This window comes from Chryseobacterium tagetis (assembly GCF_016735585.2).
GTDB classification, from domain to species: Bacteria; Bacteroidota; Bacteroidia; order Flavobacteriales; family Weeksellaceae; genus Chryseobacterium; species Chryseobacterium tagetis.
The window spans coordinates 230686-447122 of sequence record NZ_JAERSE020000005.1; the positions used below are offsets into that span (position 1 = coordinate 230686).

Annotated in this window: 197 protein-coding genes, 1 other RNA gene and 2 pseudogenes (1 of these 200 running past the window's edge); 129 read left to right on the forward strand and 71 right to left on the reverse strand. The window is 33.9% G+C overall.

The window, feature by feature from the left end:
* Both panD and JI747_RS17865 read left to right on the forward strand, forming a co-directional pair.
* Positions 1-297: the 3' portion of an aspartate 1-decarboxylase gene (gene panD, locus JI747_RS17860; protein WP_039366628.1), read on the forward strand. It extends 54 nt beyond the left edge of the window; only the last 297 of its 351 coding nucleotides appear in the window; its start codon lies beyond the left edge, outside the window; the stop codon is at positions 295-297.
* A 4-nt stretch (positions 298-301) separates the two neighbouring features.
* Entirely contained in the window at positions 302-1381 is a 1080-nt protein-coding gene (locus JI747_RS17865; protein ID WP_225690228.1) for a lysylphosphatidylglycerol synthase transmembrane domain-containing protein, read from the forward strand.
* A gap of 57 nt (positions 1382-1438) precedes the next feature.
* On the opposite strand, the gene JI747_RS17870 is transcribed toward JI747_RS17865, so the two are convergent.
* The 5 genes from JI747_RS17870 to JI747_RS17890 form a co-directional block, all read right to left on the reverse strand.
* Positions 1439-2101, reverse strand: a complete 663-nt coding sequence (locus JI747_RS17870; RefSeq protein WP_225690229.1) for a hypothetical protein — start codon at positions 2099-2101, stop codon at positions 1439-1441.
* 144 nt (positions 2102-2245) lie between these two features.
* Entirely contained in the window at positions 2246-2446 is a 201-nt protein-coding gene (locus JI747_RS17875; protein ID WP_225690230.1) for a YqaE/Pmp3 family membrane protein, read from the reverse strand.
* A gap of 25 nt (positions 2447-2471) precedes the next feature.
* The gene (locus JI747_RS17880; RefSeq protein ID WP_225690231.1) at positions 2472-2858 is read right to left on the reverse strand and encodes a tetratricopeptide repeat protein; all 387 of its coding nucleotides are present in this window, start codon (positions 2856-2858) and stop codon (positions 2472-2474) included.
* Between the two features lie 25 nt (positions 2859-2883).
* Positions 2884-3723, reverse strand: a complete 840-nt coding sequence (locus JI747_RS17885) for a carboxylesterase family protein (protein WP_225690232.1) — start codon at positions 3721-3723, stop codon at positions 2884-2886.
* A gap of 92 nt (positions 3724-3815) precedes the next feature.
* Positions 3816-5834 carry a M3 family metallopeptidase gene (locus tag JI747_RS17890; RefSeq protein WP_225690233.1) on the reverse strand — a complete coding sequence of 673 codons (2019 nt, stop codon included), beginning with the start codon at positions 5832-5834 and terminating at the stop codon, positions 3816-3818.
* A gap of 203 nt (positions 5835-6037) precedes the next feature.
* Between JI747_RS17890 and JI747_RS17895 the strand changes: the two genes are divergently transcribed.
* A complete protein-coding gene (locus JI747_RS17895; RefSeq protein ID WP_225690234.1) occupies positions 6038-6571 on the forward strand; it encodes an SRPBCC family protein in 534 nt (177 codons plus the stop codon).
* Positions 6572-6611: 40 nt separating this feature from the next.
* On the opposite strand, the gene JI747_RS17900 is transcribed toward JI747_RS17895, so the two are convergent.
* Positions 6612-6965, reverse strand: a complete 354-nt coding sequence (locus JI747_RS17900) for a DUF805 domain-containing protein (RefSeq protein ID WP_225690235.1) — start codon at positions 6963-6965, stop codon at positions 6612-6614.
* Between the two features lie 132 nt (positions 6966-7097).
* On the opposite strand from JI747_RS17900, the gene JI747_RS17905 reads away from it, so the two are divergent.
* The 5 genes from JI747_RS17905 (at position 7098) to rimM (ending at position 10008) form a co-directional block, all read left to right on the forward strand.
* The gene (locus JI747_RS17905; RefSeq protein ID WP_225690236.1) at positions 7098-7547 is read left to right on the forward strand and encodes a GreA/GreB family elongation factor; all 450 of its coding nucleotides are present in this window, start codon (positions 7098-7100) and stop codon (positions 7545-7547) included.
* 155 nt (positions 7548-7702) lie between these two features.
* Entirely contained in the window at positions 7703-8212 is a 510-nt protein-coding gene (locus JI747_RS17910) for a nitroreductase family protein (RefSeq protein ID WP_225690237.1), read from the forward strand.
* Position 8213: 1 nt separating this feature from the next.
* Positions 8214-8798: a hypothetical protein gene (locus tag JI747_RS17915; protein WP_225690238.1), complete on the forward strand. Its 585-nt coding sequence runs from the start codon at positions 8214-8216 to the stop codon at positions 8796-8798.
* Between the two features lie 98 nt (positions 8799-8896).
* Complete coding sequence (locus tag JI747_RS17920) at positions 8897-9454, forward strand: 30S ribosomal protein S16 (protein ID WP_225690239.1); 558 nt, start codon at positions 8897-8899, stop codon at positions 9452-9454.
* A gap of 11 nt (positions 9455-9465) precedes the next feature.
* A complete protein-coding gene (rimM, locus tag JI747_RS17925) occupies positions 9466-10008 on the forward strand; it encodes a ribosome maturation factor RimM (protein ID WP_047436929.1) in 543 nt (180 codons plus the stop codon).
* Between the two features lie 73 nt (positions 10009-10081).
* On the opposite strand, the gene JI747_RS17930 is transcribed toward rimM, so the two are convergent.
* The 3 genes from JI747_RS17930 to JI747_RS17940 all read right to left on the reverse strand — a co-directional run bounded on the left by JI747_RS17930 (position 10082) and on the right by JI747_RS17940 (position 13730).
* The gene (locus tag JI747_RS17930; protein ID WP_225690240.1) at positions 10082-11725 is read right to left on the reverse strand and encodes a serine hydrolase domain-containing protein; all 1644 of its coding nucleotides are present in this window, start codon (positions 11723-11725) and stop codon (positions 10082-10084) included.
* A gap of 225 nt (positions 11726-11950) precedes the next feature.
* Positions 11951-12751, reverse strand: coding sequence for a helix-turn-helix domain-containing protein (locus JI747_RS17935; RefSeq protein ID WP_225690241.1), 801 nt, complete (start codon positions 12749-12751; stop codon positions 11951-11953).
* A 1-nt stretch (position 12752) separates the two neighbouring features.
* Positions 12753-13730, reverse strand: a complete 978-nt coding sequence (locus JI747_RS17940) for an XRE family transcriptional regulator (protein WP_225690242.1) — start codon at positions 13728-13730, stop codon at positions 12753-12755.
* A gap of 54 nt (positions 13731-13784) precedes the next feature.
* Between JI747_RS17940 and JI747_RS17945 the strand changes: the two genes are divergently transcribed.
* From JI747_RS17945 to rpoN, 5 genes are all read left to right on the forward strand, one after another.
* Complete coding sequence (locus JI747_RS17945) at positions 13785-14351, forward strand: hypothetical protein (protein ID WP_225690243.1); 567 nt, start codon at positions 13785-13787, stop codon at positions 14349-14351.
* Between the two features lie 8 nt (positions 14352-14359).
* Complete coding sequence (locus tag JI747_RS17950) at positions 14360-14959, forward strand: CDP-alcohol phosphatidyltransferase family protein (protein ID WP_225690244.1); 600 nt, start codon at positions 14360-14362, stop codon at positions 14957-14959.
* A gap of 55 nt (positions 14960-15014) precedes the next feature.
* Complete coding sequence (locus JI747_RS17955) at positions 15015-15566, forward strand: hypothetical protein (RefSeq protein ID WP_225690245.1); 552 nt, start codon at positions 15015-15017, stop codon at positions 15564-15566.
* 110 nt (positions 15567-15676) lie between these two features.
* Positions 15677-17125 carry an asparagine--tRNA ligase gene (gene asnS, locus JI747_RS17960; protein WP_225690246.1) on the forward strand — a complete coding sequence of 483 codons (1449 nt, stop codon included), beginning with the start codon at positions 15677-15679 and terminating at the stop codon, positions 17123-17125.
* Between the two features lie 158 nt (positions 17126-17283).
* A complete protein-coding gene (gene rpoN / locus JI747_RS17965; RefSeq protein ID WP_225690247.1) occupies positions 17284-18747 on the forward strand; it encodes an RNA polymerase factor sigma-54 in 1464 nt (487 codons plus the stop codon).
* A 47-nt stretch (positions 18748-18794) separates the two neighbouring features.
* Here the strand turns inward: rpoN and JI747_RS17970 are convergent, their stop codons facing one another.
* From JI747_RS17970 to JI747_RS17980, 3 genes are all read right to left on the reverse strand, one after another.
* Complete coding sequence (locus JI747_RS17970; protein WP_225690248.1) at positions 18795-20417, reverse strand: AMP-binding protein; 1623 nt, start codon at positions 20415-20417, stop codon at positions 18795-18797.
* Between the two features lie 61 nt (positions 20418-20478).
* The gene (locus JI747_RS17975; protein WP_225690249.1) at positions 20479-21153 is read right to left on the reverse strand and encodes a beta-carotene 15,15'-monooxygenase; all 675 of its coding nucleotides are present in this window, start codon (positions 21151-21153) and stop codon (positions 20479-20481) included.
* Positions 21146-21637 carry an RNA polymerase sigma factor gene (locus JI747_RS17980; protein ID WP_047437120.1) on the reverse strand — a complete coding sequence of 164 codons (492 nt, stop codon included), beginning with the start codon at positions 21635-21637 and terminating at the stop codon, positions 21146-21148. Before JI747_RS17980 ends, JI747_RS17975 begins: the two co-directional genes overlap by 8 nt.
* Positions 21638-21809: 172 nt before the next feature.
* On the opposite strand from JI747_RS17980, the gene rnpB reads away from it, so the two are divergent.
* An RNA gene (gene rnpB, locus JI747_RS17985) (RNase P RNA component class A) lies at positions 21810-22134 on the forward strand.
* 102 nt (positions 22135-22236) lie between these two features.
* Here the strand turns inward: rnpB and JI747_RS17990 are convergent.
* From JI747_RS17990 to JI747_RS18010, 5 genes are all read right to left on the reverse strand, one after another.
* Entirely contained in the window at positions 22237-22443 is a 207-nt protein-coding gene (locus JI747_RS17990; protein ID WP_225690250.1) for a hypothetical protein, read from the reverse strand.
* A gap of 69 nt (positions 22444-22512) precedes the next feature.
* Complete coding sequence (locus JI747_RS17995) at positions 22513-22779, reverse strand: hypothetical protein (protein WP_225690251.1); 267 nt, start codon at positions 22777-22779, stop codon at positions 22513-22515.
* A gap of 36 nt (positions 22780-22815) precedes the next feature.
* Positions 22816-23193, reverse strand: coding sequence for a hypothetical protein (locus JI747_RS18000; RefSeq protein ID WP_225690252.1), 378 nt, complete (start codon positions 23191-23193; stop codon positions 22816-22818).
* Between the two features lie 127 nt (positions 23194-23320).
* Positions 23321-24190 (reverse strand): polyphosphate kinase 2 family protein, encoded by an 870-nt coding sequence (locus JI747_RS18005; protein ID WP_225690253.1) that lies wholly within the window; start codon positions 24188-24190, stop codon positions 23321-23323.
* Positions 24191-24287: 97 nt separating this feature from the next.
* Positions 24288-24767, reverse strand: a complete 480-nt coding sequence (locus tag JI747_RS18010) for a DUF1573 domain-containing protein (RefSeq protein WP_039366683.1) — start codon at positions 24765-24767, stop codon at positions 24288-24290.
* 128 nt (positions 24768-24895) lie between these two features.
* Here JI747_RS18010 and JI747_RS18015 point away from each other — a divergent pair, with 128 nt between their 5' ends.
* From JI747_RS18015 to JI747_RS18035, 5 genes are all read left to right on the forward strand, one after another.
* Entirely contained in the window at positions 24896-27595 is a 2700-nt protein-coding gene (locus JI747_RS18015; RefSeq protein WP_225690254.1) for a valine--tRNA ligase, read from the forward strand.
* A gap of 69 nt (positions 27596-27664) precedes the next feature.
* Positions 27665-28306, forward strand: a complete 642-nt coding sequence (locus JI747_RS18020; RefSeq protein WP_225690255.1) for a DUF4241 domain-containing protein — start codon at positions 27665-27667, stop codon at positions 28304-28306.
* Between the two features lie 99 nt (positions 28307-28405).
* Complete coding sequence (locus tag JI747_RS18025; protein ID WP_225690256.1) at positions 28406-29251, forward strand: alpha/beta hydrolase family protein; 846 nt, start codon at positions 28406-28408, stop codon at positions 29249-29251.
* Positions 29244-29888, forward strand: coding sequence for an HD domain-containing protein (locus JI747_RS18030; protein ID WP_225690257.1), 645 nt, complete (start codon positions 29244-29246; stop codon positions 29886-29888). The genes JI747_RS18025 and JI747_RS18030 overlap by 8 nt, the downstream gene beginning before the upstream one ends.
* Before the next feature lie 29 nt (positions 29889-29917).
* Positions 29918-30493: a hypothetical protein gene (locus tag JI747_RS18035; RefSeq protein ID WP_225690258.1), complete on the forward strand. Its 576-nt coding sequence runs from the start codon at positions 29918-29920 to the stop codon at positions 30491-30493.
* Between the two features lie 14 nt (positions 30494-30507).
* Here the strand turns inward: JI747_RS18035 and JI747_RS18040 are convergent, their stop codons facing one another.
* From JI747_RS18040 to JI747_RS18065, 6 genes are all read right to left on the reverse strand, one after another.
* Complete coding sequence (locus tag JI747_RS18040) at positions 30508-30732, reverse strand: hypothetical protein (protein WP_225690259.1); 225 nt, start codon at positions 30730-30732, stop codon at positions 30508-30510.
* 194 nt (positions 30733-30926) lie between these two features.
* A complete protein-coding gene (locus JI747_RS18045; RefSeq protein WP_225690260.1) occupies positions 30927-31817 on the reverse strand; it encodes a DUF72 domain-containing protein in 891 nt (296 codons plus the stop codon).
* Between the two features lie 198 nt (positions 31818-32015).
* Positions 32016-34172: a T9SS type A sorting domain-containing protein gene (locus tag JI747_RS18050; protein ID WP_225690261.1), complete on the reverse strand. Its 2157-nt coding sequence runs from the start codon at positions 34170-34172 to the stop codon at positions 32016-32018.
* Positions 34173-34329: 157 nt separating this feature from the next.
* Positions 34330-35997 (reverse strand): ribonucleoside-diphosphate reductase subunit alpha, encoded by a 1668-nt coding sequence (locus tag JI747_RS18055; protein WP_317197635.1) that lies wholly within the window; start codon positions 35995-35997, stop codon positions 34330-34332.
* Positions 35998-36047: 50 nt separating this feature from the next.
* Positions 36048-36335: a hypothetical protein gene (locus JI747_RS18060; RefSeq protein WP_225690262.1), complete on the reverse strand. Its 288-nt coding sequence runs from the start codon at positions 36333-36335 to the stop codon at positions 36048-36050.
* Between the two features lie 145 nt (positions 36336-36480).
* Positions 36481-37455 (reverse strand): ribonucleotide-diphosphate reductase subunit beta, encoded by a 975-nt coding sequence (locus JI747_RS18065; RefSeq protein ID WP_225690263.1) that lies wholly within the window; start codon positions 37453-37455, stop codon positions 36481-36483.
* A gap of 429 nt (positions 37456-37884) precedes the next feature.
* On the opposite strand from JI747_RS18065, the gene JI747_RS18070 reads away from it, so the two are divergent.
* From JI747_RS18070 to JI747_RS18090, 5 genes are all read left to right on the forward strand, one after another.
* Positions 37885-38574: an ABC transporter ATP-binding protein gene (locus JI747_RS18070; protein WP_225690264.1), complete on the forward strand. Its 690-nt coding sequence runs from the start codon at positions 37885-37887 to the stop codon at positions 38572-38574.
* A gap of 90 nt (positions 38575-38664) precedes the next feature.
* A complete protein-coding gene (locus tag JI747_RS18075; RefSeq protein ID WP_225690265.1) occupies positions 38665-39894 on the forward strand; it encodes an ABC transporter permease in 1230 nt (409 codons plus the stop codon).
* Positions 39895-39949: 55 nt separating this feature from the next.
* Positions 39950-41218 carry an ABC transporter permease gene (locus JI747_RS18080; RefSeq protein ID WP_225690266.1) on the forward strand — a complete coding sequence of 423 codons (1269 nt, stop codon included), beginning with the start codon at positions 39950-39952 and terminating at the stop codon, positions 41216-41218.
* Positions 41219-41317: 99 nt separating this feature from the next.
* The gene (locus tag JI747_RS18085) at positions 41318-42520 is read left to right on the forward strand and encodes an efflux RND transporter periplasmic adaptor subunit (protein ID WP_225690267.1); all 1203 of its coding nucleotides are present in this window, start codon (positions 41318-41320) and stop codon (positions 42518-42520) included.
* 130 nt (positions 42521-42650) lie between these two features.
* A complete protein-coding gene (locus JI747_RS18090; RefSeq protein WP_225690268.1) occupies positions 42651-43217 on the forward strand; it encodes a hypothetical protein in 567 nt (188 codons plus the stop codon).
* On the opposite strand, the gene JI747_RS18095 is transcribed toward JI747_RS18090, so the two are convergent.
* A complete protein-coding gene (locus tag JI747_RS18095) occupies positions 43204-43602 on the reverse strand; it encodes a Fur family transcriptional regulator (protein WP_225690269.1) in 399 nt (132 codons plus the stop codon). The two genes, JI747_RS18090 and JI747_RS18095, sit on opposite strands and share 14 nt — an antisense overlap.
* A 171-nt stretch (positions 43603-43773) precedes the next feature.
* Here JI747_RS18095 and JI747_RS18100 point away from each other — a divergent pair, with 171 nt between their 5' ends.
* The 41 genes from JI747_RS18100 to JI747_RS18295 all read left to right on the forward strand — a co-directional run bounded on the left by JI747_RS18100 (position 43774) and on the right by JI747_RS18295 (position 91807).
* Positions 43774-44673 carry an NAD(P)/FAD-dependent oxidoreductase gene (locus tag JI747_RS18100; RefSeq protein WP_225690270.1) on the forward strand — a complete coding sequence of 300 codons (900 nt, stop codon included), beginning with the start codon at positions 43774-43776 and terminating at the stop codon, positions 44671-44673.
* 280 nt (positions 44674-44953) lie between these two features.
* Positions 44954-45280 carry an ArsR/SmtB family transcription factor gene (locus tag JI747_RS18105; protein WP_225690271.1) on the forward strand — a complete coding sequence of 109 codons (327 nt, stop codon included), beginning with the start codon at positions 44954-44956 and terminating at the stop codon, positions 45278-45280.
* A 60-nt stretch (positions 45281-45340) separates the two neighbouring features.
* Positions 45341-45814, forward strand: coding sequence for a DUF6428 family protein (locus JI747_RS18110; RefSeq protein WP_225690272.1), 474 nt, complete (start codon positions 45341-45343; stop codon positions 45812-45814).
* Positions 45815-45840: 26 nt separating this feature from the next.
* Entirely contained in the window at positions 45841-46452 is a 612-nt protein-coding gene (locus tag JI747_RS18115; protein WP_225690273.1) for an arsenate-mycothiol transferase ArsC, read from the forward strand.
* A gap of 1 nt (position 46453) precedes the next feature.
* Positions 46454-47491, forward strand: a complete 1038-nt coding sequence (gene arsB, locus JI747_RS18120; protein WP_225690274.1) for an ACR3 family arsenite efflux transporter — start codon at positions 46454-46456, stop codon at positions 47489-47491.
* Positions 47492-47597: 106 nt separating this feature from the next.
* A complete protein-coding gene (glyA, locus tag JI747_RS18125; protein ID WP_225690275.1) occupies positions 47598-48863 on the forward strand; it encodes a serine hydroxymethyltransferase in 1266 nt (421 codons plus the stop codon).
* A 67-nt stretch (positions 48864-48930) separates the two neighbouring features.
* Positions 48931-49392 (forward strand): regulatory protein RecX, encoded by a 462-nt coding sequence (locus JI747_RS18130; RefSeq protein ID WP_225690276.1) that lies wholly within the window; start codon positions 48931-48933, stop codon positions 49390-49392.
* A gap of 72 nt (positions 49393-49464) precedes the next feature.
* Positions 49465-53133: a beta strand repeat-containing protein gene (locus tag JI747_RS18135; protein ID WP_225690277.1), complete on the forward strand. Its 3669-nt coding sequence runs from the start codon at positions 49465-49467 to the stop codon at positions 53131-53133.
* A gap of 7 nt (positions 53134-53140) precedes the next feature.
* A complete protein-coding gene (locus JI747_RS18140; RefSeq protein ID WP_225690278.1) occupies positions 53141-53377 on the forward strand; it encodes a hypothetical protein in 237 nt (78 codons plus the stop codon).
* 273 nt (positions 53378-53650) lie between these two features.
* Positions 53651-55609 (forward strand): polysaccharide biosynthesis protein, encoded by a 1959-nt coding sequence (locus JI747_RS18145; RefSeq protein ID WP_225690279.1) that lies wholly within the window; start codon positions 53651-53653, stop codon positions 55607-55609.
* Between the two features lie 153 nt (positions 55610-55762).
* On the forward strand, positions 55763-56041 hold the full coding sequence (locus JI747_RS20445; RefSeq protein WP_317197631.1) for a sugar phosphate nucleotidyltransferase: 279 nt from the start codon (positions 55763-55765) through the stop codon (positions 56039-56041).
* Positions 56042-56212: 171 nt separating this feature from the next.
* Positions 56213-56380 (forward strand): cupin domain-containing protein, encoded by a 168-nt coding sequence (locus tag JI747_RS20450; RefSeq protein WP_394371161.1) that lies wholly within the window; start codon positions 56213-56215, stop codon positions 56378-56380.
* A 129-nt stretch (positions 56381-56509) separates the two neighbouring features.
* Entirely contained in the window at positions 56510-57319 is an 810-nt protein-coding gene (locus JI747_RS18155) for a polysaccharide biosynthesis/export family protein (RefSeq protein ID WP_225690280.1), read from the forward strand.
* 23 nt (positions 57320-57342) lie between these two features.
* Positions 57343-59709: a GumC family protein gene (locus JI747_RS18160; RefSeq protein WP_225690281.1), complete on the forward strand. Its 2367-nt coding sequence runs from the start codon at positions 57343-57345 to the stop codon at positions 59707-59709.
* Between the two features lie 136 nt (positions 59710-59845).
* The gene (locus tag JI747_RS18165) at positions 59846-61174 is read left to right on the forward strand and encodes a nucleotide sugar dehydrogenase (protein WP_225690282.1); all 1329 of its coding nucleotides are present in this window, start codon (positions 59846-59848) and stop codon (positions 61172-61174) included.
* Between the two features lie 52 nt (positions 61175-61226).
* Positions 61227-61571: a phosphomannose isomerase type II C-terminal cupin domain gene (locus tag JI747_RS18170; RefSeq protein WP_225690283.1), complete on the forward strand. Its 345-nt coding sequence runs from the start codon at positions 61227-61229 to the stop codon at positions 61569-61571.
* 64 nt (positions 61572-61635) lie between these two features.
* A complete protein-coding gene (locus tag JI747_RS18175; RefSeq protein ID WP_225690284.1) occupies positions 61636-62628 on the forward strand; it encodes a mannose-1-phosphate guanylyltransferase in 993 nt (330 codons plus the stop codon).
* A 130-nt stretch (positions 62629-62758) separates the two neighbouring features.
* Positions 62759-63796, forward strand: coding sequence for a ferredoxin--NADP reductase (locus JI747_RS18180; protein WP_225690285.1), 1038 nt, complete (start codon positions 62759-62761; stop codon positions 63794-63796).
* A gap of 8 nt (positions 63797-63804) precedes the next feature.
* Entirely contained in the window at positions 63805-64581 is a 777-nt protein-coding gene (gene rfbF, locus JI747_RS18185) for a glucose-1-phosphate cytidylyltransferase (RefSeq protein ID WP_225690286.1), read from the forward strand.
* A 1-nt stretch (position 64582) separates the two neighbouring features.
* Positions 64583-65665 (forward strand): CDP-glucose 4,6-dehydratase, encoded by a 1083-nt coding sequence (gene rfbG, locus JI747_RS18190; protein WP_225690287.1) that lies wholly within the window; start codon positions 64583-64585, stop codon positions 65663-65665.
* 25 nt (positions 65666-65690) lie between these two features.
* Positions 65691-66956: a lipopolysaccharide biosynthesis protein RfbH gene (gene rfbH / locus JI747_RS18195; protein ID WP_225690288.1), complete on the forward strand. Its 1266-nt coding sequence runs from the start codon at positions 65691-65693 to the stop codon at positions 66954-66956.
* A gap of 24 nt (positions 66957-66980) precedes the next feature.
* On the forward strand, positions 66981-67883 hold the full coding sequence (locus JI747_RS18200) for an NAD-dependent epimerase/dehydratase family protein (protein ID WP_225690289.1): 903 nt from the start codon (positions 66981-66983) through the stop codon (positions 67881-67883).
* Positions 67874-68281, forward strand: coding sequence for a polysaccharide biosynthesis C-terminal domain-containing protein (locus JI747_RS18205; RefSeq protein WP_225690290.1), 408 nt, complete (start codon positions 67874-67876; stop codon positions 68279-68281). Before JI747_RS18200 ends, JI747_RS18205 begins: the two co-directional genes overlap by 10 nt.
* A complete protein-coding gene (locus JI747_RS18210; protein ID WP_225690291.1) occupies positions 68265-69320 on the forward strand; it encodes a glycosyltransferase family 2 protein in 1056 nt (351 codons plus the stop codon). The genes JI747_RS18205 and JI747_RS18210 overlap by 17 nt, the downstream gene beginning before the upstream one ends.
* 4 nt (positions 69321-69324) lie before the next feature.
* Complete coding sequence (locus JI747_RS18215) at positions 69325-70806, forward strand: oligosaccharide flippase family protein (protein WP_225690292.1); 1482 nt, start codon at positions 69325-69327, stop codon at positions 70804-70806.
* Between the two features lie 6 nt (positions 70807-70812).
* Positions 70813-71709 carry a glycosyltransferase family 2 protein gene (locus tag JI747_RS18220; protein ID WP_225690293.1) on the forward strand — a complete coding sequence of 299 codons (897 nt, stop codon included), beginning with the start codon at positions 70813-70815 and terminating at the stop codon, positions 71707-71709.
* A 42-nt stretch (positions 71710-71751) separates the two neighbouring features.
* Positions 71752-72435 carry a CatB-related O-acetyltransferase gene (locus JI747_RS18225; protein ID WP_225690294.1) on the forward strand — a complete coding sequence of 228 codons (684 nt, stop codon included), beginning with the start codon at positions 71752-71754 and terminating at the stop codon, positions 72433-72435.
* Entirely contained in the window at positions 72425-73393 is a 969-nt protein-coding gene (locus JI747_RS18230) for a glycosyltransferase family 2 protein (RefSeq protein WP_225690295.1), read from the forward strand. The genes JI747_RS18225 and JI747_RS18230 overlap by 11 nt, the downstream gene beginning before the upstream one ends.
* 2 nt (positions 73394-73395) lie before the next feature.
* Positions 73396-74505, forward strand: a complete 1110-nt coding sequence (locus tag JI747_RS18235; RefSeq protein ID WP_225690296.1) for a glycosyltransferase family 4 protein — start codon at positions 73396-73398, stop codon at positions 74503-74505.
* Positions 74502-75596, forward strand: a complete 1095-nt coding sequence (locus tag JI747_RS18240) for an EpsG family protein (RefSeq protein WP_225690297.1) — start codon at positions 74502-74504, stop codon at positions 75594-75596. The genes JI747_RS18235 and JI747_RS18240 overlap by 4 nt, the downstream gene beginning before the upstream one ends.
* A 12-nt stretch (positions 75597-75608) precedes the next feature.
* The gene (locus JI747_RS18245; RefSeq protein ID WP_225690298.1) at positions 75609-76973 is read left to right on the forward strand and encodes a hypothetical protein; all 1365 of its coding nucleotides are present in this window, start codon (positions 75609-75611) and stop codon (positions 76971-76973) included.
* Between the two features lie 22 nt (positions 76974-76995).
* Positions 76996-77862, forward strand: a complete 867-nt coding sequence (locus JI747_RS18250) for a glycosyltransferase family A protein (protein WP_225690299.1) — start codon at positions 76996-76998, stop codon at positions 77860-77862.
* The gene (locus JI747_RS18255) at positions 77859-78935 is read left to right on the forward strand and encodes a glycosyltransferase (protein WP_225690300.1); all 1077 of its coding nucleotides are present in this window, start codon (positions 77859-77861) and stop codon (positions 78933-78935) included. The genes JI747_RS18250 and JI747_RS18255 overlap by 4 nt, the downstream gene beginning before the upstream one ends.
* Positions 78936-78947: 12 nt before the next feature.
* Complete coding sequence (locus JI747_RS18260; RefSeq protein WP_225690301.1) at positions 78948-80051, forward strand: glycosyltransferase family 4 protein; 1104 nt, start codon at positions 78948-78950, stop codon at positions 80049-80051.
* Positions 80048-80956, forward strand: coding sequence for an NAD-dependent epimerase/dehydratase family protein (locus JI747_RS18265; RefSeq protein WP_225690302.1), 909 nt, complete (start codon positions 80048-80050; stop codon positions 80954-80956). Before JI747_RS18260 ends, JI747_RS18265 begins: the two co-directional genes overlap by 4 nt.
* Before the next feature lie 33 nt (positions 80957-80989).
* Entirely contained in the window at positions 80990-81541 is a 552-nt protein-coding gene (locus JI747_RS18270) for a sugar transferase (protein ID WP_225690303.1), read from the forward strand.
* Positions 81542-81591: 50 nt separating this feature from the next.
* Positions 81592-82725, forward strand: coding sequence for an aminotransferase class I/II-fold pyridoxal phosphate-dependent enzyme (locus tag JI747_RS18275; protein ID WP_225690304.1), 1134 nt, complete (start codon positions 81592-81594; stop codon positions 82723-82725).
* 274 nt (positions 82726-82999) lie between these two features.
* The gene (locus JI747_RS18280) at positions 83000-86917 is read left to right on the forward strand and encodes a response regulator (RefSeq protein ID WP_225690305.1); all 3918 of its coding nucleotides are present in this window, start codon (positions 83000-83002) and stop codon (positions 86915-86917) included.
* Between the two features lie 19 nt (positions 86918-86936).
* The gene (locus JI747_RS18285) at positions 86937-87293 is read left to right on the forward strand and encodes a response regulator transcription factor (RefSeq protein ID WP_225690306.1); all 357 of its coding nucleotides are present in this window, start codon (positions 86937-86939) and stop codon (positions 87291-87293) included.
* A 12-nt stretch (positions 87294-87305) separates the two neighbouring features.
* Positions 87306-88373: a HEAT repeat domain-containing protein gene (locus JI747_RS18290; RefSeq protein WP_225690307.1), complete on the forward strand. Its 1068-nt coding sequence runs from the start codon at positions 87306-87308 to the stop codon at positions 88371-88373.
* A complete protein-coding gene (locus JI747_RS18295) occupies positions 88367-91807 on the forward strand; it encodes a sulfatase-like hydrolase/transferase (RefSeq protein ID WP_225690308.1) in 3441 nt (1146 codons plus the stop codon). The genes JI747_RS18290 and JI747_RS18295 overlap by 7 nt, the downstream gene beginning before the upstream one ends.
* Here JI747_RS18295 and JI747_RS18300 read toward each other — a convergent pair.
* On the reverse strand, positions 91804-93042 hold the full coding sequence (locus tag JI747_RS18300) for a YaiO family outer membrane beta-barrel protein (RefSeq protein WP_225690309.1): 1239 nt from the start codon (positions 93040-93042) through the stop codon (positions 91804-91806). The genes JI747_RS18295 and JI747_RS18300 overlap by 4 nt on opposite strands.
* A gap of 217 nt (positions 93043-93259) precedes the next feature.
* On the opposite strand from JI747_RS18300, the gene JI747_RS18305 reads away from it, so the two are divergent.
* From JI747_RS18305 to JI747_RS18395, 19 genes are all read left to right on the forward strand, one after another.
* Entirely contained in the window at positions 93260-93685 is a 426-nt protein-coding gene (locus JI747_RS18305) for a hypothetical protein (RefSeq protein WP_225690310.1), read from the forward strand.
* Positions 93686-94131: 446 nt separating this feature from the next.
* Positions 94132-94527 carry a hypothetical protein gene (locus tag JI747_RS18310; protein WP_225690311.1) on the forward strand — a complete coding sequence of 132 codons (396 nt, stop codon included), beginning with the start codon at positions 94132-94134 and terminating at the stop codon, positions 94525-94527.
* A gap of 81 nt (positions 94528-94608) precedes the next feature.
* On the forward strand, positions 94609-95412 hold the full coding sequence (locus JI747_RS18315) for a fimbrial biogenesis chaperone (protein WP_225690312.1): 804 nt from the start codon (positions 94609-94611) through the stop codon (positions 95410-95412).
* Positions 95405-96427, forward strand: a complete 1023-nt coding sequence (locus JI747_RS18320; RefSeq protein WP_225690313.1) for a hypothetical protein — start codon at positions 95405-95407, stop codon at positions 96425-96427. The genes JI747_RS18315 and JI747_RS18320 overlap by 8 nt, the downstream gene beginning before the upstream one ends.
* A gap of 110 nt (positions 96428-96537) precedes the next feature.
* Positions 96538-99249, forward strand: coding sequence for a COG1470 family protein (locus JI747_RS18325; RefSeq protein WP_225690314.1), 2712 nt, complete (start codon positions 96538-96540; stop codon positions 99247-99249).
* A 103-nt stretch (positions 99250-99352) separates the two neighbouring features.
* Entirely contained in the window at positions 99353-99925 is a 573-nt protein-coding gene (locus JI747_RS18330; protein WP_225690315.1) for a sugar transferase, read from the forward strand.
* 399 nt (positions 99926-100324) lie between these two features.
* Positions 100325-102685 carry a GumC family protein gene (locus JI747_RS18335; RefSeq protein WP_225690316.1) on the forward strand — a complete coding sequence of 787 codons (2361 nt, stop codon included), beginning with the start codon at positions 100325-100327 and terminating at the stop codon, positions 102683-102685.
* An 88-nt stretch (positions 102686-102773) separates the two neighbouring features.
* Positions 102774-104210, forward strand: coding sequence for a lipopolysaccharide biosynthesis protein (locus JI747_RS18340; RefSeq protein WP_225690317.1), 1437 nt, complete (start codon positions 102774-102776; stop codon positions 104208-104210).
* 31 nt (positions 104211-104241) lie between these two features.
* Positions 104242-105114 (forward strand): glycosyltransferase, encoded by an 873-nt coding sequence (locus tag JI747_RS18345; RefSeq protein WP_225690318.1) that lies wholly within the window; start codon positions 104242-104244, stop codon positions 105112-105114.
* Positions 105111-106358, forward strand: a complete 1248-nt coding sequence (locus tag JI747_RS18350) for a glycosyltransferase (protein WP_225690319.1) — start codon at positions 105111-105113, stop codon at positions 106356-106358. Before JI747_RS18345 ends, JI747_RS18350 begins: the two co-directional genes overlap by 4 nt.
* A gap of 16 nt (positions 106359-106374) precedes the next feature.
* A complete protein-coding gene (locus JI747_RS18355) occupies positions 106375-107475 on the forward strand; it encodes a glycosyltransferase family 4 protein (protein WP_225690320.1) in 1101 nt (366 codons plus the stop codon).
* A gap of 124 nt (positions 107476-107599) precedes the next feature.
* Positions 107600-108706 (forward strand): glycoside hydrolase family 71/99-like protein, encoded by a 1107-nt coding sequence (locus tag JI747_RS18360; protein ID WP_225690321.1) that lies wholly within the window; start codon positions 107600-107602, stop codon positions 108704-108706.
* Positions 108707-108716: 10 nt separating this feature from the next.
* Complete coding sequence (locus JI747_RS18365; protein WP_225690322.1) at positions 108717-109961, forward strand: O-antigen ligase family protein; 1245 nt, start codon at positions 108717-108719, stop codon at positions 109959-109961.
* Complete coding sequence (locus JI747_RS18370) at positions 109958-111025, forward strand: glycosyltransferase family 4 protein (protein ID WP_225690323.1); 1068 nt, start codon at positions 109958-109960, stop codon at positions 111023-111025. Before JI747_RS18365 ends, JI747_RS18370 begins: the two co-directional genes overlap by 4 nt.
* 186 nt (positions 111026-111211) lie before the next feature.
* Positions 111212-112312 (forward strand): glycosyltransferase, encoded by a 1101-nt coding sequence (locus JI747_RS18375; protein ID WP_225690324.1) that lies wholly within the window; start codon positions 111212-111214, stop codon positions 112310-112312.
* A gap of 152 nt (positions 112313-112464) precedes the next feature.
* Entirely contained in the window at positions 112465-113010 is a 546-nt protein-coding gene (rfbC, locus tag JI747_RS18380) for a dTDP-4-dehydrorhamnose 3,5-epimerase (RefSeq protein ID WP_225690325.1), read from the forward strand.
* A 92-nt stretch (positions 113011-113102) separates the two neighbouring features.
* Complete coding sequence (locus JI747_RS18385) at positions 113103-114491, forward strand: exopolysaccharide biosynthesis polyprenyl glycosylphosphotransferase (protein ID WP_225690326.1); 1389 nt, start codon at positions 113103-113105, stop codon at positions 114489-114491.
* A 119-nt stretch (positions 114492-114610) separates the two neighbouring features.
* Positions 114611-115912, forward strand: a complete 1302-nt coding sequence (rimO, locus tag JI747_RS18390; protein WP_225690327.1) for a 30S ribosomal protein S12 methylthiotransferase RimO — start codon at positions 114611-114613, stop codon at positions 115910-115912.
* Positions 115913-116239: 327 nt separating this feature from the next.
* Positions 116240-116611 (forward strand): septal ring lytic transglycosylase RlpA family protein, encoded by a 372-nt coding sequence (locus JI747_RS18395; protein ID WP_225690328.1) that lies wholly within the window; start codon positions 116240-116242, stop codon positions 116609-116611.
* Between the two features lie 91 nt (positions 116612-116702).
* Here JI747_RS18395 and JI747_RS18400 read toward each other — a convergent pair whose 3' ends face one another.
* From JI747_RS18400 to porX, 3 genes are all read right to left on the reverse strand, one after another.
* Complete coding sequence (locus JI747_RS18400) at positions 116703-117467, reverse strand: exodeoxyribonuclease III (protein ID WP_225690329.1); 765 nt, start codon at positions 117465-117467, stop codon at positions 116703-116705.
* A 63-nt stretch (positions 117468-117530) separates the two neighbouring features.
* Complete coding sequence (locus JI747_RS18405; protein WP_225690330.1) at positions 117531-117953, reverse strand: MliC family protein; 423 nt, start codon at positions 117951-117953, stop codon at positions 117531-117533.
* Between the two features lie 38 nt (positions 117954-117991).
* On the reverse strand, positions 117992-119536 hold the full coding sequence (gene porX, locus JI747_RS18410; RefSeq protein ID WP_225690331.1) for a T9SS response regulator signal transducer PorX: 1545 nt from the start codon (positions 119534-119536) through the stop codon (positions 117992-117994).
* 291 nt (positions 119537-119827) lie between these two features.
* Here porX and JI747_RS18415 point away from each other — a divergent pair, with 291 nt between their 5' ends.
* From JI747_RS18415 to JI747_RS18450, 8 genes are all read left to right on the forward strand, one after another.
* Positions 119828-121054 (forward strand): HD domain-containing protein, encoded by a 1227-nt coding sequence (locus JI747_RS18415; protein ID WP_225690332.1) that lies wholly within the window; start codon positions 119828-119830, stop codon positions 121052-121054.
* A 72-nt stretch (positions 121055-121126) separates the two neighbouring features.
* Complete coding sequence (gene lpxD, locus JI747_RS18420; protein ID WP_225690333.1) at positions 121127-122158, forward strand: UDP-3-O-(3-hydroxymyristoyl)glucosamine N-acyltransferase; 1032 nt, start codon at positions 121127-121129, stop codon at positions 122156-122158.
* Complete coding sequence (locus JI747_RS18425; protein ID WP_225690334.1) at positions 122151-123548, forward strand: bifunctional UDP-3-O-[3-hydroxymyristoyl] N-acetylglucosamine deacetylase/3-hydroxyacyl-ACP dehydratase; 1398 nt, start codon at positions 122151-122153, stop codon at positions 123546-123548. Before lpxD ends, JI747_RS18425 begins: the two co-directional genes overlap by 8 nt.
* Positions 123549-124340 carry an acyl-ACP--UDP-N-acetylglucosamine O-acyltransferase gene (gene lpxA / locus JI747_RS18430; protein ID WP_225690335.1) on the forward strand — a complete coding sequence of 264 codons (792 nt, stop codon included), beginning with the start codon at positions 123549-123551 and terminating at the stop codon, positions 124338-124340. It begins immediately after the preceding gene.
* 24 nt (positions 124341-124364) lie between these two features.
* Positions 124365-124931, forward strand: a complete 567-nt coding sequence (gene efp, locus JI747_RS18435; protein ID WP_047440776.1) for an elongation factor P — start codon at positions 124365-124367, stop codon at positions 124929-124931.
* 73 nt (positions 124932-125004) lie between these two features.
* Entirely contained in the window at positions 125005-125907 is a 903-nt protein-coding gene (locus JI747_RS18440) for a UDP-3-O-(3-hydroxymyristoyl)glucosamine N-acyltransferase (protein ID WP_225690336.1), read from the forward strand.
* Positions 125908-125997: 90 nt separating this feature from the next.
* Entirely contained in the window at positions 125998-126870 is an 873-nt protein-coding gene (gene sucD / locus JI747_RS18445) for a succinate--CoA ligase subunit alpha (RefSeq protein ID WP_039366916.1), read from the forward strand.
* A 129-nt stretch (positions 126871-126999) separates the two neighbouring features.
* The gene (locus tag JI747_RS18450) at positions 127000-127644 is read left to right on the forward strand and encodes a porin family protein (protein WP_225690337.1); all 645 of its coding nucleotides are present in this window, start codon (positions 127000-127002) and stop codon (positions 127642-127644) included.
* 75 nt (positions 127645-127719) lie between these two features.
* Here the strand turns inward: JI747_RS18450 and JI747_RS18455 are convergent, their stop codons facing one another.
* From JI747_RS18455 to JI747_RS18465, 3 genes are all read right to left on the reverse strand, one after another.
* Positions 127720-129030 (reverse strand): ABC transporter permease, encoded by a 1311-nt coding sequence (locus JI747_RS18455; protein ID WP_225690338.1) that lies wholly within the window; start codon positions 129028-129030, stop codon positions 127720-127722.
* Between the two features lie 4 nt (positions 129031-129034).
* On the reverse strand, positions 129035-129946 hold the full coding sequence (locus tag JI747_RS18460; RefSeq protein WP_225690339.1) for an ABC transporter ATP-binding protein: 912 nt from the start codon (positions 129944-129946) through the stop codon (positions 129035-129037).
* Between the two features lie 107 nt (positions 129947-130053).
* The gene (locus JI747_RS18465; protein WP_225690340.1) at positions 130054-130404 is read right to left on the reverse strand and encodes a T9SS type A sorting domain-containing protein; all 351 of its coding nucleotides are present in this window, start codon (positions 130402-130404) and stop codon (positions 130054-130056) included.
* Between the two features lie 119 nt (positions 130405-130523).
* On the opposite strand from JI747_RS18465, the gene hemB reads away from it, so the two are divergent.
* Both hemB and JI747_RS18475 read left to right on the forward strand, forming a co-directional pair.
* Positions 130524-131513 (forward strand): porphobilinogen synthase, encoded by a 990-nt coding sequence (hemB, locus tag JI747_RS18470; RefSeq protein WP_225690341.1) that lies wholly within the window; start codon positions 130524-130526, stop codon positions 131511-131513.
* Between the two features lie 155 nt (positions 131514-131668).
* Positions 131669-132427, forward strand: a complete 759-nt coding sequence (locus JI747_RS18475) for a carbonic anhydrase family protein (RefSeq protein WP_225690342.1) — start codon at positions 131669-131671, stop codon at positions 132425-132427.
* Positions 132428-132470: 43 nt separating this feature from the next.
* Here JI747_RS18475 and JI747_RS18480 read toward each other — a convergent pair whose 3' ends face one another.
* Positions 132471-133199 carry a hypothetical protein gene (locus JI747_RS18480; RefSeq protein WP_225690343.1) on the reverse strand — a complete coding sequence of 243 codons (729 nt, stop codon included), beginning with the start codon at positions 133197-133199 and terminating at the stop codon, positions 132471-132473.
* Between the two features lie 134 nt (positions 133200-133333).
* Between JI747_RS18480 and lptB the strand changes: the two are divergent.
* From lptB to JI747_RS18500, 4 genes and pseudogenes are all read left to right on the forward strand, one after another.
* A pseudogene (lptB, locus tag JI747_RS18485) lies at positions 133334-134059 on the forward strand (LPS export ABC transporter ATP-binding protein); the annotation flags it as partial.
* 560 nt (positions 134060-134619) lie between these two features.
* Positions 134620-135699 carry a baeRF3 domain-containing protein gene (locus JI747_RS18490; protein WP_225690345.1) on the forward strand — a complete coding sequence of 360 codons (1080 nt, stop codon included), beginning with the start codon at positions 134620-134622 and terminating at the stop codon, positions 135697-135699.
* Between the two features lie 179 nt (positions 135700-135878).
* Complete coding sequence (locus tag JI747_RS18495; protein ID WP_225690413.1) at positions 135879-137606, forward strand: ABC transporter ATP-binding protein; 1728 nt, start codon at positions 135879-135881, stop codon at positions 137604-137606.
* Between the two features lie 37 nt (positions 137607-137643).
* Complete coding sequence (locus JI747_RS18500; RefSeq protein WP_225690346.1) at positions 137644-138600, forward strand: helix-turn-helix transcriptional regulator; 957 nt, start codon at positions 137644-137646, stop codon at positions 138598-138600.
* Positions 138601-138829: 229 nt separating this feature from the next.
* Here JI747_RS18500 and JI747_RS18505 read toward each other — a convergent pair whose 3' ends face one another.
* Complete coding sequence (locus tag JI747_RS18505; protein ID WP_225690347.1) at positions 138830-139321, reverse strand: DinB family protein; 492 nt, start codon at positions 139319-139321, stop codon at positions 138830-138832.
* Positions 139322-139503: 182 nt separating this feature from the next.
* On the opposite strand from JI747_RS18505, the gene JI747_RS18510 reads away from it, so the two are divergent.
* From JI747_RS18510 to JI747_RS18530, 5 genes are all read left to right on the forward strand, one after another.
* Entirely contained in the window at positions 139504-140088 is a 585-nt protein-coding gene (locus tag JI747_RS18510) for a hypothetical protein (RefSeq protein ID WP_225690348.1), read from the forward strand.
* Positions 140089-140222: 134 nt separating this feature from the next.
* Positions 140223-140792, forward strand: a complete 570-nt coding sequence (locus tag JI747_RS18515) for a cob(I)yrinic acid a,c-diamide adenosyltransferase (protein WP_225690349.1) — start codon at positions 140223-140225, stop codon at positions 140790-140792.
* Complete coding sequence (locus JI747_RS18520; protein ID WP_225690350.1) at positions 140782-141411, forward strand: thiamine diphosphokinase; 630 nt, start codon at positions 140782-140784, stop codon at positions 141409-141411. Before JI747_RS18515 ends, JI747_RS18520 begins: the two co-directional genes overlap by 11 nt.
* Before the next feature lie 190 nt (positions 141412-141601).
* Positions 141602-142477 (forward strand): tyrosine-protein phosphatase, encoded by an 876-nt coding sequence (locus tag JI747_RS18525; protein ID WP_225690351.1) that lies wholly within the window; start codon positions 141602-141604, stop codon positions 142475-142477.
* Positions 142478-142588: 111 nt separating this feature from the next.
* Positions 142589-143980, forward strand: a complete 1392-nt coding sequence (locus JI747_RS18530; protein ID WP_039366966.1) for a type III PLP-dependent enzyme domain-containing protein — start codon at positions 142589-142591, stop codon at positions 143978-143980.
* Between the two features lie 118 nt (positions 143981-144098).
* Here the strand turns inward: JI747_RS18530 and JI747_RS18535 are convergent, their stop codons facing one another.
* Positions 144099-144758, reverse strand: a complete 660-nt coding sequence (locus tag JI747_RS18535) for an HAD family hydrolase (RefSeq protein WP_225690352.1) — start codon at positions 144756-144758, stop codon at positions 144099-144101.
* A 12-nt stretch (positions 144759-144770) separates the two neighbouring features.
* A complete protein-coding gene (locus JI747_RS20395; protein WP_262904176.1) occupies positions 144771-144899 on the reverse strand; it encodes a hypothetical protein in 129 nt (42 codons plus the stop codon).
* Positions 144900-144942: 43 nt separating this feature from the next.
* On the opposite strand from JI747_RS20395, the gene speB reads away from it, so the two are divergent.
* The 3 genes from speB (at position 144943) to JI747_RS18550 (ending at position 147515) form a co-directional block, all read left to right on the forward strand.
* Complete coding sequence (speB, locus tag JI747_RS18540) at positions 144943-145797, forward strand: agmatinase (RefSeq protein ID WP_225690353.1); 855 nt, start codon at positions 144943-144945, stop codon at positions 145795-145797.
* A 67-nt stretch (positions 145798-145864) separates the two neighbouring features.
* Entirely contained in the window at positions 145865-146707 is an 843-nt protein-coding gene (locus JI747_RS18545; protein WP_225690354.1) for a bifunctional helix-turn-helix domain-containing protein/methylated-DNA--[protein]-cysteine S-methyltransferase, read from the forward strand.
* Positions 146708-146903: 196 nt separating this feature from the next.
* Positions 146904-147515 carry an alpha-ketoglutarate-dependent dioxygenase AlkB family protein gene (locus JI747_RS18550; protein WP_225690355.1) on the forward strand — a complete coding sequence of 204 codons (612 nt, stop codon included), beginning with the start codon at positions 146904-146906 and terminating at the stop codon, positions 147513-147515.
* A 241-nt stretch (positions 147516-147756) separates the two neighbouring features.
* Here JI747_RS18550 and JI747_RS18555 read toward each other — a convergent pair whose 3' ends face one another.
* The 4 genes from JI747_RS18555 to JI747_RS18570 form a co-directional block, all read right to left on the reverse strand.
* A complete protein-coding gene (locus JI747_RS18555) occupies positions 147757-149613 on the reverse strand; it encodes a CocE/NonD family hydrolase (protein ID WP_225690356.1) in 1857 nt (618 codons plus the stop codon).
* A gap of 73 nt (positions 149614-149686) precedes the next feature.
* Positions 149687-152392, reverse strand: a complete 2706-nt coding sequence (locus JI747_RS18560; RefSeq protein ID WP_225690357.1) for an outer membrane beta-barrel protein — start codon at positions 152390-152392, stop codon at positions 149687-149689.
* A gap of 85 nt (positions 152393-152477) precedes the next feature.
* Positions 152478-152897, reverse strand: a complete 420-nt coding sequence (locus tag JI747_RS18565; protein WP_225690358.1) for an SH3 domain-containing protein — start codon at positions 152895-152897, stop codon at positions 152478-152480.
* 5 nt (positions 152898-152902) lie between these two features.
* Positions 152903-153391 (reverse strand): BON domain-containing protein, encoded by a 489-nt coding sequence (locus JI747_RS18570; RefSeq protein WP_225690359.1) that lies wholly within the window; start codon positions 153389-153391, stop codon positions 152903-152905.
* A 225-nt stretch (positions 153392-153616) separates the two neighbouring features.
* On the opposite strand from JI747_RS18570, the gene JI747_RS18575 reads away from it, so the two are divergent.
* On the forward strand, positions 153617-154867 hold the full coding sequence (locus JI747_RS18575; RefSeq protein WP_225690360.1) for a dicarboxylate/amino acid:cation symporter: 1251 nt from the start codon (positions 153617-153619) through the stop codon (positions 154865-154867).
* Between the two features lie 25 nt (positions 154868-154892).
* Positions 154893-155612, forward strand: coding sequence for a phytanoyl-CoA dioxygenase family protein (locus JI747_RS18580; RefSeq protein ID WP_225690361.1), 720 nt, complete (start codon positions 154893-154895; stop codon positions 155610-155612).
* A gap of 27 nt (positions 155613-155639) precedes the next feature.
* Here the strand turns inward: JI747_RS18580 and JI747_RS18585 are convergent, their stop codons facing one another.
* The 4 genes from JI747_RS18585 to JI747_RS18600 form a co-directional block, all read right to left on the reverse strand.
* Entirely contained in the window at positions 155640-156350 is a 711-nt protein-coding gene (locus JI747_RS18585; protein WP_225690362.1) for a LytR/AlgR family response regulator transcription factor, read from the reverse strand.
* A gap of 2 nt (positions 156351-156352) precedes the next feature.
* A complete protein-coding gene (locus JI747_RS18590) occupies positions 156353-157315 on the reverse strand; it encodes a sensor histidine kinase (RefSeq protein ID WP_225690363.1) in 963 nt (320 codons plus the stop codon).
* Positions 157316-157486: 171 nt separating this feature from the next.
* On the reverse strand, positions 157487-157795 hold the full coding sequence (locus JI747_RS18595; RefSeq protein ID WP_225690364.1) for a DUF4907 domain-containing protein: 309 nt from the start codon (positions 157793-157795) through the stop codon (positions 157487-157489).
* Positions 157782-158762 carry a Kelch repeat-containing protein gene (locus JI747_RS18600; RefSeq protein WP_225690365.1) on the reverse strand — a complete coding sequence of 327 codons (981 nt, stop codon included), beginning with the start codon at positions 158760-158762 and terminating at the stop codon, positions 157782-157784. The genes JI747_RS18595 and JI747_RS18600 overlap by 14 nt, the downstream gene beginning before the upstream one ends.
* Before the next feature lie 227 nt (positions 158763-158989).
* Here JI747_RS18600 and JI747_RS18605 point away from each other — a divergent pair, with 227 nt between their 5' ends.
* Together JI747_RS18605 and JI747_RS18610 are read left to right on the forward strand one after the other, a co-directional pair.
* Positions 158990-160333: a DUF4270 family protein gene (locus tag JI747_RS18605; RefSeq protein WP_225690366.1), complete on the forward strand. Its 1344-nt coding sequence runs from the start codon at positions 158990-158992 to the stop codon at positions 160331-160333.
* A 10-nt stretch (positions 160334-160343) separates the two neighbouring features.
* Entirely contained in the window at positions 160344-161579 is a 1236-nt protein-coding gene (locus tag JI747_RS18610) for an OmpP1/FadL family transporter (protein WP_225690367.1), read from the forward strand.
* A gap of 135 nt (positions 161580-161714) precedes the next feature.
* On the opposite strand, the gene JI747_RS18615 is transcribed toward JI747_RS18610, so the two are convergent.
* The 9 genes from JI747_RS18615 to JI747_RS18655 all read right to left on the reverse strand — a co-directional run bounded on the left by JI747_RS18615 (position 161715) and on the right by JI747_RS18655 (position 169448).
* On the reverse strand, positions 161715-164858 hold the full coding sequence (locus JI747_RS18615) for a DUF748 domain-containing protein (RefSeq protein ID WP_225690368.1): 3144 nt from the start codon (positions 164856-164858) through the stop codon (positions 161715-161717).
* Positions 164859-164997: 139 nt separating this feature from the next.
* A complete protein-coding gene (locus tag JI747_RS18620) occupies positions 164998-165597 on the reverse strand; it encodes a hypothetical protein (RefSeq protein WP_225690369.1) in 600 nt (199 codons plus the stop codon).
* A gap of 150 nt (positions 165598-165747) precedes the next feature.
* Complete coding sequence (locus tag JI747_RS18625; protein ID WP_225690370.1) at positions 165748-166248, reverse strand: hypothetical protein; 501 nt, start codon at positions 166246-166248, stop codon at positions 165748-165750.
* A 131-nt stretch (positions 166249-166379) separates the two neighbouring features.
* Positions 166380-166760: an HU family DNA-binding protein gene (locus JI747_RS18630; protein WP_225690371.1), complete on the reverse strand. Its 381-nt coding sequence runs from the start codon at positions 166758-166760 to the stop codon at positions 166380-166382.
* A 192-nt stretch (positions 166761-166952) separates the two neighbouring features.
* Complete coding sequence (locus JI747_RS18635; RefSeq protein WP_225690372.1) at positions 166953-167525, reverse strand: hypothetical protein; 573 nt, start codon at positions 167523-167525, stop codon at positions 166953-166955.
* Between the two features lie 2 nt (positions 167526-167527).
* Positions 167528-167704 carry a LapA family protein gene (locus JI747_RS18640; RefSeq protein WP_225690373.1) on the reverse strand — a complete coding sequence of 59 codons (177 nt, stop codon included), beginning with the start codon at positions 167702-167704 and terminating at the stop codon, positions 167528-167530.
* Positions 167705-168195: 491 nt separating this feature from the next.
* Positions 168196-168678, reverse strand: a complete 483-nt coding sequence (locus JI747_RS18645; protein ID WP_225690374.1) for a hypothetical protein — start codon at positions 168676-168678, stop codon at positions 168196-168198.
* Positions 168675-169133: a hypothetical protein gene (locus JI747_RS18650; protein WP_225690375.1), complete on the reverse strand. Its 459-nt coding sequence runs from the start codon at positions 169131-169133 to the stop codon at positions 168675-168677. The genes JI747_RS18645 and JI747_RS18650 overlap by 4 nt, the downstream gene beginning before the upstream one ends.
* 12 nt (positions 169134-169145) lie before the next feature.
* The gene (locus tag JI747_RS18655; RefSeq protein WP_317197633.1) at positions 169146-169448 is read right to left on the reverse strand and encodes a DUF4870 domain-containing protein; all 303 of its coding nucleotides are present in this window, start codon (positions 169446-169448) and stop codon (positions 169146-169148) included.
* Positions 169449-169700: 252 nt separating this feature from the next.
* Between JI747_RS18655 and JI747_RS18660 the strand changes: the two genes are divergently transcribed.
* Positions 169701-170531: a helix-turn-helix transcriptional regulator gene (locus JI747_RS18660; RefSeq protein ID WP_225690376.1), complete on the forward strand. Its 831-nt coding sequence runs from the start codon at positions 169701-169703 to the stop codon at positions 170529-170531.
* Positions 170532-170614: 83 nt separating this feature from the next.
* Here the strand turns inward: JI747_RS18660 and JI747_RS18665 are convergent, their stop codons facing one another.
* A complete protein-coding gene (locus JI747_RS18665; RefSeq protein ID WP_225690377.1) occupies positions 170615-173416 on the reverse strand; it encodes a GH92 family glycosyl hydrolase in 2802 nt (933 codons plus the stop codon).
* A gap of 129 nt (positions 173417-173545) precedes the next feature.
* On the opposite strand from JI747_RS18665, the gene JI747_RS18670 reads away from it, so the two are divergent.
* Together JI747_RS18670 and JI747_RS18675 are read left to right on the forward strand one after the other, a co-directional pair.
* Positions 173546-174649, forward strand: coding sequence for an Mrp/NBP35 family ATP-binding protein (locus tag JI747_RS18670; protein ID WP_225690414.1), 1104 nt, complete (start codon positions 173546-173548; stop codon positions 174647-174649).
* A gap of 18 nt (positions 174650-174667) precedes the next feature.
* Entirely contained in the window at positions 174668-174916 is a 249-nt protein-coding gene (locus JI747_RS18675) for a NifU family protein (protein WP_039367015.1), read from the forward strand.
* A 90-nt stretch (positions 174917-175006) separates the two neighbouring features.
* On the opposite strand, the gene JI747_RS18680 is transcribed toward JI747_RS18675, so the two are convergent.
* From JI747_RS18680 to ppk1, 8 genes are all read right to left on the reverse strand, one after another.
* Entirely contained in the window at positions 175007-175819 is an 813-nt protein-coding gene (locus JI747_RS18680; protein ID WP_225690378.1) for a HEAT repeat domain-containing protein, read from the reverse strand.
* A 252-nt stretch (positions 175820-176071) separates the two neighbouring features.
* Positions 176072-176464 carry a DUF3060 domain-containing protein gene (locus tag JI747_RS18685; RefSeq protein ID WP_225690379.1) on the reverse strand — a complete coding sequence of 131 codons (393 nt, stop codon included), beginning with the start codon at positions 176462-176464 and terminating at the stop codon, positions 176072-176074.
* A gap of 113 nt (positions 176465-176577) precedes the next feature.
* Positions 176578-177177 (reverse strand): hypothetical protein, encoded by a 600-nt coding sequence (locus JI747_RS18690; RefSeq protein ID WP_225690380.1) that lies wholly within the window; start codon positions 177175-177177, stop codon positions 176578-176580.
* A gap of 129 nt (positions 177178-177306) precedes the next feature.
* Positions 177307-180345: a choice-of-anchor I family protein gene (locus tag JI747_RS18695; protein ID WP_225690381.1), complete on the reverse strand. Its 3039-nt coding sequence runs from the start codon at positions 180343-180345 to the stop codon at positions 177307-177309.
* A gap of 181 nt (positions 180346-180526) precedes the next feature.
* Positions 180527-180679: a hypothetical protein gene (locus JI747_RS18700; RefSeq protein ID WP_225690382.1), complete on the reverse strand. Its 153-nt coding sequence runs from the start codon at positions 180677-180679 to the stop codon at positions 180527-180529.
* Positions 180676-181329 carry an NAD-dependent epimerase/dehydratase family protein gene (locus JI747_RS18705; protein ID WP_225690383.1) on the reverse strand — a complete coding sequence of 218 codons (654 nt, stop codon included), beginning with the start codon at positions 181327-181329 and terminating at the stop codon, positions 180676-180678. Before JI747_RS18705 ends, JI747_RS18700 begins: the two co-directional genes overlap by 4 nt.
* A gap of 426 nt (positions 181330-181755) precedes the next feature.
* Positions 181756-182640 (reverse strand): Ppx/GppA phosphatase family protein, encoded by an 885-nt coding sequence (locus tag JI747_RS18710; protein WP_225690384.1) that lies wholly within the window; start codon positions 182638-182640, stop codon positions 181756-181758.
* Between the two features lie 97 nt (positions 182641-182737).
* A complete protein-coding gene (ppk1, locus tag JI747_RS18715; protein ID WP_225690385.1) occupies positions 182738-184810 on the reverse strand; it encodes a polyphosphate kinase 1 in 2073 nt (690 codons plus the stop codon).
* Between the two features lie 246 nt (positions 184811-185056).
* Between ppk1 and dnaK the strand changes: the two genes are divergently transcribed.
* From dnaK to JI747_RS18790, 15 genes are all read left to right on the forward strand, one after another.
* Positions 185057-186949, forward strand: a complete 1893-nt coding sequence (gene dnaK / locus JI747_RS18720; RefSeq protein WP_225690386.1) for a molecular chaperone DnaK — start codon at positions 185057-185059, stop codon at positions 186947-186949.
* A 446-nt stretch (positions 186950-187395) separates the two neighbouring features.
* Positions 187396-188187, forward strand: a complete 792-nt coding sequence (locus JI747_RS18725; protein ID WP_225690415.1) for an AraC family transcriptional regulator — start codon at positions 187396-187398, stop codon at positions 188185-188187.
* Positions 188188-188351: 164 nt separating this feature from the next.
* Positions 188352-189473, forward strand: a complete 1122-nt coding sequence (locus JI747_RS18730; RefSeq protein WP_225690387.1) for a muconate/chloromuconate family cycloisomerase — start codon at positions 188352-188354, stop codon at positions 189471-189473.
* Positions 189474-189476: 3 nt separating this feature from the next.
* Entirely contained in the window at positions 189477-189767 is a 291-nt protein-coding gene (locus JI747_RS18735; RefSeq protein WP_225690388.1) for a muconolactone Delta-isomerase family protein, read from the forward strand.
* A 48-nt stretch (positions 189768-189815) separates the two neighbouring features.
* Positions 189816-190745 carry a dioxygenase family protein gene (locus tag JI747_RS18740; protein WP_225690389.1) on the forward strand — a complete coding sequence of 310 codons (930 nt, stop codon included), beginning with the start codon at positions 189816-189818 and terminating at the stop codon, positions 190743-190745.
* Between the two features lie 126 nt (positions 190746-190871).
* Positions 190872-192203 carry a Rieske 2Fe-2S domain-containing protein gene (locus JI747_RS18745; protein WP_225690390.1) on the forward strand — a complete coding sequence of 444 codons (1332 nt, stop codon included), beginning with the start codon at positions 190872-190874 and terminating at the stop codon, positions 192201-192203.
* A 24-nt stretch (positions 192204-192227) separates the two neighbouring features.
* Entirely contained in the window at positions 192228-192713 is a 486-nt protein-coding gene (gene benB, locus JI747_RS18750) for a benzoate 1,2-dioxygenase small subunit (protein ID WP_225690391.1), read from the forward strand.
* A 27-nt stretch (positions 192714-192740) separates the two neighbouring features.
* Positions 192741-193745, forward strand: a complete 1005-nt coding sequence (benC, locus tag JI747_RS18755; RefSeq protein WP_225690392.1) for a benzoate 1,2-dioxygenase electron transfer component BenC — start codon at positions 192741-192743, stop codon at positions 193743-193745.
* A 30-nt stretch (positions 193746-193775) separates the two neighbouring features.
* A complete protein-coding gene (locus tag JI747_RS18760; RefSeq protein WP_225690393.1) occupies positions 193776-194561 on the forward strand; it encodes a 1,6-dihydroxycyclohexa-2,4-diene-1-carboxylate dehydrogenase in 786 nt (261 codons plus the stop codon).
* 21 nt (positions 194562-194582) lie between these two features.
* Complete coding sequence (gene pcaD, locus JI747_RS18765; RefSeq protein WP_225690394.1) at positions 194583-195356, forward strand: 3-oxoadipate enol-lactonase; 774 nt, start codon at positions 194583-194585, stop codon at positions 195354-195356.
* A 17-nt stretch (positions 195357-195373) separates the two neighbouring features.
* Positions 195374-196720: a 3-oxoacid CoA-transferase gene (locus tag JI747_RS18770; protein WP_225690395.1), complete on the forward strand. Its 1347-nt coding sequence runs from the start codon at positions 195374-195376 to the stop codon at positions 196718-196720.
* An 11-nt stretch (positions 196721-196731) separates the two neighbouring features.
* Positions 196732-197940: a 3-oxoadipyl-CoA thiolase gene (gene pcaF / locus JI747_RS18775; RefSeq protein ID WP_225690396.1), complete on the forward strand. Its 1209-nt coding sequence runs from the start codon at positions 196732-196734 to the stop codon at positions 197938-197940.
* A 311-nt stretch (positions 197941-198251) separates the two neighbouring features.
* Positions 198252-198791: a TetR/AcrR family transcriptional regulator gene (locus JI747_RS18780; protein WP_225690397.1), complete on the forward strand. Its 540-nt coding sequence runs from the start codon at positions 198252-198254 to the stop codon at positions 198789-198791.
* Positions 198792-199189: 398 nt separating this feature from the next.
* Positions 199190-202099 carry a SusC/RagA family TonB-linked outer membrane protein gene (locus JI747_RS18785; protein WP_225690398.1) on the forward strand — a complete coding sequence of 970 codons (2910 nt, stop codon included), beginning with the start codon at positions 199190-199192 and terminating at the stop codon, positions 202097-202099.
* 9 nt (positions 202100-202108) lie between these two features.
* Positions 202109-203626, forward strand: a complete 1518-nt coding sequence (locus tag JI747_RS18790; protein WP_225690399.1) for a RagB/SusD family nutrient uptake outer membrane protein — start codon at positions 202109-202111, stop codon at positions 203624-203626.
* A gap of 86 nt (positions 203627-203712) precedes the next feature.
* Here JI747_RS18790 and JI747_RS18795 read toward each other — a convergent pair whose 3' ends face one another.
* Positions 203713-204270 carry a hypothetical protein gene (locus tag JI747_RS18795; RefSeq protein WP_225690400.1) on the reverse strand — a complete coding sequence of 186 codons (558 nt, stop codon included), beginning with the start codon at positions 204268-204270 and terminating at the stop codon, positions 203713-203715.
* A gap of 90 nt (positions 204271-204360) precedes the next feature.
* Between JI747_RS18795 and JI747_RS18800 the strand changes: the two genes are divergently transcribed.
* On the forward strand, positions 204361-204876 hold the full coding sequence (locus JI747_RS18800) for a thioredoxin family protein (RefSeq protein WP_225690401.1): 516 nt from the start codon (positions 204361-204363) through the stop codon (positions 204874-204876).
* Positions 204877-205408: 532 nt separating this feature from the next.
* On the opposite strand, the pseudogene JI747_RS20510 reads toward JI747_RS18800, so the two are convergent.
* From JI747_RS20510 to JI747_RS18845, 9 genes and pseudogenes are all read right to left on the reverse strand, one after another.
* Positions 205409-205672, reverse strand: a pseudogene (locus tag JI747_RS20510) (RHS repeat-associated core domain-containing protein); the annotation flags it as partial.
* A 178-nt stretch (positions 205673-205850) separates the two neighbouring features.
* Entirely contained in the window at positions 205851-206285 is a 435-nt protein-coding gene (locus JI747_RS18810; RefSeq protein ID WP_225690402.1) for a hypothetical protein, read from the reverse strand.
* Positions 206286-206464: 179 nt separating this feature from the next.
* Positions 206465-206938, reverse strand: a complete 474-nt coding sequence (locus JI747_RS18815) for a hypothetical protein (protein ID WP_225690403.1) — start codon at positions 206936-206938, stop codon at positions 206465-206467.
* Positions 206925-207584, reverse strand: a complete 660-nt coding sequence (locus JI747_RS18820) for a hypothetical protein (protein ID WP_225690404.1) — start codon at positions 207582-207584, stop codon at positions 206925-206927. The genes JI747_RS18815 and JI747_RS18820 overlap by 14 nt, the downstream gene beginning before the upstream one ends.
* Positions 207585-207669: 85 nt before the next feature.
* On the reverse strand, positions 207670-208128 hold the full coding sequence (locus JI747_RS18825) for a hypothetical protein (protein ID WP_225690405.1): 459 nt from the start codon (positions 208126-208128) through the stop codon (positions 207670-207672).
* A 247-nt stretch (positions 208129-208375) separates the two neighbouring features.
* Positions 208376-209083, reverse strand: a complete 708-nt coding sequence (locus JI747_RS18830; RefSeq protein ID WP_225690406.1) for an RHS repeat-associated core domain-containing protein — start codon at positions 209081-209083, stop codon at positions 208376-208378.
* Between the two features lie 135 nt (positions 209084-209218).
* On the reverse strand, positions 209219-209653 hold the full coding sequence (locus tag JI747_RS18835) for a hypothetical protein (RefSeq protein ID WP_225690407.1): 435 nt from the start codon (positions 209651-209653) through the stop codon (positions 209219-209221).
* Complete coding sequence (locus JI747_RS18840) at positions 209637-213026, reverse strand: DUF6443 domain-containing protein (protein WP_225690408.1); 3390 nt, start codon at positions 213024-213026, stop codon at positions 209637-209639. Before JI747_RS18840 ends, JI747_RS18835 begins: the two co-directional genes overlap by 17 nt.
* A 6-nt stretch (positions 213027-213032) precedes the next feature.
* On the reverse strand, positions 213033-216302 hold the full coding sequence (locus JI747_RS18845) for a hypothetical protein (protein ID WP_225690409.1): 3270 nt from the start codon (positions 216300-216302) through the stop codon (positions 213033-213035).
* Positions 216303-216437: the final 135 nt, after the last annotated feature.

Here is a 216437-nt window from a genome sequence, read left to right on the forward strand (position 1 = left end):
GATCTTAATTATATTGGGAGTATTACGATAGATGAAGAGCTTATAGAAGCTGCCGGATTGGTAGTGGGAGAAAGAGTGTATATCGTAAACGTAAATAACGGAGAGCGTTTTGATACGTACGTTATCAAAGGAAAAAGAAAATCGGGAGAAGTTTGTCTGAACGGTCCTGCTGCAAGAAAAGTACAAAAAGATGATATCATTATCATTATTGCCTATGCACAGATGACTCCTGAAGAAGCTAAAGATTTCCAGCCGAAAATTGTTTTTCCGGACGAAAAGACCAATCTTTTGACGTAATCTGATGGAGAAAAAAGTAAAAAATCCTTTAAAATCATTATTAACCATAGTAATTTCGCTTGCTTTTGCAGGCTTTTTTTTATGGTTTGCGCTGAAAGGGTTAGATTTTAAGGTAATACAGAAATCATTAGCAAAAGCAAATTACTGGTGGGTTTTATTTGCAGCCTGTTTTGGGATTGCCGCATATTGGTTCAGAGCGATTCGTTGGAACCTTATGCTGGAGCCAATGGGACATCAGATTTCAAACTCTAATTCATTGTGGTCAATTTCCTTTGGATATTTAATGAACCTTACGATTCCAAGGAGTGGGGAAGTGGCAAGAGCAACGGCATTGTATGGTGTAGAAAAGGTTCCCGTTGATCAGTCTTTTGGAACCATTATTCTGGAAAGAGTGGTGGATTTGGTTTGTATGGTGATTTTTTTAGGGTTAACAGCTATTTTTAAATTTCATACCATTGTATCATTCTATCATTTTGTGATGGATCGAAAGGTTGAGAAAGATAAATTCGTTCCTAATTTTTTTGAAAGACAGATGATGAAATTAGGTGTTAATGATTTTGATTCTTTCTACCTATATGTAAAGATAACTATTGCTATATTGATTCTAATAGGTTTATTTCTTTTCTATACATATAAAAAAGAAAAACTGATCAATTTTGGGAAAGGAATTCTTAAAGGCTTGACCTCTATATTCAAACTAAAGCAAAAAGGAAAATTTATCCTTTATACCATTGGAATCTGGGTTTCTTACTATTTTGCAGCCTACCTAGTGTGTTTTGCACTTCCGGAAACTTCAAATTTTACCTTTGATGATGGGTTTTTAATCCTTGTGGTAGGAACATTTGGAATGATTATCCCTGCGAGTGGTGGAATTGGAGCTTTCAACTTGGCCATGAAATATGGTTTTATGGCATTGTTTATTTCCATGGGTAAAAGCGGCGAATTGGGTGGTGAAGTAGGATTGACGTATTCTTTTATTTCCTTACCGCTACAGATTGTGATTATGTTGGTAATGGGGCTTATTTCCATCCCCATGTTGGCAAGAGCAAGAAATACAGCAGTTGTTGAAAAAGAGTTTAAATAATAGCTTATTTAAAATAAATATACAGTGATCGGGAGAATTTTCTTCCGGTCATTTTTTTTATATATCCGTGATTTGAATGATGGAGCCTTTGTAAAATTTGGTAGCGTCATACAATTCAGAGAAATTATCAAATAATATGGTTCCTGTAGAATGTAAGTCTTCTATAAGACCTGCTGCGTTTATTTTTTCGTTAAACTCAGATTGTGCAGCCTCGTAGATAGAAGAATGTTGAGATTTTAAATAATCAATTAAAATACGTTTTTCAATATCCTGTTCCTGTGCAAGACTGGTATAAAAAAGACCGTACAGGAGAAATTTGTTAAACTTTTCTGCATTCGAAATGTATTGGAGATTACATTGATTGCTCTTTTCATATTCATTAAGAATACCATCAAATGTTTTGGTAAGAACCGGCGGGATTTCATGAAACAAATCAAGTCCATGGACGTAAAGTTGGTTTTTTACTTCTTCATTATTTTCACTTTCATTGGAAGAGCTTGAGGTATATTGAAATTTAAACCAGTCAAAAAGTTGACGAAGCTCATTCGGATTAAGGGTTTCTATTGAATCCTGAAGCTTATTTTTAATGATCTCAAGGCTTGTTTTTTTATCAGTATTTAGGAAACGCAGAAAATCGCCCTCTTCATTGCAGAGCTTGTTGTACAAATTGATTTTTGCAACAACGGGATTGGGTTTTATAAAATAAAGTTCTTCTGCCATAATCTTATGCAACGCCTAGTTTTTCAACATTTTCTACTCTAAGGTAAAGAAAAAAATGACATCAAATGAAGATATGGGATTATTTCATAAATATTTTATCAATTATTTGCAAAAGATAAATTAGGTATGTTTTTAAATAGAGAATTATTTTTTATTTTCCTTCATCGCACGAATTAGCCTGGCGGTTCGTTTGTTTGCTCTTTCATTGTGTAAAGATAAAACTGCCCAAATTGCAGCAGGAAGCCAACCGATTAATGTGATTTGTAATATCAAACAGATGATTCCTGTGAAAATTTTACCACGAACGATGAAAGATAAAAAGGGAAGTAGTATAGCCAGTAACATAATTGTTTGGATTATTATTAAGTATTTAATAAGATTGAGGATCAAAATAGGCTTTAAAAGTCAGTGGATCTTCTTCTTTATCCTCTGCAATTTCAAGATATTCGTGAAATTCTTCTGCATGCATTCCCATATCAACCATTACAATGGCAATATTGATGTAAAGATTTTTGTCCTCCGAGCCTAGTTTTAACGCCTGTTTCAAATAGTAAATTGCTTGTTCATTTTCTCCCAGATCAGAATAAATAGTTCCCAGATCGACTAAAGCCACTGTATTTTCAGGTTCAATCAGTAAAATTTCATCCAACTCTTTAATTAAAAGCTCATTGATCTCATCCCAGTGCTCTTCTTCATTGTCCCATCTTTTGGCTTGGAGCTTTTTTATGTTTTCTAATCTTTGGGTTGTATTATTCATGCTGTAAAATTACCAATATTTATTTTTATCTATGTTTTTCAAATAACCATTTGGGGATTTCATCTGTGATCAAAAATGGAATCACAATATTATTATGATTAAGATTTGTGAAAGTTGTGAAAATCAAATTTTTGTTGGAAGAAAGTTTATTGTACAATTCAACACTGCCGATATATGGGTTTTCATCATCATTTTTGCCGTGAATCAACCATATGTTTTTTTCTTTAATTTTATTAAGATTTGACAAATCAGGAACGGCAGCAACAGAAACAATTGCTGCAAATAGATTGGGTTGTAAATTCATGAGATTTTGAGATGTTGAGCCTCCCATTGAATAACCAATCAGGTAGATCCTATCTTTATCAATATTAGGATATTCTTTTTCAAGATCTTTAATTAGTTTCAATAAAGCAGAAACTTCATTTGAGGGTTTTGAAATTTGAACACCTTCTTCATTGGTTTCATAATTTGTGGAGCGCTTATTAAATTGTGGCGCTACAACATAACATTGGTATTTTTCATAAATTTCATCTCGTAGCCATATTTTTGCGAATGGTTCAAGTTGATTTTCATTGTCGTTTCCGATCCTTGTAGAATTATGAAATGTAATAACTAAAGGAGATTTTTCGCCTTTTCGGTTGTTTTTAGGAGTTAGAAATCTGTAAGGAATTTTAATGTCATTTTCTACAAAAATTTTCTTTTGAAAATGATCTGTATTTAAACTGTTTAATAATTTTCTATTATTTAAAAATGTAAGGCTGTCAACTTCTGTGTCACTAAATTCTTTCTTTTGTCCAAAAGTTTGATTGATTGTGATGATCAATAATAGGAGGATTAGATTCTGTTCAATTTTTCTTTTATGCATAGTGTTTTTAGGATTTTAGCTAACTTAAATTATCAAGAAATATAAAAATACAAAAAAGAGCTCTTGAAATATCAAAAGCTCTTTTAATAATTTTATCCAAACGCTCGTTTCAGTAAACTCTCCACTTTCGGTTCACTTCCTCTGAAATTCTTGTACAATTCCATTGGATCTTTTGTACCGCCGGAAGAAAGAAGGATTTTATATTTTGCTGCAATTTCAGGATTGAAAATTCCGTTTTCTTTAAAATACTGAAAAGCATCGGCGTCCAAAACTTCTGCCCATTTGTAAGAATAATATCCTGCAGAATATCCACCTTGGAAAATATGTGAAAAACTCGGACTCATCGCAGTTTCAGGATTTACAGGATATAATTGTGTCGCTTTCGTATAATCATCTTCAAACTCTTTTACGGTCTTGTTTTCCAATTCTGCAACTTTTGTATGGTAGTTCATATCCAATAATCCAAAACCAATCTGTCTCAAAGTCTGATAACCTTCCATGAAGTTTTTTGAATGCTCTATTTTTTCGATTTTTTCATCTGGAAGAGTTTCTCCTGTTTTATAATGTTTTGCGAAAGTCTTTAAGAATTCCGGCTCATAGCAGAAGTTTTCAAGGAACTGAGAAGGCAATTCCACAAAGTCCCATTTCACGGAAGTTCCGGAAAGAGTAGGGTATTGTGTGTTTGCCAACATTCCGTGAAGTGCATGACCAAATTCATGGAACAAAGTAGTCACTTCCTGAAACGTCAATAAACTTGGTGTATCTTTTGTAGGTTTGCTGAAATTGCAAACGATAGAAATATGTGGGCGTGAATTTTCTCCATCTTTTTTGTACTGATTTTTATAACTTGTCATCCACGCTCCGGCTCTTTTGCCTTTTCTCGGGAAATAATCTACATACAGTAAAGATTTATAATCGCCATTTTCTTTTACTTCATATACTTTTACATCTTCATGGTATTTTGGGATATCATTTCTTTCTTCAAAAGTAACATGAAACAGTTTTTCAGCTAATCCAAAAACAGCTTCTTGTACTTGTTCTAATGGGAAATAAGGTTTTAATTCCTCATCATTAAGATCATATTTTGCTTTACGAAGTTTTTCTGCATAGAAAGCATGGTCATAAGATTGCATCTCATCAATTCCGTCTGCTTTTGCCAAAGATTTTAATTCCTCAATTTCCTTGTCTGCATAAGGTTTTGCTTTTACCAGAAGTTCATCCAGGAAGTCAATCACTTTTGATGGAGATTTTGCCATTCTTTCTTCCAGAACATAGTCTGCATAATTAGAATATCCTAATAATTCAGCTTTTTGTTGTTTTAAAGTAAGAAGTTCTTTGATTAAATTCTGATTGTCAAATTCACCACCGTCAAAAGATTTTTTACCATTTGCCAACGCGATTTCCTTTCTCAGTTCACGGTTTTCAGCATAGGTCATGAAGGGAATATAGCTTGGGTATTGCAATGTTACCACCCAACCTTCAAGATTTCTTTCCTTAGCTTCTTCAGCATATTGCTCCAAAATGGCGTCTGGAATTCCTGCTAAATCTTCTTTGTTCGTAATATGTTTGAAATAATTATTCGTTGAAGCCAATACATTCTGACCAAACTGAAGGGATTTTAAAGATAAATCCATGCTGATTTTCTTTAATTTTTCTTTGTCTTCTTCATTCAATAAAGCCCCACTTCTTACAAAACCTTTATACGTTTCATTTAAAAGCATTTGTTGCTCTTCGTTCAGGTTGTATTTCTCTTTTTCATCATATACTTTTTTAATTTTATGAAATAAAGCTTCGTTTTGAGAAATTTTTGAAGAATACTCCGTTAATATTGGAGAAACTTCCTGAGCGATTTGCTGTAATTCATCACTTGTTTCAGCAGAATTCAGGTTGAAAAATATATTGGAAACTACATCCAGTTGCTCACCGGAATACGCTAATGCTTCAATTACATTGGCAAAAGTCGGCTCTTCAGGATTGTTGATAATCGCATTGATTTCTTCTTCCGATTTTTGAATTAATTCCTTAAAAGCCGGAAGATAATCTTCATTTTTAATAGAATTGAATGGTGCGGAATGATATGGTGTAGTAAAATGTTCTGTTAAAATATTCATTTTTCGATTTTTAATAATTGTAAATGTAAGGAATCACAGTGATTCTTGAGGGGATTGCTCAAAAATGATGCCTGAATAAAAAGATGTGACAAAATTGTTTATCTTTATTAATCTTGTCATAGGCGAAGTTAAAATGAAGGTGGAATGACTACTTTTGGCAACAGCTTAATGTTGGAAATTTTAACTTTAAATACATTAAAACTATGAAAACAATCTTAAAAATTCTGGGAGTAATTATCCTTCTTATTCTTGTGTACGCTGTGATTGCCCTATTGGCTTTCGGTAAAAATTATCATTACGAAAAATCAATCGTCATTAATGCTCCCAAAGAAAAAGTATGGGAACAGGTAAGCTCGATGAAAGCTTTTAACCAATGGAATCCCTGGCTGAAATTAGATAAAAATATAACGCTTAACTATACAGGAAATGCCGGTGAAGTAGGCGATAAGTATTGCTGGGACAGTCAGAATAAAGATGCAGGAGCAGGTTGTCAGGAAATTAAAGAATTGATTCCGTATCAAAAACAGAAAACTGAAATGATTTTTAAAAAGCCTTTTGAAGGACAGGCAACTTCAGATATTATTTTAACACCTGAAGGAAATTCTACAAAAGTAACCTGGAGTATGGACACAGAGCAGGATCCTATGATGAAAATAATGAGACCTATGATGGATTATCAAATGGGTAAATCGTATGGAGAAGGATTGGATAATCTGAAAAAATTGTTAGAAAAATAAAATAAAAAGCCTTGTAGAAAATTTTACAAGGCTTCTTTATTTAAAATTTTTTGCCGATTTCGTTAATAGAGTTGTAATTTCCGATACCTTTTGGGTTTGGACCATATCTATTCTCTCTTGGATCGCCGTCCGCAAAAATCATGATTATAAAATAAAAAGGGATAAACTGAAACCATCCGCTATTTCCTAGATCATGACATCTTTTCGCACCTTGCATTACCCGAAAAATCAACCCTATAAACCATACAAAAACAGTAAGGATATAAAAAAGAGCAAGTTTTGTGATGCCTGCCAAAATGATTGTGAAAAACAATGCACTGCAATAGATTAAATAGGTGAGTGCAAATTCTGTCCTTCTGATTCTTCCTGCACTTGAAAATGGATTCTCAAACATGATTTTAGTTTTTTAGGGGAACAAATGTAAAAATTATTTTAAAAATTCGTATACCCTATTAGAAGCAGGAATTTTATAGTAGGATGAATAAATATTATATAAAAATATTATCTTTATATAAAGATTAGATGTATGGAGAAGATCGTATTTGAGAAAAATGACATAAGGAATTATGTGAAAAACGTGATTGCGGAAAAGATCGAAAAACTTAAAAACTTTATTGAATTTACCCAGGAAGCAAGTCGCGATATCAAAAAAACTCCGAAGTATGACAGTATGAGAGAAGAAATGCAGGAGGAGATTTACCAAATGCAGAAACAGCTTGGAGCTTTGAATGATTTGAAGAGGAATATGGCGAAGGTTTTAACGAATTCTACAGAACGTATACAGTTAGGCTCTTTAGTGATTACCAATAAAGCCCGTTTCTATATTTCGGTTTCATTGGGTGAGTTTTTCTTTGAGGGTGATCGCTTTTATGCGATTTCCCCGGAAAGTCCGATGGCGAAAAAAATGATGGGAATGAAGTCCGGAGATGATTTTACATTAAATAAAATTCATCAGGAGATTGTTGAGGTTTTATAGTAAATATTTTCAACATTGTCATTATGAGCGTAACGAAGAGTCTATTTCTATTATAAAGATTCTTATTTTGTAAGAATGATAAAATACCTTTTTAGACTCAAAATTTAATTTAGAATAAGTAAAAAATATTGAATTCCATGTCGTAATTTTGCTGTATGAATAAAGCAGAAGTTTTAAAAGAAATCATAGAGCAAAGAAGAAGTGTCTTTCCAAAAGATTACAATGAAAATGAAATTTCTCAGGAAATTATTGATGAGATTTTACATTCAGCGACATTGGCTCCCAATCATAAACGTACAAAGCCTTGGCGTTTTAAAATATTCAAAGGAGAAGAAAAAGCCAAACTGGCTTTAGAAATGCAATCTATTTACAAAGCAACCCAACCCGAACATCTTTTTCTTGAAAAAAAATATAACGATATCGGCTTTAAAATCAATAAAGCTGATGTAGTTGTTTCTATCGTTGTTAATTTCAGCGGCATGGTCCCGGAATGGGAAGAGATCGCGGCGGTTTCTATGGCGGTTCAGAATATGTATCTGACTTGTACAGCTAATCAAATCGGTTGCTATTGGAGTTCTCCGAAAATAGTAGAGCAGTTGAAAGAATCTTTAAGGATTGAAGAGAACCAGAAATGTTTAGGACTATTCTATATGGGACAGATCTAAAATGAAAAATATTTACAGAAATTATAACGAAGAAGATTTAATCGTTGCCTATCTTTCGATGGTAGAGCATACAGGAAAGATCAATGATGAAATGCGAGAGGCAATCTGTCAGAAATTCGATTATGATGAATTTGTAAAGAAAGCAAATTTTAGGACAGCTTTAATTAAAGAGAAGGGAAGGATTTCTTTTGAGGTTCATAATATGGTCCAAAAAGGTGAAGATTTCAATTTTATTGAGCATACTATTTCATCAGATATTCTTTCTAAAAGGGAATTAGAGCGTTTAATCATAGAAAAATATTATCAATTTTCATTATATAAAGAAAATAATAGGATAGACAAAAAAACGATTTACAAAAGTCTTTTAGGGATTTTAGTGTCAACAGTTATCGGAATTTTTGTCTTGAGAGATTTTGTTATAATAACCAATGAAGCTTCGTTTCTATTATTGATTCCTCTTTATATTGTTAATTATTTGGTGATTAAAGCTATTACAGGAAAGACAAGAGATAATCTTATCGTATTTTTAGCTGTTTTTATTTCCGTAATCCTCTCAACAATACTACCATTTATATTGTTTTACTAAAAATATTTTGTTTTCAAATCTTTGGAATTGAAAATTTTGTTTATCTTTGCACTCTTAAATATTTAACTGGGACGAGTTCCCGTAAAATTCACAACATTATGTCAGTAAAAATCAGATTACAAAGACACGGATCAAAAGGGAGACCTTTCTTCCACATCGTGGTTGCAGATTCTAGAGCTAGAAGAGATGGTAGATTCATCGAGAAACTAGGAACTTACAACCCAATTACTAACCCTGCAACTATCGATTTGAACGTTGATTCTGCTGTAAAGTGGTTAAACAACGGTGCTCAGCCAACTGATACTGCAAGAGCTATCCTTTCTTACAAAGGTGCACTTTACAAAAAACACTTACAAGGTGGTGTTGCTAAAGGAGCTTTTGATGAGGCTGAAGCTGAAAAAAGATTCAATGCTTGGGTAGAAGCTAAAGATGCGAAAGTACAAGGTAAAGTAGAAGGTTTGGCTCAATCTAAAGTTGATGCTAAGAAAGCTGCTTTAGAAGCTGAAGCTAAAGTAAACGAAGCTAGAATCGCTGCTGCTGCACAAGCTGAAGCTGATGCTAAGGCTGCTGAAGAAGCTGCAAATGCACCTGCTGAAGAAGTTGCTACAGAAGGAGAAGCTGCTGCTGAATCTACAGAAGAAAACACTGAAGCATAAGAAAAGCCTGTATGCGTAAAGAAGATTGCTATCTATTAGGAAAAATCACACGCAGACACGGACTTGCGGGAAATGTAATCCTTAAACTGGATACAGACCAACCCGAGCTTTACAATAAACTGGAATCAATATTCGTTGAAATCAACGGATTATTGGTTCCTTTTTTTATTGCAAAATCATCTTGGAGCAAACTCGATGCTCTGAATATTGCTTTCAAAAATTCTACAGAAATGCTGGTAGATCAGTCTTTGGGTAAAGATGTATATTTACCTTTGGCTTCTTTACCAAAACTTTCAGGAAAGCAATTCTATTACCACGAAATCATAGGCTACGAAATTTTTGATGAAAATGATAACAACTGTGGGGTCATCAGATCGGTGAATGATCAGACAGCGCAGGTATATTTTATCACAAATCTTGACGGAAAAGAAGTGGTAATCCCTATGATCAAAGACTGGATTCTTGAAGTTGACAGGGAAGAAAGAACGATCAAAATGCAACTTCCTGAAGGTCTTATCGATGTCTTTTTAGTTCCTTCTAAGAAAGACGAATAATATTTCTTTTAACAAAGAAGGCAAATTTACCTTCAATCAGTATTTTATTTTCAATATTTTATTGAGCATTTTATTACTCATATACTGCGGGTAATAGATAATCCTGTACAATTTTATCAGCCTGAGAATGCGCATAAGGTTTATTATATGCTGTTGCTGTAATTACTATCACGATTGGTATTTCTGTGAAAATGATGATTTTATTTCCTCCATTTCCGCTGGATTGGTAGCTTTCAAATTCTTTATTCCCGATTTTATACAATTTTCTCCAGAACAGATATCCGTAACCTTCAAAATCTTTACGGTCTGGAAAATAATTGGTGAACGATTTTTTGATCCAGTTTTTATCCAAAATCTGTTTTCCATTCCAGATGCCGTTGTTTTTATAAAGCTGTCCGAATTTAGCAAAATCCAAAGCTTTCATTCTTAATCCTCCCGCTAAAGAAGGTTTATGTTGAGGTGTAAATTGCCATTTATAATCAGTAATTCCAAGAGGTTGAAAAAGTTTTTTGTCAGCATAATATTCCAATCCGCTTGGAATAGATTTATCCAGAATATCTCCTGTTAAAACAACTCCTGCCGTAAAATAACTCCAATTCCTCCCGATTTTATTTTCAGTCATTGGTAAATCGAGAATAAACTTGATCCAATTGTCGGTTGGGTACATGTTCTCTTCATTTCCAGGAGATTCATAATCTTCATCATTTCCGTTAAAAGCGGAACTCATAGTGAGTAAACTTTTAATCGTAATGCTGTCTTTTTTAGAAGAATAATTATTGAATTGTTTTAAATTGTAAAATTCTTTCAGGCTTTGATTTTCATTTTTAATGAAACCATCTTTTATCGCCATTCCCATCAATGCTGAAGAAAAAGATTTTCCAACGGAACGAGTATCATTTAAACTGTCTCTTTTGTACCCATTAAAATATTCTTCTAATAGCAGTTTCTCATTTTTAATCACAACAATTCCTGTAATATCTCGGAATCTTTTTTCAGCTATTTTTTGATTTAAAGCTCTGATTTTTTCTGTATTAAACTTTTTTTTAGAAACTTTCCAGCTACTCGTCTGTTGAATTTTCTGAACAGCGATTTGTTGCTCAGAAACATTTTTTTTAGGGATAACTAATGTAATTTCTCCTTGAGCAATTACATTTCCTACTTGTAAGGTTGATGTTTTTAAATAAGGTTTAATTTCAATTTTTAAAGTGTGATTTCCCGTTTCCAATGCATCAATTCCTCCGTTTGCAAGATAAAACCGCATCCATAAGTATCTTCCCCAAGAATCTTCGTTCGTTGTGCTTAGAAAAGGAATTCTGAAATTTGTTTTGATTTTTTTACTTTCCGGATTTCCCGCTCCTGAATTCAGATTTTCAGTATAAATTAATTTTCCGTCAACGATGAAATTGAACTGATAATTTCCTTTTTTTAAAAGTTCGTCTACAGATAAAGCAGGATCTAGTTGATGTAAATAATTAACCAACGAATTATCCATGAAAACACGGATATCAAAATCTTTATCCTCCTGAAATATCATGGTTTTCAGAAAATCACTCTCTTTTGTATTTTCTAAAGAAATGACTCTATCTAAAAACATAATTTTGTTCAAATGATTTCTCTGAACGGAATTTTCAATTTTATCAGGTTCAGTAATATTTTGAGTCTGGCTTAAAAAAAGACCGGAAATTAAAAGAAAGGTAAATGCTAAAATGGGTTTCATGGAAAATTTTATCTAAGCAAAAATATAAATCGTTTTCTTGAAAAAATAGAATGAAATTAACATTTGGGAGTTTTTAAACTACAAAACATGCAATATTCATATAATTTATCATTCCGTAGGAGTTCTGACAACTAAAATAAACGTTAATAATTCAGCTTAGATTCCTTCGGAATGACAAAAATATTGTGTGATTTTTTTGAAGTGTTTTTGAAAAAGGTTTAAAGTTTATTTTAAAATTTTTCTATATTTCAAAGGTGTAATCCCAATATTTTCTTTAAAACAACGGATAAAATGGCTCTGATCTGAAAATCCGCATTCTAGGGCAACTTCTGATAAAGACTCAAATTTATTCAAAAGTTGTAGGGATTTTTCAACTTTTAATTTTCTTAGGTATTCTCCTAAATTACATTGGAAATACTTCTGAAAATCCCGGCTCAAATGCATTGGATGGATATTCAACGTTTGAGAAAGTTCAGCTAAATTTAGCTTTTCTGTGAAATGTTCATGCAGAATTTCATCAATATGCTTTACCCAAAGAGGTTTCTTATCTGAATTTCCTTTCTGATGAGAAAATTGATTAAATATATTCAATAAAAGCTGATGGATACTTAATTCAAATGAAACGTTATTGAGTTTTGTTTCCTTAAAAATTTGATGAATTAATAATTTTGAAGCAGGATTTTTAATATTGAAGCTTCCTTCAATTAAATCTTTAGAAAGCTGGAATTTTTCAAACCATTCTTTTGTAATTTCGATATGAAATCCACGGGTGAAAATGTCGGGTTTTATATTGTAATGCGCATCTTCCCAATGATGATAGAGTAGTGTTCCCGCTGAACAATCATAGGTTTCTTTTTTGTTACCTTCCGTCATATTTCCCTGTAGCAGAAAAGTGAAATAAGGGTTTTCATGATAATGCCAATCAACAAAAGGATGAGTGTATTCTGTATCCGTAATAGTCAATCCATCGAAACTCATTGTCTCGTTGGTCTGTCCAAAAAATTCACCATTACGAAGGTTCTTCATCTTATAATTTTTCTTTTAAATTTTCAATCTGTCTATACATCTTGTTGAAAAATATTTTCCGGTCTCTATTTCCGGAAGTCCCTAAAGATTTTGAATTTTTGATCTGATGTTCAAAATAATTCTTAGTTTCACTGCAGGTTTTAGCATCATTGATCAAGATATATCCGAACATATTCGCCGGCAAAGCAAAAAGGGATTGTTGTGGATGATGAAAAAAGATGTCATTCGAAAGATGCATCAATTCATTTTCATAAAGATGAAATTTCGGATCATTTTCTGTTTTTTGCTCTATATACTCAATTAATTCCTTTAATTCATCTAGGATAATCTGGGCTTCGTTGATTTTCAGAAGACCGGTTTCATAATAAAATAAGATCTGCTGCAAAATACTGGAAACCGTCATGTCATTCCATAATTCTACGACATTCTGTTCTTCATATTTTTTCTTTAATTCTTTCGTGTTAGGTTCAAAATTTGGTGGAGAAAACTCAAGAAAAGGAATGAAAACCTGTTTTGCATTCAGCAGATTCATCCATACATATATTTTAAAACGGGAAAGCAAAGTATCCGAAAGAGTATAAAAAAACGGAATATCTTTCGCCGAATAATAAATCGTCATTCCATCTGAGAGTGGGAGATTTTCAAAAACGTTAAGGTTGTTTTGAAAGAACGACTGTAAATCGTCGGTTTCAGTTACAGCAGTAGTTTTTTGTGCTAAGATTTGCTGATCCGAAGTAATGAAGTGATTCAGGGAGATCTGATAATGTTTTGCAAGTTCCAAACCTTCCTCAAAACTGAATTTTGCTTTCAGGGAAGTTCTTCTATGAGCTGCATCATAGCTTATGTCAAGGATATTAGCAATTTCATCATTCAGAGATTTGTCACCAATTTTCTTCCGGATTTCCTTAAGCAAACTTTCCTGATGCATGGTTTTGTGATTTTCACAAATGTACTCATTTATTTTAATTTTTTTTCGCATTCGGCTTTAAGCTTTTGGTAGATAATTTTGAAGTATAATTTTAAATAATGAGCCATGAAAAAGTATTATATGCTTCCTGTAGTTGTTCTGATTCTTAATTCCTGTACGACTTTCAATAGAAAAATGATTAAGGATGATTTGTCGGTGATCACCAAAGAAAATATTTCGATGATTGATGGAGAATATGAATTTAAAGGATATGAACATATCAATGCCGGAAATCAAAAATCTGAGGAAATGAGAGACTTCGCAGGAATGATCGATTTGAAAAATTCTAAAATTGCAGATTGTGATAAAGTTCTTATAAGATCAACACCCTTGGACAAACCAAAAACGTACGAAATAGACTTTAAGCTTTTAAAAAATGATTCTCTGAAATATTCTTTTAAATACAATGCCACTCTCAAAAACGGTTTGCTTTCCCTGAGTAATTATACCTCCAAATGTCATGGGATTCCTTTTTTATTTGGTGGATGTCAGAGTTTTCAAAGCAGGATTGGTCTTACTGCGCAAAAGAATTTACTGATTCAGGACTATTATGATAACAGTGGTGCAGCTTTGTTTATCATGTGGGCTGGTTACACTATTAATTATGCTGAAAAATATAAAAGAATCCAATAAAATTTATCATGAAAACTATACCCTATATTTTAATCGCTACAAGATTTATTCTTGCGCCTATCATCTTTTTACTTGCTTATTTTAAAGGAGAAGAATCCGGATTTTTGATTTTAGCTTTAATGTATTTCGGATTGTTGACGGATATTTTTGATGGAATTATTGCCCGGAAAGTTGGTGTTTCTTCTGAGAAATTGAGAAGATTAGACAGCCAGACCGATTTGGTTTTCTGGCTTTCATTAGGATTTGCCGCCTATTTTATAAATCCCGAATTAATAAAGAACGAATGGAAAGGAATTGCTTTAATCTTCTTCATGGAAGCACTTTGCTACATTATCAGCATCTTGAAATTTGGTAAAGAAACCTGTACCCATGCTTTTTTATCAAAAACGTGGGGAATAAGTCTGCTCATTGCTTTTACCTATTTAATAGGCTTTCAACAGGCGGGTTGGGCTTTTTATCTCACAGTAGGATTAGGATTTATTGCTCATATTGATGTTATTCTGATTGTTTTACTCCTTCCGAAATGGCAATATGATGTTCCGAGCTCTTACCATGCGTGGAAAATTCGGAATGGGAAACAGCGTAGAAAAAGTATATTTTTCAACTAGTATTAATCAAATATTTGTGATATATTGGCGGAGTCAAAATTTTAAATACTAAACCATGAGAAAAATTCGAATTTTAAACTTTTTCGCCATCTTACTCTTTTTATTGAGTTGTAGTGGAAACACAGAGGAATTACAATCTGAAAATGAAACTCTACTCTCAAAAAAAACTGCCGTTGCGGGTAAATCAAGTTTAGTTGATCTTCCTGTAGTGTATGCAGTAATTTATTCTGATTATACCTGTACTAACGGGAAAAGCTATAAGTATTATGCTACTGCTACTGATGTTGTCCCTTATGACCGACATGTGTATTCAATAGCAAAAAGAGGAGATGCTACAATAATTTTACCATTGCGTATTATTCCGGCAAATGAAAACGTCTCTACTTCGATCGGAGTATTTCTTAATGAAACGGTAAAGGTTGGCGATATATCGGTGCAGGCTCAGCAGGTTTTTAATAATACAATAAGTACGGATGTGTCAAGTGAGTTTGATAGACCATTTATAGATATGTATGTTGATAATTGCATCAGGACAACCATTTCTCCTCCGGGAAATCCTTGTAATACTGATTCTAATGATAATGGAATACCAGACTGTTTCGAATAATCTAATATACAAAATATAATAAATTATTAAAAACAGTGCAATCATCAAGTTGCGCTGTTTTTTTGTAACTTTGCAGACATTAATTTTTATACGAAAATTTTAATCAACAAATGAAAAAGCAGACAATTAAGGAAATCCTACAGGATTACAAGAAAGTATTACATCATGACATTACGGTTTACGGTTGGGTAAGAACGTTCCGTGCAAATCGCTTCATTGCGCTTAATGATGGTTCTACGATTAATAATTTGCAAATAGTTGTTGATTTCGAAAATTTTGACGAAGAAATTATTAGCAAAATCGGTACTGCGGCTTCTTTGAAAGTGGTAGGTGAAGTTGTAGAAAGTCAGGGAGCAGGGCAAGCTGTGGAAATTATCGCTAAAAAGATTATCATTTTAGGAGATAACTTTACTGAGGAAAGAGATAAAACGATTCTTCAGCCTAAAAAACACTCATTGGAAACATTGAGAGACCAGGCGCATTTAAGATTCAGAACAAATCTGTTCGGAGCTGTTTTCAGAGTACGTCATGCGGTGAGTTTTGCGGTGCATTCATTCTTTAACAAAAACCAGTTCTTTTATATCAACACTCCTGTAATTACGGGAGCTGATGCAGAAGGAGCGGGAGAAATGTTTGGAGTAACGAACTTTGATCTGAATAATATTCCAAGAGACGAACAGGGAGATATCGATTTCGCTCAGGATTTCTTCGGTAAGAAGACAAACTTAACGGTTTCAGGACAGCTTGAAGGAGAAACTGCAGCAATGGGATTGGGAAGAATTTATACGTTCGGACCTACTTTCCGTGCAGAAAACTCAAACACAACGCGTCACTTGGCAGAATTCTGGATGATTGAGCCGGAAGTTGCATTCAATAATTTGGAAGATAATATCGACCTTGCAGAAAATTTCCTGAAATATGTAATTCAATATGTATTGGATAACTGCAAAGATGATTTGGAGTTTCTGGACAAACGTTTTGAAGAAGAACAAAAAGGAAAGGCAGAAAAAGACAGAGCAAAAGAAGGATTGATCGAAAAACTTCAAAATGTAATTGCTAAACGTTTCAAACGTGTAAGCTATACGGAAGCGATTGAGATCTTAATGAACTCTAAAGAAAATAAAAAAGGAAAATTCGCATATCCAGTTGAAAGCTGGGGAACCGATCTTCAGTCTGAGCACGAAAGATATTTGGTTGAAAAACACTTCGAAAGCCCGGTAGTTTTGTTTGATTATCCGAAAGAAATCAAAGCGTTCTATATGAAACTGAACGACGATAATAAAACTGTTGCGGCAATGGACGTACTTTTCCCTGGAATCGGAGAAATTATCGGAGGTTCTGAAAGAGAAGCAAGACTGGATGTCCTAAAACAGAAAATGGCAGATATGCATGTAGATGAGCACGAACTTTGGTGGTATTTAGATACCAGAAAATTCGGTTCTGTACCGCACGCAGGATTTGGATTAGGATTGGAAAGATTAGTGCTTTTCGTGACGGGAATGACAAACATCAGAGATGTGATTCCTTTCCCAAGGACACCGAAAAACGCAGAATTTTAAAAATAAAAAAAGCCTTAAAGTAATTTTTAAGGCTTTTTTGTTTATTTAAATAGTTTATTATGAAAATTCATAATACAAAAATCGTGCTAAAAATTATTGTTCTACAAATAAATTTATTAAATTCGTAGAATATGTTATGTTAAAACACAAAGACAACTATGCTTAAACAACACTTACAACTCAAATTAGGGCAGAAGCTTGCGCCTCAGCAAATTCAGTTGATGAAGCTGATTCAGCTTCACACTTTGGAATTTGAAGAGGAATTAGAGAGAGAGTTAGAGGAAAACCCGGCGTTGGAAATAGCAAAAGAAGATTCTAAAGAAGATGAATATTCTTCTCTGGAGGATTCCTATGAGAATGAAGGCACAGAAAGTATCGAAACCGATTTTGATGTGAATGAGTATCTTTATGATGATGAGCCTAGCTATAAAACTGCATCCAGTAACTATTCTCCCGATGATGAAGATTTTGACAACGAAAGTCTTCTGACCGAAGGCCAATCTTTATATGATTATTTAATGGAACAGATTCATCTTGTAAATATTACAGATGAAGATGTGAAAATTGCAGAATATATCATTGGAAATCTGGATACAGATGGTTATTTAAGAAGAGAAATCAAGTCGATAGTAGATGATTTGGCTTTTTCTCAGGGGATTTATACTACAAAAGAAAAAGTAGAAGATATTCTTGAAAACTATATTCAGAAGCTTGATCCGTCCGGTGTGGGAGCAAGAAGCTTGCAGGAATGCCTTCTTTTGCAGATTGAAAAGAAAGTAAGCTCTGATAAAGCGGTTTCATTGGCTGCAAATATTTTGAGACATCAGTTTGATGCCCTTACCAATAAGCATTACAATAAGATTATTCAGAAATATGATATTGAAGAAGAAGATCTGAAAGATGCCTTGGATGAAATATCAAAGCTATCACCAAAAGTAGGAGGTAATTTTGATACTCAGACGATTACCATCAATCAGGAGATTATTCCCGATTTTGTCATTCAGGTAAAAGACGGTCAGGTAATTCCGATGTTGAACAGCAAAAATGCTCCAACATTAAGAGTTTCTGAGGAATACAAAGATATTTTATCAACCTATTCTCATGATAAAAATTCTGCGGAACACAAGCAGGCAGCTTTATTTATCAAACAAAAACTGGATGCTGCAAAATGGTATATTGATGCGATTAATCAGCGTCAGAACACCTTATTGCAAACTATTAATGCGATTGTAAAATTCCAGAAAGATTATTTCATTACGGGAGATGAGAAATCATTAAGACCCATGATTTTAAAGGATATTGCAGATATTACCGGTTTTGACATTTCCACCATTTCAAGGGTTGTTAAAAGTAAATATGCAGATACTCCAAACGGAATTTTATATCTTAAAGATTTATTTTCGGATAGTTTAACAAATGATGATGGTGAAGAAGTTTCTACTAAAGAAATTAAAACTCACCTTCAGGAAGTTATCAATAAAGAAAATAAAAGAAAACCACTGACGGACGATGCTTTGGTGGTAATTTTGAAAGAACAGGGTTATAATATCGCAAGAAGAACAATCGCAAAATATCGTGAACAGCTGAATATTCCTGTCGCGAGATTAAGAAAAGAACTTTAAAAAATAAAAAAAGCATTTCAATTTGAAATGCTTTTTTGTTTGCTGATTTATTCTTTTATATGTTCCAGACCAAGTTCTTTCATAGAGACTTCTCTCATCTCTACTTTTCTTATTTTTCCTGAGATGGTCATCGGGAATTCTTCTACAAATTTCCAGTATTTAGGAACTTTATAATGCGCGATTCTTCCTTTGCAATAGCTCAACAGTTCATCTTCTGTTACATTAAATCCTTTTCTCACCTTTATCCAGGCCATTACTTCTTCACCGAATTTTTCACTCGGAACTCCAATAATCTGTACATCTAAAATATTAGGATAGGTATATAAAAAGTCTTCAATTTCTTTTGGCGAAATATTTTCTCCCCCACGGATAATCAAATCTTTAATCCTTCCAGAAATCGTTATATAGCCTTCTTCGTCCATTACCGCCATATCTCCAGTGTGCATCCATCTTCCATCATCGATCACTTTTCTGGTGTTTTCGGGATCGTTCCAGTATTTTAACATGACAGAATATCCTCTTGTACATAATTCTCCATGTTCACCGCGCTTCAGAATTTTTCCGTTTTCATCGATTATTTTTATTTCTAAATGATTCTGAACGGTTCCCACAGTATTTACCTGTTTTTCAAAAGGAGTACCAATTAAAGTCTGAGTTGAAACGGGAGAGGTTTCTGTCATTCCGTAGCAGATGCTCATTTCTTTAATATTCATAAGATTTTCCACTTTTTTCATAATCTCAGGCGGACAAACAGAACCCGCCATTACGCCAGTTCTTAAGCTTGAAAAATCAAAAGTATCAAAATCTTTTACAGCCAATTCTGCGATAAACATAGTTGGAACTCCATATAAAGAAGTGCATTTTTCATCCGAAACCACTTTTAAGGTAATATCGGGATCGAAACTGTCGTTAGGAATTACCATGCAGGCTCCGTGAGAAGTACAACACATATTTCCGATCACCATTCCAAAACAATGGTAAAAAGGAACCGGAATGCAAACTCTGTCTTTTTCTGTGTATTTTAAACGTATTCCTATAAAATACCCGTTATTTAGGATATTATGGTGAGAAAGCGTTACACCTTTAGGAAATCCGGTTGTTCCGGAAGTGTATTGAATGTTTACAGGATCATCAAATTGAACATGTTCTTCATAACTGTGCAAAACATCGTCAGAAATTTCCTGTCCATTATTCAGAAAATCTTCCCAATTGTCATCAAAGAAAATTTCTGATTTTAAAGTGGGACAGAATTCTCTTGCATCGGTGATCATTGCTTTATAATCGCTTGATTTAAAAACTAAAGAAGAGAAAATGTGTGACATTTCAGACTGATTGATCACAAAGATGAGCTCGCTGGTTCTGTAAGCCGGGTTTATATTGACCAGAACAGCACCGATTCTAGCTGTAGCATACTGCAAAAGAACCCATTCGTAACGGTTGGTAGACCAGATCCCGATTCTGTCACCGGCTTTTGCTCCAAGAAATATAAGTGCTTTGGCAACAGCAGTGGTTTGATTATAAAATTCCTGATAAGTGGCCCGGTAATTTTGGTGCACACAGATCAGGGCGTCTTGGTTTGGAAATTTTTCTACAGTATTTTTTAGATTGGCTCCGATAGTTTGTCCCAACAATGGAATATCAGAAGCTCCATGAACATAAGATAAAGGCATAGATTAAGATTTGATAAAATAAAATTAACAATTATATCTTTATCTTGAACAGGCAAGGGAATTAAATTTCCTGAGAATCTATTTCTTTCAGTTGTTTTAAGTTTCTGTCCAGCTTTCTGATGATGATTCCATACACAAGTTTGTAATACAACCAGATAAGCAATACACATAATACAGTACTGACTATAATGATGGCAATCACGATCATAAGGTCTGAGCCTTTAGGTTCTATGTTTTGGGAATTCAGTGCATAAAAAATAAATGCTGTGAATGTGATGATAAAGACCAGTAATATAGCAATACTTATTAAAATAAAAGCATTTACTGTTTTCTTAAATTTAATAATACGGGTAATGAGACCTTTTAGATTTTCTTCGATTTTTATCTTATGATAGTTTTGATAGAATTTATAAACAAAATAGGCTGTAACGAGTAAACTCAAAATCTTTATGGCAAAATAGATCGTATCAAAATTGGAAATAATTTCCGGCGTTTTTTGTGCTCCCAGTCTCTCCAGCAGTTTTAAGAAACTATTGGATTCATCACCTTTTATGATGTAAAATAAACCGATACCGGAAAAAAACAAGAGCTCTACAACGCTGATCCAAAAAATATACTTAACGTAATTACGTGACTTTTTATTCAGCATCTGAAGAATTTCAGTGTTGTCGTATTTTTCTTGAACAGGCTGCTCTTGCCATGTTTTCTTAAAGCTGTCTAAATCAAATTCAGGCATATTTTTCCATCTTTTCTTTAAGGGTTTTCTTTAATCTGTTCATTTTCACACGCGCATTAACTTCGGTGATTCCGAGGTTTTCTGCAATATCCTTATAAGGCAAATCATCCAGATACATCATCACGATGGCTCTCTCTATATTCGGAAGGGTTTTAATCACAGTGTATAAAAGAGAAATCTGCTGCTGTTTTTCATCGTCATCCTCTACAAAATCTTTGTGATTAATATCCAGTTCGTTTGTAAGTGGGCTTTTGCTTTTTTTTCTGAAAAGCGTAATAGCGGTATTTAAGGCTACACGGTACATCCAGGTAGAAATTTTAGAATTTCCTTTAAAGGAGCCGTAGCTTCTCCAAAGCTGTAAGACTATTTCCTGGAAAAGATCTTCCTCATCTTCAAGAGAATTGGTATAAAGACGCGAAACTTTGATAATCAAACCTTGATTATCTTTAATAAGCTGTGCAAATTCTTTTTCTTTTGAACCCAATGAGGATGTGTAGTTTAGTTGCACGAATATATGATATAATTTGAGAATTTGAAAATTAAGTAATTTGAAAATGAATGAATACACTTAAACAAGTATAATAAATCTTCTTATGAATTGAAAATTTTCAAATTATCACATTGCCAAATTTTCAAATTATCTATCTTTGCAGCCACGAGAAAATCGGCTTGTTGATTCTTGCTTAGGTAAGGGTAGGAAAGTCCGGACACCATAGAGCATCAAAGCGGATAACATCCGTCACCCGCGAGGGTAGGACAAGTGCAACAGAAAGTATGTACAGTTCGGCTGTAGTGAAACCAGGTAAACTCTTTGTGGTGCAATGATAAGTATATCGGTTCTTTTCAGTAATGAAAATAGGGGTTGCTCGCTCTGAAAGCCGAGGGGTAATCAGCTCAAGTTTTGCAGTAATGCACGACGTAGATAAATAACAGGCGCTTCTTTTTGAAGAACAAAATCCGGCTTATAGATTTTCTCGTGATTTTGGTTAAAGCTCAGTATTCAAAATATAAAGATTTTGAATTTCATAAAAATAGAAAAGCGGAGAAACTATCTCCGCTTTTTCTATTATCTATGGTCTTTAATTATCCTATAAATAAGTAAATAATAGAACCTACATATACCCATTCTACAGGAATCCCCGTATTGGCTCCAAGTTGATTTGTAGTTACAACAAAACTTGCATTGGCAGCAATTGCTGGATTTCCAATCTCAAAACTGTCAACGGCATCTCCTGTTGCAGGATCAACTAAGTTAAAAAGAAACCCTGCCCATTCATTCAAGGTGGTCATTGAGCTTACTGCCGGAGAGTTATAAGCCTGAGGTCCGTTGTATGCAGGATTAGGGTGATTGATGACATTTCAGCCGGGAATGGGAAAAGATACGGAAGGATCTCCCGTTGTATCAAAATTACCATAATCTGCAGTTTGACCGGAAGGAACAGTGTAGGAGGTATAGGGAAGATTAGGGAATGCATACATCAATGGTCCGCCCGGAGTCGTACGGCTTGCTGTGATGAGCCTTCCAACAGCATCAAGCCCAGTATTATTAACGATGACTAAAGTGTGACTTTGAGAAAATGCGAAAATGCCTAAAAATAAGAATATAAATAGTGTTAATTTTTTCATGGTAAATACATTTGTTTGGATTAAATAATAGATGAATTAATTTTCAAGTTTCAGACTTCTGTTGATTTCCTTATTCTTTTCAAAATAAATCTTATTGGCCCAAACAATTATTTTTGTTTTATCACCTCCGGTTTGGCGCATCATTTCTTTTTCTGAAATACCGGTTGAAAGAATTAAATCCTTTGAAGCCGGTACTAAAAGCTCTTTTCTTGAATCACTTAGTTCTAAAGAATTTGGGTTTCTTTCTGTTGGTGTAGGTCTGTTTTTAGGTTGATTTACACTTCTTAGAGCTTTGTTGAAGTTTGCCATTTCTGGACCTTTCATACTTTCTACATTGTCAATTGCTGCTCTTTCATTACTGCAAGATGTTAAGCCTAATATTATAAAGGCTGATAACAATAAATGTTTTTTCATGTTTAAAGTTTAATGATTTTGTTTTATAAATATAAATAAAAAAAATACACCGCAAAGAAATTATTCACTTTTTGGTGTATTTTGTTATTCGAAAAAAATTGTATAGCTCTTGGAGAGTATTTAATGATTATTCACTTTCCAATTGTTTTTTTGCATCTTTCAGTTCCTTCTTGTCTTCTTCCGAAAGCTGAGGATATTTTAAATTCATTTTTTCCATAGTATCAATAATAATCTGAATAGCAGCGACTCTCGCAAACCACTTATCATCTGCAGGCAAAACATACCATGGGGCATAATCTTTTGAAGTTTCGTTGATGGCCTCTTCATAAGAATTCATATATTGATCAAATAAAGCCCGCTCCGGAAGATCTGCTGTAGAAAACTTCCAATTTTTTTCCTGTTCATTGATTCTATCAAGAAACCTTTTCTTTTGTTCACCCTTAGAAACATTTAAAAATATTTTTATTATCGTAGTCCCGTTTTGAGAAAGATGCTTTTCAAAATTTCGTATGCTTTCGTAACGGTTTTCCCAGAATTTTTTATCAAAATCTTTTACAGACTTCCATGTTTTTTCACTTAAATTATATTCAGGATGTACTTTGCATACCAAAACGCTTTCATAGTGGGAACGGTTGAAGATGCCAATCATCCCTTTCTGAGGTAATGCCAAATAATGTCTCCATAAAAAATCGTGGGAATATTCTTTTGAACTCGGAGTTTTAAAACTTGTTACATTACAGCCTTGCGGATTCACCCCTCCGAAAACGTGCTCTACTAAGCTGTCTTTTCCCGCGGCATCCATTGCCTGAAGCACAACAAGAAGAGATTGGCTTCCGTCAGAATACAGTTTTTCCTGTAGCTCACGAAGCTTTTCTTTTTCCTTAATAAGAAGCGCTTCTCCTTCTTCTTTACTAAGCTTTCCTTTATATTGGGTCGAAGCTTTTTTCATAGAAAAACTTCCTTTAATGAGAAAATCGTCTGAAAAATTGGTATCCATATATTTTGTGAATTAAATTTTTTAAAAACTAAACTTAGTATAAATGTAACAAAAAAACCGCCTCAATAGAGACGGTTTTATTTTTTTGAGTAGAGATTTATTTTGCAGCTGCAACTTTTTTAGCTTCTTTCGCAGCTATCTTAGCCGCTTTTTTCTCAGCTTTTGCTTTTGCTTTTAGCTCTTCAGGAGTCAATGGTTTTGGCTCAGGAGCATTAGCATCTACGTTCCCTTTAATATAGATTACACTTCTGCTGTTTACCGGGTCATTGGAAAATACCTCAATCATTTTGTTGAAAGCACCTGGATTAGCAGTGTTGTATCCAACTTTAATTTTTGCAGATTTCCCAGGAAGAATAGGGTCTGTGCTGAATTCAGGAGTCGTACATCCGCAAGATGGCTTTACATTTGAAATGATCAAAGGCTTGTCTCCCGTATTCGTTACATTAAAAAATCTTGTTCCGTCTGCTCCAGGCTTAATAGCACCATAGTCAAAAGTGGTAGTGTCGAAAGTGATGCTTTGTGCAGATGCAACAGCAAATGTCCCGAATAATGCAATTCCTGCAATTAATTTTTTCATATTCTTGAATGTTAATACGTTTGTTAGATAAATTTTAAGAAACAAAGTTAAAAATTATTTTAATTCATACTTAAAATTTTTTTTCTTTAGACTATTTTTGCAAATTGTAAATTAAAGTAATAGAATTTATGCAGATTTCAGAAAAGTACAATCCACAGGAAACAGAACAAAAGTGGTACAATTACTGGTTGGAAAACAAATACTTCCATTCAGAGCCGAATGATAAGCCGCCTTACACTGTTGTAATTCCTCCGCCAAACGTTACGGGGATCTTACACATGGGGCATATGCTGAATAATACCATTCAAGATGTTCTGGTCCGTCGTGCAAGAATGCAGGGCTTCAATGCTTGTTGGATTCCGGGAACAGATCACGCTTCAATTGCTACTGAAGCTAAAGTTGTTGCTAAACTGAAATCAGAAGGGGTCAGCAAATCTGATATTACCCGTGAAGAATTCTTGAAACATGCTTGGGATTGGACGGATAAATACGGAGGAACAATCCTTGAGCAATTGAAAAAACTGGGTTGCTCTTGCGACTGGGACAGAACCCGCTTCACGATGGAACCAAAACTTTCTCAGCAGGTTATTAAATCTTTTGTTGATCTATACAATAAAGGATTGATCTACCGTGGGTACAGAATGGTAAACTGGGATCCGGAAGCGAAAACCAATATTTCTGATGAAGAGGTAATCTTTAAAGAACAAAACGGAAAACTATATTTCCTGAAATATAAAATTGAAGGTTCGGAAGAATTCCTTTCGGTGGCTACAACGCGTCCTGAAACGATTTTCGGGGATACCGCAGTTTGTATTAATCCTAATGATGAACGATATGCTCATTTAAAAGGTAAAAAAGTAATTGTACCGATCGTTGACAGAGTGATTCCAATCATTGAAGATGAATATGTTGATATTGAATTCGGTACAGGTGCGTTGAAAATTACGCCTGCTCACGATATCAATGATTACGAAATCGGGCAAAAACACAATCTTCAGATGATTGATGCTTTGGATGATGATGGTAATCTTAACGATTACGGTTTGCATTATGCCGGAAAAAACAGATTTGATGTAAGAAAACAGATTGCGAAAGAACTGGAAGAAAAAGATCTTTTGTTGAAAGCAGAAGATTATGTAAATAAAGTTGGAACGTCTGAAAGAACAGGTGCGGTTATCGAGCCTAAAGTTTCTGTTCAGTGGTTTTTAAAAATGTCTGAAATTGCAAAACCTGCTTTGGATGTTGTAATGGATGATGAGGTTAAATTTTATCCTGAAAAGTTTAAAAATACCTACAAACACTGGATGGAAAACATCCGTGACTGGAATATTTCCCGTCAGCTTTGGTGGGGACAGCAAATTCCTGCCTATTATTATGGTGACGGAGAAAATGATTTCGTAGTTGCAGAAGATAAATATCAAGCGCTTGTTGTCTTAGAAGAACAAAAAGGAATTATAGCTAATCTTGATGATTTAAGACAAGACGAAGACGCTCTTGATACCTGGTTCTCCTCTTGGTTGTGGCCAATGTCTGTTTTTGACGGATTGCTTGATCCTGAAAATAAAGAAATTAATTATTATTATCCAACTTCAGACTTGGTAACAGGTCCGGATATTATCTTCTTCTGGGTGGCAAGAATGATCATGGCAGGATTGGAATACAGAAAAGAAGTTCCTTTCAAAAATGTTTATTTCACAGGAATTGTAAGAGATAAAATTGGCAGAAAAATGTCGAAATCTCTTGGGAATTCTCCTGATCCGCTAGATTTGATGGAACGTTATGGGGCAGATGCTGTAAGAGTTGGAATTATGATGAGTGCAGCTGCCGGAAATGATTTGAAATTTGATTCTGAGCAGATTGATGAAGATGGAAATCTATTGACCGAAAAGCAGATAAAACAAAGAATGGAGGAAGGGAAAGATCCTATTTATACTTCGCCTCTTTGTGATTTGGGAAGAAATTTTGGAACAAAAATCTGGAATGCTTTTAGATTGATCAATATGTGGAATCATGAAGATAAACCGGCTAATTCTACAGAAATTCAAACAATTGAATGGTTTGAAAATCAATTGAACAAATCAATTTCTGAGATTAACAATCAATTTGATAAATTTAGAATTTCTGATGCATTAAATTTAATTCAAAAATTAATTAAAGACGATTTCTGTGGATGGTATTTAGAAGCTATTAAACCGAATTATGGCGAAGGAATTTCTAAAGAAGTTTACAATAAAACAATTGAATTATTTGAGCAACTAATGAAATTGTTGCATCCTTTTATGCCTTTTTTAACAGAAGAATTATGGCAAACAATTTCGGAAAGAAATACTGAAAATGCTTTAGTTATTGCTCAACAGAAAAAAGCAGAAGCATTTAATGAAGATACTATTAAAAACTTCGAAACGGCATCAGAAGTGATTTCCGGAATTAGAAATTACCGTCAGACAAAAGGAATTTCTCCAAGGGAAGCTGCTGAAATCTATACCAATGCTTCAGAATTCGCGAACGAATCTGTGATTAAAAAATTAGCAAACGTTTCTGAGATTCATTTTGGTACGAAAACAGATAAGCCAAGTTTTACATTCCTTGTCGGAGCAACGGAAATTTCAATTCCTTTAAGTGAAAACTTGGATTTGGAAGAAGAAAAAACTAAGACAGAAGAAGAATTGAAATATTTAAAAGGATTCTTAATTTCTGTTGATAAAAAACTTTCAAATGAAAAGTTTGTTGCCAATGCAAAACCAGAAGTGGTAGAAGTTGAGCGCAAAAAACAAAAAGACGCTCTTGATAAAATTGCAATTTTGGAAGAAAAGCTGAAAAGTTTATAATTTAAAGGTTTAGGTTAAGGTTGAGTCTCAAGCTTAGTCTAAACCTTAATCTTAGCCTAAAAAATTAAAATGACACATTTAGAAAATATACAAAAATTATTCTCTAAAAACTTCGTAGAAAGTCCATTACTGGAAAGTTTTGAAGTGGGGAAAATCTATCTTTCAAGCGGAAAGCTGGTTGCTTGTGATCCTTTGATTACAAATGATATGCAGCCTTTTGCAACAGAATTTCCGAAAGGGGATTTTTCGGTCTTATTACACAAAGAAAGAGAAAGCAATTGTGTTGCCTATGCTGAAATTATTTTCAGTGATTCAGAAGTTTCTGAATGGAAAATGGCGACAACAACCGGACAAAAGGTAAAGGATTTAGCCGATGGAGAAGTTTTTGGATATCCTGTAGAAAGCGGAATGGGCTGTTTTATGGATGTTGATACACAGAATAGTCTTAACGAACTTGAACAGAGCTTATACAAAAGCAAAGGCGCTGATTTTATGGGGATCTATGAAGAGTTTTTCCATGAGCATTTCTTTGATGAAAACGGAGCCATCGATCAGTATGCGTTTTTAAAACCTTCAGAAGAACATCCGGGAACTATTTTTGGTTTTGAAACAGGGTACGGAGAAGGATTTTATGCAAGCTACATAGCATACAGTAAAAACGGAGAACCTGTGAAAATTGTTACCGAGTTTATAGAAGTGCTTGTGAGCTAATAAGTTTAAACAACTATTTGCCGCATACTGAAATAAAGTTTTCAGATAAAATATTTTAAAATAAAAAGTCCATTTTTGAAGTGGACTTTTTATTGTTTTATGGAAAAAATTATTCTTAAAACTGAAGACGGTGTAGATCTGGCTGTTCATGTTTTTATTCCTGAAGAAAGTAATCATAAAGTTTTATTGATTAATTCTGCAACTGGAGTAAAACAGCAGATCTATTTTTCATTTGCCCATTTTTTTGCTGAGAAGGGATTTACTGTGATTACGTACGACTATGCCGGAATTGGTCTTTCAAAGCCTTTAAAAATGAAAAAATTCAATGCTTCTATGAGAACTTGGGGAGCAAAGGATTTTAAAACACTTACCAATTATTTACAGCAGAATTTTTCGACCTACAAAAAATATTGTTTAGGACATTCTGTTGGTGCTCTGATTTTGGGAATGAATCAGGATGCGGAAATATTTGATGAGTTTGTTTTTGTGGGTACTCAGAATGCTTTTGTAGGGAATTTAAAATGGAGAACAAAGATAGAAGCATATTTTGGATTTGGAGTGGCACAACCTCTCTTTACGGAGCTTTTGGGATATTTCCCGGCAAATTGGTTTGGTTTGGGAGAAAGTCTTCCAAAAAATTGCGCTTATGACTGGAGAACCTTAATTTTGAACAGGAAATCTACCAACCGATTGTTGGATAAAATAGAGGACTATTCTAAAAAATTAACTCAAAAAGTATTTGTAATCCGCGCAGAAGATGATGTATGGCTCACCGAAAAAGGAGTAAGGAGTTTGTTGGAAGACACTTATCCGAATCTTAGGCCAACGTATAGAATTGTAAAAACCTCTGAGTCGGAAAAGGGAGAAATAGGGCACGTTAATTTTTTCAGAAGTTATAATAAGAAACTTTGGGAAATTATTTTAAAAGAATTGGTAAATGAATAATTTGATTGACAACACGATACAGTTTGTAAAAGAAAAATTGGAAGGAGCAGAAGCGGGACATGATTGGTTTCATATCGAAAGAGTCTGGAAGCTTTCAAAGAAAATTGCTGAAAAGGAAGAATGTAATGTTGAAGTAGTTGAGCTTTCGGCGTTATTGCATGATATTGCAGATCCTAAATTCCATAACGGAGACGAAACATTGGCTTTAAAAATTTCCCGTGAATTTTTAGAAAGTCAGAATGCTTCTGAAGATGTTATTGAGCAGGTTTTATTCGTGATCAAAAATATTTCATTTAAGAATAGAGGGGAAGCACCGAAAAATTTACCGATTGAACTTAAAATAGTGCAGGATGCCGACAGAATTGATGCAATTGGAGCAATAGGAATAGGAAGGACTTTCAATTTCGGTGGTTTTAAAAACAACCCGATGTATGATCCGAATATTAAGCCTAGCCTGAACATGTCTAAAGAAGAATATAAAAAGTCAAACGGAACAACAATCAATCATTTTTATGAAAAGCTTCTCTTGCTGAAAGACCTGATGAATACGTCTGAAGGGAAGGAAATAGCAGAGGAAAGACATGATTTTATGCTGAAATTTCTTGATCAGTTTTATAAAGAATGGAATGTTGATTAGAAAATTTCTTAATTGACTATCTTTGTAATATGGGGTATCTTCTTTTTATCATATTAATTACCTTAATCATCTCGTTGTTTTTATCAAAGGTGAAGTCGGGTTGGGCAAAGATTTTCAGGGCTGTAATATTAGTTTTTTCCATTTCTCTCTTTACGTATTGGTTTATCAAAAAAAGTTCGATTGGGATTGTACAGAATGCGGTTGCTTTACAGGTAATCAATAAGCTTCCCCAACCGTTAGACTTTTATGTTGTGAATGTAGAAAGCGGTAAAAATGATGCTTTTGAAGTTATGCATTTAGGTAAAATTCGCCCCGAATATTACAGGGTTGAATATCTGAAAATGAAAAACTCTAATGAATATTGGATTATAGGGTATCTGGGAAAGAAGAATGCTGTGTATTTTTCTCAGCACTCCGTTCCTAATAAAAATATCGATCAGATGATCGAGGTGCAGAATTACATCAATCAAAGTGTAAAACTGTCGGGTATCGCCAAAAAAGAAATAGAAGTTTACAATCAGGAAAATACTACACTGGGAGTTCTCATTACATTGAATCTCCTGCTTCTCTTTTTGAATCTCTCTCTGTTTTTAAGAAAAAAATAAATTAGATTATCCAATTAAGGATAATCTAATATTTGCATTACGATTTCTTTTACATCTTCCGGACAGTTTCTGATGATTCTGTCTTTATTATGTTTGTTAATTTGGTTGGGTGACAACCATTCAATTAACGGATTGTGATCATTGTGGTTTTCTACTTTTTTTATAGTATTGTCATTGTAGAATGTATACTGTTCCGCCTGATCTCCTGTGAGGGTGATGGTACAAATTTCTTTTTCCATGATTCTAGTTTTTTAATTACTCTACCATAGTGTGATTTAAGCTGTCACAATATAGTGAATTTTATAGATACCTGAAGTATGTTTCGAAATGTTGGTTTTTTTGTGTTTTTTATTATTGATTATTTGATTTTTTCTATTAAAATTTTACTATTTTTTTATTAATAATTTTATTATGATGAATTTTTTATTCTGATTTAGAACAGTGTTTGCATGTTTTCAGCAGCCATTTGAGGGATTTTAAGCTCAGTTTTCCATTCTTCATTCATTTTTTTGATAAAATAAGCGGATAAAAGAGGAGATGCTTTTTCAATATTCTGATGCACGAAGAAATAAAGATTTTGAAGTCCTTCTTTCTTCCATGCTGTAAGATGTTTTAGCCAGTCGTCTAATCTTTCATAATCGCTTTCTGCGTTTGCACCCACGTATCTGATAAAAGCATTGGGAGTGGTAAGTCTCATGTGAAGCATATCCCGTCTTCCTGCTGTGTCTACAATAATATTAGTGATATTGTTTTTCTCAAAAAGTTCACAGGTTTTATTTAATATTTCTTCATCGGTGAACCAGTCTGTATTTCTTAATTCTATTGCCAGCGGAACTTCTTTTGGCCAGTTATTTACAAATTTTTCTAATCTTTCATAATCTTTTGGCTTAAAATTGTCGTGAAGCTGAAGGAAAACCATCCCTAGTTTTTCATCAAAATTCAGTACTGCCGAAGCAAACTGGGTTACCACATCATCAATATTTAATAATCTTCTAAAGTGAGAAACTGTATTGGTGATTTTAGGAAAAAATTTAAAATCTGCCGGTGTTTTTTCTTTCCACGTCTGTACCTGTTCCGGAGTAGGCATTCCATAGAAAGTTGCATTCAGCTCAATAGAATTGAATTGCGTAGAATAATAGGAGAGCTCATCTTTTGTTCCTTTTGGATAGAATCCTTTCAGATCGGTTTTATTCCATTTGGCACATCCGATAGAGATATTTTCCAAGCCTTTTTTATTCTGCTTTAATATGTCTTTTGTCCTTGGATGATCTTTAGGTAAAGTGAAATCTATTTTTGAAGGATCTTCTACTTGTCCGAATTTCATAAGAGTAAATTTTAGTCTATAGCTAATTTAAGAATTTAAGGGATTAATATTCGTATTTATTCACTCTAATACTTGTGAATTAGTTCTTTTTTTCTGTGAAAAATGTTTGCTTTGTTTGACCTAAAGGAAAAAGTAAATAAAAAAACCGCAGAATATTTCTACGGTTTTTGTTTTAATTAAAGAGGTGATTAATATATCTTAGTTCTTTATTATTTTTTCTGATACTTCGTTTTTATCTGTCCTGATTTTTATAATATAAAAACCAGTTGGATAATTGGATAAATCAATTTTTACATCATTCGGATTAAAATCCTGATTCACTATTAATTTTCCCTGTCCGTCAAATACTTTTATATTTTTAATATTATCAGGAGATTTTACAGTAACAAAATCTTTTACTGGGTTGGGGAAAATATTGATTTCTTTTTTTACCAGTTTTGATGTATCAGTATTTAAAACAGAGCTTGAACAATTCGTTGTAAAATTAATGTCGGGGAAATTTGTTTGGAGATCTGCAAGTTGAGCATTGTCTACACATACCGATAAGTTGGGATTGTAGTTATAAAAATAAACATCATTTTCAATTGATCCATTTTTTATATTCACTGAAACAAGATTGGGCATATCCAATATATTTATACTGTTTAAAGTATTTGAATTTGAAAAATCGAGTTGATTAATAAGGGAACAATTATAAAACCATATATTTTTTAAATTAATATTTGCTGTAGTATTTATTTGTGATATTGAGTGCATGTTTTGAACAGTAAGATCTTCCAAATTTGTATTGTTAGATATATCTATTTGTGATAAGAGTTCATTATTGTCCAGATATAAGGAAATTAAAGCTGGATTTTGATGAGAATTTAAGGTTGTAATTTTTGTGTTTTTAACTGATAATGATTTTAAGCCAGTACAAAGTTTGACATTTAAAGTTTCTAAATTAGGATAGTAATTGCCGTTATAGCTAATTCCTATTTCTAAATTTTCTATCAAAGGACAGTTTTCTAGTGTTAATTCTTTTAAAGCATAATTTCGTGCGATATAAATATTAGACAATACAAGACAGTTTTTCGCAATGATTTTTTCAAGGCTATCATCTCCCTGTGTAAATGTTGTTAAAGTTCTTTCAGTTTTTAATGTATGAAGCTTCGCAAGATTGCTTACATCTACGGTATTCATATAACCACATGAATTCGTAATATCAATGTTTTCCAGTTCTGTTGCTGCAGTAAAATTTACACTATTAGTGATGCGTTGGTTAAAAGCTTTCAGAATTTTAAGTTTTGGTAATCCTGTAAGATTTAATAAAGTGACATTTCCGAAATAAATTCCGGATGTTGTGTTGTATTCATATCTGTTGTAATATGCACAATCAAGTTCTTCAAGATTGACTAAGCCTGCAGTAGATAGATTAATGGAAGGGGTGTTAAGTCCTTTAATTTTTTTTAAACTTGTACAGCCATTAACATTTATGGAAGAAAAATAAGCTCCGTTTGTATTGTAATGATCTGTTTCAGCGGTAATTTCCTGCAAGCTGGTACAGTTGTTGGCAATTAATTCAATATTTTGATTGACATTGGTTACTGATGATCCTGTTTCTCCCAAGACTGAAATTTTGGATAAGGTATTTGAGTTAGGGACTGAAATTTTTGTTAAAAACCGACAAGAATTAAATGTTAAAGTGTTGATATTTAAATTTTCAATATAAAGTTCTCTAAGCTCTAAATTATCGAACACAATATTACCTGTGATTTGTGTGCAGTTTTTTATAGTTAAACTATTTTCTGGAGCGTACCAAGGGTTCATGGTTGCCTGATAAGCAATTATATCATTAATATTTTGGATGCCCAAGCAGTTATCAAATGAAAGATTGATGGGGGATGCAGTTGTTTGACCCGACTGGGAAAAATCATAATAAATAGGTCTCCCTTGTACTTTTTTAATTTTATTATTATTTACGAAGCTGATATTTGCCGATTTGGTATCCCAAAAATACAGTTCTTCAAGATTGGAGAATAGCAATGCATCTGAAATTCCGTCAGCCAAATGACTATTGTAATACGCTGAATTTATATTGCTGGGATCTGAAGTGCTTCCGTTAGGATTAATATATTTTTGTGCAGAATCCTGTTGTATATTCAATATGCTTACCTGTTGGGCTTCTGATAATTGAATTTCTCCATCACCGTTTGTATCGATAGCAATAGGATTTCCGCTTAGGTCCTTTGCAATATTGTTACTGGAAGTAGAACTTAAAATTAAAGCTTTAAATTTTGAATCTGTAAAATTTAGATTTTGAGCATGAGCTATTGAGAAAAAGCCTATACTGAGTATAAGTAGTTTTTTTTTCATCGATTGAATATTTGTATTTTGTGCAAATCTACAGTATTTTCTGATACTTTCTTATTTAGACTTGGAATAAACGTACAATATATTATATGAAAAAAAACGTATCCGGCACGCTTTAGCGTGCCGGATACTATATAAATTAGTTATTATTTGTCAGATCTTAAGCTTCACAAGCTGAGCAGCTAACAAAATTTACCATTAGTTCCTTAGAAACCGAAGAGCTTCTTTGGTAGTATAATGTCTTCACCCCTTTTTTCCATGCTTCAATGTAAAGATAGTTTACATCTTTTACAGGCATTGTAGAAGGAATTTGTAAGTTCAGTGACTGAGCCTGATCGATATATTGCTGTCTTTGTGCTGCCTGAGAAATAATCTCCATAGGAGAGATTTCTTTAAATGTTTTGAATACTGCTTTTTCTTCGTCAGTTAATTCTTTCAAGTGCTGAACAGATCCGTGATTCAACATGATCGTTCTCCATGTTTCTTCATTGTCAAGACCTTTTTCTTCTAGCAGTTTTGCCAAATATTTGTTCTTACGCATGAAGTTTCCTTTCGCAAGACCCGCTTTATAATAGTTGGATGCAAACGGCTCAATTCCAGGAGAAGTTTGCCCTAAGATCGCAGAACTTGAAGTCGTAGGAGCGATTGCCATGGTAGTGGTATTTCTCAGTCCATATCCTTTCAATAATTCTGGCTCTCCGTAGATATTGGCCAATTCTCTTGAAGCCTGTTCTGCCTGTTCTTTAATATGTCTGAAAGCTCTTGCATTGAACTGCGTCGCTTCAAAACTTTCAAACGGAATCATGTTTTTCTGTAGATAAGAATGGTATCCTAAAACACCCAATCCAAGTGCTCTGTGACGCATTGCGAAGTTTCTTGCTCCCTGAAGATAATAATTTCCTTCCGTTTTGTCAATAAATTCTGATAAAACTGCATCTAAGAAGTACACTGCTAATTTTACAGCATCTGTATCTTTCCACTCATCATACAATTCTAAGTTCATCGACGATAAACAGCATATGAAAGACTCTTCTCTTGAAGAAGGAAGCATGATTTCCGAGCAAAGATTACTTGCATTTACAGGCAATCCTAAATCTTTATAAACCTGAGGTTTGTTTCTGTTGACGTTATCGGTAAAGAAAATATAAGGAAGACCTTTTTGCTGACGGCTTTCCAATACTCTTGCCCAGACTTTACGTTTTTCCATATCGCCATCAATCATATCCTGCATCCAGTAATCAGGAACGCAAACTCCTGTAAATAAGTTCTGGATCGGACTTCCGATATCTTTGATGGATAAAAATTCTTCAATATCTCCGTGGTCAATATCCAAATAAGCTGCAAAAGCGCCTCTTCTTACTCCACCTTGAGAAACAACATCCATTGCCGTATCAAAAAGCTTCATGAAAGAAACAGCTCCTGAAGATTTTCCGTTGTCTGTAACGGCAGTTCCTCTGTTACGAAGTTCCCCGAAATATCCTGAAGTTCCTCCTCCGATCTTTGTCTGCATGATTACCTCACCCATTTTGTGAGTAATCCCTTCAATGCTGTCCGGAATGTGAACATTGAAACAAGAAATAGGAAGACCTCTCTGTGTTCCCATGTTGGCCCAAACAGGAGATGAGAAACTGATCCAGCCTTTAGTAATCATTTCTTTGAATGCAGGCTGAAGTTCAGGTTTGTAAAGTTTTTTGGCAGCAGCAGTGGTAATTCTTTCAATAGCTCCGTCTACTGTTTCCCCTTTTAGAAGATATCCTCTGTTAAGCATTTGCTCAGATTCTTCATTGAGCCACCATATATTGTTGTTTTGTTCTTCCATAGTCCTTATATTTTCGAATTCCCGAATGCTTTTACACACTCAGGAATTTCGTTGCTTTTTTATATTGATTGTAAAATTTCTACTGTATGCGAACCGTTCAATCCGCTTTCATCTCTTAATCTTTGAAATTCTTTAAAAGACGGAACATTCAGAACCTCATGTTGTACCTCTTCATTGATATAGCTTGAAGAATGTAAAAATGTAACACCATCTTCTTTCAGATATACTTTATAATCAAAAGTTGCCGGATCCAATTTTTTGAAATCCTCCAAAAAATTCTGAATATTCGTTTTATTTTCTGAAACGAATTCCGGTTTTACGGTATAGGTTACCATTACATTAATCATTTTTTGTGTTTGATTTGATTGGTTTTGTCATTCTGAGGAACAAAGAATCTTTATTTTTAAAAATATTTCGACTTTGCTCAGGATGACATCGCTAATACTAAGTGTTTTGACGCTCGCTTCGCTCGCGCTTTTTCTAATCTAAAAACTAGAAAAGATCGTTCGCTGTAATACTCTTATCGTGTTTCGTGTAATCTACCGGTCTTTTTGCAAAGAAATCATCCATAGAATTCGCGAACACTTCTTCTTCGAACCAAACCATTGGTCTGTATTGTTCAGGAGAAACGTTGTATCTTGTATTCATGTTGATTTTCTTTAAGCTGTCGTCAACACGGTATTTCATGAAGTTTAATAAATCTTCTTTTGAGAAAACGCTTAGTTCTCCTAATTCAAAGATCCAGTCTAGGATTTCGCCTTCCAGTTCAATAGACTGGTCAACCAATGTATAGATATCTTCAATATCAGAATCTGTTAATAAATCTGGCTGTTCTTCACGAATTTTATTGATTAAATAAATTCCGCCGTTTGCATGAATCTGCTCATCAATAGAAGTCCAAGCGATAATATTGGAAACATTTTTCATGTACCCTTTGAATCTTGTGAAAGAAAGGATAATGGCAAATTGTGAGAACAGAGAAACGTTTTCAATCAAAATACTGAACAATAAAAGAGAAGAAACGTACTCTTTCGGTGTTGCAGAATTGGCGTGTTTAAGAACATTTGCCAAGAAGTCGATTCTCTTTTTTAAAGCAGGAACTTCTACAACCTGCGTAAATTCTTCATTATATCCTAATACCTCAAGCAAACGAGAATATGCTTCAGAGTGACGGAACTCACATTCTGCAAAAGTCGCTCCCAAACCATTAAGCTCAGGTTTTGGCATGTGACTGTATAGGTTTCCCCAGAATGTCTTTACAGACACCTCGATCTGTGCAATGGCTAACAAAGCATTTTTTACAGCGTGCTTTTCGTGAGGTTCAAGTTGCGAATGAAAATCCTGAACATCTGCAGTAAAATCCACTTCCGAATGTACCCAGAACGATTTGTTGATCGCCTCTACGAATTGAAGAACCTCAGGATATTCAAATGGCTTATAACTTACTCTTTTATCAAAAATTCCCATATTAAAATAATGTCTTTAAAATTTTACAAAAAACGATCCGTGTGAATAACATTCGAGAAATGAATAATGGATTGAATGTCAGGTGGTTGTTTGGTAAACTTATCCACCTTAATTTTCCTTCATCTCTCGTGACCTGCGAAGCACAAAGTTAGAAAACAGCATCCTATTTTGAAAGGGGAAAAGCTTAAATGTTTGAATTTGAAAGGTAAAAGTTTTCCACATTTGTTAAGAACCTGCTCTATCATTGGTTTAGAGATACTTAGCTTTTAAATTTATGTGTTTTACATTCTTTTTACTTAAACGATATTTTGTAAATTACTGTATTTTAATTGATTAATTGTTAAACAATTAAAAATTTTAATTAATTGTAATTCTTGTAACAAAATAAAAATATCTCCTACTTATAAGAAAACAAATGAAAACCACTTAATGTTAGTAATTCAAAATTTACATAAGTCATACGATACGGGTAAGAGTAAACTGCACGTTCTCAAGGGAATCAACCTGAATATTAATGAAGGAGAATTTGTTTCCATTATGGGAAGTTCGGGTTCCGGAAAATCTACCCTTCTTAATATCATCGGTATCTTGGATGAAAAAGATTCAGGAACTTATGAACTGGATGGCGTTCCTATCGAACATTTGTCTGAAATAAAATCTGCGGAATACAGAAGTAAATTTTTGGGATTCATTTTCCAGTCATTTAATCTGATTGGTTATAAAACTGCATTGGACAATGTTGCGCTTCCTTTATATTACCAGAATGTTCCAAGAAAAGAGCGTGACAAAAAAGCAATGGAATACTTAGAAAAAGTAGGTCTTGCACAATGGGCAAATCACTTGCCGAATGAACTTTCCGGGGGACAGAAACAAAGAGTTGCGATTGCAAGAGCTTTGATCACGAATCCGAAAGTAGTTCTGGCGGATGAACCGACCGGAGCTTTGGATTCTAAAACAACACACGATATTATGAAGCTTCTTCAGGATATTAATAATGAAGGGAAAACAATCATTGTTGTAACGCACGAACCTGATGTAGCTGCGCAAACAAAACGTAATGTTATTCTGCGTGACGGGATTATAGAAAGTGATGAGTTTATAAAGCAGATTGTTTTATAAATGAATTTTAGACTTAATCATGAAAGAGCTTGAATAGTAAAGCTGATAATGCTTTCATATTTCAATTTTTAAACTTTTAATAATAAAAAAATGTTCGACCTAGATCGTTGGCAGGAAATATTCAGTTCGATTCGCAGTAATGTATTGCGAACGGTGCTTTCCGGTTTTACCGTGGCTTTAGGGTTATTTATTTTTATTGTGCTTTTCGGAATCGGAACGGGACTTCAGAATGCTTTCACACAAGGCTTTGCGAGAGATGCTCAAAATTTGATTTCAATCGTTACAGGAAAAACAACCATTGCTTACAAAGGACTTCAATCTGACAGAATTGTCACGATGAATAATTCTGATTACGATTTCCTGGTGAATGTAGATAAAGAAAAAGTAGGAAGTTCTACACCGAGATACACCGCAAATTTATTAGTTAAATATGGTAAAGAAAGCGGGAATTATCAAATTAACGGGGCTGAACCTGAAGAAAAAATCATCGAAAACCGAAAAATGCTGGACGGCCGTTATCTGACCCCAACAGATTTGGATAGAAAGCAAAATGTTGCGGTAATCGGAAGAATGGTTCAAAGAGATTTAATTAAAAACGGAAGTCCGGTTGGAAAAGAATTGAATATAAATGGTACAATGTTTAAAGTCGTAGGAGTTTTCTCTGATGACGGCGGTGACTGGGATGAAAGACACATTACAGTTCCTATTACAACATTGCAGCAAATGAAAAAAGGTTCCGATACGGTGAGTATCAATTATATCGCTTACAATGATAAATTAAGTCCGCAGGAAGCTATAAAATATGGTGACGAATTAAAAGAAAGATTAAAAGCCAGAAAAAATGTTTCTCCCAACGATGAAAATGGGGTAAGAGTCTGGAATAATGCTCAGAACATGAACGATACATTTACTTTCATGGCGGTTCTTACGGCCATTGTAGGATTTATCGGGATGGGAACATTGTTGGCTGGAATTATCGGGATCAGCAACATTATGGTTTATATCGTAAAAGAAAGAACTAAAGAAATTGGGGTTCGAAAAGCTATTGGTGCAAAACCGAGAAGTATTGTTGCTTTGATTGTTCAGGAAAGTGTTGTGATAACCGTAGTTTCGGGATTTGTTGGAGTAGGATTGGGAATTTTAGCTTTAAATTTAATCGGAGATAATCTTGAAGAATATTTTATTAAAAGTCCGAGCGTAGGATGGGGAACGATCATTATGGCATTCATCGCGCTGATTTTTTCTGGATTGATTGCAGGATTTGTACCGGCATACAGAGCATCAAGAATTAAACCGATTGAAGCGCTAAGAACAGAATAGTTCGGCTGAAAGTGATCATTTATAATTCATAATTCATCATTAATAATTAAATAAAGTGAACATAATATTTAAAAAAGATACTTGGCAGGAAATTTATTATTCACTGAGGAATAATAAGCTTCGAACATTCCTTACCATGATTGGTGTGGGTTGGGGTATGTTTTTGTATGTGAGTTTGCTTGGAGCAGCAAAAGGGATGGAAAACGGTTTCGATAAATTGTTTTCGGGATTTGCAACAAACTCTATTTTCCTTTGGGCTCAGAATACATCGATTCCTTATGACGGTTTCCCGAAAGGAAGACAGGTTCATCTGAAGCTTGAAGACATTGAAATATTAAAAAGAAAAATTCCGGAAATAGATTACATTTCTCCACAGAATTCAAGAGGAAACTTTGGAAATGCAGGAGAACAGATGTCCAGAAACGGAAAATCTGCTACCTATACTTTGAATGGTGATTATCCTTTAGGAAATAAAATCTCAGAGAAAAAATTAATATTCGGAAGATATCTTAACGATGCGGATATTTCACAAAATAAAAATGTGGTAGTCATTGGAGAAGAAGTTTACAAAAACTTTTTCGATGCTAAAAAGAATGAAAATCCATTAGGGAAATCCATTAATATCAAAGGAATTTTCTTTAATGTTATCGGAGTTTTCAGAGTGAAAAAAGGAGGGGGAATGGAAAACGACCAAACGGTTTTTATTCCGCTTTCAACTTTTACAAAAATGTACAACAACGGTGATAATGTGGATTTTTTCGCGATTGTAAGCAAGCCGAATGCAGATGTAAATAAAGTAGAGGAAAAGGTAAGACAACAGTTGAAATCAAAAAATAATGTGTCACCGGATGATACAAATGCTTTCGGAACTTTTAACCTTGGAAAAGAATTTAAAAAACTGACTGGGTTTTTATCAGGAATGCAGCTTTTAACCATTATTGTAGGAACATTAACGATTCTTGCTGGGGTTATTGCAATTTCAAACATTCTTTTAATTACAGTAAAAGAAAGAACCAAAGAAATTGGGATCAGAAGAGCTTTAGGGGCAAAACCTTCTGAAGTGCGAAACCAGATTTTGCTGGAAAGTGTGGTAATCACGCTTTCGTCCGGATTGCTCGGATTCATGTCAGGAATTTTTGTCTTAATGATTTTAGATATGGCTACAAAAGGTCAGGATTCCTTTCCGTTTTATAATCCGACGGTAAATTACGGAAACGTTTTCGCGGCAATGGCGGTAATGGTTATTCTGGGATTGATCATCGGAATGATTCCGGCACAGAGAGCGGTAAAAATCAGACCTATCGAAGCTTTAAGAACGGAATAATTTGAAAATGAATCAATTTGAAAATTTGATAATGGAAAGTAATCTTTTAATGATTTAATCTTTCAATTTTTAATAAAACTTAAAAAATAAACTATACATATGAAAAAGAAATTCACTTGGAAAAAAGCCATTTACATTTTCTTGGGGCTTTTATTTGCAGTGGCGTTATTCTCGGGAATCGGGTATCTGGTGAAATCGAATTCTAAAGAGAGCGAGGCTTTTCTCACCCGTAAACCTACCATTCAGAATATGGATGATAAAGTGATGGCAACCGGAAAAATCGTTCCGAAAGAAGAAATTGAGATCAAACCGAATATTGCAGGGATTATTGATAAAATATTAGTAGATGAAGGAGATAAAGTTGAGGTAGGACAATTGATTGCAACAGTAAGAATCGTTCCGAATCTTTCTGATGTAAACAGTGCACAACAGAATGTTACCAATTCTCAGCTTCAGATCAATAATGCCAAACTGAATGTAGATAATATGCAGAAGCAATTTGAAATGCAGGCCAAACTCTATAAGCAGGGAGTCGCTTCAAAACAGGAATATTTAAATTCTCAACAGCAGTTGTATTCTCAGGAGCAGACGCTTAAAAATGCTCAGCAACAATTAATTACTGCGCAAAAAGCATTGCAGATTGCAAAAACAGGTTCAACACCTGAATTACAAGGTTTAGCCACTACGCAGATTCGTTCCAAAGCTTCAGGAACTGTACTTGAAGTGCCTGTAAAAGTAGGAAGTCAGGTAATTGAAGCCAACTCTTTCAACGCGGGTACAACCATTTGTTCCATTGCAGATCTTAACTCTTTGATCTTCCAGGGAGAAATTGATGAAGCACAGGCTGGGAAACTAAAACAGGGAATGAGCATGAATATCGTAATTGGTGCTTTACAGAACAAAACTTTCCCAGGTAAACTTACAATGATTGCTCCTAAAGGAAAAGATACCAGCGGAACCATCAAGTTTCCTGTAGAAGGAGATGTTGAAAATCCTAACAACGAATACATCAGAGCCGGTTTCTCAGCGAACGGAGAAATTGTACTGAACTCTCAGAAAAATGCTTTGTTATTGGATGAATCTTTGGTTCAATATGAAAAGAAGAACGGAAAAGATGTTCCTTTTGTAGAAGTAAAACAAAAAGATGGAAAGTTCAAAAAAACGTATATCAAACTTGGAGCGAGTGATGGTATCAATGTTCAGATTCTTCCGGGATCAGGAATTGATCAGAATTCTGAAGTAAAAGTCTGGAATCCGTCAGATAAAGACAAAGAAGAGCTGAAAGAAAAGTCAAAAAAATAGTAAACTAACACTATAAATTTTCAAACTGTGATCCTGAGATATTTTTCTCAGGATTTTTTTGTGTCATTGCAAGAAATGAAGCAATCCTATTTGAAAATAAGTAAATTTGATTTCCATTAAAATTAAAGCCATGTGTAGATACGCAGGAAAAACATATAAACCTCATTACGCATGTTTCAGTTGTAGAAAATCTTTTAAGCAAATTGATTCTTATGATATTTTAGCAAGAATTGAGAAAGATAAAATTTATCATGAGCTTAACGGAAAATCTATTCGAAAAGTAGGAACGGTTTTTACAAAAAAAGAACGTAATAAATTAGATGAATTAATTTTCGAAATTGAAAACCGTCCTATAAAATGTCCTGAATGTGAAAGCCTAATGGCTGATTTGGGGCGGGATTTTAAAGCTCCGAAAAAGACTGCAATCAAAGAATGGAAAATTATCGAAGGGCTTTACCAAATCGGAAAAGTTTTTCACACCTGTGGTTGTGACGGAATTGGTTATATTCCTCAAAATCCAAAAGACTATGAAGTGTATTTGAAAAATAGGTTGGAGGAATATCAAGGTAATTTAGTTTCCTGCCAGAATCTTTCTAAAACTGAATTTCCGGACAAAATAGAAAGAACAAATTATTGGGCAAATCAAATTTTAAAAATAAAGGCAGAAATGGTTAATCAGAAATTTATTGTTGTTTAAAAAGAGAAGAATTCGAACAATTTGCACAATATCCCGAAATAAAACCATTAAAATTAACTGATTGATAGCCTTCCGGTAACTTCACTTCCATTTCATTCGGTAAACATTCTATTTTACCGCACGACAAACATCGGAAATGAAAATGATTGTGTTTATGCTTTTTCTCCGAGCAGTTCACGCAAACAGCAAAATAATATTTTCCGTCATCACCCAAAATTTTGTGAACAATTCCGTCTTCACAAAAGCTGTTTAAAACTCGATAAATCGTTGCACGGTCCACAGCTTCACCCAGTTCTTTTTGTAGAATTTCCTGACTCACCGCAGACTTTGAGTTCTTTAATGAATCCAGAATTAATTGTTTGGTGGTGGTATTTCTCTTTGCCATACTGCAAATATAAAAATTATTATTGCGATTAAGTCGCATTAATGGAAATTTGTTCTACATTTGCAATAAGCAATAAGCAATAAGCAATAAGCAATAAGCAATAAGCAATAAGCAATAAGCAATAAGCAATAAGCAATAAGCAATAAGCAATAAGCAATAAGCAAAATACCTATGGAAAATAAATTTGATGTCATTATCATTGGAGGAAGCTATTCCGGTTTATCAGCAGCAATGGCTTTAGGAAGATCGTTACGAAATGTTTTGATTATTGATAGTGGAAAGCCATGTAACCGGCAGACTCCACATTCACATAATTTCATTACACACGACGGGAAAACCCCGAAAGAGATTTCTGATTTGGCTAAAGTTCAGGTTTTAGAATATGAAACGGTAAAATTTCATGATGGAGTACTCGCGAAAATGGAAAAAGATTCTGAAATTTTTACAATAAAGACAGAAAATGGGGAAATCTTTACTGCTAAAAAACTGATTCTTGCTTCAGGAATTAAAGATGTCATGCCCGATATTGCCGGATTTGCAGAATGTTGGGGAATTTCCGTGATTCATTGTCCCTATTGTCATGGGTACGAAGTGAAAGGGGAAGTAACAGGAGTTCTTTCTAATGGAGATATTGCGTTTGATTTCTCAAAACTGGTGTTCAATTTAACAAAAGATCTGACTTTGTTTACCAACGGAACATCTGCTTTAAATAAAGAGCAGACTGAAAAATTTGCACGGAATAACATCCACATTATTGAAGACGAAATAGAAAAAGTTCAGCACAAAAACGGAAACATTCAGAAAATTATTTTTAAAAACGGAAAAGAAATTTCCTTGAAAGCATTGTATGCAAAAATAGGTTTCGAACACAACGTCAAGGTAGAAGATCTAGGGATTGAGCTAAATGAAAATGGCTTTATCAAAGTAGATATGATGCAGAAAACAAATATTCCGGGAGTTTTTGCTTGCGGAGACAATGTGACGATGATGAGGTCGGTTGCCAATGCCGTTGCACAAGGGAATTTTGCCGGAGCTGTTGTGAATAAAGAGCTGTCTGAAGAAGAGTTTTAGAGTTTCTACATATCGAGTTTGTTTAAAATAAATTTACCCACAAAAGGAACAAAAGCTTTATACATTTGTTATCATATAAAAGCCCTCAAAAGAATGTAATCAAAGATTTTTAAAGGCTTATACTTTCTTTTTATGATTTAGCGTATTATCCAAATCTTTTGTGCCTTTTGTGGTTAAATAAAAATTAATCAGGTTATTTTTTATTTAGACCCTTTCAATTTTTTATAATTTAATTTGTTGGTACAATTTATTATCGTAATATTGCGATATAGTTTAAATCATGGGAGCAACCAAAACCGATTTTTTTACCGAGCAGCAAAATAAAATTGCAACGATTGCAAAAGCATTAGGACATCCTGCAAGAATTGCGATCATTGAATATTTACTGAAAGTGAATGAATGCATTTGCGGCGACATCGTAAATGAGCTTCCTTTGGCGCAACCTACCGTCTCTCAACATCTGAAAGAATTGAAAAATGCGGGATTAATTAAAGGAAATATTGAAGGGAACTCAATTTGTTATTGTATAGATGAAAAAGCTTTTGAAATTCTGAATGTATTTTTCTCCAATATCATCTCGACTGTAAAAAAGCAAAACTGCTGTTAAAATTTTTTTGAAACTAATTATCGTAATATTGCGATATTGCAATTTAAAATAAATTATGTTATGACACTAGAACAAATCAAAGAAATTCTTCCAACATTAGACAATGTGGAATTTGAGCTTGAAAACGGACAATTTGTACCGGAACATTTTCATGTAACCGAAATCGGAATGGTTACGAAAAACTTCATGGATTGTGGCGGAACGATGAGAAAAGAGGAAAAGGTAAACTTTCAGCTTTGGAATGCAGATGATTACGAACATCGTTTAAAGCCGGGTAAACTTCTTCATATTATTAATTTATCTGAAGAAAAACTAGGGATTGGAAATTTTGAAATAGAAGTGGAATATCAGGACACAACAATTGGAAAGTACGATCTTGAATTCAACGGAAAGAATTTTGTGTTAAAAAATAAACTGACGGCCTGTCTTGCCCAAGATGCATGTGGAATTCCTCCTCAAAAGCAAAAAATGAATTTGAGTGATCTGTCCGGAAATAAGCAGAATTTCTGTTCGCCTGATTCTGGGTGCTGCTAATATTAACTTTTATTTGAGATTAAAAAATGAATGATAAGTTATCAATATATATAGAAGAAGTTCTTTCTCAAAATATTAACGAGGACAGGAAGAGTATTTTGCAGCCATTGATAGATTTTATACAACAGAAAGTAAAAGATCAAAAATCAATAGATATTAATTTTATATGTACCCATAATTCTCGAAGGAGTCACTTTGCACAAATATGGGCTCAAACAGCATCGGCTTATTTTAAAATTTCAAATGTGAATTGTTATTCTGGAGGTACAGAAGCAATAGCTTTGTTTCCAAAAATAGCAGAGACATTATTTGATTCTGGTTTTAATATTTGGAAATTAAATGAAAATGAGAATCCTGTATATGTTATAAAATATGCTGAAAATGCTGTGCCGATTATTGGGTTTTCAAAAACATATGACGATCCTTTTAATCCAAAGAATAGTTTTGCTGCTATTATGACTTGTTCACAGGCGGATGGAGATTGCCCTTTTATTGCAGGTGCAGAAAAACGAATTCCAATAACATTTGAAGATCCGAAAATTTCTGACGGCACATCTGAGCAGACAAAAGTATATAATGAAAGAAGCCTGCAGATTGCTGCAGAAATGTTTTATGTTTTTTCGAATATCAATAAATAAAATGAATCCTCAATTAAAATTTCTTGATAGATATTTAACCCTATGGATTTTTCTGGCGATGATTGTCGGGGTAAGCTTAGGCTATTTTTTTCCTGGCATATCAATAAGGGTAAATTCATTTTCTTCGGGTACAACCAATATACCACTGGCAATAGGATTAATACTGATGATGTATCCTCCATTAGCAAAAGTAGATTATGCATTGCTTCCACAAATTTTCAAAGATAAAAAAGTGATATCCATATCATTGCTGCTCAACTGGATTATTGGACCGGTCTTAATGTTTATTTTGGCTGTTATCTTTCTCAGAAATGATCCTGAATTTATGATTGGTCTTATTCTGATCGGCTTGGCAAGATGCATTGCTATGGTAATAGTTTGGAATGATTTAGCAAAAGGAAATAGAGAATATGCAGCCTTGCTTATCGCTCTCAACAGTATTTTTCAGATTGTATCATACAGTTTTCTGGTGTGGTTATTTATTGATGTTCTCCCTCAAAAATTAGGATTGGGAAATTTTAGTGTTTCTGTACCCATCAGAGAGGTGACAGAAAGTGTTTTAATTTATTTGGGAATCCCTTTTCTGGCCGGGTTTTTAAGTAGATATTTTTTAATAAAATCAAAAGGAAAAGAATGGTACAACCGAAAATTTATCCCCATAATTTCTCCGGTTACTTTATATGCTTTATTATTTACTATTGTCTTAATGTTTAGCCTAAAAGGCGATAAAATTTTGGAATTGCCTATGGATGTTATAAAAATTGCCATTCCGCTGGTCATTTATTTCATATTGATGTTTTTTCTTAGTTTTTTTATAAATAAATTAATGAAAGTTCCCTATGATAAAAATGCGTCGATTGCTTTTACAGCAACCGGAAATAATTTTGAATTGGCAATTGCTGTAAGTATTGCAGTATTTGGAATTCATTCATCACAGGCATTCGTTGGAGTGATTGGTCCTTTAGTAGAAGTTCCGGTATTAATTTTATTAGTTAAAGCCAGTTTATTTCTTAAAAAGACGTATAAATTGACAAATTAATGAATGAAAATGAAATTTTAAAACAAAAAATCATCTTTCGCAATACCAAAATCTCAAAGGATTTTCCGTACATTTGGGGTGAAAAATTTCAAAAACTAAAAGTAAAATGGACATTATTTTCGACCTGATTGAAAAAGAAAGACAAAGACAAACCCATGGAATTGAGATGATTGCATCAGAAAACTTTGTTTCTGAGAATGTAATGAAAGCAATGGGAAGCGTATTGACTAACAAATATGCAGAAGGATATCCTGGTAAAAGATATTACGGAGGATGCGAAGTAGTAGATGAGGTTGAGACTTTGGCGATCAATAGAGCTAAAGAGCTTTTCGGAGTAGACTATGTAAATGTTCAGCCACATTCTGGTTCTCAGGCTAATGCCGCAATTTACTTGGCCGTTTTGAAACCGGGGGATAAAATCATGGGAATGGATCTTTCAATGGGAGGTCACCTTACTCATGGTTCAGCTGTGAATTTCTCTGGTATCCAATACGATGTAGTTTCTTACGGAGTTCAGCAGGAGACAGGTCTTATTGATTATGATCAGATGAGAGAAGTGGCTTTAAGAGAAAGACCAAAAATGCTTATCGCTGGATTCTCTGCTTATTCAAGAGATTTGGATTATGCTAAATTCAGAGAAGTTGCTGATGAGATCGGAGCTACACTTTGGGCAGATATCGCACACCCTGCAGGTTTGGTGGCAAAAGGTCTTTTAAATAATCCATTCGAACACTGCCATGTTGTGACAACTACTACTCACAAGACATTAAGAGGTCCAAGAGGAGGGATGATCATGATGGGGAAAGATTTTGAAAACACATACGGCCACAAAACTCCAAAAGGAGAGATCAAAATGATGAGTCAGGTTCTTGACGGAGCTGTTTTCCCGGGAATTCAAGGGGGGCCGTTAGAGCACGTGATTGCTGGTAAAGCAGTTGCTTTTGGTGAAGCTTTGGATGATCAGTTCTTAACGTATGCAAAACAAGTTCAGTCAAACGCTCAGGCGTTGGCAAAAGCGATGATCGACAGAGGATTTGATATCGTAAGCGGAGGAACAGACAACCATTTGATGCTTGTTGACCTTAGAAATAAAAATGTAAACGGTAAAGAAACTGAAAAAGCTTTGGTTCTTGCTGATATTACTTGTAACAAAAACATGGTTCCGTTTGATGATAAATCACCATTCACAACTTCTGGGATCAGATTGGGAACTGCAGCGATCACAACAAGAGGATTGAAAGAAAACGATATGGATACAATTGCAGGATTTGTTTCTGACGTGGTTGACAATATCAAAAATGAAGAAGTGATTACTTCTGTAAGAAAGAAAGTTAATGAATTAATGGAAGGTAAAGCATTATTCAATTATTAATAATTATCTTCGTTAACGAAATATAAGGAATGGGCAGTTTGCTCATTCTTTTTTTATCCCATAAACTATGGAAAAGAAATCTTTTACTTTTGATGAAATTAAACTGAAACTGGTGAACTATTGTGTTTATCAGGATCGTTGTCATGCAGAAGTAGAACAGAAAATGAAGGAATTTTTATTAATTGAGGAGGCGAAAGAAGAGATCATGCTTTATCTTTTAAAAGAAAATTATCTGAATGAAGAAAGGTTTACCAGAAGCTACATTCGGGGGAAGTTTTACATTAAACATTGGGGCAGAAATAAAATTAAAATCAACCTGAAACAGAAACAGATTTCAGAAAAACTAATCAATTCCTGTTTCAATGAGATTGACAAAACGGATTATGAAGAAACACTCCGAAAAATATATGAAGATTACTATAGTAAGCAAAAAGGATTGAAAGAATATCAGAGAAAGGTGAAAACTGTTAAATATCTTTTAAGTAGAGGCTTTGAATATGAAGAAATTTTACATTTGATTGATAGTTAACATTTATATAATTTCATTTTTTTTTGTTTAAAAAGAAAAATATATAGTTTTGTGGCAAAATTTTAATTTACTATGAAACGAAAACAACTTTTTAGGCAAACATTATTGTTGTTGCTGTTTGTGGTCTCCCAAATTATGTGGGGACAATGTATTAATGAAACCTTTGCAACTGCAGGGACAAAGCCAACAGGATGGGCTGGTACAGGTAGTGTTAACACTTCAAGTGATCCTGCACACGCTGCTGGAGGTTCAGGATATTGCTGGAATTTGGGATCAGGTCAAACTGCAATTACCCCAGCGGTAGATTATCCTCAATCTATTAGTTTTTATTTAGATGCCTCGGGTTCTGGTGGTCAAACAGTAACTTTAGCATATAGCATTAATGGAGGAAGCTATGTAAACCTTACCCCTACATTCTCTGCAACGACTGCCGGAGCGACTGTTGGGATAGCCGATTTGCCAGCTGCTGTAAAAACAGCTACAGCTGTTAAAATCCGTTTTACATCTGGATCTAATACTGCTTATGTAGATAATGTAGTTGTAACTTGTGGTACTTCTACGCCTACTCAAGCAACTACACCAACAATTACGTTAGCAGGTACTTCTGTAGGAACAGATACGTACGCAAATACAGCAACGGTTACTTTGGTTTCTGCAGGAAGTGATGCTATATATTATACGACAGATGGTAGTGATCCTACAATATCGTCTACTCCTTACTCAGCTCCTTTTACGATAACGACTATTGGTGCAACTACCATAAAAGCTATAGCTACGGTTGCAGGGTTAACGAATAGTACCGTTGCAACTAAAGCAATTACGATAGTATCTCAAATTCCACCAGTAAATGATTTATGCTCGAATGCACAAGTATTGATGGCGGGAGCTACGGCAAATGGAACTTTGCTTTATTCTACCTATGCGGCTCCAGTGAGTGCGGGAAATTCAGGAAAAGATGTTTGGTATCAATATACAGCTACTGTAAGTGGATCTCATACTTTTACCGTTCAAGGGTTTAAAATAGCACCTAATGATACATCTGCTGATGTAGATTTGCAATTGTTTGGAGGTTCTTGTCCTACATCTTCTACCTATTTGGTAAATTCTACAACAAGTAGTAATATTGAGACAATTACAACAAATTTAACGGCTGGAACTACTTATTATCTAAGAGTTTTTGCATACAATACAAATGCTGAAGCGTCTACTTTCACAGTAGGTTTAACGGCTCCAGCGCCACCAACACCTCCTGTAATTACTAATGAAGGGGCGTTACCCAATGCAACCGTAGGAACTGCGATTGCAACATTTAATGTAATATCTTCAGGATCTGCAGCTACGTATTCGTCTGCTAATTTACCATCTGGTTTATCTATAAGTTCTGCTGGTGCAATTACAGGGACTCCAACTGTTTCAGGTACGAATATTCCATTCACTGTAACAGCGACAAACAGTGAGGGTTCTGATGATGGAAATTATACAATTACAATTGCACAAGGTGTACAAACTTCTGCTAATAATACGTCTTACAACTTAGTATCCGGGGCTGCGAATACAACTTTAAGTGCGACTACCAATGCAGGAAAAACTATAACTTATGTAAGTAACAACAATAATGTAATAGATATACAAAATGGTAACGAAATTCATGTGGTTGGAATAGGAAGTACAACTATTACGGCATCTGCTTCTGGTGATGCTAATTGGAATGCTTACAATGCAACTATAAACGTTGAAGTAATATCTGCAGTAGTTTACCAAAAAATTAATTCTCTTACAGATTTAACAGACGGAGAGTATGTGATTGCAGATGCTAACGATGAAGTTGCTGCAAGTAATGTAATTACAAATGGTGCTTTAGTTACTAATGCTATTACTCCTACGTCTGGACAAATTATAAATCCGGCAGCAAATACGGTTTGGAATTTGGTGAAAACAGGAAACGTATTTACAATTCAAAGTGTTGCAAGTTCTAAATTTGTAAATTTTATAAGCTCAACAAATTTATCTGTTGTTGATGCAGTAGCAAATAATAACCAAAAATGGGATATTACTTACACTTCAGGATCTAATGCTCACTTTACAATAGCAAGTGCAGCGGATGCAAGTAGAATTTTTAAATATAATTCTGGTTTGACAGCGCCTGGATTTAAAGCATATACTACCTCAACTCAATCACCGGAAGTTAGTCTTTATAAAAAAGTATCAGCTGCTGTTACAACTTGGAACGGAACAGGTTGGAACAATGGAGTGCCTACATCTTCTACAGATGCAATCATTGCAGGTTTATATTCTACAACTATACAGCCGAATCTTACAGGAAATACTATTACAATCAATAATGGAGGAGTATTGGAAGTTACTAGTGGTAAAACTGTAACAGCAACAAATGTAATTGTAAATGACGGAGGAAACTTCATTCAAAGAGATGGCTCTACTTTAACTAATACAGGAGCTTTCAATGTATTGAAAAATACTACGAGTGCTGCTAATAAATATGTATTCTGGGCATCGCCAATGGTTTCTCAAAATATTTTTGGTATTTATACAACTACACCACAGTATGTGATGGCTTATGATAGTGCAACAGATTACTATACGACTTTAAGCAATCCTGCAACTTCTATTCCTGGGGTAGGATATTCAGTAAAAATGCCTGCAGCAAATGCAATTGCTACTTTCGGAGGAGCTTCCGCGCAGCCAAACAATGGAAATGTAGTAGTCGCATTAAACAATACTTCTACAAACAAATATAACTTAATTGGTAACCCATATTCATCTAATGTAGATTTGAACGCATTTTATAATGCTAACTCATCTTCTGTAGGTTCTACATTTTGGTTCTGGGATAATACAAGTAATAGTGTAACTACGCAATCAGGAAATACGACAACCAATGTTGGGTATGCTACATACAATGCAGCTGGTTCTGGTACTTGGATAGAAGCGCCGACTTCTTTAGCGTCACATTCAGGAAATTCAGCAACAATAGGACAAGGTTTCATTGTTGAAGCAACAGGAACGGCAGCAACATTTACCAATGCAATGAGAATTTCTACTACAGGAAATACCTTTAACAAATTAAATGGTAATGATACAGGTAAATTTTGGTTGAAGTTGGCAACACCATATGGAAGTAATACCACATTAGCTGTTAACTATGAAGTGGGAGCACAAAATACATTTGATGCTTTCGATTCAAGATCAATGGGAATGGGGTCAGATGCTTTCTATAGTACAGTGGGTACTGAAAAATTAGTAATTCAAGGTAGATCACCGTTTACGGTTGATGATGTTGTACCATTAGGAAATAAGCATTTTGAAGCAGGTAACTTTGTAATTTCATTAACTCAAAAAGAAGGTGTTTTCAATAACGGACAGGCAATTTATCTTCATGATAAAAACTTAGGTACTTATACGAATCTTCAGACTGGAAGCTATAGTTTCTCAGCTAATGCAGAAGAGTTTACCAATAGATTCGAAATTGTTTACAAATTGAATGTTTTAGGAACTCAGGAAATTGAAAAAACAACTTTTGAAGTATATAGAGACGGAGAAGGCTTTGTTGCGATAAATTCTAAAAACATTGAAAAACTAGAAATATATGATGCTTCGGGGAGAAAAGTAATGGAATTAAAACCAAATGCTGATTCCGTTAAATTTAAATTACAAACAAAAGGAATGTATATTTTAAGAGCAATATCAGCTGGTAAAGAGTATACAAAAAAACTAGTTAAATAAGAAAAAGATGAAAAAGATAATAGTTATAGGTTCAATAGTTTTTTCTGGTCTTGCTTTTGCACAACACTCAGATAATCCTTATATATATGATGAGCCATCACAAACATCAGAAGTAGAAAAAAGTCCAGGTGAACCTGGGGATCCTTCTACACCAATAGATGAGCAAATTCCATTTTTGATAGCTGCAGCTATAGGGATGATGCTTGTTTTTTCCAAACGCAAAAAAGCAAGCAATTCTTTTTAAAGAAATATATTTAAAAACCGAAGTTTATTAACTTCGGTTTTTTTTAGAAATAGAATATTTATTTTATTATGGCTATGTGATAAGTTTGCATAAAAAATGATTTTTTTATTTAATATATTTATAGAAATAGTTAAAGAATCTCTTTGTTAAAACATATTTGTGACTATTATTTCACATAATATGAATCACATAAAAAATAAATTCAAGACTAGGTGATAAGAACAAATAATATCATTATATTTGTCCCAAAATTATAAAACCAATTGATGTTGAATGAAAAAGCTACTTCATGCTTTTAGTGTACTGTACGATGGGGACAACATATTGAAAATTACGAAATTAAGATATGTCCCTCGTTGGTTAGTTATTATTATAGATGTTCTTATTGTACTGTTTTCTATAGTGCTTTCTTCTCTGTTTTTAGAGAAATTACATGTAAGAGATAGTTTTCCGGAATATACATTTCAAAAAATAAGTTTGGTCATTATAATTAATGTCCTGTTTATGTTTGTATTTAAAACATATGCAGGGATTATAAGGCATTCAACTTTTTTTGATTTCTTTAAAATCATGTTTTCTTCGGGAAGTACTTTAATGACTCTTCTAGTTATTAATTATTGTACAGAAATATTTTTTGGAAGAACTCCATATCTTTATCCTAATCTGTTTCTATACTTTTTCATATCTGTTTCTGCAATGTTCTTTTTCAGAATGATTACAAAACAGTTCTTCAATATGCTGATCGATTATAAAGGATTTTCATATAAGGTTAAAGTGGCAGTAGTGGGAGTAGGAGATGCGTCCGTTTCAGTTGCAAGAGCGATCATGCATAATCCCAGTTATCCATATCGGTTATATGGTTTCTTGACAAAAAGATCGGACTCTAACCGTGCAATGTTATTAGGACATAAAATATACAATCAGGAGTACTTTTTTAAAAACGAAAACCTAATCAGAAAGTTTGATGCAGTATTGATCATTAAGGAGATCATGACAAAGCAAGAGCTTGAGGAATGGATGACTCTGGCTCTAGATAATGGTTTAAAAGTGTTGAAAGCTCCTTCATTGAGTAAAATGCGAGACTCTGATTTAGTAGGAGGAATACGTCAGCTTCAGATTGAAGATTTGCTGAATCGTAGACCTATTAAAATAGAAAATGAAGAAGTTAAGAAAAGGCATTTTAATAAAAATGTTTTAGTAACAGGTGGGGCTGGTTCTATCGGAAGTGAAATTGTAAGACAGGTTGCTCAGTTCAATCCTTCTCTGATTGTGGTACTGGATCAGGCTGAATCTCCTTTGTATGAATTGGAGTTGGAGTTGGTGGAAAAATTTCCGGAGCAGAACTTTAAATTTATACTGGCAGATATTTCAAATAGATATAGACTTGAAAAAATATTTGAAGAGCATCAGTTTTCAATGGTATACCACGCTGCGGCGTACAAACACGTACCCTTGATAGAAGATAACCCTCATGAAGCAATTTTTGTGAATGTTTTAGGAACTAAAAATGTAGCATTGCTTTCAAAAGAATACAAAGTCAACCGTTTTGTAATGGTTTCTACAGATAAGGCTGTAAACCCTACAAATGTTATGGGAGCATCAAAAAGAACAGCCGAACTTTTTGTACAATCTCTACAGAATTCGGAAGGTAACGTTACTAAATTCATAACTACACGTTTTGGAAATGTTTTAGGATCAAACGGTTCAGTAATTCCTCATTTTAAAAAACAGATTGAAAAAGGAGGTCCGATTACGATTACTCACCCGGATATTATCCGTTACTTTATGACAATCCCTGAAGCATGTGAATTGGTATTACAGGCAGGAACTATGGGGAATGGAGGAGAAATCTATGTATTCGATATGGGTGAGCCTGTAAAGATTTTAGATTTGGCTAAAAGAATGATAAAATTATCAGGTTATACCCCGGATTTAGATATTAAAATCAGTTTTATAGGATTGAGACCAGGAGAAAAATTGTATGAAGAATTGTTGAGTGACAATGCAACAACAGTCCCTACCCATCATGAGAAAATTATGATTTCCAAAGATTTGACAATAGAGTTTGAAGAAATTAATATATTATGCATACAGATCATTAAATCGGCAGTTAAAAGAGATAGATTAGAGGTTGTAAGGATACTAAAGACTATTGTACCTGAATTTATTAGTAATAATTCAGAATTTGAAATTTTAGATCATAAAACTAAAGAATTTGATGTGATTCAATAATGTAGAATGAATCAATTCTAAGGAGTAGTATTGCAGATCATTTCTTAATATATATTGTTAAGAACAGAATTTAGGTAATCAAATTTTTTAATGAATAAAGTTTAAACTTGAAAATTTAGATGATTGGATTGAAAAATCCCTCACTAAATTTAAGTGAAAAATAAGAGCATAAAAGTTTTTAATGTTATTTTGAGCGGTGGAGTAGGAAGCAGGTTGTGGCCCCTATCTCGAAAACAAAATCCTAAACAGTTTTTAAAACTTTTCTCTGGAAAATCTCTATTTGAATTAACAGCAGAAAGAAATATAGGATTAGTTGATGAGCTTATAGTTGTTGGAAACCATGATCATATTGAATGGAGTAGAAATATATTTCGGGATAGGAATATCCCGAACAATTTATTACAGAAAGAGTGGCAAGAAATACTGCTGTGACAATTGCTTTTGTGATACATGCAGATTTTGTTAAGAATACCTTCTATAAATATTGACTAGGCTATGATGGAGCCTTCAAAGAAAATTAAAGTGATTCTTGCTTATTTTATGTGGAATGATTTAGGGGCTTTTGAATAGTTATATGACTACCTCAGATCTAATGGACATCCTGTGGATGAAAATGGAAATATGGTAATAGGTACAGATATTTTCACAGCCTTTGGAGGAATGAAAAACTGTATTTTTGTATTTACTTCTGATGCAGTACTGATTTTGCAAAAAGAAAAATATAAGGATGTGAAAAAAGTATATGCAAAGTGGGAAAATAAAAATAAATAAAAAAGTATCAGAGTTCAAAGCAATGAGAAAATCTAAATTTTGATTCTTGACTTTAGTATTAATAAAAAATAAAATTGAAACTTTTGTTTCATAAATAATAATCATATTTTTGTGAAAAATATTTCAGGAATGAATTGGAAAAATTGTATTTTGGGTGGTGCATTGTCGGTGTTATTGTTTTCTTGTGGAACAAGGCAGGAGATCAACTATATGAAAGATATTGAAAATCTTGTATTAGACAATTCCGTGAAAAATAGCAGAAGCACGTTGCAGCCAGGAGATCAGCTGGTGATTACAGTTTCTGCCAAAGATATGGATGTGGTGAAGCCTTTTAATCAAGTGTATTCTTCGACGTCTACGATTGCACAGCATTCTACCCAAAGTTCCAATAATCTGGCTCAACAGGTTCCTAGTTCAGGACCTACCTATAACGTAGATACTGACGGGAATATTATTTTTCCACAAATCGGAAAGGTAAGCACCAAGAACGAAAATTTAGAAACATTCAGGCTGAAGCTTACGGATTTGATTAGAGAATATGTGAAAGAACCAGTGGTGGATGTAAAATTAATTAATTTTAAAATAGCTGTTTTGGGTGAGGTTGCTAGGCCTGGGCAGTATGTATTCTCGGAAGGGAATACAACTCTGTTAGGAGCTTTGGGAATGGCTGGAGATCTTACACCATATGGAATAAGAACGAATGTATTGGTGGTTAGAAATGTGGATGGTAAGTTTACAAAAGAAAGAATAGATCTTACTAGCGCACAGTTTATCAATTCTCCATATTATTATCTAAGGCAGAATGATATCATTTACGTACAGCCAAATGCCAATAGAGAAAAAGCAGCAAGAGTAGACCCGAATACAGGTTTATACATATCTGTGGCATCGGTGATTGCTTCTTTGGTGATTGGTATTTTAGCATTGACAAAAAATTAATTTTACACATCTAATCATTTATAGTGGATCAGAATTATTTGGATAATCAGGAAGAATCTTTAAACCTGAGAGAAATTCTTAAACCTTATCTTCACCGTTGGTATTGGTTTATCATTGGAGTTGTTATAACAATTATCGGAGCGTGGTTTTTCCTAAGATATAGTGTTCCTGTATATAATACAGAGGCTACGCTTCTTATTAAAGAAGTGAAAAAATCAACATCTGGGCAGCCTGAACTATCGGTGATTTCCGAGTTGGGTGGAATTGGTGGAATGGGAACTAATTCAGTGGATAATGAGATTGAGATTTTCAAATCCAAAAAGCTCATGCTTTCCGTGGTGAGAGAACTAGGATTAGAGACAAGTATTTATGCAAAAGGAAATGTAAAAGATACTGAGTTATACAAAGAAACGGCTCCTTTTACAGTAAGAATGATTGAAGAGTTTCCTAAAGCAAAATATCCGGCTAAACAAGTATTAGCATCAATACAGAATGGTCATCTCATATTAAAATCAGAGTCTTTTAAACAGGATATACAAGTAGATTTCAATAAAGCAATAAGATTACCTTTTGGTATTGTAATTTTTCAAAAAAATTCTCATTTTAAAAAAGAAAAAAAAGATGAAGGAAACTATACATTGCAGTTTATGTCTGGTATGGATCGTTCACGAAATCTTTTGAGTAAATTGATTGTAACTCTTGTACAGAAAGAAGCAACAGTGCTGAAAATTTCAATGAATGATGTGGTACCGGAAAAAACAGAAAACATTCTGAATCATTTAGCAATTAACTATAACAAAGAAGCTATTAATGATAAAAGTTCCGAAGCGCAAAAAACAGCAACATTCATTGATGACAGAATCAGGCTTATTGGGTTGGAGCTAGGTAAAGTAGAGAATCAAAAAGAAGACTTTAAGGTTAGAAACAATATTGCAGATATTCAAACTGAGGCAGCATTATCTTTGGAGAGTGTCACAAAAATACATCAAACTCAACTGGAAAATGAATCCCAATTAGAATTGGTGAACAGTTTAATCAGTTATTTGAACAGACAAGGGAGTTTCCAAATATTGCCATTGAATGTAGGCTTGAAAGATTCAAACACCGCTTCTGATATTGCAGTATATAATCAATTGGTGATGGAAAGAAACCGATTGTTGGAGAATTCCACCACGGCAAACCCATTGGTGCAGGATATAACGAAACAGATCAATGGAATACGTACAGGAATTGGGGCAAGCTTACAGAAAAGTAGATCTGCATTGCAAATTGCAACAGCCAATATTCAGGTGGAACAAAATCGTCTATCTGGGATGATTTCGAAAATTCCGGTACAGGAAAAGCTATTTAGAAGCATCGAAAGACAGCAGAATATCAAAGAGCAATTGTATTTATTATTATTACAGAAAAGAGAAGAGGCTGCAATTTCATTAGCAATTGCAGCACCAAAGGCTCGTATTGTAGACGATGCATTAACGAATCCTATTCCTGTTTCTCCTAAAAAAATGATTATTTATTTGGGAACGTTAGTTATTGGATTATTGATTCCATTTGGAATTATTTACTTAGTGGAGTTATTCAATAACAAAATACAGACTAAACATGATCTTGAAGGCTTATCAGAAGGAGCTTCAGTGATTGGTGAATTGCCATCATTGGAAAAAGGAGCTTCGGAATTAGTGCAAATGAACGATTTATCACCGTTAGCAGAAGCATTTCGTATTTTGATTACTAATCTGAACTTTATGTTGGCTAAAAATAAAAAAGGAAATGTTATTTTCGTTACATCTACAGTAAAAGGAGAGGGAAAAACATTTACTTCTGTAAATTTAGCGTTAACGTTGGCTACTCCTAGAAAAAAGGTAGTTATTATTGGTTCAGATATTAGAAATCCTCAATTACAAAGATATAATGATAGTAGGAGAGGATTGATTGGACTTTCAGAATTTATGTATGATGACCATATGAAGGCTTCAGAAATAATTCATCCAACTTCTTTTAATCCTTATTGTGATGTGATTTATTCGGGAGCTATCACTCCAAATCCTACAGAGTTATTATCAAATGGGAGATATCAGGAATTGGTAGAAAGTTTGAAATCCGATTACGATTATATTATCTTAGATACAGCTCCATTGATGCTGGTAACAGACTCTTTTCTTATTGCTGATGTTGCCGATGTTACAGTCTATGTAACGAGATCTGGGCATACAGAAAAAGAATTAATTAAATTTGCTAACCATCAAATTAAAGATAAAAAAATCCATAATGTTGGATTTGTTCTGAATGATGTATCAAAAAGGAATAGTGGTTACGGTTATGGGTATAAATATGGTTATGGTTATACTGCGGATATTGAAAAATCTTGGTGGAAAAAATTGTTTAGCTAATTCAACACTAAAAAATAATTATGGTCTCTATAAAAGCAAACCGAATTATATATGAGTTGATATTGAAAAAAGATAACTAAATAATATTAATTAAAGCATATAGAATAGGATTTGATATCTAACTTGTAAATAGTAAATGGAAAAAAAACATAAAATAGCGGTAATTGGTTTAGGGTATGTTGGTTTACCCTTAGCTAGGCTATTAGCAACAAAATATCCGGTAGTGGGCTTTGATATCAATCAAAATAGAGTTTCTGAGCTTAACAATGGATATGATAGTACATTAGAAGTAGATAATGAAATCCTTCAGGCTGTTTTGCTTGAGGAAAATTCTTTTGTTGTTACGAACAAATCGCAAGGTTTATACTGTTCAACAAGCCTTGATAGTATTAAAGATGCAAACATATATATAATTACTGTTCCTACTCCCGTTGATAAGCATAATCGCCCTGATCTTACGCCGCTTTATAAAGCCTCTGAAACGGTAGCAAAAGTATTGAAAAAAGGAGACATAGTAATCTATGAATCTACAGTATATCCTGGAGTAACTGAAGAGGAATGTGTTCCTGTATTAGAGACGATTTCGGAGTTGAAGTTTAATATTGATTTCTTTGCCGGTTATTCTCCGGAAAGAATAAATCCGGGAGATAAATTACATTCTGTAGATAAAATTTTAAAAGTAACATCTGGCTCGACTCCTGAAATAGGAAAAATAGTTGATGACTTATATAAATCGGTGATTACGGCTGGAACGCATTTAGCACCTACAATTAAAGTAGCTGAGGCATCGAAAGTTATTGAAAACTCGCAAAGAGATGTCAATATTGCATTTATGAATGAATTAGCAAAGATTTTTTCTTTAATGGATATTGATACGCACGATGTTTTAGAAGCAGCTGGAACAAAATGGAATTTCCTGCCTTTTAAACCTGGATTAGTAGGTGGACACTGTATAGGTGTTGATCCTTTTTATTTAGCTCAGAAAGCTCAGGAAATAGGTTACTATTCTGAATTAATACTTTCTGCAAGAAGATTAAATGATTCTATGGGGGCATTTGTAGCTTCTCAAGTCATTAAATTGATGATTCAAAAGAATATTCCCATTAAAGGAGCAAAAATATTGAATCTTGGAATTACATTTAAAGAAAACTGCCCAGATATTAGAAATTCTAAAGCAATAGATGTTATCTCCAATCTGAAAGAATATGGGGTAGAGGTAATAACATTTGACCCTTGGGCAGATCCTAAAGAGGTGATGTATGAATATGGGATAACCAGTCATACAGAACTTAAATCTTGTCATCCTAAGGATACTGACGAATCTCATAGATTTGATGCTATTATTCTTACAGTTGCGCATCAGGAATTTTTAAATTTATCTTTGAACAATTATCTAAAAGATAAAGGAGTAATATATGATGTGAAAGGAATAATGAAGAAAGATCAAGTAGATAAAAGACTATAGTTTAGAATTGTTCAGATAAGGATTAAGTATATTAAAAACAAAAAGAAGAAAGATGTTAGAACATGATGTGAGACCATGGGGAGAATATTGGGTATTAGAAGATACCAATACTCATAAAGTAAAAAAAATTTTGGTAAACCCAGGAGGTAGACTTTCTTTGCAATATCATCATTATCGTGCCGAAGTATGGACAATAGTTTCAGGTATAGGTACCATAACAATTAATGACGAAATTAAAGATTATTCTGCAGGAAATGTAGCACAAATTCCTTTAGGTGTACATCATCGTATTGAAAATAAAACAAGTGAACCTGTTGTTTTTATTGAAGTACAATATGGAACCTATTTTGGGGAAGATGATATTGTGAGAGTTGAGGATGATTATAATAGAATGTGAAATTGTTATTAATACATAAAAAAAAATAGACAATTTCTAGAACCTTTTAAATATAAATATCCATATGAAAATATATAACGTAATTTTATCAGGTGGTGTTGGAAGCAGGCTTTGGCCTCTTTCTCGTAAACAACACCCGAAGCAGTTTCTTAAATTGTTTTCAGGAAAGTCATTATTTGAATTAACTGCTGAACGTAATCAGAAAATTGTAGATCAGATTATGGTTGTTGGAAATACAGATCATATTGAATGGAGTAAGCAGCTTCTTAATGATATTTCTTTGCCTAAGAAATTTATTACCGAAACTGCGGCTAGAAATACAGCTGCTGCCATTGCATTTGCTGCACTAGCTGTTGATCCTGATGATATATTAATTATTACCCCATCTGATCATTTAATTCAGAATCAGGATGCTTATGAAAAGGCAATAAAAGAAGCTGTTGAACTGGCAAAAAAAGACTTTTTGGTAACTTTTGGAGTCGTTCCTTCAAAACCAGAAACAGGGTATGGGTATATAGAATATGAAGGAAAGGATGTACTTTCTTTCAGAGAAAAACCGAATACAGAAACTGCACAAGAGTTTTTGGAAAGAGGAACTTTTCTTTGGAATTCTGGAATGTTTTGTTTTAAAGCTGGGATACTTTTAGAGGAACTAAAAAAATATCAGCCTGAAGTATTTGATAAATGTAGTGAAACTTGGAAAACTTCTGAAAACCAATGTTTAGATGTAGATGCTTCACTTCAGATTCCCTCCATTAGTATTGATTATGCAGTAATGGAGAGATCTAAGAAAATAAAAGTAGTTCCAGCTCACTTCAGGTGGAATGATTTGGGATCTTTCGAATCATTATATGACTATTTACGTTCTACAGGACATCCTATAGATGAAAACGGAAATATGGTAATTGGAACAGAAATATTCACGGCTTTTGTTGGGCTCAAAGATTCTATTTTAGTATACACTTCCGATGCCTTATTGATTCTTCATAAAGAAAAATCGCAGGATGTAAAAAAAGTGTATAACCAACTTGAGAAATATAAATCTACATTAAGATAGTTAAAGTAATAGGGTTTATTATAAAAAGCTAAATTTTAAATAAAATTTTATTAAAAAATAATATAATAATTGCAAAAATATTTTAGCACCTTTTGAATTTTCAAATGTCTCAAGTTTTAAATTGATTTAAATGAGTATAACATATACCCTAAAAATTGTTGATATCATTCAAGAAACTGATGATACTATTACGCTTTGTTTTAAGCAACCCGCATTAAAAAAGATACAGTATGTTGCGGGACAATATTTGACATTGATTGTAAGAATAAACGGTAGAAGATATATAAGACCTTACTCATTTTCCTCTTGCTATGGAGTGGATCGCAATATAGAGGTTACTATAAAGAGAGTTCCAAATGGAATTGTTTCCAATTATATTATTGATATGATAAACATTGGAGATTCTATTGAGGTATTACCACCTATGGGAGATTTTATTTTAGGTGTTTCTCCTAAGCAAAAAAATATTTTTTTGTGGGGAACAGGTAGTGGAATAACTCCTTTAATTTCTATTACAAAATCTGCACTATATCAGTTCGATGACTTAAAAGTGCACCTAATTTACGGAAATAAAAATTTTGAAAGTACAATCTTTTTAGAAAAGATAGAGTCTTTGAAAGAGGAATTTCCTGAAAGATTTAATAGAACATATTTTCATACAAGATTTGAGATAGATAAGAATTTTCCATATGTAATTGAGGGAAGAATACAAGAACGTAGAGTTAACTCAATAATTGATAGTCATATCAAAGAAGATGAACAGCTACATTATATATGTGGTCCTGTAGGTTTAAAAGAATCTCTCAAAATGGCTTTTAAAAGTTTAAATATAAATGAGAGAAATATCTTTTCTGAAGATTTCGAAATTTTAAGAAATCCATCTGATTTCGATGATATTTCGACTCAAACGATTAGTTTATATTTTCAAGGAAGGAATGAAATTTTAGAAGTAGTAAAAGGACAAAGTATATTGGAAGCAGCACTGAACGTTGGTTTAGAATTGCCTTATTCTTGTCAAACAGGTAACTGTAGTACCTGTAAAGCAACCCTGTTATCTGGTGGAATAAAAATGATTGGACTTACTAAAGAAAGGGAAGATTTAAACGAACAAGAGTATTTGCTTTGTTGTTCACATCCAAAAGATAATATTGTTTCAATAAAAATTTAAACATAAAAATGAAAGTAGTTATTTTAGCAGGTGGCCTAGGAACCCGATTGATGGAAGAAACTGAGGCGAGGCCTAAACCAATGGTAGAGATTGGAGGAAAGCCAATATTATGGCATATTATGAAAATATATGAAACCTATGGTTACAATGATTTTGTATTATGTCTAGGGTACAAAGCGCAATCAATCAAAGAATATTTTTTGAATTACTATCTTTATAATTCTGATGTCACTATTGAATTAGAAAAAAATAAAGTAGATGTACACTTTTCAAATTCTGAATCGTTTAAAGTAACTCTTGTTGATACCGGATTACACACCAACACGGCAGGTAGAATTAAAAAAATTCAAAAATATTTAAACGATGAAACTTTTATGCTTACTTATGGTGATGGCGTATCAGATGTTAATATTAGTGAATTGGTTAAATTTCATCAAAGTCATGGGAAGCTTGCAACGCTTACGAGTATCCAGACTCCTGGGAGGTTTGGAAATATCGAAATGGATGAACGGGGAAATGTTGAATATTTTGTTGAAAAGCCACAAGGCGATGGTATGTGGATAAATGGAGGTTTCTTTGTTCTTGAGCCAGGAGTTTTTAAATATCTTGAAGGTGATATGGATGATATTCAATGGGAGAAAAAGCCTTTGATAGATATTGCTAATGATGGTGAACTATCTGCTTATAAACATAATGGATTTTGGAAACCTATGGATGCATTGAGAGATAGAATAGAATTGGAACAGCTTTGGAGTTCGGGTGAAGCAAAATGGAAAATTTGGTAATATGTTTGAAGATTTAAAACAAATATATAGCGGTAAAAAAGTTTTTTTAACGGGTCACACTGGATTTAAGGGTGCATGGATGCTGAAAACTCTTTCTCTTTTAGGGGCAGAAGTAAAGGGCTATGCATTGGAACCCCTTACAGAAAATGATTTATTTTATCTTATTGACGGTCAGTCGCTATGTGAATCAGTAATTGCAGACTTAAGAGACAGGGATAAATTAAAAAAGGAGCTTTGTGAGTTTGAACCAGATTTTGTATTTCACTTAGCGGCACAACCATTAGTACGCTTGTCATATGAAATTCCCTCTGAAACTTTTGAAGTTAATGCTATTGGTACTGCTAACCTACTTGATGCAATAAGATTAATTAATAAACAATGTTCTGTTGTTTTAATTACAACAGATAAAGTATACCACAATTATGAATGGCTTTATCCCTACCGTGAAAATGATAGGTTAGGAGGATACGACCCATATAGTGCAAGTAAGGCATGTACCGAGTTGGTTATCGATTCTTACCGTAATTCTTTCTTTAATACTAAAGATTTCAAGAATCATAAAAAAGGGATTGCAGTCGGACGCGCAGGTAATGTTATTGGTGGTGGTGACTGGTCTAAAGACAGACTCATTCCAGATATTGCAAGAGCATTATCTCAGGATGAAGAAATAATTATCAGAAATCCTTTTTCCGTACGTCCATGGCAGCATGTTTTAGAGCCAATAACCGGATATCTTATGTTAGGGTCTTATTTACATTCCGAGCCTGTAAGATATTCTCAAGCATATAATTTCGGTCCGGTTGCAGAAGATGCATTATCCGTTGAACAGATGCTAAAACTGGCAATTGAATCTTGGGGCTCTGGTAAATATAAAGTAGTAAGCGAAACCAATCAGCCTCATGAAGCTGGCTTACTTAAACTTGATGTAAGTAAAGCTGCTTTTGAACTAAAATGGTTTCCTAAAATGAAAGCAAAAGATACAGTGGATTTTACTATAGCATGGTACAGGCAATTTAAAAATGAGCCTTCAACAATTAATAATTTTACTAAAGAGCAGATAATTAATTTTTTGCAAAAAAAATAAATAAACAAAGACTAATTAAAAACAAATGAATTTGGATTTCAACTTAAAAACATTTACACCTCCTGTTGCTGGGAAAGATTATATTCCGGTTACTGGTAAAATTATTGAACAAGACGACTTATTGCTATGTATGGAATCTGTCGCAGATGGATGGTTGACTGCGGGTAGGTTTGCTAATGAATTTGAATCTGAATTTGCAAAATATTTTGGAGCAACAAAAGCATTATTGGTAAACTCTGGTTCATCCGCAAACTTGGTAGCTTTTTATGCTCTGACATCTCCAAAACTAGGAGATAGAGCAATTAAACCTGGTGATGAAGTAATAACTGTAGCTGCGGGATTTCCTACAACTGTCAACCCAATAGTTCAGTTTGGAGCAGTGCCTGTATTTATAGATGTTGATGTGGCAACCCATAATGTGAAGCCTGAAATGATAGAAGCGGCAATCAGTTCTAAAACTAAAGCGATCATGATTGCACATTCACTTGGTAATCCGTTTGATTTGGATGAAGTGATGAGAGTTGCAAAGAAATATAATTTATGGGTTATTGAAGATGACTGTGATTCTTTGGGAGCTACATATAATGGTAAAAAAACGGGTACATTCGGTGATATATCAACATTTTCTTTTTATCCTGCTCATCATATAACAATGGGAGAGGGTGGTGCTGTATTAATAAATAACCCTGTACTTTCAAAAATTGCCGAAAGCTTTAGAGATTGGGGGAGAGATTGCTATTGTGAACCGGGTAAAGATGATACTTGTGGATGCCGATTTCAGCAGGAATTAGGTTCACTTCCTTACGGATATGATCACAAATATACTTATTCTCACATAGGTTTTAATTTAAAAGTTACTGATATGCAGGCTGCACTTGGAGTTTCTCAATTGAGGAAAGTGGATCGCTTCGTTGAAAAGAGAAGACAAAATTTTACTGCTTTATACGAAAGGATGAAAGAGTTTGAAGAAATTTTCATATTACCACAACCAACACTTAATTCGGAGCCTTCATGGTTTGGTTTTCTGATGACGTTACGTGACGGAGATGCAGCAGACAGACATATGCTTGTACAGCATCTCGAAAAAAATAAAATAGGAACAAGATTATTGTTTGCGGGTAATCTGCTTAGACAGCCAGCTTATGCAGGGGTTAATCACAGAGTTGTTGGTGACCTTACTAATACTGATATAATTATGAATCAATCTTTTTGGCTAGGGGTTTGGCCAGGACTTGATGAAAGTCACTATGATTATATAGCAAATGTAATAAGAGATTACATTAACAGCTAAATTAATAAACAAAATATCAATTCAATGACCGTATCTATCATCGGCACAAACGGACTTTTAGCAACCGAACTAGGATTGTTTTGTAATAAAAAAGGTATGAATGTTAAAGCATTTGGAAGGAGAAAGCCAGATTTATATGCTTATAACCAATTTGATACTTTGGATTTAATGACTGAACAAATTGATTTGGATTCTCTTTTGGACAGTGATGTAATATTCTACACTGCTGGTGCTGGAATACAATCTAATTTGAAGGACTCATTTGAAGCAATCTATAAATTAAATACTTACATACCTATCCTTTTATGTAAAAGTCTTTCAGAGAAAGGATTTAAAGGAACATTAGTAACATTTGGTTCTTGTTTTGAAATAGGTAATAATAATGAATCAGTAGTTTTTGATGAAGATAACGTTGTGACATCTGTTCTAGATGTTCCAAATGATTATTGTGTTTCAAAACGTATTTTTACACGTTATGCAACCTCTGATAATTTGAATTCTTTTACTCATTTACACATTATTCTGCCTACAATTTATGGTGAAAAAGAGGCTACACACAGATTAATTCCTTATACAGTTTCTGCAATTAAAAATAAGGCACCTATGCAATTCACTAAAGGTACGCAAATCAGACAGTATTTGTATGCTGGTGATATACCTGCAATAGTTTTTAGTTTGATTGATAAGAAATATAATGGTGTAATCAATATATCGGGTGTAGAAACATATACGGTAAGACAGATAGTTGAGATGATATATAGTTTTTATGGAATTGAAATTACGGAAGAATTATTTGGTAAAGCTGAAAGGTCTGATATTGGAATGCTAAATCTTCAGTTAGATGGAACTAAGCTGGAAAATATATTGCCTGAATTGAATTATACCACTTTCACAGATTCCTTAAAATTGTACGATTTATGTCTCTAAAAGAAAAAATAAAGGTTACTTCGCTAAGAGTTATTTCTGATAGTAGAGGTTGGTTTTTAAAGGTGATTAATGGTTACGAAGAAAACCTACCTAAACATACTGGAGAAATATATTTTACAAGTGCATTACCTGGAAAATCAAAAGGTGGACATTATCATATTAGAGCTGTAGAATGGTTTGTTTTAATCAAAGGTCAATGCGATTTGCACTTGATTGATGTGGAAACAAATGAAAAAATGATTCTTAAATTATCATCAGACGATCCTATGACTATTTACGTACCGAATAATGTAGCTCATAGTTTTTTCAATACGGGTGAAGTTGATTATATATTAATGGCATACTCTGATATACTTTACGATCCTGTAGACACAATACCCTATGACTTTAACTTTTAATTATAGTAATGTGGTGGCTGATCACGCAGAAATAAAAGCAGAAACTTACTTAAGTATATGTATTCCTACTTACAACAGAGTTGAAAAAACATTTCAACTCGTTAAATCCATACTAAATTACGATGGAAATGATGTAGAAGTTATTGTAGTTGATAATTGCTCAACGGATAGTACACAAGACTTGTTAAAAACGATTAGTGATGATCGTTTTAAATATTTAAGAAATAAAGAGGCAATTGGGGGTATGCCCAATATTCTTAATTCGATGACTTATGCGAGTGGTGAGTATGTCTTATTATGCTTAGACAAGGATCATGTACTACCAAATAAAATTTCACAATTTATTGATCAAATAAAGAAATCAAATTTTTCGGTTGGACAATGTTCTTTAGATTCCTCAGAGTTTGATAAAAATATAACTTACAAGGAAGGTATTGATTCAATTATAAACATTGCGTATACATCCGAACATCCTTCAGGTTTATTTATTAAAAATAATATCATAAAAGAAAAGGCATTCATTAAAAATATTGTAGATAAATACAATGCTTTTGCTTTCTTGCCAGAATTATTAAAAGCAGAAGTTGCTTTATATGGTGGTACAGCAGGTAGAATTAATATGCCGTTTGTGGTTACAGAAACAAGGGAAGAATGTGCAAAGGAAATTTCCCATACATATAAAGGAAATAATATTTATTTTATGCCAGATAATGTAATTATTAGGTTTAATATTTTTAAAGAACATATTGATAGCCTAAGTATTTCTGCAGAAAATAAAAAAAAATTAACCGAAAGAATTTATAAATCATTGTTGGTTAGTGCTGCAATTGAATATAAAAATATTATGCTTGATGAAAAAATATGTAGGCATCATGGTATCAATACTCGAAAAGTTGGAAAAAAAGAACAGATAAAATATTTGTGGCAATTCAATCGAAATTTTTTTAACAGTAATTTTTCTGATAATAATTTTTGGAAATATAAAACTACTGTTATATTGAGTACAAAACTCTTATTGAGAATTCTAATAAAAAGCTAGTACATTGGAACAAAATAAAAAATCCCAAAAAAATATCTTAAAAGCTACTAGTATTGTTGGAGGCTCACAGTTAGCAACCATTCTTATAGGCTTAATAAGAAATAAGTTAATTGCTGTTTTACTGGGGCCAACTGGCGTGGGTATTAATGCTATTTTACAAAACACAGTAGATTTGGTTCGACAAGCTACAGGTTTCGGTATAAACTTCAGTGGTGTTAAGGAAATAGCTGCGGCTAGTTCAACTGAAGATGAAATAAAGATTTCTAGGACAATAACTATTCTTAGACGTTGGTCTCTTTATACAGGTATTTTAGGAATGTTCGTTGCAATAATTCTTTGTCTACCCTTAAGCTATTATGCTTTTGATAACAAAAACTATGCAGTAAGTATTGCAATTATATCAGTTACACTTCTTACTACAAGTGTAAGTTCAGGGCAGATAGCTCTTTTACAAGGTCTAAGAAAAATGAGTATAATGGCTAAAGTTTCAGTTTATGGAGCTGGTCTTTCTCTATTATTTTGTCTTCCTCTATATTGGTGGTTAGGTTTAAAAGGTATCGTACCAGGAATAGTTGTAAGTGGTATTATGAGCCTTATTGTTTCTTATACTTTTGCAAGTAAAATAAAGGTTCAGAAACCTAATATAACGTTTAAAGAAACAGTAACAGAAGGTCTTGGTATGGCAAAACTAGGATTTTTAATAATTTTGACTAGCTTAATGGTTACTGCTACAATGTATGCAGTAAGATCATTTATAGCACAGAAAATGAATTTAGATGCAGTAGGATATTTTGTTGCAGTATGGTCAATCTCTAACACATATGTGAATATTATTTTGAATGCAATGCTTTCTGATTTTTTTCCTAGATTAAGTGAAGCCGAAACATTTAAGGACTACAAGAAATCAAATAGTATCATTAATGAACAGCTTGAATTATCTCTGATAATAGCGGGGCCTTTGTTCGTTTTATTGATTGGTGCAGCAAATTTGATTATAAGAATTCTATTTACTTCAGATTTTTTAATCGCGGTAAGTGTTTTACAATGGCAGTTATTTGCCGGTTTTTTTGCAATAATATCTTGGTGTTTAGGGGTAATGTTTTTATCTAAGAATAAGGGTGGATATTCTATGCTTACAGAGGGTATATGGTCAGCAACTTATTACTTATTCATTATTTTGTTCTGGAATAATTTAGGTTTTCTTTCATTGGGTATTGGATATTTTGTGGCTCATTTTATTAAAATTATATTCGTTTATTTAATTACAACTAGTTATTGGAAGTTTTTTTTTGATACCCAATCTCTAAAAACTATTTCTATTTATTCAATACTTATTATCACAATATTTATAAATGTCATATTGATTAAAGGGATATATCAATATATTTTCAGTGCAATAATATCTTTAATAGCAATTTTGATAAGTTATTACAGAATATCAAAAATTATCGATTTCAAAAATTTATTAAAGAAAAAATTAAAGTAATTAAAAATGAAATTATTAACAATAGCTATACCTACTTATAATAGAGCTTCTATATTAAAGGATAGTCTTGCAAAAATAATTGATCAAATATCTGGAAAAGAGGATTTAATTGAATTGCTGGTTTCAGATAATTGTTCTCCTGACGAAACTCAAGATATAGTTTATACTTTAATCCAGAAAGGAAATGTAATTAATTACAATAGGAATGAAGAAAATTTAGGAATGGATGGAAATTTTTCATATTGTTTCAATCATGCTAAGGGAAAGTATATTTGGATTTTAGGAGACGATGATTACTTATTAGATGGAGCACTTGATAAAATTATAAATATTCTTAGAAAAGATGAGTATGGTTTGATTCATTTAAATAGCTCAAAGCTAATTAAGGAAAATGAAATTTTTTATTCTTCCACGAAGCTTTTAAATACAATTAATATTAATATAACTTTTATTTCTGGAAATATTGTAAACCGCAATGCTGTCCAGAAAGTTAATTTTGACAATTACCGAGGTACTTTGTTATCTCAGGTCCCTGTATATCTGAATGCTGCTAAAGATTTCGAAAAGAGTATTATTATTAATCAACAGCTTTTAGAAACGGCAGTTGACTCAGTTACAAATGGTGGGTATAATATTTTTGAGGTTTTTGTTATAAATTATTTAAATATCCTCAAAGAATTCAAAATTGATTTAGGAAATACTTGGTATGAAATCCAAAAATTTAAGCTTTGTAGAAATTTTCTTTGGATATGGATGTGTCGCTTACTTCTAAATCCACATCATGGTCTTAGATTTAAAACAGATGGATGGCTCAAAATAATATGGAAATACTATTGGTATGAAATTTATTTTTACCCAATGATGACATTATTTTCATTAAAAAAAATATTTCATAAATTGTGAGAATTACTTATAATTTTATTTCTTTTGCCCAAAACATATTAAATGAAAAAGTTATACAAAATAATTATTTATTATTGTAATGATATTTTAAATGATCTAAAACAAACTGGCAATGTAGCAAATTGGCGCCTGAAGAATAAGCATAATAAAACAATTATCAAAAAGTCTGTGAAAAATGCTAATCTTATAACTGTTGGGAATCATTCTTATGGTATATTAGATGTACTTACATTTGGTAATCCCGCAGAAAAATTAGTGATTGGTAGTTATGTTTCCATAGCTGAGAATGTGACATTTATACTTGGAGGAAATCATCAAATAAATTCTTTCAGCACATATCCATTGCAGGCATTTTTCTTTGAAAACACTAATTTTGATGATACACAAACAAAGGGGCCAATTATAATTGAAGATGAAGTTTGGATAGGTAGTAATGTTTTAATATTATCTGGAGTTACTGTTGGGAAAGGAAGTATTGTTGCAGCAGGTAGTGTTGTTACAAAAAATATAGAGCCATTTACCATTGTAGGAGGTAATCCTGCAAAATTTATAAAATATAGAATTCCCAAAGAATTAATTGATGAAAGATTAAAAGTTGATATTCAAAATATCCCATTTGAGTTATTGAGTAGAACAGAATTAGACGTATTTTATAACAGCTTAACTAGCGAGTCGTTAGATAAAATTAAGAATTTAATTGTTTCAAAAGAACAGAATGACAACTAGATTGAATCAAGAAATCAAGTTGGCTATTATAATTCCAGCTTATAAATCTACATATCTCGCAGAAACTCTTCAGAGTTTAGCAAATCAGACTAATCAAAACTTTAGAGTATATATTGGTGATGATTGTAGCCCCTATTATTTGGAAGATATTGTAATTAATTTTTATGATAAATTGAATATCATTTATCATAAATTTGAAAATAATTTAGGGGCGGAATCACTGGTAAAACAGTGGGAAAGATGTATTGATCTCTGTAATGAGGAATATATTTGGCTTTTTTCTGATGACGATATCGCCTCGTCCCAATGTGTTGAAGCATTTTATGAAAAGATAAACAATGATAATCTGAAATTAATGCGTTTTTACACAAAAATTATAGATGAGTCAGGAAAAATTATTCCACTATACTTTGATAAAACAAATATTTATAAAAATATTTCAGCAGAAAAGTTTATTTCTTTACGACTCAGTCAAGATCGTTTTAGAAGCTATGTTGTAGAATATATTTTTCATCGCTCAATATATCAAGAAGTTAAATTTCAGAATTTTCAGCTGGCATGGTTTTCTGATGATGCATTTTGGCTTGAAGTATCTATTTTTAGCAAGGGGATTTCTATTATTCCACAATTTGTTTTTTGGAGATTTTCAGGGCAAAATATTTCGTCCATTTCGAATAATTCGAAGGTGGCAGACGATAAAATTTTGGCAACAAAACAGTATTTAAAACATTTATTAAAATTATTGAAGAAATATCCCTTAAATTTAAAACATAAGGATTTACTAACTACTTTGATGCTTCAATATAAAAATTTATATAAAAATATAAATATATCACATATAGAAAATATTTGTGATGAAGTAGGACTAAATATTACAACAAGAGATATTATAGAAGTAGAAAGAAAACTGAATGAGAGAAAGATTTTTAAGATATTAAGATCATTATTTAAGATTTAGCTATGCAAGAAGATAAATGTATTTTTATTACTCCAAAAAGAGAAACGGCTGGTGGAAAGCTTGTAATGGATAGAAATTTTGACTTCTGCAAAAAATATTTTGGAGACAATAATGTTTATTTTATTGAACATTTCATTAATCTCAGAAAAAAAAAACAATTATTAAGTATGCTTGCTGGAGACTTTTTTCCTATCGGTGACTTAAAAATTATCTTAAGAAATCTAATCAACAAAGAAAATATCCACTATATTTTTATTGATATGTCATTGTGTGGAAATTTAATAAAGTTCATAAAAAGCAATTTTCCGGAAATATTGGTGATATGTTATTTTCATAATATTGAGTTTAGTTATTTTAAATCTATGTATAATTCTCAAAAAAAAATTGTGAGAGATATAATACTTAGATCGGTTTATAAAACTGAGAAAAAAACTGTACAGTATTCAGACATTATTATAGCAATGAACGGAAGAGATTGTAATGATATGACTAAAACATACGGTAGATCTGCAGATTTTCAATTACCGACATCTCTGAATGATACTTTTATAGAAGAGAAAGATGTTAATGAGAAAGATTTATCACTTGAAACTATTAATCTTTTATTTGTAGGCTCTGCTTTTTTCGCAAATGTAGAGGCTGTAAAATGGTTTATTGAGAAAGTTACTCCGAAACTTAGAATTCCGTTCTCACTCAAAATAGTAGGGAAAGGTTTTGAAAATATAGTTTTTGAATTCTTACCATCAAATGTTGAAATTCGGGGTTTTGTAGAGGATTTGGGTCCATATTATAAAAATGCTCATTATATTGTTTCTCCTATATTTTCCGGAAGTGGAATGAAAACGAAAACAGCTGAGGCTCTTATGTATGGTAAAAGTATTTTAGGCACGGATGAAGCTTTCGAAGGATTTGAATTGAATTATGAAAAAGTTGGAAGAAAGTTGAATACTGCCGATGGATATATTGACTTTCTTAACGCTTTATCTTGTTCAGATTTAAAAAAATATAATATTTATTCACGAAATGTATTTCTTGAAAAATATTGTAACTCAAGTCTATATAAAGATTTTTCAGGAAATATGAATAAAATACTAAAAAAGGGAGTATTATGATACCTTATTTGATACTATACTTTTCCATTTCATTAGCTTCTGTTTATAATGTTTTTATAAAACGCTACAATTATACCTTATTTTTAATTTTAATTTTAATTATTGGTTTTTTTTCAGGTTCTCGAGTTACAAAATTAGGAGGATATGACACTGATGTTTACAAGCAAGCTTTCGAAGAAGTTCCTTCTAATTTTTTTAATACATTATCAGCAGATTCTTTTTACTTGAAAAATATGGAAAAAGGGTATGCTGCTGTTAATTGGTTAGCAAAAAGTATTGGACTAAATTTTAATGAATTTTTGTTGTGTTTGGGGATTATTTCTGCTCTAGGATTATATGTTGTGTTTAAAAGGTATTCTCAATATTATTTTGTAGTACTAATGATTTTTTTAGCTAAGGGATATTTATATTATTTTTTTACTGCACAACGGCAGGTCTTAGCTATGATTATATGCTGGTGTTCAATTTACTTCATACTTAATAAACGGTTTTGGATTTTCTTTTTATGTATACTTATTGCAATTCAATTTCATACAAGTTCAATTATTTTTTTTGTAGCATATTTTTGCAACTTAATACGTTTTAATAATAAATGGTCTTTAATTATTGTGGCTTTATCTTTGATGGTAGGATTGTCAAATGTAGGTTTACTGATAGGTCAGGGTTTTTCTGCTTATCTTCCAGGAGAGCAATTTAGCGAAAAGCTTAATAATTATTTAGAAAACAGTGATTCAGGTGTTAATATTTTAAATTTTATCGAATTGGTTCCTGTTTTTTTAATTATGATATATTTTAGGAAGAAAATTGAAGAAAAATTTCCAAACTTTAATTTTTTCTTTAATATTTTTTTAGTTTTCTTGTGTCTCACTTTTGCATTCTATAATTTTCAGTTTATTGCAAGATTGAAGGGATATTTTGTTATAGGATACATTATGATCATCAGCTCCTTTTTATATATTGCACCGAACAAAATTAAATTTGGTATTTTATCCGTCATAATGGTTTATTGCCTGGCTGTCTTTGTAAGAGAATTATTAGTTTTTGATAATGGTGAGGGATATTTGCCCTATCAAAGTTTTTTGTTTGAATAAAGATTTATGATTATGAGATTTTTTACTATTTTACTTATATTTTTTTTCCATTCTTTATTGGGGCAATCTGTGAATATTGAGAAATTTAATGTAAATGGTAATGATCGAAATGATGATACAATTACTTTTGATAACGCTATTGAGTATATAACTAAAAATGGTGGTACTCTGTCCATTCCCAAAGGAAATTATTATTTAAATAATGATTTTAGAAAAAGAAAAGGTGTACATAACAATAATTATATATTTTTAATTTCAAGAAGCTTTACAATAAAGCTAAACAAAGGAGCTGTTCTACATTACCAGAATGGTTTTAAAGGTTTTAGATTTCGTTCTGTAGCAGATCCTGATGATAAAACCATTAGAAAGTATGAAGTTATCATTGATGGAGGGATAATAAATGCTGTTAATAATATCACAACAATTCCTAAAATAGGAAATCCGGAAATGTGGGGATTTGTTGCCGAAACTTTACACAATTTCACAGTAAAAAATTTGGAAGTGAAAAATTTCAGAGGAACTGCTGCAGTTGCATCCTATTCAAATGACATATTCGAAATTGAAAATTCAAATTTTTTAAATGTCACAGGTAATCCTTATGACTTAGTTGATAATCATGGAGATGCAATTTATGTTGCTAACACACTAGCTTATAAAATTGTAAATAATAACGCAACTAATTCAATAACATCAAAAAATAGAATAGGACGGGTGGGGATTTGCATTGAATATGAAGGTTGTGGAAATGGTCTTATAGAAAATAATATAGTTAATGGATATGATAGAGGAGTTCATGTGGAACTAATAAAAGGTTCCGCACTTATTAGAAACAATAGATTGATAGGAAACAGCTCAGGAATAGTTCTTTGGAATAATTATAAAAATAAACAAGTAATTGATTCAAACATAATTAGCAATAGAGGTCTGCAAATAAATAATAAAAGTTTGTTGTATACTTCGGCACCTATTATAATGCTTGGATATAACACTAATAATAATACCACTATTATAAATAATCAAATTACCATTGATAAAAATTTTTATAGACCTAGGAATATTTTACAGATAACAAGCAGTAGTATAGATGTTAAAAATAATAAATTTATAGATGAAACAAATGAATTATCTTTAGCTATTGCACAAGGACAAAGTGATAAAGAAAAAATTACAAACATTAATTTTTCTAATAATATTGTTCAAACTAAGATAGTGAATGCTTATGATGTTAGTAATTTAAATATTAATGGGAATAAGTTTGATATTTCTGAAATGACAATCTCATTTGATAATTCAAAGAATATTTATAAGAATAATAAGTTTGGAGAAAACTTGCAAAAGAAAAGAATCAATATTCTTGGAAAATACTCCTTGCAATAAATAATAAAAAAATAGAATTTAAGTGTTACTAACAATATTTACACCGACATATAATAGAGCAAATTTATTATCTCGTTTGTACAATAGTCTTTGCTTACAAACTTTTCAAGATTTTGAATGGGTTATTGTAGATGATGGATCTCAAGATGACACGGAGAATGTCATTAAAAAATTTATTGAAGAGTCTAAAATACCGATTGTTTATTCTAAACAAGAAAATTCAGGAAAACATATCGCAATTAATAAAGGCGTATCTTTAGCTAAGGGGGAACTTTTTTTTATCGTTGATAGTGATGATTTTTTACTACCCAATGCAGTAGAAATGGTTAGTAACAACTATAGCAATATTCAAAACGTAGAAGTTGCTGGATTATCTTTTAGAAGAGGATATGATGCTCAAATACCAATTGGCTCATCTAATTTTAAAACCCCTTTTCTTATGAATGTTTTTGAATTTAGATATGGAAAGAAAGTTGTTGGAGATATGGCTGAAGTAATAAAGACTGATATTATGAAGAAATATACATTTCCTAAGTTGCTAAATGAAAAATTTTTAACTGAAGGCTTAATTTGGAATAGAATTGGACAAAAATTTAAATTTCTTTGGTTGCCCGAGGTGATATATATTGGTGAATATTTGGAAGGGGGCCTTACTGATAATAATTTTAGCGTAAGAAAAAAATCGCCAGAAGGTACACTCATTTTCTACAGTGAGCTCCAAAGAATGCCGATTAATTTTTTTTACAAACTTAGAGCGAATATAAATTATTGGCGTTTTGCGAAATTTTCCAACAGATCTTTTATATCTAAATTTAAGGATGTTAGATTTATATTATCATTTTTTGGATTACCATTAAGTTTAATTTTTTTTATTAAAGACTCAAAATGAAAATATTACAAATCATAAATAGTTTAGAAACTGGTGGAGCAGAAAGATTGATAGTGGAGACGCTTCCTTTACTTGCAAAGAAAGACTGTAAAGTAGATTTGCTGTTACTAAAAGATGAAGAAACAGTTTTTTTTAATACACTTAAAGAAAAACACTGTTCAAATATTTTTACTTTAGGAAAGTCGTATTATAATCCTATGTATATATTTAGAATGCTTAAGTATGTGAAAAACTATGATATTGTTCATGTGCATCTTTTTCCTTCACAATATTTTGCAGCCATCAGTAGTTTTTTTTGTAATAGCAAAACAAAATTTATTTTCACAGAACATAATACTGCTAATAATAGAATAAATAATGTTTTTTTTAAACAAATTGATAAGTTTATATATAGTTTTTATCAGAAGATAATATGCATAACCCCTCAGGTTAAAGAAACATTAAAAATCAAAATAGGTTTAGATGATTCAAAACTTTTAGTAATACAAAATGGTATCAATTTAGAAGATATAAATGCTGAAAGTAAATCTTCTCGTGAAGAGTTTGGTTTTTCAATTGATGATAAACTTTTAATAATGGTGGCTGGATTTCGTGAACAAAAAGACCAAGATACTGTTATTAAGGTATTAGAAAAATTACCATCAACATATAAACTTCTTCTAGTTGGTGATGGTGCCAGAAGAAGCATTTTAGAAAAAATTATTATTGAGAAAAATCTCGAAAATCGTGTGTTTTTATTAGGATTTCGGTCTGATGTTTTTTCATTATACAAAATGTCAGATATAGCAATTCTTAGTTCTCATTGGGAAGGATTTGGATTAGCTGCAGCAGAAGCTATGGCATGTGGCATACCAGTAATTGCTTCTAATGTGGATGGTCTTGCCCAAGTAGTTCATGGTGGAGGTATACTTTTCGAAAAAGAAAATGTCAATGATCTTAAAGACAAAATTATTTCACTTGAAAATAAAGAGAGGTATATCTCTTTATCTCTTGATGGTTTAAAAAAGGCTCAAAACTACTCATTGAAAACAATGGTTGAAAATCTTATTTCAAGTTACAAAACATTGTTATAATTAATAAAATTTATGGCTAAGTGCAAAGTCTTACACGTAGTATCTGTTTCTTTCTCCTTAAAGTATTTTATAGGAAATCAGTTTATCTATTTCAACGAAAAGGGGTATGATTTTACTGTTTCCTGCTCCCCATCAAAAGATTTATTTGAATATGCTGAGAAAATGAATTTTAAAACTTTTCCAGTTAATATTTCAAGAAGTATAAATCCGTTACAAGATATTTTATCGATTTATAAATTATATAGGTTTATAAAAAAAGAAAAATTTGATGTAGTTATTTCACATTCTCCAAAAGGAGGGCTTATTGGTATGTTTGCAAGTTATTTTGCGAAAACCCCAAAAAGAATTTTTTTTAGACACGGGTTAGTTTTTGAAACTTTGACAGGAGTAAAAAAACAGCTAATGATTTTGGTAGAGAAATTAATAGGGTTTTGTAGTCATAAGGTAGTAAATGTCAGCTATTCAATAGAAAATCTCGCAATTCAACTACAACTTAATGATGTTTCCAAAAATATTATTTTAGGAAAAGGAACATGTAACGGTATAAATGATAATATTTTCTATCCGAGACCCCGAACTGAGTTTAAAGATAAAACAGTTGTAGGATTTGTTGGTCGTATGACAAAAGATAAAGGAATTACAGAATTAATAAATTCTCTTGATTATTTAAATGATTATGAAGATTTTTTACTTTTGTTAATTGGTCCTTTTGATGAAAGAGATGTTTTAGATGATGATATTATCACTAAAATAAAAACACATCCTAAAATCAAATACCTTGGAGAGGTTAAAAATACAGCATACTATTATAATCAAATGGATGTTTTTATCTTACCTTCTTATAGAGAAGGGTTTCCTACAGTTAATCTTGAAGCAGCGTCTTCTTCTCTTCCGATAATTACAACAATGAGTACGGGTTGTGTTGATTCTATTATTGAAAATGAAACGGGGATTTTTACAGAAATAGATTCTGAAAGTATAGCTAAAGCGATTATATTTTATTTAGATAATAAAGAGGAAAGAATTAAACATGGCTTAAATGGAGTGAAATTTGTTACGGAAAATTTTTCGGAGAGTATAATTTATAATCAAATTGAAGACAAATTATTGCAATGAAAATAAATATATTTGGAACGACGGGTTTTATTGGTGAAAACCTTACGGATAAATTACATGAAAATTATAAAATTTCAGCTGTTTCTTTGCGTAATAATAATTGGAATAATGAATTAGTTGAAAGTGAAGTTTTTATCAACCTTGTAGGTAAAGCCCATGATCATAATAAAACTGCTACAGAAGCAGATTTCCATCACGTAAATGTAGATTTGACAAAAGATATTTTTAATGCTTTTATAGAGTCAGATGCAGCACTTTTCATTCATGTAAGTTCTTTAGCAGCACTAGAAGAATTTGAGTCAACAAAACCACTCAATGAAGAAGATATCTGCAATCCAAATTCATGGTATGCTAAATCTAAAAGAGAAGCTGAGATTTGGTTGATGAATCAAAAGCTTCCTGAAAATAAAAAAATGATAGTTCTTAGACCACCCATGGTTCATGGAAAAGGTGATAAAGGGAACTTGGTATTGCTTTATAAATTAATATCAAAGGGAATTCCCTATCCTCTAGCTTCATTTGAAAATAATAGATCATTTATTTCAATAGATAACTTTTGCTTTTTTATTGACGAGATTATTAAAAATAAAAACAAATTAGATAGCGGAATTTATCATATTTCAGATGATGAAATAGTTTCAAGTAAAGAAATTATTAAGATTATTCAGAAGGTTGAAAATAAAAAAACGTTGAACGTAGGACTTCCAAAATTCTTTGTAAAAGGTTTAGCAAAAATAGGTGATATACTTCCAATTCCATTGAATAGTATACGTCTGAAAAAAATGACTTCAGATCTTATGGTTTCCAATCAAAAAATAAAATCTGCCTTAGGAATTGAAAAACTTCCTTTATCAGCAGAAGAAGGTCTTATAAAAACCATTAAAAGCTTTACAAAAGAAAAGTAAATTTAAAAATTATCACACTCACACTTAAAAATTATGATGCGCATATTCGATTTTTTATTTTCATTTTTTGGGCTTTTATTTCTTTGGCCAATTCTTGTAATTTTATATATAATAGGATTATTTGATACAGGTTCACCGATATTTGTGCAGGAGAGAGTAGGGCGCTATAAGAAGCCGTTCAAACTGATTAAATTCAGAACCATGCACGTAAATACTAAATCTGTAGCTACCCATCTTTCAAATCAGGCATCAGTCACAAAATTCGGAAGTTTTTTACGTAAATCTAAGTTGGATGAACTTCCACAATTGATTAACGTTTTAACGGGTGATATGAGTTTAGTTGGGCCAAGACCTAACTTATTTAATCAAACCGAATTGATTGAAGAGAGAGACAAAAGAGGAGTTTATAATGTTGTGCCCGGAATTACAGGACTTTCACAGATTAACGAAATTGATATGTCAACTCCTGTAGAACTTGCGATTAAAGATGCAGAAATGATTCAAAACTTAACAGTTTCAGATTATTTTAAATACATTTTGGCTACCGTTAGTGGAAAAGGGCAGGGAGACAGAATTCAAAAATAATTTTTTCATATTGTTTCAAATCAATTAAATTTACTTTTAAAGCAGTAGGAATGCAAGATAAAATATGGCTTTCTTCACCTCATCTTTCAGGAAAAGAGCTTCTTTATATTCAAGAAGCCTTTGAAAAAAATTGGGTTACGTCAATTGGGGAAAATTTAGATGGATTTGAGCAAGATTTAAAAGAATGCTTAAGTAATAATCATGAAGTAGTAGCGCTAAATTCGGCGACCTCTGCGATTCACTTGGCATTAGTAATGTTGAATGTGGGAAAACATGATGAGGTCCTTACTTCTACATTTTCATTTGTTGCTTCAGCCAATCCTATCACTTATCGAGGAGCAACTCCTGTATTCATAGACTCGGAAAAAGAAACCTGGAATATGTGTCCGAAAGCTCTACTGGAAGCGATTGAAGACCGTATTCAGAAAGGGAGAAAACCGAAAGCGATCATTGTGGTGCATTTGTACGGAATGCCTGCAAAAATGGATGAGATTAATGAAATTGCAGCAAAATATGAAATTCCGGTCATTGAAGATGCGGCAGAAGCTTTAGGTTCAACCTATAAAAATAAGGCTTGCGGAACGTTGGGACGCTTTGGAATTCTTTCTTTTAACGGAAATAAAATTATTACGACTTCAGGAGGTGGTGCTTTAGTTTGCCCTACCAAAGAAGACAAAAATAAAGCCATTTTTCTTTCTACTCAGGCAAGAGACAATGCACCTCACTATCAGCATTCACATATCGGATATAATTATCGTATGAGTAATATTATTGCGGGAATTGGTCGTGGGCAAATGGAAGTGTTGCCCAACAGAGTTAATGCCCGTAGAAAAATGCATGAGTTTTATGTAGAACTTTTTAGTGAGATAAATGGTGTTGAAGTATTTTCAGAATCGACATCTGATTATTATTCCAATCATTGGTTGTCTGCTATTACCATTGATACTTCAATAACAGGAAAAAGCCGTGAAGAACTTCGTTTGGAGTTTTTGGAAAATAATATAGAATCTCGTCCGTTATGGAAACCGATGCATTTACAACCCATTTTTGCAGATGCTCCTTACTATGGTGAAAAAGTGGCGGAAGAATTATTTGATAAAGGGCTATGTTTGCCTTCAGGATCTAATTTGTCTGATAATGACCGCGAAAGGATTGCGAAAGTAATAAAGAATTTTTTCAGCTAAAAAATCTTTCGACTAAATAATAAAAAATCTGTAGAACCCTGCAGATTTTTTTATTGTAAAAAATAATTTAGAATGGAAAGTAGTTATATTTTACTTGTTATACTATTTTCTAATTCCTTATTTTTATCGAATATTAAGAAACTGTTTAGAGATAGCTAAAGATGGGACTTCATAGAATTTTTTTAATATTTTCTTTAGTGAATTTTAATCTTTTACATTTTTTTAATAGATAATTTTGATCCTCAGATTTAATATAAATACAATTTAATACTGTATGAATAAATACCCCGTTCCTGGCGATGAAGCAGAGAGACTAGAAAGACTTAAGATCTATGATCTTTTAAATCTCGGAAAAGATCCTGATTTGGATGTATTTGCAGAGGCCGCATGCCTTATTGCCGATTGTCCGGCTTCATTGATTGCTATGATGGAACTCGAAACGCAGACGATTCAGAGTTGTGTTGGGATGTCCTTAGATTTTGTGGCCCGTAAAGATACAGTCTGCCAGTATACTATCATGAATAGGGAGGTATTGGTGATTAATGATACTCTTCTCGATGATCGTTCATCTTCCAATCCTCTGATTATACAGGGAGGAATTCGTTTTTATGTCGGAGTTCCGTTGATTGATGATATGGGGTTTATATTGGGAACTATATGCGTTATAGATTACCAACCCAAAACACTTTCTGAGCATCAAATACATTCTTTAAAGAAGCTTGGTGAAGCTGTCACAAAAATATTAATAAGCAAAAGGAAAAATATTCAGGCAGAATATTTTTCTGAAACCTTTGCGATTACCAACAATATTATTTGTGTTTTGGATAATGGATTTAAACTGAAAAATGTGAATCCTGCATTCGAAAATGTCTTTCAGCTCAATAAGAATGAAGCTATTGAAAAAGATTTTATAAGCCTTCTGGGGAAAAATAATGAGAAGCTGAGAGAAATATTCAGAGAACTACCTGCCACCGAACATGGTTTGGATTATACCACATATACTCCTATTGCGGGTGCAGAAGATATAGTAATCGAATGGCAGCTAAAACAGAATATTGGTAAAACAGAGATTTTCTGCTTTGGAAGAAATATTACTCAGGAAAGACAAGAGCGACAGAAATTAGAAAGTTCAGAACGTAGATTCAGGAACTTTTTTGAGAATGCCATCGGATTGATGAGCATGCACGACATGGACGGAAATATCTTGTCGGTCAATGAAAAGGGACGCGAAGCATTAAAATATACTAAGGAAGAAGCCGCTTCTTTAAATCTGAAAGATTTAGTACCTGTAGACCATAAAGGGCTATTGAATCAATACTTAGAACGTATTGCTGCCAATAAAGAAGATTCCGGAATGATGATTCTTCAGGCAAAAGACGGGGAGAAGATCTATTGGATGTATCATAATATGGTAGAAACTGATGAAACAGGTGCTTCGTATGTTGTAAGTACAGCTTTGAATATGACGGAACGTATACAGCTGGAAAAAGATCTGATCAATACAAAAAAAATACTGGAACAAACCAGCTCCGTTGCTCAGGTAGGAGGATGGGAAATGAATCTTAAATCCCGTACAATATTCTGGTCAGAATCAACAAAGGATATTCATAATGTTGATAAAAGTTTTGTTCCTGACTTTGATACCTCAATTGGATTTTATGAAGAGGAAAGTGAAAAGAAAATACGTTTCTTATTGAACAGAGCAATAGAAGAAGGAATTTCCTATGATGAAGAATTACAGCTTAAAAGAGCAGACGGAAGCATTATCTGGGTAAGAGTAAAAGGAATTCCCGAATTTGAAGGAGACGATTGTGTGAGAGTTTTCGGAATTATTCAGAATATTGATGAGGCTAAAAAAACATATCTGGAATTGGCCCGAAAAGAAGCGATGCTTCAGTCTTTTGTTAACAATGTGCCCGCTGCAGTAGCTATGTTTGATAAAGAGCTGAATCATGTTTCAGTAAGCAAAAGATGGAAAGATGAATTTCACCAGGATGCTCATGATATCATTGGAAAAAATTTATTTGAAATTTATCCTAATGTGTCGGAAGAAAGAAAGCAGATTTATAAAGATGCATTACAGGGCATTCCGTACAAAAATGAAAACCAGACATTTGAAATCGCCGGTTTTGATGAACCACAGCATTTCAATTGGGAAGTAATTCCTTGGAATATGATTGATGGCGAAACAGGAGGAGTGATTATTTTCACACAAAATATTACAAATTCGGTAAAAACTAATGAAGAACTCAAAAAAGCGAAACAGCTTGCAGATTTAGCCAGTAAAGCAAAATCTGAGTTTTTGGCGAATATGAGCCATGAGATTCGTACCCCGTTAAACGGAGTAATAGGATTTTCAGATCTTTTGCTAAAAACTCCATTGAATGATTTGCAGGTTCAGTATCTGAATTATATAAATGAATCTGGAAACAGCTTATTGAATATTATCAATGATATTCTTGATTTCTCCAAAATAGAATCTGGTAAACTGGAACTCTTTATAGATAAATACAACATCTATGATCTGGCCAATCAGGTAGTAAATGTTGTGTTGTACCAAGCGCAAAGAAAAGACCTGGAATTGCTACTAAATATTGAGCAGGGATTACCGAGAACGTTGTGGCTGGACGAATCCAGAATCAAGCAGGTATTGATCAATTTGCTTGGAAATGCAGTGAAGTTTACAGGACAGGGAGAAATTGAGCTTAAAATTGAAAAACTGAAAAATGATGAGAAAAAGGTTACCCTTCGCTTTTCTGTAAGAGATACTGGAATTGGGATTCCTGTGGAAAAACAACAGCGTATTTTCGATGCCTTTACTCAGGAAGACAGTTCGGTGAGCAAAAAATACGGAGGTACAGGTCTCGGATTGACCATTTCCAACAATATCCTGAAATATATGGGAAGCAACCTTTCATTGACCAGTGAGATAGGGAAAGGATCCGTATTTTTCTTTGATCTTGAAGTTCCTTATGAAATAGAAGATCTTGATGATATTTCAGACTTGGATATAGAGCGTGTACTTATTGTGGATGATAATGAAAACAACAGAATGATCCTGAAGTATATGCTTGAATATAAAAATATAAAATCGGAACTGGCCGCAAACGGTTTGGAAGCCATTCAGCTGTTGATGCAGGGGGAACGATTTGATGTGATTCTGATGGATTATCATATGCCGATTTTATCAGGCCTTGAAACCATAGATAAAATAAAAGAGCTGTTTAAAAAACAAGGGGAAATGACGCCGCTTATTGTGCTTCATACCTCTTCGGAAGAACATGAAGTGATCTCCTCTTTCCGTCAGGATGAAAAATCATACTGTCTGCTGAAGCCTATTAAATCAGACGAATTGTATACAACTTTAAGCAGGGCAATTCAATATACTAAAAAAGAGATTGAGGTTCCGGTGGCTAAGCCAAATACCGATCAGGTGGTATTTATGCAGCCTCTCAAAGTATTATTAGCAGACGATAATCCTGTGAATATGGCCCTTAATCAAAGAATGATGAGTTCACTTACCCCTAATGCTAAACTGGTAGAGGTCGTAAACGGACAGGAAGCTTTAGATCAATGTAAGAAAGAACAGTTTGATATTGTTTTAATGGATGTTCAGATGCCTGTAATGGACGGGATTGAATCTACAAAACATATCCGTCTGTTGCCAAACTATGCCAATGTTCCTATTATTGGGGTGACTGCGGGAAGCGTTACAGGAGAAAAAGAAAAATGTATAGATTCAGGAATGACAGATTTTCTTCCTAAACCACTCAGACAAAATGACCTTCTTAATATGCTTAAAAAATATTTGGCACATGAAGATGGCGTAGAAGAAAAACCAAAAGAAGAAGTACCGGTTGAAGAATATCTGAATATGGATATGCTGAATGAGCAGATCGGTGATGATGAAGGGTTTAAAACATTCTTCTTAAATCTGGTTATTCAGGAGCTTGGTCAGTCTTCAGGAAAACTAAAGCAAATTGTGCAAGAAAGAGATCTGGAAGCGGCAAAGGCATTTTTACATAAATTGAAAGGAACTTCGGGGACAGCCGGATTATTTAAATTGTCAAAAGTAGCGGCAGATTGGGAAAAAAATATAGATCACAATTCTGATTACGAAAAAATGGAAGTGGCTATAAAAAAGGAAATTACAATAGGAGAAAATTTAATACATAAACTAATAAATCAATAAAAACTAAAAAATAATAAGTATGCTAATCTTGATTGCTGAGGATGATGAGTTGATATTAAAAACAATAGAACACAAACTCTTAAAAGAAGGGTACGAAGTAATTGTTACCCGCAATGGTAAAGATGCTATCGATACCATTAAAGAGACAGAAATCGACCTTATTATCACAGACATTATGATGCCTTTTGCTTCAGGTACAGAGATACTTGCTGCAATACGGTCATTTGGTAAAAAAATACCGGTGATCATGCTTTCCAGTTTAGGACAGGAAGAAGTGGTATTGGAAGCTTTTGATTTAGGGGCTTCAGATTTTATGGTAAAACCTTTTAGCCCCAACGAATTAATATTACGAATCAAAAGACTTACTGCCAAATAAAAAATAGCCATCATGTTTTTATATGTTTCGGTACATGAGTTATTTCTCACTTTTTTAGGAATATTAATATTAGTATTGTTACTGATTATAGTAGTTCTCTCATACAGTTTCTACCAGTACAAAACCCTGACCCATATCCATAAATGGTCTGAAATGATCGACGAAAAAGTTTCAGAAGCCATTGTATATGGTCCGGAAGAACAAAAAGAGGACGAGATCTTTAATACCTATTCCAAGGAATCCTCATTCAGAAACCTATTTCTGGAAAGACTGGTGGCTTCCGAGAAAAAATTTTCGGGAGGAGCGCAGGATGAGATCAAGAAAATTTTTACAGATTATAACCTTCAAAAAGAAGCCTTAAAAAAATTAGGACAAAAAAAGCCCCATCTTATTGCAGAAGGAATACAGGAGCTTACCGCAATGAAAGTGGAAACGGCTGTTTCTAAAATTGCCCCTTTCCTTTCCCATCCTTCAGCTCAAGTGTATCAGGAAGCACAGTATGCAATGGTGGTATTTAAAGGATTTCAGGGACTGCATTTTCTCAATGATTTTGCCTACATTATATCAGACTGGCAGCAGCTTCGTTTACTTCGGTCTATCAATTTAGATCCGGATCAGTGCCAGCAGGTGGTGAATGTCTGGTTAGACAGTCAGAACACTTCGGTGATTATTTTTGCATTGCGATTGCTGAGAAAATTTCAGATGTTGGCCTTTTATGACAAGGCGAGAGCTTTGCTAATTCATCCGTCAGTAGATGTTCGTATCGAAACGGTAAAAGCATTGCAGGCATTGGAAAATACTTCTACCATTACAGAATTCAAAGAAAGCTATGAAGAACAGCCTTTAGAAGTACAGATAGAAATACTGAAGGCGATGAAATTGTCTCATGACCCTCGTTGTGCCGATTTTTATAAAGAAAAACTGAACGGGACCAATCTTCCGGGAGTAAAAATTGCTGCTGCCGAAGCACTTCTTGCCTTAGGATACCATGATTATCTGCTTGAGATTATAGAAAATGATGCCTCATGTCCGCAGTTGGTTCAGATCATTAAACACGCTTTACAGGAAAAAATATGTTAGAATTCTCACATATCATTTATGAAATTGTTATTTGGCTGTTTTTACTCTACTCGGCTGCCGTTTTCCTAATTTATGCATGGATAGGAATTTATGCTTTAGGAGCGGTTGTTCGGTATAAAAATGAAAATACTTTTACAGATTATAGTATCATTGCTGCCAATCCTAATGCTCCTGTTTTCAGTCTTATTGCTCCTGCATACAATGAAGGAATGACGATTGTTGATAATGTAAGATCTCTGTTATCCCTATATTATCATAATCTGGAAATCATTATTGTAAATGACGGAAGCAAAGATGATTCCATGGAAAAGCTTATTGAAGCTTATGAACTGGAATCCGTTTCCTTCTTCGTACAGGGCGATATTGAAACAAAACCGATACGTGGAATTTATAAAAGTAAAAATCCTGCCTTTAAAAAATTAATTGTTGTAGATAAAGAAAACGGAGGAAAAGCAGATGCCTTAAATGTAGGAGTCAATATTTCTTCCGGAGAATATATCGTTTGTATAGATGTAGACTGTATTCTTGAGCAGGATGCCGTTCTGAGACTGGCAAAACCATTCCTTGAGCAGACCGATAAAAAAGTAATCGCCTGTGGTGGAGTAATCCGTCTGGCGAACAACTGTAAAATAGAAAACGGTAAAGTCACAGATGTGAATATTCCTAAAACATGGTTGGGAAGAAGCCAGGCTTTGGAATACATCAGAGCATTTGTATTAGGTCGTATGGCGTGGTCCAGAGCATCAGGACTGATTCTGATCTCCGGAGCTTTCGGAGCTTTCGACAGAAGTATCGTATTGGCTTGCGGCGGATATGATAAAAATACTGTCGGAGAAGATATGGAATTGGTAGTGCGGATGAGAAGGTACATGGAAGAAAGGAATGAACCCTATGAAGTGGTAAACATTCCGGATCCGTTGTGTTGGACAGAAGTACCAGAAACCAAGGAAGTCCTGAAAAAACAGCGAAACCGATGGATGCGCGGAACCATGGAAACCCTTTGGAAACATAGAAAACTGATGTTCAATCCTAATTATGGAAAATTGGGAATGGTCAGTCTTCCCTATTGGTTCTTTTTTGAATTTTTAGGTCCTTTGGTAGAATTTTCAGGAATTATAATTTTCTTTATTTTCTTAATCTTGGGAATTGTCAACTGGCTGTTTTTTATTGTCCTCTTTGCATTAGTAATCTCCTCGGGAATCCTATATTCAATATATGCCATTTTAGTTGATCTTATAAGTAGGCAGGTCTATACGAAAAGAAAAGACTTCCTTACTTTAATTTTTACTGCGGTTATTGAACCTTTCTACTTTCATCCGGTAGTTGTAAAAGCAGGTGTGAACGGATTTGTAGACTATTTTAAAAAATCCCATGCTTGGGGTGAAATGACCAGACAGGGCTTTAGCCAAGAAGATAAAAACTTACCTTGGAGCAAACGCGTTCTTGCTATCCTTAAATTAGGTCTTAGACAATGGAGCGTTTTTGCAATGGTTTTCCTCTTTTTATTTTTATTGGGAATATTGGCAGAATGGGGATGGTATCGGTACAATTTTCCGACATTTGATACCTCTCTGTTGGTTAAAAACCTTTTGGTAACGAATCTCTTATTTGTATTTCAGCTTATTTTCGGAACAGGGATTGTTTATATGATTCTCAATTTTATAAAAGAACAATGGGCAAAAATGTTTGCTATCACAGTCTTTACGTTGGTTGTGGTTGTTCAGTTTGTGCTGTTTTTATATTTTTCTGAATCACATAATATACTGGGAGCAGATCTGTTCTATTATAGTGGTGATGAGATGGAGCAGATTCTGCAGGCCAGCGGAATGCTCAGTACAAAGAATATTGCATTGATGTGTATTTTGATTGCCGGAGCTTTTATTCCTTTCTGGTTTGCTGCCAGATCAAGATTTAAATCATTGTATGCAGGAGCCATTCTGTTAGGAATGGGATTAGTGGCTTTATTTATCCCTCAAAATGCTTTATATGCTTTAAACTCAAAAAATGAAAATGAATTTGAACAAAAAGCAGGGCAGAGCAAATGGGCTTACTTCCTTAATTCAAACACGAATAACTTTATCAGTGATCATCCGGAGATATCTGACCTTGTAAATGGTTCAGAAACATTGGCTGCAGATCCTGAAATGCTTAATCAGGAGTTTCCGTTTTGGAGAAAAGAAAAAACGAAAGATTTTTTAGGTGCTTATCTTAATCAGTCACCGACAACTCCCAACTTGGTATTTATTACAGTAGAAGGGCTTGGTCATGCTTACAGTTCGCCTAACGGATATGTAGGGAATTTCACTCCATTCATAGATTCACTTACAAATAAAAGTTTGTATTGGGAATTTAATCTAAGCTCTTCAGGAAGAACATTTTCGGCACTTCCTACGCTTACTGGTTCTTTACCTTTTGGAAAAAACGGTTTCCTTGAAATTGAAAAAACGCCGGAACATTTCAACTTATTCAATATTCTGAAGAAAAACGGTTTTGAAACCGGGTTTTACTACGGAGGAAATGCTTCATTTGACAGGATGAGTGAGTTTTTACAGTACAGTAAAGTCGATCATATTATAGATGAGCAGTCATTTAGTGCTCCGTATCGTAAATTACCTCAGAATAATGGGGAAAGTTGGGGATATGAAGACCAGGCGATTTTCGGAAAAATGCTGGAAATACAGAAGATTCAGAATCAACCTTACTTTAATATGTTCCTTACCCTGTCAACGCACAACCCGTTTTTAATTAACAATTCAAAATATTATGAGGCGTTATTTGATAAAAGGATGCAGTCAGGACAAATTACAGCATCTCAGAAAAAATGGGCGCTGGAAAATAGAAAACAATTGGTTTCTGTTCTCAACCTTGATGATGCTGTGCAGAAGTTCTTTGAAAACTATAAAAAACGTTCAGATTTCAACAATACGATTTTTGTAATTACCGGAGATCACAGTATGCCTGAAATTGCTTTTCAAACAAAAATAGACCGATATCACGTTCCTCTGATCATTTATTCACCTTTATTAAAAGAAGCGAAACGATTTAAAAAACGGGTCAGTCATTTTGATCTTGCCCCGACTATTTTAGCGTATTACAGAACAAATTATAAAGTACATACCCCTTCATCGGTCGCCTGGATAGGAAAAGGATTGACTAATGATGATGATAATGAAAACGAAGGAGCTCCTTTAATGGAGAGTAAAAACCTGTTGATTGATTATGTGTACCGGAAATACCATTTCGTAGACAACCGTGTATTTGAATTACAGCCCAATCTTGATGAAGATATACTCAATGATGAATCTGTAAAAAATGATATGAGCAAACGTTTTGATGAATTTAAAACTAAAAACAATAAATTCTATTCCTCAAAGAAATTGTTACCCGATTCCGTGGTGGCTAATTTCATGAACAAAAAAATACCAAAACCTTAAAAGGTTTTGGTATATCCTATATTCAGATCAAACTGATTTCCTTTTTCATTCGGGCGGTACTCCTGATTGTAATACGTAGCCGAAACAGAGAATAGATTTGATTTATTAATAGAAAAATTATATTCTCCCCCTATTTTAAAGGTCTTTAATTTGTAGGTCTCATTCTGTAGAAGATTATTAATACTCTCTTCCGGGCTTATTCCTGTTCCGATCTGGAATCCGAAATAATCATAAGCTCCTTTAGTATAATAACGCATGGTTCCTGTATAAGAATGAGAAATATTCTTTTGATCCGGAGAAATATAAGTACGGAGATTGAACCAGAAGTTTTTATAATATTTTCCTACAGACGCAGTATACATCCATATATTATTGGTAAAATAAAGCTGTCGGTATCCTAATTCCCCTTCAAAGCTGTGAGGAAGATTGGCGTAAAGCGAAACTCCTGTTCTGTATTTTGGAAATATTCCTACATCATTAGAATATCCTGCACCGGCATATAAATAAAAAGTTTTTGAGATTCTTGGATAAGCTTCCAATTCAACCTGAGTGCCATTTTGCGCAAACTTATTCGCATAGTTCCCTTTTATAATGAAAGAACCTATAGAAGTAGCTCTTTTATAACTAACACTCACAATATGCCAGTCATCATTAAACTGTTTGTCAAAATGTGAATAATTATAAGTAATTCCTACAGCGTTTTTAGAAGTAAGTTCTTTAATTCTGTTAGAAAGTGCTCTGGCTTCCGTGTTTTTAGGATTGATCTCTAAAACTGATGAGGTTGCTTTCTCAGCCTCCACAAACTGATTGTTGCTGTTATATACTTTTGCTTTCAGAAGCCATAATTCCTGTGACTGAGGATGGTAACCTAAACCCTTATCAAGAATTGTAATTGCTTTGTTATATTGATTGTTCCAGTATTCAAGAGAAGCATAGGCAATAAAGAAATCTTCATCCTGCACATTTCTTTGATCGAGTTTGTCAAAAACCTGTCTTGCAGAAGTAAGATCGTCGCTCCATGTATACACCCTTCCTAAAAAGACCGATATATCAGTATAATCCGGTGATTTTTCCAATGCCTGTTGTGAAAGTTTGATGGCGGTAGGATAATCTTTTTCATCAAAAGCAGCTTTTCTTGCTTTGACAAATAATTCATCTGAGGTCAGATTTTCTTGGCTGTAAAGATTAAAGGGTAATAATAAGAAGAGTAAAAAACAAAAAACTACTTTCATCATAGAAATAAATAATACGGTAAAGCTAATATATTTTATAAAAATTAAAAACAGATTGGCAGGATATTTTCTTCATTTTTTGAACTTATAAAGTAAGGAAGAGGGAATTACAAAACATGGGTAAAAAACATAAATAAAAAAATCCCTAAAATATGAAATAATCATTTTTTTTTCATATTTTTACTAAGTATCTAGTTGGTGATAAATCTAATTGTGGGATATGTACCGTAAACACTTTATATTAATATTTTTCCTATTTGCATCGCTGAAATGCTTTGCGCAGGAAGCCGTGAGGTTAAATATAAAGCTGTATCCTATACAAACGCTTTCAGTTCCAAGCAACAATTCTGTTGATATAGCTGAAAATAGAACCGCTACAGTAGCACCAGATGCGAAATTTATTAAAGTCTCAAGCCTTTCCGGTTTTCAGGTGAAAATGCACCGCGAAATATACAATGCAGAAAAAAAAGCTTTTGCCGGAGAAAAGCCTAATACAGAATATGCACTTATTGATAAGCGTAAAGGCGGAATGGATGAAAAAATTGCGATAAGCAATAATTTCCTTCCGGCAGAGGAGGTGAAAAATAGTAATCCGGAATTAAATAATATATATCACACATTAGTGTATACGATTATTTCTCAGTAAAATTTCAATGTTTTTTACAAATTAATTATGCGTTAAATAATTATTTCTTCTTTTTTCTTTTATTGTATTTTTAATATTTTACGATTTATGTATCATTATTTCGCATATATAGTCATTTATGCTTGATAATTCGTATTGAATTTTTCTTTTTATTCTACTTTTTTATTAATTTTTATTGGTGATATAATTTTTCAAAACTTGTTTAAAATTACAAGTTTAAAGTCTTTTTTTACAAAATAACTCTAACTTATTGCGTCTACTTTTGCATCCGATAATTTAATAAATAATTAATAAACAGAAAATATAATTCAACAATGAAAAAATTTATCTTAGCATCTTTCGCTTTTTTAGGATTTGCAACAGTAAGCGCTCAAAATAATACCGTTACATTAAACGTAAAATTAAAACCAATCCAAACTCTTTTAGTAAATCCAGCTCAAAAAATTGTGGACTTAACCTATACTACTGCTGCTGATTATTCAGGAGGTGTTTCTTCTACTCAGGCAGATCACTTAACAGTTTACAGTACAGGTGGTTTTGAAGTGAAAGTAAAAGGAGCTAATGCTAATATAGTAAATGGGTCAAAAAACATTGCTGCAAATACGATTACTATTACTGCAAGTAATGGAGCAAATAATTCAGTAACAGGTGCTACTTACTCACCAGTATCTCTTTCTGATAACGATCAGGTGATTGCTACTTCTTCTACAGGTGGTGTTAATAAGAATATTAATGTAACCTATGCTGGTGCAGGTGCAGATACTTATGTTAACAATTATATTGCTGGTCAAACGCCAACTACATATACAACTACATTAACGTATACAATTCTTGCTAAATAAAATATATAATTAAGATAGGAAAGAGAAAGTGTTGCAGGAAAAATGTGGCACTTTTTCTGTATTATTACAAAAAATATTTTAATGAAAATACGGGTTGTAACTTTCTTGTTCTTTGTAGTATCTCTTTTGTGTAAAATCAATGCGCAGACCGGGGTTTCAGTTTCTCCGCCCAGACTCTATTTTGAATCAGATTTGGGACGTAGTAATACGCAGCAGGTGACCATTACCAATGTAAGTGTGAAAAACTCACTGGATCTGGCTGTAAGCATAGGAGATTGGGAGTATGATGGGAAAGGAGAGAATATGATGTATGCTGCCAATACTTTGCCTGTTTCATGCGCCAATTGGATTTCTGTAAAAAAAGAAGATTCTTATTTTACCTTGGCTCCGGGAGAGAGAAAAGACATTGATGTTACCATTACAGTTCCTAATACTTTGTCTGACAAGCTGGCTGCACATTCTGCGGTTCTGTATGTAAGCCAGATGAATCCTGTAGATGATGTGGATAGTAAAGGAGCTAACATAAAAGTGAGCATCCGCTCAGGAATCAAGCTTTTTCATAAACTGTCTTCTGCGAATACAAAAAAAATAGAAATCCAGAATCTGGTATATGATAAGTCTAAAAACAAACTCTCTCTTTTCTTTGAAAATCAGGGAAATGTATGGATAGACGGAAAAGTATATACCGATCTGGTAAATACACAAAACGGGAAAAAAACCTCATTGGATAATATTATTTTTTATACCATGCCCGGAAACAAAAGAGAGATGGATATTTTTCTGCCCGCTACACTGGAAAAAGGAAAATATACAGCCTCTGTGATGATTGACTATGGCGATGCCAATAATTTGGAAGTTGGAGAGCTAAACTTTAATTATGAGTAAAAAAATCTTTATTATATTCTTGTTCGTTTCAATTCATTGTTTTGCAGGTAAATTAACTTTTAAGCCTTGGGAAAACAATAGTTTCCTCCAGATCAATTCTTACAATGGAAATATGAGCCAAAATGCTTTCACGGTAAGATTTGACGGAAATGGAAATATTGATGAACCTAAATGGAGACTTTCTGCACAGCTAAAAGGGGTAATTACCAACGGAACTTATACGTTCCCAGCAGATAAAGTTTCTTTTCAGCCTGTTTTTACGACAGGAAGTGCAACGCCAGGTCCGGTTCCTACTATTCAGCAGATTGGAATGCCTGCAAGTGTTTTTTTACAGGAAAATGTAGAAAAATATCTAGTACCGAGTTCTAATGCGCCTCTTTCAAATACATCTAATTCAAACGGACCTTTTTATATGGAAATGGGATTCAGTTTGACGGTTGCAGGAGGAGCATATCTGGGAAATTATCCGGCTTGGACAGAGTTTTCAGTTCCTGTGGAAATGGCGGCCTATGACCAGTATAACAATTTGATCGGGAAATCTGTAATTTATTTTAAACTGCAAATTGCACAGCTTTCAGGAACACCACCGACTACGACTGAAATGTCATTGCAACTCGCTACGAATGCGATCAATGGAACTTTAGAATTTAAAACACTTCAGGACTATACAAACGGAGTGAGTGTATCTTACCCTAACGCACTTATTGTAAAAAGTAACACCAATTATCAGGTAAAAGTAAAGTCTATTCAGGGACAGTTTATTTCTGCAGCAGGGAATACGTTGCCTCTCAATGCCGTTCAGATGGTGTTGAATCCTGTTTCCGGAAATACGGGAAGTACATTTCCTATTTCGCTAAGTACATCATCCCAATTGGTGGCAAAAGGAGCAACGACTCAAAGTGCTAATGTGTATTATGATATAAAATATTCCACATCTGCCAATGATGACAGATTTGTACAAGCAAAAATGGAAGACTATGCTACTACAATCCAGTATGAGATAACGCCTCAATAAAAAAAAACTAATCCAAAATGCTTCATTATTTGTTCAGGAAAATAGTTCTTATTTTTTTGATATCAATTTCTTTTGTATTTACTTCAGCACAGGTTTATTCAGGTATAGACATGGAAATCCGCAATGAATCTACGGCGGATAAACCTAATATTATAGATCTTGTGATACTGGTGAAAAATGAAAGTTCTTCAAAATTTGACGGTACTATTTCTATTGATGTACCAAAAGGATTTAGAAGTATTTCGGGAAACCAGATAAAAGTTGAGCTCAATACGGGAGAAAAAAGATTTTTACCGGTAAAGATACTGGTAAGCAATGATGCGGGATCTGGAGATGAAGAACTCGTATTTAATTGCAAGTCCTCTTCAAATGAGCTTGTCGTAAAAAAGAAACTCATATATAAAGTACAGGAAAATAATTCTCTTAGACTGACAGCCGAAAATCCTCTGATCTACATGAACGAGAATAATATCAACGATTCAGTAGAAGTAAAAGCAAGAGTGACCAATATAGGGAACAAAAGGCAGGATGTGACCGTTGTTTTTAAAATTCCTGAAACAGCTCAAGGAACTATTTTTGTTGAGAAAAAAGGAAGAATCGAGGTGTTGAAAGATACCGTATTCAGCTTTAAATTTATTCCTGCCCATATTCTGAAATCTACTCAGGTTATGGTGAATATAGCCGGATTTAGAGATCCTGAAAAAGAAATTTTTGGAAATACTTCAGTGTCTATTCAGAATATTTCTTCCACACAACGGTATCAGGATATGCAGCCTATAAACGGGTATTCAAGCTATGCAAAAAACAGCATTACAGCGAGTTACAGGAGGGTTGGTGATAATGCAGATATGTATCAGGTAATGGGATCGGGAGGATTTAATCTTCCTGCAGGTTATGTCTTTATTAGCGGAAATATATATACGATGAGCAATCAGAATGATCCGATAGTAAATAATACCTATATTTCTTATCATAGAGGAAATTCTGCAGTTACATTGGGAAATGTAAATAAAATGCTGGAAATGCCTCTCTTTGGTAGAGGTGCGGAATACAGTCTTACCTCTTCTGATAAAGATAAAAAAATAGAATTGGGATTTATTGATCAGAGTTTTAACCTGGTTGAAAAAACTCCGTTCCTGCAAAATGGGTATGGTTTATACGCAAGAGGAACCATTGGAGCTCAGAATGCGTCCCGAAGTATATCCGGAGTATATGTTTTCAGAAATGATCCTTACGAAAAAGCAGATCATAATCTTTTGGGAACAGATGTTCAGTATCTTTTCAGTAAAGACTGGAGACTGAATGCTAAATTGTATTCGGGAATGAGTTTTTATGAAGCAGATCATTCTACAAAACCTTCTCTTGGGGTAGAATCTCAATATTCCGGTGTCATCAGTAAAGTAAACCTTAATGGAAGTTATTTCTACAGCACCGATTATTATCCAGGGAATAGAAGAGGCGTTTTGCAGATACAGCAGAGTTTCTCCAAGAATATTTTTAAAGAACATTATGCTTACGCCAATATATTGGTTTCAGATTTTTCTCCTAAGTATTTTTCTTATGATTACAATACGAGATCTAAAAATATACGATTGGATACAGGAATCAACTTTGCCAGAAAAGGAAACTTCGGATGGGGAGTTGGGTATCAGTATCAGGAAGAAACATCCAACAACTATAATTCTTTTCTGGGAATATTAAATTCTTACGAGTTGAATATGCTGAAAGCCCAAAGATTTACCGAATATACAAGCTGGACAAGCCCGAATAAAAAACACTCTTCAATTTTAGGAATAGAAGGAGGGTTGGTTACTTATCCTGATTTGGAAAAGCCAAAGTTTCAGATGAAATTATCAGGAAATTACGCGTATAGAGCATTTAGTTTTAGTTATATTTATCAATATGGAGCCTACTTCCTTTCAGAATATGCGTTCTCAAAAATGATGAATAAAACAGAAGATTATAAAAAACTTTCCCTGTCGGCATTTTACAATAAAGCCTTCTTTAAAGATAAAGTAAATCTTACATCAGGAGTATCATATACAGACGATGTTCTATATGGTAAAGCACCTTCTGCATTTTTTAATCTGAAATATTCAGGAAAACAATACGGGCTTTATTTGAATTCATCTTGGTATAATTATACGGTTGGAGTGTTGCATAATAATATGTTGACGATTGAAGCCGGAGTTACCCTTAATCTTCCGACCAATACATTGGATCCGGGTAAAAAAGGGAGTATAAAAGCTTTCGTTTATTATGATAACAACGATAACGGAAGCTATGATGAAGGAGATGAAGCTGCTGACGGATATGTCATTATGATCAATAATATTTCATTCAAGAGTAATAAAGAAGGGAATATAGAATATAAGCAGATTCCTTATGGTAAATATCGTCTAAAGCAGGTGATTCAGCAAGGTTGGTATTACGATGAAATGGATATAGAAATGGAGTCGCACCGCCGTTCATTGGAAATACCTCTTCACAGAAACGGAACCATTCGCGGTAAAATAACATACGATTTTGATGCAAAAACGGCACAGGAATTCAATCCGAAATTAGGAGGTATTATCATTAATGTTTTTCAGGGAGAAAAACTCTTACAGAGGATTTCTACGGATGAGAACGGAGAGTTTTTAGCATTTTTAGGAACCGGAGAATACAGAATCTCGCTCAATGAAAGCTCGCTTCCTATAAATACATATTGTGAGCAGACTTATGCAGACACGGAAAGTATTGCAGGAAAAATATCTGTAGTGAGTCCGTTTGTAATAAAAGTGAAAGAAAAGAAAATTAGAGTAAAAAAATTCGGAAATTAAATTTCTTAAATTGTCAAACCCATCTTGTACAGGTGGGTTTCATATTTAATATAGGGTTTAAAGCTATATCTTCCATATTTCATATATTTGCATGAATTCGAAGATGGAAAAAAAATATCCTTGGTGGAAAGCTTTAATGGACTATGGTTTGGCATTGGTAATAGTGGTGCTTTTCATACCTGTGTTTATCATCTTAATGATTCTGACATCTATCGATACTGGATTCCCTGGGATTTTTACGCAAAAAAGAGTAGGGTGCGAAGGAAAACTTTTTGTCATTTATAAGTTCCGGACTTATCATTCCCGAACTTCTCAAAAATCCAATTTCGGAAAATGGATGAGGAAAACAAAATTAGACGAGCTTCCTCAGCTTTTTAATATCCTTAAAGGAGAAATGTCTTTTGTAGGCCCGCGTCCCGATATCGTTGGTTATTATGATATATTAGAAGGAGACGACCGACTGGTGTTAGGATTAAAACCGGGACTCACTTCTGAAGCTGGTATAAAGTATAGAAATGAAGAAAAGCTACTTAAAAATCAATCAGAACCGTTGAAATTTAATGATGAGGTGCTTTTTCCGGATAAAGTGAAAATGAATCTGGAATACTATGATAAGCTTTCGTTGAAGACCGATATCCTTATTCTGCTCAAAACGTTTTCGATTCTTGAAGGGTAATATTTGAAAGAAAAAAATTATAAGTGGTATGAGTTTTATGTTGAAAGATTTCTCATTAATGATAGGTTGGTTTTCGGCTTCTATATTAAGTGCACAAACTGAGCTAAAACTTAATACCGTATTTACTCCTGTCGGAATAATGTAGTCTTGTTTAATCTATTATGATTAATTTTAAACCAATTCTTACTTTAATAATAGATGTTTAGAGATATAAGATACAATTGTCCATAAGTATATGAAATCAGTGAGATATTTGATGTAGATTTTTCAATAAAGAAGGTGTTTAATCATGTCTTTTTTATTAGAATAAGTAAAAATATTCGATATATTTGCAGCTCTTTTTATCGAAAAGGTAAAGAATGTATTTTTTTTTATAAAAATTAGTTTTTTGAAACAGATATGTATAAAACCAACAGTAAAGAAATAAATATTGGAGAAATTATAAAGCCTTATCTTTTAAAATGGTGGTGGTTCTTACTTAGCATTTTTATAATGCTTGTATTAGCTGTTTTATATATAAAAAGTGTTGCCCCTGTTTATAACCTTCAATCTTCGGTATTAATCAAGGATGCTAAAAAAATGTCATCTGCTTCGGGGGACTTTGGGGTGTTGCAAAGTTTGGGAGGGTTGTCTTCGATGGGGACTAATAGCATTGAGAATGAAATTGAGATTTTTAAATCAAAAAAAATTGTAGGTGATGTTTTAAGAAAACAGAATCTGCAAACTAGCTTGTATATTAAAAAAGGATTGTACAATTTAGAACTATATGGCAAATCTGCTCCTATTAAAATAAATATTGTCAACGAAAAAGAAGTAGACAAAGGTCCAGAAAAGCCTATTAAAATCAGAATAAAAGGAGATTCTTTCTTTTTATCGTCTGATGAATGGGATAATGAAATAAAAGGTCAGTATAATCATACTGTAAGTTTACCATTTGCAAATATTATAATCACTAAAAATAAAGACTTTAAAGCTACTTCACTTAAGAAATTGGATCAAAATAATCTATCCTTTACTTATAGTACATTTGAAGCTACTATTGATAATTATCAAGAGGCCTTAAAAGTAGATTTAGTAGAAAGAGAAGCGACAGTTATTTCATTAGCGATTGCCAGCGAAAATACGGAAAAAGGCAAAGAGTTTTTGAATAATATCGTTGGTGAATACAATCTTGATGCTATTAACGACAAGAATAGAGAATCAGTAAATACTACAAAATTCATTGATGATCGTATTGTTATTATTTCAAAAGAATTGGGTGATGTAGAAAACAAAAAAGAAAATTATAAATCCCAAAATAATATTGTTGATCTTCAGACAGAAGCTAGAATAAATTTACAAACTAAAGAAGTTACTAAATCTAAGTTACTTACTTTGGGAACTCAACTGGAATTACAAAATATTCTTTTAAATTATGTAAATAAAAAAGAAAATAAAGATGTATTACCTGTAAATATTGGAATAGAGAACGGAGATGCTGCTAAAAGTATTTTAGACTATAATATGCTTGTGGTGAGGAGAAATCAACTTCTTCAAAATGCAACATCAGACAACCCAATGGTGAAAGAAGTGGATGCTCAGATTCAGGCAATGAAAAGCTCTATTCGTGAATCATTATCAAAAAGTATTACGGCAGTGAGTTTGGCAAAAAATGCTGCTGAATCAGAATTAGATAAGTCAGAAGTTAAGATTGGTAGTATTCCTTCTCAGGAAAAAGTATTTAGAAATATTGAAAGACAACAGCAGTTAAAAGAGAGTCTCTATTTGCTGCTTTTACAAAAAAGAGAAGAAGCTGCAATCTCAATGGCTATTACAGTAGAGAAAGCAAGAGTCGTAGATGCAGCCTATGTGGCAAAGCAGCTTGTTGCCCCTCAAAAGAAAATTATACTTCTTATTGCTGTTTTAATAGGTCTCCTGCTTCCTGCAGTTTATATTTATTTGAAAACATTACTTAACAATACCATTACGAATAAAGATGATGTTGCTAAGCTTTCATCTACAAAAGTTCTGGTAGAATTACCACATTTGAATCGCAATGATAATGATACGGTACAGGCTAATGATCTATCTCCTCTTGCTGAAGCATTTAGGATTTTAATTACCAATTTTAAGTTCTTACTTCCTAAAAAAGAATCTGCTAAAATTGTATACGTAACTTCAACGGTAAAAGGAGAAGGTAAAACATTTGTCTCAGTCAATCTTGCCCTTACTTTGGCAACACCTAACCAAAGAGTATTGCTTATTGGAGCTGATATTAGAAATCCACAGCTTCAGAGATACAACATAGAAAAAAAGAATGCACAAGGTTTGACAGATTTTCTTTATAATCCTGATATCGATCTTAAAGAAATAATGCATCAGTCAAAAAGAAATAATAATTGTGATGTGATATTTTCGGGAACAATACCTCCAAATCCAACAGAGTTACTTTCTAATGGCAATTTTAAAAAGCTTTTGGATGTTTTTGAAGATCAATATGAGTATATTATTGTAGATACGGCACCTATTATGCTAGTAACAGATACTTTATTATATTCAGAATATTCGGATATTGTTTTATATGTTTTAAGATCTGAAGTGAGTCAGAAAGAATTTGTTAATTTCTCAAATAATTTAATTGAGGACCAAAAAATTAAAAATGTTGGTTTTGTAATTAATGATGTGAGTGCTGAAAACTTTGGCTACGGAAATAAGTACGGTTACGGATATCATGCTACAGAAAAGAATTGGTTTCAGAAATTGATAAGTAAGTTGTTTTAATATGTTTTCTTGTATACATGTTATATGCTAAAGAAAGATGTTCAAAAAAATTAAAACTACTTTACAGTTTGGAGTATAATAAGAAATAATGAACTCGAAAAAAAAAACAATAATAAACGTTATTACCTCAGGCGGACAAGTTGCATTGGTGGGAGTAATTTATTATTTTCTATATAAATTTCTTTTACAAGAGCTTGGTGTAAAGCGTTTAGGAGTCTGGTCTGTTGTAATGTCGGCATCTTCAGTAGCGAATCTTGCTGATCTTGGAATAGCAACTTCAATGGTGAGATTTGTGGCATTATACGACCATCAAAAAAATCTTAAAAGAATACCGCATCTGATTTTTACAGGAGTTGTACTTAATCTTTTAATTTTTATTCCTGTTTGTTTGATTATCTGGCCTTCTGCATATTATATCTTAGGTAATATTATTGAAAAGGATTATATTTATCTTGCTCGCCAATTATTACCATTTTCTTTGCTTTGTGTCTTAATTAATTCTTTATCTGGGGTATATGGCTCTCTTTTAGATGGTTTTAGAAAAAACTATCTCAGGAATTTTATTTTTACATTTTCTTCGGTCGTATTTTTTCTACTTTCGTTTTGGAGTGTGAAAAAATACGGATTAATAGGCGTAGTGTGGTCTCAAGTGATTCAATCTCTAATATCTCTCATCTTATGTATACTAATATCAGTAAGATTATTTAAGTTTAATCCATTAAAATGGAGATGGAGCTCTTATATATTTAAAGAAATATTCAGTTATGGAATAAAATTTCAACTTACATCCATCACTGGAATTTTAAATGAGCCGGTTACCAAAATGTTATTGGCGAAATTTGGTGGATTAGCATTTGCTGGGTATTATGAAATGGCCAATAAACTCGTGATGCAAATAAGAGGTGTTATTGTGAGTGCAAATCAAAGCTTGATTCCACTATTAGTAAAAGAAAGTGTAGAGAGTAAAAATAAAAATTATTTTTCGGTATTGAGTATTAGCTTTGCGGCTGTTTTTATTATAGCTCTCATTTCATTGTCTTCTATTAATATTATTAGTAGTTTTATCTCTGTAATCTGGATTGGAAAAGAACAATATATCTTTATAAATATACTCTTGTTTTTGTCCGTTTGTATGTTTATTAATTTATTATCTGCTCCAACTTATTTTTCTCTGATTTCAACAAGTAAATTAGGCCCTGTAATTCGATCTCAATTGTTAATGGCATTTATTAATATAGTGCTTGGATTTGTTCTTGGATATTCATACCATGGATATGGAATTGTTTTGACTTGGATGATTGTAGTGATTGTTGGTTCTGTTTATCTTTTGAATTCGGTAGGTTTTAAAAATACATTTAGTTTTATACAAAAATATCAAACAGCTGTCTTGAGTTTGCTCGTAATAAATATTCTTGCTGTTGTATTTTCAAGGTTATATAATGATTTAGCGTTTATTATTTTTATCATAAATCTCTGCGTATTTATTTTTATACTTTATATTAATCTAGTTAAAAAAAATAATTAGCTTTAATAATGTTATTGAAGAAATTTAATTAATGAAGCTCTGTACCGTTATAGTTTTATATCATCCGGAAAAAAATAGTCTTGAGAAATCTCTTTTATCATTTGTTGAAGAGACAGACCATGTTTTTTGTTGGAAAAACTCTTATATAAATGACGAATGTCAGGATATTATTAATTCTTATGATAAAATAGAAACTTTAGGGAATGAGAATAATGTAGGCATTGGAAAGGCATTAAATGAATGTGTTAAAGTAGCAGAATCTAGAAATTTCACACATGTTTTAACAATGGATCAGGATAGTTATTTTGAAAAAAAAATGATCTTAAAGTATAAAACTGAAATATTGAATTACAATGTGAAAGATGTAGCCATTTATGGCATCAATCCTCTTCAGGATAAAAAAACACTTTATGAAGATAAAGGAGCTGCTTTATATGTTAGTGATACAATTACTTCAGGTTCTGTTTTTATTTTAGATAATTTTAAAAAATATGGATATTTTGATGAAGAATTGTTTATTGATGCTGTAGACTATGAATATTGTTATCGGTTAAAAGGGATATACAACCAAAAAACAATTGTATTCCCTAGTATTGTTATGAATCATACGGTAGGATATATTGAAAAAACCCAAATGGGGTTTAATATCAATAATTATTCTGCATTCCGTACATACTTTATTGTAAGGAACCAACTTGCAATATGGAAAAGATTTCCTTCTCAATTCCCTCGCCATTATAAAGTGACGGTATTGAAAAATCATATATTTTTCCGTATTATTAAAATTATATTGGCTGAAAATGATAAAGGGAATAAAATAAAATCAATTTTTTTAGGAATTAAGCATTTTATAGAAGGAAGGTCAGGATATTTTAATGTTAATGTAAAAAATATGGAAAAATGAATATAAAAAAAGCGATTTTCACCATATGTGCCAAAAATTATTTAGCTCAAGCACTTACACTGAGAGATTCAATATTGAAATATAATCCTGAAATTGATTTTTATCTTTTTTTGGCAGATGAAAAAACAGACGATATTTCTGATGTAAATGTAGTAGAATTAGATGATTCTTGGATCCATGATTGGAAAAGAATGGCATTCAAATATAATGTAATAGAATTTGCAACCTCTATAAAGCCTTTTTGTTTTAATAAATTATTCCAAGAAGGATATGATAAAGTACTTTATCTTGATCCTGATATTTTTGTTACAGATAGCTTAGAAAGTATTTACAATGATCTTGATAGTTTTTCTATGGTTATCACTCCGCATTATAATCACATAGAAACTGAATATACAGGATCTGTAACGGAAGAAGAACTTCTATTTGTTGGTATTTATAATTTAGGTTTTGGAGCCATAAAAAATAACCTGATTGGGAAGCAAATTATTGAGTGGTGGAAAAATAGACTTTTCAATAAATGTTATGCGGATAAGGAAGATTCTTTACATGTAGATCAAAGATGGATTGATTTTCTACCTGGTTTTTTTCCAAATGATATTCTCATATCCCATCATGCAGGAATCAATATTGCAATTTGGAATTTACATGAGAGAAAACTTATTGTAAAAGATAACAAATATCTTATTGAAGATTTAAGGACAAAGGTACAATACCCGCTTCTTTTCTTCCACTTTTCCGGTTTTGATCCTTATAATAGGACCGTTATAAATAGGAGACACTCAAAATATAATATTGAAGTTTTTCCATCATTTATTCCTATTATAAATGAATATTCAGAGCTTGTAAATAAAAATAAGTACGATCTTTTTTCTAAGTTAAGTTATTCCTTCAATAATTTTGACAATGGAGATGCTATTATTCCTCTTCATAGAAGGTTGTTCAGAGTTTATTTGGAAAAAAACGAGATTATGAACTTTGATGCGTTTTCTTCAAAGGAGCTCTTTTATAAAATTCTTAAATCTAAAAGGTTGATTCTTACAGATAAAACTGCAAATTATAATTTGGGGATAGTAAAAGAAAAAAAAGTGAATCTGGAAAAGATTGATAAAATATTCAATAATTTAATAAAACTCTTCATCTTCATTTTTGGAATTAAACGTTATTATTTTCTTATTAAATACATAAGGATGAAAACGAGATTGGAAAGTCATGATTTTTTTCTTGATGACATAAAAAAATAATCTATTTATAAAAACAGTGAGTATCAAAATAGGAATTGACGCATTTCCTTTTCAAGAAAAACCAACAGGGATTGGAAAGTATATCATTAATCTAGTTGAAGAAATTTCTAGACATATTCCTGATGCAGAATATTTTGCTTATTCTAATAGAAAAATAGTTTTATCAGATCATCTGGAATCTAATATTATTAAAAGAGAATATTTAGATACAGTTAGTTTGAAAATGCCAGGTAAAGTCTGGCTAAAATTTTTTTCAGGGAAATATATTAAAAAAGATAATCTTGATGTTTATATATCAACGTCAGGCTTTTTTCCTGTTTTATCTCCTAATGTAAAAAAAATTGCAATTATTCATGATTTAAATTATAAGATCGTCCCTGGTACAATGGGACGGTTACATCGTTTAACGCATATATTTTTTTATAAAAAAGATGTGAAATCTGCAGATTTTATCGTTACAAATAGTAGAGGAACTTCGGATAAATTAAAACATTTTTTTAGGATAAAAACGGATCAAATAATTAACCCATCAGTTTCTCCTACATATTTTAAAAGAAACAAAGATGAAATCAATGGGGTACTTGAAAAATATCAAATAAATTCTGACTACTTATTGTTTGTGGGTAATTTGGAACCTAGAAAAAATCTCTTATTAGTAATAAATTCGTTTATAGAATTAGTTCAGGAAAAAAAGATATCTGATGTAAAATTATTAATTGTTGGTCTAAAAGGCTGGAAAAACAGTAAGCTAAATCAACTAATAGATCAATATTCAGATTATATCCAATTGTCGGGATATGTAGCTGAACATGATTTGCCAGCTATATACTCACAAGCAAAAACTTTTGTATTTCCCTCTCTATATGAAGGATTTGGAATTCCGGTAAGAGAGGCTTTGATGTGTGGAACTTCAGTAATTACTTCAGATATTTCAGAACTTAGAGAAGCTGGTGAAATAGTAGAAAGTAATGCACAAATAACCTTTATAGATCCACATAGTAAAGAAGAACTCAAATGTTCTATACTTAAGTATTTACATTATGATATAAATGAATATCCAAGCAATAATATTCCCAGAATTGAAATTAGTAATTTGATTAAATTTATTACAAAATAAATTCAAAATGAAAATGCTGCATTTAAATTTAAAAATTTTATTATTAAGTATTGTTTCGAATTGTTGTTTTGCTCAGTTAAAACATTCACCAAAGCCTCGGTTTAATCAATATAATAAAATGGTTATGACCGGTTATCAAGGATGGTTTGCTGCGGAAGGAGATAGTGCAAATATAGGGTGGTATCATTATGCTAAAGATTGGAAACTTGATTCAAAGGTGAGTAAGTTTGATATGTGGCCGGATACAAAAGAATATAAAAAAACATATAAAACAAAGATTATTGATAAGGAAGGAAAACCAACTTACCTTTTCAGCTCAAACGATGCCTCCACATCAGAATTACATGTGAAATGGATGAGAGATTACGGAATAGATGGAGCGTTTATACAGCGTTTTTTCTTAGCACTTTGGGATGGAACAAGGCAGCATCATATAAAAGTTCTCTTAAATATGATGAAATATGGTGACAAATATGGTAGGGCAATGTCTGTAATGTATGATATAGGCGGGATTAAAACTGAAAATGATGCGGATAAAATAATAGAGGATTGGAAGTTTTTGGTGGATAATTTAAAAATAACATCTTCTAATGGGAAAGCTTATTTATTCAATAATAATAAGCCTGTAGTAGGTCTCATCATTGTAGGCTTAAATGATTCGGAGACAAAACTTAGCTATATAGATAAAATAATGAACTTTCTAAAGAATGACAAAAAATATGGAAATTGTTCAATTGTTTTAGGGGTTCCGTATTTTTGGAGAACTTTGAATGGGGATAGTGTTTCTGATCCCCAACTTCATAGTTTGGTAAAGAAAGCAGACTATATTATGCCCTGGTCTGTAGGAAGAGTAAGATATGATAATTTCAGTGAAAATCAAAAAATATTAATAGATGACCTAGAATGGTGTAAAAAAAATAAGTTGGAATATTTACCTGTAATATACCCAGGCTTTAGTTGGCACAATCTTAAGAATTCGGAACCAATGAATCAGATCCCAAGAAAGAGTGGAGCTTTTTATCAAAATATGATTAATAATGTGGAAAAAGCTAAAGTTAAGAATGTGTATGTTGCAATGTTTGATGAGATTGATGAAGGTACGGCGATATTCAAAATTTCGAAAAATCCGCCCGATACAGGTTTTATGAGGTTTGTTGCTCATGATAAAAATATCCCGGAAGATTATTACCTTAAACTTACGGGACAACTTGCAAAAGAATTGAAAAAATAACTTATTAATTATGAATGATTTTCTTCCCGTTTCTAAAATAAAAGACAGTTATGAAGGTAGTGAAACTACCGATTATTCTTACAGTAAGATATTTGTATATATTCTGAGGTTTTATTTTATATTTTTCCCAATGTACCCATTACTTACGAAATTTTTGGGAACATCTTTATGGAAAGACGGATTGTATATTTTTTGCTCTTTAGTAGGAATTGTAGCTTTCTCGAAGAGTAAATTTTTTGTAACATATTTTATTACCATTATTTGTATTATCTTATTTCAGGTATTTCAAGATTTTGATTATTGGGAATATCTGACCTGGTTTTTTATGGGTCCCCCATTGTATCTTTATTTCCGGTATATTGAAAAGCCAGAATATAAAATTGACCTTATAATTTTGATGATAATCATGACTTTAGGAATTTTATTTGTATTTCTTTATGAAGTTCCAACTAATAATTCCACTTATTTTAGTGTAGATTTTGATAAACTGGATGAGGTTTCTATGTTAAGAGATGGAAAAACCAGACCTAGATTTTGTTTTGTAAGCCCAATGGCATATAGTCAATATTGTTGGTTCATTGCAACTACAGTATTTTTAAATAGAAATATAAATAAAGTATTGAGATATGTATTCTCTCTTGCTGTATTTCTAACGATTTTTTATTGTAATACTCGTGCAGGAGTATTTTTGACAATTATTAGTGTGGGTGTTTTATTTTATGTAAAATTTAATTTATATAAGGTGAAAATTAATAATATGATAACAATTATTATCTTGGGATTTATTGTTATTCTTCAAAATGTTCTCTCTGCTCAAGGAACAGCTTCAGGTAAGAATGAAAATCTTTCAGACAGTTTAAGAGTATTTTATTTACTTGATGGTTGGAATAAGGCAAAAGATCATTTTTTATTAGGAATCTCTGGTAAGTATTTTTCACCGCGATATGAAAAATGGTTTGATTTTGAAAACTCGTGGTTATCATTTATAGTTTGTTTTGGTATAATAGGAATATTTTTGATTTATTTTCTCATCAAAAACTTTGTTTTCACCCAATCCAATAGGTTTATTGTTTTTTATACTATTCCTTGGTTGAGCTATTCTGTTATTTTTCCTATTTTCCAAGAACAATGTGCTGTTTTTATTTCTTGGTTTATTTTAGCAATTATTTTGAACCTTGATAAGTGGCAGTATATAAATGATCTTGAAGATGAGAATTTAATAACCGAAGAAATTGATATTGAGCAGATAAAATGAAAAAAATTTTTGTTAATGCACGTTTCCTTACACAGCGTATAACAGGTGTGCAAAGATTTGCTATTGAAATTTCTAAAATACTTAAAAGAGAACTTAATGATGATATTGTTTTTGTTGCTCCGAAAGATATCATACATAAAGAAATTGCGGCTGAATTAAATGTTAAAATAGTGGGGCATAACAAATCGCATATCTGGGAACAAATAGATTTGCGTAGATTCTTAATTAAAAATAGTTCACCAATTTTATTAAATCTCTGTAATACAGGACCTTTGTTCTATCGTAATAATATTATTACCATTCATGATATCGCTTTTGAGATTTATCCCCAAACATATTCAAAAAAATTTTTAATAACATATAAGTACCTTATTCCTAAACTAGCATATTCAGCAAAACAAATTATTACTGTAAGTGAATTTTCAAAGTCAGAAATTATTAAATATTATAATATCTCGGATAATAAAATACATGTCATATACAATGCAGTTAGTCCAGAATTTCAACAAATTAGAAATGCAGATCTTGAAAAAGAAAAATATTTTTTAACAGTATCATCACTTAATTACAGAAAAAATTTAAATTTGGTTTTGAAAGCTTTTGATGATTTAAGTAAAACGGAAAAAGATATTTATTTATACGTCGTAGGGGATTTAGATAATAGAAGTTTTTCAAATTATGATTTACAAAAATATAATTTGAATAATAGAATTGTTTTTTTAGGACGGATTGAAGATGAAAAATTAATGGAGTATTATACAAGCTCACTAGCTTTTATATATCCTTCATTGTATGAAGGATTTGGAATACCTCCTTTGGAAGCGCAAAAGTGTGAGGCTCCGGTTATTGTTTCAGATATTCCCTGTTTTCATGAGATTTTTGAAGATAGTGTATCATATATCAATCCACACGATCCCATTCAGCTGACCTATATAATGAATCTCCATCTTAACTATATGAATAGATTCCAGCAAATAGAAAAGGGATTAGATAATGAAAAAAAATATGATTGGGGAAAAAGTGCAAAAAAAGTATTAAAGCTTTTAGAGGAATGCGAAAGGTGATTTTAGTTGATGCAGATTTTATGGTATGATAACAGATATATATTTAAACTTTTGTTTTACAAAGAATAAAAAGATATATTTGTAGTTCTCTTATGATTTATACAGGAAGCATAATGCTTTAGTAATTTTTTAACTGTTAAGTTGTATTTGATTTAAAACTCAAATTTACTTTTTTAGTTTATCATTATGAAAATAGCACTCGTACAAGATTGGCTAACGGAGCTGGGAGGGGCTGAAAAAGTTTTTTCACAAATTTTTAAAATGTATCCTGAAGCGGATATTTATACATTGGTTTGTGATAAAAAAATTCTAAAGAAATTAGAAATTCCAGATTCCAAAGTTACCACTTCATTTATTCAAAGATTACCGTTTGCAAAAAAAAAATATAGAAACTATTTTCCTCTTTTCACTTTAGCAATAGAAACTTTTGATCTGTCTTCATATGATATTATTATAAGTTCTTCTTATTGTGTCGCCAAAGGTGTTCTTACCAATTCAAATCAAATTCATTTTTGTTATTGTCATTCTCCGGTACGATACGCTTGGGATTTGCATTTTCAATATCTCCGAGAAGCTAAACTTGAAAGTGGGATTAAAGGTTTTATTGCTAAATATTTTTTACATAAACTAAGATTGTGGGACATAGCTTCTCTAAATAGAGTAGATCATTTTATAAGTAATTCAAAGTTTATAAAACAAAGGATCAGTAAAATATATAACAGAGAATCTATAACAATTTATCCTCCTGTAGATATTGATAATTTTAGCATTAAAGAGGATAAAGAAGATTATTATTTTACTTGCTCAAGAATGGTTCCTTATAAAAAAGTTGATTTAATTGTTGAAACTTTTTCCCAATATTTACAAGATAAAAAACTCATTGTAATAGGTACTGGTCCGGATTTTGAAAAAATAAAGAAAAAGGCAGGAGAGAATGTGATATTAATGGGATATCAGCCATTAGAGATTATGAGAGATTATATGGCAAAAGCTAAAGCTTTTGTATTTGCTGCAGAAGAAGACTTTGGTATTGTTCCTGTTGAGGCTCAATCTTGCGGAACTCCGGTTATTGCTTATGGCAAAGGTGGTGTTTTAGAAACTGTTTTAGAAAACAAAACAGGTGTTTTTTTTAAGCATCAGGATGCTTTATCTTTGAAAGATGCAGTAGAAAACTTTGAAAATAATTTGCAAAACTTTAATCCATTATTTATTCGTCAGCATGCAGAAAAATTCAGCAATAATGTTTTTATTAATAGTCTTGATTCGTTTATAAAAGAAAAAATATAAATATTAAATAATACTTAACTTTTAAATAAGAAAGTTAAGTATTTTATTTTTAGTTTTGTTGTCATTTTGAAATTATTAGCTATGAAATAACGTTTTTGAATTTAAAATAATTTTTTTAGAAAATTTTCAAATACTATATTATTTATTAGAATATGAATATTAAAGAAACCCCCCTTAAAGATTGCTATATTATAGAACCTACTGTTTTTGAAGACGACAGAGGCTATTTTTATGAGAAGTTCAATGAACAAAAATTTAATGAGCTTACAGGAATGAACGGTCATTTTGTACAAGATAATATCTCTAAATCAAGCTATGGTGTTCTTAGGGGATTGCACTTACAGAAAGGAGATAAAGCACAGGCGAAATTAGTATCTTGTCTGGAAGGAAAAGTTTTAGATGTAGCGGTTGATTTACGTGAAGATTCTCCAACATTTGGAAAATGGTTTTCAATTGAACTTACAGCTGACAATAAATTACAATTATATGTTCCTAGAGGATTCGGTCATGGTTTCTCAGTTCTCAGTGAAACAGCCGTATTTTCTTATAAATGTGATAATTACTATGATAAAGCTTCAGAAGGTGGTGTGCTTTGGAATGATACTGACTTAAATATTGATTGGCAATTGCCTTCAGACGATATTATACTTTCAGAAAAAGATAAAGTTCAACCTGTATTTTCTTTGAAAAATTTTTAATATATTCGAAGGAGAATAAGAATTAATAACCCAATTTTTAATTACGTTGAATATGCAGCAACTTTAAAAGTTAGAAGAATCATTACCGGATTATGTTAATTTATTTTTTTAAACATTTACCCAAAATTTTTCTGGTTGGGGATTATATTATTATCAATCTTTTTTTGATTCTAGGGAAATTATATTTTTTTAACTCAGATAAAGAAGATTTTACCCAAAGTTATATTACTCAATTTATTCTTTTAAATATTTCCTGGTTTGTTATTACTACAATGACAAAACCGTACAAATGTCTGAAAATAAAAGAATCTTCGCTGCATTTTAATGCTTTGACAAAATCTTTTATTTTACTGACAGTCTTTTCTGCAATTTATTTTGGACTTATTCTTCGTGTAAATATTGACTATAGAAATGTAATACTTTATTTTCTATTGATTGGTTTTTTCATGACGCTTACAAGATTCGTTTTATTTTTATATAGAAAAAAAAACAGAATTAAAATTGGCCGAAAATTTTACTCCTTCAATACAGTACTTGTTGGCGAAAATAAATTATCAACCTCATTATTGTCAAATCATGATTTGAGAAAATCTATGGGAATAAGAGGGACCTACACATCTGGAGAAACAGAAACTAAAAATAAATATTTAGGTAGAATAGATAAATTATTTGAAGATTTAGAGAACTCTAAAATTAATAATATCATTTTTTGTGATAGTAAGATTGAAGTTGATCTATATAAACAGATCGTTGAGGTGGCTGAACATAAAATGATCAGAATTTATATGGTTCCTGACTTTAAATATCTTAATCTTGGGCCTCATTATTATGATGTGGTGCATGAGATTCCGTTCTTAAAGCTTATCAGAGAACCGCTGTCAAATCCTAAAAAACAAATCTTAAAAAGAACGTTTGATATTGCGTTTTCACTTTTTGTAATTGTATTTATTCTATCGTGGCTTATACCTGTTATTGCACTTATTGTAAAGTTAGAGAGTAATGAATCAGTATTCTTTAGACAAAAAAGATCAGGATTAAATAACGAGCCCTTTGATTGTATCAAATTTAGAAGTATGACTTCTAATGAAAATGCTGATTTAGAAACTACTAAAAAGAACGATACTAGAGTAACAAAATTTGGAGCATTTATGAGAAAAACAAGTATCGACGAGCTGCCTCAGTTTATCAATGTTTTTCTTGGAGATATGTCTATCGTGGGACCTAGACCTCACATGCTGTCTCAAACAGAAATGTACTCAAAAATTACTAAAAAATATATGACCCGACACATTGTAAAACCTGGCATTACAGGTTGGGCGCAAGTGATGGGTTCCAGAGGAGAGATATTTTCTCATAGAGATATGGAAAAAAGAATTGAAAAAGATATTTGGTATATCCAGAACTGGTCCTTTTTCCTTGACATCAAAATAATCTTCCTTACCTTATATAATATAGTGAGAGGAGATGAACAGGCTTATTAAAGTAAAACTTAATTTACATTACTAAATAGAATACTGAAAACCACTTTTTTAAGGTGGTTTTATTTTTTTAATTTATCCTTTTTAATATTTTGTATCTTTGCACCCTGAAAAATAGAAAGATGCGAACAAAATCTGTAGGTAAAAAGAAAATTAATGTAGTCACATTGGGATGTTCCAAAAATGTGTACGATTCGGAAGTTTTAATGAGCCAGCTGAAAGCCAATGGTAAAGAAGTGGTGCATGAAGACAGAGGAGATATTGTGGTGATCAATACCTGTGGATTTATCGATAATGCCAAGGAAGAATCTATCAATACCATTTTAGACTATGTAGATGCTAAAAATAGAGGAGAGGTGGAGAAGGTTTTTGTGACTGGATGTCTTTCTGAAAGATACAAACCGGATTTGATTAAAGAAATTCCTGATGTAGACCAATATTTTGGAACCAGAGATCTTCCGATACTTTTAAAACATTTAGGAGCAGACTATAAGCATGAATTAGTAGGAGAAAGATTAACGACGACTCCAAAACATTACGCTTATCTTAAAATATCTGAAGGTTGTGACAGACCATGTTCGTTTTGTGCAATTCCATTGATGAGAGGAGGACATGTTTCTACTCCGATTGAAAAATTAGTCAATGAAGCGGCTAAACTTGCTAAAAAAGGAACAAAAGAATTAATACTTATTGCTCAGGATCTCACTTACTACGGATTAGATATCTATAAGAAAAGAGCTTTAGGGGATCTTTTGAAAGAGTTGGTAAAAGTAGAAGGAATTGAATGGATCCGATTGCATTATGCATTCCCGAGCGGTTTTCCTGAAGATGTATTGGATATTATCCGAGAAGAGCCAAAAGTTTGCAACTATATAGATATTCCATTACAGCATATCAATTCGGATCTTCTTAAATCAATGAAAAGAGGAACGACTCATGAAAAAACAGACGCTTTATTGGCGAAGTTTAGAGAGAAAGTTCCGGATATGGCGATCAGAACTACCCTTATTGTAGGATATCCCGGAGAAACTGAAGAAAGATTTCAGGAGCTTAAAGACTGGGTAAGAGAGCAGAAATTTGACAGACTAGGTTGTTTCACTTATTCTCATGAAGAAAATACGACAGCTTACGTTTTGGAAGATGATATCCCACAGGAAGTGAAAGAAGCAAGAGTAGAAGAGATTATGGAGCTTCAGTCTCAGATTTCTTGGGAAAAGAATCAGGAGAAGATTGGAAAAACTTTTAAATGTGTCTTTGACAGAAAAGAAGGGAACTATTTTATCGGAAGAACAGAATACGATTCTCCAGATGTAGATAACACGGTTTTGGTATCGGCAGAAGATACTTATATCTCTATCGGGGAATTTGCCGATGTGAAAATTACGTCAGCCGAAGAATTTGATCTGTACGGAGAACTTGTATAAAAACATTTAGATATAAATAAGCCAATGATTATTTCATTGGTTTTTTTATTAAATATATAAAGTGGTTCAATGTTGTAAGTTATTGATTAATAAATGGTTTTTAACGTTGTGGTATATGAATTATGCTGTAGTTAGTTAATTAAATTAACTTTTTAACGTTTTTTTTAACGTTTTTTAACACTATAGTCTAAAGTGCCTATTAATAGGAGGTTATAGATTTAATTAATATTTCATTAACCTAATGTTAACGTTTTTTAACATTTTAAATAGGTCTATATAAATAATCCTGTTACTTTTGCTCCGTCATAAACCCCTAAAATATTCAAAATGATGAAAAGATTCATTCTCGTAATCATAATGATGATTTCAACCTTTGGTATTTTCTCTTTTACGAGTAATGCCACAGATGCGAAAAAAACAAGTTATGCATCGTACTACCACGATAAATTTAATGGTAGAAAAACAGCTAGCGGTGAAGTATTTGATAATGCTAAATTCACAGCAGCAAACAGAACGCTTCCATTTGGCACGAATATTAAAGTGACCAATTTGGATAATGGAAAGTCAGTTATAGTGAAAGTTAACGATAGAGGACCTTACCATTCATCAAGAGCTCTAGATATGTCTAAAGCCGCGTTCGATGAGATCGGAAATATCAATCATGGTACTATTCCGGTCGAATATGAAATTGTCGATTAAACTTATGATTTTAAATGTAAAGCCAACTGAATACAGTTGGCTTTTTTATTTTGGGTAATGTGGAAGAGAATTAAAAGTAATGTAAAGTAGATTAAATACTAAGCTCAACCAAAGCAGGACAGTGATCAGAATGTACCGCTTCTTTCAAAATAACCGCCCTTGTAAGTTTATCTTTTAAAGAATGACTTGTAAAATTATAATCAAGTCTCCAGCCTTTGTTTTTAGCTCTCGAATTTTGCCTGTAGCTCCACCATGTATAATTGTCCGGATTCTGATTAAAAAATCTGAAACTGTCTATAAGCTCACATTCGTTAATAAAATCGGTCATCCATTCCCTTTCCATAGGAAGAAAGCCGGAAACATTTTTTAAACGTACAGGATCGTGAATATCTATCGCTTCATGGCAAATATTGAAGTCACCGGAAATAATAAGATTAGGAATCGTTTGCTTTAATTCTTTAATATAATTTAGAAAATCGTGGCAAAACTGCATTTTGAATTCCAGTCTCTCTATATTGGATGCAGAAGGCACGTAGACAGAAATAGCAGAATAACCTTCAAAATCAGCTCTTATGATTCTTCCTTCGTTGTCATAGCTTTCAATACCGCAACCATATTCTACATGAATAGGCTTTGTTTTTGAAGCAATTCCAACGCCGCTGTATCCTTTTCTTACTGCTGAATGCCAATAACTGTGATATCCCAGTTTTTCAAGACTTTCGATATCTATCTGGTCGTTACCCGCTTTACTTTCCTGAATGCAGATAATGTCAGGATCAGCCGTTTTCAGCCATCCTAAAAAATCTTTGGTAAAAGCTGCGCGTATTCCGTTTACGTTGTAAGTAATTAATTTCATTTTTGAAATATATCAAAAGCCTATTAAAAAAACAAATGCCGACTCAAAAGCCGGCATTTAATTTTATTTAATTCCTTTGAAAACGACCTTTCCGTCTTTCGAAAGATTGTTTTCGAGGCCTTTACCTCTTAGCTCCCAATGATCATTTTTATAAAAAATTCCCGAAGCGGCAGGTTGACCTTTCAATTCAATCGTTTCTCCTTCATAAACAATGGTTGCAGTATTTTTACCATTATCAAAAGTCATATCAATGCTTTTTCCGTCTGCAGCAGTAGATTTAGCCTTTATAATAGGATTATTCTTTACAGCTGCAGAATCTGTTGGCGTAGCAGCAGACAGATCTGAAGTACTTTTTTGTATCGAATCTGCCGTAATTACAGTTTTTGTAGAATCCGAAATAACTTCCGAGCTCTTATTGCCTTCCTTTTTACATGAAATAAGCGATAAAGCAGCCAATGCCGGTAAAATTAAAAGTGATTTTTTCATTTTTTATATTTTAATGGTTTTGTTTTGGTGATGCTAAACTATTTAGGCTCTAAAATACTGATCGGAATAATACATTCCTCCAAAGATATTCCTCCGTGCTGATAGGTCTCTTTATAATAATTGACAAAGTGATTGTAGTTTTTAGGATAAGCCAGGAAAATATTGTTTTTGGCAAAAATATATTTTGAACTTAAATTTCCTTTAGGAAGAAATAGCTTTTCAGGATTTGAAACTGCCCAAACATCGCTGCTGTCATACGTTAAGCTTTTTCCTGTTTTATAACGGATATTGGTAGAAGTTTCTCTGTCACCTACAACACGGCTTGGTTTTTTTACATATACCGTTCCGTGGTCGGTAGTGATCACCAGTTTGAAACCGTTTTCAGCGGCAACTTTAATTATTTTTATTAAAGATGAATTTTCAAACCAGTTTAAGGTAAGGGAACGGAACGTTTTATCATCTCTGATCAATTGATCTACAATATGATTGTCCGTTTTCGCGTGAGAAAGAATATCAATAAAGTTGTAAACGATCACTAAAAGATCATTATTCTTGTGCTGATTGAAATCATCATAGATTTTTCTTTCAAAGTCAGCATTCAGCACTTTTAAATATTTCATTGATTTAGAAGCTAAACCAATTCTTTTCATTTGATCTTCTAAAAAATCACGCTCAAATTCGTTTTTATTACCTTCTTCATTATCATTAAACCATTTATCAGGAAAACGCTTTTCTATTTCAGAAGGCATTAAACCTGCAAAAAAAGAGTTTCTGGCATATTGTGTTGCTGTAGGAAGAATACTGTAATAATAATCTTCCGAAACTTTATTGTAATATTTTGTGAATAAAGGCTCAATTACTCTCCATTGGTCGTATCTAAGATTATCCACCATTAGCAAAAGAACTTTTTCTTTTTCTGCTTCAGGTTTTATTTTGTCTTTAAATAAGGTATGGCTCATCATTGGTTTATCCGAGCCGCTCAACCAATCTTCATAATTGTTTTCTATAAATTTTGCAAACTGAATGTTGGCCTCTTCTTTTTGAGACTGAAGTAAATCGGCAAATTCGTTATCGGCAACTTTATCAAACTTAAGTTCCCAATTCACGATTTTTTTATAATATTCTGCCCAATCCTGATACGTTCTCAGATAAGAAAGTTCCATAGAAAGGTTTCTGAATTCCTGCTGATATTGTAAAATGGTTTTCTGTTCAACCAAATTGTCCTCCTGAAGGTTCTTTTTAAGTGAAAGTAAGATCTGATTTGGATTGACAGGTTTTAATATATAATCTGCAATCTGAGAACCTATGGCTTCCTCCATAATGTGTTCCTCTTCACTTTTGGTTACCATCACGATTTTTAAAGAATTATCTTTTTCTTTAATCATAGGAATGGCTTCAAGTCCGGAGATTCCGGGCATATTTTCATCGATAAGGGTAAGCGCAAATTTTTCGGAATCCATTAGTTCCAACGCTTCATTTACATTATTAACAGGTGTTACCTGATACCCTTTTTTTTCTAAGAATACAATATGAGGTTTTAGTAAATCTATTTCATCATCTATCCATAATATCTTTTCTGACATAATATTTATTTTTCACGGTTATAGTATCAAAATTTCGACCAAAACCCTTTTAAAAACAATAAAATAGAGCTTTTAATAGTTAAATTTTAGTTAAATGAAAATACTTTCTTTAAATTTTTCTCTCAAGAGAATAAGAGTTTAAAGATAGACATAAAAAACAGCTTTAAGAAGTATTCTGAAAACTTTAATTTTGAAGAAATTTTTCATCTGTTTTATGGATGATTTCCTGAAGGTAATTCACACAAAAATGTTTAAAAAACCTTATTTTTGCAATATAACACCTATTTTCTCATGCAGAATAAGCTAAAAATTATCAACGATCCTGTTCACGGTTTTATCAAAATTCCACACGAAATATTATTTGACATTATTGAACATCCTTATTTTCAGCGATTGAGAAGAATAGGACAGACAGGATTATTAAATTTAATTTTTCCGGGAGCTACTCATACAAGATTTCACCACGCATTGGGAGCAATGCATCTCATGTTTATGGCATTGGAAACGCTAAAGCAAAAAGGGGTGAAAATTTCTGAAGACGAAGAAAAAGGAGCAATGTTGGCAATTTTAATGCATGATATAGGTCATGGCCCGTTTTCTCATGCCTTAGAAAGTATGTTGATGGACGATTGGCATCACGAAAACCTTTCACTGCTTTTAATGAACAAACTGAATGAAGAATTTGACGGGAAATTGTCAGTCGCTATTGAAATGTTTCAGGGGAAATACCATAGAAAATTCTTTAACCAGCTTATTTCTTCACAATTAGATGTTGATCGGCTGGATTATCTGAACAGAGACAGTTTTTTCACGGGAGTTTCTGAGGGGAATATTAATACACAACGAATCATTTCCATGATGAATGTCTGCGAAGAAGGTGAACTGGTAATCGATGCCAAAGGAATTTACTCCATTGAAAACTTTCTGACGGCCAGAATGTTCATGTACTGGCAGGTTTATTATCATAAAACATCTGCATTGGCAGAGTTTCTTTTGGTTAAAATTCTGGAAAGAGCAAAATATCTTGTTTCCCAAGGTGTTGATCTTCCCGCAACTGAAAATCTGAAATATTTTTTACACAGAGGCAAAAATTCAGCTACAAATGAAGATGTGGAAAGATTTACACAACTTGACGATAATGATGTGATTCAGGCAATGAAGAATTGGCAATCCGCCGATGATTTTATTTTATCATATTGGTGCAAATGCGTGATTCAGAGAAACCTGCCCAAGACAATTATTTCTTCCCATGCATTTGAACCCGAATTTATTGAAGAAAAAATAAAAAATACTAATGAATTTTTCGGAATCGATAATGGAAGTGAACTGGTAGATGAAATTAAGCGAAAACTTTTACCGTACGATACCCAAAAACAGCCGATATTTCTATTGCAGAAAAACGGAAAAAAAATAAGACTTGAAGAGTCGGAAGATCAGCTTTTGTCGGGATTAATTACAAATAAAACCACACGGTATATTCTGATGTTTCCAAGAGATATTTCCCGCATAATTTCTTAAAGTATATTAAAATTTACGATCCGAAAATTAAAAAATGTTTGCGAATTACAGAATTTCTTATCTTTGCAGAATATGGAATTTACAGCTTCGCAAATTGCAAGTTTTATTGACGGAAAAATAATAGGTGACGAGAATGCACTTATTACTGGAGTTTCACCTATTGAAGGGGGAGAAACAGGGCATCTTTCTTTTATAGCACAAGATAGATTTTCCCATTATTTGGATACTACCAAATGCTCCGTTATCATCGTTTCTGAACAACTTTTATCAAAAGATATATATAATCCTACCGTAATCGCCGTAAAGGACGCTTATCTTTCTTTTCAAGTTTTAATGAATCTGTATCAGGAAATGCAGGGCAGAAAAGAAGGAATTGAAGATGGTTCTTCTATTCATGATACTGCTGTGATTGGGGATAAAGTATATATCGGTGCTTTTACGTATGTATCTGAAAAGGCGAAGATAGGAGCAGGAACTCAGATCTATCCTCATGTTTACATAGGAAAAGGAGTAAAGATTGGCCAAAACTGTAAAATTGACAGTGGGGCAAGAATATATGATTATTGTATTATTGGTGACAATTGTGTGATTCATTCCAATACAGTAATCGGAGGTGACGGATTTGGTTTTCAGCCCACTCCGGAAGGTTTCAAAAAAATTCCTCAATTAGGAAATGTCATTATTGAAAATGATGTTGAAATTGGTTCAAACTGCAGTATAGACAGAGCTACAATTGGTTCTACCATTATTGGAAAAGGAACTAAAATCGATAATCTTATCCAAATTGCGCATAACGTAAAAATTGGTCAGAATAATGTAATTGCAGCACAGGCCGGAATTGCCGGATCTACAATTATAGGCGACTGGAACCAGATTGGAGGGCAAGTGGGAGTTGTTGGACATATTAAAATCGGAAATCAGGTGAAAATTCAGGCTCAGAGTGGGGTGAATTCAAGCGTGAATGATAAAGAAACGTTGTACGGTTCTCCGGCAATCAGCTATAACGACTATTTAAGGAGTTATGTACATTTCAGGAATTTACCTGAAATTGTAAATAAAATAAACAATCTTGAGAATACCTCAAAAGATAAAACTAATGAGTGATATGCAAAAAACACTTCAGCAAGAAGTGACACTTTCCGGAATCGGACTTCATACTGGTAAAGAAGTAAAATTGACCATCAAACCTGCAAAAGAAAATACAGGTTTTGTATTTGTAAGAACAGATTTGGAGGGACATCCTCAAGTCGAAGCTGATGTTAATTATGTAGTTGCAACTGAAAGAGGAACAACATTAGAAAAATTAGGAGTAAAGATCAATACTTGTGAGCATCTTTTAGCGGCTTTAGTAGGTTGTGATGTTGATAATGCCATGTTAGAGATGGATGCTTCAGAACCTCCGATTTTAGACGGATCTTCTAAGTTTTTTGTGGAAGCTATCGAAAGTGTTGGAGTTGTTGAGCAGAATACAGCACGAGAATATCTTGTGGTAAAAGAAGTTCTTACTTACAGTGATCCGGCTACCGGATCAGAAATTACAATCATTCCTTCGGATACTTACGAAATTACTACGATGGTAGATTTTGGAACTAAAGTGTTAGGAACTCAGAATGCTACCCTTAAAAATATTTCAGAATTTAAAGAAGAAATTTCATCTGCAAGAACGTTCAGTTTCTTACACGAATTAGAAATGCTTTTAGATCACGGTTTGATCAAAGGTGGAGATATTTCTAATGCGATTGTATATGTGGATAAAGATCTTACCCCTGAAACTACAGAAAAATTAAAGAAAGCTTTTGGTAAAGACAATGTGTCTATCAGACCAAACGGAATTCTTGATAATCTGAACTTAAACTATCCAAACGAAGCGGCAAGACACAAATTACTGGATGTAATCGGTGATTTAGCGTTGGCAGGTGTGAAAATAAAAGGGAAAGTAATTGCTAACAAACCGGGACATTTCGTAAATACCCAATTTGCAAAAAAACTGAACCGTCAGTGGAAATTGCAGAAGAAGAAAAACGTTCCTGATTTTGATTTGACAAAAGAACCTGTTTTCGATATCAACGGAATTATGAGATTAATGCCTCACAGACCACCGTTTTTATTGATTGATAAAATTCTTGAACTTTCAGACTCTCACGTTGTAGGTCTTAAAAATGTAACAATGAATGAGCCTTTCTTCGTTGGACATTTCCCGAAAGAACCTGTAATGCCGGGAGTTCTTCAGGTAGAAGCCTTAGCACAGACAGGAGGAATTCTTGTTTTGGCAAGCGTTCCTGATCCTGAAAATTACTCTACTTACTTCATTAAAATTGATAAAGTAAAATTCAAAAGAAAAGTAATTCCTGGAGATACGCTTATATTCAAAATTGAATTAATTGAGCCTATCAGAAGAGGAATTGTACATATGCAAGGTTACGGTTACGTAGGAGATACGGTAGCGGTAGAAGCAGAACTAATGGCCCAAGTTGCAAAAAATAAAGTTGATTAAATGATCCATCAATTAGCAGCCGTAGATAAGCGTGCGAAAATCAGCAAAAATGTAATCGTAGAACCTTTTACTACCATTGCAGGGGATGTGGAAATCGGAGAAGGAACTTGGATTGGTTCGAATGTTACCATCATGGATGGGGCAAGAATCGGGAAAAATTGTAGAATTTTTCCGGGAACTGTAATTTCTGCAATTCCTCAGGATCTTAAGTTTGATGGTGAAGATACACAGACAATCATTGGAGATGATACCACGATTAGAGAATGTGTGACGGTAAACAGAGGAACAAAAGCTCTTGGACACACTAAGATCGGGAAAAACTGCCTTATTATGGCGACTTCTCACATCGCTCATGACTGTGTTATCGGGGACCACGTTATCATTGTAAACGGTTGTGGTATTGCAGGTCACGTAGAAATTGGTGATTACACCGTAATGGGAGGTTTATCAGCAGTTCATCAGTTTGGTAAAATCGGAAAACACGTGATGATTTCTGGGGGTACTTTGGTGAGAAAAGATATTCCACCTTACGTAAAAGTAGCAAGAGAGCCGATGTCTTATGCAGGAATTAACTCAGTAGGTTTAAGAAGAAGAGGATTTACCAACGAAAAAATCTTTGAAATCCAAAAAATTTACAGAGCAATCTTCCAGATGAAGATGAATGTTTCTCAGGCAATCACGCATATTGAAAAAGAAATGCTCCCTACTGCTGAAAGAGATGAGATTCTTCAATTTATTCAGAATTCACCTAGAGGTATCGTAAAAGGATACGGAACCGGGAAAGACAATTAAAATATAAAAAACAAAAGATAATTAATGGCAACAAGTAACGATATCAGAAAAGGTCTGTGCATTGAGTACAGTAATGATATTTATAAAGTAATCGAGTTCCTTCACGTAAAACCAGGTAAAGGCCCAGCTTTCGTAAGAACAAAATTAAAATCTGTAACAAACGGAAAAGTAATTGATAATACTTTCTCTGCAGGTCACAAAATTGAAGAAGTAAAAGTAATTACAAGAAAATTCCAGTATCTTTATGATGACGAGAATGGTTTCCACTTCATGAATAACGATGACTTCTCTCAATTATATTTAAATAAAGAAATGATTGAGAACTCAAACCTAATGAAAGCGGGTGAAGAAGTGACAATTATTTTGAAAGAAGTTGACGAGACTCCACTTTCTGCTGAACTTCCTCAATCTGTTTACTTAGATGTAATAGAAGCTGATCCGGGAGTAAAAGGAAACACGGCTACCAACGCTCTTAAAAATGCTATCGTTGAAACAGGTGCAAGAGTAATGGTTCCTTTGTTCATTGAACCAGGAGACAGAATCAAAGTGAGCACTGAAGATGGTTCTTACTTAGAAAGAGTTAAAGAATAATTTTAAATAAAATTTACATAAATTCGGTTTGCCTTTGCATTCCGAATTTTGTTTTATAAGAAAATCAATTGTTATGAGATTTCACTCTACACAAAAATTGAAAACTATTGCAGATCTTATCGGTTCAAAATTTGTTGGTTCAGAAGACTTTGAAGTATTAGGAACTAATGAAATTCACATGGTGAAGCCGGGAGAAATAGTTTTTGTAAACCATCCTAAATATTATGATAAAGCTTTAAATTCTGCCGCTACTATTATTTTAATTGATAAAGAAGTAGACTGTCCGGAAGGAAAAGCGCTTTTAATTTCTGATGACCCTTTCAGAGATTTTAATAAAATCAACACTCATTTTACCAGAATCTATAATTTCAGAGAAGAACTTCATGATGCTGAAATAGGAGAAGGAACTCATATTCACCATTCTGCAGTGATCGGAAATAATGTGAAGATTGGAAAGAATACCCTTATTTTCCCAAATGTTGTGATTGGTGACAGAACGGTTATTGGTGATAATGTTGTGATCCAATCTAATACTGTTTTAGGAGGTGATGCTTTTTATTACAGAAAACTAAACGGAAATTTCGATCGATTGATCTCAGTAGGTAATGTGGTGATTGAAAACAATGTAGAAATTGGAAACGGATGTACCATCGACAGAGGAGTTACGGATTCTACGATCATTGGGGAAGGCTCTGTTTTAGACAATCAGATTCAGATCGGTCACGATACTGTGATTGGTAAAAAATGTTTGATTGCTTCTCAGGTAGGAATTGCAGGCTGCTGTGTTATCGGTGATGAAGTTACATTGTGGGGGCAGGTTGGTATTGCTTCCGGAAATAAAATCGAGACAGGATCTGTACTTTTAGGAAAAACCGGAGTGAACAGAGACCTTGAAAAAGGAACTTACATCGGAATGTTCGCAGAAGATTTTAAAACATACCTGAAGAAAGAAGTAAAACTGAGAAATCTCAAATAAACAAATCGAAAGTTTTATCTTAAATCAAAGAAAAATAAGTAAATTTGTGAGCATTAATAGAAAATAAAAATAAATTAAAACAACAATAAAATGTCAATTTTAGTAAACAAAGATTCTAAAGTAATTGTACAAGGATTTACAGGGAACGAAGGGACCTTCCACGCAAGCCAGATGATCGAATACGGAACAAACGTAGTAGGTGGTGTTACTCCGGGAAAAGGAGGGAGCGAGCACTTAGGGAAGCCTGTATTCAATACTGTTGCTGATGCTGTTGCAAAAGCTGGAGCTAATGTAAGTATCATTTTCGTACCACCTGCATTTGCTGCAGACGCGATTATGGAAGCTGCAGAAGCAGGTATTAAAGTTATCGTATGTATTACTGAAGGTATTCCTGTAGCAGATATGGTAAAAGTAAAATCTTACATCGCTGACAGAGACTGCAGATTGATCGGGCCAAACTGTCCTGGAATCATCACTTCTGAAGAAGCTAAAATTGGTATTATGCCAGGTTTTGTTTTCAAAAAAGGTAAAGTAGGGATCGTTTCTAAATCAGGAACTCTTACTTACGAAGCTGCTGATCAGGTGGTAAGAGCTGGTTACGGTATTTCTACTGCAATCGGTATTGGTGGTGACCCAATCATTGGTACTACAACAAGAGAAGCATTAGAATTATTCATCAACGATCCAGAAACTGAAGCGGTTGTAATGATCGGAGAAATCGGTGGAGGATTAGAAGCTGAAGCTGCAAGATGGTACAAAGCTAGCGGTTCTACAAAACCTGTAGTAGGTTTCATCGCTGGGCAAACTGCTCCTAAAGGAAGAACAATGGGGCACGCAGGTGCTATCGTAGGTGGTGCTGAAGATACAGCTCAGGCTAAAATGGAAATCATGAGAGAAAACGGAATCAATGTTGTTGATTCTCCTGCTGATATCGGTGCTACAGTAGCAAAAGTATTAGGATAATCTTTCTTAAGAAATAAAATATAAGCCTCGTGAAAACGAGGCTTTTTTTTGAATTTTTGTTTAAAAAATTAGAATAATTACTATCTTTAAACAATTAAAAAATAAATTGAACAAAAACTCAATCTCAAAATGAAAAAAATTTTATTAACCTCGGCACTAGCTCTTTCTACTTTATCTTTTGCACAAATAGATTTTAGCAGTACAAGATTTGGAGTTACCGGAGGGCTTAACTATTCCCGCGTAAAAAATGCACATAATCCTTCCGGACCAAGATATGCCTTTCAAGGAGGTGTTTTAGCTCTTATTCCGATTGGAAAAGCCAATCAGTTCTATCTTCAGCCAGAAGTTTTATACTACGGAGCCGGAGAGACAGGAAAAGATAAAGATTTAAAAGGAGTGAAAGGCTATGATGCGCTGTATGCAAATAACTATTTGAGTGTACCTGTATTTTTTAAAGGTTATTTCTCAGAAGCAGAATCTGAATTCTTCGGAATGGCGGGTCCAAGATTTAACTTCCTGATAGGTCAAACCGTAAAAGATGAAGCCAGAGAAGCCTATAAAAAAGATACACAGGGAAAAGCAAATTCTTTTAACTTCGGAATCGGACTTGGTCTTGGATACAGCTATAAAAGACAACTGGAAGTTGCGCTTAAATATGATTTAGGATTATCCGATACCTATCCTGATTTGAATGAATCAAAACTGGATCCTAACTCGTCTAAGAAAAAATCTGAACAAGTATTAAGTTTAAGCCTGAGCTATATTTTTAATTAAAATATTTCAACAAAAAAATAAAAATCCCGGAAAGCAATTTCCGGGATTTTTTATAGATCTACTGAATCTTTAAATTTAATTCTTTATCCATTTCCAGATTTCCTTCAAAGTTGCCTTATTTCCATACATCAGAATTCCTACTCTGTAGATTTTCCCGGCAAGGAATATCATGAAAAGAGTAGTCCCTAAAAGCAATACAATAGACAAAGCGATTTGCCATGCAGGAACTCCATAAGGGATTCTTGCAATCATCGCAACAGGAGAAGTAAACGGAATGATTGATAACCAAAAACCAAGCGGTCCGTCCGGATTATTAATGAAAGAAAAACTTCCATACATTCCTAACATTAATGGTAATACGGCAAATAAAGTAAACTGCTGCGTTTCTGTCTCATTATCTACCGCAGAACCGATTGCAGCATAAATTGAGCTGTAAAAGATATATCCTAAAAGGAAGAATATAATAAATACAAAAATAATCAGCGGGAAGTTTAATTCTAATAAACTGTGTGATACCTGCGTTGCAATCTGAGCGATATCCAATTTACTCATCATCGCTTCATCACCTCCCGGAATATTTTTCTGCATGGTAGAAAATCCTGTATTCAAAACCAAGGCTCCAACTACAGACATTGTAATCCAAACAAGAAATTGGGTCAAAGCAACTAAAGTCACACCCAGAATTTTCCCCATCATCAGCTCAAAAGGTTTTACTGAAGAAATAATAATCTCCACCACACGGTTGTTTTTTTCCTCTAAAACACTTCTCATCACTCTTACCCCATAGATAATGATAAACATGAAGGTAACATACATTAAAAGCATACTCAATACACTTTTTACCCCTAAAGCAAGATCAGAATCCTCTTTGTTGTTTTCTGAAACATTAATTGTTTTAAGAGTGAAGCCTTTGTCAAGATCATCAATTTGGGTTTCAGCAATCCCTAATTGCTTTATCTTTTCTTTTTTGATGACATTACTCAGGTCAGAAATGATATGTTGCTTAGTATCAAAACCGATTTTTGTATTGACAACCAGCCTTGTATTTTTCTGAAACTCATCAAAATTTCCATTCTGTATCTGAGGAAGAACAAGAATTCCATCGATCGCTTCATTACCTTTTAAAGTATTTACTGTTGACTGTTCCTCAGAAGAAGGGATGATTTTATACTCTATTTTATCAGTAGATTTCAGACCATTTTTAAAAAGTCCGCTGTTATCTACGACCTCAATGATATTGTGAGATTCATTGGCTTTGAACATCAGTCCAATTACTGCTCCAAATGCAATTAACATAACAGGAGCTAGCAAAGTCAGCACAATGAAAGATTTTTTCTTAACCTGAGTAAGAAACTCTCTTTTAGTAATTAAAAAAATATTATTCATAAAATTAAGAATGATTACTTACAGCATTGATAAACACTTCATTCATGCTCGGAATTCGCTCTTCAAAAGCACGTACTTTTCCTACATTTACAAGATCTAAAAGAATATTGTTTTGATCCGTTTCATTTTTTAAATCAAAAGAAACCAGATTATTCTCATTGGTAATATTGAAAATTCCATATTTATTTTTGAAGCTCTCTAAATGAGAATCATTGACCTCAGAAAGCGTAATTCCAAAAATATTTTTCTTGAATTTTTCTCTTACGTCAAAAACTCTTCCATCAATAATCTTTTTAGAATTGTTGATCAGTGCAACATAATCACACATTTCTTCCACGCTTTCCATTCTGTGGGTAGAAAGGATGATCGTAGTTCCGTTATTTTTAAGTTCAATGATTTGATCTTTAATTAAATTCGCATTTACAGGATCAAAACCTGAAAAGGGCTCATCTAAGATTAAAAGATGGGGGCGGTGAAGAACAGTTACTACAAACTGGATTTTCTGAGCCATCCCTTTAGAAAGTTCAGACAGTTTTTTCTTCCACCATTGATCGATGTGAAGTTTGTCAAACCATTTCTTTGCTTCAGCTAAAGCATCATTTTTGCTCATCCCTTTCAGCTCTCCGAAATAAAGAAGCTGATCACCAACCGTCATATTTTTGTACAGCCCTCTTTCTTCAGGCATGTAACCGATATTTTTGATATGATTGGGATTTAGCTTTTCTCCGTTAATTTGAATTTCTCCGGAGTCGGCTTGAGTGATTTGATTGATGATACGGATGAAAGATGTTTTTCCGGCTCCGTTCGGGCCTAAAAGACCATAAATACTTCCTTTCGGAACATGGATGCTGAAGTCATCCAAAGCCACTTTTTTACCGGCGTTATAGGTCTTTCTAATATGTTCAGCTTTTAGCATTAATTTGTTTTTACCTAATTAGTATAATAAAGTTCCGAAAGTTACGGAATTATTAAAACAGAATTAATGGGAAAAGAAAAAATCCTGATGATTATCAGGATTTACTATTATTGTTTTACTATTTGCGTTACCTTTTGAGTGTTGTCGCTTAAAATGTAGCGAATCAGATATTTTCCGGGTTTTAATTTTTCAATATTGATTTCTCCGGAGTTCATATTCACGGTGTAGCTGGCTACCTGAGTTCCCAGAATAGAATAAAAAGTGACATTCTTTACTTTAAGAGATGCATCTTTTGCTCTTACTACAAGATAGTCTTTAGCAGGATTCGGATATGCTACGATTATACCATCATCAGACTTTTGTGAGATGGAGGAAGGCTCTCTTTGCTGAGCTTGTAAATTGCTAGAAAATCCAACAAATGTGCCTAGGAATATAAATAAAAGTAAAAGTTTTTTCATTCAATTATAATTTCTCGTAATATATCATAACAAAAATAATAAATTCTATAATCTCTTGCAATACTTTTTTATAGAACTTGTATTAAATTTGCATAAACTTATTCAAAAAGTATTCCAAAATGATACATTCAAGAAATAGAAGGCTTAGAGTAAACGAATCTATCCGCAGCTTAGTGAGAGAAAATACGCTTACAACAGATGATTTTGTAATGCCGATCTTCGTAATGGAGGGCGAAAACAAGCAGGAACCCATTTCCTCAATGCCGGGAATATTCAGGAGGAGTATAGATCTTACCGTAAAAGAGTGTAAAGAATTATTTTCTTTGGGCGTAAAATCTGTCAATTTGTACATGAAAGTGTCAGATCATCTTAAAGACAATACCGGAAAAGAAGCATGGAATAAAGACGGCTTGATGCAGAATACGATCAAGGCAATTAAAGATGCAGTTCCGGGAATGATTGTAATGCCGGATGTGGCTTTAGATCCCTATTCCATTTATGGACACGACGGAATTATTGAGAACGGAAAAATCCTGAATGATGCTACTAACGACGCATTGGCAAGAATGTCTGTATCGCATGCAGAAGCAGGAGCTGACATTGTGGCACCCAGTGACATGATGGATGGTAGAGTCTTAGCGATTCGTGAGGCATTAGAAGAAAGCGGATTTACCGATGTGGGAATCTTAAGTTATGCTGCAAAATATGCCAGTTCTTTCTATGGCCCATTCAGAAGTGCTTTAGATAGCGCGCCAAAAGATGATATGGAAATTCCGAAGGATAAAAAAACGTATCAGATGGATTTTCATAATTCTCGTGAAGCATTGAATGAAGTGTATAAAGATGTGGAAGAAGGAGCAGATATTATCATGATCAAACCGGGACTTCCGTATTTGGATATCGTTTCAAAAGTTCGTGAAGCCATTGATGTTCCGATCGCAGTTTATAATGTAAGCGGAGAATATGCCATGGTAAAAGCAGCGGCTCAAAATGGTTGGCTGGATAATGATAAAACGATTATTGAAAGCTTAACGTGTTTTAAAAGAGCAGGTGCAGACCTTATCTTTACTTATTTTGCAAAAGAAGCGGCAATGATTTTAAATAATTAGGTTTTCCTATATTCATAGAGAAAAAAGATTGTTTACTTAAGTAAGCGATCTTTTTTTGCTTCTAAATAATGTTAATTTTAATTAAAATCAGGCGTTATTTATATTCAATAAGTTGTAAATTAGATTCTTAAATCATTTTCACCTAAAAAATAACTATGAAAAAAGCAATGTACAATCTGGGAATATTGTTATCCGTTTTAGCAGTATTGAGTTCTTGTAATGATCCAAAAAAGAATCATGAAAAAGAAGGTGATTCTATTACCATTAACAAAAATGAAATTATTGACGAGTCTTTTTTAACTGAAAAATTACAGTCAAAGCTTACCCCCGATACGGTGTATTCTATTTTACAACAACGAAACAAAGAATATGTAGAAGACAATCTTACTATCAGAAATACTTCTGAAAGAATCCGTAAAGCTTCTTTGGGACAATTTCCGGGGGCTGTAGTTTTATCCTGTTTAGATTCAAGAGTTCCGGTAGAGGATGTTTTTCATTCCGGAATTGGAGATATGTTTGTAGCAAGAGTTGCCGGAAATATTAGTAACGAAGATATTTTGGGAAGTTTGGAATACGCTTGTAAAGTATCCGGTGCAAAAGTTGTAATGGTATTGGGACATGAACATTGTGGAGCTATAAAATCAGCTGTAGATAATGTAGAACTTGGTAATATAACAGGTTTGTTAGCAAAAATTAAACCCGCCATTGCAAGAACAGAAAATTTTCAGGGAGATAAATCTTCGAAAAATCCGGCTTACCTTGAAGCGGTGACAAAATCAAATGTATTGCAGACCATAGATAATATCAGAAAAAACAGTGCAATTCTGAGAAAAATGGAAGAAAAGAAAGAAATTAAGATTGTTGGTGGTGAATACCATATGGAAACCGGTAAAGTAGAGTTTCTAACACAGTAAAATAAAAAACGGGGAATTTCAATTTTGAAATTCCCCGTTTCTTTTAAGAGATATTGAAATCTTTTCCTTTGGTAAATTTTGCCGCAAAAGGTGATTGGTTTCCTGAATATTTCAATACAAAATGTTTCTTGGTATCCGTATCAATTTTCGCATCCACTTCTACATCCTGAGTCTGAAAGCTTACATCTAAGCCCTCTCCGGATTCTTTTTCAAGATAAATTTCCACACTTTCAGCATAGAATAAAGAAGTGCTTAGATAATTGAATTTTATATTTTTTCTATAGGTTTTAGACTTATTTTGCGTGAATTCAGAATAACTTCTTAAAATTTCAATTCCGGGAGAATCAATATTGGTGATTCTGGATTTGGTAACTCCGTTTACTCGTACTGAAAAACTTTTAGCACTTTTAATATTTCCGTTCACTCCGATATTAAATAATGAAGGCAGAGAAAGACCATATTCGATCATACTGTCTTTGGTGAATTCAAAATCAGGAATCAGCGCAGGGTGTTTGGGTGCATTAATCAATTGATTTTTAACAGTATCCAGATTAGCATCCGAGAATAAAAAACCGATAAGATTGTTTCCGGTAGTTCTCCAGTTTCTTCCGTTCCATTCAAAAATTTCGCAAAGTAAAGTATCTGCAGAAGAGTGAGGGAGAAGATCTATGTCCTGCCATTTGAAAACCTCTTTAGCATAAGGCCTTCGGTTGGTAATATTGATGCCCAGATCCAAGGCTAAAAGTTCTGTTAACTGTTGATTATTTTCCATATTCATTGTGAGGTGTTGATTAATTTCATAAAATTAATTAAAAATTGCCGGGTTCAATTTTAAAATATCATAAAACTTTTGTCTGTGGGTTCTAATCTAAAATTTGAATTCAAAAAAACTTTATCTTTGCTACTATGATTTTACGAGGAGAAAACTTAATCAAAGAATACGGTCCTAAAAAGGTTGTAAAAGGTGTTTCAGTACAGGTTCAGCAAGGAGAAATTGTTGGATTGCTTGGTCCCAACGGAGCAGGAAAAACGACATCGTTCTATATGATTGTAGGATTGGTTAAGCCTACTTCCGGTAAGATTTTTTTGGATAAACAGGAAATCACTTCCGATGCGATGTACCGCAGAGCTCAGAAAGGAATTGGTTATCTGGCGCAGGAAGCTTCCGTATTCAGAAAACTTTCTGTGGAAGATAATATTATGGGGGTTTTGCAGTTGACGAAGCTTTCAAAACGTGAACAACAGATGAAATGTGACGAACTGATCGAAGAATTTTCTTTGCAGCACGTCCGTAAAAACAGAGGGGATCTTTTGTCCGGAGGAGAAAGACGTAGAACAGAGATTGCAAGATGTCTTGCGACAGATCCAAGTTTTATTCTTTTGGATGAGCCTTTTGCAGGAGTTGACCCGATCGCCGTAGAAGATATTCAGAAAATTGTAAGAAGTCTTACCGATAAAAACATCGGAATTCTGATTACCGACCACAACGTACAGCAGACTTTAGCGATTACCAATAAAACATATATTATGTTTGAAGGAAGAATTCTGAAAGAAGGTCTTCCTGAAGAACTGGCAAACGATCCGCAGGTAAGAGAAGCTTACCTGGGAGAAAACTTCGTGTACCAAAGTATTTTCGACAAACCGAAAAAGAAAAACTATGCGTATAATATCTGGGCAGGAAATTTTGATTCAAAATCCCAATTCCAAAGCTTTGTAGATCATAATTTTGCTCAATTTGATGATCTTAGACTGATGTATGGTTTTGAAGATATCAGTTTTGCATCATTAGGAAATTCAGAAATTCAGCATATTTTTAATGACGTTCTTGATAAAAATGCGAATAACTCTTATGTGTTCCAGAGAAAAGAAATCAATTCACACTATTCATTGGAACAGGCAGAACTAGAATCAAAACAGGCGGCAAAACCGGAACTTCATTTTGTGACAACTTATTTATACGAAGGATAATACATATTTAACATAATAGAAACAAAGAGTGGATAAATTTCTGCTCTTTTTTTTATATATTTGATTTTCTGATATTTATCATTTTTTTAGAATTCACGAATAAAAAGAATGGTTGAGGATTGGTTTTTGTATTTTCTATAGTGAAAAGAATTTATTTTTATTAATGATTTAAAAAATGATAAATAAATCTTTTTGTTTTTATTAATCTTTTAAAATATAGAACCATGTCACTAAAAGAAAAATTACAAAAATTAGCCCTAGAAGTCAATGAGCCCTCAGTAAGTATTTCTTTGAATACTCACCGCACACTTCCGGAAAATCAACAGGACGAGATTGTTCTTAAAAACCTTATTAAAGAAGCTGAAACCAGAGTGATTGAAGAATTCGGAAAAAGACCGGCTTCTTCCGTTTTAGAAAAACTGGAAAATATCTCAGGAAAAATCAATCACCGTCACAATCTCGAAAGCTTACATATATTTTTATCCGATAATACAGAAGAAATCATAAGATCTACCTGGCCGACTCGTGAAAATACAGTTGAAATAGATGGTAAATTTGCCATCAGATCTTTGGTGAAAGACGCGGTGAGAACTCAGGAATATCTGATCTTGGTCTTAGCACAGAACGGGACCAAGCTTTTTGCAGCAATGAATGATAAAATTGTAAAGGAAATTCATGAAGAAGGTTTCCCGTTTCCTGAAAATCCTTTCTATATCACCCATTCTGAGGTGAGAAGTGATGGTAAACAGGTCGATAATCAGATAAAAGAGTATTTTAACCGAATCGACAAATCTGTTGTTGAAATTCATAAAAAAACAGGATTTGAAGTTGTGGTGATCAGTACCGCAGATAATTACAGCAAATTATTAGAAGTTGCAGATATTCCGGGAATATACATTGGTCATGATAATAAAAATTATTCAGAATCGGATGAGCATCATGTGGTAGAACAGGCGTATGAAATTATCAAAGCAAAACAAAAAGAAAAAAGAGCTCAGGCTATCAATGAATTGAGAGAAGCGGTTTCCCACGGAAAGGTAGTAACAGATCTTCAGGAAATTTATCAGGCCGCTCTGGACGGAAACGGAGATTTGCTTATTGTCAGTCAAAACTATCAGCAACCGGTAAAATTAACTGGTGAAAGAACTTTCGAATATGCAGAAGACTCTAAAGAACCTGGAATTGTAGATGATATCGTTTCTGTGATCTCTTGGGAAGTTCTTTCCAAAAAAGGAAGAGTACATTTTACAGATCAGAAAGAATTATTGGATCTGGGTGAAATTGTACTCAAAACAAGATACTAATTTTTTTCATATCAAATTTTAGCCGGCTTTCAGTCGGCTTTTTTATGGACTTATGAAATAAAAAAATTAACTTTACTACATATCTTTAAAGGAATTCTATGATAAAACCTTTTAACAGAACCATCACCTTATTCGGTATTTACAAGCAACTCGTTCCATTTATCAGACCTTATCGACTCATGATTTATGGAACCCTGTTTCTCACATTTTTAGGTGCTCTCGCTGCGCAGGTGAATCCGTTGGTTTTAAAATATACTGTAGATGAGGTAACCAAACTTACACACCTTCCGCATCCGATGTCAGAAGGAATTCATGTTCTGGTATTGATTTCTGTTATTTTATTGGGAAAAGAATTATTGAATATTTTCATCAATTTCGGACAGAAATTTTACGGAGAGAAAATCAGAATCAATGTAAGTTCTGTTTTGGCGCAATCGGCAATCGATAAGATTTTAACGTACAGAGTGGCCTATTTTAATGATGAAAATCATGAATCAGGAAAATTACAGATAAGGATTGATCGAGGAATTGAAAGCTTGACAAGATTGGTTCAGAACTTTTTCATTGATATGCTGCCGTTGTTTTCCAATGCGATTATCGCTTTGATCATTATGTATCTCCAAAATGTGTATGTTGGAATTGTTTCCACGATTATTGTTCCGATTTACTTTTATATAAGCTCTTTGCAGGCTAAAAAATTAGGAGGGGTAAGAAGAACGTTAAGAAATCAACGTGAGCAGAAAACTTCAGGACTTTTGAATTTAATTAATTCGATTATGGTTATCAAAAGTTTTGTCCGTGAAAAATTCGAAGGAAAAAAGCAATATGATTTGCAGATGCAGCTGATGGAAAGTCAGATGTTCACCCGAAAGACCAATTTTATCTATGATGGATTAAAAACTTTTATTGAACAGTTTGGAGTGGTTTTAATTATTCTTTTAACGGTTTATCTGGTGTTGGACCAGCAAATGACGATTGGTGCCATTATGCTTCATATTATGCTTTTCAATAATGTTTCTGCACCGATTCGTCAATTACATAGAATTTATGATGATATGAACGATGCGATGATCTATGCAGAAGGCTATTTTGATATCTTAAACGCAGAAGACGAAAAAGAACCGAACGGAAGTTTTGTAGAGAAAGAAATAAAAGGAAATTTTGAATTAAAAAATGTCAACTTTTCTTATCCAAATGGAACGCAGGCTTTGCATGATGTTTCCATGAAAATTGAAAACGGGAAGACAACTGCTTTGGTCGGTTTAAGTGGTGCGGGAAAATCTACAGTTATTAATCTTTTATGTAAATTTTATCTTCCGAATTCAGGTGAAATTCTATTAGATAATGTTAATTTGAATGATTATGACAATACTTTTCTTCGTAATGATCTTGGATTAGTGCTTCAAAAAAATCATATTTTTCAGGGAAGTATCGAAGACAATATTCGCTACGGAAACATGAATGCCACCTTTGAAGAAATTGAAGAAGCAGCGAAAAAAGCCTATCTTCACGAGCAGATTCTTGATCTACCTGAAAAATATAATCATGATGCCACCCAACTTTCAGGAGGACAACAGCAGAGAATTGCCATTGCAAGATTATTCTTAAAAAATCCACCGATTATTTTCCTTGATGAACCTACAGCAAGCCTTGATGCCATTGCAACAGAACAGATTAAAAACTCTTTGGATGCCATAAAAGAAGGAAGAACGGTGATTATTATTTCCCATTCTTTATCGCAGATTTTAGATTCAGATAAAATTTATGTGATGAAAAAAGGAAGGGTTGTAGAAAGCGGAACGCATGATGAATTGGTACAGCTCGAAGGAACGTATAAAGAAATTTTTGATGCTTCGGCAAGAAGTTTAAATTTAGATAAATTGGTGAATACCTATAAAGATAATTAATTTTAGAAATTATTTTTGCTACCTATTAAAACAGTTAATGAACGACCACTATCTTAAAAAACTCGACAGAGTTACCGCGATTCTTACCCAATTACAATCAAAACCCATTGTCAGAGCACAGGATCTGGCTCATAAGTTTGATGTAAGTGTTCGTACTATTTATCGTGACGTCAAAACATTGGAAAACGCCGGAATTCCTATTGTTGGTGAAGCCGGAAGCGGATATTCTCTGATGGATGGCTATAAACTTCCGCCTGTAATGTTCACCAAAGAAGAAGTATTGAGTTTCATTACCGCAGAAAAATTGATGCAGAAATTTTCCCATCAAAGTTTGGGAGGCCATTATCAGACTGCGATGGAAAAAGTACGTTCTGTGTTGAAATATTCTGACAGAAATTTAATCCAAAATATTGAGAAGCAGATTGATATTTTTCAGTATCACGCTGTAACAGAAGACACGATAAAAGACGTTCTCCCAACTATTTTGGAGAGTATTGGAGAGAAGCGACAATTGACCATAGAATATAAAACAGTTGATGATCAAATTTCAACAAGAACGATCGAAGCTGTCGGTGTTTTCTTTGAATTTAATTATTGGTACATCATGGCTTTCTGTACATTGAGAAATGATTTCAGGCAATTCCGTGTAGACAGGATTTTAAAAATTTCAAAAACTCAGAACCCGTTTTTAGGAGAGTACGGACAAATCAATGATTACAGAAAAAGCGGAAATGGAAATAAAACAACCGTAAGACTTTTAGTCGAGAAAAAAATAATGGGATTTTTGGTCAACTCTAAAAAATATTATGGGTTAACAAAAGAAGTTGATGCAGAAAACGGGATGGTAGAATTGACGTTCGAAACAGAATCGATGAAAGACGGATTTCCTCGTTGGCTGATTACGTTTGCAGATTTTGCCACTATTTTGGAACCGGAAAGTCTGAAAGAACAATTAAGAAATTTATTAACCGAAATTTCCGATAAACATCAATAAAGCCCCAACAATTCCTGTTGAGGCTTTTTAGCAAAATTAATTAAATTTGAAGATGGTTTCTTTTGTTAAAAGGACAAAAAGCAAAAAGTAAAAGACTTGTCAAAATTCAAATTATGGAAGGTTTGAATGTATTTACAATATTGCAGATTTGCCCTTTTGTTAGCTTATGATTGATTTTTTAAATTGAGTTTTATCAAAGATTTTAGTCTCCACAAAGGCATTAAAGATCCTAAAATCTCTCCCAAAAAAAAGGCGGCTCAATTCCTAAAGCTCTTAAATATACATATCCTTGTCCACGGTGATGGATTTCATTATCCACGAAATACAGAATATTCTGATAAACCGGGAATTCATACTGACCAAATAAATTGAAAGTCTCCTGAAAACGTTCTTCAGAAATCTGAGCAAAATAAGTGTTGATGGTTTCAGTTTCTTCGTCCCATTTTTTCAGAATATCTTCTTTTGTTTTTGGGGCGAAACCTTCTTCGTTATAAGCCTCCATATTTTTGTCTACGATTCCTTTCAAAGCCGGTCCTCCAATGCTGATTAATTCTACGGCCAGTTTTGCAAATGGTCTCATTCCTCCCAATGAAAATTCAAATAATTCTTTTTCAGGAAACGCTTCGATTACTCTTCTTGTCAGATTTCTGTGACCTTGCCAATGTTCCAATACTTGTTCAGAGGTCATAAATTGTTTTGTGATGGTTGCTGTAGTTGTCATAATTTTAATATTGTTTGTTATTGTTGATACAAAGGTAAACCGAGATTATGACAACAGTTTGTCAGTAGGATTTTGACCAAGAAAAAATATTTTATTTTTTACTAAAATATCTGAGCTTAGTTTTCCGTTAGTATAAGCAAAGTGAATTAATAAAATTGTAAATTGTCTCGAAATTTAAAAATATGAAGAAACTTATTTTGGCAATGGTACCTGCATTTTTATTAGTATCATGTAATAAAATTGAAGAAAAAATTGACCAGACTGTTCAGAAGACTACTGAAACCGTTAAGCAGAAAGCCCAAGATGCAGTGGAAGAAACAGTGAAAAAGACCGTTAATGAATCTATAAATTCTCTCACCAATTCTGAGGATGTTCCATTTAATCAAATTTTTCCCGGAGCCGATAAAGCAATCATTTCTGAAGGAACAGGAAAGAAATTCAAATTTCCGAATGGTTCAGAAGGTTTTATTTTTAAATATAAAGCGGATAAAGCGACTTTAATTCCGTTTTTGGAAAGTCAGCCGACAACTGATGAGAATAAATCAGATAAAACGGCCAGAAAAATTGACGGACAAAGCATCATCGATAAAATAAGTTTGGTAGAAAAGTTTCTTCCTGAAAATACAATTGATTCCAGCTTTCTGGATGATATTAAAAATGATAACAATATCGAATATTACAGATTAAAACGATTTCCGAATAGAAGTACGATTATCTACAATCCCAAGAACCAGACCGTATTACAATACGTAGAGGTAAATAAATAATTTGAGAAGATGGTCGATTATATCGGCCATTTTTTATGTAATACTTGTTGTATTCCACTTTTACAAGTAGTAATGATGAGGATATTCATTACATTTTACTTTTTACATTGTACAAAATAAAGTATTTTAGTACTATGAAAATTTATACAAAAACAGGAGATAAAGGTCAGACAGCTTTGTATGGCGGAACGAGAGTTTCAAAAGCAAGTGCAAGAGTTGACAGCTACGGAAATATAGATGAACTGAACTCGTTCATCGGAATTTCAAAAAGCCATATTGAAGATCAGGAAGTTTTAAGACAATTAAAAAAAATCCAGTTCGATTTATTTACGGTAGGTTCGGAAGCAGCAACTCCTGTTGATAAATTAATGTTGGCGAATGGAAAATCGCGTTTACCCATCATTATTTCAGAAACTGAGATCGAAGAACTGGAAAACTGGATGGATGCTTTTGATGAAACATTAGAACCGTTACAATATTTTATTCTTCCCGGTGGAGGAAAACCGGCAACGTTTTTACATGCTGCAAGAACGATTTGCAGAAGAGCAGAACGTTCTTTAGTGTTCTTAAACGAATCGGAAGAAGTACGTCCTGAACTGATTAAATACCTGAACCGGCTTTCAGATTACCTGTTTGTGTTGGCAAGATACATTTCAAAAATCAATAACGAACCGGAAGAATACTGGAATCCGAATGAAAGATAATGCATTATTGTTCATCAACGGAGATGCTCCGAAATCTGTTCCGGATCTTGAATCATATGGGTTGATCGCTTGTACAGACGGAGCTTTTCATTATTTGAAAAACTTAAATTTTCCACTGGAAAAGCTGGATTTTATTTCCGGTGATTTTGATTCACATTCCGGGAAAGATGAGAATATTTATGAAGATAAATTCATTTATACTCCCGATCAGGACAAAACCGATTTTCATAAAGCACTGGAAATTATTTTAGAAAGAGGTTTTACAAACGTTGATGTTTTAGGAGGAAGTGGAGGAGAGCAGGACCATTTTTTAGGAAATCTTACGGTCGCTTTTGGATGTAAGGATCAATTAAATATAAAGTTTTATGATGAGTTTTCTGAATATTATTTTGTGCCCAAAAATTTTAAGATAAAAGGAGTAAAGGATAAAATGATTTCGCTGTATCCTTTTCCATCAGCTGAAAATATAACTACCAAAGGATTGAACTGGCCTTTAGTGAACGGAAGTTTACAGATTACTTCAAGAATAGGAACGAGAAACTTTGCCGTAGAAGATGAAGTTTCTGTTGAATATGAAAAAGGAGATGTATTGATTTTTATCGGAAAAAACTATTTGTGAATTTAAAGACAAATTGCGCAATCTGATTTTCGTAATGAGAATAAAAAGTGTAATAAATATTTGTAACATCAATAGGAACGGGCTTTAGCCCGTTTTCAAAATAAAAACAAACCAATTGGCTTTAGCCAAAATATACGAGAATAAAACCAAGCATCTGTGTAAATCCGTGAAATCTGTGGGAAAATAAAAAATGAAAAATTTAATCAAAATATCATTTCTAATCGTTTCAATATTCTGCATTTTCTCATGTAAAACGCAGAACTTTTCTACACCCGAATATGGAAAAAATATAACAGAAAAGAATATTCAAATTAAAAAAGTTCATAATTTCAGAACGGTCGGAAATATTAAAAATGTTGATGGAAGAACTTTAAAAGAAGGAAAATTCTACAGAAGCGGACATCTGCATCAATTAAAGAAAAAATCTTTTGATGAGCTGGAACAATTAGGAATCAAAGAAGTGATTGATCTTAGAAATTCAAAAGAAATAGCTCAGAAACCGGACAATCTTCCTGGTGATATTATTTATAAGAATTATTCTGCTTTTGAAGATGAAGGTGACCAATTGGATCAGGCTAAAAAATTAGTATTAAAAGGAAAAGTTGACGGCTCAGATGCAGATAAAAGAATGTTGGAATTCTACAAAGATTATGTTTCGGAAAATCCTGAAATTATCAAAAAAATCATCACTGAGATTTTAGAATCCGATCAGCCGATTTTATATCATTGTACGGCAGGAAAAGACAGAACGGGAATTACCACAGCTTTGATCCTGACCATTTTAAAATTCGATAAAGAAACGATTTACAACGATTATCTTTTGTCCAATAATTACAGAAAGAAATTAGTGGATAAAAGGCTGAATCTTGCTAACAATCTACATTTTATCTATCCTAAAATGGATGTCAGAGTATTAGAAAAACTGAGTTGGGTGGAGACCGATTATCTGGATGCTGCTTTTAATGAAATCAATAAAAAATATGGCTCGATCGATAACTATATTCAACAGGTTTTAGGAATTTCTGAAAGCAAGCGGCAGGAATATATTCAGAAGTTTACCTATTGATAATCAGAATAGAATTTTCATTACAAAACCTACGAAAAATTATAATAAATTTAACGTTAAAAAATCAAACTTTTTTAGCAATTTTGCATTTCTTAATTCACTTGTTTAGAAATGAAAATAAAATACTCGGAACTTATTGATCAGACGTTGTATTTCCCTACTGAGGAGTTCAATGTATCTGAGAACAATTTGTCGTTCCACGATATTCCTTTAATGGATGTTGTTGAACAGTTTGGCACTCCGCTAAAAATTAGCTACCTGCCGAGAATTTCTCAAAATATCCAGAAGGCCAAGAGTTGGTTTAAGGAAGCCTTTGAGAAAACCGAATATAAGAAGAATTATAGGTATTGCTACTGCACAAAATCAAGCCATTTCAAATTTGTATTGGAAGAGGCTTTGAAAAATGATATTTCTATAGAAACTTCTTCTGCATATGATATGGATATTGTGAAATCTCTTTACAAAGAAGGGAAAGTAACAAAAGATATCGAAGTGATCTGTAATGGTTTCAAAACAGATGATTATCTGGCGAAAATTTCAGATATGATCAACAGTGGTTTTGAAAACATTACTCCAATTCTGGACAATTATCGTGAACTTGATAAATTAACAGAAAGTATTGATACAACATTCGACATCGGAATCAGAATTGCATCTGAAGAAGAGCCTAAGTTCGAATTTTATACTTCAAGATTAGGAATCGGATATAAAGATATTATTCCTTATTACAGCCAGAAAATTGCTGAACACCCGAATGCAAGATTGAAAATGCTTCACTTTTTCATCAACACGGGAATCAAAGATACGGCGTATTACTGGAATGAATTGTACAAATGTCTTCGTGTATATGCACGTTTGAAGAAAATTGCTCCGGAAGTAAATTCATTGAACATCGGTGGTGGTTTTCCAATTAAAACCTCTTTACAGTTTGATTACGATTATCAATATATGGTGGAGGAAATCGTTTCTCAAATCAAGAAATTCTGTGAAGAAGAAGGTGTTGAAGAGCCAAATATCTATACGGAGTTCGGAAGTTTTACGGTAGGAGAGAGCGGTGCGAATATCTATAAAATTATTTCTCAGAAACGTCAGAACGACAGAGAAAAATGGAATATGATCGATTCTTCTTTCATGACGACTCTTCCTGATACCTGGGCGATTTCAAGACACTTTATCATGCTTCCTTTAAACCGTTGGGATGATACTTATGAAAGAGTTTTCTTAGGTGGATTGACTTGTGATTCAGATGACTATTATAACTCTGAGCAACACACCAATGCCATTTATTTACCTGTTTTCAGTGATACGAAGCCTTTGTATATTGGTTTCTTCCATACAGGAGCGTATCAGGAAACAATCGGCGGATATGGTGGAGTTCACCATTGCTTAATGCCTCAACCGAGACACGTTTTGATTCAAAAAGATGAAAACGGTGAGCTTCATTATGAAATTTTCCGTGAAAAACAGGAACCGGAAGATGTATTGAAACTTTTGGGATATTAATAATTCAATAGGAACGAGCTTTAGCCCGTTTAACAAAAATAATAACTTCCAATTGGCTTTAGCCAAAACCTATAAAAAATTAAAGCTCTCAAAATCTGAGAGCTTTTGTTTTTTCTATTTAAAAATACTTTGAAATCTTATCTAATTCAAGTTCTTCATAATCTGACACCACAGTATTGGCTAATGTGTAATCCTGATTTTTAGAATGAGGACTTCTATAGGCAGCACAGAAAATATTCGCTCGATGGGCTGCTAAAATTCCATTGGTGGAATCTTCAATAACCATACAGTTTTCAACGGCTTCTCCAGCCATTTCTGCTGCTAATAAGAACACTTCAGGATGAGGTTTTGATTCTTTTAGATCGGCACCACTGATTTTTCCGCTGAAATATTTTTCCAATCCGAATTTTTCAAAAACCATATTGATGGTGGTCATGGTTGCAGAAGAAGCCAGAATTAAGGTAATCCCGTTTTCATAATAATGCTGAATTAATTCTCTTACTCCGGGAATCAAATCAAACTCATCATCATTATAAAAATAATCTTTAAAATGCGTTCGTTTGATGGTGGCAATCGTTTCGTGAGTATGATCTAAATCAAATTCCTGAATCAGTGTTTCACAGACTCTCTTGGTAGAAGCTCCTGTAAAAGAAGTATATAAATCTTCGGAAACCGAAATTTCCAGCTCGTTAAATGTTTTAAAATAGGCTTTTCTGTGCAAAGGTTCTGTATCCACAATTACGCCATCCATATCGAATAGCACAGCTTTTAATGACATAAAATTTTAGTTTTAACAAAGGTAATGATTTTGCTGGAAGCGGGAAGTTGGAGGATGGATGTTTACAATCGGAACACTTAATTTTTCAGCATTTTTGTAAAACTTCCATCCTCCATCTTCAAGCTTCCATCTTTTTCCCATCTTCTTTGTATCTTTGCACAAATCATTTAATTTTTAAATAAACATGAAGACATACGCAGGAATTCCTGAAGAAAATGCATCATTAGAGAACTCGAAAGTAATGTTAGTAACTGTTCCTTACGACGGGACTTCAACTTGGGGAAAAGGAGCTGATAAAGGTCCGGAATTGTTCCTAAACGCTTCTGAAAACATGGAGCTTTATGACATCGAAACTCAGACAGAACCTTACTTAGAGGGAGTTTATTTGGCTGGTGAAGTTTCTGAAAATGCTACACCAGAAGCAATGACAGAAGCGGTTTATCAAAAAACAAAAGAGCTTTTGAACAATGATGGTAAATTATTTACCCTTTTCGGAGGGGAACACTCTGTTTCTATCGGTTCGATTCGTGCAGTTGGGGAGAAATTTGAAAACCTAACGGTTCTTCAATTGGATGCTCATACAGATTTACGTCCTGAATTCCACGGTTCTACTTCTAATCATGCTTGTGCGGTTTTTGAAGCAAATCAGAAACACAATTTGGTACAGGTGGGAATTCGTTCAATGGATATTGAAGAAGCTGAATATTTACCAGAAGGAAGAGTATTTTTCGCTCACGAAATTGCTAACAATGAAAACTGGGTAAATGATGTGTTGGAAAAAGTTTCAGGAAACGTGTATATCACGATTGACCTTGATGCTTTTGATCCTTCAATCTGTCCGTCAACAGGAACTCCTGAACCGGGAGGTTTACAATGGTATCCAACATTGGAATTATTAAGAAAAGTATTTGAAAAATGTAATGTTGTAGCATTTGATATTGTAGAATTAATGGATTCTCCGATGGCAAAACCAAGTGCATTCTTAGCTGCGAAGTTATATTACAAAATGCTTGCTTATTATCATATTAATCAAGACTAAAACTTCGCAAGAATCGGATTTTTTCTGTTAGAAATTCTTTGGAACTTTGTGAGGTAAATTCAAGGGTATGTCTACACAAAATCAGATCGATTACGAAAGAATTGCCAAAGCGATAGAATATATCCAGAGCAATTTTAAGCTTCAGCCAAATTTGGAGGAAGTAGCGGAGAAAATTCATCTAAGTCCTACTCATTTTCAGAAAATGTTTTCTGATTGGGCAGGAACAAGTCCGAAGAAATTTTTGCAGTTCATCAGTCTTGAACATGCTAAAAATTTGTTGAAGGAGGAAAAAGCGAGTTTATTTGATACAGCTTATGAGACAGGATTTTCAAGCACAAGCAGATTACACGATCTGTTTGTAAAAATTGAAGGGATGTCTCCGGCAGAATATAAAAACGGAGGAAAAAGTCTTACCATCAATTACAGTTTTTCAGAAACCCCTTTCGGAACTGTAATTACAGCTTCCACAGAAAAAGGAATCTGTTATATGGCTTTTGAAACCGATACAAATAAAGCATTGGGAGATTTACAGGGTAAATTTCCTAATGCTTCTTTTTTTGAAAGACAGGATGAATTTCAGAAAAATGCATTGTCCATTTTCAATAAGGACTGGACGAAGCTCAATACTATAAAACTCCATTTAAAAGGAACTGATTTTCAATTAAAAGTCTGGGAAAGTCTACTTACCATTCCGATGGGGAAATTATCAACGTATGGAAATTTAGCTGAAAAAATAGGAAATCCAAATGCTTCAAGAGCAGTGGGAACGGCAATTGGAAGTAATCCTGTCGCTTTTCTGATTCCTTGTCACCGTGTCATTCAGTCTTCTGGACATCTGGGAGGGTATCGATGGGGAAGTGAGAGAAAACAACTTATGGTTGGCTGGGAAAGTTCTCATATTTATTCTTAATATTCTACTTTATTGTACATTCTTCATCAATGAGAATAATGTACTTCAACTAAAATTTATTTTAATTGTAAACAAATCAACGCGAAGTTTGTCATTCCGTAGGAATCTAGGTCTATTTATTAGAGATTAGAATTTAAAAATACTTTGCTTAGATTCCTACGGAATGACAGAAAACGTATACAAAACTTTAAACATTATGTTAAGCCTATTCGAAGACATATCAGACAACCCTTTAAATATCCTTCCCAACGACGGAACCGTTCACTATTACGGAAAAGTTTTCTCCGAAGAAAAGTCGGATTTTTATTATGAGTATTTATTCAATCAGATTCCATGGGAAAATGATGAAGCAGTCATTTTTGGAAAATTGATTTTAACGAAAAGAAAAGTAGCCTGGTTCGGTGAAAAACCGTTTGAATACACGTATTCAAAACGAACCAAATATGCAAAATTCTGGACTCCCGAATTATTAGAGCTAAAACAAAAATGTGAAGAAATAACAGGAGAAACTTACAACTCTTGCTTGTTGAATTTATATCACGACGGAAGCGAAGGAATGGCGTATCACAGTGACGGTGAAAAAGATTTGAAAAAACATGGTGCAATCGCTTCTCTGACTTTCGGAGCGGAAAGAAAATTTTTATTTAAGCATAAAGCGACAAAAGAAAAAGTCGAAATATTCTTAGAAAACGGAAGCTTACTGGTGATGAAAGGAACAACTCAGGATCATTGGATGCATCGACTTCCGCCCACAACAAAAGTGAAAACACCAAGAGTGAATCTGACCTTTAGAACGATTGAAGAATAATTTTACTTAAATATTTAAACTCTAAGTTTGTCATTCCGGAGGAATCTAAACAGAGTATTTTTAAATTTTAATCTCTAATAAATTACCCTAGATTTCTAAGGAATGACAAATGAAATAATTTATTATCTCTCGCAGATTGTGCAGATGACGCAGATCTTTTTAAACACAATCATCTGCTTAATTTGCAAAATCTGCGGGAGACAAAAAATAAAAGCTGTTCAATCCGAACAGCTTTTTACATTTATTTTAAAACCTCAACTTCAATCGCACTATCATCAAACACCTTGATAAACGCTTTTGTATAATCCTCTTTCGTAGCAAAATTTGGATTATCTAGGAATTTCTGTGGGTTGATCGCAAATAACGGGAACCATGTTGAAGAAATCTGAATCTGGATTTTATGCCCTTTTTTAAATGTATGCACAACATCCTGTAATCTGAAATTCACTGCTGTTTTTTGATTCGAAACCAATGCTTCAGCTTTTTCTCTTGAATTTCTGAATCTTGCAGGCATAATTTCACTTCTTACCATCTGATGATAATTTCCGTAGATCACTCCGTCTTTTTTCTCAACAGGTTTGAAATCTTCAGGATAAATATCAATTAATTTTACTGCAAAATCTGCATCAGTAGAAGTAGAAGCAATATTTAATTTAGCCATAATTTCACCTGCGAAAGTCATATCTTCGGTTAAAGCATCCGTTGTGAATGTCAAAACATCAGGTCTTCCTTCTGCAAATCTTTGGTCTTCCGACATATAATTTTTAGGAGTAAATCCGTTGAAATCTTTTAAATTATCAGAACTCAAAACCGGATTATTCGGATCACTGTAATATTCGGATGAACCTTGTCCTGCTGCATTTTTCAATGTTCCGTTTGATAAATAGAAATTTACTTTCTGTCCTTCTTTCGGTGGATAAGTTGCAAATTCTCTCCATTGTTTTGCTCCGGTATCATACATTAATGCTTCGGGTAAACCTGCATCCTCTTTTGTATTTCCTTTTAAATAATGATTGAAAAATTTCGTTTCAATATTTTTCTGATAATACGTTGCAATGCTGTCTCCAAAATAAATCTGGTTGTGGAAATGTTTTCCTTGTTCCTGTGCCCAAGCTCCATGAGAGAAAGGTCCCATTACAATTGTATTTTTTGCTTTCGGACTTGTTTTTTCAATCGTTTTATAAATATTTAAAGGCCCTGAAAGATCTTCTGCATCAAACCAGCCGCCAACAGTCATTACCGCATGATTTACATTTTTAAGATGAGGAAGAAGGCTTCTTTTCTGCCAGAACTCATCATAATTGGTATGGTTCATAATTTCCGTCATAAAGAAATTATTTTTATAATATTTATCATACCCGTCTTTCAATGTTCCCATGTCTCTGTAAAATTTCAGGCCATCTTCAGAAGTCACTTTAATCATAGAATCTGTGTACCATGCTTTATTTTCAGGTTTTGTTTTCTGAACTCCGAAAACGGGGAACGTTCTGAAATAGCCCATCATAAATCTTCCGTTGTGAAGAAAGTCGTCATTCCAGAAATCTGAAATCGGAGCTTGTGGAGAAGAGGCAACCAATGCAGGATGCTGTGCTAAAATCCCTACAGCCGTATAAAATCCCGGATATGAAGTTCCGTACTGACCTACTTTTCCGTTGTTGTCTTTAACGTTCTTTAAAAGCCATTCGATGGTGTCATAAGTATCTGTACTTTCATCAACATCTTTCTTTGTTTTTCTTTCAACCTGTGGTGTCATATTGGTGAAAGTTCCTTCACTCATATATCTTCCGCGAACATCCTGAAGAACAAAAATATATTTGTCTTTCATGATATAAGGATTCGGGCCAAGTTTGGTTCTGTATTCATTTTCACCGTAAGGAGCAATGCTGTAGCAGGTTCTCTGCATCAGAAACGGATATTTGTTTTTATTGGAAATATCCTTTGGAATGTAAACTGCCGTAAAGAGTTTTGTTCCGTCACGCATTGGAATATAAAATTCCTTTTTGGTGAAATTATCTTTTACAAAAGTATCCGGTTGTGTTGATTGTGAATTTCCAAAAACAAACAGGAAAATAAGTACAATTGAAAAATGAATCTTCATTACATAAAATTTGATGCTAATTTAAACATAAATATGCTTTTGGATAAGATTTATAGATGAATATGTCTCAACATCACTTTTTCCTTCCTGCAAATTTATTCAGCTTCATCGTAAGGGAAAACATGATGTAGCGTTTCAGAATCAAATCTTCACGGTCTTCAACATAAGAAGCAGAAATGGTTCTTCTTACACTCTGGTTTTGATTTAAAAGATCATAAACTCGCACTCTTGCAGTTAATTGTTTTTTGTAAAACGTATATCCGATGCTTGTATTCCAGAAATAAAAATCTCTTTTGAAGCCGGGCGTAATATTTGAGCTTTTGTTGTATTCAAAATCATTTTCGAAAATAAGATTGGTTTTCAGAAAATAATTCGTCAGTTCTAGTCTGAAAGTCTGATACGTATTTTTTATACTTTCAACACTGTAATTTTCATAATTTGAAAGAGTATAATTGACGTTGTAAGAAGGTTTTATGTTGACCTTGTCTTTTTTGTCATAGGTAAAACTGATTCCCGGAGTGAATGTATAAGAATTTCCTAAAAACTCCTGTCCGTTGATATAGCCTTTGTTGTATTGGTAGCTTAGATTAGCTTTAGGTCTGATCGTTAATTTATTATCATTCCATTTATATGTTTTTCCAAGACTTCCACCCAATGTTGCACTTTTGTTTCCGCTGATATTTTTATAGCTTACAAACTGTTTTCCGGATTCATCATAAAATGAAAAATCTGTAACATCATTATTGTTGTAAGTAAAGCTCAGATTAACATTATAATTAAAGTTTGTTTTCGTGTTAAAATTATTAAAGTAGATACTCGTTCTGTTGCTCCAGGCGTTTTTAAGATCAGGATTTCCTTCATACGTAATCAAAGGATTGGATTCGTCCCTGTACGGAATCACGTTTTCCGGAGTAGGAACAGTGAAGCTCGCCGAATTGTAAATATTTAATTTTGAGGTTTCAGAAATACGGTACTGAAGTCCTGCATTATAATCCGGTAAAGTGAAATTTCTCTGAAGATCATAATGTTCTCCGTTGAAAACCGCATTGTATTTTAGATCTGAAAAGTTAACCGTTGTAGAAGCCCAAACGCTGTATTTTTTCTTATTCAGCTCAATGTTGATTTCCGGGGAAAGCTGATTGTTTCTCTGATCAGAACTTTTAGATAAAAGAATATTGTAATTGGAATATTGTCCTGTATTTTCATCAAAATCATTGACGTTTCTGATGCTTGATAGGTTTTTCGAGTTGTAATTTAATCCTAACGTTACATTTAAAGAATCTGAAACAGGTTCAGAATATTTTGCATTAAATGAGTAATTATTATTCTGGTTTTTACTTTCAGATAACTGATTTCTGATATCATCAGGATCTGAACTCTGATAAAATTTGGTAGCTGATTTTGTAAGATTGTCATTTTTCGATTCCGAAATTGAAGTATTTAAACTTGCATATAATGAGCGGCCTTTTTTGTTAAATTTTTTCGAGTAGTAAAGATTCGGGCTGAAGGAATTGTTTTCGGATTTTGCATTTGTTGAAGATTCACTTTCATTCAGCAGTTCATCATTTCTGTACGTAATCGATTTTGAAGTTCTTTCATTCGTTGTTTTGGAAAGTGAAAGTTTAGGTGAAAAATAAATCGTGCTTAGAGAATCAGGTTTTATTCTTACTGCCGAATTAAAATTGTACTGTTCCGTATTATTGTCGGCATGATTTTCAGAATCGGTTTTCAGGGTAGAATCAGGAAGAAAAGTCGTTCTTGAAACTTTAGAAGCCGTTTCCAGATTCGTTTCATTGCGTGTTGCGCCCAAAGATTCCAGATCTACATTGGGACCGAGCTCATCGCTGTAATTCACTCCGATTGTCGTAGATTTCTGAATTCCTTTCATATTATTTCCGCCTCTTGCTCCGGTATTTCCACCCAGATTCTGGGCTTCATCATTGGTAAATCCTTTCGTATTGATATTATTGGAGGAACCGAGCACACTGATTTTAGTTTTATTTTTAAAATAGCTCAAAAATCCACTGGCTTCATATCTCTTGTCGCTGCCGTATCCTCCGGTAATTCTGGAAATAAATCCTTGATTTTTCTTTTCGTCAATATTGAAATTAATCGTAGATTTTTCAGATTTTGGCGTTTTTCCGGTAAGTTCTTCTTCTTTGGTTTTGGTGGAAGTAACCTGAATATTTTTAATAATATCTGCCGGAATATTTTCCAGAGCAATTTTTCCGTTGGTATCGAAAAACGGTTTTCCGTTGATCATGATCTGGTCAACTTCCTTGCCGTTGACTGTAATTTTCCCGTCGCTGTCAACTTCTATCCCGTCAATATTTTTTAATAATTCCTGAATATTGCTGTCTGGACGAACTTTGATGGCATTGGCATTAAATTCAATCGTATCTTTTTTTATTTTTATGGGTGACGCAGTAATAACGACTTCTTCAATGTTAGAAATTTTGTCTTTATCGAGCCGGATTTCCTCTAAGGTTAAAGATGTATTTATTCTATCGAAATTTTTAGAATAAGGAAGTAATTTATCGGCTTCCACTTTTAAAATAGAAGGTTCATTAAGCTCATTGATCTTTAAAGAAAAATTTCCTTCTTTATTGGTAAAAGCAGAGCTTATAACCGATGAATCTTTTTGTTTGATAAGACGGACAGATGCATTTTCAACTGGTTTGTTTTCAAAATTTGAAACCTTACCGTTGACGCTTAATTTCTGCCCACTAAGAAGTAAACAATTGAATGAAAATAACAGTAACCAAAGAATTTTCTTCATTAAAATGTTTTTTGAAAATGCTAAAATATAAAAAAACACCCCTGAATAGGGATGTTATATTTTAAATAATGTTAAATCTTAATGATTAAGCTTTCAAATATCTTGAGTAAGCATATCCTTCCTGCCCGTCAGTATTTTTTACTTTCCACCACTCGTCAGAAGTCTGCTCGATCAGTGTTACAGAGGCTCCTTTTGCAGCTTTTCCTACTACGGCAGCTTCTGTAGAAGGTTCCTGTCTGATATTTAAATTGGATTCTTCTGTAGCTACTGTCAATAGAGAACCTGAAGCCAATCCGCTTACCTGTACATCAATATTGATATCTGTTGCAGAATAAGTAGAATCAATAGCTCCTAAAGCATTCCATACTGTATCTTTAGCAGCAGTATTGGATGCATTTCCGGAAACATATAAAATCCCGTCCTGCTCCTGAACCTGAAGATTTGAGATTCCTGCAGACTGAGCAGCAGAAACTACGCTTGAATATTTGTCTTGTAATGTGCTCATATTAATTATTTTACGACTAAGTTATTGTTGTATTTTCCTACTTTCAAAGCATCTATAGATTCTTTAATTTTTCTAGCCTGCAATGATGATACGTTTCCTGTAAGAGTAAGTTCTCCGTTTACAACTTCCACTTTTACTGAAGGGAAATCTTTCAGAGCATCCTGTACTTTTTTCTGAACGGCAGGATCTACTGCAGATGTAGTTTCAACCGGAGCTACAGGAGCCGGAGCTTCAATTTTGGTCATATCCATTACATCTTTGATTCCGTTTACTGTTTTCAGCTGAGCGATCATAGCATTTTTAGACTGTTCGTCAGCAAAAGTTCCGCTTAGGTGAGCAACCCCGTCTTTCACTTCAACAGAAGCTCCCGGATTTGAAGTTACAATAGTGGTTGCCTGAGTTTGAAGATCAGCATCGGAAACTTTTTTCTTACATGAAATCGATCCGAAAGACACTGCGATTGCCAACGCAGCCATTGCGATTGTTTTTTTCATAATAGAGTTATTTTTTGTTGTTTAGGTTTTAATGTTATACGTAAATGTAATAATAAAATTTATACCAAAAGATTAAAATTCTGCTAATTATTTTTTATTTCTCTAAAAGATTCAACATTAAAAATGGAAAATTCATGGAACAAAACGGTTGATGGATGCATAGAAAAGAAGAAGTAGCAGGTAAAAGTTTAAAAACATTATATTTGTGCAACTTGAATTATCTATATGAAAGGACAAAATAAACTATTTTTTGCGATCATCATTGCTCTTATTTTAGGAGTCGGACTAGGAGGCTTCGTTCACTTACGCTATCCTGAAAGTGCAGAGCCGTTTTCAAAAAACATAAAATTGCTGGGAACTGTTTTTATCAGACTGGTTCAGATGATTATTGCTCCGTTGGTTTTCTCCACACTTGTGGTAGGTATTGCTAAGATGAGCGATATTAAAATGATCGGAAGAGTAGGGACAAAAGCTATGTTATGGTTTATTTCTGCCTCTCTGGTTTCCCTTTTTATAGGGTTGATTTTAGTAAATTGGCTAGAACCCGGTCATATTACCAAACTTCCGATACAGGATGTTGCTTCTGCAGAAGAACTGCTAAAAAGCAGCAAAGGTTTTTCTATGAAAGACTTTGTGGAGCACGTAATTCCTAAAAGTATTTTTGAGGCTTTTGCGACTAATGAAGTACTTCAGATTGTGGTATTTTCTATTATGTTCGGAATTGCTTTGGCTAATTTAGGTGAAGAATATTCACAGCCGGTGATCAAATTATTTGACATTATTGCCCATGGAATCCTTAAAATGGTTGGCTATATCATGTGGTTTGCACCTCTTGGCGTTTTAGGAGCGATTGCTGCCGTTGTTGCTACCAATGGTTTTGAGATATTTAAAGTATATGCAATTTATCTGAGAGACTTTTTCTTTGCATTAGGCGTTCTGTGGCTGGTTTTGCTGTTGGTGGGATATATGATTTTAGGAAACCGACTTTTCGATTTGCTGAAAAGAATAAAAGCACCTTTGTTAATCGCATTTTCTACCACTAGCTCTGAAGCTGTTTTCCCGAAATTGGTAGAAGAATTGGAGAGATTTGGATGTAACAACAGAGTCGTATCTTTTATTTTACCTTTAGGATATTCGTTCAATCTGGATGGAAGTATGATGTATATGACGTTTGCTTCGATCTTTATTGCCCAGATCTACGGTGTAGAAATGACAATCGGACAACAAATTACCATGTTGTTGGTATTGATGCTTACTTCAAAAGGAATTGCCGGAGTTCCGAGAGCTTCTTTGGTCATCATTGTGGCAACGTGTTCTATGTTCGGAATTCCTCCTGAGGGAATTGCTCTTATATTACCAATTGACCACTTCTGCGATATGGGAAGAAGTATGACCAATGTTTTAGGAAATGCACTGGCAACCTCAGCTGTTTCTAAATGGGAAGGTCAGTTAGAAAATCATGGCGGAGATATTTAATGAATAATTTTGTAAGCTTATCGTTTTGAATTTACAACACTATAAACAAGACATTGCTGATAATGGGTTTTCCGTTATCAGCAATATTTTTTCAGAGGAAGAAATCGAAAAGATCGGTGAGGTTATTGACCAGATTGATACCTCAAAAGAAACATTCAGAAAGTCTGAGGATCTTTTTGCCATCAGACAGTTTTTAAAGGAAATTCCAGAGGTGAAGGATCTTGTCTTTAATGAGAAGGTTAAAAAACTCATCAAAGAAGTTTTTGGAGATCAGTATTTTGTGGTAAAAAGCATTTATTTTGATAAACCTGAAACCTCGAACTGGTACGTTGCCTATCATCAGGATCTGACTATTTCTGTGGATAAAAAAACAATGTTGCCAAACTTCGGACCTTGGACAACGAAACAGAATCAGTTTGCTGTTCAGCCGCCATTAGATATTCTTGAAAATATTTATACGATCAGAATTCATCTTGATGATACGGATGATCAGAACGGTGCGTTAAAAGTTGTTCCTGGATCTCATGCCAAAGGAATTTACCGTCCGGAAACTATCGACTGGAATACAGAAACCGAACACATCTGCAATGTGGATAAAGGCGGAGTAATGATCATGAAACCATTAATCCTTCATGGCTCTAACCGAACTACAAACGGAAAAAGAAGAAGAGTGATCCACATAGAATTTTCAAACCGTGAGCTTCCTGAGGAAATTCAATGGTCTGAAAAAGAAAGGGTAGGATAAGATATTTCTATCTAAATTTTAAAGCAGTTATTTATATTTTTCAATTGTTTTGTTGAGATAAGCCTTGTATTTTTCACTTACGGGAATTCTTTCGTTACCAATCAGCAGATTGCTTTTTCCTATACTCTGCAAATGACGGAGTGAGATGATGTGCGAATTGTGGACACGGATGAAGTTTTCGGAATCTATCTTTTCTGAAATGGATTTCATCGTTTGATGGATAATCAGTTTACGGGTCTCCGTATAGATAATGATATAATCTTTCAGTGCATTGATTCTCACAATTTCATTTAGATTCAGTTTTACATCTTCATTATTGGAACGTACAAAAATAAAGGATTCACTGAAGAAGTTCTGACTGCTTTTTTCCTGTAAGATTTTTGCATTATTCTGAAGATTATAGCTTTTATAAACAGCTTTCAAAAAACGTTCAAAAGAAAATGGTTTTAATAAATAATCGATGACATCCATTTCAAAACCCTGAACGGCACAATCGTCATAAGCTGTTGTAATAATTACATTCGGTAGTTTATTAAAGCTTTTTAAAAATTCTATTCCGGAAATATTCGGAAGGTTGATATCCAGAAAAATAAGGTCTACACTGTTATCCTGCAAAACCTGAATCGTCTCCTGAATATCATAGCAGTTTTTTACCAGATTCAGAAAAGGAATTCGCGAAATATATTCTTCAATTACTTGGTGGGCAAGTTCTTCGTCGTCTACAATAATACAATTCATGGTTAGTTCAATTGAAGTTTTAGATTAATTTGATATTCGGAGCCATTATCATTGATGTAAAGTTGATATTTTTCCGGATAGATCAGGTCAAGTTTCATTTTGGTATTTTTTATTCCCATTTTATTGCTGTTAAAGGTATCGGGATTCTTTTTCTCATAAAAATTTTTGATATTGAAATCCAATATATCATCTTTCATATACACAACAAGTTCTAAAGGTCCTTTTCTTATATCTGCGTGTTTAAAGGCATTTTCTACAAACGTTAAAAGCAGAAGAGGTTCTATTTCATACGCTTTGAAATTACCTTCAAATACACAATGGATGTTGTTATACTTTTTAAAACGGATAGATTGTATTTCTATGTATTTTTTGATGTTATTTATTTCATCTTCCAGATTGTTTTTCTGCCTGTTTTTCGTACTCAGCACATATCGCATGATATCGGACAGAATAAGAATTACCCTCGGTGTTTCCTTAGATTGCACGATCGAAAGTGAATAAATACTGTTTAACGCATTAAAAAAGAAGTGAGGATTGATCTGCTCACGCAGGATCTTCAATTCACTTGACTGTCTTTCAAATTCCAATTCCTTTATCTTTTTGCCGTTTTCCGTCCATTTATCGACAAAGAAAAGTAGGGTACTGAAAACAATAGCGAAAAGGCCTATTTTGAAGAAAATATCATGAAAATTAAGATCATGGTGGAACCTCATCATTCTTCCGGGTCTCATAAAACCTCCCGGTGGAGGAAAATGCGGAGGTTGCCGCAAAGGAGGGAAGAAAGCAATCATTAATCCTACATATACTACCACAAATGAAATGGTAATGGCAAGTATAACATTCGGTTTTTGCTTGATGATGAAAGGCAAAAAAATACTGTAATTAAGGTAAAAAAGAGTAAAGAAGGCTAAAAAGATTTTAAAATTGATAAAAAACAGAAAGCTTCCAAAAACAGAGTAATCCATACACAGTTTAAAGAGTATAAGAATGATCCATATTACCCAGTGGTAAATGTAGATGGTTCGGAAAGTTTTAAAAAATGCGGTCATAAATGGTGTGTTTTTTTATAACTTGTGAGCACAAAATTCCTTCAATTTGGTATTGAAGGAATCCATTGTTTTACAAAAATATAGAATTCAGTACGTAATATTCATAGAGTCCAATTCCTGCACGGAAATTCTCGGTAAAGAAAGTTTTCCTATTTTACTCACTACAAGATTGGCTGTTTTATGAGCCTCCATACTATTTTTAAAAGGCAGTTGCTTATTGATAGCGGGAATATAGGGCTGGTTGATAAGAATCCTCTTCTTTTTAATGATTTGATAACCATATCCGGCGTTCTGTTTAGTAATCTTGATTTCAAAATCACTGTTTTTTTTCTGGCAGCCAACCATAATAATCCCTGAAACAAAAAGGAACTTCCCAAATCTTTTAATCATCATCATTCTGGCTTTCGTTTGGATGGAATACCCAGATGTCGTCAAAATAAGACGAACCACTGTTCCCTGTAAGTACATACCCGTAGTTTCCTATTGAGAATGAACATGCGCTTTCTCTGGCAGAACCTTCAAAACCTGTTCTTTCCGTCCAGTCATTCGTTGCAGGATTGTACTCCCATGTCGTATTGACAACTCCACCTGTAGATCCCGTAGAAACGTAGCCTAAACCTCCGGCTGCAAAAGCTGCAGTAGAAGCTCTGTTTTGAGAATCGTCATCATTATTGGTGTCTACTTTTCTAGTCCATGCCTCAGTATTAGGATCAAATGCCCAGAAATCAGAAACAAGGCTTCCGTTATTGGTTCCAAATCCTACATAAGCCGTATTGTTGATCACAAAAACAGCTCCGTCTCTTCTTTTAGATCCTCCTAGACTGGTAATTGTGCTCCATGTTGAGGTAGACTCGTCATATTTATAAAAATCTTTCAGCTCACTTCCATCGTACCCTGTTCCTACATATCCTTTGTCATTGATCCCGAAAGCTAATGCGGCATATCTTTCCGTTCCCGGGAAGTTTGCAATCTGGCTCCAGGTATTGGATGAAGGATCATACTTGTAGAAATCCTTTAGTTTATTCAATCCGTCATATCCTGTTCCTACATATCCGTAAGAATTGGTGGCAAAACCTACTGCAGAACTTCTTTTTGAACCCGGGAAGTCCGCTTTTTGTGTCCAGGCATTCAGAGAAGGATCATAGCTCCACAGGTCATTATAATAATATTCCCCATCATATCCTCCGGTGATATATCCTTTTCCGTTTACTACGAAAGCAGATGCATTAGATCGAGGTTTACCATCAAGATCAGATACTCTTACCCAGTTCCCCATTAGTTCTTCGTCATCATCATTTTTACAGCTTGTTACTAAAAATGTTCCTACAATAGTAAGAGCGAAGATTGAAAGTTTACGATTCATTATTCATTCTTTTTCATGCAAAAAAATTTCATTTCAGTGTATTTTGAAAATTTTTTAGACGAACGTGCATTTTTTGTAGGCGAACGTTTGTTTTCTTTAGATAAATATCACCCTGATTTTAAATATATTAAATATCGACATAGATTTCACTATGGTCTACAACTCGGTATGAAAGGGAGAAAAAATTTGAAGCCCATACTTGTTCATTATATGTTTGTGAAAAAAAAATGTACAAATACCTTTTATTATGTATTTCAATGTTGTGTCTTTTTTCCTGTGAAGATGAGAGCAATACATATGAAGTAGGAAGTTCCTGGACGAGTGCACAGTCTAAAATGGTAATGATTGATACCCTTACCATGAAGATGTCTACCATTATGATGGACTCTGTGACGACCTCAGGAAAAAGTGTGATGATGATTGGAAATATAAAAGATCAGACATTTGGGAAGGTTACTTCTTCCTCTCTTTTTGAGCTTACCCCTTCTACTTATGGGATAACTTCTCCTTCCTCAGCAGTTTTTGACTCTATCGTCATGTACCTTACCAATACCAATTTTTATTACGGAGATACACTGAAAAGCTTTAAACTGAATGCTTATCCTTTGCAGGACAGAATAAAACTGAACAACGGATACTTATATAATAAAAGCAGTTTTAATTATTCTTCCAGTTCGGTAGGAAGTGCGGAGTTTTACCCAAGACCAGGGACAGACAGTAGCTATGTGAAAATGCGTCTGGAGCAGTCTTATGGACTGAGTATATTTAATACATTGAAAAACAGTGATGTGACCACTCAGGAAAATTTCCTGAACTTTTTTAAAGGATTGGCGTTGGTTCCTTCCAGCGATAATAATGCTCTGATGCGTTTCGGCATGAATAGCTCTTATCAGGTTCAGATTAATAAGAGTACCAAAGAAAAGGTATCAAATGTTGTAAGACTTTATTACCATACAACCTCACAAAACGGAACAGATCTATTGAAATACACATTGGATCTGGTACCGAGTACTGCTAATAGTTATAATAAAATAAGCTCTGATTTTTCAGGCTCTGAACTTGCAAACCTTACTCCTAAAACGCCTATACTTTCTCAAAATTTAGGAAATAAAACGTATCTAATGGCGGGGATTGGTGTATTTACTAAAGTTGAAGTTCCTTATCTGAAGTCCCTGAAAAATCTGTATCCGAATTATAAAGTTATAGATGCAACACTTTCATTGAGTCCGGTTGCAGGATATTATTCTACCAGTTTTTACAATCCGAGTGCATTGTATTATTATTGGGGAGATAAGCTCAATCATGTCGTAGGTTCATATACGCAAAGTGACGGATCTAGTGAAATTACTGCAGGTCTTTCAAATGCCAGTGAGTTTCAGAACGAACACTCTTATGATTTTTCCTTTAAAACATACGTAAATACCATATTATCCGAATCAGCTGATTCCAATTATAATACATTGATCTATCCGTCGTCTTATACAGATGTTTTATCAGGAAAAGCAGTATTGGGAGATCAAAAAAATAAAACAAACCCTGCCAAGCTGAAAGTTTATATGTTGGGATATTAATTAAGAATTTATGAAGAAGAATAAAACAATAATCATCACTGTACTTTTCGCGTGTGTAGGTGGACAAAAACTGGCTGCTCAGAATGCTTCACCCTATTCATATTTTGGAATAGGAATGTTTAACAATGTAGACAATGCCAGAGATATAGCACTGGGAAATACAGGGATCGCCCTAGAAGCACCGGATTATATCAATTCTAAAAACCCTGCATCCATGACAAGTATTTCTACAAGAAATGTCGTTTTCGATGTGAGCGGTCTTATGAAATACAATACTATTTCCAGTAATCTGGGAACAGATAAAAGGCTGAGTTCCAATTTTACCAACTTTTCAGCCGCTTTACGAATTTCAAAAAAAGCTTTTGTAGGACTAAGTATGCAGCCTACAACTTCTTCGGATTATAAAATATCGTCTACCATTCCTATTGAAGGAACGGCTAGTGAATATCCTATCACGTACGAAGGAAGCGGAGGACTTTCCAATTGGGGAGCCAGTGTTGGATACAAAGTAAATGATAACTGGAGCTTTGGAGGAAAAGTGAAAAATAATTTCGGAACCATTATCCGTAAAGAAACCATTACGACTACTTCAGAAGTTGAGATAAGTCGCGATATACGATACACTGGGTTTAGCTACGGTTTAGGAACACAGTACAGAAAAGAATTTGAGGACAGCGGGCTTCTCTTAAATTTGGGAGCAGTAGTCAATTTCAAGAGTAAATTGGTAGCCAAAGGAGAAGTGGGCTACACAGAAAATAAAGATTACACCAATACCGTTACCAGCAAACTCTCAACAAAAGACACTTCTCTGCCTTTCGAGTTTGGAGCCGGAATCAGTATCCTGAAAAATGACAGATACCGTGCGACTTTTGACTTCATGCAAAGCCAGTGGGATCAGGTGACCAATTCTGTAACTCCTGAAAAATATTACCGACAAAATACTTACGGATTAGGTTTTGAGATTCTTCCCCATAGAGGAAGGGTACAATCATTATCAGAAGCATTGATCTATCGTTTCGGACTTAACTATGACACCGGATACTACAAGGTAAATAATGCCAAGATCGATAAAATGGAAGCTACGGTAGGTCTTGGAGTTCCTTTCAATAAAATTATCCTGAACGTGAATTACGGCTACGGAATTCATGGAGTTCAGAAAAATATTCCGATCAGAGAAAACTATCACATGATCAACTTAAGTATCAACTTCCTGGACACTTGGTTTACGAAGAGATACCTAGATTAACATCAGAAAGAAAAGTAGAATCGAATAGTGAGCGCAGTGTTTTTATCTTCATTCCTTCCTGTATCACACGATTGTACCGAAGCAGGAGTGCTTTAAATAGAAGTCCCCATCATTTGATGGGGATTTTTTTATCTTTTATTTGGCAGTTGCTTTTTCAGCTTCAGCCTTTTTAGCAGCCTCTTCCTCTAAAGATTTTTGATAATCATTGTAATCATCATCAGTTTCATTGAGGTCTTCTTTCTGATATTTTCCGGTTTCTACCTTAAAAGTATCCGAAGGTCCTGTGATTTTGATCGGAATACCAATGATCCCGAAAGGAGGAAGCCCCAGTCGCATTCCAACGTTGATATAGCCGTCCAGACTTACCTGTCCTTCAATCCTCGGGCGGAAACCTGCAATTTTAAACTTGGTTCTTTCTATAGAAATCACATTGTCTTTGATCGTTGTTTTAATATCAACCTTATTCACTTTTGCATCGTGCAATGCATTGGTTGAGGTTTTCTCAGCCACAGAGTTGAAAACCTTGAAGCCATAGAACTGAATATCTTCCAGTGTTAAAATACCTTCTCCCTTTATGGTCTTCAGTCTTGGGAAGAAATCAGCTCCCAGATCCCCTTCCAGATGATAATCCAGAGAAACTTTCCCGTGTGCTTTTTCTGCGGCGGCCACCATTTCTCTGAATAATGTAATCTCTTTATACGCTCTCTGAATATCAAAGTTTTTCGCTTTCGTATTGATGCTGAATTTTGCCTTCTTAGCATTGATCGGGAAATAAGTTCCGTCAGCATTGAAGGTCGAGCCGATCATTCCGAACTCGGTTTCATTAAGTGCCAGATTTCCGTTTTTTAAAGCAAGATTCCCTTTAAAGCTATTCAGCTTAATATCCTTAAATAAAATTTCGTTGGCAGCTCCGTTGATGGTAATGTCGAGATTCTTAGGAAGCAGAATAACACCATCTTCCGCAGAAGTGGAATTAGAGGATTCTCCGGAATTATACGCCATAAAATCATCAATATTTACCTTTTTGGAAGTAAAATTGATGCTTCCGCTTAGATTCTGGTCTTTTAAGATATAATTAATATAATTCGATACACTTCCGTTAAAAACAAATACATTCTTTTTGTAACGGGCTTTTACATCTTCAAATGTCAGCTGGCTTCCGTTCAGCTTAAACAGACCTTCTTTGACCACAAAATTGCTTGGGAAAAACTTCGAATGGATAGTGATGTTCTCAATTTTTACAAAACCTCTGTTCTGAATATTATCCAAAGCAGCCCCGTTCTGGCCCTTCAATCCTACATCGGTGGAAACAACCCCGTTAATATCCAACCCTTCAATAGGGAAGAGCTTGTAAAGGTCGCCGAGATTAAGCTGTCCCTTAGAATGCAGTCTGTAATTAAGATTATTGAGATTCTTCAGATTAGCCTTTACAGTGAACGGTTTTCCTGCCAGTGTAAACGAAATAGGAAGTACACTAATATCCAGATCGCTGAAAGAACCTCTTCCGCTTTTTACATGAGTTTCTACGTTGATGTTTTCTAAAGGAAGTTCAGGATAATCGTCGAACTTTATAAAACCGTTTTTCAGGGATAAAATACTGTTGCTTACAGGAACTCTCTTACGTTTAGGTTCATAGGTTCCTACGGCTTTAGACTTCACAAAAAGATCACCGCGAAGATCAATGCCTTTTAATGGATAAATTTTATAAATGTCCTGAAGGTGGATCTTTGCAGTAAAATCAGCATCAATAGGATAGTTGTTTAAATTTTTTACTTCAATTTTTCCTTTTGCATAATTGTCCAGTGCTTTAGCATCAATATTATGAACTAGAACTGCGGTATTTTTAAAATTGCCATCCGTATTGTGAGCAGTCATGTCCAAATTGATATGATCCAAAGCGGCAGGCATTTCCCTCATCTTGAAATAGCCGTCTTTCAGGTCAGCTTTTAAATCAAATAACGGAACTTTTTGTAGCTTGTTTTTCGCAGAAGTAGAAATGAAACCTTTCCAGTTTCCGTTCAGCTTAAGATTTCCTTTTGCATCAATTTTTTTGTATCCCGTAGCATTCTTTAAAGCTTCAAGGTTAACGTTTGAATCAATTGTGCCCTCAGAAAATAGGGTAGAACCGTTTTCAAAAACAAAATTGGTTCTTGTATAGCCGTTTAATAAGCTGAAATCAAGTTCATTTACCTTTACTTTTAATCGGTTGGGATCCAGAGCCGGAATGTCTATGAGAGAGGTTAAACTTAAATTATTAATTGGAGATTTAGATTTCTGATAATTGAAAAATCCGTTATTGATATTGGCTTCAATATGAATATCCGGACTCTGCTTTTTCGAAGCATCCAAAATCCCTTTCATGGTGAACAAAAGATCGGTTTTTCCTTTCATTTCAACCTGTTTTGCATAGTCCTGGTAAGCTTCCGGAATGATAGCGGGTATCGCTTTCAAGTCAGCATTCTTAGTGGTTATTTTTAGATCATAAACCTGCTGCGCGTCCGGCATTTTTAAGCTACCCTGAAGATTGAACGGAAACCCTCCTAAAACTAAAGGATTGTCTGTGAAATAAAATCCTAACTGATTGATATTGATCTTTGTGTTGATCTTTCCTTTCAACGGCAGATTTTTAACCCATACATCTTTATCTAGCTTAAAAAGGGTGTTCTTAATTTCCGTAGTGGCATTTAAGCTCAGGATATCATTGGAGAGATCGATAATACCATCATATTCTAAATTATCCAGTTTCAGATGAGTTTTACTCATTTGGTCATCATAAATAAAATTAGAATTGGAAATTCTGAAGTTTTGTAGCGCCAGAGCCAGTTTAGAATCATTTTTCTCCTTAGCGTCCTCTTCAGAGATCAGAATGTCAAAGTTATTCCTTCCCAAGCTGTCTACCTTCATCCGGATATTTGCATTTTCAATATAGAGCTTGTTGAAAATGATCTTGTCATCAAAAAGACTGGTAATATCTACTCCTAATCCAATTTCTTTCGCATCAATCAGATTTTCCGTCTGAAAAGGGCTATTGCCTTTTACGGAAGAATTGGTAAGGGTAACTGTAAGATTAGGGAAATGGGTAAAGAAAGAAATATTCAGATCCTTGAAATCTACATTGGTTTTTATATAGCTTTTAGAAACTTCCTTTATTCCACTGTTTATTGTATCCTTAAAAAAATAAGGAGAAATGTACAGGATCAAAGCAATGCTGCCTATACTTATTCCCGAAATTTTAAGAATCTTGGATAAAACGGAAACTTTTGTTTTTTCCTTCTTCATAATGTCTTTATATCAATATACAAAATAACTGATAAAGAAGAGGAAAACGAAATGTTTTCGACTAACATCGGTCATTTATAGATAAATTTATGAATTTCTAAGGAATAAATTTAAGAGAGAGCTGTTCTTTTAAAGTTTCTTAAAGATTGATCTCCTTTAGTTCTCCATCAGCTTTTATTTCGATGAACTTACTTTCCCGGTTGGCAGCGGCATAGTTGTAGAAAAACGTTTGATAGACGGGAGTAGAGTATAAAAAGTTTCCGTAGCCGTTATAGGTATCTGTGCGCGCAGTTTGCTCTGTATAAGAGCCTTTCGCTGTAAAATCGACGATGGTTTCCAAATAATATTTTCCAGGTTTTAGACGTTCAAAAGTGAAAGTTCCTTTGGGACCAGTAAGCGTTTCGATTCTGTATTTAAAAGCTTCTTCGGACATATAAACAGTGTGTCCTGGTTTTTTTTCGTACTTTTTTCTCAAAGCGTAAAATTCTTCGAAATAAGGTGTTACAGGAAAAAGCATTACGACTGTTCCTTCGGCTGGATAAAGCTTTTTGCCTAAAGGAGGTTTGAAACCAAACTCGTTTTTTTGCTTGGTAGAGGCCACTCCCATAAGGGTTGATTTTCCATAATTAATCTGTTCTTGCGCCTTGTTTTTATCGAAAAAAACTTGTGGAAAATATTTGGTTTGGGCTTGTATTCCAACAAGCACCAATAGCAAGAGGACGCTGAAAATTCTTTTCATCAGTATGTGTTTTTTAATCTAATAATTATATTTTACTGTTTTAGGTGTAAGTGTTTTGAAATTAAATACTTAATTGTAGTTTTTTTTTTTCTTCATGGGCGTTTGCTCAAAAGCCCTGTGGTTTTATAAGATAAAACTCAACGGAATAATTTACAATTCCAACAATTCCAAGATCGGAGCCAAAACCTCTTTTTCATATTCTTCGGAACGCTTTAGTGAGTTTATTCCGGAACTGAAATCCGGACTGATCTGGTAGTTCTTCAAAAACTGTTTTTTCCTGATCCCCAGACTGTAATGCCAGTCGTTGGATTCATACTTGGTAAATATGACGGCTTCATCAAAACTCATCAGCCTCCGTCTTTTCCCAAACAGATTTTTCCGGTACACAGAACGGGTATACATATCAAAAATATACCGGAAATGGATGCAGTAAAGAAGGCGGGCCAATAGATGAATGAGAAGGCTGGCTATGATAATCTGGAAAAAGATAAGGGCCCCTTTCCCTAGTTTTTCCTGAAATAAGAGCCAGCCCATGAGCATTGCTATAATACCGGCAGCATCCCAAAGCAGATTGGATGCTTGCATTAGGTGGGGTTGCAGAGAGATAGAATCCGGTGTGATCTCTACCTTTAGTTTATCTTTGATACTCATTTCATGGTTGTTTATCTATTTCATTCGGAATCTATTGTATGGGTTTCTATCCTTTGCTGGCCTTCCCATTCCCAGGAATGGATGCCGTTTTTTTGTTGCCTGGAGTCAGGCGGTAATCCTGATCTTTTCCCTTATTTCTTCTGATATGTTGCAAGTTTTATCATATCAGACAGCATTTTGCCGGGGCGGAAGTTGATTTTGCTTTTTCTGATCTTGGCTGCCGTTACTTCGGCTTCTGTGTCGGCAGGATCGCTGGATATGCTCATTTGCAGGGTAAAATATTCGCCTACACGTACTATTTTTCCATCAGAAAGATCTTTGGTCACCTTTGTGAAGCAGGATTCCAGTACGGCGAGAATGTCGGCTTTAGATACGGTAGAGACTTCCGAAGCGTACTGGGCAAGATCGCTGAACGTGGTTTCGCCGTCGCCGATCGTTGAAGCATACCATTTGGCAGGGGCATTAAGGTCTCTGGGGTTTTTCTTTTGTTGGGTTTTAAATTTAATAGGCATTGTTTCAGATTTTAAAAGGTTAATTTTCTTTTTGTATTGAAAGGTGTATTCTACATTTCTTCAGGTGTTCTGAAAAGCACCTGTCCATTTCTTAAAAAGCACTTGAGCTTTCTGCAAAAACCTCTTGAGCTTTTTGTAAACTCTGCTCTGCCTTTTGAGCAGATGAATTATTGATCCGGAAGCATTATATTTTTATTGATCATTCAGAGGAGCGGGAGTTTCCAGTATTTTATATTTTACACCGTGCTTGTCGGCATAGGGAAGTATCATATAATGTACTTTATCATACTTCTTATCTAGAATGGGGCCTTTGGTCCTGTCCAGCTCATCAATGGCCGCATCAATTTCTTGATCCGGCTTTTTGTCGTCAATCATTTTGGCGATCCGCGGGAAATCGGTTTTGTAAATATCATCCGCATATCGGAACATATCCAGAGCGGCAGCTAGTATATCTTTGGTTTCCTTATCAGGTTTCAGCTCCTGTACAGCAATAATGTCGTCATCAAATAAGTGAACGTAATGATTGGCTACATATTCTGTTGCATTTACCTTTTTTACTTCATTTTGCGGGGTAACGATCACCAGATTTCCTGCTTTAAGATGTGCCCTTATCTCAGTAAAATGTTTCCTGAAACCATCTGGAATTTTGTTGCTGTTCAGTTTTACTTTTTCAAATACTTCTTCAGGATAACTTTTGTCGCCCAATCCACAGGAATTCAGAGATAGTAATAAGGAAAGCATTAAAAATAAAATGATTCTTTTCATACTTATCTGTTTTTATTGTAAATAATAAGACCGGGAATAAGACAGATCAACCCTCCAACAATCAATGGCCAGTCACCATAAGTAAACAGAAAATTAGTTTCTTGGGAGGGACCAACTTTCAGGATAAACACAAGTGAAACTCCAATGAGAATGAGAAAAATACCGATTGCTTTTTTCATAGTATTAATTTTAAGATTTAAATGATCATTAGGTATCTTGTTGAAAAACAGTTTCTAATTCATTGCAAAGCTGTTGCATTCTTTTTCGTCCGAATGATTGTCCCAATACATGGCGATGACTCGAGCCGTTAATGTTGAACCGAACAAAAAGCTCGGTATTAACTGGAATACGCATATAATAGACGGTCTGAATTTCAAAACCTTCGAAATCGGAGAAGTGATATTGCAAAGGTTCCTTTCCCCGAACACCGGTATCTATCCGTATGATTTGCTCGGAAGGTAGGATCCTTGTTTTGGATGGTCGTACCCAAATCAATACTACCAGCAACCAAATAAAAGCAATAATGCTGATACCGGTTTTGGTATACTCACTGTACACTATGATGACAATCCCGATAAATAACCATAAAATAAGGATGACATGGAGCAGTGAAACGGAATTTTTTATCCTGTAAGTATTTCCATCCGGTAGCAGCAATTTGTAGAGCATATTAGTCGTTTCGTTTCAGTTGTTCTTCTATAACTGGTAATACTTCTTTTTCAAATACTTTTCTTCTCTTTTTATGACTGAGAAAAGGGCTGATCTGATAAGATCTTCCATAGGGATTACTTTTGTTGGCAATGGCAAAATAAGACCTGCCATTCAGCGCATTTTGTACAATTACCATTTCATCTTTTAAGCCTATATTACGTTTGAAATAGATCCCAAAGCTTATAACAAGTGCTGCATCATTTCTGGGGATGAGTACCCGGATATCGGCACTAAAAAATTTGTATAAAGCAGCGATTCCCATCAGCCCAATACCAATAGCAAAGGGCAGTTGCCAAAAATCTTGGAAATGAAAAGCAAGATAGCCGGATAAGACCCCAAAGCACAGACCTGTTATCATTCCCCCGATAGCTTTGGATGCATAGCATTTGTTAGGGGTTACTATAAGATTTCCGTTTTGCCAATACATCATTTGTTCTTTCATCGCCTTCCCATTATTTTTTCAGTTTCCAACAATAATACTTCTGAGTTTCTTGAATTCATAAAGCTTTGTCCCAATAATACGGGTGAAGATTGATGAGTAACAATGGCATAAGCGGATGAAATCAGTATCAATACATAGATTCTGTTGCTGATACTAAAGTGTTGAATATCTGAAAAAGCGATTTTCTGCTTGGCAAAAAGTAGCCCGGGTTTCTGAATGATCGTCTGATTGTTGATATCAATAACTAAACTGCTGAATGTCCGGGAGAGAAAAATGCAACCGAATATCAGCATTATTCCGGCAAAGATATATGCTTCAGTCTGTGGTCCTTTTATCAAGAAAAACCAGATGGCTAGAGCAAATAATAATGATGTGATAATAATATACTGCCAATCAGAGCTTTTTCTCCGGTAGACATTCGGACTGCTTATGCTGAAAAAATGATACGTTTCCATGGTCTGATTTCATTAGCCAATGAAAGAAAACTTATTTTCAAACATTTTCCCTATGAGGGGTAGAGGCTTTTCTGCTCCATTTGCCGCATTCACTATTCCGATGATGAACAATATGAAGAATACCAAACCAATAAGTCCTAAAATGGCTAAGGCCGGAATGATTGTGATCAGTATGCTTAGAATGATATTAAAAGCAATACTGACTATTGCCAACCCCAATGATTGCTTCAAATGGTATTTTAAAAGACTGTCGGCCTGCTCTTTGCCACTGAAGTAAGAAATAAGCCATCCAATCAGTGTAATGCTAGGATACAATAGATAATGTTTTGTTGTTCATTTTTTTTCTGATTTTATTTAAGAAAGATTTTAAATGACAAAATTACCTGTACAATGTTTTGTAATATAATTTTCAGACACTCAAAATCCCCACAGAGTACATTTGAGGGGGACTACAAAATGACTACACTTTTTCTAAAATTAACTGATATTTAGTTGTTTATGTGAAAAAGTATAGATAGCGTTCTTGTGGGATGTATATGAGAGGTACTGCTTTTGTACATTTGTAAGATGAAGAAAATCATAGGTGTTCTGTTATGGCTTGGGTGCTTCTCATTGGGATGGGCACAGCAGAGTAGTGTTGGTGATCTTCAACATCTGACAAAGAATGGTTCTGTGGCTCTTCAGCAGCAAACTAAAAAAGCATTTCATGTTCAACAAACATTAGACTTCAATGAAAAGGAGCAAAGAATGATGGTTCTCCAAGAAAAAGCTGATAGCCAGAGGAAGCAGAAATCTCTTCTTATTGCTTTGATTGGAGTTGGTACATTGGGAGCTTTAGTCTTGTTCCGTTTTTATCATCTTAGTCTCCGGTATTCCTTGGCACGGGAGAAACAACTCATTGCTGAAAAGAAGGAAGCAGCTTTGCAGATAAAATATGAACAGGAAGAACAGGCAAGGTTAAGAGCAGAACAAGCTTTAATGATTCTGCAACAACAAAAACTGACTGATGAGGTGATGGCCAACCAACTGCAACTGCAACATAAAAATAATGTACTGCTTCAGCTTCAGGAAAAGTTATCTCAACAGGAGATGATAAATATCTATAAGATATTGAGGGATGAAAGTCGTATGGATAACGAATTTGAGAAATCAAAGTACCAGATCCAAGAAATGCATCCAGATTTTTTCAGGAACCTGAACAAAAATGCTGTTCAAAGGCTTACTTCATTAGACCAGAAATATTGTGCCTATCTGTATTTGGGAATGGATACAAAGCAGATTGCCTCTATTTTGAACGTAGAAGCCAAAAGTGTACGGATGACCAAATACCGATTAAAGCAAAAATTCGGACTGGATTCTGAAACCGATTTGATCAATTACCTGAAAAGTATAAAATAAAAGTCTTAAATAAAAGCAAAATCATACAAAAAACAGCGCTTCGGAATTTCCGAAACGCTGCTTTTTACTTATCAGTAAAGTATTTATTTTACAGAGATCTCATCTATAAAAACATAAGCATCTCCGCCTGCTCCCTGATGCCATGCAGGAAGTTTTCCATAGTGATAGGCTTTTACTTTTACATATCGTGCTTCGGTAGGCAGAACGTCTGTTTCAAAATCTTTGATCTGCACTTTTTCGTCTTTAGGATCAAGTGTATTTTCCAATGTCTTAAGTAAAATATATGTTTTACCATCCATAGATGCATAATATTCTACTTTTGAAGGCATCAAAATCCATGCTCTGCTGTCCTGAAGATAGGTAGAAGAAAGATGTTTGATTTGTTGGGGAGAGATGAAATCAATAATAGTTTCCACCGTTTGTCCCTGATAGCCCTGCCATTCTCCTTTTCTCCAGTTGGTCGTTCCGTTGATTCCGTCAATTAAAGCAAATTTTCCACCTGCAGTATACTGAGGATTCACTTTAGAATTGATGGTGATGTTCCAGTGGTTAGGACGTTTATTGAAGAAAGATGTAGTGATCGAGCTTTTTTCTCCGTTTCTTTCAGCATATGCAGAAACCTGTGTGGTCTTGTTAATGGTAAATGGCTCTTTATAAGCTTTAAAGGTTTTTCTTACATTTTTATCATCATCATCCAGGGTCATGTAGTAGATCTTATCCTTCTCATTTAAAGGAGTGATCTCCACTTTTGTAGTAAAGTCGAAAAGTCGGTCTGCTGCAATAACGGGGGAAGCGGTTTGCTCTATGTAAGAAGGATCTTTGATGGGTTTTATATTTTCAAAGCCTAAACGTTTCAATTCTTCTTTCGAAGTATTCTTTGTAATAGTTTTTGTGGTTCCGTCTTCCAGATGAATCTTCACCTCATCAAAATAAGGTTTTGTTGTCTGCCATTCTGGTAATCCAGGAGTTACAGAATAAATTCCCATTGAACTTAAAATATACCACGCACTCATTTGCCCGCAATCTTCATTTCCGATCAGCCCGTCCGGAGTATTTTTGTAATAGTTATCAAGGATGTATTTGATTTTTGCGTCTGTTTTTTCAGGTTTTCCTACATAATTATAAAGATAGGCGATGTGGTGACTTGGCTCATTTCCTTGTGCATATTGCCCGATCAGACCTGTTATATCTACCTGTTCTCTACCTGTTGTGATATCAGGAGCAGAGAAAATAGCATCAATGAACTGTTCAAATTTTTCCTTTCCTCCGTGAGCGGCGATCAAACCGGGAATATCCTGCTGAACAGAGTAGGAGTAGTGCCAAGAATTTCCCTCTGTATAATTGTTATTAACTTCTCTCGGCTCGAAAGGCTCATACCAGTTTCCGTTCTTTCTGGGCTGCATAAATCCGTTCTTTGGATTGTACAGGTTTTTCCAGTTCTGAGAACGTTTCATGAAATACTGGTAATCTTCTTTTTTGCCTAAAATCTTAGCCATTTGGGCGATGCACCAGTCGTCATAAGCATATTCCACTGTTTTGGAAACACTTTCGTGTTCATCATCGATGCTGATGTAGTTGTTGTTTTTGTAAGCATTTAACCCAAAAATATCAAGCATTGCCGAGTTCTTTGAAGCCTGAAATGCTTTTTCATAATCAAAACCTGTGATTCCTTTTGCCATTGCATCAGCAATTACAGAAACTGCGTGGTATCCGATCATACATTCTGTTTCGTTGGAAGCCAGTTCCCAAACCGGAAGTTTTCCGCCCTGTTCATATTGTTTGATGAAGGTATTGATGAAATCTGCCGTTCTTTTTCTTTCAATTAAAGTCATTAAAGGATGCGCTCCTCTGAAAGTATCCCAAAGAGAGAAAACCGTGTAATAATCGAAATCTTTAGCATAATACAGCTTATTGTCTCTTCCTCTGTACTGTCCGTCCACATCCATATTGATATTAGGTTGAGTAAATACATGGTACATCGCCGTATAGAAAACCGAAAGTTTATCCTTATCACCAGATTTTACTTCAATTTTTGATAATTCTTTGTCCCAGTCTGCAACGGCTTGTTTCTGTACTGCCGCAAAATCGTTGGACTTTCCTTCTGCCAGCATATTTTTTTCTGCGCCTTCATAGCCTGTCGGAGAAATTGAAACTTTTACACTGATTTTTTCTCCTTTTTTCACTGCAGTGGAAAATGCTAAAGCAAGCTCGGTTCCTGAGTACAGGTTGTTCTCGTTCTTTCCATTCGCCTCTTTTTTAGAGATCTTCATGGGTTTAGAAAATTCAATTCGGGCGTAAATGTATTGATTGGTTGCCCAGGCTTCGCTTCTTCGGAAAACCTCGATCGTTTTGTTGTCGATGATTTTTACCTCTCCTTCAAGCAGTTTATCTCTGTGATTTAAATCTAAAATAATATTGGCATCTCCTGCATTATTAAATGTGTATTCGTGATAACCGACTCTTTTTGTAGTGGTTAAACGGACATCAATATTATTCTTATCTAATTTAACGGCATAAAATCCCGATGTAGCTTTTTCGTTTTTATGAGAAAATTTTGACGAATAGTCTTTGCTGTTCAGACTTGGCTTTCCCATGGTAGGCATCAGCATAATGTCTCCGTAATCGGAAACTCCTGTTCCGTTCAGGTGGGTATGAGAAAATCCGTAGATTACAGAGTCTGAGTAGTGATACCCGCTGCATCCGTCCCAGCTTCCGTCAATTCGTGTATCGGGAGAAAGCTGTACCATTCCGAACGGAACTGTGGCTCCGGGAAATGTGTGTCCGTGACCGCCTGTTCCTATAAAGGGATTTACATATTGCGAATAATTTTGTGCAAACAAATTATGGGCTGTTAATCCTAAAAGAACGAATATTACTTTTTTCATTCAGGTTTAAGTTTAAAAATTCCCCTAAAATACTATAAAATTTTGTTCTGCAAAAGAATTTATCTATCAGTAAGTTTACTTATTCTAAATAGGTAAAATTTCCGTAAATTTGTGGACAATTTATTTTTTATGTTGACTAAAGAAAAGGTACAAGATTTCCTTAAAGAGATAGAAGTAGAAGACTTGGTGAATAATCTACAGATCATGGGTACGGAAGTATATATTGATATGACCGCTCATTCACCGGCAATGCACGAAAAAAAGAAACTGGAAGCTGCAATGAAGCAGGCTTTTGCCAGTGAATTTGGAGAAGAGATTAATTTAAAACTTAAAATAGTTTCACCGGAGCCGAGCGAAATTCAGCAAAGCCAGATTAAAGGGAAACAGATCCCGAGAATTAAAAATATCATTGCTATTGCTTCCGGAAAAGGTGGAGTAGGGAAGTCTACTGTTTCTGCCAATATTGCAGTAACATTAGCAAAAATGGGCTTTAAAGTAGGTTTGCTAGACGCAGATATCTACGGTCCTTCAGTTCCTACGATGTTTGATACGGAAGGTGAAAAACCAGTTACAGTAGAAGTTGACGGGAAAAGTCTGATGAAACCTATCGAAAATTACGGGGTGAAAATGCTTTCTATCGGATATTTCTCAGGAGCAAATCAGGCGGTAGTATGGAGAGGTCCTATGGCTTCAAAAGCTTTGAACCAGATGATCAGAGATGCAGCTTGGGGAGAACTTGACTTTTTATTAATTGACCTTCCTCCGGGAACAGGTGATATTCATTTGTCTATTATTCAGGAAGTTCCGGTAACAGGAGCGGTCATCGTAAGTACACCTCAACACGTTGCTTTGGCAGACGTAAGAAAAGGAATTGCAATGTTCCAGATGGAAAGCATCAATATTCCGGTACTTGGACTGGTAGAAAATATGGCTTATTTCACGCCGGAAGAGTTACCTGAAAATAAATATTATATCTTTGGAAACCAGGGAGCACAATATCTGGCAGATGATCTTGGAATTCCTGTATTAGGAGAGATTCCATTGATCCAGAGTATAAGAGAAGCGGGAGATGTAGGAAGACCTGCAGCATTACAGGAAAATTCTAAAATTTCTGATATCTATACAGGAACTGTACAGAAAATGATAGAAAGTCTTGTGGAAAGAAATAAGAACCTTCCACCAACTGAAGCCGTGAAAATCACGACAATGGCGGGTTGCTCACCAAAAAAATAAAGAAAACCAAACCCAAATATGGAGATAAATACAACACATGAAGAGACTGTAACCAGAGTAATGGAAGCGTTGGAAAGCATTCGCCCGTTCCTTAATAAAGACGGGGGAGATATTGAGCTTATCGATGTAAAGGAAAATACAGTATATGTAAAACTTTTAGGAAACTGTTCAGGGTGTTCTCTTAATTTCTCAACTTTGAAATTAGGCGTTGAAAATACCATCAAACAGCATGCTCCTGAAATTGAAAAGGTAGTGAATGTAGAGTAAAAAATAAGACGATATATTTTTTAAGACAGGCTTTTGGGTCTGTCTTTTTTTATTGGAATTTAGAGTGGATAGAAATTTTTAAGAAGGCTCTTATTCTTTTTGTAAAACCTCAATGCAGTTTTTTAAATCAGCTAACCAACTTGGATTAATATCTCTGTTATCTTTATGTTTTTCATAAATCTGAATTATCAATGGAAGATATTGTTCTCCGTTTTTGATATTTAGCAAAGTGTCAAAAAACAGACTTCCGAAATTTTCTTTTTGAAGTTCGGTTATGATAAGCTTATTAACTCTTTCATCATTGCGATTTGCAAGCCCTTTTATAGCTTCCTGTCTGATTTGATCATTCGTTGATAAAGCATTTTTATACAAAATATTTCTAATCTCCTCATTGTCGGTTTCGATCTGTGTTCCTAAACCGAAAGTTGCCCAATCTCGTATTCTTAAACTTTTGTCCTTTGCCAGTTCCAGAAGCATATTTATTGCTGTTTTTTGTTCAATTCCGAGCAAGGAAAAAGTTAAAGCATATCGAATATCTGTTGATTGAGAATTTACAAACTTTCTTAAGCTTTTAAGATGGCGGATTTTTACATGTTTATTATTGTGACCTAATGCAAAAAGACCTGTTGTAATTAGTTTTTCATTATCAGTAATTTCAAGAATTTCGAAAATTTTATCTATCATTTTTCTGATAAAAGCTTTTCGATTGCTACCTAATTGAGATAATACATCAATTCCAGTCTGTTGATATTTGAGGTCTTTTGAATCAATCAGTTTAAAGCAGTTGGAAACCATTTCTTGATCAATACACCCTCTGAGTTTTGAAATTTGATTCCAATAATTATTATTAGTTTTTGCATGATAAGCTTTGTCGAATAATTTAATGGTTTCTGATGCAAACATTTGTTGATCGCTAAAATTTACTGTAAAAATAAAAAAACTTTATTTCTGTTTCTACCAAACATCATGCAGGTAAATGAATTTCATCACCTACCGTACAAAAAGCATCCAGATTATGAAACTCATTTCTATCAATCTGGATACTTATATTTCCTTTTATTGTGTCGAATTTTAATGATTGTAAGGCTATTACAAGCAATTCCTATAAGTTGCCTCCTTTAAATTTCTTCCAAAGGTTTTACTTTGAAACTTTAATTACCGTTTTACAACCTTATTTCCCACTCCGGTAAGAGCAGCATCAGGTTTTCCTGATTTTGTTCCGGAAGTTCTGTAATACACCGTATTGTTGCCTCCTTCTATGGAAACTTTATCTACACTGTCAATATACACTTTGTTACCAGTCCCGGAAACGGAAACTTTTTTAGCACTTCCTTTGATGGTTACTGTATTATCACCACCTTCTACTTCTACATTTCCGCCTTTAAGGGTATAGTTAAGTTTATGGCCAACTCCTTCTACCTTTATCATTTTGTGGTTGTCTGTTTGTTCTACCCCTTTTGTAGATTCTGTTTTTCTGGATTGAGAAAATGCTGTACCTGTAGTCAACACTAAGATGGCCAGAACGCCAATTGTTCTAATTTTTTTCATTGTGAATTTGGTTTTTATTGTTATAAATATATAAAAAAAATTCCAAATCTATTTTCGATAGAACATTAACTCTGTGTTGTCCGAAAATTTTAATTATTCAATTAAAATTAGATTTATATATCAATCCTGACATTTGAATCGGAATAATATATGCCATCCGATTGTGTGCTAAATTCTCCATTTTTTTTAACCATTATTATAAATGCTTCCTTTTTATAAGGAGAATAGGAAATCTTTGATACATGTAACAGAAAGCCGTTATCAAGCTTTTTGTAACTATTGCCATTTTTATAATCTTCGTCGATACCATAACCTTGTAGCATAGCAAGAAAGAGTGCTTCTTCAATAGTATCGATCTCTCCAAAAAAACTAATTATATCTTTTCCCGATGTGATATATTTTTCCTCATTAGTTTTATTAATGGTGTAAAAGTAAGAATAACAGCCGCCTGGAATACAGGGAAAGAAACCGTAAAAATCACGTTCAGACCTTGAAGGAGATAATTTCTTTTTACCTTTTTGAAACAAAATCTTATCAGATGTAAAGTCATAATAAACGAGAGCCCAATTGGTGAAGTTTTTATTGGGATTAATTTTCTTTACCAAATCTTTAATTTCAAGTCTGGGTAATGGGGAGAAACCATTTTCTTTATCATTTTGCGAAAAAAGAAAAATATAAAATAACAAAAAAGGGAGTAAAAAGATTTTTCTCATAATTATAGGGAAAGATTTAAATATACAAATTTCTATTAAAGCATAGTTTAAATCTTGTCATGATGAAGTGATCAATATAAAAAGCCCCGAAAATCGAGGCTTCAACATGTAAATTATTAAGTCTGAAAATTATTTTACAATTACTCTCTTCACTTCTCCCTCTGAAGTTTTGATTAAATATACTCCGGTATTCAATTTAGAAGTGTCGATGGTCAGAGCATTTTTCTCTTTTCCAAGGAATTTTCCTGACATATCATACAATTCATAGTCCTGAGCTCTGTTGAAATAAAGCGTATTTCCTTTTGTTACCGGATTTGGGAAGATATTGAAGGTTGCTTTTTCAACTTTTGTTTCCCCTGTTGCCAGTGTTGCGGAATTAATTTCGTACATCGATAATGTACCACTGATCTCGTTGGCAATGATTACATATCCCTTTCCTGTTGTTGTATTTTCAGGAGCAATGTAGATGATTCCCTCAGGTCCGTTGTCTCCACCATAAGCCGAAGTTGATCGGGAATGTTTGTAATCTGTGAAAGTAGGATTATTAGGATCTGTAACATTATAAACCATTACGCCGCCTGTTCTTTCCAGCGTGATGAAGGCATAAGTTTGTGTGCCAATAGTTCCCAAAGCTACTCCTTCAGGTTCAGGTCCTTTTGCTCGGCTTCGGGTTTTTGTTCCGTTTGATTCGTTGTCTGCATTGAAGATCAAAGGATGATTGGCCGCAATATACCTTTCAAATCTGTCTCCACTGTCATAAACGATCTGCTTTGTATCTGCATTGAATATGGAGAATGAACGGGCTCCCAATGCTGCAATTTCTTCAAAATCGGTGTCTCCGTCCGTATTTCCTGTGGCATTTGTAACTCTGAATCTTCCTAAGTTATAAGAAGCTTTGAGAATTGATGACTGCGGAAAAATGGTTGGATCTAAAATATAATCGTTGGCTCCGACTGTTGTTCTCTCACTGAATCCTGAAAGATCTTTTTCGTCCCCTTCATTTGCAGTTACAATATAATTGGTTCCTCCCACTTTAAAGTTCTGAACTCCATCCGGAAGGAAATAGGCTTTTACAGGCCAGTTTGCAATTAAAACTTCGCCATTATTATCAGAAGCATCAAAACCGTTTCCAGGGATGCTCATGTCTTTTTTGCCTAATCCCCAGATATTTGTTATTGTTTTTGTTGCTAAATTGATTTCTGCAATAGCATTATTTTCCTGAAGAGTTACCCATGCTTTCTGGCTGTCAGCACTTACCGTTACATATTCAGGTTCCAGATCCTGAGACAATGTATTGTTGGTTCTTACCTTTCTTAAACCAGTTGCCGTTAAAGCCGCCACCTGAGAATCAAAAGCGTTGAAGTTAAGCGTTGTTACATTCGTTTGGGTAAGGTTGCTGATTCCTCCGGAAATATCAATGATACTAATGGACCCTTCAGGATCTACGGTATAAGTATCATTAGGCTCTCCCTCATTAGCTGTGATTACTTTTGTACCGTCCGGAGAGAATGTTACCATATCCGGCAAAGCTCCTACCGTAACCTGCTTTAAAAAGTTTCCGTTGATGTCAAAGAAGACAACAGAGCCGTTTTGCTGTGGATTCGTATTGGGTGAAGCTGCAGCAATGATTCCGTTTTTCACAGCGATACTTGTGATTCCGCCGTATGGAGCCATATTGATTGTGCTTACCACAGTTGGAGCCGTTGGATTGCTGAAATTAATAATGTCAAAAACATCTGTAATGGAACTGATCGTAAATAATCTTTGCGTTGTAGGATCATGAACGACAATTTCCGTAGAACTGCTATTCGTTCCGGAAGGATCAAAACTTCCGATATAGTTTAATGAGATTTGGTTGGATGGAACTGGCGCAGGTTTATCATTATCTACGATATATATCGTTGCATTATTATCCCCTGAAATTGTTGCTCCGACAGGATTTTCAAGACTTACCACAAAATACTCAGCCTGCTGCTCTTCCAAAGTATCATCAATAATCGGAATATTTACAGTATAGCTCGTCATTGAAGGAGTAAGTGTAATTGTTTGATTGGCTAAAGTAAAATCGCTATTATTTGCAGTACTGAAAGGCGCTGGTTTTACAACTAAATTAACTGTTGAATTTGAAGGATTGGCAATATTTATTTTAAATGCTAAAGTTCCTGCGTTTTCATTTACCTTGATAAAGTTCTTATCTAAAGAAATTGCGGTTCCGGCTGTAGTAAATGTTGTGGAAGTAATGGTTGTAACTGCATTGTCACTCGTATCTTCCACCATATTCGGTTTTAAAGCCAGATAATAGGCTTGGTTGGGAACTAAACCTGAGGTAGGGATTACTGTGATCTTGTTATTGGCAAAAGTAGTAGTAAAGGGAACCTGTGTACCTGAAGCATTTCCAAGGCGGAAATCTACAAGTGTTTGTGCATTAGAATCGTTGATCGTTGAGTTGTCTATTAACCTTACATTTTCGTTGAAAGAAATGGTAGGATTTACAGTCGTGGAAGCATTATTTGTGTTATTTGTCGGAAGATAAGCCACGGTTGGCGGAGTCGTATCGGTTCCACTTACTGCTGTTGCATCTACCGTGAAGTTATCAAAACGGTTGTTTCCTACCGCTCCTCCGGCTCCTGCAGCAAATTCAACTTTAAGTTTGAAATTTGGATTGTTAGCAACACCTGTAATCGCAGAGAAATCAAATGTAATCAACTGCGGATCTGCATCCAGCGGAGAAACCGTTTGATAAGGTAAAAATGTCGTTCCGTCAATCGAATAGCTCCATGTTTGTGTTCCTGCTCCAGAACCTGATCTTCTTGTGGTGAACTTCACCATTACATTATTGTAGCCTGTAGTAGGTAAATTGAACTGTAAGTTACCTCCAATAGGAATATTATATCTCAAATGCGTTCCTGAAGCATCTCCGTTTCTTGCATTTAAATTGCTGACGTTAAAGTTTTGTCCGGTTCCCCCTGCGAAATCGATTTCAGTGGTTCCTCCAATGAATGCGGTAAGTGAGCCGCCTGTCAAAGTTGAGGTTGGTGTAGTGATTGAAGCGGCGGAAGCGTTGTTATTAAAATTCCAGTAGTGGATGAGAGAGGTCTGTCCGAAAAGATTTCCCTGAAGAAAGAATGCGGCAATTACAGAGCCTTTTAACAAGTAGTTATTAATCATTTTTACTTAAATTAAGTTTATGCAAAAATGAAGTTTCTACTTTGCAAACATTTTAAGGTAATTTTAATAAATGTTTAATAAATAGGTAATTGTATTATGAATAAAAGGCATGTTATAAGATCACAAGAAAAATAAACATACCTGTGAAATGGCATGATATATTTATAGCTAAATAATTGTACTACTTTACCGTTTGTCCTGATGGAGCATGGCTTTTGGTAACAGGCTGCTGTCCTCCCAATGGGTGTTTCTGCATGAAGAAAAACCCTGAAATGGCTGTCAGAACCAGTAATACAAAGATAACCAGAAAAATTCTTTTTAACATATCTTTCATACCGCGAGATTTTTAATGTCTTTAATTTCTAATGTTGAAGTAGGGTAACCTTTTTGTACGGCATTGATCATTGCTCTTCCCACTTCGTGTAAAGTTAATGATTTTGACGGTAAAAAAATAGGGAAGAGCCAAATAAAAGGTTTAAAAAACCATTTTACATTTTCTTGACCTTCAACAGGTTTCATAAAACCGGGACGTAAATTGTATGCGGCTTTCAAGCCGAGTTTCTTTAATGCATTCTCTGTTTTCCCTTTTACTCTTGCCCACATCATTTTTCCGCTTTCGGTACTGTCAGTATGAGCTCCTGAAACATAATTGAAGACCATATTCGGGTTTTGGTTTAAAACAACTTTGGCAAAATGTAAGGTTACATCATAAGTTGTTTTAATATATTCTTCTTCACTCATTCCTACGCTGCTGATTCCTGCACAAAAGAAAACAGCGTCATACCCTTTCAGATTCTCATCATTCATATCGATTGTTAAAAAGTCTGAAACAATGTATTCTTTAAGTTTGGCGTGTTTCTTTCCGGATGGTTTTCTGCTTACGCTTAGTATCTCTGATATATTGGGATTTTCAAGACATTCCATTAAAACTCCTTCCCCTACCATTCCTGTTGCTCCTGTTAGAATTATTTTGAGTGTGTCCATTTTCGTTGTTTTTCTTAATGACGTTTCCTTACTGGGTTTTACTTTAAAAAATTTTAAATTAAATTTAGTTTGGAGTGGTAGATCATTGACTAAACAAAGTCACTTTGAAGATATTTTTGGAAAAATCGTGTTGATAAGTTGAATTTGGTTAAAGTTCTCGATACATTTTTCTTCATTTCATTACGAAAAACACTCGAACTAACGAAGCGTTTCCTTTATCCAAAATTTATATTTTAACCATTAAGGGATTAAGAAAGTTAAGATTTGTTCATTTATAATATCAAAATAAGAAGGATGTAGACCTTAATGAATCTTAATACCTTAATGGTTAAAATGATTTTTCTTACTTCAGGTAAATTGTGTTTTTAAAAACAAAAAACCGATCAAAAAATAATCGGTTTTTATAATGTATATTTTTTTAAAAAACTACTTATTAACGTGTAATTTTCCGTAAATATTATGGATAAGCCCATCAGCAACAGATATTTTAGGAACAAAAATACGACTGATATCCGACCAAGACATTACATTATTATAGATTTTCAAAGCATGAACCAAAACATCTGCACGGTCTTCCCTTAAATTATATTGAGTCATTCTTTCATCTATCGTAAGTCCTGCAAATTCTTTATATGCTTTTTTCAGATAGGAAGCGGACATCGGTTTTCCGTCTTTGGTTTTGCTTAATGAAAATACTTTATTGATGTTTCCTCCGGAACCAATGGCAACAATAGGTTTTTTGCTGACGATATTGGCTTTGATCTCCTCTTTCATTTCTTTCCAGTTGTCTTCTGTCACCAAATCGTTCAGAAGACGTATGGTTCCGATGTTGAAGGATCTTTCATACATCATTTTGCCATTTTCGTAGAATGTAAGCTCAGTAGAACCTCCGCCAACATCTACATAGAGATAGGCGAAATTTTTGTCAAGACCTTCTGCCACATGGTTTTCATAGATGAGAGTTGCTTCTTCGTCTCCTGAAATAATTTCAATATCAATCCCTGAAATTTCTTTTACATTTTTAATGATTTCCTGACCATTTGCAGCGTCACGCATTGCACTTGTAGCACAGGCTCTGTAATGTTCCACATTGTAAATCTTCATCAGATCGCTAAAAATTTTCATGGAATCGAGAACCATTTTTTCTCTTTCCGTACCGATTTTTCCCATAGTGAAAACATCCATTCCTAATCTCAGAGGAATTCTGAGAAGATTAAGCTTGATGAATTCAGGCTCTTTCTGCTGAGTTTTTACTTCGTTTATTAAAAGTCTGGCTGCATTACTTCCTATGTCTATCGCTGCGATGATCATTTTGTTCGTACGTATTTTTATTAAATTTCAGTTAATGAATTGAATTTACAAAAATATATGTTTACTTCCCATTTAAAGCAAAGATTTTAGCTTGTATTTATTTTTTTGTAGCCTTTGCTTTTAGGTATTTATACGTTTCTACCTGAGAACGGCATTCTTCTTTACCATTTCGGATATATTCGTTGCTTAATTTTTTATCTAATATTCTTGCTTTTACATTATCCCGAAGCTGAATATCAAGAATGTCTTTTAATTCAGTTTTTAAATTTTTATCAGTGATTTTTGCCGCAGCTTCTATTCTGTAGTCAAGGTTTCGGGTCATCCAGTCAGCGGAAGAAATATACAGATCTTCTGAGCCCTTATTATAGAAATACATCACTCTTGCATGCTCCAGATACTCATCTACAATGCTTATGGCTTTTATTTTTTCTTTAAAGTCTTTTTGGTTGACTGCACAGTAAATTCCCCTTACAATCATTTTTACTACAACCCCTGCATTGGCGGCGTCATAAAGCTTCATAATAAGAATACGGTCGCTTACGGAATTGGCTTTAATGATTATTTCTGCCTTTCTTCCTGCTTTAGCTTCTTCTATCTCTTTATCAATATGGTGAATGATTTTTTCACGCATAAACTGAGGGCAAACCAAAAGGTTTTTGCAGGTCTTTAATACCGTAAGATAATCTTCCTTCGGCTTTCTCAGGACATTAAAAACTTTATTGATATCTGCCATTATTCCTCTGTCGGAAGTCATGATAAGATGATCTCCGTAGATTCTGGCCGTTTTTTCATTAAAATTACCCGTGCTTATAAATCCGTATTGGAGCGTTTTATTATGGGCTCTTTTTTTAATGACGCACAATTTTGCATGGACTTTTTTATCAGGAATTCCTACCAAAACATTGATCCCTTCAGGTTCCAGCATTTCTTTCCACTCTAAATTGGATTCTTCATCAAATCTGGCCTGAAGTTCAAGCATTACCGTCACTTCTTTACCATTTCTGGCAGCATTAATCAACGCATTGATGATCTTTGAGCTGCTTGCCAAACGGTAAGCGGTAATCTGAATTGATTTTACATCCGGATCCATTGCCGCTTCACGCAGAAGATCGATTACAGGATTGTATTTATGATAAGGGAAAGTAAGGAGAACATCATGTTTCAAAATCACATCCGTCACTCTTTCTCCATGTTCAAAAGCAGGATGCATGAAAGAAGTTCTTTCTACAGGTCTTTCGTATTTTTCAAATACATCAGGAAAATCCATAAAATGTTTGAAATTATGAATTTTTCCACCTGGAATAATACTGTCTTTTTTGGTTAAGTTCAATTTTCGGATAAGCATTTCCAGAAGTGCTTTATCCATATCTTTATCAAAAACGAAACGGGTTGGTTTTCCTTTTCTTCTGTTCTTTAATCCTTTTTCAATTTTTTCCGCAAAGTTGGTTCGGATATCATTGTCGAGATCAAGTTCTGCATCTTTAGTTACTTTAAATGCATTGGCAGAAAATTCGTCGTATCCGAAATAAGAGAAAATGTGTGGTAAATTGAAGGTAATGACATCTTCTAACAACATTACATTCTTTTCTTCAGGATTTTCCGTTGGAAGCAAAAGAAATCTTCCTACAAACCTTGACGGAATTTCGATAATGGCATAATTGCTTGAATATTGCCAGTCTTTTTTTCTCATCGCAACGCCAAGATAAAGACTTTTGTCTCTCATGTATGGCATTGGCGTATTTTCATGAAGAAGAATAGGAATGACATTAGCTTCTACGACTTCATCAAAATAATTTCTGACAAATTCTTTTTGCTTTGCGGTTAAGTTTTTTGCGGTTTTAATGAAAACTTTATGATCAGCCATTTCTACCTGAATTTTTTTCCAGGTTTTGTCAAAATTCTGCTGATGTCTTATAACAATGTCATTAATTCTCTGGAGGATTTTTGAAGGAGGTTGGTAGAACGATTCTGCAATTACTTTCTCTTTAAAATCCATTGCCCGTTTTAATCCAGCTACACGCACTCTGAAAAATTCATCTAAATTATTAGAAAAAATCCCTAAAAAACGGATTCTTAAATGTAAAGGCACGTTTTCGTCCATAGCTTCCTGTAATACTCTTTCGTTGAAAGCAAGCCATGTGATATCTCTTGGATTAAAGTGTAATGACATTCTCTGGTTTATATTTTACCAAAAATAATAATTCGCGGGATTATGATCCCTATAATATAGGTTAAACTTTGATTAATTTTTACCCCTGTCAATGTCAAAAGTGTCCTGAATAGTGTAGTTTTTGCAGAGTGAATAAGTCTCTTACTGTTGTATTGTGTCATTTTGTCACATCAATGCAAATGGTACAGATATTGAGAAATTGAGAGTGTAAATTAAATTTTAAAAATTAGAAAAAATATAAATATTATGAGTAAAATAATTGGAATTGACTTAGGAACAACCAACTCTTGTGTTGCTGTAATGGAGGGTAAAGACCCTGTTGTTATTCCTAATGCTGAAGGTAAAAGAACAACTCCTTCTATTGTAGCATTTACAGAAGACGGAGAAAGAAAAGTAGGTGACCCTGCAAAAAGACAGGCGGTAACTAACCCAAAGAAAACGGTATACTCTATTAAAAGATTTATCGGAACTCACTTCAAAGAAGATGCGAAAGAAATTTCAAGAGTACCTTATGAAGTAGTTTCTGGGCCAAACGATACTGTAAAAGTAAAAATCGACGATAGAGAATATACTCCACAAGAGATTTCTGCAATGACGCTTCAGAAAATGAAGAAAACGGCTGAAGATTATCTTGGACAGGAAGTAACAAGAGCGGTAATCACTGTTCCTGCATACTTTAACGATGCTCAAAGGCAAGCTACTAAAGAAGCTGGTGAAATCGCTGGTCTTAAAGTAGAAAGAATTATCAACGAACCAACTGCTGCGGCGTTAGCTTACGGTTTGGATAAAGCTCATAAAGATCAAAAAATTGCTGTGTATGACCTTGGTGGTGGTACTTTCGATATCTCTATCCTAGATTTAGGTGATGGTGTATTCGAAGTATTGTCTACAAACGGTGATACGCACTTAGGAGGTGATGACTTTGATGACGTAATCATTAACTGGATGGCAGACGAATTCAAAGCTGAAGAAGGAGTAGAATTAAAATCTGATGCAATTGCATTACAAAGATTGAAAGAAGCTGCTGAAAAAGCTAAAATTGAATTATCTTCTTCTCCGCAAACAGAAATTAACCTTCCTTATATTACAGCTACAGCTACGGGTCCTAAACACTTAGTAAAGACTTTAACTAAAGCTAAATTCGAGCAATTATCTGCAGATCTAGTAAGAAGATCTATGGAGCCTGTTGCTAAAGCATTGAAAGATGCAGGTTTATCAACTTCGGATATCGACGAAGTAATCTTGGTAGGAGGTTCTACAAGAATCCCAATCATCCAGGAAGAAGTAGAAAAATTCTTCGGTAAAAAACCTTCAAAAGGAGTTAACCCGGATGAGGTTGTAGCAATTGGTGCAGCTATCCAAGGAGGTGTATTGACAGGTGATGTAAAAGACGTGCTTTTATTAGATGTTACGCCACTTTCTTTAGGTATCGAAACTATGGGTTCTGTTTTCACTAAATTAATTGATGCAAACACAACAATCCCAACTAAAAAATCTGAAGTATTCTCTACAGCTTCTGACAACCAGCCGGCTGTAAGCATCAGAGTAGGACAGGGGGAAAGACCAATGTTCAACGATAACAAAGAAATCGGTAGATTTGATTTAACAGATATTCCACCGGCACAAAGAGGAGTTCCTCAAATTGAAGTAACTTTCGATATTGATGCAAATGGTATCTTAAGTGTTTCTGCTAAAGATAAAGGAACTGGTAAAGAGCAGTCAATCAAAATTCAGGCATCTTCAGGTCTTTCTGACGAAGAAATCGAAAGAATGAAGAAAGAAGCTCAAGAAAACTCTGCAGCAGATGCTAAGAGAAAAGAAGAAGTTGAGGTATTCAACAAAGCTGACGGATTGATCTTCCAGACTGAAAAACAATTGAAAGAGTTTGGTGATAAATTATCTGCTGATAAAAAAGCAGCTATCGAAACAGCTCATACAGAATTGAAAGCAGCTTTTGAAGCTAAAAACGGAGATGATGTGAAAGCTAAAACAGAAGCTCTAGATGCCGCTTGGATGGCAGCTTCAGAAGAAATGTATGCACAAGGTCAAGGTGCTGAAGGTGCAAATGCAGGAGCTCAGAATGCTGGAAATGCAGGAGGGGAGGATGTACAGGATGCAGACTTCGAAGAAGTAAAATAAGTATTGATTATTATCATTTAATAAATAGTAAGCCGCTATAAATGTAATGTTTATAGCGGCTTTTATTTTTGTGAGACTTTGAAAGAGGTTTAATTATCATCTGAAGAGAATCTTTCCTGTAATGTATTTAATAGAATTCTATTAAATTTCAAAGTCGTTACAAAAAAGATATTTTGCCTAATACTATCTGATAGTACAAAGAAAATTGGTGTTTTTATTACTCATGTGATTTTCGCACTTTTTTATTTTAATCGTTTGATTTTAAGTGTGTTTTTGGTGTTTTTTTGATGAATCAGCTTACTTCTTTTTTTATTATATATTTGTGAGCATACGTTTTTTAATTACTAAGTGATGGCTAATATTATCCGTACTTTTTCAATGGATTATATGGGAAAAATAGTATCGACTTTGTAAAAGGTCTGGTATATATTTATCCTTTTGGCGTCATTGGTAAAGAGAATAATAATAATGTGAAGCCTCATGCCCATAATAATCAGTTTCAGATTTTTGTGGTGATTGAAGGAACAACTATCTTACTGTACAACGGCGAAAAAATTCCTATTACCGGACCTTCTTTCATTACCGTTCCTAAAAATACCGAACACGGATTCGAACATCAGACAGAAATGAAAGGCTGGATTATCAGTCTCTCTGATCCTGTACTGGAACATATGGTCAAACGTGAAACGGAAGTCATTAATGCTATCGAAACCTTTCAGTTAATAGAAGTGGTAGAAGGAAGCTACTCCGAAACTGTTTTTAAATGCATGCTTGAATGTATTGATGAATACCAAAAAGAAGAAAAGGGAAGATTGCTGATGCTTAAATATATGGTAGGCAAAATTATTGTACAGCTGAGCCGTATTCCTGAAGAGGCAAGACTCAGCCTTTCTAAAAAAGATAATCTTTCCGTTATATATTTCAGAAGATTTAATCAGCTTATAAGAGAAAGCGATACCTATAAAAAAACAATCGAGCAGTACGCTGCAGAACTGAACATTACTACAGGACATCTTAACAGAATATGCAGCACAGTTGCCCAACAGTCTCCTAAAGAGGTTATTATGGATTATTTTATTTCTGAAGCTCAATTATTGTTGACAGATATTGAAAAAAGTATCAATGAAGTATGTTACAGCATCGGATTTGATGATCCGAGTTATTTCTCAAGAATATTTAAAAAGAAAACAGGCCTTACTCCCAATGAATTCAGGAAAAAAATAGGAGTGAAGGGATAATTTATGTTTTTTTTAACACCTATGTCATATTTGTGACAAAAATAGATTAAAAGTCCTATTTCTTAAACAACATTTCAAAGTATGTTTGTAATCGAAGTAAGCGATCACTTACCAGGTGACCAATCACTTACCAGGTGACCAATCACTTACCATAATTTACAAATATGCCACAAGTAAAAATAACTCATATTGAGACCTGTATTGTAGATCTCCCAACCATAAGACCTCATCATCTTTCGATGGCGGTAATGCGCAAACAAACGATGGTAATTATCCGTCTTTTGTGTTCAGATGATATCGAAGGAATAGGAGAAGCCACAACCATTGGAGGTATTTCTTATGCAGATGAGTTTCCGGAAGGAATGAAACTGGCTATCGATACCTATTTCACACCGCTTTTGATAGGGCAGGATCCTACAAAAATCAATGCATTGATGATGATGCTTGAGAAAAACGTTTCCGGAAATTATTTTGCAAAATCCGGAATTGAAACCGCATTATTAGATGCTCACGGTAAAAGATTAAAAGTTCCTGTAAGTGATCTTTTCGGAGGTGCAGTTTCCGATAAACTTCCGGTTCTTTGGACCTTGGCAAGCGGAGATACCCAGAAAGATATTGAAGAAGCAAAACGCTTAATCAGTGAGAAAAGACACCGGGTTTTTAAACTTAAAATAGGAAGAAAAGATCCTAAAGAAGATGTACATCATGTCTCTGAAATTAAAAAAGCTTTAGGAGAAGATATCAAGATCACTGTAGATGTGAATCAGGCCTGGACAGAGCAGGTCGCTAAAAAAGCAATCAAAAAGCTTCAGGATGGTGGGATTGATCTGATAGAACAGCCTTTAGCTAAACACAATTTTGATGGATTGGCCAGACTTACTTCTTATTTTGAAGTTCCGATCATGGCTGATGAAGCTGCGGCAACAGTTCAGGATGCCTTTAAGCTGGCAAAAATAAATGCTGCAAATGTTTTTGCTCTTAAAATTGCTAAATCAGGAGGCCTTACCAATATCGCCAGACAAGCAGCTATTGCTCAAGGTGCAGGTATTTCTTTGTATGGTGGAACCATGCTGGAGGGAACTATTGGTACTGCAGCTTCTGCCCATATTTTTTCAACACTTCCTAATCTGGATTGGGGAACAGAGCTTTTCGGTCCTCTCTTACTGACCGATGATATCGTTAAAAAACCGATTACTTACCAGAATTTCAATCTTGAATTACCCGCAGGAGCAGGATTGGGAATTGAATTAGATATGAATAAGATAGAAAAATATAAAAGAAAGTAAAAAATGGTATACGTTGTAGAAATGGATGTACACATTCCAGAAACATGGAGTGACGAAAAGCTTGCAGACTATGTGGCAAGAGAAAAAGAATGCTCACAAAAATGGCAGTCTTCCGGAAAATGGAAATACCTGTGGAGAGTTGCCGGAAAATATTCTAATATCTCTGTACTGGAAGTAGAAAGTCCGGATGAGCTGCACCAGATCATCAGCTCTTTGCCTTTATTTCCTTATATGACGATAAAGGTAACCGGCGTTTGTAAACATGCAAATGCACTAAGAGAAACAATACTATAAGATTGAATTTAAAATTAAACTAACTATAAAAAACAAAAATTGATATTTATGGAAAGAATGGACCAAGCACGTATTGATGCTGTTTTAGCCGATATTAAATCTAAAGAAAAACCTGGAGTAGGAAACGAAAGGATAAAAGAAATTGTAAATAGATTATTAAAAGATTTATTTAATGCCATGGCAGATCTGGATATCACTTCCGAAGAAATGTGGAAAGCATGTGATTATTTAGGAGAAGCAGGAAGAAAAGGAGAATGGGGACTTATTTTCGCAGGAACTGGAATTGAACATTTTATTGATGTGAAAATGGACTGGGAAGATGAACAGGCAGGAATCCATGCGAAAACTCCTCGTACTATTGAAGGACCGCTTTATGTAGAAGGATCACCTGAATCTAAATCGTATGCAGAATTAGAAACAGTTCCTGAGCCGGGTGGAGAAAGATTGTACATGAGCGGATATGTTCTTGACGAGCAAGGTAACCCCGTAGAAGGTGCAAAAGTGGAAGTTTGGCATTGTAATCTGAAAGGACTTTATTCTCACTTTGATTCCACTCAGCCGGAATTTAACTTAAGAAGAGCCATTATTACAGATAAAGACGGAAAATATGAATTCAAATCTTTCCTTTCTGTAGGATATTCTTGTCCTCCGGGCGGACCTACAGATGTATTGATGGCACTGTTAGGACGTCATGGATCAAGACCTGCGCACATCCATTTCTTTGCGACAGCACCTGGATTCAGAAAATTAACAACACAAATCAATATAGAAGGAGATCCGCTTACTTATGACGATTTCGCTTTCGCAACCCGTGAAGATCTTGTGCCGCATGTACAAAGAATTCCGGCAGACAAAGCGGCAGAATATGGTAAAGATGAGGCTTTTGCTAAAATTGACTTTAACTTCAATATGGTGATTGACAGAACGACTATTCCTGCGGGAGAAAACCACAGAACCAGAGCCTCTGTTGATGCATAAGCTTAAATTTTTAGAATAATTAATAATAACAGCTGGTTTTTTTACTGGCTGTTTTTATAAAGTTTACTTAATACTATTTATCGGGATATTAATATTCCGGTAGGATAACCTTTTAAAATTTTACTTATGAGCATTACAAAAGAATTTTTAGATACAATGATCATTCATGATAAAGAGAATGGTGTCTATCAGCATAATCGGGAGTCTTTTACCAATCAGGAACTCTTCGATCTTGAAATGAAGCATATCTTTGAAGGGAACTGGGTATTTCTTGCCCATGAAAGCCAGATTCCCAATATCAATGATTATTATACAACCAATATAGGACGACAATCTGTTGTTATTACTAAGAATAAGGAAGGCCAACTCAATGCAATCATTAACTCATGTACTCATAAAGGGGCTCAGCTTTGCCGTTATAAAAGAGGAAATAAATCTTCATTTACCTGTCCGTTTCATGGTTGGACTTTCAACAACTCAGGTAAATTATTAAAGGTAAAAGATGGTAAGGCCGGAGGCTATCCTGAACAGTTTAACTGTGACGGTTCCCATGATCTCGTAAGAGTGGCCCGTTTTGAAAATTACAGAGGCTTCTTATTTGGATCTTTAAACCCTGATGTAGAATTATTGGAAGATTATTTAGGAGATACTAAAATTATTATTGATCATATTGTGGATCAGGCTCCTGAAGGACTTGAAGTTCTGAATGGTACATCATCCTATATCTATAATGGAAACTGGAAGCTTCAGATGGAAAACGGAGCAGATGGTTATCACGTTTCTTCCGTACATTGGAATTATGTGGCGACTATGGGAAGAAGGAATTATGAGAAAGAAGCAACAAAGGCTGTAGATGCCAATGGGTGGTCTAAATCTGTTGCAGGTGTATATGGATTTGAAAACGGGCATATTCTATTATGGACCAATAAGTTGAATCCTGAAGTAAGTCCGGTTTACCAACATAAAGACAGGTTGATTCAGGAGTTTGGAGAAACCAAAGCAGGATTTATGGTGAATATGACCCGGAATCTTGCAATTTACCCTAACCTTTATATTATGGATCAATTCTCTACCCAGCTGAGAATAGTACGTCCGATATCCGTTAACGAAACAGAAGTTACCATTTACTGTTTTGCTCCCGTAGGAGAATCCAAAGAAGACAGAGCGATAAGAATCCGTCAATATGAAGACTTTTTTAATGTTACCGGAATGGGAACTCCTGATGATGCTGAGGAATTCAGATCATGTCAGATTGCCTATGAATCCACTGCTTTAAAACATAATGATATGAGCAGAGGTGCCGCACATTGGATCTATGGTCAGGATGAACAGGCCAAAACGATGGGAATACATCCACTGCTAAGCGGTATAAAATCAGAAGATGAAGGGCTGTTCGTCACACAGCATGAATATTGGCAGCACGCCATGAAAGAAGCTGTTGAAAAAGAATACAATTAACCGGATTACCTAAAAAATTTGAATATGACCGAATATGCTAAAATACTGGCGTTTTTATATAAAGAAGCACGTTTGCTGGATGACAGGGAATGGGATGAATGGCTTACACTCTATCACGAAGATGTAGAATACTGGATGCCTTCATGGACGGATGAAGATCAGCTGACTACCGATCCGCAAACGGAAATTTCCCTTATCTATTATACCAATCGTGGAGGATTGGAAGACAGGGTTTTCCGTATTAAAACAGAGCGTTCAGGAGCTTCAATGCCGGAACCGAGAACTTCACACAATATTACCAACGTAGAAGTAACCGAAGAAAATGAAAAGGAGATCAAAGTAAGATTTAACTGGTTAACGAAAAGTTTCCGATACAAAACAACAGATACTTATTTTGGAACCTCTTACTATACTTTGAGTAAAACTGAAGATAGCTTTATCATTACGAATAAAAAAGTAGTGATCAAAAATGACTATATCCGTCAGGTACTGGATATTTATCACATTTAATTCTATTAATAATAAACTTACTTACTTATGCCTAAAATAGCTTTAAACTTTGAAGATGGGATCACAAAAATTATTAATGGAATGCCCTATGAAAAAGTTTCAGACGCAGCTTACAGAGAAGGAATCAATATTCCTCTGGATTGTGCAGACGGTGCCTGCGGAACCTGCAAATGCCATGTAAAATCCGGACAATATGATCCGGGAGATTATATAGAAGATGCATTATCTGATGAAGAAGCCGAGCAGGGATATGGATTGGCTTGTCAGATCGTTCCCGAAACAGATATGATTATCGATATACTGGCAAGTTCGGCAGCATGTAAAGTAGCGACTGAAACTTTTCCGACAACAATTCATGCAATCAATTATCTTTCTTCAGAAATTGTTCAGCTTAAAGTGAGTCTGCCTGAAAGTAAAACCATAGATTTTCTTGCTGGGCAGTATGCTAATATCGAAATTCCTGAAGGAGGTGAAACAAGATCCTATTCCTTTACCAATAAATCAGGGACTAATGAACTGGAATTTTTGATCCGCTTAGTTCCCGATGGAGTAATGAGCGGTTATCTAAAAGAAAAAGCAGCCGTAGGAGATCAGCTTAATATTGTGGCTCCTGTTGGATCTTTTTATATAAGAGAAGTCGAAAATCCTACATTACTGATTGCAGGAGGGACAGGAATTGCACCCATTATTTCCATGTTAGAAGCCATCTCAGGAAAAAAAGATAAACAGCCTGTGAAAGTTCTGTATGGAGCAACATTCGATGAGAATCTTGTAGAGCTGGAACGTATCAATGCTTTTTCTGACAGACTTGATCTTACGGTGAATGCATGTGTCTCCAGACAAGAAGATACACAATATATCAAAGGATATGTAACTCAATGGATCAATAAAGAATATTTAACAGAGCCTGCATACGATGTGTATATATGTGGCCCGAATGCTATGGTGGATGCTGTAAAGGATACCATCAAGACCAACGAAATAAACTGTGAAAATTTCTATACTGAGAAATTTTTACCGACTGGAGTTTGATAATAATTCTAAAAAAAGTAAAAAGTAAAAATGATTTTTGAAAACAGATTTCAGGGAAAAGTAATGATTGTGACAGGAGCAGCGCAGGGAATAGGAAAAGGAGTTGCTATACGTGCAGCTAAAGAAGGAGGAAAAGTAGTTCTTGTAGATCGTTCGGAAATAGTGCAAGAAATTTCTTCAACACTAAATAAAGATGGTTTTGATACCATAGCTGTTGTTGAAGATCTTGAAAAATGGGAAGGCTTTCAGTCGGTCGTTAAAAAAGCCGTAGCTCATTATGATCATGTAGATATATTGGTAAATAATGTAGGAGGTACCATTTGGGCAAAACCCTTTGAACATTATGAAGAGGATGAGATTACAAAAGAAATCAACCGTTCTTTATTCCCTACTTTATGGGGATGCAGAGCGGTTTTACCGTCGATGATCCAGAATGGTGGAGGTACCATTGTAAATGTCTCTTCAGTAGCTACCAGAAGTGTTAACCGCGTACCTTATGCCGCAGCAAAAGGGGGAGTGAACGCAATTACAGCTTCATTAGCTTTTGAACAGGCTCCTAATAATATCCGCGTAATAGGAGTCGCTCCGGGTGGAACTGAAGCTCCTCCAAGATTAATTCCACGCAATGAAAATCCACAATCGGAACAGGAAAAAGTATGGTATCAGGAAATTATTGACCAGACCGTTGATTCCTCTCTTCAAAAGAAATATGGAGAAATAGAAGATCAGGTGAATACGATTCTTTTTGCAGCGTCTGATGAAGCCAAATATATAACAGGAGTTACCATTCCCGTAGCAGGAGGAGATTTAGGATAACCCAATTTAATTAACAAAAACATGCCTACAGTACAATTAAAAAATTATACATGTAACTATGAATTTTTAAATTCAGGAAAAGACAGAACGATCATTTTTTCTAATTCTCTGGGAACGGATTATTCTATGTGGAATAAAGTAGTGGATATCATTAAATCTGATTTTAATATCATTTTACATGATACCCGAGGACATGGAAAATCTTCCAACTCTGAGAAAGAACTGACTATAGAAGAATTAGGAGAAGATATTATCGAGCTTTTAAATACTTTGAATATAAAAGGAAAGATTACTTTTTGTGGTCTTTCTATGGGAGGATTGATCGGTCAGTATCTGGGAATCAGTCATTCTGATAAATTTGACAAGATTATTCTTGCCAATACTGCAGCTAAAATAGGAACTACAGAAAGCTGGAATACCCGTATTGAAACAGTTACAGCAAATGGATTGTCAAGTATCCTTGACGGTACGGCAGAAAGATGGTTTACAACTGATTTTAAAAAAAACCATGCCGATGAGGTTGATATGATTCTGAAAAAATTCGCAGCCAATGATGTAGGTGGTTATTGTGCAAACTGTGCAGCAGTACGCGATGCAGATTATCGATATCAGATAGATAAAATAAACATTCCTGTTTTGGTAATTGCCGGTTCAGAAGATCTGGTAACAACAGTAGATGACGGAATATTTATGAAAACAAAAATTGCAGTTTCCAAATTGGAAGTTCTGAAAGCAGCACACTTATCAGCAGTAGAACAGGCAGAAGAATTTGCAAAGAATATTCTTTCATTTTAATAAAATAAATACAAAATATGAAAACAGTACCTCAGATAACGTTACAGGAAGCTGTAGCTATGGTAAAAGATGGAGATACTTTATTACAGGGAGGTTTCGGAATGACAGGAAATCCGGTTCATCTGATGCATGCCTTGGCAGAAACTAAAACAAAAAATTTAACATTCATAGGAAACAATGTAGGAGAAGTTGGGATAGGAGGAGGACGACTGCTCAGAAACGGACAGTTGAAAAAAATCATCGGTTCCTTCTTCACTTCCAACCCGGAAGCCGTAAAAGCTGCCCAGGATGGAGTAGTAGAATCCGAACTTCTTCCTCAGGGAACCCTGGCAGAAGCGATCAGAGCAGGAGGTGCAGGTATCGGAGGTTTTTTTACACCTACTTCTGCCGGAACAGACCTTGCTAAAGGAAGAGAAACTAAAATTCTTAATGGAGTAGAGCAGGTTTTCATTCCGTGTATCAAAGGAAATGTAGCCTTTATCCGTGCATGGAAAGCAGATACAGCCGGAAACTTACAATACAGAATGACGGAGCAGAACTTTAACAGAGCGATGGCTACTGCTGCAGATTTAGTAATCGCAGAAGTAGAAGAAATCGTTCCGGTAGGAGAAATTCCTGCTGAAAGTATCCATACACCGGGATCTTATGTGGATTATCTGGTTCAGGCTACTTTAACACTTGAAGATTTAGGAAGTTCGGCTGCTGTTTCTTCCAGTAAGAAAGTTTCCGAAAGTCGCCTTAATATGGCAAAAAGAGCTTTAAAAGAATTGAATAAAGGAAATGTGGTTAATCTTGGAATTGGAATTCCTACTTTGGTTGCAGACCTTATTTCCGAAGAAGATGGAATTATCCTTCATACGGAAAACGGAATGTTGGGAGTTGGTCCTGCTCCTACAGACGGAGGAGGAGCAATGGATTATCCTGTAAATGCAGGAAAAGTTCCCGTAACTGCATTAAAAGGTGCTTCTTATTTTGATTCCGCAGATTCATTTGCAATGATTCGTGGAAAACATGTGGATGTTGCCGTGATGGGAGGTTTACAGGTAGATGAAGCTGCTAATTTGGCGAACTGGGCAGTTCCGGGACAGCCTTTATTGGGAGTTGGAGGTGCTATGGATTTGGCTTCAGGAGCTAAAAAACTCATCATTACCATGATGCATAATGAGAAAAATGGGGATGCTAAAATAGTTCCTGTATGTGATTTGCCACTTACGGCTCTGAAAGCGGTAGATATGGTCATTACTGATAAAGCGGTTTTTGAATTTATTGATGGAAAATTAACCTTAACAGAAATAATGCCGGGTGCTACTTTAGAAGAAGTCCGTGAAAAAACGACAGCGGTTTTTATTGAAAAACTTTCTTAATACTCAATCTGATGAATACAGAAGCATATATTATAGATGGAATCCGCACACCGATCGGCAGCTTTGGCGGAACTTTAGATGCTGTTCGTGCAGATGATCTGGCAGCATTAGTGATTGAAGAACTGGTGAAAAGAAATCCGGTTATTCCTAAAGAAGCTATAGATGATGTTATTTTAGGCTGTCATAATCAGGCAGGAGAAGATAACAGGAATGTAGCGAGAATGGCGGCATTATTGGCTGGATTGCCGGTAACAGTTCCGGGAGAAACGGTTAACAGACTCTGTTCTTCAGGAATGTCAGCTATCATTCATGCTAACAGGGCTATCAAAGCAGGTGATGGAGATATTTTTATTGCAGGTGGAATGGAACATATGACGAGAAGTCCTCTTGTAATTTCAAAACCGTCCAAAGGATTTGGCACCGATTCCAAAATGGAAGATTCCTCTTTCGGATGGCGTTTTTTTAATCCGAAAATGAAAGAAATGTACGGAACGGATCCAATGGGAATGACAGCGGAAAATCTTGTTGATATGTACAATATTTCCAGAGAAGATCAGGATAAATTTGCTCTTCAATCTCAGCTAAAAGCTTCAGAAGCTACTGAAAACGGAAGATTGGCAGAAGAGATTATTCCGGTTATAATCCCACAACGTAAAGGTGATCCTGTAATCTTTGACAAAGATGAATTTGTCCGTTCTAATTCTACTTTGGAAGGTTTGGTTAAATTAAAACCGGCTTTCAAAAAAGATGGTACGGTCACAGCAGGAAATGCTTCCGGATTAAATGACGGGGCTGCTGCTGTATATGTAGCATCGGGAGAAGCTGTTCAAAAATACGGATTAAAACCTTTAGCAAGAATTGTAGCTTCTGCTGTAACAGGTGTGGAACCTAGAATTATGGGAATAGGCCCGGTATCAGCTACACAGAAAGCCCTTAAGAAAGCAGGACTTGCTTTAGATGATATCGATGTGATGGAATTCAATGAGGCGTTTGCTGCCCAAGCCTTAGCTTGTATCAGAGAATTAGGGTTGAAAGACGATGATCCCAGAATTAATCCCAACGGTGGAGCCATTGCATTAGGCCATCCTCTGGGAATGTCCGGAACCAGGATTACCTATTCTGCCGCTTTGGAACTTCATAAAAAAAATGCAAAATATGCATTGGCTACCATGTGTGTGGGAGTAGGACAGGGATACGCTGTGATCCTTGAAAAAGTTTAATGAAATTTTAATTGAATTAATCTGAACTTGAAGTGAGTTTTTATCACGCAAAGTTTTATTAATGCGAATGATGATTATAGGGAGCAATAAGCCTTTCAACCTTTGCGTGATAAAAATATTCAGTCACGTTAATCCAATCCCAATTGTAACTCATTTTTCTAAAAAAGGAAAAATAAAAACGTTTTTATGATCAACTATTCAAAAGCATTCTCAAAATATACAACAGCTTAAAACTAAAGTAAGGGATTTTTTATTGAATGTTCATAACTTTGCCTTTCAGATGATCATGAAAAGAAGCAACAAAGGTAGAAATGAGTAAAAAAGAAGATATATTAAGAGCGGCACTAAAGATTTTTACAGAATTGGGAACGACGGCGGCATCTACAAAATCTATTGCTGTAGAAGCTGGAGTTTCGGAAGCACTCATTTTTAAACATTTTAAAAGCAAAGATAATCTGATAGAAGAGATCCTGAAATCAGGTTATCGTGAAGCGACAAGGCTTGTTGCCACGTATATCGAATATAAAAGCCCGGAAGACTATATTTCTAATATATTGGGTCTGCCGAAAATACTTGTGTTAGCCAATAAAGACTTTTGGCAGATGCAATATAAAATAATACCGCTCAATGCAATGGGAATGGCTCATCACCGGCTTTTCATGAAACCTTGCCATGATGTTCTGATCAAAGCATTTGCTGAACTTGGTTACAGAAAACCTATACTGGAAGCAGAAATCCTTTTATTATTTATTGAAGGATTATGGAAGCATATTGCTGCCAACGAATTTGATGTAGAACATATTGATGAGATCATTCATCTTACCAAAAAGAAATATGGTTTGATCGCATAAATATTAAGTCATATTCTTATTTCCTCTGAACATTGTTCAGAAAAATACCCCAATCATTTCTGATTTTCTGAATACATTACTGAAAATTTTCAGTAAACAAATAAGGACGTTAAATCTTCATCTTACTGATTATTAGTTTGGTGATTCTAGTATTTTATTCTTAAAAACCCGTTCTGAAGGTTTATTTATTTTTGAAAAATCGTCAATGATGATTTTTTATTTACAGCTATTTCTCTAATAAGAGAATATTCACAGGTTACTACAGGATACCAAAAATTTGCGAGAAGTATACTTTTATAAAAATAAAACATGAGAAATATCATATCTTTCAGACAGGTGTTTCGATTTCATTAAGGATACAAGTAAATTTTTAATAATTAACAATCACGAATCATAGAATGAAGAAATCTATAGTAGCTTTAGGTATTTTGTTAAGTACTACAGGTTTTGTTTTCGCACAGGAAAAACAAACCGCTGGTACTGGCAAGGACAGTATAAAATCAAATAAAACTAAAGATATCGAAGAGGTCGTTGTTATTGCTTACGGTACACAAAAGAAAGGAGAGGTCACAGGTTCAGTCGGCAGAGTAAATGCTGAGACTTTTAAAGACCGTCCGATAGCAAGAGTAGATCAGGCTTTAACGGGACAAATTGCAGGGGTTAAAACCCGTGCCACTAGTGGGAAACCTGGTGAGCCTTTAGAAATCAGAGTTCGTGGTTCGGCTTCCATATCAGCAAGTAATTCCCCTCTTTATGTGGTTGATGGTATGGTCGTAGATGATATGGCGAATGTTTCTCCTGATGATGTGCAATCGATTGAAGTGCTTAAGGATGCCGCATCAACGGCAATGTATGGATCTCGAGGTTCTAACGGGATTGTGATTGTAACCACTAAAAAAGGAAATTCAGGAAAACCTGTTTTTAGCTTTTCTCAGTATTATGGAGTTCAGACCATTGAGAAAAAACTGGATATCATGAGCAGTGCAGAATGGATCGACTATGCTACAGAAGCTATTAATAAAAAATGGGAGGCATTAGCGCCCGGTAATTCTGCATCAGATAGCTATGCGGTAAGAGCTAATTATTTTAATCTGGCCAATGCAACAGATTACAATTTAGCCAATATCAATTATATGATCGACCCGCGATGGGGAACCAGCCAGGTAGCAAATATCGATTGGCAGGATGTGTTTTACCGACCGGCCTCTATACAAAGTTATCAGTTGTCGGCAAGAGGGGGAACCAAAAATGTGAAATACCTGATTTCGGGAGCTTATTTTGATCAGGAAGGATTGGCGATTAATACAGGTTTCAGCAGATTTAATTTAAGCGCTGTTGTAGATCTTAATATTTCAGATAAATGGAAAGCCGGAATTTCATTTCGCCCAAGCTACTCGAAAAGCTACGGAGCTACAGTAGATGGGAAAGATAATTTAGCCCACAAAATGCTTTCTATGGTACCTGTGGCAGAAGTTGGCGCCGGACTTTATACCAATTTCTGGAAAAATACAAGATACAGATGGGCAGGTTCTACACAGAGCCCGATCGGACTGATGGAAAATACAACAAATAATACCAACGAGTTCCGTTTACTCACCAGCGCGTATGTGTCTTATGATATTTTGCCAGACCTGAATATTAAACTTTCCGGAGGAGCTACGAATAATTTCAATCTTAACAACGGCTATACGCCAACGTTTGATTTGATTACCAATATTCCGGGGCAGGTAAGTATTGCAAGCCGTAAGACAGTAAACTATAACAGATATTTGGGGGAAGCTTTATTAAATTATAAAAAGACTTTTGGAGACCACAGTATTGCAGCGATTGCAGGATACAGTGCGGAGAATTACAGAACAACCACTCAATATAACAGGAATAAGGGTTTTCCTAATGATGATTTACAAACCTTTAATTTCACACAATCTGCCTCTGTACTGAACTCAGAATATACAGCATCTGAATGGATGTTGATTTCAATGTTTGGTCGTGTGAATTATGATTACAAAAAGAAATATATGTTGTTGGCAAGTATCCGTAGAGACGGTTCTTCCAGATTTGGATGGGACAATCTTTGGGGGATATTTCCGGCATTTGGAGCAGGTTGGAAAGTTGATAAGGAAGATTTCTTAAAAGATGTAAGCTGGCTGAATAATCTTAAACTAAGATACAGCTGGGGTGAAAACGGAAACAATGCCATTGGAGATTACAGAGCATTTGGAACACTTGCGGGAGGGAATTATTCATTTGGCGGGACTTTGTCCAATGGATTAGTTCCCAATACTTCTGCAAATAGAAAGTTAACCTGGGAAAAAACGCAATCCTCAGATTTTGGGTTTGAACTAGGATTATTCAACAGAATTGACTTTACGGCAGATTACTATATCAAGAAAACGAAAGACCTGCTTCTGGAACAGCCAATAGCGGCAGTAAGCGGCTATACTTCAGTATGGAGTAATGTTGGTTCTGTACAGAATAAAGGACTGGAGCTGGATTTAAACACAAAAAACTTCGTGGGGAACTTCAGATGGAATACTTCAGCGAATATTGCTTTTAATAAAAATAAAGTGTTACAGCTGGGTAGCGACAATACACCTATTTATACCGGTTTCAGTAATAGTACCAATATTATACAGGTCGGCCAGTCACTGAATTCATTCTATCTTTATGAAGCGATAGGAGTACTTTCTACAGCCGATATCAACAATCCAAATATTGCTAAAACGAGTGGAGCGATTGCAGGAGATGTTAAATACAGAGATTATAACGGAGATGGAGTTATTAACGAAGATGACCGTCATATCATAGGAAGCCCGACTCCCGATTATTATTGGGGGATTACGAACACATTCTCATATAAAAACTTTGATCTTTCTGTATTCTTTCAGGGACAGAAAGGAGGGTACAGTTATGCGTTGTTAGGTCGTGCAATCGATCGCACAGGAATGGGAACCACGACCAATGTAATGGGAAACTGGGCAAATCGTTGGCGTTCAGATGAAAATCCTGGAGATGGGAAAACACCACGACTGGACGGAACTACAGGAAGCCTCTTGGATACAAGATGGTTGTATGATGCCACTTATATTCAGCTTAAAAACATAACACTGGGATACAATTTCCCAAAAGATCTTGTAGACAAGCTGAAAATTTCCAGTCTGAGAGTATATGTCAGTTTAGAAAATGTCTGGAGAAAAGATCATTATTACGGAGGATACAACCCGGAATCTGTACAGTCAGACGGAACCGATTATGGAGCATATCCTAATGCAAAAGTATATATGATGGGACTAAACTTTAACTTCTAAAATTTAAAAATGAAAACAATTTATAAAAGAAATACGAAAACATTTGCAAAGACATTCATTCTGGGAACATTATTCTTCGTAATGACCAGCTGTGAAAAAGATCTGATGCTGGAACCTGAGAATAATATTACCCAAACCTCTTTTTATACCACAGAACTTCAAATTCAGCAGGCGTTGTCCGGAGTATATTCTGCAATGATCAATTCCTCATCCAGAGGAGGGTTTGATGTTAACTTCTATTTACTGGCATCTGAAGTTCGTTCCAATAACTTTAATGCCATCTCACAAAACGGAAACAGGGATTACTATGCCATCAACCGTTTTCAGGACACCTCTTCAACGGAAGAAGTGGAAATTCTGTGGGAAGATGCTTATCAGCTTATTTCTTATGCCAATAATATCTTGGCAAGAATTGATGCGGTTCCCTTTGCAGATCAGGCTACAAAAGAGCAGTACCGTTCCGAAACCCGTTTTTTAAGAGCGTATGCTTATTTCGAGCTTATGCGTAATTTTGGAAGAGTTCCTTTGGTAGATCATCCAGTAAGTCCGTCGGAAGCGTCGGCAATTCAAAGAACGGATTTAGCTACCCTTTATAATTTTATTACTTCAGAAATTGAAGTATCAATATCAGGTTTAAAAGATACCTATGATGCAAAAAATAAAGGAAGAATAACAAAATCAGCGGCTCATGCGATGTTGGGCAGGATGTATCTTACAGGATATGGTTACCCGCTCAATAACAGTTCGTACCTGGCAAAAGCAAAAGATCATTTATCAGCAGTGATTCAGGTTGAAGGACAATATGTGACATTTGCTCCCAATTATGCAGATCTGTTTAAAAGTGCCAATGATAATAAATATCATATTTTTGAGATTCAGCACATCAGTGGGGGAGTGTCGCAAGGCTCTTATTTGCCAAGCTATGTTTCACCTACTTTTGGTACTGCCGATCCGCTGTACAATGCACAGGGTAGCTTATATAGCTCAAGTGAACTGGGAGTTTCGCAATCTTTACTTAATGCTTATGAAGCTGGAGATCTAAGAAAAGCAGTAACGGTTAAAACTCAGTTTATCGCGCAAAACGGTCAGGCGGATTTTGCCAATTACTTTGTAAAATTCCGTGAAGGAGGTCTTGTGATTACCAATCGTTATGACTGGCCTATCAATTTCCCGATTATTCGTTACGAAGATGTTCTTTTAATGTATGCTGAGGTTTTGAACAACCAGGGGAGTACAAGTACAGCCGTTCCTTATTTGAACAAAATTCGTCAGAGAGCCGGTCTTTCAGCACTTTCTACCTCAATGTCAAGTTCGGATTTTACGACAGCGCTTCGTAAAGAAAGAAGAGTTGAATTTGCCGGGGAAGGCGTTTACTGGCATGATCTGGTTCGCTGGAATATTGCTGTGAGCGTTATCAATCAGGCTGCAGCAGATCTTAATTATAACTATACCATTACTACAAATGATTATCTGTATCAGATTCCTTTATCCCAAATTCAGGTAGCTGGATATGAACAGAATCCTTAAAAAAATATCCTTTATCTAGTTTTATTTTTGAATTCCCCGAGCGTAAGCGAGGGGAATTTTATTTAGAACTCATAACATTATAAAAGCTATTTTCCCGAATCGATTCTTTCAATTTCTTTTAAACAAAATTCTAAATTTTCCTGACTAAGATTTCTATATCCTTCCACATAAATACTTGTTAATTGATTTTTAATCAAATCCCTTCTTTTTTCTTGTAGTAGAGAATCTCTTAGTGAAATAATATCCTTTGCTGAATGTACTTCATTTTTTAGATAGACTGTAATGCTTTCTTTTTCAATGATACAGCCATTCTGATATTTCATTATCAAAGGATTGTCATGATAATATTGATAGATTTCAAGAAATCTTTTATCGTTTCTTTTAAATAGTTCCTGACTGGAATATAATTTTAAAGCACTGCTTCCATTTTTAGCAAAATAATAAAGCTCATCATTTTTAGCAATTTTAGACACCTTTCGGAAATAGTCATAGATTTTACTGCTTTTACCGCCAATTCCTATATGTGAAGATTCTGCATAGGAGATTGTGTCTAAAGGTTTAGCGAGTTGCTTTACTTTAAAGGAAACCTGTGCATTTACAGAGTAAGAATAAAATACCAGAAACAGGATAAATTTTATTTTCATAAATGAATAAATGTTGAAACAAAATATTACTTCAAATAAAAACAAAAAACCTTACATTCGTATAACTTTTAAACCAAAAAACAAGATCAAATGAAATTTTCAAGAATACTTATTGTACTGGGATTACTCCTTTTTCAATTAAATTTTGCTCAGGAAAATGCTGAAGTTGTGCTAAAGAAAGCACTTACAGAAGCAAAATCAAAAAATAAAAATGTACTTCTTATTTTCCATGCTTCATGGTGCAAATGGTGTCATGTGATGGAAAAGAATATGAACCTTCCGGAAACGAAACCTATTTTTGAAAAGAAATTTGTCACGGCTTATCTTGATGTTCAGGAAATGGGAGAGAAGAAAAAACTTGAAAACCCCGGAGGTCAGGAGATCATGAACAAATACAAAGGAGAAAATGCAGGACTTCCATTTTGGCTGGTCCTGAATCCTAAAGGAGAAATACTTGCCGATTCTTTCGATCAAAAAGGAGAAAATCTGGGCTGTCCTTCAACCGCAGAAGAGGTCGTCACTTTTACCGCAAAACTGGAGAAATCCTCAAAAATGAATAAAAGCGAGCTGGAAACCATAGAAAAGGCTTTTACAAAAAAGAATTAAGTATTCATACATATAAAAACCACTGCAATGAAGCGGTGGTTTTGTTTTATCAGTTTAAAATTGAAGACTTTGCATGAAGTATTATTTTATTTTACGAACATCAAGATCTTTAACGATTCCTATTTTGCCTGAGTATTTAGTTTCAATCAAAATTGCCAAAATTTGGCTCTCTGTAAATTTACTTGTTTTCATATCCTAAAATTAATTGTTTTTTCTCGTTAATTTTAGGGTGATAATTGGTCCAGTTTTTAGGGAGACTTACACCACCACCTTTTACATATTCTCTAAAAGTATTTGGATTCCAAATATTACTCGACTCCTCAATGTTTTTACTTAACGTATTTGAATAAATATAATTGGCATCTATCGTTCCTCCAAGTTCTCCTATTTTCTCTCCTCCGGCACTGGTATTTTGAGAACTATACGTTTTATTAATATCTCTCTCTGTCTTGGCATTTTTATGAAGATATACTCCATTATCACCATCATCTATATTTTTTAAAACATTTCCATATTTGCCAAGATGGATACTTTCTCCTTCCATTCCTGTTGGGTCAATATACATAATCGGATTGTTGTTAGCATAAGCATAAAGCTGTAAAGTTTTCTCCGCTAGCGGATCCACCACACCCCATCTACCCAAATCTGGCATATAGAATCTTGCTCCATAATCATACATCCCTGAATCCGTCTGCAATTCCTTACCATTGTACTTGTATTGATAAGATGAATTTCCAGATGTTGTATTATACCCACCATGTTTCAACCCAAAAGGATAATAGTTGTTTTCTTTAAGAACTTCTACATTACTTCTTAAAGAATTAGGGTATTTAATCAATACCCTAATTTTTATAAAATAACTCTTAGACTAGGAGTAGTAGAAGTATAAACTTTTTGTCCTAAAAAAATAACAAATCCAGATTGTGCAAGAATTTTTTCATTATTTTATAATATTTGGGGAAAATAAATATCAATTACTCTGCTGTGCCATCCCCGTCAGAAATGTTCATATAATTAGTTTCATACACTACAGGCTTCATTCCTTTATTCAAACTTATTGTTATATATGGATAGGATTCATTGACAATTTTGAATTTTTGAGAGCCAACTGTTAAAATAATCTTTCTAAAACTATTGTCTATCGTAAAATTTTTTGCGTACCCCAACTTATCTCGAATCAATACACCTTCAAAAATAACTTGTGAATCCACATCTAATTTTACATTTTGAGGGGTTGCAAATATAGATCCGTATAAATAAATCATAGTTTTATTTTCTTTAAGAAACCTTTGAGTTCTAAATCCTATTTCACTTGGTTGTAGCCGTTTTTGCACTAAATCATGTGAAGTATAACATTGTATAAAACAAAACAACGAAAGAATTTTTAAAATATTAAGGCTTTTTTTCATCAGGTATATTTTTTAAGATTATATCTCTTTGCTCTGGAATTAATTTGTTTCCAGTCTGTTTTCTCTGATTTACTTTTATAATAAAAGGAAGTTGTTTTATTTTTACAACTGTATAAAAATATAAGACAATTGCAAAAAATTATAATAATTGGATTATTCTGTAATTTCATCATATATATTTATTCTTCTACTAACATGTGTGGGAAATCAAAATATTCAATATATAACTTGTTTTCTTTCTCATTATAACAAACTCCTATATAATCAAATCCTGTCTTCAAATGTATCACGAAAGTTTTTTTATTAGATAAATTAATTTCTACATTTCCAATATTTTTTTTAAAAGTTGTGAACCTTTGTCCATAGCTAATTTTGTTTTGAGATGTAGGGAACTCCGTAGAATATCCATTGTTTAATGTTAATTTTTTTCCAAAAAAACAATTATATTGAAACATTAATAGAACTTCATCTTCTTTTTTAGGTAAGAATTTATATGCATCTTTAAGATATTCATTTACCTCGTTTTTCTTTTCAAAAGACAGAGTTTGATACTTATCATAACTTATTATTTTTTTTGTTTGGCAAGAAATCATTAGAAGTAATGAAGTGAAAAATATTTTTTTTTGATTTTTCGGAATATTAATTGATATCATTTGGTATATTGTTTTTAGATTCAATTTCCTTTTCTTTGGTTTTATTTTCATAAACTTTTTGAATATGACTTTTCATGTCATTTGTTTGAGCTGGTACAAGCTCAGTTCCATTACTACTCCGTAGCTCTTTCTTATTATTATCACCCGAATTCATTAAATTATTTTTGTTTTCTTCAGTATTAGTTAGTTTACTTTTTTCATCAAAAATGTGGGGCAAACTTGCTTTATGCCCTAGTTCATGAGCTAATGTTCTGGGATTATCCTTTGAGACAGCTTTTCCATCATAGGTATTCCCGTCATTCATAGTATATCCATTGGTAACTACTGGTTCTTTTGTAACGGGATCTATTCTCATCGTAGGACGCGATAGCTCTAAAGTAAATTTAGCTTCGGGATCATTTATAATATTATATTTCATTCCATTTTGGCTTAAAATATCTGCCGCGTCCTTTAAAAGAGTTTTACTATAATCATATCCAAGTTTATTATCTACTTTCACTCGCCATTCAATTGTATTTTCATTAATAAGCTTAGCTTCCAATCCCTCTAATTCTCTACCATCAACAACCCTGTTTTCAGAAAAATTATAATGTGATTGATACGCATACTTTTTACTTAGAGAATCTACATTAAAAAATCTTACCATTGCAGAATATTTTATGTCATTAAAAATGAGGAATTATAATAGTTATTCTAAACAAAACCCTCGCAAATACGAGGGTTAATTTTTTTTATCTCTTCACAGAGTTGTATTGTTCTTTAGTAATTACTTTTTTTTCTAACATTTTATTTAACCAATTTTCTATTTCTTTTTTCGAAAGCTTATTCATAGAAGTAATATTAATTGCTGAGTAGTTAGCATCTTTAAATGAAATATTATATTTTTCACATAAAGCAGTTAAATAATAAAAATAAGCCAAATCGTAATTGTATTTTTCAGCCATTATTTGTGAATAATACATCAGTGTATCAGTTCTATCATTTTTATTAGAATCCATTAAATAATAATATAATTCATTATACGCTAATGTATCTCCTTTAAGTTTTACAGAACGAATAATGCTATCATAATTCGAAACAGAATTCATAGTAATGATTTTTTCCTCGTTTTTTTCTAATTCGGGTAGTGCGTCTTTCTTTTGACAAGAGCCAACAAATAAAAAAACTATTATTATAACTGTATATTTCATAATCAATTAAAAATTTTATCTAGTAAACTTCTTTCGTCTTTTCCCTCAGGTTTGGTATTTCCAGGCTGCTTATTTGTTCTTTGTCCATTCTTAAAGGAATTCCAATATCCAAATTGGCTAGTTTGTTTTCCTTGTTCGCTTCTGGGTGTTCCTGGTAAATAATTCCCATTATGGTTAGTATATTTGGTTTCTTGTGGTCCTATTTCTTTTCCGTTCGCAGAAAAGCCGTCTCTTTCATCAGGAGCAATTATTGTAACCCCCCCCCCTTCATTTCATTCGATTCAGACATTAGGGAGGCGACTAGATCTATAACATTTCCTTTATTATCTAATGTGTAACAATCTGTTCTACAAGCGTGTAGGACTATCGTAAATCCATCTTTGCTTTCAGAGTTTTTCCATAAATCGCTACCTTGATTAAGAACGTCATTAAGTTTTTCACCAGAATCAATAGTTCCTAATCCAGCTTCTTTCTGTTTAGATGTAACTTTTTCATTATACATTGCTAAAGGATTTCCATGTGCAAAAATGTGTATAGTTTTTGTGTTGGAATTATCTTTATATTGTTCACTATTGGCGGCTTTAATTATAGGTTGATTATGCTCTGTATCATTTACTAAAACGACTTCCAAACCTTCTAATTCTCTACCATCTACAACTCTATTTTCCGAAAAATTATAATGCGATTGATAAGCATATTTTTCTGATAGAGGATCAATATTAAAAAACCTTCCCATCGCAGGGTCATAATTTCTCCATTTAAAGGAGTTCCATCCCGTTTCCTGTTGCTTTTCCTGCCCCTGGAAAGAATAGGTATAATTCGGAGAAACCGAATCATAAGTATTTAAGGTGCTGCTACCCTCAAACTCCAATCCATATGGATAATTATTATTATTATTATTATTATTTTCAAGAACTTCTTGATTGTTTCTTAAAGAATTAGGGTATTTAATCAATACCCTAATTTTTATAAAATAACTCTTAGACTAGGAATAGTAGAAGTATAAATTTTTTGTCATAAAAAAATAACAATCCAGATTGTGCAAGAATTTTTTCATTATTTTATAATATTTGGGGAAAATAAATATCAGTTACTCTGCTGTGCCATCCCCGTCAGAAATGTTCATATAGTTAGTTTCATACACTACAGGCTTCATTTCTTTATTCAAACTTATTGTTATATATGGATAGGATTCATTGACAATTTTGAACTTTTGAGAGCCAACTGTTAAAATAATCTTTCTAAAACTATTGTCTATCGTAAAATTTTTTGCGTAACCCAACTTATCTCGAATCAATACACCTTCAAAAATAACTTGTGAATCCACATCTAATTTTACATTTTGAGGGGTTGCAAATATAGATCCATATAAATAAATCATAGTTTTATTTTCTTTAAGAAAGTTCTTATCATCAATGCCAAGATCACTTTGCTTTATATTCTTTTGCACTAAATCATGTAAAGTATAACATTGTATAAAACAAAACAACGAAAGAATTTTTAAAATATTAAGGCTTTTTTTCATCAGGTATATTTTTTAATAGTATATCTCTTTGCTCTGGAATTAATTTATTTCCTGATTGAATAGGAGAACTCATCATATTATCATATTTTATTTTTGTAGAAGCATCTTTAATCTGATTTTGAGGATCGTCTTGATGCCTATTACCTGCAGTGTGGTTTACTTCATGAGCTACAATTCCTTCAAGATTTGTTTTTTTAACATTTACCTGCATTCTGTTAACTTGAGTGTCACCAATCTTATCAACTTTTCCAGCTGCAGTTGAAGGGCTACCATCTTTTTCCAAGACTTGCGTGGTAAGCTCTATATAATAATCTTTTGAGGGATCTACTTTATCAACAACCTGATATTCTATTTTACCAACCTTAAACTCATCTCCAGAAGTTGTTTTTCCATTATAGGATTCTTCCATTTGTTTAGTAAATCTAGGAAAATAGTATTTAAGATCAGAATTAGATATTACATTTTGTGCATTATTTAATACTTTAAATTTAGCATCTGCCGTATAAGTTTTTGTTCCATTATCATTTATTGTTGAATTTTTAACCCATTCTAACCCTTCTAATTCTCTACCGTCCACAACTCTGTTTTCTGAAAAATTATAATGAGATTGATAAGCATATTTTTCTGATAGAGGATCAATATTAAAAAACCTTCCCATCGCAGGGTCATAATTTCTCCATTTAAAGGAGTTCCATCCCGTTTCCTGTTGCTTTTCCTGCCCCTGGAAAGAATAGGTATAATTCGGAGAAACAGAACCGTACGTATTTAAGCTGCTACTACCCCCAAACTCCAGTCCAAATGGATAATAATCATTTGTTCTGTCAATGACCGTATTTCCTAGAGCATCTTTGTAAAAAGACAATCTTATATTTCCTACCTGATCTTTGTACTGGTAAATATACTTATTTTGTGCAAAATCATAATAGCCTTCTGAAGTCGAAACAAACTGTAAGCCTTGTGGTGATAAGGAAGCTGCTAAACCGCTAAAGTCGTAGTTATATTGAAAACCATCCAGATATTCGGTTGAAACGTATGAATCTCCCTGAATTCTCCCTGAAAAATAATTATGTATTTTACTTTGCTTAACCCCATCTGCTCGATATACATACTTTGTATTTTTGTATATTGTGGATGTACCTCCCGTAAATGGGTCATTTCTTATTACAAACAGATCAAATTTTACATAATTGGGAAGATTCAGGTGGTTGTATTTGATTTCAAGAATACCTTTATCCACATGATCAATCATATTTCCATTTACATCATAATTAATCAGGTTCCCTCCATAGCCTGGGTAGCCAGAATAATTGTATGAGGAATCAATTACAGTATTAAGCTGGTTGCCTGTATAGGTATAGGTGAGATTATCCATCTGTGATGCTCCAATATTCTGTACCTCCGAATTCCGCTGTAAAGACATAATATTTCCATTAAGGTCATAGCTCATGGCCTCGTTATAATAGCCATTTTGAGGAACGAAAGCATCTGGCTCAGAATAAAACCCTCCGTTCAATCTGTTTAAAGCATCGTATTGATATGAATATCTTTTTAAGATACCATCTTTCGAAGTTTTCCACTCTACTTCTGCAATGTTTCCGTTGTATTTTGCGGAAGCAAGATTAGTGTATTGAGGATTAGTATATCTTATTTCATATCCAAACAGGTCGTTTCCTAAGTTTACAGGATCATTGATCTTAGTCATCCAACCACGAATATTGTATTCATAGTTGACCTCCTGAAGACCGCTTCCAACATTTGTTCCTCCTACCAATTTGCTGGTAAGTTGGGAAATTTCATTGTAAGTATTTTGAGCAAGAATCTCTTCCTGAGGATTATTATCTACTTTGTGGGTGTGTTTTACCAGACGGTTTTGCAGATCATAAGTGAAATTTTCATCAATCACTCTTTCTGTGTCGCTAGAAAGTCTTTTATGACGGGTGATAGTTTGTTGAGCTAATCCTGTAAAATCAAGCTTGGATTCTGTCTGAGTATATCCTCCTAAATGATTGATCGAATGGCTGGCAATTACTCTTCCTCTGATATCATAGTAGGTATAATTTTTCGTCCAGTTATCATCTTCTATATTTTTTACATAAGAAGCTAAAGCTAAGCTTTTTGTGTTAAGATCAGAACTCATATTATCCGTTAATACAGCACTCTGATTGGGAATCGTTGGAGTAAAAACAGGTGTTCCTATAGGATAGGTGTCATAAAAATTTACAGTGAGTATGCTTTCTATATTTTGAGGATATGCAGTATTACCATATGGTATCTGTAGACCACTCTGTGTATATGATCCCGATACTTCTGTGTTGACCCCATAGGTAAAAAGAATCCAGCCTTGCACACCCTCTCTGGTACCACCATCAACAGCAATTCCTGTATAGATGACTCTTCCGAATTTATCATATTTATTAAAAAGCCATTTGTTACCAAGTCTAAGATTGGCATCCTGGGTTGCAACCAAACGATCCGCTTTATCATACACCATATATTCCCAACCTTTACCTGGAAGCCTTTTTTCAACCAATCGGTTTCTGCCATCATATTTATATTGATAGCAAAGATTATTTAGAACCGTATCTGGAATTGGAGTTCCTACACTTAGATTTTTAATTTGGTCAACTGCTTTGGGTGATAAAACATAAGCCAACTGATCATAATCATTGTACACATAATAGGTATCTGTGCTCTCAGAAGCGTTCAGCATCTTTCTTACCAATATCACTTGTCCCTGACCATTTTTAAATTCTATCGTCTGATTACCATCTTCATCAGTTACAGTATTTTTATACAACTGATTGGCTGCATAAGACGTAGAAACAGTAATTGAAGCTTCAAAGGTTGTATAGTTAAATGTTGCCGTATATTTCTTTACTTCTCCGCCGATATTGGCATCATAGCCGAATTGTATAGGTTTACCATCCCAGGCATTACCAACTTGCTTCTGACTTAGAATTCGATCTAATGGTGAGTTTTCCAGTTGTTTATCTGTGAATATTTTGTCACCATTATAAATATTAGACGGATCATTAACAGGATAAGGAACTAATCCAGATGCTTGAGGATATATCGCTCCATTCGTTGTAGATTGTTGTGGAACTGGCAAGTAATCTCTGGTTTGCCTTCCGAATCCGTCATAGACAACGGGAGTGACAATATCTCTTCCTAAAGGGGAAGCTTTGATATTCACCACCTGTTTAGGTCTTCCCAACCCATCAAAATACTGAACCGTTTCTGAGGTTCTCACATTGGGTTCGGTAGGATCACTTAAATAGATTTTGGAATAAATATAATTTTCAGTTGTACTTAGCTGGGCATGGGCAGTGCCTGTAATCAATAAAGCACTTATAGGAATTATTATTTTTTTCATCAGGTATTAGTGTTTATAGTTGTACTGATATTCTTTCAACAGCTTGCCTGTTTGGCTTTGTTCTCTTATTTCTTTCAGTCTGTTGACAGAGTCATAGATATAAACCTCTCTGATTCCTGATGGTGGAGTAATGCTTGTTACTCCAATTAACGGATCGTAGGTGTACGTCGTAGTCTGAAAATTGGCGATGTTGCTGTTTTTTCTGAAGTTGTCGAGTGCGGCAATCAAGGCAGGCTCGGTCGAAGGATCTTGTGCATCGGTATTTGAAGCGTTTACAATAGTGCTTATAACCGAAGACACATCCGAATATGCAGCTCCTACAATTTTGGCAATTGGCTGAGTTTGGTTGTATCCCCAGACAATAGTTGTAGGAATGCCATCTTTAGAGGTGTACTGCAAAATATTGCCCTTATCATCGTATTTATTAAAATTAATTATCAAATCATCGGATGAAAAAATATCAACATTTCCAATGCTAGAAAACAATGATTTTAATCGTGTTTTACCACTTGTATCTATATCATTGTTAAATTTTAAATGTTCCTCTTTAATTTTTTTATTATTTTTAAAAGATTCATTTTTCACAACTGTAGAAATTCTATTTTCATCAACTAAATTTGTCATAAACGGTTCATTAATCAAGTCTTTAGGATAAAAAAATACGTTTTTAGCTTCTTCATTTGATGGAAAAGTAGTTATTTCCTCTTTTAATGTATTGTCATTATTATATTTAAATTTTTTAAAAGTTTGAAGAATTTTGCTATTTTCCATTTCTTTTATAGATGTACTATCTATATTGTAAGATTTCGAAAAATGCTTTATAGAACCCTTAACAAACGAATCTAAGGTACTCTTTATAGCCATTTCACCTGTACGATGACAATTTCCATTCGTGCAGTCGACTTTATAATATCTTATTTGATTGGAAGATCGATCATACATCGCATCAAATGCATAAATATCATTATACGTCTTTTCGTTATAATAGTTAAGAATCTCTTTCTTGTCAACTAAAACGGTGTTCAATTTTTCTTGTGAAACTTGAAGCTTTAACTTAGATTGTCTATGGTCTTCATTTGGTTTTAAATCCGGGAAACTGTCACTGACAGATGGTGAGAGATAATACTCAAACTGATTTTTGATGTTTCCTAGTGTTTTATCAGAATCATTGCTGACATCTACTTTAGGATAAAAAATATGCGATCCCGAATTTGTCAGCGATCCAATTGGTCTATAAAAACTTTGTTTCAAACCGTAACTACATTCCGATGCTCCAGAAGATTGTACTGAGTAATCACCATCATTTAATTCAGTATAATTTAAAGCTTCAACATCAGTGAAATTAGTTGTTTTTTCCAAGAGTTTTTTAGCGTATGGTTCTATTAAAAAACCATCAGAATATGTATAAGTTTTCTTAACACAATTATCAGAAGAAGAATCTGGGCAATCTTTTGTAGAACTAACCCTTATCCCCCCGACTTCTTTATCAACATATTGCCCAGTTGGATTGGTTGAATTCACATAATTTATTATTATATAGCATGAAACTTCTTCTTGAGAGCCTCCTCCCTCCTTGCATAAATCGATATAAAGTTTTAAATTCTGACCAGCTGTAACAAATGTACTACCTGAAACAACTTGAGTTGGATTCTGAGACAAAAAATTAGACATTATTTGAAAATTCCCCAAATATCCATTGCTACCAACAAATTGTAAAATGTTACCATTCTCATTTTTAACACCCATATTTATGTAGCCATTTGTGGCAGTATTAGTTCCAACTAAGGTTATTGTAACTTCCTGATATGTTGGTATATTGACAATCATTTCCCTATAATCACAGTCTTGAACAGTTTGTTGTGATGAAAAACTTAAAATTTCTTGATCTTGTACAGGTGGATTAGAAACGTATTCACTAATAGTATTAGGTAAATAATCAATTTCTGTCCTCCCTTTTGTTGGATAAGTAATCTTAGATAAGGCACCCAACTTCGAATGCAAAAAAGATGGTGACAGCGCAGCTGTCATATTGTTGATATTTATAGGTTGTTGATTATAAAATCCCCATAAATCCTGATATTCATAAGAAACAGGATTTACAGGCAGCTGCTCTTTATTTATGTAATCAAATTCATAAAATGGTATCTCAACTCCATCTCTATCCTCTTTTTTAATTGATGATAAAACATAATAAAATCCCGAATCATAATAATTAAAAGAAAATTTTTCGATTTGCTTGTTGGCCTTGTCATAGACCCTTACCGACTGTAATTTTAAAAAGTTTGACATTAAAGTTATAAATGGAAACTCTGAAGTGTTCCTAGAGAGTTTTTCATAATCAAATAAAACATAACCATCAGGATAATCAATTCTCTTTAAACACTTTCCAGAGACTGCGGCGTCGTTGTAAGTATTCCCCGCAGGAGGTGGAGTGTAGCAGCTCCATTGAGGAATCGTAGTACTCCAAACAAAGTTGGAAAATAATTTATAGCTTTGATAATTTTCATATGAAAATTTTATCGAATCTTGCCTTTCAGGTATCTCAATTTTACTGAGCATCCAACTACTTGGATATACATCATCGATATTAGTTTGCCAATCAAGATTTGTCGTAACTTCAGGTTCATTAAAAGTATAGATAATTCCATTCTCATTAGTTACAACAAATGGGTCAAAAGCATTTTGAGTTCTTTGAGATATTTTGTAGTTTGATTTTTCAAAAAAGATAGGTGTCAAATTAGAGTTATGCGTAAAACTTCCTTTTATACCTGGAGCATTTACAATATACTTATCTGGTCTTGTGTCATAGCCATAATTCACTGCATTTTTTAACATTAGAACTTGCTGTGACGTTGATAGGTTTGACATATTTTCATATTGATTAATATTTGCAAAATATCCGTTCGTTTCATCTGGCTTACCTTTAACTTCCCTTACAACAGCACCTCCAAAATTTGAACTCCAACCAATTCCAACCATTGAAGGGTCAACCTGAGGCTTAAATCCATTATAACTATAATTCAGTGACAGAGGAATTTCAAAACTTCCAACCTTAATATTGTACAATAAAATACTATGATTTAATTGCCCTGTAGATAAATTTATTGGAATACCACCATATTTTGCAAAATTTGCAGCTTCTGGTGTCATAATGTTTAAAGGCTCTAATAACTGATTATTAGAATTTATTTGTGCTTTTAAGAAATTACTAGATAGGCAAAAAAGAAATATTGCAATTATATACCTAAAAACCTTTTTAAATTTATTGGGGATCATGTTAATCATTTTTTAATCAGTTTAGCATTCGCCGTTTTGTTCGTATCTGTTTTTATCGTAATCAGGTAAGCCCCCTGTATCAGAGGTTGCGTATTGATCTTCGTTACCTTATTCTTTGTTTTTAAACTCTGAAGC

Excerpts from the sequence above, each read along its gene's own strand:
- JI747_RS18510 (WP_225690348.1), top strand. The coding sequence starts at position 139,504 with ATGAAGAAACTTATTTTGGCAATGGTACCTGCATTTTTATTAGTATCA.
- JI747_RS18585 (WP_225690362.1), bottom strand. The coding sequence starts at position 156,350 with ATGAATTGTATTATTGTAGACGACGAAGAACTTGCCCACCAAGTAATT.
- JI747_RS18635 (WP_225690372.1), bottom strand. The coding sequence starts at position 167,525 with ATGAAAAGAATCATTTTATTTTTAATGCTTTCCTTATTACTATCTCTG.
- JI747_RS18800 (WP_225690401.1), top strand. The coding sequence starts at position 204,361 with ATGAAATTTTCAAGAATACTTATTGTACTGGGATTACTCCTTTTTCAA.
- JI747_RS18105 (WP_225690271.1), top strand. The coding sequence starts at position 44,954 with ATGGGAGCAACCAAAACCGATTTTTTTACCGAGCAGCAAAATAAAATT.
- JI747_RS18685 (WP_225690379.1), bottom strand. The coding sequence starts at position 176,464 with ATGAAAAAAATTAGAACAATTGGCGTTCTGGCCATCTTAGTGTTGACT.
- JI747_RS17970 (WP_225690248.1), bottom strand. The coding sequence starts at position 20,417 with ATGCCTTTATCTTATGTTCATGGAGCTTCTGATATTCCATTGTTGGGA.
- JI747_RS18520 (WP_225690350.1), top strand. The coding sequence starts at position 140,782 with ATGAAAGATAATGCATTATTGTTCATCAACGGAGATGCTCCGAAATCT.
- JI747_RS18060 (WP_225690262.1), bottom strand. The coding sequence starts at position 36,335 with ATGATTAATGTAATGGTAACCTATACCGTAAAACCGGAATTCGTTTCA.
- JI747_RS17905 (WP_225690236.1), top strand. The coding sequence starts at position 7,098 with ATGGAGAAGATCGTATTTGAGAAAAATGACATAAGGAATTATGTGAAA.
- JI747_RS18625 (WP_225690370.1), bottom strand. The coding sequence starts at position 166,248 with ATGAGTATCAAAGATAAACTAAAGGTAGAGATCACACCGGATTCTATC.
- rfbH (WP_225690288.1), top strand. The coding sequence starts at position 65,691 with ATGAATTTGGATTTCAACTTAAAAACATTTACACCTCCTGTTGCTGGG.
- JI747_RS18605 (WP_225690366.1), top strand. The coding sequence starts at position 158,990 with ATGTACAAATACCTTTTATTATGTATTTCAATGTTGTGTCTTTTTTCC.
- JI747_RS18330 (WP_225690315.1), top strand. The coding sequence starts at position 99,353 with ATGGAAAAAAAATATCCTTGGTGGAAAGCTTTAATGGACTATGGTTTG.
- JI747_RS18135 (WP_225690277.1), top strand. The coding sequence starts at position 49,465 with ATGAAACGAAAACAACTTTTTAGGCAAACATTATTGTTGTTGCTGTTT.
- arsB (WP_225690274.1), top strand. The coding sequence starts at position 46,454 with ATGAATCCTCAATTAAAATTTCTTGATAGATATTTAACCCTATGGATT.
- JI747_RS18340 (WP_225690317.1), top strand. The coding sequence starts at position 102,774 with ATGAACTCGAAAAAAAAAACAATAATAAACGTTATTACCTCAGGCGGA.
- JI747_RS18670 (WP_225690414.1), top strand. The coding sequence starts at position 173,546 with ATGTTGACTAAAGAAAAGGTACAAGATTTCCTTAAAGAGATAGAAGTA.
- JI747_RS18665 (WP_225690377.1), bottom strand. The coding sequence starts at position 173,416 with ATGAAAAAAGTAATATTCGTTCTTTTAGGATTAACAGCCCATAATTTG.
- JI747_RS18810 (WP_225690402.1), bottom strand. The coding sequence starts at position 206,285 with ATGAAAAAAAGCCTTAATATTTTAAAAATTCTTTCGTTGTTTTGTTTT.
- JI747_RS18400 (WP_225690329.1), bottom strand. The coding sequence starts at position 117,467 with ATGAAATTAATTACTTACAACGTAAACGGAATACGCGCAGCTTTTACC.
- JI747_RS18115 (WP_225690273.1), top strand. The coding sequence starts at position 45,841 with ATGAATGATAAGTTATCAATATATATAGAAGAAGTTCTTTCTCAAAAT.
- rimM (WP_047436929.1), top strand. The coding sequence starts at position 9,466 with ATGCGTAAAGAAGATTGCTATCTATTAGGAAAAATCACACGCAGACAC.
- JI747_RS18785 (WP_225690398.1), top strand. The coding sequence starts at position 199,190 with ATGAAGAAATCTATAGTAGCTTTAGGTATTTTGTTAAGTACTACAGGT.
- JI747_RS18010 (WP_039366683.1), bottom strand. The coding sequence starts at position 24,767 with ATGAAAAAATTAATTGCAGGAATTGCATTATTCGGGACATTTGCTGTT.
- JI747_RS18450 (WP_225690337.1), top strand. The coding sequence starts at position 127,000 with ATGAAAAAAATTTTATTAACCTCGGCACTAGCTCTTTCTACTTTATCT.
- JI747_RS18210 (WP_225690291.1), top strand. The coding sequence starts at position 68,265 with ATGACTTTAACTTTTAATTATAGTAATGTGGTGGCTGATCACGCAGAA.
- JI747_RS18780 (WP_225690397.1), top strand. The coding sequence starts at position 198,252 with ATGAGTAAAAAAGAAGATATATTAAGAGCGGCACTAAAGATTTTTACA.
- JI747_RS18405 (WP_225690330.1), bottom strand. The coding sequence starts at position 117,953 with ATGAAAAAATCACTTTTAATTTTACCGGCATTGGCTGCTTTATCGCTT.
- JI747_RS18020 (WP_225690255.1), top strand. The coding sequence starts at position 27,665 with ATGACACATTTAGAAAATATACAAAAATTATTCTCTAAAAACTTCGTA.
- JI747_RS18025 (WP_225690256.1), top strand. The coding sequence starts at position 28,406 with ATGGAAAAAATTATTCTTAAAACTGAAGACGGTGTAGATCTGGCTGTT.
- JI747_RS18165 (WP_225690282.1), top strand. The coding sequence starts at position 59,846 with ATGGAAAAAAAACATAAAATAGCGGTAATTGGTTTAGGGTATGTTGGT.
- JI747_RS18795 (WP_225690400.1), bottom strand. The coding sequence starts at position 204,270 with ATGAAAATAAAATTTATCCTGTTTCTGGTATTTTATTCTTACTCTGTA.
- JI747_RS18040 (WP_225690259.1), bottom strand. The coding sequence starts at position 30,732 with ATGGAAAAAGAAATTTGTACCATCACCCTCACAGGAGATCAGGCGGAA.
- JI747_RS18475 (WP_225690342.1), top strand. The coding sequence starts at position 131,669 with ATGAAAAAAGCAATGTACAATCTGGGAATATTGTTATCCGTTTTAGCA.
- JI747_RS17915 (WP_225690238.1), top strand. The coding sequence starts at position 8,214 with ATGAAAAATATTTACAGAAATTATAACGAAGAAGATTTAATCGTTGCC.
- JI747_RS18825 (WP_225690405.1), bottom strand. The coding sequence starts at position 208,128 with ATGAAATATACAGTTATAATAATAGTTTTTTTATTTGTTGGCTCTTGT.
- JI747_RS17875 (WP_225690230.1), bottom strand. The coding sequence starts at position 2,446 with ATGTTACTGGCTATACTACTTCCCTTTTTATCTTTCATCGTTCGTGGT.
- JI747_RS18245 (WP_225690298.1), top strand. The coding sequence starts at position 75,609 with ATGAGATTTTTTACTATTTTACTTATATTTTTTTTCCATTCTTTATTG.
- JI747_RS18555 (WP_225690356.1), bottom strand. The coding sequence starts at position 149,613 with ATGAAGATTCATTTTTCAATTGTACTTATTTTCCTGTTTGTTTTTGGA.
- JI747_RS18480 (WP_225690343.1), bottom strand. The coding sequence starts at position 133,199 with ATGGAAAATAATCAACAGTTAACAGAACTTTTAGCCTTGGATCTGGGC.
- ppk1 (WP_225690385.1), bottom strand. The coding sequence starts at position 184,810 with ATGTCATTACACTTTAATCCAAGAGATATCACATGGCTTGCTTTCAAC.
- JI747_RS18325 (WP_225690314.1), top strand. The coding sequence starts at position 96,538 with ATGGAAATCCGCAATGAATCTACGGCGGATAAACCTAATATTATAGAT.
- JI747_RS18255 (WP_225690300.1), top strand. The coding sequence starts at position 77,859 with ATGAAAATATTACAAATCATAAATAGTTTAGAAACTGGTGGAGCAGAA.
- hemB (WP_225690341.1), top strand. The coding sequence starts at position 130,524 with ATGATACATTCAAGAAATAGAAGGCTTAGAGTAAACGAATCTATCCGC.
- JI747_RS18615 (WP_225690368.1), bottom strand. The coding sequence starts at position 164,858 with ATGAAGAAGGAAAAAACAAAAGTTTCCGTTTTATCCAAGATTCTTAAA.
- JI747_RS18645 (WP_225690374.1), bottom strand. The coding sequence starts at position 168,678 with ATGAAAGAACAAATGATGTATTGGCAAAACGGAAATCTTATAGTAACC.
- JI747_RS18225 (WP_225690294.1), top strand. The coding sequence starts at position 71,752 with ATGAAAAAGTTATACAAAATAATTATTTATTATTGTAATGATATTTTA.
- JI747_RS18315 (WP_225690312.1), top strand. The coding sequence starts at position 94,609 with ATGAAAATACGGGTTGTAACTTTCTTGTTCTTTGTAGTATCTCTTTTG.
- JI747_RS18385 (WP_225690326.1), top strand. The coding sequence starts at position 113,103 with ATGTTAATTTATTTTTTTAAACATTTACCCAAAATTTTTCTGGTTGGG.
- JI747_RS18065 (WP_225690263.1), bottom strand. The coding sequence starts at position 37,455 with ATGGGAATTTTTGATAAAAGAGTAAGTTATAAGCCATTTGAATATCCT.
- JI747_RS18290 (WP_225690307.1), top strand. The coding sequence starts at position 87,306 with ATGTTTTTATATGTTTCGGTACATGAGTTATTTCTCACTTTTTTAGGA.
- JI747_RS17945 (WP_225690243.1), top strand. The coding sequence starts at position 13,785 with ATGAAAAAGTATTATATGCTTCCTGTAGTTGTTCTGATTCTTAATTCC.
- JI747_RS18285 (WP_225690306.1), top strand. The coding sequence starts at position 86,937 with ATGCTAATCTTGATTGCTGAGGATGATGAGTTGATATTAAAAACAATA.
- JI747_RS18660 (WP_225690376.1), top strand. The coding sequence starts at position 169,701 with ATGAAGAAAATCATAGGTGTTCTGTTATGGCTTGGGTGCTTCTCATTG.
- JI747_RS18495 (WP_225690413.1), top strand. The coding sequence starts at position 135,879 with ATGATTTATGGAACCCTGTTTCTCACATTTTTAGGTGCTCTCGCTGCG.
- JI747_RS18515 (WP_225690349.1), top strand. The coding sequence starts at position 140,223 with ATGAAAATTTATACAAAAACAGGAGATAAAGGTCAGACAGCTTTGTAT.
- JI747_RS18690 (WP_225690380.1), bottom strand. The coding sequence starts at position 177,177 with ATGAGAAAAATCTTTTTACTCCCTTTTTTGTTATTTTATATTTTTCTT.
- efp (WP_047440776.1), top strand. The coding sequence starts at position 124,365 with ATGGCAACAAGTAACGATATCAGAAAAGGTCTGTGCATTGAGTACAGT.
- JI747_RS18305 (WP_225690310.1), top strand. The coding sequence starts at position 93,260 with ATGTACCGTAAACACTTTATATTAATATTTTTCCTATTTGCATCGCTG.
- JI747_RS18710 (WP_225690384.1), bottom strand. The coding sequence starts at position 182,640 with ATGATCATCGCAGCGATAGACATAGGAAGTAATGCAGCCAGACTTTTA.
- JI747_RS18620 (WP_225690369.1), bottom strand. The coding sequence starts at position 165,597 with ATGAAAAGAATTTTCAGCGTCCTCTTGCTATTGGTGCTTGTTGGAATA.
- JI747_RS17950 (WP_225690244.1), top strand. The coding sequence starts at position 14,360 with ATGAAAACTATACCCTATATTTTAATCGCTACAAGATTTATTCTTGCG.
- JI747_RS18700 (WP_225690382.1), bottom strand. The coding sequence starts at position 180,679 with ATGAAAGATATGTTAAAAAGAATTTTTCTGGTTATCTTTGTATTACTG.
- JI747_RS18095 (WP_225690269.1), bottom strand. The coding sequence starts at position 43,602 with ATGGCAAAGAGAAATACCACCACCAAACAATTAATTCTGGATTCATTA.
- JI747_RS17920 (WP_225690239.1), top strand. The coding sequence starts at position 8,897 with ATGTCAGTAAAAATCAGATTACAAAGACACGGATCAAAAGGGAGACCT.
- JI747_RS18145 (WP_225690279.1), top strand. The coding sequence starts at position 53,651 with ATGAAAAAGCTACTTCATGCTTTTAGTGTACTGTACGATGGGGACAAC.
- JI747_RS18180 (WP_225690285.1), top strand. The coding sequence starts at position 62,759 with ATGAGTATAACATATACCCTAAAAATTGTTGATATCATTCAAGAAACT.
- JI747_RS18030 (WP_225690257.1), top strand. The coding sequence starts at position 29,244 with ATGAATAATTTGATTGACAACACGATACAGTTTGTAAAAGAAAAATTG.
- JI747_RS18350 (WP_225690319.1), top strand. The coding sequence starts at position 105,111 with ATGAATATAAAAAAAGCGATTTTCACCATATGTGCCAAAAATTATTTA.
- lpxA (WP_225690335.1), top strand. The coding sequence starts at position 123,549 with ATGATCCATCAATTAGCAGCCGTAGATAAGCGTGCGAAAATCAGCAAA.
- JI747_RS18650 (WP_225690375.1), bottom strand. The coding sequence starts at position 169,133 with ATGGAAACGTATCATTTTTTCAGCATAAGCAGTCCGAATGTCTACCGG.
- JI747_RS18730 (WP_225690387.1), top strand. The coding sequence starts at position 188,352 with ATGCCACAAGTAAAAATAACTCATATTGAGACCTGTATTGTAGATCTC.
- JI747_RS18050 (WP_225690261.1), bottom strand. The coding sequence starts at position 34,172 with ATGAAAAAAAAACTACTTATACTCAGTATAGGCTTTTTCTCAATAGCT.
- JI747_RS18455 (WP_225690338.1), bottom strand. The coding sequence starts at position 129,030 with ATGAATAATATTTTTTTAATTACTAAAAGAGAGTTTCTTACTCAGGTT.
- JI747_RS18015 (WP_225690254.1), top strand. The coding sequence starts at position 24,896 with ATGCAGATTTCAGAAAAGTACAATCCACAGGAAACAGAACAAAAGTGG.
- JI747_RS18200 (WP_225690289.1), top strand. The coding sequence starts at position 66,981 with ATGACCGTATCTATCATCGGCACAAACGGACTTTTAGCAACCGAACTA.
- JI747_RS18270 (WP_225690303.1), top strand. The coding sequence starts at position 80,990 with ATGATGCGCATATTCGATTTTTTATTTTCATTTTTTGGGCTTTTATTT.
- JI747_RS17935 (WP_225690241.1), bottom strand. The coding sequence starts at position 12,751 with ATGAAGAACCTTCGTAATGGTGAATTTTTTGGACAGACCAACGAGACA.
- JI747_RS18610 (WP_225690367.1), top strand. The coding sequence starts at position 160,344 with ATGAAGAAGAATAAAACAATAATCATCACTGTACTTTTCGCGTGTGTA.
- JI747_RS18840 (WP_225690408.1), bottom strand. The coding sequence starts at position 213,026 with ATGAAAAAAATAATAATTCCTATAAGTGCTTTATTGATTACAGGCACT.
- JI747_RS18640 (WP_225690373.1), bottom strand. The coding sequence starts at position 167,704 with ATGAAAAAAGCAATCGGTATTTTTCTCATTCTCATTGGAGTTTCACTT.
- JI747_RS18335 (WP_225690316.1), top strand. The coding sequence starts at position 100,325 with ATGTATAAAACCAACAGTAAAGAAATAAATATTGGAGAAATTATAAAG.
- JI747_RS18320 (WP_225690313.1), top strand. The coding sequence starts at position 95,405 with ATGAGTAAAAAAATCTTTATTATATTCTTGTTCGTTTCAATTCATTGT.
- JI747_RS18545 (WP_225690354.1), top strand. The coding sequence starts at position 145,865 with ATGTCTACACAAAATCAGATCGATTACGAAAGAATTGCCAAAGCGATA.
- JI747_RS18820 (WP_225690404.1), bottom strand. The coding sequence starts at position 207,584 with ATGGTAAGATTTTTTAATGTAGATTCTCTAAGTAAAAAGTATGCGTAT.
- speB (WP_225690353.1), top strand. The coding sequence starts at position 144,943 with ATGAAGACATACGCAGGAATTCCTGAAGAAAATGCATCATTAGAGAAC.
- JI747_RS17880 (WP_225690231.1), bottom strand. The coding sequence starts at position 2,858 with ATGAATAATACAACCCAAAGATTAGAAAACATAAAAAAGCTCCAAGCC.
- JI747_RS18705 (WP_225690383.1), bottom strand. The coding sequence starts at position 181,329 with ATGGACACACTCAAAATAATTCTAACAGGAGCAACAGGAATGGTAGGG.
- JI747_RS17885 (WP_225690232.1), bottom strand. The coding sequence starts at position 3,723 with ATGCATAAAAGAAAAATTGAACAGAATCTAATCCTCCTATTATTGATC.
- JI747_RS17895 (WP_225690234.1), top strand. The coding sequence starts at position 6,038 with ATGAAAACAATCTTAAAAATTCTGGGAGTAATTATCCTTCTTATTCTT.
- JI747_RS18295 (WP_225690308.1), top strand. The coding sequence starts at position 88,367 with ATGTTAGAATTCTCACATATCATTTATGAAATTGTTATTTGGCTGTTT.
- JI747_RS18075 (WP_225690265.1), top strand. The coding sequence starts at position 38,665 with ATGTTCGACCTAGATCGTTGGCAGGAAATATTCAGTTCGATTCGCAGT.
- JI747_RS18175 (WP_225690284.1), top strand. The coding sequence starts at position 61,636 with ATGAAAATATATAACGTAATTTTATCAGGTGGTGTTGGAAGCAGGCTT.
- JI747_RS18835 (WP_225690407.1), bottom strand. The coding sequence starts at position 209,653 with ATGAAAAAAAGCCTTAATATTTTAAAAATTCTTTCGTTGTTTTGTTTT.
- JI747_RS18460 (WP_225690339.1), bottom strand. The coding sequence starts at position 129,946 with ATGCTAAAAGCTGAACATATTAGAAAGACCTATAACGCCGGTAAAAAA.
- JI747_RS18740 (WP_225690389.1), top strand. The coding sequence starts at position 189,816 with ATGGAAAGAATGGACCAAGCACGTATTGATGCTGTTTTAGCCGATATT.
- rfbG (WP_225690287.1), top strand. The coding sequence starts at position 64,583 with ATGTTTGAAGATTTAAAACAAATATATAGCGGTAAAAAAGTTTTTTTA.
- JI747_RS17940 (WP_225690242.1), bottom strand. The coding sequence starts at position 13,730 with ATGCGAAAAAAAATTAAAATAAATGAGTACATTTGTGAAAATCACAAA.
- JI747_RS17870 (WP_225690229.1), bottom strand. The coding sequence starts at position 2,101 with ATGGCAGAAGAACTTTATTTTATAAAACCCAATCCCGTTGTTGCAAAA.
- JI747_RS17910 (WP_225690237.1), top strand. The coding sequence starts at position 7,703 with ATGAATAAAGCAGAAGTTTTAAAAGAAATCATAGAGCAAAGAAGAAGT.
- JI747_RS18265 (WP_225690302.1), top strand. The coding sequence starts at position 80,048 with ATGAAAATAAATATATTTGGAACGACGGGTTTTATTGGTGAAAACCTT.
- JI747_RS18530 (WP_039366966.1), top strand. The coding sequence starts at position 142,589 with ATGAAAATAAAATACTCGGAACTTATTGATCAGACGTTGTATTTCCCT.
- pcaF (WP_225690396.1), top strand. The coding sequence starts at position 196,732 with ATGAATACAGAAGCATATATTATAGATGGAATCCGCACACCGATCGGC.
- JI747_RS18565 (WP_225690358.1), bottom strand. The coding sequence starts at position 152,897 with ATGAGCACATTACAAGACAAATATTCAAGCGTAGTTTCTGCTGCTCAG.
- JI747_RS18070 (WP_225690264.1), top strand. The coding sequence starts at position 37,885 with ATGTTAGTAATTCAAAATTTACATAAGTCATACGATACGGGTAAGAGT.
- JI747_RS17930 (WP_225690240.1), bottom strand. The coding sequence starts at position 11,725 with ATGAAACCCATTTTAGCATTTACCTTTCTTTTAATTTCCGGTCTTTTT.
- glyA (WP_225690275.1), top strand. The coding sequence starts at position 47,598 with ATGGACATTATTTTCGACCTGATTGAAAAAGAAAGACAAAGACAAACC.
- JI747_RS18370 (WP_225690323.1), top strand. The coding sequence starts at position 109,958 with ATGAAAAAAATTTTTGTTAATGCACGTTTCCTTACACAGCGTATAACA.
- JI747_RS18000 (WP_225690252.1), bottom strand. The coding sequence starts at position 23,193 with ATGAAAAAACATTTATTGTTATCAGCCTTTATAATATTAGGCTTAACA.
- JI747_RS18155 (WP_225690280.1), top strand. The coding sequence starts at position 56,510 with ATGAATTGGAAAAATTGTATTTTGGGTGGTGCATTGTCGGTGTTATTG.
- JI747_RS18680 (WP_225690378.1), bottom strand. The coding sequence starts at position 175,819 with ATGTTTGCATCAGAAACCATTAAATTATTCGACAAAGCTTATCATGCA.
- JI747_RS18570 (WP_225690359.1), bottom strand. The coding sequence starts at position 153,391 with ATGAAAAAAACAATCGCAATGGCTGCGTTGGCAATCGCAGTGTCTTTC.
- JI747_RS18365 (WP_225690322.1), top strand. The coding sequence starts at position 108,717 with ATGAATGATTTTCTTCCCGTTTCTAAAATAAAAGACAGTTATGAAGGT.
- JI747_RS18110 (WP_225690272.1), top strand. The coding sequence starts at position 45,341 with ATGACACTAGAACAAATCAAAGAAATTCTTCCAACATTAGACAATGTG.
- rfbC (WP_225690325.1), top strand. The coding sequence starts at position 112,465 with ATGAATATTAAAGAAACCCCCCTTAAAGATTGCTATATTATAGAACCT.
- JI747_RS18425 (WP_225690334.1), top strand. The coding sequence starts at position 122,151 with ATGAGTGATATGCAAAAAACACTTCAGCAAGAAGTGACACTTTCCGGA.
- JI747_RS18630 (WP_225690371.1), bottom strand. The coding sequence starts at position 166,760 with ATGCCTATTAAATTTAAAACCCAACAAAAGAAAAACCCCAGAGACCTT.
- lpxD (WP_225690333.1), top strand. The coding sequence starts at position 121,127 with ATGGAATTTACAGCTTCGCAAATTGCAAGTTTTATTGACGGAAAAATA.
- JI747_RS17995 (WP_225690251.1), bottom strand. The coding sequence starts at position 22,779 with ATGAAAAAATTAACACTATTTATATTCTTATTTTTAGGCATTTTCGCA.
- JI747_RS18845 (WP_225690409.1), bottom strand. The coding sequence starts at position 216,302 with ATGATCCCCAATAAATTTAAAAAGGTTTTTAGGTATATAATTGCAATA.
- JI747_RS18745 (WP_225690390.1), top strand. The coding sequence starts at position 190,872 with ATGAGCATTACAAAAGAATTTTTAGATACAATGATCATTCATGATAAA.
- JI747_RS17975 (WP_225690249.1), bottom strand. The coding sequence starts at position 21,153 with ATGCCTGAATTTGATTTAGACAGCTTTAAGAAAACATGGCAAGAGCAG.
- JI747_RS18790 (WP_225690399.1), top strand. The coding sequence starts at position 202,109 with ATGAAAACAATTTATAAAAGAAATACGAAAACATTTGCAAAGACATTC.
- JI747_RS18675 (WP_039367015.1), top strand. The coding sequence starts at position 174,668 with ATGGAGATAAATACAACACATGAAGAGACTGTAACCAGAGTAATGGAA.
- JI747_RS17865 (WP_225690228.1), top strand. The coding sequence starts at position 302 with ATGGAGAAAAAAGTAAAAAATCCTTTAAAATCATTATTAACCATAGTA.
- JI747_RS18490 (WP_225690345.1), top strand. The coding sequence starts at position 134,620 with ATGTCACTAAAAGAAAAATTACAAAAATTAGCCCTAGAAGTCAATGAG.
- rimO (WP_225690327.1), top strand. The coding sequence starts at position 114,611 with ATGCGAACAAAATCTGTAGGTAAAAAGAAAATTAATGTAGTCACATTG.
- JI747_RS18525 (WP_225690351.1), top strand. The coding sequence starts at position 141,602 with ATGAAAAATTTAATCAAAATATCATTTCTAATCGTTTCAATATTCTGC.
- JI747_RS18505 (WP_225690347.1), bottom strand. The coding sequence starts at position 139,321 with ATGACAACTACAGCAACCATCACAAAACAATTTATGACCTCTGAACAA.
- JI747_RS18535 (WP_225690352.1), bottom strand. The coding sequence starts at position 144,758 with ATGTCATTAAAAGCTGTGCTATTCGATATGGATGGCGTAATTGTGGAT.
- JI747_RS18550 (WP_225690355.1), top strand. The coding sequence starts at position 146,904 with ATGTTAAGCCTATTCGAAGACATATCAGACAACCCTTTAAATATCCTT.
- JI747_RS18595 (WP_225690364.1), bottom strand. The coding sequence starts at position 157,795 with ATGATGATGATTAAAAGATTTGGGAAGTTCCTTTTTGTTTCAGGGATT.
- JI747_RS18205 (WP_225690290.1), top strand. The coding sequence starts at position 67,874 with ATGTCTCTAAAAGAAAAAATAAAGGTTACTTCGCTAAGAGTTATTTCT.
- JI747_RS18300 (WP_225690309.1), bottom strand. The coding sequence starts at position 93,042 with ATGATGAAAGTAGTTTTTTGTTTTTTACTCTTCTTATTATTACCCTTT.
- benB (WP_225690391.1), top strand. The coding sequence starts at position 192,228 with ATGACCGAATATGCTAAAATACTGGCGTTTTTATATAAAGAAGCACGT.
- JI747_RS18360 (WP_225690321.1), top strand. The coding sequence starts at position 107,600 with ATGACCGGTTATCAAGGATGGTTTGCTGCGGAAGGAGATAGTGCAAAT.
- JI747_RS18695 (WP_225690381.1), bottom strand. The coding sequence starts at position 180,345 with ATGATTAATAACTACTTGTTAAAAGGCTCTGTAATTGCCGCATTCTTT.
- JI747_RS18220 (WP_225690293.1), top strand. The coding sequence starts at position 70,813 with ATGAAATTATTAACAATAGCTATACCTACTTATAATAGAGCTTCTATA.
- JI747_RS18345 (WP_225690318.1), top strand. The coding sequence starts at position 104,242 with ATGAAGCTCTGTACCGTTATAGTTTTATATCATCCGGAAAAAAATAGT.
- JI747_RS18815 (WP_225690403.1), bottom strand. The coding sequence starts at position 206,938 with ATGATATCAATTAATATTCCGAAAAATCAAAAAAAAATATTTTTCACT.
- sucD (WP_039366916.1), top strand. The coding sequence starts at position 125,998 with ATGTCAATTTTAGTAAACAAAGATTCTAAAGTAATTGTACAAGGATTT.
- JI747_RS18090 (WP_225690268.1), top strand. The coding sequence starts at position 42,651 with ATGTGTAGATACGCAGGAAAAACATATAAACCTCATTACGCATGTTTC.
- JI747_RS18465 (WP_225690340.1), bottom strand. The coding sequence starts at position 130,404 with ATGAAAAAACTTTTACTTTTATTTATATTCCTAGGCACATTTGTTGGA.
- JI747_RS18415 (WP_225690332.1), top strand. The coding sequence starts at position 119,828 with ATGCAGAATAAGCTAAAAATTATCAACGATCCTGTTCACGGTTTTATC.
- JI747_RS18770 (WP_225690395.1), top strand. The coding sequence starts at position 195,374 with ATGAAAACAGTACCTCAGATAACGTTACAGGAAGCTGTAGCTATGGTA.
- JI747_RS18235 (WP_225690296.1), top strand. The coding sequence starts at position 73,396 with ATGCAAGAAGATAAATGTATTTTTATTACTCCAAAAAGAGAAACGGCT.
- rpoN (WP_225690247.1), top strand. The coding sequence starts at position 17,284 with ATGCTTAAACAACACTTACAACTCAAATTAGGGCAGAAGCTTGCGCCT.
- JI747_RS18375 (WP_225690324.1), top strand. The coding sequence starts at position 111,212 with ATGAAAATAGCACTCGTACAAGATTGGCTAACGGAGCTGGGAGGGGCT.
- JI747_RS18590 (WP_225690363.1), bottom strand. The coding sequence starts at position 157,315 with ATGGATTACTCTGTTTTTGGAAGCTTTCTGTTTTTTATCAATTTTAAA.
- dnaK (WP_225690386.1), top strand. The coding sequence starts at position 185,057 with ATGAGTAAAATAATTGGAATTGACTTAGGAACAACCAACTCTTGTGTT.
- rfbF (WP_225690286.1), top strand. The coding sequence starts at position 63,805 with ATGAAAGTAGTTATTTTAGCAGGTGGCCTAGGAACCCGATTGATGGAA.
- JI747_RS18005 (WP_225690253.1), bottom strand. The coding sequence starts at position 24,190 with ATGGATACCAATTTTTCAGACGATTTTCTCATTAAAGGAAGTTTTTCT.
- JI747_RS18575 (WP_225690360.1), top strand. The coding sequence starts at position 153,617 with ATGAAAGGACAAAATAAACTATTTTTTGCGATCATCATTGCTCTTATT.
- JI747_RS18275 (WP_225690304.1), top strand. The coding sequence starts at position 81,592 with ATGCAAGATAAAATATGGCTTTCTTCACCTCATCTTTCAGGAAAAGAG.
- JI747_RS18600 (WP_225690365.1), bottom strand. The coding sequence starts at position 158,762 with ATGAATCGTAAACTTTCAATCTTCGCTCTTACTATTGTAGGAACATTT.
- benC (WP_225690392.1), top strand. The coding sequence starts at position 192,741 with ATGCCTAAAATAGCTTTAAACTTTGAAGATGGGATCACAAAAATTATT.
- JI747_RS18100 (WP_225690270.1), top strand. The coding sequence starts at position 43,774 with ATGGAAAATAAATTTGATGTCATTATCATTGGAGGAAGCTATTCCGGT.
- JI747_RS17955 (WP_225690245.1), top strand. The coding sequence starts at position 15,015 with ATGAGAAAAATTCGAATTTTAAACTTTTTCGCCATCTTACTCTTTTTA.
- JI747_RS18035 (WP_225690258.1), top strand. The coding sequence starts at position 29,918 with ATGGGGTATCTTCTTTTTATCATATTAATTACCTTAATCATCTCGTTG.
- JI747_RS18045 (WP_225690260.1), bottom strand. The coding sequence starts at position 31,817 with ATGAAATTCGGACAAGTAGAAGATCCTTCAAAAATAGATTTCACTTTA.
- JI747_RS18170 (WP_225690283.1), top strand. The coding sequence starts at position 61,227 with ATGTTAGAACATGATGTGAGACCATGGGGAGAATATTGGGTATTAGAA.
- JI747_RS18240 (WP_225690297.1), top strand. The coding sequence starts at position 74,502 with ATGATACCTTATTTGATACTATACTTTTCCATTTCATTAGCTTCTGTT.
- JI747_RS18260 (WP_225690301.1), top strand. The coding sequence starts at position 78,948 with ATGGCTAAGTGCAAAGTCTTACACGTAGTATCTGTTTCTTTCTCCTTA.
- JI747_RS18280 (WP_225690305.1), top strand. The coding sequence starts at position 83,000 with ATGAATAAATACCCCGTTCCTGGCGATGAAGCAGAGAGACTAGAAAGA.
- JI747_RS18500 (WP_225690346.1), top strand. The coding sequence starts at position 137,644 with ATGAACGACCACTATCTTAAAAAACTCGACAGAGTTACCGCGATTCTT.
- asnS (WP_225690246.1), top strand. The coding sequence starts at position 15,677 with ATGAAAAAGCAGACAATTAAGGAAATCCTACAGGATTACAAGAAAGTA.
- JI747_RS18230 (WP_225690295.1), top strand. The coding sequence starts at position 72,425 with ATGACAACTAGATTGAATCAAGAAATCAAGTTGGCTATTATAATTCCA.
- pcaD (WP_225690394.1), top strand. The coding sequence starts at position 194,583 with ATGCCTACAGTACAATTAAAAAATTATACATGTAACTATGAATTTTTA.
- JI747_RS18085 (WP_225690267.1), top strand. The coding sequence starts at position 41,318 with ATGAAAAAGAAATTCACTTGGAAAAAAGCCATTTACATTTTCTTGGGG.
- JI747_RS20395 (WP_262904176.1), bottom strand. The coding sequence starts at position 144,899 with ATGGGAAAAAGATGGAAGCTTGAAGATGGAGGATGGAAGTTTTACAAA.
- JI747_RS18440 (WP_225690336.1), top strand. The coding sequence starts at position 125,005 with ATGAGATTTCACTCTACACAAAAATTGAAAACTATTGCAGATCTTATC.
- JI747_RS18760 (WP_225690393.1), top strand. The coding sequence starts at position 193,776 with ATGATTTTTGAAAACAGATTTCAGGGAAAAGTAATGATTGTGACAGGA.
- JI747_RS17900 (WP_225690235.1), bottom strand. The coding sequence starts at position 6,965 with ATGTTTGAGAATCCATTTTCAAGTGCAGGAAGAATCAGAAGGACAGAA.
- JI747_RS17990 (WP_225690250.1), bottom strand. The coding sequence starts at position 22,443 with ATGACCACCTTGAATGAATGGGCAGGGTTTCTTTTTAACTTAGTTGAT.
- JI747_RS18560 (WP_225690357.1), bottom strand. The coding sequence starts at position 152,392 with ATGAAGAAAATTCTTTGGTTACTGTTATTTTCATTCAATTGTTTACTT.
- porX (WP_225690331.1), bottom strand. The coding sequence starts at position 119,536 with ATGTCAGAAAAGATATTATGGATAGATGATGAAATAGATTTACTAAAA.
- JI747_RS18130 (WP_225690276.1), top strand. The coding sequence starts at position 48,931 with ATGGAAAAGAAATCTTTTACTTTTGATGAAATTAAACTGAAACTGGTG.
- JI747_RS18395 (WP_225690328.1), top strand. The coding sequence starts at position 116,240 with ATGATGAAAAGATTCATTCTCGTAATCATAATGATGATTTCAACCTTT.
- JI747_RS18140 (WP_225690278.1), top strand. The coding sequence starts at position 53,141 with ATGAAAAAGATAATAGTTATAGGTTCAATAGTTTTTTCTGGTCTTGCT.
- JI747_RS17890 (WP_225690233.1), bottom strand. The coding sequence starts at position 5,834 with ATGAATATTTTAACAGAACATTTTACTACACCATATCATTCCGCACCA.
- JI747_RS18735 (WP_225690388.1), top strand. The coding sequence starts at position 189,477 with ATGGTATACGTTGTAGAAATGGATGTACACATTCCAGAAACATGGAGT.